At 61.6% G+C, this 230,686-nt stretch carries 175 protein-coding genes, 1 tRNA gene, 3 rRNA genes, 2 pseudogenes and 1 riboswitch (2 of these 182 cut by a window edge); of the genes and pseudogenes, 122 read left to right on the forward strand and 59 right to left on the reverse strand.

Annotation, left to right across the window (positions count from 1 at the left end; genetic code table 11):
• The 3 genes from JQS30_RS06635 to JQS30_RS06645 all read right to left on the reverse strand — a co-directional run.
• Positions 1 to 141, reverse strand: partial view of a peroxiredoxin gene (locus tag JQS30_RS06635; RefSeq protein WP_281398750.1) — the start only. The gene continues 414 nt to the left of window position 1, outside the view; the window shows 141 of its 555 coding nt (coding positions 1-141); its start codon is at positions 139 to 141; its stop codon lies beyond the left edge, outside the window.
• A gap of 411 nt (positions 142 to 552) precedes the next feature.
• On the reverse strand, positions 553 to 1,620 hold the full coding sequence (gene trpD / locus JQS30_RS06640; protein ID WP_213172584.1) for an anthranilate phosphoribosyltransferase: 1,068 nt from the start codon (positions 1,618 to 1,620) through the stop codon (positions 553 to 555).
• 210 nt (positions 1,621 to 1,830) lie between these two features.
• Positions 1,831 to 2,217, reverse strand: a complete 387-nt coding sequence (locus JQS30_RS06645; RefSeq protein ID WP_343076193.1) for a response regulator — start codon at positions 2,215 to 2,217, stop codon at positions 1,831 to 1,833.
• Between the two features lie 263 nt (positions 2,218 to 2,480).
• On the opposite strand from JQS30_RS06645, the gene ctaE reads away from it, so the two are divergent.
• From ctaE to qcrB, 4 genes are all read left to right on the forward strand, one after another.
• Positions 2,481 to 3,083 carry an aa3-type cytochrome oxidase subunit III gene (gene ctaE / locus JQS30_RS06650; protein ID WP_343076152.1) on the forward strand — a complete coding sequence of 201 codons (603 nt, stop codon included), beginning with the start codon at positions 2,481 to 2,483 and terminating at the stop codon, positions 3,081 to 3,083.
• 133 nt (positions 3,084 to 3,216) lie between these two features.
• On the forward strand, positions 3,217 to 4,026 hold the full coding sequence (gene qcrC, locus JQS30_RS06655; RefSeq protein WP_213172587.1) for a cytochrome bc1 complex diheme cytochrome c subunit: 810 nt from the start codon (positions 3,217 to 3,219) through the stop codon (positions 4,024 to 4,026).
• Positions 4,023 to 5,132: a cytochrome bc1 complex Rieske iron-sulfur subunit gene (qcrA, locus tag JQS30_RS06660; RefSeq protein WP_246498090.1), complete on the forward strand. Its 1,110-nt coding sequence runs from the start codon at positions 4,023 to 4,025 to the stop codon at positions 5,130 to 5,132. Before qcrC ends, qcrA begins: the two co-directional genes overlap by 4 nt.
• The gene (gene qcrB / locus JQS30_RS06665) at positions 5,129 to 6,703 is read left to right on the forward strand and encodes a cytochrome bc1 complex cytochrome b subunit (protein ID WP_213172588.1); all 1,575 of its coding nucleotides are present in this window, start codon (positions 5,129 to 5,131) and stop codon (positions 6,701 to 6,703) included. The genes qcrA and qcrB overlap by 4 nt, the downstream gene beginning before the upstream one ends.
• 105 nt (positions 6,704 to 6,808) lie before the next feature.
• Here the strand turns inward: qcrB and JQS30_RS06670 are convergent, their stop codons facing one another.
• From JQS30_RS06670 to JQS30_RS06695, 6 genes are all read right to left on the reverse strand, one after another.
• Positions 6,809 to 7,255, reverse strand: coding sequence for a hypothetical protein (locus tag JQS30_RS06670; RefSeq protein ID WP_213172589.1), 447 nt, complete (start codon positions 7,253 to 7,255; stop codon positions 6,809 to 6,811).
• Positions 7,256 to 7,637: 382 nt separating this feature from the next.
• Positions 7,638 to 9,770 (reverse strand): RelA/SpoT family protein, encoded by a 2,133-nt coding sequence (locus JQS30_RS06675; protein ID WP_213172590.1) that lies wholly within the window; start codon positions 9,768 to 9,770, stop codon positions 7,638 to 7,640.
• Positions 9,771 to 9,934: 164 nt separating this feature from the next.
• Positions 9,935 to 11,671, reverse strand: a complete 1,737-nt coding sequence (locus JQS30_RS06680; protein ID WP_213172591.1) for a DEDD exonuclease domain-containing protein — start codon at positions 11,669 to 11,671, stop codon at positions 9,935 to 9,937.
• A 161-nt stretch (positions 11,672 to 11,832) separates the two neighbouring features.
• Positions 11,833 to 14,169 (reverse strand): transglutaminase TgpA family protein, encoded by a 2,337-nt coding sequence (locus tag JQS30_RS06685; RefSeq protein ID WP_213172592.1) that lies wholly within the window; start codon positions 14,167 to 14,169, stop codon positions 11,833 to 11,835.
• 97 nt (positions 14,170 to 14,266) lie between these two features.
• Complete coding sequence (locus tag JQS30_RS06690; RefSeq protein ID WP_213172593.1) at positions 14,267 to 15,520, reverse strand: DUF58 domain-containing protein; 1,254 nt, start codon at positions 15,518 to 15,520, stop codon at positions 14,267 to 14,269.
• Between the two features lie 2 nt (positions 15,521 to 15,522).
• On the reverse strand, positions 15,523 to 16,476 hold the full coding sequence (locus JQS30_RS06695) for an AAA family ATPase (RefSeq protein WP_343076194.1): 954 nt from the start codon (positions 16,474 to 16,476) through the stop codon (positions 15,523 to 15,525).
• 565 nt (positions 16,477 to 17,041) lie between these two features.
• Here JQS30_RS06695 and leuS point away from each other — a divergent pair.
• Positions 17,042 to 19,867, forward strand: a complete 2,826-nt coding sequence (gene leuS, locus JQS30_RS06700) for a leucine--tRNA ligase (RefSeq protein WP_246498091.1) — start codon at positions 17,042 to 17,044, stop codon at positions 19,865 to 19,867.
• A 178-nt stretch (positions 19,868 to 20,045) separates the two neighbouring features.
• Here leuS and JQS30_RS06705 read toward each other — a convergent pair whose 3' ends face one another.
• Positions 20,046 to 20,516 carry a Dps family protein gene (locus JQS30_RS06705; protein WP_213172595.1) on the reverse strand — a complete coding sequence of 157 codons (471 nt, stop codon included), beginning with the start codon at positions 20,514 to 20,516 and terminating at the stop codon, positions 20,046 to 20,048.
• Between the two features lie 460 nt (positions 20,517 to 20,976).
• On the opposite strand from JQS30_RS06705, the gene JQS30_RS06710 reads away from it, so the two are divergent.
• Positions 20,977 to 22,194, forward strand: a complete 1,218-nt coding sequence (locus JQS30_RS06710) for an ROK family transcriptional regulator (RefSeq protein ID WP_213172596.1) — start codon at positions 20,977 to 20,979, stop codon at positions 22,192 to 22,194.
• Between the two features lie 372 nt (positions 22,195 to 22,566).
• On the opposite strand, the gene JQS30_RS06715 is transcribed toward JQS30_RS06710, so the two are convergent.
• Complete coding sequence (locus JQS30_RS06715; RefSeq protein WP_213172597.1) at positions 22,567 to 23,433, reverse strand: M23 family metallopeptidase; 867 nt, start codon at positions 23,431 to 23,433, stop codon at positions 22,567 to 22,569.
• Between the two features lie 515 nt (positions 23,434 to 23,948).
• Here JQS30_RS06715 and JQS30_RS06720 point away from each other — a divergent pair.
• The 10 genes from JQS30_RS06720 (at position 23,949) to JQS30_RS06765 (ending at position 37,012) form a co-directional block, all read left to right on the forward strand.
• Positions 23,949 to 25,571: an ABC-F family ATP-binding cassette domain-containing protein gene (locus tag JQS30_RS06720; RefSeq protein WP_213172598.1), complete on the forward strand. Its 1,623-nt coding sequence runs from the start codon at positions 23,949 to 23,951 to the stop codon at positions 25,569 to 25,571.
• 185 nt (positions 25,572 to 25,756) lie between these two features.
• On the forward strand, positions 25,757 to 25,972 hold the full coding sequence (locus JQS30_RS06725) for a helix-turn-helix domain-containing protein (RefSeq protein WP_213172599.1): 216 nt from the start codon (positions 25,757 to 25,759) through the stop codon (positions 25,970 to 25,972).
• Between the two features lie 313 nt (positions 25,973 to 26,285).
• On the forward strand, positions 26,286 to 26,987 hold the full coding sequence (locus JQS30_RS06730) for an enoyl-CoA hydratase/isomerase family protein (RefSeq protein ID WP_213172600.1): 702 nt from the start codon (positions 26,286 to 26,288) through the stop codon (positions 26,985 to 26,987).
• Between the two features lie 192 nt (positions 26,988 to 27,179).
• Positions 27,180 to 29,039, forward strand: coding sequence for an ABC transporter ATP-binding protein (locus tag JQS30_RS06735; protein WP_213172991.1), 1,860 nt, complete (start codon positions 27,180 to 27,182; stop codon positions 29,037 to 29,039).
• 115 nt (positions 29,040 to 29,154) lie between these two features.
• Positions 29,155 to 30,180 (forward strand): GNAT family N-acetyltransferase, encoded by a 1,026-nt coding sequence (locus tag JQS30_RS06740; protein WP_213172601.1) that lies wholly within the window; start codon positions 29,155 to 29,157, stop codon positions 30,178 to 30,180.
• Between the two features lie 126 nt (positions 30,181 to 30,306).
• Complete coding sequence (locus tag JQS30_RS06745) at positions 30,307 to 31,323, forward strand: GNAT family N-acetyltransferase (protein ID WP_213172602.1); 1,017 nt, start codon at positions 30,307 to 30,309, stop codon at positions 31,321 to 31,323.
• A gap of 131 nt (positions 31,324 to 31,454) precedes the next feature.
• A complete protein-coding gene (locus JQS30_RS06750) occupies positions 31,455 to 32,468 on the forward strand; it encodes a GNAT family N-acetyltransferase (RefSeq protein ID WP_213172603.1) in 1,014 nt (337 codons plus the stop codon).
• Positions 32,469 to 32,516: 48 nt separating this feature from the next.
• Complete coding sequence (locus JQS30_RS06755) at positions 32,517 to 33,533, forward strand: GNAT family N-acetyltransferase (RefSeq protein ID WP_213172604.1); 1,017 nt, start codon at positions 32,517 to 32,519, stop codon at positions 33,531 to 33,533.
• Positions 33,534 to 33,626: 93 nt separating this feature from the next.
• Complete coding sequence (locus tag JQS30_RS06760; RefSeq protein ID WP_213172605.1) at positions 33,627 to 35,057, forward strand: GNAT family N-acetyltransferase; 1,431 nt, start codon at positions 33,627 to 33,629, stop codon at positions 35,055 to 35,057.
• Positions 35,058 to 35,062: 5 nt separating this feature from the next.
• Entirely contained in the window at positions 35,063 to 37,012 is a 1,950-nt protein-coding gene (locus JQS30_RS06765) for a DEAD/DEAH box helicase (RefSeq protein ID WP_246498092.1), read from the forward strand.
• Between the two features lie 43 nt (positions 37,013 to 37,055).
• Here JQS30_RS06765 and JQS30_RS17670 read toward each other — a convergent pair.
• Positions 37,056 to 37,619: pseudogene (locus tag JQS30_RS17670) on the reverse strand (TetR/AcrR family transcriptional regulator); the annotation flags it as partial.
• A 284-nt stretch (positions 37,620 to 37,903) separates the two neighbouring features.
• Between JQS30_RS17670 and JQS30_RS06775 the strand changes: the two are divergent.
• The 4 genes from JQS30_RS06775 (at position 37,904) to serA (ending at position 42,905) form a co-directional block, all read left to right on the forward strand.
• Positions 37,904 to 38,107, forward strand: a complete 204-nt coding sequence (locus JQS30_RS06775) for a DUF3046 domain-containing protein (protein WP_213172606.1) — start codon at positions 37,904 to 37,906, stop codon at positions 38,105 to 38,107.
• Between the two features lie 149 nt (positions 38,108 to 38,256).
• Positions 38,257 to 39,312, forward strand: coding sequence for a recombinase RecA (gene recA / locus JQS30_RS06780; protein WP_246498093.1), 1,056 nt, complete (start codon positions 38,257 to 38,259; stop codon positions 39,310 to 39,312).
• A 154-nt stretch (positions 39,313 to 39,466) separates the two neighbouring features.
• The gene (locus JQS30_RS06785) at positions 39,467 to 40,468 is read left to right on the forward strand and encodes a regulatory protein RecX (protein WP_213172608.1); all 1,002 of its coding nucleotides are present in this window, start codon (positions 39,467 to 39,469) and stop codon (positions 40,466 to 40,468) included.
• An 838-nt stretch (positions 40,469 to 41,306) separates the two neighbouring features.
• Positions 41,307 to 42,905, forward strand: coding sequence for a phosphoglycerate dehydrogenase (gene serA, locus JQS30_RS06790; RefSeq protein ID WP_213172609.1), 1,599 nt, complete (start codon positions 41,307 to 41,309; stop codon positions 42,903 to 42,905).
• A 202-nt stretch (positions 42,906 to 43,107) separates the two neighbouring features.
• Here the strand turns inward: serA and JQS30_RS17300 are convergent, their stop codons facing one another.
• The 3 genes and pseudogenes from JQS30_RS17300 to typA form a co-directional block, all read right to left on the reverse strand.
• Positions 43,108 to 43,377: a hypothetical protein gene (locus JQS30_RS17300; RefSeq protein WP_246498094.1), complete on the reverse strand. Its 270-nt coding sequence runs from the start codon at positions 43,375 to 43,377 to the stop codon at positions 43,108 to 43,110.
• A gap of 19 nt (positions 43,378 to 43,396) precedes the next feature.
• Positions 43,397 to 43,720, reverse strand: a pseudogene (locus JQS30_RS17675) (ArsR/SmtB family transcription factor); the annotation flags it as partial.
• A 160-nt stretch (positions 43,721 to 43,880) separates the two neighbouring features.
• Complete coding sequence (gene typA, locus JQS30_RS06800) at positions 43,881 to 45,734, reverse strand: translational GTPase TypA (protein WP_213172611.1); 1,854 nt, start codon at positions 45,732 to 45,734, stop codon at positions 43,881 to 43,883.
• Between the two features lie 145 nt (positions 45,735 to 45,879).
• Between typA and gsmA the strand changes: the two genes are divergently transcribed.
• The 3 genes from gsmA to JQS30_RS06815 all read left to right on the forward strand — a co-directional run bounded on the left by gsmA (position 45,880) and on the right by JQS30_RS06815 (position 48,359).
• On the forward strand, positions 45,880 to 46,989 hold the full coding sequence (gsmA, locus tag JQS30_RS06805; RefSeq protein WP_213172612.1) for a sporangiospore maturation cell wall hydrolase GsmA: 1,110 nt from the start codon (positions 45,880 to 45,882) through the stop codon (positions 46,987 to 46,989).
• Between the two features lie 123 nt (positions 46,990 to 47,112).
• Complete coding sequence (locus tag JQS30_RS06810) at positions 47,113 to 47,847, forward strand: YqeB family protein (protein ID WP_213172613.1); 735 nt, start codon at positions 47,113 to 47,115, stop codon at positions 47,845 to 47,847.
• Positions 47,848 to 47,915: 68 nt separating this feature from the next.
• Positions 47,916 to 48,359 (forward strand): hypothetical protein, encoded by a 444-nt coding sequence (locus JQS30_RS06815; RefSeq protein ID WP_213172614.1) that lies wholly within the window; start codon positions 47,916 to 47,918, stop codon positions 48,357 to 48,359.
• A 248-nt stretch (positions 48,360 to 48,607) separates the two neighbouring features.
• Here the strand turns inward: JQS30_RS06815 and JQS30_RS06820 are convergent, their stop codons facing one another.
• Positions 48,608 to 49,276 carry an MBL fold metallo-hydrolase gene (locus JQS30_RS06820; protein ID WP_213172615.1) on the reverse strand — a complete coding sequence of 223 codons (669 nt, stop codon included), beginning with the start codon at positions 49,274 to 49,276 and terminating at the stop codon, positions 48,608 to 48,610.
• Positions 49,277 to 49,625: 349 nt separating this feature from the next.
• Between JQS30_RS06820 and uvrA the strand changes: the two genes are divergently transcribed.
• Positions 49,626 to 52,451, forward strand: a complete 2,826-nt coding sequence (uvrA, locus tag JQS30_RS06825) for an excinuclease ABC subunit UvrA (RefSeq protein ID WP_213172993.1) — start codon at positions 49,626 to 49,628, stop codon at positions 52,449 to 52,451.
• A gap of 155 nt (positions 52,452 to 52,606) precedes the next feature.
• Here the strand turns inward: uvrA and JQS30_RS06830 are convergent, their stop codons facing one another.
• Complete coding sequence (locus JQS30_RS06830) at positions 52,607 to 53,215, reverse strand: superoxide dismutase (RefSeq protein WP_213172616.1); 609 nt, start codon at positions 53,213 to 53,215, stop codon at positions 52,607 to 52,609.
• 225 nt (positions 53,216 to 53,440) lie between these two features.
• Here JQS30_RS06830 and JQS30_RS06835 point away from each other — a divergent pair, with 225 nt between their 5' ends.
• The 6 genes from JQS30_RS06835 to nusB all read left to right on the forward strand — a co-directional run bounded on the left by JQS30_RS06835 (position 53,441) and on the right by nusB (position 58,789).
• On the forward strand, positions 53,441 to 54,118 hold the full coding sequence (locus JQS30_RS06835) for a prepilin peptidase (RefSeq protein ID WP_213172617.1): 678 nt from the start codon (positions 53,441 to 53,443) through the stop codon (positions 54,116 to 54,118).
• Between the two features lie 62 nt (positions 54,119 to 54,180).
• Complete coding sequence (gene aroC, locus JQS30_RS06840; RefSeq protein ID WP_246498096.1) at positions 54,181 to 55,392, forward strand: chorismate synthase; 1,212 nt, start codon at positions 54,181 to 54,183, stop codon at positions 55,390 to 55,392.
• Complete coding sequence (aroB, locus tag JQS30_RS06845) at positions 55,359 to 56,933, forward strand: 3-dehydroquinate synthase (protein WP_213172618.1); 1,575 nt, start codon at positions 55,359 to 55,361, stop codon at positions 56,931 to 56,933. Before aroC ends, aroB begins: the two co-directional genes overlap by 34 nt.
• The gene (gene aroQ, locus JQS30_RS06850) at positions 56,930 to 57,376 is read left to right on the forward strand and encodes a type II 3-dehydroquinate dehydratase (RefSeq protein WP_213172619.1); all 447 of its coding nucleotides are present in this window, start codon (positions 56,930 to 56,932) and stop codon (positions 57,374 to 57,376) included. Before aroB ends, aroQ begins: the two co-directional genes overlap by 4 nt.
• A gap of 145 nt (positions 57,377 to 57,521) precedes the next feature.
• Entirely contained in the window at positions 57,522 to 58,079 is a 558-nt protein-coding gene (gene efp / locus JQS30_RS06855; RefSeq protein WP_213172620.1) for an elongation factor P, read from the forward strand.
• Positions 58,080 to 58,087: 8 nt separating this feature from the next.
• Positions 58,088 to 58,789 (forward strand): transcription antitermination factor NusB, encoded by a 702-nt coding sequence (gene nusB, locus JQS30_RS06860; RefSeq protein WP_213172621.1) that lies wholly within the window; start codon positions 58,088 to 58,090, stop codon positions 58,787 to 58,789.
• Between the two features lie 66 nt (positions 58,790 to 58,855).
• Here nusB and JQS30_RS06865 read toward each other — a convergent pair whose 3' ends face one another.
• On the reverse strand, positions 58,856 to 60,454 hold the full coding sequence (locus JQS30_RS06865; protein WP_246498097.1) for an MFS transporter: 1,599 nt from the start codon (positions 60,452 to 60,454) through the stop codon (positions 58,856 to 58,858).
• Between the two features lie 763 nt (positions 60,455 to 61,217).
• The gene (locus JQS30_RS06870; RefSeq protein WP_213172622.1) at positions 61,218 to 61,718 is read right to left on the reverse strand and encodes a transcriptional regulator; all 501 of its coding nucleotides are present in this window, start codon (positions 61,716 to 61,718) and stop codon (positions 61,218 to 61,220) included.
• Positions 61,719 to 62,010: 292 nt separating this feature from the next.
• On the opposite strand from JQS30_RS06870, the gene pyrR reads away from it, so the two are divergent.
• The 25 genes from pyrR to JQS30_RS06995 all read left to right on the forward strand — a co-directional run bounded on the left by pyrR (position 62,011) and on the right by JQS30_RS06995 (position 89,226).
• Complete coding sequence (gene pyrR, locus JQS30_RS06875; protein ID WP_281398758.1) at positions 62,011 to 62,610, forward strand: bifunctional pyr operon transcriptional regulator/uracil phosphoribosyltransferase PyrR; 600 nt, start codon at positions 62,011 to 62,013, stop codon at positions 62,608 to 62,610.
• Complete coding sequence (locus tag JQS30_RS06880) at positions 62,607 to 63,563, forward strand: aspartate carbamoyltransferase catalytic subunit (protein WP_213172623.1); 957 nt, start codon at positions 62,607 to 62,609, stop codon at positions 63,561 to 63,563. Before pyrR ends, JQS30_RS06880 begins: the two co-directional genes overlap by 4 nt.
• A complete protein-coding gene (locus JQS30_RS06885) occupies positions 63,560 to 64,873 on the forward strand; it encodes a dihydroorotase (RefSeq protein WP_213172624.1) in 1,314 nt (437 codons plus the stop codon). The genes JQS30_RS06880 and JQS30_RS06885 overlap by 4 nt, the downstream gene beginning before the upstream one ends.
• Positions 64,870 to 66,027, forward strand: a complete 1,158-nt coding sequence (gene carA, locus JQS30_RS06890) for a glutamine-hydrolyzing carbamoyl-phosphate synthase small subunit (RefSeq protein ID WP_213172625.1) — start codon at positions 64,870 to 64,872, stop codon at positions 66,025 to 66,027. Before JQS30_RS06885 ends, carA begins: the two co-directional genes overlap by 4 nt.
• A complete protein-coding gene (gene carB / locus JQS30_RS06895) occupies positions 66,020 to 69,349 on the forward strand; it encodes a carbamoyl-phosphate synthase large subunit (protein WP_213172626.1) in 3,330 nt (1,109 codons plus the stop codon). Before carA ends, carB begins: the two co-directional genes overlap by 8 nt.
• A 167-nt stretch (positions 69,350 to 69,516) precedes the next feature.
• Positions 69,517 to 70,590 carry a quinone-dependent dihydroorotate dehydrogenase gene (locus JQS30_RS06900; protein ID WP_213172627.1) on the forward strand — a complete coding sequence of 358 codons (1,074 nt, stop codon included), beginning with the start codon at positions 69,517 to 69,519 and terminating at the stop codon, positions 70,588 to 70,590.
• A 193-nt stretch (positions 70,591 to 70,783) separates the two neighbouring features.
• On the forward strand, positions 70,784 to 71,701 hold the full coding sequence (gene pyrF / locus JQS30_RS06905; RefSeq protein ID WP_213172628.1) for an orotidine-5'-phosphate decarboxylase: 918 nt from the start codon (positions 70,784 to 70,786) through the stop codon (positions 71,699 to 71,701).
• A 145-nt stretch (positions 71,702 to 71,846) separates the two neighbouring features.
• Entirely contained in the window at positions 71,847 to 72,170 is a 324-nt protein-coding gene (mihF, locus tag JQS30_RS06910) for an integration host factor, actinobacterial type (RefSeq protein ID WP_213172629.1), read from the forward strand.
• Positions 72,171 to 72,190: 20 nt separating this feature from the next.
• A complete protein-coding gene (gene gmk / locus JQS30_RS06915; protein ID WP_246498098.1) occupies positions 72,191 to 72,817 on the forward strand; it encodes a guanylate kinase in 627 nt (208 codons plus the stop codon).
• Positions 72,818 to 72,873: 56 nt separating this feature from the next.
• Entirely contained in the window at positions 72,874 to 73,155 is a 282-nt protein-coding gene (gene rpoZ / locus JQS30_RS06920) for a DNA-directed RNA polymerase subunit omega (RefSeq protein ID WP_213172630.1), read from the forward strand.
• Positions 73,156 to 73,167: 12 nt separating this feature from the next.
• Positions 73,168 to 74,358 carry a bifunctional phosphopantothenoylcysteine decarboxylase/phosphopantothenate--cysteine ligase CoaBC gene (gene coaBC / locus JQS30_RS06925; protein ID WP_213172631.1) on the forward strand — a complete coding sequence of 397 codons (1,191 nt, stop codon included), beginning with the start codon at positions 73,168 to 73,170 and terminating at the stop codon, positions 74,356 to 74,358.
• A 385-nt stretch (positions 74,359 to 74,743) separates the two neighbouring features.
• Positions 74,744 to 75,937: a methionine adenosyltransferase gene (metK, locus tag JQS30_RS06930; RefSeq protein WP_213172632.1), complete on the forward strand. Its 1,194-nt coding sequence runs from the start codon at positions 74,744 to 74,746 to the stop codon at positions 75,935 to 75,937.
• 135 nt (positions 75,938 to 76,072) lie between these two features.
• Positions 76,073 to 78,022, forward strand: coding sequence for a primosomal protein N' (locus JQS30_RS06935; protein WP_213172633.1), 1,950 nt, complete (start codon positions 76,073 to 76,075; stop codon positions 78,020 to 78,022).
• 498 nt (positions 78,023 to 78,520) lie between these two features.
• Positions 78,521 to 78,895, forward strand: coding sequence for a GntR family transcriptional regulator (locus tag JQS30_RS06940; RefSeq protein WP_246498099.1), 375 nt, complete (start codon positions 78,521 to 78,523; stop codon positions 78,893 to 78,895).
• Positions 78,892 to 79,767, forward strand: a complete 876-nt coding sequence (locus tag JQS30_RS06945; RefSeq protein ID WP_213172635.1) for an ATP-binding cassette domain-containing protein — start codon at positions 78,892 to 78,894, stop codon at positions 79,765 to 79,767. The genes JQS30_RS06940 and JQS30_RS06945 overlap by 4 nt, the downstream gene beginning before the upstream one ends.
• Positions 79,768 to 79,773: 6 nt before the next feature.
• Positions 79,774 to 80,529 carry a hypothetical protein gene (locus JQS30_RS06950; RefSeq protein WP_213172636.1) on the forward strand — a complete coding sequence of 252 codons (756 nt, stop codon included), beginning with the start codon at positions 79,774 to 79,776 and terminating at the stop codon, positions 80,527 to 80,529.
• A gap of 198 nt (positions 80,530 to 80,727) precedes the next feature.
• Positions 80,728 to 81,645, forward strand: coding sequence for a methionyl-tRNA formyltransferase (gene fmt, locus JQS30_RS06955; protein ID WP_213172637.1), 918 nt, complete (start codon positions 80,728 to 80,730; stop codon positions 81,643 to 81,645).
• Positions 81,642 to 83,069, forward strand: coding sequence for an RsmB/NOP family class I SAM-dependent RNA methyltransferase (locus JQS30_RS06960; protein WP_213172638.1), 1,428 nt, complete (start codon positions 81,642 to 81,644; stop codon positions 83,067 to 83,069). Before fmt ends, JQS30_RS06960 begins: the two co-directional genes overlap by 4 nt.
• A 221-nt stretch (positions 83,070 to 83,290) precedes the next feature.
• A complete protein-coding gene (gene rpe, locus JQS30_RS06965) occupies positions 83,291 to 83,995 on the forward strand; it encodes a ribulose-phosphate 3-epimerase (RefSeq protein WP_213172639.1) in 705 nt (234 codons plus the stop codon).
• Between the two features lie 191 nt (positions 83,996 to 84,186).
• A riboswitch (FMN riboswitch) is annotated at positions 84,187 to 84,332 on the forward strand.
• Between the two features lie 110 nt (positions 84,333 to 84,442).
• Positions 84,443 to 85,039, forward strand: a complete 597-nt coding sequence (locus tag JQS30_RS06970) for a riboflavin synthase (protein ID WP_213172640.1) — start codon at positions 84,443 to 84,445, stop codon at positions 85,037 to 85,039.
• Positions 85,036 to 86,316 carry a bifunctional 3,4-dihydroxy-2-butanone-4-phosphate synthase/GTP cyclohydrolase II gene (locus tag JQS30_RS06975; protein WP_246498100.1) on the forward strand — a complete coding sequence of 427 codons (1,281 nt, stop codon included), beginning with the start codon at positions 85,036 to 85,038 and terminating at the stop codon, positions 86,314 to 86,316. Before JQS30_RS06970 ends, JQS30_RS06975 begins: the two co-directional genes overlap by 4 nt.
• 164 nt (positions 86,317 to 86,480) lie before the next feature.
• Complete coding sequence (gene ribH, locus JQS30_RS06980) at positions 86,481 to 86,954, forward strand: 6,7-dimethyl-8-ribityllumazine synthase (RefSeq protein WP_213172641.1); 474 nt, start codon at positions 86,481 to 86,483, stop codon at positions 86,952 to 86,954.
• A 122-nt stretch (positions 86,955 to 87,076) separates the two neighbouring features.
• Complete coding sequence (locus tag JQS30_RS06985) at positions 87,077 to 87,340, forward strand: phosphoribosyl-ATP diphosphatase (protein WP_213172642.1); 264 nt, start codon at positions 87,077 to 87,079, stop codon at positions 87,338 to 87,340.
• 57 nt (positions 87,341 to 87,397) lie between these two features.
• On the forward strand, positions 87,398 to 88,261 hold the full coding sequence (gene hisG / locus JQS30_RS06990; protein ID WP_213172643.1) for an ATP phosphoribosyltransferase: 864 nt from the start codon (positions 87,398 to 87,400) through the stop codon (positions 88,259 to 88,261).
• Positions 88,237 to 89,226, forward strand: coding sequence for a DMT family transporter (locus JQS30_RS06995; protein WP_213172644.1), 990 nt, complete (start codon positions 88,237 to 88,239; stop codon positions 89,224 to 89,226). Before hisG ends, JQS30_RS06995 begins: the two co-directional genes overlap by 25 nt.
• On the opposite strand, the gene JQS30_RS07000 is transcribed toward JQS30_RS06995, so the two are convergent.
• The 3 genes from JQS30_RS07000 to JQS30_RS07010 are packed head-to-tail and all read right to left on the reverse strand — an operon-like array spanning position 89,144 to position 91,548.
• Positions 89,144 to 90,841: a PH domain-containing protein gene (locus tag JQS30_RS07000; RefSeq protein WP_213172645.1), complete on the reverse strand. Its 1,698-nt coding sequence runs from the start codon at positions 90,839 to 90,841 to the stop codon at positions 89,144 to 89,146. The two genes, JQS30_RS06995 and JQS30_RS07000, sit on opposite strands and share 83 nt — an antisense overlap.
• Positions 90,838 to 91,338 carry a PH domain-containing protein gene (locus tag JQS30_RS07005; protein ID WP_213172646.1) on the reverse strand — a complete coding sequence of 167 codons (501 nt, stop codon included), beginning with the start codon at positions 91,336 to 91,338 and terminating at the stop codon, positions 90,838 to 90,840. Before JQS30_RS07005 ends, JQS30_RS07000 begins: the two co-directional genes overlap by 4 nt.
• Before the next feature lie 9 nt (positions 91,339 to 91,347).
• Positions 91,348 to 91,548 (reverse strand): hypothetical protein, encoded by a 201-nt coding sequence (locus JQS30_RS07010; protein ID WP_213172647.1) that lies wholly within the window; start codon positions 91,546 to 91,548, stop codon positions 91,348 to 91,350.
• Between the two features lie 304 nt (positions 91,549 to 91,852).
• Between JQS30_RS07010 and JQS30_RS07015 the strand changes: the two genes are divergently transcribed.
• Entirely contained in the window at positions 91,853 to 93,382 is a 1,530-nt protein-coding gene (locus JQS30_RS07015; protein ID WP_213172648.1) for a helix-turn-helix transcriptional regulator, read from the forward strand.
• A 452-nt stretch (positions 93,383 to 93,834) separates the two neighbouring features.
• Positions 93,835 to 95,073 (forward strand): hypothetical protein, encoded by a 1,239-nt coding sequence (locus tag JQS30_RS07020; RefSeq protein ID WP_213172649.1) that lies wholly within the window; start codon positions 93,835 to 93,837, stop codon positions 95,071 to 95,073.
• 252 nt (positions 95,074 to 95,325) lie between these two features.
• Here JQS30_RS07020 and pulA read toward each other — a convergent pair whose 3' ends face one another.
• From pulA to JQS30_RS07035, 3 genes are all read right to left on the reverse strand, one after another.
• On the reverse strand, positions 95,326 to 98,079 hold the full coding sequence (gene pulA, locus JQS30_RS07025; RefSeq protein WP_213172650.1) for a pullulanase-type alpha-1,6-glucosidase: 2,754 nt from the start codon (positions 98,077 to 98,079) through the stop codon (positions 95,326 to 95,328).
• A 237-nt stretch (positions 98,080 to 98,316) separates the two neighbouring features.
• Positions 98,317 to 98,496 carry a DUF397 domain-containing protein gene (locus JQS30_RS07030; protein WP_213172651.1) on the reverse strand — a complete coding sequence of 60 codons (180 nt, stop codon included), beginning with the start codon at positions 98,494 to 98,496 and terminating at the stop codon, positions 98,317 to 98,319.
• A complete protein-coding gene (locus JQS30_RS07035) occupies positions 98,474 to 99,307 on the reverse strand; it encodes a helix-turn-helix domain-containing protein (RefSeq protein ID WP_213172652.1) in 834 nt (277 codons plus the stop codon). The genes JQS30_RS07030 and JQS30_RS07035 overlap by 23 nt, the downstream gene beginning before the upstream one ends.
• 500 nt (positions 99,308 to 99,807) lie before the next feature.
• Here JQS30_RS07035 and JQS30_RS07040 point away from each other — a divergent pair, with 500 nt between their 5' ends.
• The 5 genes from JQS30_RS07040 to JQS30_RS07060 are packed head-to-tail and all read left to right on the forward strand — an operon-like array spanning position 99,808 to position 101,128.
• Positions 99,808 to 99,954 (forward strand): hypothetical protein, encoded by a 147-nt coding sequence (locus JQS30_RS07040; RefSeq protein WP_213172653.1) that lies wholly within the window; start codon positions 99,808 to 99,810, stop codon positions 99,952 to 99,954.
• On the forward strand, positions 99,951 to 100,223 hold the full coding sequence (locus JQS30_RS07045) for a hypothetical protein (RefSeq protein ID WP_213172654.1): 273 nt from the start codon (positions 99,951 to 99,953) through the stop codon (positions 100,221 to 100,223). The genes JQS30_RS07040 and JQS30_RS07045 overlap by 4 nt, the downstream gene beginning before the upstream one ends.
• Positions 100,220 to 100,612 carry a hypothetical protein gene (locus tag JQS30_RS07050; protein WP_213172655.1) on the forward strand — a complete coding sequence of 131 codons (393 nt, stop codon included), beginning with the start codon at positions 100,220 to 100,222 and terminating at the stop codon, positions 100,610 to 100,612. The genes JQS30_RS07045 and JQS30_RS07050 overlap by 4 nt, the downstream gene beginning before the upstream one ends.
• Positions 100,609 to 100,986, forward strand: a complete 378-nt coding sequence (locus tag JQS30_RS07055) for a hypothetical protein (RefSeq protein WP_213172656.1) — start codon at positions 100,609 to 100,611, stop codon at positions 100,984 to 100,986. The genes JQS30_RS07050 and JQS30_RS07055 overlap by 4 nt, the downstream gene beginning before the upstream one ends.
• Complete coding sequence (locus JQS30_RS07060) at positions 100,973 to 101,128, forward strand: hypothetical protein (protein ID WP_213172657.1); 156 nt, start codon at positions 100,973 to 100,975, stop codon at positions 101,126 to 101,128. The genes JQS30_RS07055 and JQS30_RS07060 overlap by 14 nt, the downstream gene beginning before the upstream one ends.
• A gap of 320 nt (positions 101,129 to 101,448) precedes the next feature.
• Here the strand turns inward: JQS30_RS07060 and JQS30_RS07065 are convergent, their stop codons facing one another.
• Positions 101,449 to 101,937 carry an NUDIX domain-containing protein gene (locus JQS30_RS07065; protein ID WP_213172658.1) on the reverse strand — a complete coding sequence of 163 codons (489 nt, stop codon included), beginning with the start codon at positions 101,935 to 101,937 and terminating at the stop codon, positions 101,449 to 101,451.
• Between the two features lie 95 nt (positions 101,938 to 102,032).
• Entirely contained in the window at positions 102,033 to 102,599 is a 567-nt protein-coding gene (locus tag JQS30_RS07070) for an alpha/beta hydrolase (RefSeq protein ID WP_213172659.1), read from the reverse strand.
• Positions 102,600 to 102,901: 302 nt separating this feature from the next.
• Here JQS30_RS07070 and JQS30_RS07075 point away from each other — a divergent pair, with 302 nt between their 5' ends.
• Genes JQS30_RS07075 through JQS30_RS07085 form a run of 3 tightly spaced genes read left to right on the forward strand, consistent with a single transcriptional unit; the run spans position 102,902 to position 105,871 of the window.
• Positions 102,902 to 103,924, forward strand: coding sequence for an AAA family ATPase (locus tag JQS30_RS07075; protein ID WP_213172660.1), 1,023 nt, complete (start codon positions 102,902 to 102,904; stop codon positions 103,922 to 103,924).
• Positions 103,924 to 104,907 (forward strand): DUF58 domain-containing protein, encoded by a 984-nt coding sequence (locus JQS30_RS07080; RefSeq protein WP_213172661.1) that lies wholly within the window; start codon positions 103,924 to 103,926, stop codon positions 104,905 to 104,907. Before JQS30_RS07075 ends, JQS30_RS07080 begins: the two co-directional genes overlap by 1 nt.
• A gap of 13 nt (positions 104,908 to 104,920) precedes the next feature.
• On the forward strand, positions 104,921 to 105,871 hold the full coding sequence (locus JQS30_RS07085) for a VWA domain-containing protein (RefSeq protein WP_213172662.1): 951 nt from the start codon (positions 104,921 to 104,923) through the stop codon (positions 105,869 to 105,871).
• A gap of 40 nt (positions 105,872 to 105,911) precedes the next feature.
• On the opposite strand, the gene JQS30_RS07090 is transcribed toward JQS30_RS07085, so the two are convergent.
• Positions 105,912 to 106,430: an SPFH domain-containing protein gene (locus JQS30_RS07090; RefSeq protein ID WP_213172663.1), complete on the reverse strand. Its 519-nt coding sequence runs from the start codon at positions 106,428 to 106,430 to the stop codon at positions 105,912 to 105,914.
• Between the two features lie 720 nt (positions 106,431 to 107,150).
• Here JQS30_RS07090 and fabG point away from each other — a divergent pair.
• The 7 genes from fabG (at position 107,151) to JQS30_RS07125 (ending at position 113,142) form a co-directional block, all read left to right on the forward strand.
• Entirely contained in the window at positions 107,151 to 107,855 is a 705-nt protein-coding gene (fabG, locus tag JQS30_RS07095; protein WP_213172664.1) for a beta-ketoacyl-ACP reductase, read from the forward strand.
• A 169-nt stretch (positions 107,856 to 108,024) separates the two neighbouring features.
• Entirely contained in the window at positions 108,025 to 108,813 is a 789-nt protein-coding gene (fabI, locus tag JQS30_RS07100; RefSeq protein ID WP_213172665.1) for an enoyl-ACP reductase FabI, read from the forward strand.
• A gap of 46 nt (positions 108,814 to 108,859) precedes the next feature.
• Complete coding sequence (locus JQS30_RS07105) at positions 108,860 to 109,885, forward strand: ferrochelatase (protein ID WP_213172666.1); 1,026 nt, start codon at positions 108,860 to 108,862, stop codon at positions 109,883 to 109,885.
• Complete coding sequence (locus JQS30_RS07110; RefSeq protein ID WP_213172667.1) at positions 109,860 to 110,666, forward strand: hypothetical protein; 807 nt, start codon at positions 109,860 to 109,862, stop codon at positions 110,664 to 110,666. Before JQS30_RS07105 ends, JQS30_RS07110 begins: the two co-directional genes overlap by 26 nt.
• 102 nt (positions 110,667 to 110,768) lie before the next feature.
• The gene (locus JQS30_RS07115; RefSeq protein ID WP_213172668.1) at positions 110,769 to 111,200 is read left to right on the forward strand and encodes an NfeD family protein; all 432 of its coding nucleotides are present in this window, start codon (positions 110,769 to 110,771) and stop codon (positions 111,198 to 111,200) included.
• A 2-nt stretch (positions 111,201 to 111,202) separates the two neighbouring features.
• Positions 111,203 to 112,234 carry an SPFH domain-containing protein gene (locus JQS30_RS07120; RefSeq protein ID WP_246498101.1) on the forward strand — a complete coding sequence of 344 codons (1,032 nt, stop codon included), beginning with the start codon at positions 111,203 to 111,205 and terminating at the stop codon, positions 112,232 to 112,234.
• 89 nt (positions 112,235 to 112,323) lie between these two features.
• A complete protein-coding gene (locus JQS30_RS07125; RefSeq protein ID WP_213172670.1) occupies positions 112,324 to 113,142 on the forward strand; it encodes a TrmH family RNA methyltransferase in 819 nt (272 codons plus the stop codon).
• A 25-nt stretch (positions 113,143 to 113,167) separates the two neighbouring features.
• Here the strand turns inward: JQS30_RS07125 and JQS30_RS07130 are convergent, their stop codons facing one another.
• Together JQS30_RS07130 and JQS30_RS07135 are read right to left on the reverse strand one after the other, a co-directional pair.
• The gene (locus JQS30_RS07130) at positions 113,168 to 114,283 is read right to left on the reverse strand and encodes a C45 family autoproteolytic acyltransferase/hydrolase (RefSeq protein ID WP_213172671.1); all 1,116 of its coding nucleotides are present in this window, start codon (positions 114,281 to 114,283) and stop codon (positions 113,168 to 113,170) included.
• A gap of 104 nt (positions 114,284 to 114,387) precedes the next feature.
• Entirely contained in the window at positions 114,388 to 115,404 is a 1,017-nt protein-coding gene (locus tag JQS30_RS07135; protein WP_213172672.1) for a phosphotransferase enzyme family protein, read from the reverse strand.
• 181 nt (positions 115,405 to 115,585) lie between these two features.
• Between JQS30_RS07135 and JQS30_RS07140 the strand changes: the two genes are divergently transcribed.
• The 4 genes from JQS30_RS07140 to JQS30_RS07155 all read left to right on the forward strand — a co-directional run bounded on the left by JQS30_RS07140 (position 115,586) and on the right by JQS30_RS07155 (position 119,613).
• Positions 115,586 to 115,674: transfer RNA gene (locus JQS30_RS07140), tRNA-Leu, on the forward strand.
• Between the two features lie 502 nt (positions 115,675 to 116,176).
• On the forward strand, positions 116,177 to 116,584 hold the full coding sequence (locus tag JQS30_RS17820) for a creatininase family protein (RefSeq protein ID WP_213172673.1): 408 nt from the start codon (positions 116,177 to 116,179) through the stop codon (positions 116,582 to 116,584).
• A gap of 408 nt (positions 116,585 to 116,992) precedes the next feature.
• Positions 116,993 to 117,172, forward strand: coding sequence for a hypothetical protein (locus JQS30_RS07150; RefSeq protein ID WP_213172674.1), 180 nt, complete (start codon positions 116,993 to 116,995; stop codon positions 117,170 to 117,172).
• Positions 117,169 to 119,613: an AAA family ATPase gene (locus JQS30_RS07155; protein WP_213172675.1), complete on the forward strand. Its 2,445-nt coding sequence runs from the start codon at positions 117,169 to 117,171 to the stop codon at positions 119,611 to 119,613. Before JQS30_RS07150 ends, JQS30_RS07155 begins: the two co-directional genes overlap by 4 nt.
• Positions 119,614 to 119,976: 363 nt before the next feature.
• Here JQS30_RS07155 and JQS30_RS07160 read toward each other — a convergent pair whose 3' ends face one another.
• The gene (locus JQS30_RS07160) at positions 119,977 to 120,234 is read right to left on the reverse strand and encodes a hypothetical protein (protein ID WP_213172676.1); all 258 of its coding nucleotides are present in this window, start codon (positions 120,232 to 120,234) and stop codon (positions 119,977 to 119,979) included.
• A 177-nt stretch (positions 120,235 to 120,411) separates the two neighbouring features.
• Complete coding sequence (locus tag JQS30_RS07165; protein ID WP_213172677.1) at positions 120,412 to 123,012, reverse strand: DNA/RNA non-specific endonuclease; 2,601 nt, start codon at positions 123,010 to 123,012, stop codon at positions 120,412 to 120,414.
• Positions 123,013 to 123,822: 810 nt separating this feature from the next.
• Here JQS30_RS07165 and JQS30_RS07170 point away from each other — a divergent pair.
• From JQS30_RS07170 to JQS30_RS07185, 4 genes are all read left to right on the forward strand, one after another.
• Positions 123,823 to 125,115: an MFS transporter gene (locus JQS30_RS07170; protein ID WP_213172678.1), complete on the forward strand. Its 1,293-nt coding sequence runs from the start codon at positions 123,823 to 123,825 to the stop codon at positions 125,113 to 125,115.
• Positions 125,116 to 125,249: 134 nt separating this feature from the next.
• Positions 125,250 to 127,298, forward strand: coding sequence for an MMPL family transporter (locus JQS30_RS07175; protein WP_213172679.1), 2,049 nt, complete (start codon positions 125,250 to 125,252; stop codon positions 127,296 to 127,298).
• Positions 127,299 to 127,399: 101 nt separating this feature from the next.
• Complete coding sequence (locus JQS30_RS07180) at positions 127,400 to 128,647, forward strand: sensor histidine kinase (RefSeq protein ID WP_246498103.1); 1,248 nt, start codon at positions 127,400 to 127,402, stop codon at positions 128,645 to 128,647.
• Entirely contained in the window at positions 128,648 to 129,277 is a 630-nt protein-coding gene (locus JQS30_RS07185; RefSeq protein WP_246498104.1) for a response regulator, read from the forward strand. It abuts the gene before it with no gap.
• A gap of 204 nt (positions 129,278 to 129,481) precedes the next feature.
• Here the strand turns inward: JQS30_RS07185 and JQS30_RS07190 are convergent, their stop codons facing one another.
• Both JQS30_RS07190 and JQS30_RS07195 read right to left on the reverse strand, forming a co-directional pair.
• A complete protein-coding gene (locus JQS30_RS07190; protein WP_213172680.1) occupies positions 129,482 to 130,372 on the reverse strand; it encodes a M56 family metallopeptidase in 891 nt (296 codons plus the stop codon).
• Positions 130,369 to 130,737, reverse strand: coding sequence for a BlaI/MecI/CopY family transcriptional regulator (locus JQS30_RS07195; RefSeq protein WP_213172681.1), 369 nt, complete (start codon positions 130,735 to 130,737; stop codon positions 130,369 to 130,371). Before JQS30_RS07195 ends, JQS30_RS07190 begins: the two co-directional genes overlap by 4 nt.
• Positions 130,738 to 130,897: 160 nt before the next feature.
• On the opposite strand from JQS30_RS07195, the gene JQS30_RS07200 reads away from it, so the two are divergent.
• From JQS30_RS07200 to JQS30_RS07235, 8 genes are all read left to right on the forward strand, one after another.
• A complete protein-coding gene (locus JQS30_RS07200) occupies positions 130,898 to 132,430 on the forward strand; it encodes a cytochrome ubiquinol oxidase subunit I (protein ID WP_213172682.1) in 1,533 nt (510 codons plus the stop codon).
• 29 nt (positions 132,431 to 132,459) lie between these two features.
• Positions 132,460 to 133,527, forward strand: coding sequence for a cytochrome d ubiquinol oxidase subunit II (gene cydB, locus JQS30_RS07205; protein ID WP_213172683.1), 1,068 nt, complete (start codon positions 132,460 to 132,462; stop codon positions 133,525 to 133,527).
• Positions 133,527 to 136,967 carry a thiol reductant ABC exporter subunit CydC gene (gene cydC / locus JQS30_RS07210; protein WP_246498139.1) on the forward strand — a complete coding sequence of 1,147 codons (3,441 nt, stop codon included), beginning with the start codon at positions 133,527 to 133,529 and terminating at the stop codon, positions 136,965 to 136,967. The genes cydB and cydC overlap by 1 nt, the downstream gene beginning before the upstream one ends.
• Positions 136,968 to 137,104: 137 nt before the next feature.
• A complete protein-coding gene (locus tag JQS30_RS07215) occupies positions 137,105 to 138,250 on the forward strand; it encodes a class I SAM-dependent methyltransferase (protein WP_213172685.1) in 1,146 nt (381 codons plus the stop codon).
• Positions 138,251 to 138,254: 4 nt separating this feature from the next.
• A complete protein-coding gene (locus JQS30_RS07220) occupies positions 138,255 to 146,696 on the forward strand; it encodes a type I polyketide synthase (protein WP_213172686.1) in 8,442 nt (2,813 codons plus the stop codon).
• 43 nt (positions 146,697 to 146,739) lie between these two features.
• The gene (locus JQS30_RS07225) at positions 146,740 to 148,251 is read left to right on the forward strand and encodes an ABC transporter substrate-binding protein (RefSeq protein WP_213172687.1); all 1,512 of its coding nucleotides are present in this window, start codon (positions 146,740 to 146,742) and stop codon (positions 148,249 to 148,251) included.
• A gap of 87 nt (positions 148,252 to 148,338) precedes the next feature.
• Positions 148,339 to 149,220 carry an ABC transporter permease gene (locus JQS30_RS07230; protein WP_213172688.1) on the forward strand — a complete coding sequence of 294 codons (882 nt, stop codon included), beginning with the start codon at positions 148,339 to 148,341 and terminating at the stop codon, positions 149,218 to 149,220.
• Positions 149,220 to 151,451, forward strand: a complete 2,232-nt coding sequence (locus tag JQS30_RS07235) for an ATP-binding cassette domain-containing protein (RefSeq protein ID WP_246498140.1) — start codon at positions 149,220 to 149,222, stop codon at positions 151,449 to 151,451. The genes JQS30_RS07230 and JQS30_RS07235 overlap by 1 nt, the downstream gene beginning before the upstream one ends.
• Positions 151,452 to 151,474: 23 nt before the next feature.
• Here JQS30_RS07235 and JQS30_RS07240 read toward each other — a convergent pair whose 3' ends face one another.
• The 3 genes from JQS30_RS07240 to JQS30_RS07250 are packed head-to-tail and all read right to left on the reverse strand — an operon-like array spanning position 151,475 to position 155,889.
• Positions 151,475 to 152,404: an NAD(P)/FAD-dependent oxidoreductase gene (locus JQS30_RS07240; RefSeq protein WP_213172690.1), complete on the reverse strand. Its 930-nt coding sequence runs from the start codon at positions 152,402 to 152,404 to the stop codon at positions 151,475 to 151,477.
• 24 nt (positions 152,405 to 152,428) lie between these two features.
• On the reverse strand, positions 152,429 to 154,165 hold the full coding sequence (locus JQS30_RS07245; protein ID WP_213172691.1) for an ABC transporter ATP-binding protein: 1,737 nt from the start codon (positions 154,163 to 154,165) through the stop codon (positions 152,429 to 152,431).
• Positions 154,162 to 155,889: an ABC transporter ATP-binding protein gene (locus JQS30_RS07250; protein WP_213172692.1), complete on the reverse strand. Its 1,728-nt coding sequence runs from the start codon at positions 155,887 to 155,889 to the stop codon at positions 154,162 to 154,164. Before JQS30_RS07250 ends, JQS30_RS07245 begins: the two co-directional genes overlap by 4 nt.
• Before the next feature lie 52 nt (positions 155,890 to 155,941).
• Between JQS30_RS07250 and JQS30_RS07255 the strand changes: the two genes are divergently transcribed.
• The 3 genes from JQS30_RS07255 to JQS30_RS07265 all read left to right on the forward strand — a co-directional run bounded on the left by JQS30_RS07255 (position 155,942) and on the right by JQS30_RS07265 (position 165,315).
• Complete coding sequence (locus JQS30_RS07255) at positions 155,942 to 161,455, forward strand: non-ribosomal peptide synthetase (RefSeq protein ID WP_213172693.1); 5,514 nt, start codon at positions 155,942 to 155,944, stop codon at positions 161,453 to 161,455.
• Between the two features lie 360 nt (positions 161,456 to 161,815).
• Positions 161,816 to 163,561 (forward strand): ABC transporter transmembrane domain-containing protein, encoded by a 1,746-nt coding sequence (locus JQS30_RS07260; RefSeq protein ID WP_213172694.1) that lies wholly within the window; start codon positions 161,816 to 161,818, stop codon positions 163,559 to 163,561.
• Positions 163,558 to 165,315, forward strand: a complete 1,758-nt coding sequence (locus JQS30_RS07265; protein ID WP_213172695.1) for an ABC transporter ATP-binding protein — start codon at positions 163,558 to 163,560, stop codon at positions 165,313 to 165,315. Before JQS30_RS07260 ends, JQS30_RS07265 begins: the two co-directional genes overlap by 4 nt.
• Positions 165,316 to 165,412: 97 nt before the next feature.
• Here JQS30_RS07265 and JQS30_RS07270 read toward each other — a convergent pair whose 3' ends face one another.
• Positions 165,413 to 168,976: a hypothetical protein gene (locus tag JQS30_RS07270; RefSeq protein WP_213172696.1), complete on the reverse strand. Its 3,564-nt coding sequence runs from the start codon at positions 168,974 to 168,976 to the stop codon at positions 165,413 to 165,415.
• 211 nt (positions 168,977 to 169,187) lie between these two features.
• Here JQS30_RS07270 and JQS30_RS07275 point away from each other — a divergent pair, with 211 nt between their 5' ends.
• From JQS30_RS07275 to JQS30_RS07290, 4 genes are all read left to right on the forward strand, one after another.
• Positions 169,188 to 171,143 carry an elongation factor G gene (locus JQS30_RS07275; protein WP_213172697.1) on the forward strand — a complete coding sequence of 652 codons (1,956 nt, stop codon included), beginning with the start codon at positions 169,188 to 169,190 and terminating at the stop codon, positions 171,141 to 171,143.
• A gap of 107 nt (positions 171,144 to 171,250) precedes the next feature.
• The gene (locus JQS30_RS07280) at positions 171,251 to 172,492 is read left to right on the forward strand and encodes a PQQ-dependent sugar dehydrogenase (RefSeq protein ID WP_213172698.1); all 1,242 of its coding nucleotides are present in this window, start codon (positions 171,251 to 171,253) and stop codon (positions 172,490 to 172,492) included.
• Between the two features lie 93 nt (positions 172,493 to 172,585).
• Complete coding sequence (locus JQS30_RS07285; protein WP_213172699.1) at positions 172,586 to 173,218, forward strand: DUF1028 domain-containing protein; 633 nt, start codon at positions 172,586 to 172,588, stop codon at positions 173,216 to 173,218.
• Positions 173,219 to 173,364: 146 nt separating this feature from the next.
• Positions 173,365 to 173,961 (forward strand): TIGR03086 family metal-binding protein, encoded by a 597-nt coding sequence (locus JQS30_RS07290; protein ID WP_213172700.1) that lies wholly within the window; start codon positions 173,365 to 173,367, stop codon positions 173,959 to 173,961.
• Positions 173,962 to 174,099: 138 nt separating this feature from the next.
• Here JQS30_RS07290 and JQS30_RS07295 read toward each other — a convergent pair whose 3' ends face one another.
• Positions 174,100 to 175,287, reverse strand: coding sequence for an MFS transporter (locus JQS30_RS07295; RefSeq protein ID WP_213172701.1), 1,188 nt, complete (start codon positions 175,285 to 175,287; stop codon positions 174,100 to 174,102).
• Positions 175,288 to 175,423: 136 nt separating this feature from the next.
• Between JQS30_RS07295 and JQS30_RS07300 the strand changes: the two genes are divergently transcribed.
• On the forward strand, positions 175,424 to 175,867 hold the full coding sequence (locus JQS30_RS07300; protein ID WP_213172702.1) for a DUF2203 domain-containing protein: 444 nt from the start codon (positions 175,424 to 175,426) through the stop codon (positions 175,865 to 175,867).
• A 90-nt stretch (positions 175,868 to 175,957) separates the two neighbouring features.
• Here JQS30_RS07300 and proC read toward each other — a convergent pair whose 3' ends face one another.
• The 7 genes from proC to JQS30_RS07335 form a co-directional block, all read right to left on the reverse strand.
• Positions 175,958 to 176,764: a pyrroline-5-carboxylate reductase gene (proC, locus tag JQS30_RS07305; protein WP_213172703.1), complete on the reverse strand. Its 807-nt coding sequence runs from the start codon at positions 176,762 to 176,764 to the stop codon at positions 175,958 to 175,960.
• Positions 176,765 to 177,184: 420 nt separating this feature from the next.
• Positions 177,185 to 177,439, reverse strand: a complete 255-nt coding sequence (locus JQS30_RS07310) for a hypothetical protein (RefSeq protein ID WP_213172704.1) — start codon at positions 177,437 to 177,439, stop codon at positions 177,185 to 177,187.
• Between the two features lie 373 nt (positions 177,440 to 177,812).
• Positions 177,813 to 178,328: a MarR family winged helix-turn-helix transcriptional regulator gene (locus JQS30_RS07315; protein WP_213172705.1), complete on the reverse strand. Its 516-nt coding sequence runs from the start codon at positions 178,326 to 178,328 to the stop codon at positions 177,813 to 177,815.
• Positions 178,329 to 178,723: 395 nt separating this feature from the next.
• Positions 178,724 to 180,472 carry an ABC transporter ATP-binding protein gene (locus JQS30_RS07320; protein WP_213172706.1) on the reverse strand — a complete coding sequence of 583 codons (1,749 nt, stop codon included), beginning with the start codon at positions 180,470 to 180,472 and terminating at the stop codon, positions 178,724 to 178,726.
• Positions 180,469 to 182,142: an ABC transporter transmembrane domain-containing protein gene (locus tag JQS30_RS07325; RefSeq protein ID WP_213172707.1), complete on the reverse strand. Its 1,674-nt coding sequence runs from the start codon at positions 182,140 to 182,142 to the stop codon at positions 180,469 to 180,471. The genes JQS30_RS07320 and JQS30_RS07325 overlap by 4 nt, the downstream gene beginning before the upstream one ends.
• A 184-nt stretch (positions 182,143 to 182,326) precedes the next feature.
• Entirely contained in the window at positions 182,327 to 183,169 is an 843-nt protein-coding gene (locus tag JQS30_RS07330) for a beta-keto acid cleavage family enzyme (RefSeq protein WP_213172708.1), read from the reverse strand.
• Positions 183,170 to 183,176: 7 nt separating this feature from the next.
• A complete protein-coding gene (locus tag JQS30_RS07335; RefSeq protein ID WP_246498105.1) occupies positions 183,177 to 184,643 on the reverse strand; it encodes a KamA family radical SAM protein in 1,467 nt (488 codons plus the stop codon).
• Positions 184,644 to 184,789: 146 nt separating this feature from the next.
• Here JQS30_RS07335 and kdd point away from each other — a divergent pair, with 146 nt between their 5' ends.
• The 6 genes from kdd (at position 184,790) to JQS30_RS07365 (ending at position 191,057) form a co-directional block, all read left to right on the forward strand.
• Positions 184,790 to 185,857: an L-erythro-3,5-diaminohexanoate dehydrogenase gene (gene kdd, locus JQS30_RS07340; RefSeq protein ID WP_246498106.1), complete on the forward strand. Its 1,068-nt coding sequence runs from the start codon at positions 184,790 to 184,792 to the stop codon at positions 185,855 to 185,857.
• 140 nt (positions 185,858 to 185,997) lie between these two features.
• Entirely contained in the window at positions 185,998 to 187,575 is a 1,578-nt protein-coding gene (gene kamD / locus JQS30_RS07345) for a lysine 5,6-aminomutase subunit alpha (protein WP_213172709.1), read from the forward strand.
• On the forward strand, positions 187,575 to 188,363 hold the full coding sequence (gene kamE / locus JQS30_RS07350; protein WP_213172710.1) for a lysine 5,6-aminomutase subunit beta: 789 nt from the start codon (positions 187,575 to 187,577) through the stop codon (positions 188,361 to 188,363). Before kamD ends, kamE begins: the two co-directional genes overlap by 1 nt.
• Positions 188,360 to 188,743 (forward strand): 3-aminobutyryl-CoA ammonia lyase, encoded by a 384-nt coding sequence (gene kal / locus JQS30_RS07355; protein ID WP_213172711.1) that lies wholly within the window; start codon positions 188,360 to 188,362, stop codon positions 188,741 to 188,743. The genes kamE and kal overlap by 4 nt, the downstream gene beginning before the upstream one ends.
• Positions 188,740 to 190,152, forward strand: a complete 1,413-nt coding sequence (locus JQS30_RS07360; protein ID WP_246498107.1) for a glutamate mutase L — start codon at positions 188,740 to 188,742, stop codon at positions 190,150 to 190,152. The genes kal and JQS30_RS07360 overlap by 4 nt, the downstream gene beginning before the upstream one ends.
• A gap of 203 nt (positions 190,153 to 190,355) precedes the next feature.
• Positions 190,356 to 191,057 carry a hypothetical protein gene (locus tag JQS30_RS07365; protein WP_213172712.1) on the forward strand — a complete coding sequence of 234 codons (702 nt, stop codon included), beginning with the start codon at positions 190,356 to 190,358 and terminating at the stop codon, positions 191,055 to 191,057.
• A 105-nt stretch (positions 191,058 to 191,162) separates the two neighbouring features.
• On the opposite strand, the gene JQS30_RS07370 is transcribed toward JQS30_RS07365, so the two are convergent.
• From JQS30_RS07370 to JQS30_RS07380, 3 genes are read right to left on the reverse strand one after another with little or no spacing between them, the layout of a single operon-like run.
• Positions 191,163 to 191,900 (reverse strand): ABC transporter permease, encoded by a 738-nt coding sequence (locus JQS30_RS07370; protein WP_213172713.1) that lies wholly within the window; start codon positions 191,898 to 191,900, stop codon positions 191,163 to 191,165.
• Between the two features lie 43 nt (positions 191,901 to 191,943).
• The gene (locus JQS30_RS07375; RefSeq protein ID WP_213172714.1) at positions 191,944 to 192,879 is read right to left on the reverse strand and encodes an ABC transporter ATP-binding protein; all 936 of its coding nucleotides are present in this window, start codon (positions 192,877 to 192,879) and stop codon (positions 191,944 to 191,946) included.
• On the reverse strand, positions 192,876 to 193,634 hold the full coding sequence (locus JQS30_RS07380) for a winged helix-turn-helix domain-containing protein (RefSeq protein WP_213172715.1): 759 nt from the start codon (positions 193,632 to 193,634) through the stop codon (positions 192,876 to 192,878). Before JQS30_RS07380 ends, JQS30_RS07375 begins: the two co-directional genes overlap by 4 nt.
• Positions 193,635 to 193,768: 134 nt before the next feature.
• Here JQS30_RS07380 and JQS30_RS07385 point away from each other — a divergent pair, with 134 nt between their 5' ends.
• Both JQS30_RS07385 and JQS30_RS07390 read left to right on the forward strand, forming a co-directional pair.
• Positions 193,769 to 194,347 carry a TetR/AcrR family transcriptional regulator gene (locus JQS30_RS07385; RefSeq protein ID WP_213172716.1) on the forward strand — a complete coding sequence of 193 codons (579 nt, stop codon included), beginning with the start codon at positions 193,769 to 193,771 and terminating at the stop codon, positions 194,345 to 194,347.
• Between the two features lie 40 nt (positions 194,348 to 194,387).
• Positions 194,388 to 195,314 (forward strand): SDR family oxidoreductase, encoded by a 927-nt coding sequence (locus JQS30_RS07390; RefSeq protein WP_213172717.1) that lies wholly within the window; start codon positions 194,388 to 194,390, stop codon positions 195,312 to 195,314.
• 5 nt (positions 195,315 to 195,319) lie between these two features.
• On the opposite strand, the gene JQS30_RS07395 is transcribed toward JQS30_RS07390, so the two are convergent.
• The 3 genes from JQS30_RS07395 to JQS30_RS07405 are packed head-to-tail and all read right to left on the reverse strand — an operon-like array spanning position 195,320 to position 198,091.
• On the reverse strand, positions 195,320 to 196,291 hold the full coding sequence (locus JQS30_RS07395) for a hypothetical protein (RefSeq protein ID WP_213172718.1): 972 nt from the start codon (positions 196,289 to 196,291) through the stop codon (positions 195,320 to 195,322).
• A 25-nt stretch (positions 196,292 to 196,316) separates the two neighbouring features.
• Positions 196,317 to 196,934 carry a response regulator transcription factor gene (locus JQS30_RS07400; RefSeq protein WP_213172719.1) on the reverse strand — a complete coding sequence of 206 codons (618 nt, stop codon included), beginning with the start codon at positions 196,932 to 196,934 and terminating at the stop codon, positions 196,317 to 196,319.
• Complete coding sequence (locus tag JQS30_RS07405) at positions 196,931 to 198,091, reverse strand: sensor histidine kinase (protein ID WP_213172720.1); 1,161 nt, start codon at positions 198,089 to 198,091, stop codon at positions 196,931 to 196,933. Before JQS30_RS07405 ends, JQS30_RS07400 begins: the two co-directional genes overlap by 4 nt.
• 139 nt (positions 198,092 to 198,230) lie before the next feature.
• Between JQS30_RS07405 and JQS30_RS07410 the strand changes: the two genes are divergently transcribed.
• From JQS30_RS07410 to JQS30_RS07425, 4 genes are read left to right on the forward strand one after another with little or no spacing between them, the layout of a single operon-like run.
• The gene (locus tag JQS30_RS07410; protein ID WP_213172721.1) at positions 198,231 to 199,193 is read left to right on the forward strand and encodes an ABC transporter ATP-binding protein; all 963 of its coding nucleotides are present in this window, start codon (positions 198,231 to 198,233) and stop codon (positions 199,191 to 199,193) included.
• A gap of 45 nt (positions 199,194 to 199,238) precedes the next feature.
• Entirely contained in the window at positions 199,239 to 200,030 is a 792-nt protein-coding gene (locus JQS30_RS07415) for an ABC transporter permease (RefSeq protein WP_213172722.1), read from the forward strand.
• Between the two features lie 57 nt (positions 200,031 to 200,087).
• Positions 200,088 to 200,291, forward strand: a complete 204-nt coding sequence (locus tag JQS30_RS07420; protein ID WP_213172723.1) for a hypothetical protein — start codon at positions 200,088 to 200,090, stop codon at positions 200,289 to 200,291.
• Between the two features lie 57 nt (positions 200,292 to 200,348).
• Positions 200,349 to 201,674, forward strand: coding sequence for a M20/M25/M40 family metallo-hydrolase (locus tag JQS30_RS07425; protein ID WP_213172724.1), 1,326 nt, complete (start codon positions 200,349 to 200,351; stop codon positions 201,672 to 201,674).
• A gap of 65 nt (positions 201,675 to 201,739) precedes the next feature.
• Here the strand turns inward: JQS30_RS07425 and JQS30_RS07430 are convergent, their stop codons facing one another.
• Positions 201,740 to 202,714, reverse strand: a complete 975-nt coding sequence (locus tag JQS30_RS07430; RefSeq protein ID WP_246498108.1) for an aldo/keto reductase — start codon at positions 202,712 to 202,714, stop codon at positions 201,740 to 201,742.
• A 296-nt stretch (positions 202,715 to 203,010) separates the two neighbouring features.
• Here JQS30_RS07430 and JQS30_RS07435 point away from each other — a divergent pair, with 296 nt between their 5' ends.
• The 6 genes from JQS30_RS07435 (at position 203,011) to JQS30_RS07460 (ending at position 212,709) form a co-directional block, all read left to right on the forward strand.
• Positions 203,011 to 203,832 (forward strand): undecaprenyl-diphosphate phosphatase, encoded by an 822-nt coding sequence (locus tag JQS30_RS07435; protein WP_213172725.1) that lies wholly within the window; start codon positions 203,011 to 203,013, stop codon positions 203,830 to 203,832.
• 127 nt (positions 203,833 to 203,959) lie between these two features.
• A complete protein-coding gene (gene mshC / locus JQS30_RS07440; protein ID WP_213172726.1) occupies positions 203,960 to 205,201 on the forward strand; it encodes a cysteine--1-D-myo-inosityl 2-amino-2-deoxy-alpha-D-glucopyranoside ligase in 1,242 nt (413 codons plus the stop codon).
• A 459-nt stretch (positions 205,202 to 205,660) separates the two neighbouring features.
• Positions 205,661 to 207,343 carry an enoyl-CoA hydratase-related protein gene (locus JQS30_RS07445; RefSeq protein WP_213172727.1) on the forward strand — a complete coding sequence of 561 codons (1,683 nt, stop codon included), beginning with the start codon at positions 205,661 to 205,663 and terminating at the stop codon, positions 207,341 to 207,343.
• 203 nt (positions 207,344 to 207,546) lie between these two features.
• A complete protein-coding gene (gene metH / locus JQS30_RS07450) occupies positions 207,547 to 211,041 on the forward strand; it encodes a methionine synthase (protein WP_343076198.1) in 3,495 nt (1,164 codons plus the stop codon).
• A gap of 546 nt (positions 211,042 to 211,587) precedes the next feature.
• Positions 211,588 to 211,797: a hypothetical protein gene (locus JQS30_RS07455; RefSeq protein WP_213172729.1), complete on the forward strand. Its 210-nt coding sequence runs from the start codon at positions 211,588 to 211,590 to the stop codon at positions 211,795 to 211,797.
• Between the two features lie 249 nt (positions 211,798 to 212,046).
• Positions 212,047 to 212,709, forward strand: coding sequence for an HAD family hydrolase (locus tag JQS30_RS07460; RefSeq protein WP_213172730.1), 663 nt, complete (start codon positions 212,047 to 212,049; stop codon positions 212,707 to 212,709).
• A 179-nt stretch (positions 212,710 to 212,888) separates the two neighbouring features.
• Here JQS30_RS07460 and JQS30_RS07465 read toward each other — a convergent pair whose 3' ends face one another.
• From JQS30_RS07465 to JQS30_RS07475, 3 genes are all read right to left on the reverse strand, one after another.
• Positions 212,889 to 214,184 (reverse strand): KamA family radical SAM protein, encoded by a 1,296-nt coding sequence (locus tag JQS30_RS07465; protein WP_213172731.1) that lies wholly within the window; start codon positions 214,182 to 214,184, stop codon positions 212,889 to 212,891.
• A gap of 308 nt (positions 214,185 to 214,492) precedes the next feature.
• Positions 214,493 to 214,918, reverse strand: coding sequence for an OsmC family peroxiredoxin (locus tag JQS30_RS07470; RefSeq protein WP_213172732.1), 426 nt, complete (start codon positions 214,916 to 214,918; stop codon positions 214,493 to 214,495).
• Between the two features lie 147 nt (positions 214,919 to 215,065).
• Positions 215,066 to 215,677, reverse strand: a complete 612-nt coding sequence (locus JQS30_RS07475) for a TetR/AcrR family transcriptional regulator (protein ID WP_213172733.1) — start codon at positions 215,675 to 215,677, stop codon at positions 215,066 to 215,068.
• Between the two features lie 136 nt (positions 215,678 to 215,813).
• Between JQS30_RS07475 and JQS30_RS07480 the strand changes: the two genes are divergently transcribed.
• The 4 genes from JQS30_RS07480 to rrf all read left to right on the forward strand — a co-directional run bounded on the left by JQS30_RS07480 (position 215,814) and on the right by rrf (position 222,559).
• Positions 215,814 to 216,620: an SDR family NAD(P)-dependent oxidoreductase gene (locus JQS30_RS07480; protein ID WP_213172734.1), complete on the forward strand. Its 807-nt coding sequence runs from the start codon at positions 215,814 to 215,816 to the stop codon at positions 216,618 to 216,620.
• A 557-nt stretch (positions 216,621 to 217,177) separates the two neighbouring features.
• Positions 217,178 to 218,714, forward strand: a 16S ribosomal RNA gene (locus tag JQS30_RS07485).
• A 428-nt stretch (positions 218,715 to 219,142) separates the two neighbouring features.
• Positions 219,143 to 222,269, forward strand: a 23S ribosomal RNA gene (locus JQS30_RS07490).
• Positions 222,270 to 222,442: 173 nt separating this feature from the next.
• Positions 222,443 to 222,559, forward strand: a 5S ribosomal RNA gene (rrf, locus tag JQS30_RS07495).
• Together the 16S, 23S and 5S rRNA genes form the textbook arrangement of a ribosomal RNA operon.
• Before the next feature lie 913 nt (positions 222,560 to 223,472).
• Here rrf and JQS30_RS07500 read toward each other — a convergent pair.
• Positions 223,473 to 223,616: a hypothetical protein gene (locus tag JQS30_RS07500; protein ID WP_213172735.1), complete on the reverse strand. Its 144-nt coding sequence runs from the start codon at positions 223,614 to 223,616 to the stop codon at positions 223,473 to 223,475.
• A 196-nt stretch (positions 223,617 to 223,812) separates the two neighbouring features.
• On the opposite strand from JQS30_RS07500, the gene JQS30_RS07505 reads away from it, so the two are divergent.
• Entirely contained in the window at positions 223,813 to 224,283 is a 471-nt protein-coding gene (locus JQS30_RS07505; RefSeq protein WP_213172736.1) for a carboxymuconolactone decarboxylase family protein, read from the forward strand.
• Between the two features lie 110 nt (positions 224,284 to 224,393).
• Positions 224,394 to 225,155 carry a class I SAM-dependent methyltransferase gene (locus tag JQS30_RS07510; protein WP_213172737.1) on the forward strand — a complete coding sequence of 254 codons (762 nt, stop codon included), beginning with the start codon at positions 224,394 to 224,396 and terminating at the stop codon, positions 225,153 to 225,155.
• 3 nt (positions 225,156 to 225,158) lie between these two features.
• Here JQS30_RS07510 and JQS30_RS07515 read toward each other — a convergent pair whose 3' ends face one another.
• Entirely contained in the window at positions 225,159 to 225,470 is a 312-nt protein-coding gene (locus tag JQS30_RS07515) for a Smr/MutS family protein (protein WP_246498109.1), read from the reverse strand.
• A 294-nt stretch (positions 225,471 to 225,764) separates the two neighbouring features.
• Here JQS30_RS07515 and JQS30_RS07520 point away from each other — a divergent pair, with 294 nt between their 5' ends.
• Positions 225,765 to 226,910: a hypothetical protein gene (locus JQS30_RS07520; protein WP_213172738.1), complete on the forward strand. Its 1,146-nt coding sequence runs from the start codon at positions 225,765 to 225,767 to the stop codon at positions 226,908 to 226,910.
• 205 nt (positions 226,911 to 227,115) lie between these two features.
• The gene (locus JQS30_RS07525) at positions 227,116 to 228,603 is read left to right on the forward strand and encodes a sugar porter family MFS transporter (RefSeq protein WP_213173006.1); all 1,488 of its coding nucleotides are present in this window, start codon (positions 227,116 to 227,118) and stop codon (positions 228,601 to 228,603) included.
• A gap of 17 nt (positions 228,604 to 228,620) precedes the next feature.
• Here JQS30_RS07525 and JQS30_RS07530 read toward each other — a convergent pair whose 3' ends face one another.
• Positions 228,621 to 230,686, reverse strand: partial view of an ABC transporter permease gene (locus tag JQS30_RS07530; RefSeq protein WP_213172739.1) — the 3' portion only. It continues 475 nt past the right edge of the window; only the last 2,066 of its 2,541 coding nucleotides appear in the window; the start codon falls outside the window, past its right edge — the gene reads right to left on this strand; its stop codon occupies positions 228,621 to 228,623.

Below are 230,686 nucleotides of genomic sequence, written 5' to 3' on the forward strand. Positions count from 1 at the left end.
GAAGTCCTTCGGCCAGCTGAACACGACGCGCCACTTGCCCTCATAGGACTTGTGGTTGATCTGTTCGAATGCGCCGTCGGCCTCGATTGAGACGCAGGAGGTCAGGTCGTAGGAAGGGAACTTGTCACCAACAGTCAACATGCGTATTTTCTCCGCTGTAGTGGGTATCGGGACAGCCGCCACCGAGGTATAGAGACCCGTCGAAGGGCCTCACGGGCTACTTTGATGCCACGCGCCCGAGAACCTCCTCGCCCCTGGGACAGGTTCCGGCTTGCGATCCGAAACCCCCTGTATGACGCCCCAGGATGTGCGAATGAGCCGAAATCGGCGGGTGGCGACTGTTGAATCTGACCGAAGCATACCTAGACTCTGTCTATGTTTAGACGTCGACTAGCTCAATAGTGGTCTAAATCAAAGGAAAATTTAGGCCCGAGCCGTGTGTTACGAAGCGTAATTATCGCCTCGACGCCCGCGACCTAGCGCACGTCAGTTGGATGTGACGATGGCCCCGGTGCATGCACCGGGGCCATGAAACCGTCCAAGGTTGGCGATTCACCCTAGCCGTTGCGAAGTCTCGATCCAGCGCTGAAGGAGTTTTGTGGCTGCCCCGGAATCGATGGCCGCCCGTGCCCGCTCGACTCCCGCCCGGATTGAAGCGAACAACTGTTCATCGTCATGCAGGTCGACTTCGGGCTTCAATCCCTCGAGGGAGGCCAGCGCTGCCCCTGAGTTGATCAAGACAGCGTCGCGGACAGCCCCTTCCTTACCCGCGAACGTATCCCGGGCAACGGCTGCGTTATAGGCCGCCTCAGCGCCACGCAGCGCCCCCGCCTCACAACGAGCGAAGCCAAAATCGGCCGCGTCAATGACGGTGTCGGTGACGCGGCCATTGGCGGTAACCCACACTCGGGTCGCCATCGAGGTGGAGATTTCGTCAAGGCCGTCTTCGCCACGAACCACCAGCACACTCGCGCCACGTCGCGCGAACAGCTCGGCCAAGATGCCGCTCTTGCGTAGGTCCGCACAACCGATCAGTCCGGCGGGCGGCTGTGCCGGGTTCGTCAGAGGCCCCAGCAGATTAAAGACAGTGCGCACCCCGAGCTCAGTGCGAGCCCCCGCGGCGTGCCGCATACCGGGATGGAACGACTTGGCGAAACAAAACCCGATTCCGACATCGCGCACCACCTCCACCACACTGAGCGGATCCACCTCGAGTGAGACACCCAGCTCCTCCAAGAGGTCGGCAGATCCACACGTGGAAGAGGCTGCCCGGCTGCCGTGCTTAATCACAGGTACTCCGGTTGCGGCCACGACGACCGAAGACATGGTGGAGATGTTGACGCTGTTGGACCCGTCACCTCCGGTGCCAACGATGTCAACGGCCGGCTGAAGTTCGGGCGCGTCCAGCCGCGTAGTCTCCGCAAGCATTCGTTCGGTGATGCCCGCCAATTCCTCGACCGTCTCGCCCTTGGCGTGCAGGAGGACGGCGAAAGCCGCGACCTGAGCTTCCGAGGCCTTCCCCGCCATGATCTGGCTCATGGCCCAGTCGGTCACGTCCCGCCTCAGGTCTTTCTGAGCGATCAGCTGGGACAAAACCCCAGGCCAAGTCTGTTCGGACATCGGTTCTCCAGGAAGCTAGAACTGCGGTCTGGCCACGTCGCTCACCGACGTGAGTGAATTCGTCTTGTGGGCTGAGGCGAAACCGTCGGGCAGGCCACGAAACCGCATAAGAAAATAAGGTCAACCCTGAATGCTACCCGGTGCGCGAGGCAAAATCGTGCAACGTCTCCCCGCCTCGCCCGGCAACCCCTAGGGCCGTGACCTCGCAGTCTAGGCTGCGCCCCGGCCCGTTGCGCCGGTGCCGTGACTCGATTCCGCAGTCTGGACAGCACGGCGTTGACGTAGAAGATCCACCACCGTCTCCGCAGTGCGAATCGGGTCCAGCGGGTGCATCAAGGTCGCGTCAGCGCGCGACCAGGCCCCTAGCCAGCGATCGGCCGGACGAGCCAGTACCACGGCAATAGTGGGCACATCATCGATCTCGTCGCGAAGCTGACGCGCGATGCCCAAACCCCCGGCTGGCTGTGACTCCCCATCGAGCAACACCAAGTCGATCTCATAGGTGTCGATCAGATGGACGGCCTCGTCGTAGTCGCCCGTGGAGACATACTCGATGACGACGTCCTCGGTAGGGCTCTCACCGATGGCCGTCCGCATCTGGGCAATAACGGAATCATTGTGGCTGTACAGCAACACTGCGTAGTTATTCTTTACGGATCTCACAAACGTCATATTAAACGTGACACACTCACTTTGCGAACGCGGTCGCCGCGCGGAGCCGCCCTGGCCACCCCGGGATGAGTATTTGCTACCTGAACTGGGCGATTGAGAATCCAAGCCGGGGAGCATACGGGAGGCGACACGCGCGTAATACCTACCCCTTGCGCAACCGCCACAGGTCGAACCGTAATAATGGCCGCGTGACTGCCACTGAAACTTCCATCGATCCCAGCCGGATTCATTCCCTGACGCGGCCCAACGTCGTCAGTGTCGGCACCATTGTGTGGCTGGCAAGCGAATTGATGTTTTTTGCTGCGCTTTTTGCCATGTACTTCTCGATTCGGGCTTCCGCCCCCGAGATGTGGGCCGAAGGTGCCTCGCACCTCAATGTGCCCTACGCATTGGTGTTCACCACGATCCTGGTCTTGTCGTCCGTGACATGCCAGATGGGTGTGTTCGCAGCCGAGCGCGGCGACGTCCACAAGCTGCGCTTCTGGTTCGTCATCACGTTCTTCATGGGCCTGACGTTCATGCTCGGCCAAGTGGGCGAGTACACCATGCTGATCAACGAGGGATACACCATTTCGACCAATGGTTACTGGTCGATGTTCTTCCTCACCACCGGTTTCCACGGACTCCACGTCACCGGCGGTCTGATCGCATTCATTTACTTCCTGATTCGATCCACCATGGGCCGATTCAACCCGGCCCAAGCCACCGCCGCCATCGTGGTCTCGTACTACTGGCACTTTGTCGACGTGGTGTGGATCGCGCTGTTTGCGACGATCTTCTTCTTGCAGTAAGCCAGGCACAACGTCCAGTTGTGGTGAAATAAACATTCCGTAGTAATGGAGATTGCGCCCCGCGGCAATCCCACGCCGACCGGAGACGAGCCCCTTCGGCCGGTGAAGAACAGTAGAGGTGAGGCAACAAACCGTGGCTGCATCAAATAAACGCCGGCGCGGCTGGCGGAAGCGCCTCGGCGCGCTGGCCAGATTCGCCGGTGCCTTGGCAATAGTCGGCGGCCTTTACGCCGGCTTCGCACCCAGTATTTACGCCCAAGAGGCCCCGGAAGACACCCTGAGTTCCCAGGCTGTGCTCGGTAGCGACCTCTACGACACCAGCTGCATTACTTGCCACGGCGTCAACGCCGAAGGTGTCGAAGGACGCGGTCCCAGCCTTATCGGTGTCGGCAGCGCTTCGGTGGAGTTCCAGGTGAACACCGGTCGTATGCCGATGGCTGCGCAGGGCCCACAGGCCCCGGCTACTCCGCCCTCCTTCACACGGGACGAAGCCGAGCAGCTCGGCGCCTACATTCAGGAGCTGGGCGGCGGGCCCGAACTTCCCTCCGACGAGGTGTTCGAACAGCTGATGGAGAACGCTGACGTCGCCTATGGCGGCGAGCTGTACCGCATGAACTGCTCGTCCTGCCACGGCTATGCCACCGGTGGTGGTGCTCTGTCCTCGGGCAAGCACGCCCCCAAGTTGGCCGACTCCACGGCTGAGGAGCTTTACCAGGCGATGCTGACCGGTCCGCAGAACATGCCGGTCTTTGCCGACAACCAGTTGAGCCCCGAAGAAAAGGCCGACATCGCGGCCTTCGTCAACTACATCAACGACGATTACGACCAGGGCGGAATCTTCACGCTCGGCCGCTTCGGTCCTTCGACCGAAGCCATCGCGGTCTTCCTGGTCGGTATTTCCTCGCTGATGGTGGCGACGCTCTGGATTGCGGGTAAATCGTGAGCGAGAACAAAAAAGACTCCGAACGCGTCGACCTCAACGACCCGAAGCTGACTCGCTTCGATATTTACAAAGAGGCGCTACGCAAAGACGACATCGAAATCCTCCACTACGAGCCGCGGTTCCCCACTCCGGGTACCAAAGAAGAAAAGCGGATGGAACGCATCGTCGCGATGATGTTCGTCCTGGCTGGCCTCTTCGCTCTCGGTTTCGTCGCCGTCATGGCCTTTTGGCCCTGGGAGTACCCGGGCGAGGTCACCGGCTGGGACGCGTGGTTCAAGTGGCAAACGCCGATGCTCGGTATCACGTTGGGTCTGTCGCTGGCGTTCTTTGGTATTGGCATCCTGACCTGGGCCAAGAAGCTACTCCCGGTTGAGGAGTTCGTACAGGACCGCCACGATGGTGGTTCCTCTATGGAAGACCGGAAGCTGGCCGAGGCCACGATCTACAACATGACCGAGGACATTGGCCTCAAGCGTCGTCCGCTGCTGAAGAAGGCATTCCTCTTCGGCGCGGCCCCGCTGGGCTTGGCCGCGGTGGCTCCGCTGGGTGGTCTCATCAAGGACCCGGGTGACTCGCTGACCAAAACCGGCTTTCACCCCGACCACAACGATGGCCAGCCTGTTCGCCTCATGAACATGGACGGATCGCAGTTGCGTCCGGACATGGTTTCGGTCGGGGGTCAGGTAACCGCATTCCCTGCCATCCCGGGGGGCGCGACCAACAAGTACGCCAACTCCTCGACTCTGCTGATTCACCTGCGTGACGATGACGCGGCCGAACTGCGTGAGAACCTTTACCCGATGTACAGGGACGCTGATGCGGTGTGGGGCAACTTTGTGGCCTACTCCAAGATCTGCACCCACGTGGGCTGTCCGGCGAGCCTGTACGAGCAGCACACGCACCGGTTGCTGTGCCCTTGCCACCAGTCGCAGTTCAACGTGGTTGACAACGCCGCCCCGGTCTTTGGGCCAGCCGCGCGCCACCTACCGATGCTGCCGATCTCGGTGGATGAAGAAGGTTACTTCTACGCCACTCAGGACTACCTGATTCCGGTCGGCCCGGCGTATTGGAACCGCCCGTCGCTACCTGAGGAGGTCGAAGAATGAAGCGCCGTAAGTTCGACGCTGCCGCAGCCCCTCAGAAGGTAGGCGGTGCACTGGACGACCGTTTCAAGCTCGCTACGCCCACGCGTAACGTGATGAACAAGGTCTTCCCCGACCACTGGTCGTTCCTGCTCGGTGAGATCGCGCTGTTCTCGTTTATCATCTTGCTGTTGACCGGTACGTTCGTCGCGATCTTCTTCGAGCCGTCGATGGCTCACGTGGCATACGACGGTGTCTACACGCCACTGCGTGGTGTGGAGATGTCGAAGGCCTACGAGTCCACGTTGAATCTCTCCTTCGAGGTTCGCGGCGGTCTCATCATGCGGCAGATGCACCACTGGTCGGCACTGCTGTTCGTGGCCGCCATCATCGTGCACATGTGCCGTGTGTTCTTCACCGGCGCCTTCCGTAAGCCCCGTGAACTCAACTGGGTCATCGGTGTACTGCTCTTCTGGATCGCCTTCATCGAAGGCTTCATCGGCTACTCGCTGCCGGACGACGCCCTGTCAGGTACGGGTCTTCGTATCGCAGAAGGCATGATCCAGTCGGTGCCGCTTATCGGATCGTGGGCCTCGGCCGCCGTCTTCGGTGGACCGTTCCCGGGAGATCAAATCATCACCCGGTTCTATATCGCCCACGTGTTCATCTTGCCGCTGATCATGCTGGCGCTCATCGCCATACACGTTGGTCTGGTCTTCGCGCAGAAGCACACCCAGTGGCCTGGCCCGGGACGTACCGAGCACAACGTGGTCGGTTACCGCATGTTCCCCAACTACGCAGCCAAGCAGGGCGGGTTCTTCATGCTGGTCTTCGCCGTGACGGCGTTGATGTCCGGCATATTCCAGATCAACCCAGTGTGGCTGCTGGGGCCATATGAGGCCGCCGTTGTGTCCTCAGGTACCCAGCCAGACTTTTATGTCATGTTCATGGAGGGATTGATCCGAGTCTTCCCAGCCTGGGAGTTCAGAACGGACTTCTTCGTACTTCCAGGGATCTTCTGGCCAGGCGTGGCGGCGATGGGTGTGTTCATGCTCTTGCCCATGGCGTATCCATGGCTGGAAAGATGGATGAAGAAGGATCGGGCGCACCACAACCTGCTGGACCGTCCGCGCGACGTTCCGGTTCGCACCGGTCTGGGCGCCATGGCCGCCACCTTCTGGGTCATCGGTGTTGTCTCCGGCGCCAACGACGTGTTCGCCGAGCGCTTCGACATCAGCCTGAACGCAATGACTTGGGCCGGACGTATTGGCATCATTGTGCTGCCGGTCGCGGCGTACTTCATAGCGCACCGCATCTGTCTGGGTCTGCAACAGCACGACCGTGAGGTGTTGGCACATGGCATCGAGACAGGCATCATGATGCGTGACCCGGATGGCCGCTTCTACGAGTTGCACCAGCCGCTGGCCGAGCCCGACGAGCACGGTCACACGGACTTGGAGTACAACGGCTGGGTAGTGCCGAAACGCATGAACCGAGTCGGGGCTCTTGAGGCGCGGCCGAAGGGCTTCTTCAAATCTCTGGAAGAGGACGACGACTCCGATTCTTCGCGTCAGATTGGCTCCGGTAAGAAGTAGCAACATTCATGAGGCCGACAGTATGGCCACATGAGAGTGCCGGTGGCGCATGACCCTCAGGGTCATGCGCCACCGGCGTTATGTTGTCTTTCGGGGTAATCGCTACTAGCTGAAGTCTTTGGAGCCAAAGGTGACGCCAGGCGCGAACTGTTCGTGGCCCGTGCTGTCGCTCTCGGCGCCGGTTGCGCGTTCACCTTGGTTGGAACCGGGCCGGAACCAGTTGAAGCACATACACTTCTGTCCATTGCAATAGCCGCTGTCGTAACCACCCCGTTTGCATCCTCCATGACACATGATGGGGAAATGTGGGCAGGCCGCGACCTCGGGATAGCGGGCGTTGTCGAATGAGGGGCAGGTGAGCATCCTTTCGGTTTCGGCCGACAACGTTATCTCTGAGGTGCTTTGCGGGGTCTCGATGGCAAGGTTGGCCGTCTCCGGGAGCGGTTCGAGGTCAACTCCAGTGTCCGTGGACGTGGCTGCGGCGAAGGTAGCTGAGGCGGCGACGGCGAGCACGGCCGTCAGCAACGTGGTCACCCAAAGCGTCTTGAACATGGTTGCCCCCTTGTGGGAGATAGCGTGCGACTGGCGTGATCGCTCCGGTGCGTACGATCAGCGCGGAGGACATTCGCCTCGGCCCAGGTGCTGATGGTCCGTGGCGAGGCGAGGTTCTCAGTGGCGGCTGACGTGTTATCCAAGTGACAAGAAAATAGTGAAATCATCGCTTATTGTGCATTTAGTCTAAAGTTCAGCGCTCTAGGTTTCTGTTTAACCGCATAGGGTAATGGTATGTGTCGGATTTCCGACAATTTAAGGGGCGCAAGAATATTCGAACGCCTGACATGAGGTAGCGGATGACCTAGTGCCGCACGAGGCGGCTGTGTTGCCAGTGGCGCGAGGGGTGAGCGTGGTCGGACTCGCCATATCTGGCTCAGAACTAATACCGGTCCACAGTGGTGATCAGTTGAGTGGCGATCTTCTCGGGATCTTCCTGTAGCCGAGCCATTGCCAGGTACAGTGCGTCAACGTCGGGATACCCCAGGGAAGCGGCAACCCCCGCTAGAGGGCGCTCGGTTGCGAGCCCGCGCCCGCGTGCCATGATCTCGTGCCACAGCAATGCCTTGCCTTCGTGCTTTTCCTCTTCCAGACGAGGGGCGGGAATATCCACAAAGGCGGGACGCCGGGTTGCGGAAGAAGGAGAGACCCTCGACTTTCGCCTGTTTGTCTTGGAAGTCCAAACAGCACTGTCCGGGGCACTGCCCGGCTGTGTGGACAAGCCCTGTTTGGAGTCGTTTGCACTATGCGGCGCATGGGATTCAGGATTCTCACCGCTGGGGGCTGCGCCACGATCGTTATCGGACGGAGGCGCCGCAAGGGAGGGTGCAGCTGGGAGCTCAGAGGTGTCAGCACTTGTGCCCGCTTGTCGGTTCCCCTCGGAGGAGGGCTCAAGCGGCCCTTTTGCCTGTTCGGGCACCCGAGTGGGTATATCGTCCCAGCCTTCCAAAAGTGCCGGAGGCGTCTCCTCATCTACCGCGAACGGATCTAGGTCGGGGTCGTACTCCCCGAACAGCTCCGATTCCTCCAGTCGCAGGCGATGTTGCCGGTCAAACCATTCGTTAATGTGCAGATGCGCGGCCGGGGTCTTGGCGGACAGCAGCCACTCTTGTGAGGGCCCGTGCGCTCGTCCGTTACTGAGGACCAAGTCAACCAAGTCGCCATCGTGCAAAGTTTGGGTCAGACAAACGAGGCTGCCATTGACATACGCGGCGACCAAGCGGTGTCCTTGCTCTGGGCCCCCGGCATAGGCCATGTCGATCGGGGTCGATCCTTTTGGAATGAGCACCTGCTTGCCTTCACGGCTAAAGACAAGCATCTCTTGGTCGGCTAGGTCAGAGCGCAGCGAGTCGAGGAAGACATCGGAGTCCACCACTCCGCGCTGCCACTCCAATAGCCGCCGCAACCAAGGCAACTGCTGCTCCCACAGCCGTTCGGTGCCATTGTGGGACCTAATCTGGGCTACGATGCCCAGCTCCGCCAGGCGGTGCATCTCGTCGGTCCGGATCAAGAAGTCGATGGGGGCATCCCTGGGGCCCATCACTGTCGTGTGCAGCGACTGATACAGATTGAACTTCTTGGCCGCGACGAAATCGCGAAACTTCGAGTCCTTGGGCTGCCATAGCGAGTGGATCGCGCCCATCGCCGCGTAACAGTCGGTGGTCTTTCCGTTGACAACCACGACCACGCGAGGCGGATCATGTGGTTTGCGCGAACCAGACTTTTCCATTTCCCGATACACCGAATACGGGTGGCGAGGGCGATCCAATAGTTTTGCGTTCACCTTGAACCTGCGCAGGGTGCGACGCAGACGTGGTATCAGCTCCGATACCTGCCGATTGCGCTCCGAGGAATCGGCCAAGTACTCGGTGATCTCACCGTAGAGCTCCGGCTCCAGCGTCTGGAGGACCAAGTCTTCAAGTTCGCGCTTGATGATGTATAGACCCAGCCGGTCGGCCAGCGGAATCAGGACTTCCTTGGTCGCGTTCGCGATCCGAATTTGGCTGGGGCGCGATTTGAACTTCAACGTGCGCATATTGTGGAGGCGATCGGCCAGTTTGATGATCGGTACGCGAATGTCCTGCCCGGCGGCAACCAGCAACTTGCGCCACGTCTCGGCTTCCGCCGCGTCGCCCAGATGGATCTTGTCAAGTTTCGTGACGCCGTCGACCATCACCGAGATCTCCGAACCGAAGTCAGCCCGCAACCGCTCCAGCGTATAGCTCGTGTCCTCGACCGTGTCGTGCAGCAGCGCGGCCGCGACAGTGGGGGAGTCGAGACCCAGGCGCGCCAGAATGGTCGCGACCTCGATCGGGTGGGTGATGTATGGCTCGCCGGATTTACGCCCCTGGCCCCGGTGCATCTGCTCAGCGATGCGATACGCCCGGCGAACTAGCAAGATATCGGGCTGGGGGTAATTCGCGCGGTGGGCAGACTCCAATTCGGCAACTCGCCCAGCCAGGTCCCACCGGTCGTCGTTTTTGGCCGTTCGCGCTGTCCACCATGCTCGCAACATGTCGCCTCCGCAACCCAGGACGGATTTTTCCCAGACCGATCAAGGCCTGGCCTTGAGACTGACTCACGGGTCTACCCGAGCAAGCCTCTCCGTTAGCTAATTGCCCGATTCTATGTGACTAACGACTCGTAACGTCGATCGATACCGTCTGATATTAGAAATTATCAATGTCGGATTTGTGGCCGTGCAACCTGCATTTGGTCGGCCAGCGCCGCATGACGCCCGGCGCTGTCGACAGGAGTGTGCCAGGGTTTCTCGATGTACACCAGTCGTACCTGCGGCTCTTCGAGCCATTTCAGCAATAGGTGAGCCTCGCTCGCGTGTGCGCCGTCAACGATGCGGTCTGTGCGCTCCGTATCGGCCGCGTCTAGGCGCATCTGTTCGATCAAAGGCATGGGGTTGTGGCGCGGCGGAGTACGCACGGCTGCGGCTAGGCGGCCGCAACGGATCAGCGCGACGTCCCAGCCTCCTTTTGCTACGGGTGCGGCGGCGATCATTTCACCGGTGGCGACTAGTTGACGTAGCCGCTGCGTGGACCATACGGTTCGCAGGAGGGTTCCAAGGTGGTCGCGGTGGTTCGCGGCCTCCTCAAAACGTTCCTCCGCGGCCAATTCTTCGATGCGGTGGGTGATGGCCGCGATGGCGTCGGCGGGGTCGCCAGTGAGCGATTGCCCGACGTGCTCGACTAGCTGTGCGTACTGTGCGGGCGTGACGCGAAGCTGGCATGGCTCGGGGCATTTGCCGATCTGGCCCAGGACGCATGTCGGGCTGGTCTTGGTGGGGGAAAGTTTCGTGCGGCACTGGCGCAGCGTGAAGGCCGTGTGCAGCGCCGCGATGCTGGCATGGGCTGCCTGGCTGGCGATGGGGCCAATGGCGAGATCCTGGTGGCTCTCAGGCGGTTTCCGGGCCACCGTCAGCCGCGGGTAGGTCTCCTCGGTAAGGCGTATCCAACGTCGACGTTCGGGATTTTTTTGTGCCCGGTTGTAGGGGGGCCTCCCGGTGTGAATCATGCGCAGTTCTTTGATCGAGGCCTCGAGTCGGTGAGCGCAGGGGATCGCTTCGATCCGTTCGGTGGAGGCGATCATGTCCCGCATGCGTGAGCGGTTCTCCCCGGCGGAGAAATAGCTGCGGACACGGGTCGCGATGTTGCCCGCGAGGCCCACATAGAGGGCTCGGTCCTCCGCGTCGCGGAAGACATATACCCCGGGCCGATGTGGCAGCGCCTCAGCTAGGTGACGCTTGCTTTGCTGCACTTTGGACGGTATGGCCCGATTGAATTCCGCCAGCTCGGTGTCGGTGAGCACCCCGTGTCCAGCGGCCCGCTCTAGCAGCCCGTGCAACACGGTGACGGTGGCGCGGGCATCGTCGAGGGCCCGGTGGTTGGGTGTGGTGCGGGAGCCAAACAACCGCGCGAGGGTGCGCAGCCGCCGGTTGGGCACTTCTGATTTGTCCGTGAGTTTGCGGGCCAAAGCGACTGTGTCGATGACGGGTGGGCGTGGCCAGGGCAACTTGGTGTATTGGCAAGCGTGGCGCAGGAACCCAATATCGAATCCGGCGTTGTGGGCCACCCAGGTCGTGCCAGCGGCGAATTCCAAGAATGAGGGCAGGACATCACCGATGTCGGGCGCGTTCGCGACCATGTCGTCGGAAATGCCGGTGAGGCGGGTAATGCGGGGATGAATCGGCTCGTGTGGGTTGACCAGAGTGGAGAACTCGGCGATGACGGAACCGCCGCGTACCTTGACCGCGCCGATTTCGGTGATGCCGCAGGCGTCGGCGGCGAGACCGGTAGTTTCGAGGTCCACGACGGTGAACGTCACGTCCTCCAACGGTGTCCCTAGGTCGTACAAGGTCGGTGCGTGGTCGGCGGTCGGGTTTGCGTTGGCCCGCGTGTCCACCATCTAGTGCCGCCCTCCTAGCGCCCGACGTGGCCGTCGGCGCATCGATTGGGGTAATCCACGCGGCCAGCCTAAGTTCTCAGTCTGACACTTTTGGGCGGGGATGACTGTTCGAGACGTTTGTTCAGGTAGTCGGTAGGTGGTGGTTGGGAGAGATCGGTCGCCTACCGGGTTTGGGATCGGCGCCATGGCATCCGAGCGCCAGCGGCCTCGACACCGTTGCCAATCGTAAGCCGTACTCGCTGGAGCCAGGATCTGGTGTGAAGCCAGGTGCTGCGTGGCCACAACCACGCGCCCAACCGACTTCTGGGGCGAACGTGGTTCTTGACCTGGCCGCGCAGCGCGCTTACGGCCGCGGGCAGGTGCCCGGCCGGGACATCTTGGAGTCCGTAGCGGCTCGTTTCCACCGCCGAGCTCAGTTCGTGGATCGCCCAGGCCCCATCGGGAGCGAAGCCAGCCACCTCGGCGGCCGTCTGCCGCGGTGTACGCGAAGCAGCCACGGGCCGTCGGAAGTCAGTGAGCATGTCCAATGTCTCACTCCAGGCCGACTCTCCGCCGACGGTGGAGGGCCGCAAGCGCGATCGTCGAGTCAGTATTCGAGCGGTGGCCGGGACGAAGAAGAGAACCACGGCAACGGCCAAGACGATCCACCAAGTGGAGATTCCCGCGTCGCTTTGGGTGTGAGCCGACGACCCTCCACCTGCGTCGGGAAGGTGGGCGTCTGGCAGGTCAAAATCGGGGGAATCCTGGGGCGTCTCGGAGTCCTCGGTCTGCGTTTCGTTATCGGTCTCGGAGTCAGACTCTTCGCCATCGTCGTCGATTGACGGCGCGCTCCAAGGGAATGCCACGGAGTTTTGCACGCCAGAGGATGGTGTGGGGTCAAACGGGACCCAGCCAAACCCATCGAAGTAGACCTCGACCCAGGCATGCCAATTGTGGCTGTTGACCACCCAGCCATCACCATCTCGTGTACCACGGGTGAGACCGATGGCCACTCGCGAAGCGTATCCGGCCTCGCGCACCATCCACGCCATCGCCGCGGCGTACTGCTCGCAGTAGCCCTGGCGGTATTCGAGGAAGTCAAGAATGGCCGTCGAGGAACCGCCTTGGGCAGTCATGAGGTCATAGGAAAAGCCGTTGTCCGGCGAGAAGAATTCGTGGATCTCCGAGACGGCGTCGTACTGGTTATCGATGTCGCCGACGAGGTCGCTCACGATGGTGCTGAGCTCAGGCACATGGGGCGTGTCGAGGCTATTGGCGGCGGCGAAATCGGACGAGACGGAGTCGGGGGCTTCCCGCAGGCGGTCTGCCTCGTAGTCGTAGGACTGGTAGGTGAAACTGTATTCGTCGACCTCGGAGAGGGTCTCTGTTTGACTGCGCACCGTCGCGGAATCGGAGTAGTACGACCAGGAGGTGCTGATGTCCATTCCGGTGAGTTGGCCGTAGTAGGGCACCGCTGAGTCGGTGAGCCCCATGTTGGTCACAGTGGCTTTGTATTCGCCCTCCGGTTCGAGCTGGAGGGGGAATTGGCCCGCGTAGTTGGCACGCTGTACCGCTTGGCCGGAGACTTGAGGGCTGGAAGGGCGGAATCCGGTCTCGTCAAGCCGGTCAGCCACATGCAGACGCAGGTACGGCGGCTGGTCGTTGTCGGTTTCGATATAGGCCAAGTCGACCGGATCTGGCCGATCGAGCTCACCGCGCAGCTGTACCCATGGATCGACGCGACCCTGCGATTCGCTGGAGTCACCGCCAGTTCCCCCCGTACCGAATCGGTCGAGGAAGCCGTCGCTGGTCGTTGGAAGGAATCCAGCGGTCATGATGGTGACCGCCAACAACGAAGCGACGAGTATCGTGCCCGGTCCGGCTAGGGGGGACGGGCTGTTCTTGGCGACCATATGGCCCGAACCAGTGAAGCGCAGACCAAAACGCAGCACGTTGGCTTGGTGGTCGGCGGCCAATACCCATAGGTAGGCGGCGGCGCTGGTGGCGAACCACAGCCATGCGGTGCTTTCGGGGTTGATGGAAACCGGGACCATGTACATCGTCAGGAAACAGATTCCGCTGAAAGCGGGTGTGCGTAGGCCGACGATGAACAGGTCGTTGACGACGGCGAGTAGCCCGATGCTGAGCACGGTGACAAACAAGAGCTGGGTGTTGACGGTGACAGGCACGATCAAGGTGTTGACGTCGACCGAAGCACGGGTGACCAGGTCGGCGAAGTGTTGCAACGTGCCCAGGCTGGGGAAAATGCCCAGATATTCCTCCCCGCTGCGGAAGAACACGGTCATCAGCATGAGGAGGGCGGTGAGCATGGCAAGGGCCTGTATGAGGATGCCGCGGCTGAAACGGCGAGCTAGAGCCCCACACAGACTGACGCACGCGATCGCCAGCCCAGCGGGAATGATCCAGGCGATGAAATTGGAGTACACCGCCATGAGTGGCAGAGAGCCCAGCATCAGCGCGAAGCCGGAGACGACGGTGAGTTTTCCTTGTTCGCTCATTGATGGATCACCGCCTTTGCGAGGCTAGTCGTGGCCCCATCGCCCCTCGGATGAGAGGCCCGCCATGGGCTGGTGTGTCTCGTGTGGTGGCTATGTTTCATGTCGTGGCCTTGGCTTCGCTGGGGGAGACACCCGACCACAGGTGTAGGAGTTTCGTCTGGGGTTTGACTGAGCGCACCAACCAGCCAGCGGCGGCCAAGAGCGCTGTCGCGTCAAGGTGTTCGGCGGTGAGGACGCGGGCTTTTTCGCCCGTGGCCCCGCTCCAGGCGACCGGGTCGGTGACAATGGCGATGTTCTGTCCGGAACGTCCGCCCGATGCGAGAAGTTCCTCGGCGTTTCGCACGTTCAGGTGGCCCATGAGAGCGATGACGCAGGAGGAGTCACTGTGGATACGGGAGCGCGCAGCCAGAAGCGCGATGTCGGCTTTGGTGGTCGTCTGGACTGTGGCCAGGTAGTTCAGCACGTGACCGAAGTCCTCCGAGCGAGCTGAGATGTCGTCCCACACCGAGATCAGGTGAGAGGACATGCCATCGACGGCGAGTCGGCGGCAGATGCTGGCGGCAGCCTCGACCATCCATTCAAAACTGGAGGCTTCGCCCATGCCGTAGTGGGCATTGCCGCGCACGTCCAGAAGGAGGGAGGCGGTGGAGTCCCAGGGCTGTTCTTCGCGGCGGACCATGAGTTCACCACGGTGGGCAGTGGTGGGCCAGTGGACTCTGCGCAGGTCATCCCCGTAGCGGTATTCGCGGGCGGCAACGTCGTCCTCCCCGGAGATGGCAACCGACAGAGCCCTGCTGTCGCCCACGACCGATCCGGAACGCCCACCGACCCGTACTGATTGCAGCGGGTGAATCGGTGGGGTGACGACTAGCTCGGTGACGGTGGAGAACTCTTGCTGCACGGTGGCCAGTCCGAAGGGGTCGGTGGCGTAGACGCGCATGGGCCCGACGTTGTATTTACCGCGTCGTTGGGGGCTGATCGCGTAACTCACCACCGTTTGTGACCCGGGGGTGAGCTTCTGCAACAGCAGTCGGGGCCGGTCGCCGAGGGTATAGGGAATGCGGTCTTCCATCATGGCGGTGGCCGTGGTCTTGGGCGCGGTGTTGGACACCGATAGGCGTACGTGGCACTCTTGCCCAGCAGGAATCCTGGTGGGATCCATGAATCGGTCAACCTGCAATTGCGGCCGCTGCCAAAGTAGCCACAACCAGCTGAAGATGGGGGCTAGGAGCACCAGCAGTGCCGCTCGAAGCAGGTCCCCCTCGCCGATGATCACTGTGACGATGAAGATGAGGACGCTCAAAAACAACAGGATCTTGCCGCGTCCGGTGAGTCGGGGCCGCCGCGACATGGTTATCCCCGGTTGGGGTGGCGTACCGGCACGTGAGCGACGGCTTCGGAGACGACCCGCGCGGCGTCGCGTCCTCCGATGGTGGACTCGGTGGTCAGGATGAGGCGGTGGGCGAGCACCGGTACGGCAAGGTACTGGATGTCATCGGGGAGGACGAACTCGCGTCCATCGAGTGCGGCCACGGCGCGAGCGCACCGCAGTAGTTGCAAGCTCGCGCGGGGGCTTGCGCCCAGCCGCACGCTGGCCTGGTTGCGGGTGGCGCTGACGACGTCGAGCGTGTAGTGCTTGATCGCGTCGGAAACGTGCACCGTCCGCGTGTAGGCGATCATGGCGTTGACCGTGTTCGCGTCGCAGACCGGACGCAGGTCATTAAGCGGGTCGGAGGTGCCGTGGTTTTCCATCATGGTCAGCTCGGCCTCGGGGCTGGGGTAGCCCAGAGCCACACGGGCGGTGAAGCGGTCGCGTTGCGCCTCGGGGAGGGGGTAGGTTCCCTCCATCTCAATGGGGTTTTGCGTGGCGATGACCATAAACGGTGGCGGTAGCAGGTAGGTCGCTCCGTCCACGGTGACTTGGCGTTCCTCCATACATTCCAGAAGGGCCGCCTGGGTTTTGGGGCTGGCGCGGTTGATCTCGTCGCCTACCACCAGGTTGGAGAAGATCGCGCCACGCTTGAAACGAAACTCCCGGGTCTCTGGGTCAAAGATGGTGACGCCGGTGACGTCGGAGGGGAGCAGGTCTGGGGTGAACTGGATGCGGCGCATCGAACAGTCCAGGGACTGGGCCAGCGCCTTGGCGAGCTTTGTCTTACCGACTCCGGGTACATCTTCCAGCAGCAGGTGGCCCTCGGCCAACATCACGGCCAGCGCTAGGCGGATTGCCTCGCTTTTGCCCTCGATGACGCGCTCTATATTCGACAGGATCGCTGCGGCGCCCGCCTTGAAATCGTGCTGCGCCAAGCCGTTGGCGGCCCGGTCCGACCCCTGCTCGGGCTGAGCGGGAGCGGATGATGCGGTGGGGTGCAAGAGGGTTTCCTCCTCAATGGGCAGAACGGCGTTTCGTCTGGATGTGCAATGGTACGTGACCAAAGCTATGTGGCACAGGAGACCAAATTTGTCCCGAATGGGTCCATCTGAGGCACAGATGAGGGGAAATATGCCGCGTTTCTCCCAACTATAGTGAGATAACCGCGCTCACGCCCAGCCCATACGACTCTGGCACTGAAAGAAACCCTGTTCAGCGCCGCATTCGGGCGGATCGACGGGGCGAGTACTTGGCCGATGGGGAATCGTTTGCGAGCCGAGCCGCCCATGTGGCTGATTCAAATCGCTGGCCAGCTGCGGTACACTTGCCTCATGCCTAGGCGTATTGACTCGCTTCTTATCTAGCCGTGCTGACGAACCTTCCAGCACGGCCACCCCTCGCTGCGTGAGGGGTTTTTTCGTGTTCAGGGGTAGTTATCTCAGCTGTGACTAGGCGAGACATCCGCCAATGACGACCTTATCCATCTTGAGGTGAATCTGCGTGACCGACCAGGAACCAACCCCCCCGTCCCACCGCTATGACGCGGCGACCGCCAATGCGATCGAACGGCGGTGGCAGCAACATTGGTACGACAATAATTCTTTCCGTGCCCCGAACCCGGTGGGTGACCTGGCCGAGCCCGACCATCCGCGGGCGGGCGCGGAGAAGAAATTCGTTATGGACATGTTTCCTTTCCCCTCCGGGGAAGGACTGCACGTAGGTCATCCTTTGGGATATATCGCCACCGATGTCTACTCTCGCTACTTGCGCATGGCGGGCTTTAACGTGTTGCACCCAATGGGGTATGACTCCTTTGGTCTGCCCACTGAGCAGTACGCGATCGCCTCCGGGCGTCAGCCAGCCGAGATCACCCGCACCAACGTCGACCGTTATCGAGCTCAGCTACGCCGGGTGGGTATGGGCTATGACAACAGGCGCGAATTCTGCACGTCCGACCCCGATTACTACCGCTGGACCCAGTGGGTGTTCCTGCAGATTTTCAATTCCTACTTCGACGAGGACGTCCAGGCCGCGCGTCCGGTCTCCCACCTGATCGAACAGTACGAGACCGGCCGCCGGGCCACCCCGGACGGCCGATCCTGGGCGGACATGACTCGCATTGAGCAGCGAGCCCTGATTGACTCTCAACGACTGGCCTACGTCACTGAGGCCCCCGTCAACTGGTGCCCCGGGCTTGGCACAGTCTTGTCGAACGAAGAAGTCACCGCCGAGGGCCGCTCAGAGCGGGGGAACTTCCCCGTCTACACCCGCACCCTCAAACAGTGGATGCTGCGTATCACCGCCTATTCGCAGCGTCTGCTGGACGACCTGGACTCACTGCAGTGGACCGACTCGCTCAAAGCGATGCAGCGCAACTGGATTGGCCGATCCACCGGGGCCTACGTCGATTTCGCCTCCTCTGAAGGTGACATTCGTGTCTTCACCACCCGCCCCGACACGCTGTTTGGCTCGACCTATATGGTCCTGGCTCCCGAACACGAACTGGTCGACAAGTTGGCCGCGGATTCCTGGCCCGAGGGCACGAACGTGAAGTGGACCGGGGGATTCGCCACTCCGCGTGAGGCCATCGCCGTCTACCGGGCCACCGCCGCGGCCAAGACTGATGTGGAACGCCAAGCCGATGGCAAAACCAAAACGGGAGTCTTTGTTGGCGCGTACGCGACCAATCCCGTCAATGGCGAACAGATCCCCATTTTCATCGCCGATTACGTGCTGGCCGGATACGGCACCGGCGCGATTATGGCCGTACCGGCTCACGATGAGCGCGACCTCGCCTTCGCTCGCACCTTTGACATTCCCGTACGTCAGGTCATTGACTCTGGGGCCGAATGGGACGGCGAGACCGCTTTCGTGGGCCAAGGGCAGGCGATCAACTCCGACTTCCTCGATGGGCTGGCCGTAGACGAGGCCAAATCTCGCATGATCGCCTGGTTGGAAGAAAATCAACGAGGAAAAGGGGCGATCAACTACCGTCTGCGCGACTGGCTGTTTAGCCGCCAGCGTTACTGGGGCGAGCCGTTCCCGATCGTATGGGACGAAGACGGTATGCCAGTGGCCCTGCCTGAAGACATGCTGCCAGTCGAGCTGCCGCAAATGGAGGATTTCTCACCAAAGACCTTCGCGGCCGATGACGCCAGCTCCTCGCCCGAACCGCCACTGGGGCGAGCGAAGGAGTGGGTCGAAGTGGAACTGGACCTAGGCGAGGGACCCAAGACCTACCGTCGCGAAGTCAACACCATGCCCAACTGGGCCGGTTCCAGCTGGTATGAGCTGCGCTACGCGGACGCGACCAATAAAGACCAACTGATCTCTCCAGAGAACGACCGCTATTGGATGGGGCCACGTTCCGAAGACGACTGCGGCGGCGCCGACCTGTACATCGGCGGCGTCGAACATGCGGTCTTGCACCTGCTCTACGCCCGGTTCTGGCAAAAAGTTCTCTACGACCTGGGGCACGTCTCGGCCCGTGAACCGTTCCGTCGCCTGTTCAACCAGGGCTATATCCAGGCCTACGCCTTCACCGACGCGCGCGGCATGTACGTACCTGCGGTCGCCGTCACCGAGGAAAACGGAAAGTACTACTACGAGGGCGAAGAAGTCAAGCGTGAATACGGCAAGATCGGCAAGTCGCTGAAAAACGTCGTCTCACCCGATGACGTGTGCGAAGAGTACGGCGCGGACACATTCCGCGTCTACGAAATGTCGATGGGGCCGCTGGACCTGTCGAAACCGTGGGAGACGCGCGCCATCGTCGGCTCACAACGTTTCCTACAACGCGCCTGGCGCAACATCGTTGATGAGGAGACCGGCGAGGTCACTGTCACCGACGAGGACCCAAGCGAGGAAACATTGAAGGCCATGCACACCGCAATCGCGGGAGTGCGCGACGATTACGAACAGCTGCGCATGAACACTGCGGTAGCCAAACTGATCACTTTCAATAACCACCTGGTCGGGCTGGACGCCGTGCCACGCTCCGTGGCCGAAAATCTGGTGTTGATGCTGGCTCCGGTCGCCCCACACATAGGGGAGGAGCTGTGGCGGCGGTTGGGACACACCGAGTCGCTGACCTACGCCGACTTCCCCGTCGCCGACGAGGCCTACCTGGTCGAGGACACCGTGACCTACCCGGTACAGATCAACGGAAAGGTACGTTCTCGCATCGAGGTGGCCGCCGAGGCCGACAAGGACACGGTACAGAAAGCGGCACTGGCCGATCCAAAGATTGTCGAATCCTTGGGTGGAAAGGAACCGTTTAAGGTGATCGTCGTTCCCGGCAAGATGGTGTCGCTGGTACTCAAGTAGTCACCGCATCCACCCGCCTACGTAGAAGGGGCCGACCACTGAGGTGGTCGGCCCCTTTCGCACTATGTGAACGTGGTGTGGCTCCCCAGGCCTAGCGGCTCGCTCCCCTTCGCTTAGCCAGTTCGGCCTGCCTGAGCCCTTAGTTTCAGGCCAGTTCGGCCTGCCAGAGCCTCTAGTTTCAGGCCAGTTCGGCCTGAAACATCCACGATTGTTTCTCGAGTTCTTGCGTGATGGCGATCAGGATGTCCTGCGTCACCGGGTCAGCGGACTCGGTCGTGTCTATGCGCTCGCGCATCCGCGTCACAATACGGGTGTAGGCCTCAATGAAGATGGAGACCACCTCGCTGTCGGCCACAGGGCCTTCCACGAACTTCGGAAGCCCAGTTGTGTCCGCGATCGTCTGGGCGCGCCCGTCCGCCGACGTCCCGATCGCAATGGCGCGTTCGGCCACAGTATCGGCGGAGTTTCGGGCGGCGACGACAATCTCATCCAGCTGAAGGTGAAGCGAACGGAAATTGCGCCCATAGACGTTCCAATGGGCCTGTTTTCCCAAGAGAGACAGGTCAAGGAGGTCTACCAACGCCCCTTGCAGCGCTTCCCCCGCCACATCTCGATTCTCATCTGAAAGAGTTGACTTGATCGTCGACATACCGTCACCTCTCCTCGCATATGCGGTACCGGACCAGGCTACCTCGCAACCGCGATCTCGGTTGGCATCTCGCCGCAACTTAATAGCATCGGCAGCCCATCGGTCAACCTGCTACCCCCACGACATAAACGCGGACACCACGGATTTAGCGGGGAAAGCGCTAACCCATTTCGCATTTGACAGCGAACGTGGCGAATCGGTCACATCGAAAATGGGCCGAACCTCATACCCGACTCGCCAACCTTACAAAAAAGAGAAGTCTGACATTTGGGGTAATTGCCAATTGCCGGAATTTGGGATTGTTGCCCGGATTACAATCCGGAAACAATGACTCGCGGTGTGTGCCACGACACGCTCGCAAAGGATATAGCTATTACTAGCCCAAGAAAAATTAATAGCTGACCCGCTTAACCTAGCGCCCGCTCCAAGGTTAAGCAGGGCTTTGTGAAGGAGTCCCCCCGTGTCCACCACATCAATGAGAGTCTCGGCGAGACGTGCCAATTTTCACGATGTTCGGGCCAGCAACCTTGGCCTGATCATGCGCAATGTGCGCCTCAGAGGCCCCTCTTCTCGTGCCGATTTGGCATCAGTTACCGGCCTCAACAAAGCCACTGTGTCCAGCTTGGTCACAGAGCTCATCGAGAGGCGACTGTTGCGAGAATCAGGCTCGGCTTTTGGCAACGTTGGCCGTCCTGCTGTCCTACTCACCGTTGACACCAGCTACTACGCAGCCATCGGCATAGAGGTCAACGTCGACTACATCGCGTTGGTAGCCGTCGATTTGGACGGCAACCGGCTATTGTCCTGGCGACGTTCCTACACCGGCTTCGATGTCGACCCCAACCGCTCCATCGCCGCCATCGCCGCGTTGACGCAACGCGCCATGGCCACGATGGACGTAGAGGGTCGCGAAGTCCTGGCACTCAAGGTTGCCGTGCCCGGCCTCGTCGACGCAGAAGGACGAGTTCGCCATGTCCGCAACCTCGGATGGAAAGGCGTCGACATTGCCGCCGCCCTCCGAGAGGTCCTCGGCTACCCCCCGTACCCGATTGGAGTTGACAACGACGCCAACCTCGGCGCGCTGGCCGAACATCGCTTCGGCTCCCACGCTGGAACCGCAAACCTGATGTACCTCACCGGCGAATATGACCTGGGAGCCGGTCTCATTATCGGGAACTATCTGCATCGAGGAGCCGACGGATACGCCGGGGAGATCTGCCACGTCCCAGTCACCTACGAAGGTGAGGCCCGCCAAGTCGGGGACGTCGCCTCGATTAAGTCGATCCTGCAATCCCTCACCGGAACGAACCCTTCCTCGGTGGCCGAAGTGGAAGCCGATCTCGAAGAAGTCCTCACTCGGGCTACTCAAGGCGACCAGGAGACAGTGCACAAGCTCTCCGCCATCGGTTCCAGCCTGGGCGAGGCATTGGCCGCCGCCTGCGACTTCCTCAACCCCGAAGTGGTCATTCTCGGCGGACACTATGTGCCGTTGGCTCCGTGGATTCTCCCCACTGCCGAAAAAGCCCTCCAACAGAGGGCGCGAGCACTGGACGCCACCGGGGTCTCGGTGGTGGTCACATCACTTGATCGCGAAGTCGCGGCGCTTGGCGCTGCCACCGGCATCCTCAACGAGATCGATGCCGGGTCGGTTCCGACGCCACTGGGTCGAGCCGCCTGAGACCCCACCGGCTCGACAGCACCCGGTCAATGAGCCGCCCACAATTACACAATCGATGGCGACGTCAACTACGACCACGGCGCATCCCGATTCGACAACCCTGGACGAATCTGCGACCAACTCAACGGAGACGCCCAAACCCACCCTCAGTCAGACTCACCTGAGTTGCCCCGGCCTCCGATAACGGCGGTTGTCTGGCAAAGGCCCGGCTCCAACAGGAGACAGCACCCGGCGGCGCCGCTCCCAGGTTCCAAAAACGTTGGGCCCCACACCTAAGGTGTGGGGCCCAACGTGGTCGCCTAGGTAGTCCCACCGCGAGGTGGAGCCGTCGGAAGCATGAGGAACCAGCTACCTACGCGACTTCGGGAAGGTCTAGATGTCAACGCCTTGGCTGCGAAGGAATTGCAGCGGCTCGGTTGGGCTGCCATTGACGTGCACTTCAAAGTGCAGGTGCGGGCCGGTGGAGTTGCCGGTGCTGCCCGCCAGCATGATTTCGTCTCCGGGCTTGACCGACTGGCCGGGGCTGACCAGGATTTGCGAGGCGTGCGCATAGTAGGTTTCGGTGCCATTGGAGTGACGAATAATGACAAGTTGCCCAAACCCGCCGTTCCAATCGGCGAAGGTGACCTCGCCAGCAGCAGCGGCATAGATCGAACTGCCCTGAGCATTGCCGAAGTCGACGCCGTTGTGCATACGGCCCCAGCGCTGGCCATAATTCGAGGTGATGCGGGCGTTCGACGGAGCGACCCAAGCGCGCGCGGCCTCCTCGGCCTTCTTCTTTTCGGCTTCTTCGGCGGCCTTCTTCTCAGCCTCTTCAGCCTTGCGCTTTTTCTCGGCGGCCTTCTCTGCGGCCGCTTCGTCAGCGGCTACTTGGGCCGCTTCCAAGGCAGAAGTGCGCTCGAGTAGGCCGTCGGCGGCCTTCTGAGCTTGGATTCCCAACATCATCTCATCGAGCTGGTTCGACGTTTGGACGGCGCTGACAACGTTATCGGTCAGCGAAACCGGCTCCAAGTCGGTTTCAGAGGGTGCGAAGACGGAACTGGACAGAACGATCGCGAACGTGGCACCACCGGCGACGGTGGCGGCCAAACCAGCCGCCGAAGGACGCCACTGCGACAGCAGGTGACGAACCTCGGAGAGTCGGCGCTGAAGGCTGACCAGTGCCCCGCTAGCTCCGCCAACCGGGTCGGCTCCGGGGAGAGCGCCGGGAGTTCGGGATCGGGAGGATTTCGGTTTCATCAACATAACGCTGTTACCGTACAGGCACCGAATTGGACAAACAGCCTATGAGCTGGGCATACAACGCGCAGTGTTGTACCTGAGACGGAGAATGCGGCGTGCTGTATCGCGCTGGCTCATCCGAAAGGAGGAGCACCGGCTGCGCGGCGTCACCGGGTGCACTACACACCGTTGCAACTGTGGCGCAGGTAATTGCACGTGCGATTCGGGCGAATGGGTCCTAAACTGGAACGAGTGCCTCGGTCACCTAAACGAGTCTGACCCGCTCAGCGGCCGACTGGCGGGGCGCCCTAGCCACATTCCCCGGTGGCGCGAACAGCGCCGATCCCCGTTGCGGGACCATGGAGTGGATATCCGCTCGCCGCGATCGGGCTCGTGTCCATCACGGGCATCTGCGACGATCGTGAGACGGCAAACGACCTAGCCGCACCTCAACTTCGCATGGATGACCAATCCGGTGGCCCATTGCGGCGAAGTGCCCCAGTCGTACAACGTGAAACAAGGAGACCTTCACCATGATCACCGTCACCGGCCTGGAATTGAGAGCCGGCGCGCGAATCCTGCTGTCCGACATCGACGTGCTGCGGGTGCAACGTGGTGACAAAATCGGTCTCGTTGGTCGCAACGGCGCTGGAAAAACCACCACCATGAGTGCCATGGCCGGAATCAGTGAGCCCTACGCGGGGAAGATCGAACGTCGGGGAGACTTTGGATACCTTCCACAAGACCCGCGTACCGGTGATCTGTCTCAGACGGCCTCCAATCGAGTGCTTTCGGCGCGTGGCCTGGATGAACTGCTTTCTAGCATGCAAAAGACCGAAGCCGAACTCGCCGAAGTGGCCGACGATGATGAGCGTGACAAACTCGTGCGAAAGTACTCGCGCCTTGAAGAGCAGTTCTCGGCCCGTGGGGGATACGCGGCGGAATCCGAGTCCGCCCGTATCTGCGCCAACCTGGGGCTAGAGGACCGCATTCTCGCCCAGCCGTTGAGCACGCTATCCGGAGGGCAGCGGCGCCGGGTCGAACTGGCCCGGATTCTCTTCGCTGACACCGGTGAGGGGATTCTGCTCCTCGATGAACCCACCAACCACCTTGACGCTGACTCCATCGCCTGGTTGCGGGGGTTTCTCGCCAGCCACCGTGGTGGCCTGATCCTCATCACACACGATGTAGATCTACTCGACGAGGTGGTCAACAAGGTTTGGTATCTCGACCCGCAGCGTTCCACCATCGACCAATACTCATTGGGCTGGTCTGCTTACCTCAAACAGCGTGCCGAAGACGAACACCGCCGCCGCCGCGAACGTGCCAATGTTGAGAAGAAGGCCGCGGCTCTGTCGGCTCAAGGCGAGAAGATGCGCGCCAAGGCGACCAAAGCTGTCGCGGCGCAGCAGATGCTTCGTCGGGCGGAGTCGATGCTCAATAATTTGGAAGAAGTCGGGTCAGCCGAAAAAGTGGCCAAGGTTCGCCTTCCGCAGCCTGCCCCGTGTGGAAAGACCCCGCTTACCGCGGAGGGTCTTTCCAAAAGTTACGGATCGCTGGAAATTTTTACCGGTGTCGATGTCGCGATCGATCGTGGCAGCCGGGTCGTCATCATCGGCCTCAATGGTGCTGGGAAGACCACGTTGTTGCGCATGTTGGCGGGGGAGTTGAAACCCGACACCGGCAAGGTCGTTGCCGGGCATGGACTGCGTATCGGCTATTTCGCCCAGGAACACGAGACGCTTGACCAAGAGGCCACGGTCCTCGAACAGATGCGATCGGCCTCCAGCCAGGCCGGGAGTGACTTGCCCGATACGGAGCTTCGCAAAATTCTTGGCGCGTTCCTGTTTCCCGGGGAGGACGTCTACAAACCGACTAAAGTGCTCTCTGGGGGAGAAAAGACCCGCCTGGCCTTGGCGACGCTCGTGTCCTCGGGGGCGAATGTGTTGTTGCTCGACGAGCCGACAAACAACCTTGACCCGGCCTCCCGCCAACAGGTGCTGGACGCCATTGACGCCTTTCCCGGGGCGATTATTCTGGTATCGCACGACCCGGGGGCTGTCAATGCCTTGCGGCCCGAACGGGCGATTTTGCTTCCCGATGGTGATGAGGACCTGTGGTCCGATGATCTGTTGGAACTTGTCGAGCTGGCCTAAATCTTCGTTTGGGTCAGACCGTTGCGACCGAACAATGGTGGGGCCACAGCAACCTGTAGGGGTGCCGAATTAGTAAAGGTGAGACGGGCAACTATCGGGTATACGACACTTAGGGGCTCTGAGTGCTGATAATCCGGCAAACTTCACCAGACAGTCGGTAATCCCCCACATTCAGGGAAGGTTCCATGAGCCCCACCGATACCTCAGGCTCCTATCGGGGCCGACAAGTAATCGGACAACAAAGAAAAGAACTAACGGACCAGGTTGTCGCTGACTACCTGGACGGACGAAGCGTACGACAGATAGCCAACACCATTGGCCGGTCATACGGATTCGTCCACCGGCTCCTGCGCGAGGCAGGAGTCGAAATGAGGTCTCGCGGGGGACCACGTAGGCGCTGACCACAGCATCTTTGGTCTCGCGGGACCGAATATCACCAACCGGGTTCGCAGGCAACCCCACCAGCCGCCAAGCGAACCCTAAGCTAACCCGCAGGGGCTCATTCGCCACACGCTCCATCAAGCATGCGGCACTTGAGCGTTTCTCTGGCACTCCAAGGAGAATCGACTCACCAGGAGCCCCTGCGGGAATGCCCTCAGGACGCCGACCGCATAAGGTTCGCCTCCGCTGGAGCGTTCATTGGCCCATGACATCGCGCGGTGCAGAGATCGAAGACTCGTTTGCGGATGCGGCGCCGAGAGATACCTTTGTTGCGTGACCGACTCAGTACACGTGGAAACCACCGAATCGACCGCGCACATTTGGTTGCGGCCATCCAAAGGCGGCACACATGTGACAACCGATGCCCTCCGGCTGCTGCGCAATGTGGGGCGCAACCTCACCGGGAACATCCGGTCGGTGACTATCAGCGGGCGCGATGACGACTTCTGTAGCGGCTTCGACCCCGATGCCGTCACTGCGGCGGACCTAGTGTCGATCTGGCGTAGCGCCACCTCCTGGCTGCGCAGACCAGACCTGCTCAGTATCGCGCTCTTGCACGGACGGGTCGAGGGAGTGGGGTTCAACCTCGCGCTCGAATGCGACCTGCGGGTCGCTGACCCGGAAACGACATTCACAGCCGGCGACGAAACCTTGGTGGGACAGCCATGGTTGCCCGGCCTATCGCGCCTGGTCGAACTAGTCGGTCAAGGCCGGGTCATGGAAATCACCCAACCGGGTCGGCACCGTTTCGACGCCTACGCGGCACACGCCTGGGGCCTGGTCAATGTGCTCGAACCCTCACGTGATGGCCGCCTCGGAGTGGCAGCCCGATGGGCTCGCAGCCGCCAGACTTACCTGGGCACCGGCATCGAGGTGAAGTCGTTGCTACGAGGTAATGCCCACACCTTCGTCGAAGACCAAGAAGACGAGGCCCAGACTCGCATCCTGCGGGAACTATTCGGGGACACCAACTAGCCAATCGGGCCTGACCATCGCCTGTCATCCAATGGCGTCGGTGGACGTGACTACCATGAGTGGGTCTGTTCCCCCATTCTCAACCCGCGTGTCTCCGTCTTCCTCTCCCCTCCAGATGCGAAGTCACGCACCCGCTCGCGCCGTGCACAGCCATGCGGCATTTTTGCCCTATAAGGAGTATTCGTGACATCGATGGGAAGCGCCGGACGCCAAGCGATGCGGTCGATGCGCCAGGAGGACAGCGTCAAGGGCACCAAACTGTCCAAGGGAGTGCCCCGCCGCATCTTGAACTTCGCAACCGGCTACCGCCGACAAATCGCGTTGTTCTTGGCCGCAGTGGTCGGTTCCTCGGCGATCTCCGTGGCCACCCCGGTGATGGCGGGGATGGTCGTCGACGAAATCACCACCGCCAGCGGCACCCAGAATGCTGTGGTCGTCATCGCCTCCATCATCGCCGCCCTCGCTGTGATCGAAGCGATCTTGCAACTCATCCAACGCTGGTACTCGGCCCGCATCGGCGAAGGCATGATCTACGACATGCGCCGCCAAGTCTTCGCGCACGTGCAGTCGATGCCGCTGGCGTTCTTCACTCGCACCCAAACAGGGGCCCTCGTCTCCCGACTCAACAACGATGTCATGGGCGCGCAGCGGGCATTCACCACGACCTTGTCCGGCCTGGTCTCCAACGCCATCGCGGTACTGCTCACCCTGATCGTCATGGTCTTCCAATCCTGGGTGATCACACTGTTGTCGTTGATTTTGGTGCCCATCTTCATCATCCCCGCCCGCTATGTTGGTCGAAAGCTCGCGACCTTGACTAAGGAGAGTTTCGACCTTGACGCGAGCATGAACTCCCAGATGACCGAACGTTTCAACGTCTCCGGCGCGATGCTGGTCAAACTTTTCGGCCGACCCGACCATGAACTCGACGAGTTCGGTCAACGAGCAGACCGGGTTCGCGCCATTGGCGTCACCACCGCCATGTACGCCCGTACTTTCATTGTCGCCCTCACCCTCGTGGCTGGCCTGGCCCAAGCACTCGCCTACGGCCTGGGCGGTTCACTAGTCTTCGCCGACCAACTCACCGCCGGAACCGTCGTCACCCTCGCGTTGCTTCTCACTCGCCTATACGGGCCGCTGACCGCACTGTCCAACGTCCGCATCGACGTCATGAGCGCCCTGGTCAGCTTCCAACGTGTATTCGAGGTGCTTGACCTCAAACCGCTCATCCAGGACAAAGACGAAGCTCGGCAACTGCCCCCGGGCTCATCGGCCATCGAGTTCGACCACGTCAACTTCACGTACCCCTCCGCTGAAGAAGTCTCCCTAGCCAGCCTTGAGGACCTCGCTCGGCCCGACAATGGCAATGGATCCACACCGGTATTGCACGACATTAACTTCACTGTTGGCGAGGGTGAACTCGTCGCCTTGGTAGGTCCCTCTGGGGCTGGCAAGACCACGACGGCCACCCTCGTGCCGCGCCTCTACGACGTCACCGGCGGGGTCATTCGCGTCGGCGGCCATGACGTTCGTGACCTCACCCAATCCTCTTTGCACGCGGCGATCGGCATGGTCACCCAAGACGCACACCTCTTCCACGACACGATTCGCGCCAACCTCACCTACGGAAAACCCGACGCGCACGACGCCGAACTGTGGAACGCGCTCGACCAAGCCCATATCGGGCCCGTGATTCGATCCTTGCCAGAGGGACTCGACACCGTGGTCGGTGAACGTGGCTACCGCTTCTCCGGAGGAGAAAAGCAGCGACTAGCCATCGCCAGGGTCCTCCTCAAGGCCCCATCCATTGTGATTCTGGACGAAGCCACGGCACACCTTGACTCTGAGTCGGAAGCGGCGGTGCAAGAGGCACTGGACACAGCGCTGGCGGACCGAACCTCATTGGTCATCGCGCACCGGCTGTCGACGGTGCGGCGCGCTGACAAGATCGTGGTGTTGGCCCAGGGACGCGTTGTGCAGGTCGGAACCCATGCTGAACTGCTGGAACGCCAGGGACTGTACGCGGAGCTGTACCGGACGCAGTTCTCCTAGTCGCTGCGGGGTCATTTCGAGACCGCAGGGCATGGCAGCCGGTGGAAGCCCACGTGTGGTGCCGGTGTGGGAAAAGCGCTTGCCGGTGCAGGCGCGGTCAGCGAGACTGTCGCACATGGATTTCTCAGTTTCCGCTCCGGTGCCTTTTGATGTGAAGGACGCGAGCGCAGTCGATGACCTTATCGGGCTCTACGGTGAATGTCACGCCCATGATTTGCCTGGAATCCCTTCGCTTCCCGATCACATCCGCAGGGCGATCATTGTCGAGGGCAATCCGGGGCGTGCCTCTGATATTGAGGTGATCCGTGACGGCTCGCGCATTATTGGTGCCTTCAAGTTGGTCCGTTTTCTGTCCGATAACGAGAATCTGGCCACCGTCGATGTCCTGGTGCACCCGTCCCATCGAGGACAGGGCTTGGACACGATCTTGTTGGATCGCGCTCTGAACTTGGCTCAGGCCCACTCGCGCTCAGAAATCATTGCCGCGGTTGACTATTTGGTCGGCTGCGATGAGGATGCCGCAGCGGAGCGTCGACTGTTGGAAAGCCGCGGATTCACCCAGTCCCAATTGGAGGGGTACCACTACGCCGATGTCGACAATATTGATGATGAGGCCGAACGGGCCTATTACGAGCGGGCTCGGGCCAAGGCGGAGGGTTACGAACTGCTGCAGTGGACTGGCCAGGTGCCCAGAGAACACATGGAGCCGCTGCTGCGCCTGGAACACATGATTTTGACTGAGATCCCTACCGGAGATTTGGATCTTCAGGCTGAGACCTTTGGCGTGGAACGCTCGATTGAACGTCAACGCCTACGGACCGAGGCGGGCACCGATGTGGTGCAGACCGTGGTTCGCGACCCTGATTCTGGTTTGTATGTCGGCTACACGGTGTTGCTTGTCTATGCCGCGCCAGCGGAGCACGCGGCGCAGGGCATCACGCTCATAGACCCGGAACACCGGGGCAAAGGGCTTGGTATGTGGCTGAAACTTGCGAATCTGCGGCTCTTGCGTGAGCACTATCCGCGAGTAAGGCTGATTGAAACCGATACCGCCGATGTGAACGCGGGTATGAACGCCATCAACAAGAAGTTGGGTTTCGCCACGCGGTATTACTCGGAGGAATATCTCAAGCGCGCCTAAGAGCTCCCACAGATTTCTCTTCCTACTGTGATTGTTGCGGTGCCTAGTTATGTTGTCGGTGCTGGCCAGTCACTGCCAGCACACCATCCTCGCCATGGAAACAAACCTGATAGGAGCTCTTAGGCCATGAAACTACAGCCTGTAGACACGACCGATGGCTCCCAGGTCGACCAGCTGCTTGACTTGCTGCGGGTATCTCACGATGTTGATCAAGCTGGCATTCCCTCTCTTCCCGATCGGGTGTGGCGGAGCCGTTTCGAAAGGCCCCGCCCCGGAACGGCGGTGGATCGCGAAGCGGTGTGGGCAGATGAGCGGATTGTCGGCTGTCTGACTTTCGCCAGACCAATGGTCGATAACATGCACCTGGCGTTTTTCGATGTGGTGGTTCATCCCGATCACCGCCGACATCGGATAGGGAGTGCGCTTCTTACCCGGGCTTTGGAATTGGCTGATGAACATCGGCGCACCGAAATGGCGACAGTGATCAACAGCGCCAAGGACTGCCGATTCTCCGAGGCGAACCAAGCGGCGATTCATATGCTGACCAACGCCGGGTTCACCCACTCGTTGCGAGAGGGACACCGGTATGCCAGCGTCTCTCATATGGACGCACAGCGCGTCGAAGACCTACTTCACCGGTATCGCGCGAAAGCCCACGGTTATGAGCTGCTGTCGTGGACCGGTGCGATACCGCGCGAACACATGGAACCACTGCTGCGGCTAGACCGCATGCTGTTGACCGAGGTTCCCACTGGAGACATGCATGTCGAACCAGAGCGGTTTGACGTTGAACGCAGCATCCAACGTCAACGTCAGCGTGCCAGAGCTGGCATCGACATCGTCCACACCGTGGCCCGTCATCAGACCTCCGGCTTGTATGTTGGCCATTCGCTATTTCAGGTCTTTCCCGAACCTGCCATCCACGCATTTCAAGGCATCACGCTCGTTGAAGCCGAACATCGGGGCCGAGGCCTGGGGATGCTCCTCAAATTGGCCAACCTACAGCTGCTGCGAAAGACCTATCCGCGCATCGAACTGATCGAGACGGGCACGGCCGATGAGAACGCTGGCATGAATGCGATCAACGAACATTTTGGTTTTTCCACCTGGTCAACCGCTGACCATTACCTGCGGCGCAGCTAGGCTGCCTAGGTTCCCGCGGCCAGTGCGACCGTGATCGCCAGATGGGTCGTGGCGCACTGTGGGTTCGATGGCATGCGTCGCTATGAGAATCGGGTTGTGCATCGGAGTGTGCGCTATCTAGACTCACCGGTATGCAGATAACCCCTCTCAACGTTTCCGATGCATCAGCGCTGGACAACTTCATCGCGCTACGAAAGATCATCCGTCGATGCGACCAGCCAGAGGCGTTTTCTCCCAACTGGGAGAGCCTGCGCGCTTCACTGACGACGGTGAATCCGGATCTAAAGCAGGTTCGCGAAGTCGCCTGGGAAGGCGAGACGATGGTTGGTTTCTTCGTCGCCAACTTCATGGTTCATGAAAACCAGCACCATGCCAACGTGGGCATTATGGTGCATCCCGAATACCGGCGTCGAGGGTATGGCTCACGCCTCATGCGGCGGCTATTGGAGGTGTGCGCCGTAGAAGGCCGCACCCAGATCGCCGCCTGGACGACAGCTCAGGCCGAGGGCGGGCCGTACCGTTCGCAAGGGGGAGGGGCGTTCCTCTCCGCGCACGGCTTCACGCTGTCCGAAACCATGCACGCTCAGGTCGCTCCCGTTGACTACCTTGACGCGTCCACGTGGGAGCGGCTATACACCGAGGCGATGTCGTATGCGCAGCACTATGAGGTCCTCAGTTGGGTAGACCGCATTCCCGATAACCTCATTGAGGCCTTTGCCCGTCTAGAGAGCACGGCTCTCTCGCTGATGCCTCTGGGCCAAATTCACCTGGAGAACTACCGCATGGACGCGCCTCGGCTGCGGCGCTTGGAGGAGATACGCCGGGCCAAAGGTAGCGGCGTATGCCAAAGCGTGGCCCGCCACCGAGTCAGTGGTGAACTCGTGGCCAGCACCACCTTTGAGGTCCACGCTCCCCCAGCGGGGCGTGCTGACATCGGGATGACGTTTGTCGGCCCCCAACACCGTGGACATCGCCTTGGCTTGGCGGTGAAGTTGGCCAACACGCGGCATTTGCGGGAGCATTTCCCACACGTGAGTCACATCGGTACCAACAACGCCCACACGAATGAACACATGAACGCCATCAATCGTCAACTCGGCTTCACCCCGGTGGAAGAGACACATGAGTACGTGTTGAAGCGGTGACCACGTAATTGGGTTGCGAGGTCTGCTTGGGCAAATGAGACTGGGCCAATGACTGTGATTGAACTGCGCCCACCTGATGCGGAAACTCTCGCTGGCTTTATTGATCTGCGTCGTGCCGTCCACCACCACGACTGGCCCGATCGGGTTGAGCCCAACTGGGAGGTTGAACGCCGCCGTGTGCTCTACCCGTCCCCAGGCGAGGTCGAACTCGTCGAGGTGCTTTTTGAGGACGGGCGGGTCATCGCCGCCACCACTGTTGGATTGACGACTGAGGACAACCTGCACCACGCTAACTGCGACCTGTTGGTCCATCCGGATTTCCGGCGACGCGGCCACGGCACGCGCCTACTGTTGCGGCTGGTCGAAAAAGTTCGAGCTCAGGGGCGTACTCAGATGACGTTGTGGGCACCCGAGGCGATCGAAGGTGGCGCATGGCGTTCGCCCGCCGCCCGGGCCTTCTTGGAGAAGCATGGATTCACCCTCGCTTTGCCGGTGATGTTCCAGACGGCGTCCGTGGAGAGCATGGATCCCCAAACCGAGGAGGATCTCTACCTGAGTGCTGTGAACGCCAGCGGTGACTACGAACTCATCTCTTGGACTGGCTCGACCCCTGAGGAGTTCCTGGCGCCGTTGGCGGAACTCGACAGCATGAGTCTGACCCAGACGCCGCTAGGGGAGCTGGAACTTGAGGACGAAAAAGTCGACGCGAACCGCCGCCGTGCCAACGAAGCGGTCATGGCCAAACATGGGCTCGACGTTTGCCGCACCATTGCCGTGCACCGGCAGAGCCGGGAACTGGTCGCCAACACGGTCTTTGTGGTCTATCCGGAGCCCTCTGTCCACGCCTACCAAGGAATCACCATTGTGACGCCGCGTCATCGCGGACATAAGCTCGGCATGGCGGTCAAGATCGCCAATGTACGGCAACTACGTCAGAAATTCCCTCACGTATCCATTATGTGCACCGAAAATGCCCGAGCCAACGTTCACATGAACGCCATTAACCAACAATTCGGGTACAGCCCTACCGAATGCGTCAATGAATACCTACTCAAGGTCAATTAGTGCCCGCGACCCGGTACTCATGCCATTGTGAATTGGTCTCGGGTGCGAGTAAAATCGTTTGCTCGCACCTGGCCATTGGCAGATACTGAGATCATGCAAATTAAAAAGATCGACGTCCACGACAGTGCCGCGGTGGCGAAGCTATACGAGCTCACCGAGGCTGTCCATTCTTTTGATCACCCTGATATCTCTGTTCGCTCGCTGCGAGACATGACCAACAAGTGGCGTCATCCCTGGCCGGGCGAAGACGGCGAAATCTGGGTGGCCATCAGCGACGGACGTTTTGTCGGCAAGCTTGAGCTTGGGTGGCCGACACGCGAAAACCTGCACTTCTTCGAGTTCAGCATCGAGGTGCACCCGGACTATCGGCGGCAGGGAATTGGCACCGCCCTCTATGATCTGGTGGAAAAAAACGCCTCTGCCCGGGGACGGACCGAGCTGGTGACCAGTACTAAAGCTCAAATCGACGGCGGTGCCCCGCGTCCGGGCACGGCAGCGGAATTTCTCAAGCGGCTGGGTTACAAGCTGGCCCTCACCGAAGTGACCCGTGAATGCGCCGTTGACACGCTGAGCCGAGCCGAAGAACAAGAGCTGTACGACAAGGCACTCCCACACGCGAGCGACTACGACATCGTCAGCTGGATTGGCTCGGCACCTGAAAAACTGGTTCCTTCAATCAGCGATCTGGAGTCGAAAATCTTGCTGGAAGTACCGTTGGGCGACGTGGATCTTGAAGCCGAGACCATCGACGTCGCGCGGTTTCTAGAGCTTGAAGAGTCCTACCGTAAATGGGAATTCGCGCAAGTTCAGACAGTAGCGGTCCACCGGGATACGAACACCGTTGCGGCCAACACTCTCTTTGCGGTACCGGTCGAACCGGCAGACTTCGCCTTCCAAATGATCACCATTGTCGATCCGGCTCACCGTGGACACCGGCTGGGAATCCTGTGCAAGATCGCCAACCTATGGCAAATGAGAGAGCACATTCCGCGCGTGAAAAAAATCTACACTGGAAACGCGGACGTGAACTCGCAAATGATCAGCATAAACGAGCAGCTCGGTTATTTCACAGTCGATAACGACCTAGCCTTCAAAAAAGTGATCGCCCAGGCCTCCGACACTCAATTAAGTTTTCACCAACATCGATATTGCCGGGCTGGGCGGAAAACGCCTGCCCGGCACAGTCATTTTCTAACGGCCAATACCGTACGCACTACCGCGCCCGCTCAATTACAGTCGGTTCCGCCAACGGCGTCGCAGCATCGTGACCCGCCGCGATTCCCCAGCTACGAGAGCTCTTGCCGTGACCGTGATGGCCACGTCATTGGTGTTACTACCCACAGTTGCCCCCAGGGGTGCATTGGCGAGGCAACGCATCAGCTAACATTGGTGTTTGTCCGACTTTCACAGCGCGAAGGCGCACGAAGAAAGTCCCGAGGCGCGTTCCGCCCATTCTCACCGTCGGTTCATGGTGAGTGTCGAAATCCGCGGTGCGTGCAATCCATGTTCACGCGGAAGGCGTAATTTGCATGTCTGATACCCCGTCCATGTCTGCTGTCCAAGAAAACCTGGACATTACAGGCGACGAGGCCATTTTCCACTCCATCGACACCATTGCCGACATCCCGGCAGCCGAAATGGCCGTCGATTCCGAAACCACCACCGCGCCCGCTTCGGACCCGGCGCCGCAAGCCGAGGCTCGCACCGAGCCCGAGGCGACCGTGGCGAAGACCCCGGTGGTCACAAACATTCCCGCCGATGAGCCGCCGGTCAAAACCGGTCCCTCGTTCGCCGATCTCAATCTCCCGCTCAAGCTTCAGGCCGCGCTGGCCGAAGCCGGGCTTGAGACCCCGTTCCCGATCCAAGCCGCCACGATTCCCGACGCGCTGGCCGGAATCGACGTGATGGGTCGCGGACGCACCGGCTCCGGCAAGACGCTGGCCTTCGGCCTACCGACGCTGGCCCGCCTGTCCGATTCAGGCAAGCGTACCCGTGCCAAGCACCCGCGCGCCCTGATCCTCACCCCCACCCGTGAGCTGGCCATGCAGGTGGCCGACTCGCTGCAGCGCTACGGCGACGCGGTGGGAATGGACATGAAGGTCGTGTGCGGTGGCACCGCGTTCAACCGTCAGATCGACGCCCTCCGACGTGGCGTCGACATGCTGGTCGCCACTCCTGGGCGTCTGCGTGACCTCATCCGTCGCGGTGAGTGCTTCCTCGACGAGATCGAAGTGGCCGTCCTCGACGAGGCCGACCAAATGGCCGACATGGGCTTCCTGCCCGAGGTCCAAGAAATTTTCGATCTACTGCCGCAGGGCCAGCGCATGCTCTTCTCCGCCACCCTGGAGAAGGAAATCGGCGTCCTGGTCAAGAAGTACCTCAAGGACCCCGTCGAGCACTCGGTCGACCCTTCGGCCGGCAGCGTCTCGACCATGTCCCACCACGCGCTCCTGATCCGTCCCCACGCCAAGAGCGAAATGATCGCCGCGATCGCCTCCCGTCCGGGACGATCCATGATCTTCGTCCGCACCCAAATGGCGTGCGACCGTATCGGCGAAGAACTGCGTGACGCGGGAGTCGACGCCGACGCCCTCCACGGAGGCATGACCCAACAGGCTCGCACCGAGGTTCTCAAGCGCTTCAAGGAGGGCCGACTCAGCTCCCTGGTCGCGACCGACGTAGCCGCACGAGGCATCCACGTCGATGGCGTTGATTTCGTCCTGCACGCCGACCCGGCCAAGGACCACAAGGACTACTTGCACCGCGCCGGGCGTACCGCCCGCGCGGGCGAGTCCGGAACCGTGGCAACCCTGGTGCTGCCACACCAGAACCGCCAGGTATTCAGCATGTTTGAGCGCGCTGGCGTCAAAGCCGCCCGTCATTTCGTGGATGGGTTGTTTGACGAGGACCTGGCCTCAATGGTGTCAGCTCGCACGCTGACCGAGCTGGAGGCGCAAACCGCAGCCCGGCAGGCCAAGATGGCTGAGTCCGAGGTGGAGCGCATGCAGCGCCGCATTCAGAAGCTCACCGACCGCGCGGCCGAGCTGCATCAGGAGGCCGTGCGCCTCCAGGAGCGAGCCGAGCGCGAGATCAAGGAAGGCCCGAAGGAGCGACCGCGCCGGGATGACCGTCCGCGTCGCAACAAGGGCCGTTACGACGACCGTCGTGGCGGCGGCCAAGGCGGTGGCGGCCGAGGCCGTTACGGCCGGGGTGACCGCAATGACCGTCGTGGCGGTGGCCGTGACTTCCGTGGTGGCGACCGCCGGGAGTTCGGCGACCGTGATGACCGCCGTGGCGGTGGCCGTGGCGACCGCGACTTCCGTGGTGGCGACCGACGTGAGGTCCGCAGCGATGACCGTCGTGGCGGTGGCCGTGACTTCCGTGGTGGCGACCGCCGGGACTTCCGTGACCGTGATGACCGCCGTGGCGGTGGCCGTGGCGACCGCGATTCCCGCGGCCGTGGAGACCGTCGCTACTAGAACGTACGCATAATCTGTTGCGGGTCGGGCCTTCGGGCCCGGCCCGCATTGTTTCTTCGATCAAGCGCAGGATCGCTTGAATATCCCGGTCACGTTTCCCCATGGCCAGATGGGTGACTAGGCCGTCGTAGGCCAGCTGTAGGAACGAGGCGAGTACCTCGATGGGGACATCGTCGCGCAACACTCCGAGGTCCTTTTGCCGCCGCAATCGTTGCCGGGATGCCTCGGCAATGGCCTCTTGTCTCTCGCCCCAGGCGGTGGCGAACGCCGGGTCGGTGCGCAGTCTCCGCGCCACTTCCAGTTGGGTGCCAAGCCAGCCTGCGGTTTCGGGGGAATCGGCCGCGGTGATGAGGTCTTGCATAACACCGACGAGGCCATGGTCGGCCACTGTCGCCACCATGTGCGCGGCGTCCTCGGAGGCCACGGCGAGAAATAGTGCTTCCTTGTCCTTGAAGTGGTGGAAGATCGCACCACGGGAGAGTCCGATCTGCTCTTCGAGCCGCCGTACCGTCGCGCCTTCGTAGCCGTGGCGTGCAAAACAGGTTCGCGCGCCGGTGAGGATCTGGTGGCGGCGCGAATCGAGGTGTTCCTGACTGACTCGTGGCACCTTCGCATCATGCCATCTCGTGACTGGCCGCGACGGATGAGCCTACATCGTTGAGATATGGTGCGCCATTTGTCATATACGTGACACGTTGGGGCCCGGTCCAGTCAGCCATGTCGGACCAGCGGGGTAGCGTTTCGTTAGACGGTGACAGCAGAGTGCGGGTCCCGTTTTATGTCGACGCGGCCGTTGCTTTCGAAACCGGTGTGACGAGTGATAGCCCAAATGCCATCGCAGGCTAGAGTGCGACAGCGAAAAGTGAACCCAGCAGCGGGGGAGACGCGTGCATGAAGATCAGTGACTTTTGGGGCCGTATGAACGACACCTTTGGGGTCGATTACGCCAGTAGTGTGGCCGCCGACCAGTCGTTCGGTGCTCTCGAAGGCCGCACCGTCAATGAGGCTCTGAAGGCAGGCGTGGACGTGAAGTCGATTTGGATGGCGGTCTGCGCGGCTTACCCCGATCGAGTGCCCGCTCGCTTGATGCGGTGAGACGTGCGGCGTGCTCGCAGATGGCGTATACCCACACATCGACACTATGTGAATGAAACTTGTTTCGGGTGTTCGGCAGGAAAACTGTCACACCCGCCGACTACGGTAGGGACCTAATGGCTAAGCAATCTCGACCCCGAGGGGGAACAGTGGCTGGTACACCCGATAAAGGTAAGGCGCTTGACCTCGCGCTCGCCCAAATTGACAAGCAATTTGGGAAAGGTTCGGTCATGAAACTAGGGGAGCGTCCGAAACAGGACATCAAGGCAATCCCCACTGGTTCCATTTCCCTGGATGTGGCATTGGGAATTGGCGGGCTGCCTCGCGGCCGTGTCATTGAGATCTATGGCCCAGAATCATCGGGAAAGACTTCGCTTGCTCTACACGCCATTGCCTCAGTGCAGGCGGAGGGCGGCATAGCGGCCATCATCGACGCAGAGCACGCACTTGATCCGGACTACGCGAAGGCTCTTGGCGTCAACACCGACGACTTGCTGGTCAGCCAGCCCGACACCGGTGAGCAGGCGCTGGAAATCGCGGACATGCTGATCCGTTCGGCCGCCGTGGAACTGATCGTCATTGACTCTGTCGCCGCCTTGGTGCCGCGTGCCGAAATCGAAGGCGAGATGGGTGACAGCCATGTGGGTCTGCAAGCACGCCTCATGAGCCAGGCATTGCGCAAGATTACCGGTGGACTCAACAACACCGGTACCTCGGCGATCTTCATCAACCAGCTGCGCGAAAAAGTCGGTGTCATGTTTGGCTCGCCTGAGACCACCTCTGGTGGTCGAGCGCTGAAGTTCTACGCTTCGGTGCGTCTGGACATCCGTCGTATCGAGACTCTGAAGGACGGCGGCGAAGCCGTTGGTAACCGCACCCGCGTCAAGGTGGTGAAGAACAAGGTCGGCTCGCCGTTTAGGCAAGCCGAGTTCGACATTCTCTACGGTCACGGCATCAGCCGCGAAGGCTCGCTGATCGACCTTGGGGTGGAGAACGGCGTGATCCGCAAGTCCGGCGCTTGGTACACCTACGACGGTGACCAGTTGGGGCAGGGCAAGGAGAAGGTGCGCACGAACTTGAAGGAGAATCCCGATCTGGCCAATGAGATCGAGAAGAAACTAAAGGAGAAGCTCGGTATCGGCGAGAGGGTGGACGTGCCGGACGAAGAACCCGCTGTTTCCACCGAGCCTCCAGTCGACTTCTAGAAACACTGAGAGCGGTGCCTGTGTGGCGGCCGAGCATTCTCGTGCCGCGCCAGTGCCACCGTAGCCTCAGGCTGTGTCATGGCGGTCGTGGTGGTCGATGAAGCTTCGACCACCACAGCCCTCAACCAGACTTCGACGCGAAAGCCAACCTGCCATGAGCCACGACAGTGACAAGACCGGCGACAACCAACGAGGCCGCTGGCAACAAGGCTCCAGAAAACATCGCTATGGGCGTCAGATTTCTGGCGGCAATGGCTTGGGAGACGCAGAAGCCGAAAGCCAAGAAGAGCGTGGTCCCAGCCGGTCGCGTCGTTCGAAATCGACCAAGGGCGACCTTGGGTTTAGTAAGCCAGAACCGGGCAGTCCGGAAGCAGCCCGTCAATACTGCCTCCGTTTGCTATCCGCCCGTCCTCGTACCTATGCCGAATTGACCAAGGCGCTAGAGAAACGCGAATTCGAAGCCGAGGTGATCGCAGAGGTTCTGGATCGTTATGCCGAGGTTGGCATGATCGACGACGAGGTTTTCGCTCGCGCATGGGTCACGAGTCGCCACCGCTCGCGCGGCCTGGCCCGACGCGCGCTCGCTGGTGAACTACGCCGCAAAGGCGTAGAGAGCGACCACATCGATCAGGCGTTGCAAGAAGTCAGTGACGACGATGAACGTTCTGCCGCGCTGGACCTGGCCCGCCGCCGCGTGCGTTCGTTGCATGGCAAGCCGCACGAAGTGATTGTGCGGCGGCTGGTGGGGCAATTGGCCCGCCGTGGTTACCCCGCCGGATTGGCTTTTTCGGTGGTAAAAGAGGTTCTCGAAGAGCAAGAGGAAACGGCTGCTGCCTCGGAGTTGATTGACACCGACGTGGAGGTGGGCGTCGATGACGGCGTGGCGGGGCCGTTAGGGTCGGCTGCCGACAGGACAACCGTTGAGGGCGATCCCGCCCTCAACCAGGAAGCTTCCGACGGAGACGACAGCCAGGACTCCGATGCCGTACTCCTTCGTAGATCAGCTCCACCACAGCTTCGGATCGCCACCTTGCGTTGGGGGAGATCCTCATCGCGCGCAGACCTTTGGCCCTCCGAAGACAGGAGGCCGATTCTCACCAGGTGCGCCAGCGCCTCTGCAAAGAGCGACGTGCCCTCGGCGGTTCGGAGTCGATAGACAGTCCGCCCAAGGCTGCGGCGAAGGCCCTAGATGGCGATGTGTTTGGCATGGCGCTTATCAGCCTCGCCTAGGCAGCAACTGCGGATGCGTCACTCATAGGCGCGGGCAATTTTTCCCACCGTGTTTGCGGACCGACCGCGCCTCGGCCTCGGCTCACAAATTGTGTATAACCGCATGCGTATACCTGCGAAGCATTGGTCACGAATGCCTCTGGCCCCCCAATGAAAGATCGCGCCTGAATTCATGGGATGACCTGGTCAAATGTAGTGCGAGGCCAGTGAGGAACGTCTCCCAAAGAATTGGGCAATGTGCGGCCTTCCACACTGCGAATCCGGCACACCCCGGACAGTATTGAGACAGTGGCGCAACATACGATGTCCAGCAACTGGCGCGTCATGCCAGTGCCACTGGCGCAGCGCCGCGTCTGGTTGACTCCCGCACTCTACGATCCGACCTCGCCCGTGCGTTGGAAGACCTGAGGAACCACCCCATTTCCCCACAAGTGGGGAAGGGGACGCACCCTGTGTGGCTCCTCGCGCAACAGCGAACGGCGACACCGATTCGTCCGCGTCCGTCGAGGCCCGACCCGGAACTACCGGGGTTGGATCTTTGAGGCCGCGTCCGAGATCGCACCCGAGCCCGCAGCATCGCACACTGCGGGGCAACGTGAATGGCGCACAGCCCGGGAACACCCGGCCTGTGCACGTTCCATGTTGAATCCGGTGTCGAACGAGGTCGATCAGGGTCCAGCGGAGTGACCGAGCTACCGAAACACGGATGTGTTCGACCTTGTGAGTCGCCGCATTGCCGTCACCAATCCAATTGAGGAAGTCCCATGCCTGAAGCCAAGCCAATCGTGGTTGTCGCCGATCCGCTAGCCCCGGCCGCTCTCGATGTGCTCAGTTCCGACTTTGACGTACGGGAAATCGACGGGACCGACATTCCCTCCTTGCACAGTGCTATCGCCGAGGCGGATGCCGTAATCGTCCGTTCGGCCACCCGGATCGACGCCGAGGCCTTGGCCGCGGCCAATAAGCTACAGGTTGTGGCTCGTGCTGGTGTGGGCCTGGACAATGTCGACATCCCTTCGGCCACCGAACGTGGCGTCATGGTTGTCAATGCTCCAACCTCGAATATCGTCTCGGCTGCCGAACAGGCCGTGGCCCTCTTGCTGGCCACAGCTCGCAACACCGCCCGTGCCGACCAGGCTTTGCGTGGTGGCGAATGGAAGCGCTCGGCCTTCACTGGTGTGGAGCTGGCGGGCAAGACCGTTGGCGTGATGGGTTTGGGGAAGATCGGGCAGCTTTTCGCCGCCCGTATGGCCGCGTTTGACACGAAGATCATTGCCTACGACCCGTATGTGCAACCTGGTCGGGCTGCCCAGCTGGGGGTTCAGTTGGTGAGCCTAGACGAGCTGCTCATGCAGTCTGACTTTATCTCGGTGCACCTGCCAAAGACCCCTGAGACCGCTGGTCTCATCGGTGAGAGTGAGCTTGACAAGGTCAAGCCTGGGGTGCGGATCGTCAATGCCGCGCGCGGCGGCCTTATCAATGAGAAAGCGCTGGCCGCAGCGCTTAAGGATGGGCGGGTCGCCGGGGCCGGAATCGACGTTTTCGACCGCGAACCGTGCACTGACTCGCCGCTGTTCGCCCTCGACAATGTCGTTGTCACCCCTCACCTGGGAGCCTCGACCCGAGAAGCACAGGATAACGCCGGTTTGGCTGTGGCGCGCAGCGTGAAGCTCGCTCTGACCGGTGAGTTCGTGCCGGACGCGGTCAATATTCAGGCTGGCGGGGTCGTCAACGAAGAAGTCCGCCCGTTCTTGCCATTGGCCGAACGCCTCGGGCAGTTGTTCACCTCGGTTGCTGGCAGCGCTCCTCAGTCGGTGACAGTGGAGGTGCGTGGCGACATTGTCGAGTACGACGTCAGTGTGCTTCAGCTTGCCGCCACCAAGGGACTGTTCGTGGATGTGGCCGATCAGGTCACCTACGTCAACGCTCCGCTGATCGCCGAGGAGCGCGGCGTCGATGTGGGCCTCTTCACCGCGGCGGACAGCGCCGAATACCACAGCCTCGTCACTGTGCGGGGCGCGTTGGTGGATGGCCGCGCCGTAACGGTCTCGGGTACTGTGACCGCTGGTCCGCGTGAGGAACTGAAGGTCACTGAGATCGATGGCTATGACCTCGACATCACCGCCGATGGCCCGCTGCTATTCCTGCGCTACACCGACCGTCCCGGGGTCGTTGGTCTCATTGGTGGGTCGTTGGGCGACTTGAACATCAATATCGCCTCGATGCAGGTGTCGCGGAAGTCTGCCGGGGGTGAGGCTTTCCTCGCGATGTCGACCGACGCTCCGGTTCCCACCGAAGTGCTGGAACGTGTCCGTGAGACTGTTGGCGCCACGGCGGCCAGTGCGGTCACTTTGCACGACTGAGGTCAGTGGCTTCCAGCTGTTCTTGGCGTGGGGTTGGTCGTGACCGGGCCGGGGCTGCGGTGATGGTGTCGCCGATGCTGGGACGTGAGTTGTCGCCTGCGTCAAGCTGAAGGGCAGCTTCGAGTCTGGTTCATCTCGTTTTACTTGGGAGGGGACGCGCTTGGCGCGTCCCCTCCTGGTTTTTGTGGTGAATGGGTGTGTTTTAGCTGTCGACTTCGCGCAACATCTTTTCGATGGCGACGACTCGACCGCGCATTTCGGAGATGTCGCCACGGACTTCGGCCAACTCCGAACGCAGTTCGCGCATGTTCGTGGTGGCGTCGCGGGCCAGTTCTTCGTATGCGTGATTGGTTTTGGTTTCGTGCTTGGCGCGCACCAATTTGAATGATTGCCAAATGATTACGAGGATGACCAGCGTGATCAGAAAGAGAAATCCAAAGGCGAAGAGCATTCCGGCTTCTTCGTAACTCATGAGTGGGCTCCTGTCGGTCCTTGGGCTTGTTTTCGGTGGTGAGGGTTTCGGATGCCTGCGCGATGAGGCGTGGTGTCAGGTGCCAGTCGAAGTCGACTGGCTGAAAGAACTTCTGCGCTCTTCCTGATTCCGATACCTCCATCTCGCTGTCGATGAGGCCTACGGCCTGCAATTTTTTTAGGTGCATGTGGACGAGTGGGCGGCTCATCTGTAGTTCGCGGGCGAGCGCGGACACGTGGATTCGGTCCCGGGACAGCAGGGCCATGATGCGTATTCGATGTGGGTTGGCCAGTGCGGAGAGCACTCCGAGTAGTTGGTCTCCGGTCGGTTCGTTCACATCCATAACACCTCCTTCTGTCATATGTAAATAAATTCTGACATGTGTAGGTTCAAAATGTCAAGTGTTAACATTGTGAGTGGGCGCGGTGCTAGTCGGGCCCAGACATGCGAAAAGGGGCACCTCCACCTGGAGGTGCCCCTGATAAGGCCGCGAAAGCGGGCTGTTAGTCGCCGCGTTTCTTATTGCGGTCACGTGCGGGGAGCACCGTCTTGCGCATGCGCACCGCATCGGGGGTGATTTCCACGCACTCATCGGAGCGACAGAATTCCAGTGCCTGCTCCAAGGACAGGCGGCGAGGCGGAACCAGTCGTTCCAGCTCGTCGGCGGTCGCCGAACGCATATTGGTGAGCTTCTTTTCCTTGCAAATGTTGACGTCCATGTCGTCGGGACGAGAGTTCTCACCGATGATCATGCCCTCATACACCTCGGTGCCGGGCTCAACGAACATAGATCCACGTTCTTGCAGGTTGAACATGGCGTAGGCGGTTGCCACACCGGTGCGGTCGGCGATAAGCGAGCCTGACTGTCGCAAACGCAGCTGCCCGGCCCACGGTTCGTAATCCTCGAAGACATGGTGGGCGATGCCAGTGCCGCGCGTGACGGTGAGGAATTCAGTCCGGAAGCCGATGAGGCCACGGGCCGGGATAAGCCATTCCATACGCACCCAGCCGGTGCCGTGGTTGACCAGCTGTTCGTTGCGGCCCTTTCGGCTACCTAGCAGCTGTGTCACGGCCCCCATGTGTTCTTCGGGGACATCGACGGTGAGTCGCTCGACTGGCTCGTGCAACGTGCCGTCAATCTCGCGGGTGACGACCTGCGGCTTGCCGACGGTCAGCTCAAAACCTTCGCGACGCATCTGCTCGACCAGAATCGCCAGGGCCAGCTCGCCTCGACCCTGCACCTCCCAAGCGTCGGGACGCTCGGTGGGAAGGATGCGAATCGAGACGTTACCGATGATCTCCTTGTCGAGTCGGTCCTTGACTAGACGCGCGGTGACCTTTGACTTCTTCGACCGACCGACCAGCGGCGAGGTGTTGGTTCCGATGGTCATGGACACCGCAGGCTGATCCACAGTGATCAGTGGTAGTGCTTGCGGGTTTTCGGGGTCGGCGAGGGTTTCGCCGATCATGATCTCGGGAATTCCGGCGACAGCGATGATATCGCCTTGCGAGGCCGCCTCCGCGCTCTTGCGCTCCAGACCGTCGGTCATGAGCAACTCAGAGATTTTCACCGTCTGGGTGGTGCCGTCGCGTTGAATCCACGCGACGTTTTGGCCCTTGCGGATGCGTCCTTCGCGAATGCGGCACAGCGCGAGCCGTCCTAGGAAGGGGGAAGCATCCAAGTTCGTGACATGGGCTTGCAGCGGCGCGCCTTCGGTGTACTCAGGTGCGGGAATCGTCTCAATAAGCGTGTCGAACAGAGGCTTGAGGTTGTCCGAATCAGTCGGGACCTGGCCATTTTCGGGCTCAGTGAGGGAGGCGATGCCGTCGAGGGCGCACGCGTAGATGATCGGGAAGTCGATCTGTTCCTCGTTGGCGTCCAAATCGAGGAAAAGCTCATAGGTTTCGTCCACCACTTCCTTCAACCGCGAGTCGGGCCGGTCGACCTTGTTGATGACCAGCACGATCGGCAGCTTGGCCGCCAAGGCCTTACGCAGCACGAACCGAGTCTGGGGCAAGGGCCCCTCGGAAGCGTCGACGAGGAGGACGACACCGTCGACCATCGTCAGGCCGCGTTCGACCTCGCCGCCGAAGTCGGCGTGACCGGGCGTGTCGATGATGTTGATGGTCATTTCACTGCCGTCGTCGGGATCGGCATAGTGAACCGCGGTGTTCTTGGCCAAGATGGTGATGCCCTTTTCGCGTTCAAGGTCCATGGAGTCCATGACGCGGTTGTTGACCGTTGAGCCCTCCCGAAAAGCTCCGGCCTGTTTCAACATGGCATCGACGAGTGTGGTTTTGCCGTGGTCGACGTGGGCGACGATGGCGATATTGCGCAGGTCGGAGCGTTGAGACATAGCCTTCATTCTCCTTGACGCACAATGCCCTGCGCAGGCAGGATCGGTGATGGGCGACACCTTTGGGTGTCAGCTCGCACACCCGACCCGGATACCGTTGAGTCCTTCCCCGTTATTGCACAGATTTGGGAGATAATCGACTGCTATGTCTATGCAGGTTCTCGGTTTGCGCGTTTTGTCCACCGTGGCCCTTTTGGCTGCCCTGGGGCTTTTCTCCCTCATAGTTCCCAGCCAGGCTCAGTTCAGCGGTCCGCATGTGGCCATCTCCGAGGGCGTGCTGAATGTTCGTTCAGGGCCAGCGACGGATGCGCAGGTCGTGGACCAGTATTCTCCCGAGCGCGGCATTTCAGTCGAATGTAAGACCAGAGGCGAGGCCATGAGCGGCAGCCAAGGCAGCGATGACATCTGGTTGCGGCTTGAGGATGGCAACTGGGTGACCGAGACGTTTATCGCCTGGGTCGGCGGTCGGCCAGATGTGCCCTGGTGCGCCGTCGCGGGAGGGGGAGCGACCCGCGCCCACGTTTGGGCCCAGGGCGAACCGCTCTCAGTACGAGACGAGCCATCCTCCAATGCCACCGAAGTGCGCCAGATCAGCGACCAGACGGAGTTGATCGTCGATTGTCAGGCGTGGGGAAGCCGGGTTTCCGGTCCAGCCGGAGCATCCCATGTCTGGTTGCGTCTGGCCGCGGGGGAGTACGTGACCAGCAGTTACGTTTCTTGGGACAATGAACCGGCCTGGCTGTCATGGTGTGGTCAGGACTCCACGAACGTCCCCGCGTTGACACATACGGGGTTTATCGAGGACAACGCCCCAGCGGCGCAAGAGAGCATGGAGGCCACTGGGGTGCCCGCGTCGGTGACTCTGGCACAGGCGATCTTGGAAACGGGTTGGGGCTCAGGGGCATTGGGCCGCGAAGATCACAACATCTTTGGCATGAAGTGCTTTGACGACAATCCGGGAAACTTCGCGATCGGCTGCCGCGACTATGCCACGTTCGAATGCACGCCCTCGGGCGAATGCGTTGATGCCGATGAGCCATTTCGCGCCTACGAGTCTGCCAAGGATTCCTTCCGCGATCACGGGGCGCTCCTGTCCGGATGGAGCCATTATGCCGACGCTATGGCGGTGGCCGATGACGCCGACGCTTTCGCTCGCGCCATTCATGAAGCGGGCTACGCGACCGACCCTGAGTATTCGAACAAGCTCATCGCCCTGATGGAGAACTATGACCTCTATCAATACGACGAGACCTAAGGCGCTGTCCGCTCTTGGCAACGGAGGAGGGCTCGTAAACCGGAAGGCGTCGTCGTTCTCTGTACAATGTGAACTGGAACCTACGTCAACAACGCCACCATCGCGATAAAGTGAGGCCCACCCGTGTCCAATTTCAGTGCGAGTCGCCAAGAATTTGGCAGCACCACGATCGAACACCCCACCTGGACTCGATGGCTAGTGGCACTGGGCTTCCCGGTTATCGGCGCTGGCCTTGGCGTTGCCCTAGTCTCCATTGTGGGATGGATTCTGACTCTGCCTTGGTTTCCCCTGCAAGGGATGCTGGGCACGTTCCATGAACTGGCATTGCCATTGCGGTACTCCATCGGTGCCGCGCTCGGGCTCATCATGGGGATCGTGTTTGTCCTCTATGCGCTAAACGACTTTCTACGGGTGAGTGTGGGCAACCATGAAGTGTCCATAGCCAGTGGATTCGATGATCCGATAACACTGCCCAAAGCCGACATCGAAGCGGTTTTTTACGACCAGAAGCACCTAGTTTTCCTTGGCGAAGGTGGCCGAGAACTAGCCCGACCATTCTGCGACCTGAATCGCGAAGAAGTCGCCGACGCGTTTCTGAAATATCGATTTCCCTGGCAGGACGGCGACCCCTATGCCGAGGAATACCGGCGCTGGGTACCCGGACTCGAAGAACTCCCCTCCGGTGCCGACGCCCTCTTCACCGCCAGAGAGGCGGCCCTGAAGGAAAGCGATGACGATGAGATCGCCCAGCTGCGAACCGAACTGTTGAAAGTGGGCCTAGTGGTGCGCGACGATGGCCAGAAACAATTCTGGCGCATTATCGCCCCGTCCAAAGAGTTACCCGCCAATGTGCCTTGAGTGCTCCGTGAGGTCAGATCGCGACGCTGCGAAGTGCGAGTGTGCTTAATCCTGGGTAGTATGTCGACATGAGGTTGACCGATCTTGAGCTCGCCACATGGCTGGCGGAGGCGCGCGATATCTACGCCCGCGAATGCTCGCAGATTGGCACCTTGCTCGCGGTCAAAACAGACACCGGAGGGTCCGATCTGGTCGACCAAATCGCCCAGCATCGCGCTGCGGCCGAGACGCTGATTTGCAACCTTGTGGTCGAGAGCAGTTTGCGCGAGGCGGAATGGACGATGGTCGAGGACGCCATTCGTCGATACGGCGAGGCTGTGCAAGACGAGCACTATTGGAACGAGCGAGCCAAGATCGCAGCCGCAAAACCCAACCCCGACCAGCGCGAAATCGAAGAATACGTGGCGCGTTCCATGCGGTCGCCAGGCACCATCCGCAGCGAATCCCCCAAACTCTCTCAGATGTATCGGCTCAACGCGCTGATCCAAGTACTGGAGCAAACAGGCCGCTAGGAGCCGACCATATTCGTGGCAATGTCCGCTAATCGAATGGCGAGTGGCGATCGCTCCGCGTGCCGCGAGCACCTCAGCGAGATCAGCTCGGCCCGGTCAACGGCCCGACTAGGATTGGTCATTGTCAGGTTCACCCCAGAGGTGACCGCGAGCCAGGTCGATGTTGAGTCAGGAACCACCCGCCCAGACTCGCTCGGGCATAACCCCATTGCTCCCAAGCGGACAAGCTGCTCCCGCGAAAGAACCGATCACCAGCCGCGTTTTTTCCAAAGAGGCAATTGCGGCCGCTCCGCTCCCAGCGTGGTGTCATTTCCGTGGCCCGGATAGACCCACGTGTCGTCGTCAGCGGCGTCAAACAACTTCGTCGTCACATCGCGAAACAACGTCTGAAAATCACGCGGATTCGTAGTTTTTCCCAAGCCCCCGGGAAACAAACTATCGCCAGTGAATAGATGGGAATGGCCCGCTGGGTCGTCGTATCGCAGCGCGATCGACCCTGGCGTGTGCCCCACTAGATGGATCACGCTCAGGCGGCAATGACCGACGGTGACGATGTCACCCTCGTCCAGCCGTTTCGTGACCACCGGAATGTGGCCAGCGTCCTCCCGGTGCGCCATTGACGCCGCCCCGGTGGCATCGACGACCGTTTGCAACGCTCGCACATGGTCCCAGTGCCGATGCGTCGTGACCACGGTTTTCAGTGGACCCCCTCCGTGATTGGGGTTGGTCACCTCGGTGAGAATCCGATCCGATTCATCGGCTGCGTCGATCAATAGCTGCTCTTTGGTTTTGCGGCATCGCAGCAGGTAACAGTTGTTTTTCATCGCCGAGACGGCGAACTTGGCGATGGTGAGATCTTGCAGTTGGCGCACGTCCGCGCGCTGGCCGGGTTCGACGACCCCCGTGTATGCGTTCATGTCTCTAGCGTGACAAACGACGCGACAGCGCTCACACTCGACCGGGAAGTGTCACCGAGACGCGGTAAAGTGGGAGGTCGGTCAATGGTCTGCGCGGCCGCCTGGCCACGGCCACACACTTGTGCCCAAGCGGTACCTCGGCAGCGGCGCTCGCTGGAGGCGCGTTGAGGCAAGGCCATGACCGGGCGCACAATTCTATTGCTCTTACCTGGGGCGATGTCTCGAATGGGGCCTGTCGCCGGCGCGAATGTCATCCGATGTCACACCCAAAAGTTAAGGTCCAATGGTGGCAACTAAGCAACGCAAGAACAACTCCCGATCTTCCTCACCGGTGCGCGGATCCGACCAGATGACGGTGCGGGGAGCCCGCGAGCACAACCTCAAAGGCGTGGACCTGGACCTTCCCCGCGATTCCCTGATCGTTTTCACCGGATTGTCCGGTTCGGGTAAGTCATCGTTGGCGTTCGACACGATCTTTGCCGAGGGCCAACGTCGCTACGTGGAATCGCTGTCGGCCTATGCTCGTCAGTTTCTCGGTCAGATGGATAAACCCGATGTCGATTTCATCGAGGGGCTTTCCCCCGCGGTGTCGATTGATCAGAAGTCGACCTCCCGCAATCCGCGTTCGACAGTTGGCACCATAACCGAGATCTATGACTACCTGCGCCTTCTCTACGCGCGAATTGGAGTGCCCCACTGCCCTACGTGTGGGGAGTTGATCGGCCGCCAGTCACCGCAGCAGATCACCGACCAGATCATGGCTCTAGAGGCAGGCACACGCTTCCAGGTGCTCGCCCCGGTGGTGCGTGGGCGCAAAGGGGAGTTCGCCGACCTGTTCGCCGAGCTTCAGGCGCAAGGGTATGCCCGTGCTCGCGTCGACGGAGCAGTTCATAACCTCACCGACCCGCCAAAGCTGAAAAAGCAGGATAAACACGACATCGAAGTCGTGGTCGACCGTTTGGTCGTCAAGCCGACCATGCAGCAGCGGCTGACGGACTCCGTCGAGGCGGCGCTGAAACTAACCGACGGCGTGGTCGTGCTTGACTTCGTTGATATCGACGAACACAGTTCCCAGCGGCAGCGTCACTTCTCCGAGAAGCTCGCCTGCCCCAATGACCACCCGCTCATGCTCGATGAGCTGGAACCGCGCACGTTCTCGTTCAACAACCCGTTTGGCGCCTGCCCCTCCTGTTACGGCCTGGGAGTTCGCAAAGAAGTCGACCCGGAACTGATTATTCGCGATTCGGAGCGCACCGTCGCCGAGGGCGCTCTTGCCCCGTGGTCGAGCAAAGGCATGGGCCAATACTTCACCTTCCAGATCGAGGCTGTGGGCCGGGAACTGGGCTTCGACGTGAACACGCCGTGGGAGCAGCTACCTCAGCGGGCGCAAGAAGCGATCTTGTACGGCTACGACCAGACCGTTGAAGTGCAGTACCGCAACCGCCGGGGGCGCCTGCGCACCTATGACACGACCTTCGAAGGCGCGATCCCGTGGGTGCAGCGCTTGCACCAAGAGACGGACTCCGAATGGCGACGGGCCGGGTATGAGCAATTCATGCGAGAGACCCCATGCAGCTCATGTCATGGAGCCCGTTTGAAACCCGAGACTCTCGCGGTCACGGTCAACGGCCTATCGATCGCTGAGATCTGCTCGATGTCGATCGCTGAATGCGCCAAGGTGATCACCGATCTGTCGCTGTCGGACCGCGACGCCCATATCGCCGATCAGGTCGTCAAGGAGATCACCGCGCGTTTGCAATTCCTGCTAGACGTCGGCCTCGACTACCTGACTCTGGCACGCGCTGCGGGCAGCCTCTCCGGTGGTGAAGCGCAACGTATTCGCCTGGCGACCCAGATCGGCGCCGGTCTGGTCGGTGTTCTCTATGTTCTCGACGAGCCGTCCATCGGTTTGCATCAGCGGGACAACAACCGCCTCATCGCCACGCTGGAGCGGCTACGCGATCTTGGAAACACGCTCATCGTGGTTGAACACGATGAGGACACGATCAATGTGGCCGACTGGGTAGTGGACATTGGGCCGGGAGCGGGCGAACACGGTGGCAACATCGTGCATTCGGGTTCAGTTGAGGGACTGAAGAAGAACCGGGCTTCCCTGACCGGTGACTACCTGGCTGGGCGTCAGGCAATTGAGGTGCCCGAACAACGGCGTAAACCCACCAAGGGCCACCAGCTGGTCGTCAAGGGAGCTAAGGAAAACAACCTGCAAAACCTAGATGTGGCGTTCCCCCTCGGATGCATGGTGACGGTGACGGGGGTGTCTGGTTCCGGTAAATCAACGCTGGTCAACGACATCCTCTATAACTCATTGGCGCACCAGATCAATGGGGCCAAGGTTGTCGCCGGAAAACACCGCTCGATCAAGGGAATGGACCTGGTTGACAAGGTCGTGGGAGTTGACCAGTCGCCCATCGGGCGTACCCCGCGATCCAACCCCGCCACCTATACCGGCGTGTTCGACAAGGTGCGAAAGCTGTTCTCGGAGACCCCGGAGTCGAAGGTGCGCGGCTGGGGGCCAGGTCGGTTCTCGTTCAACGTCAAAGGTGGCCGGTGTGAGGCGTGCAGCGGTGATGGCACCCTGAAGATCGAAATGAACTTCCTCCCCGATGTGTACGTGCCCTGTGAGGAGTGCGGTGGGGCGCGCTATAACCGCGACACCCTTCAGGTTCGCTACCGTGGCAAGACGATCGCGGACGTGTTGGACATGTCGATTGCCGAGGCTGCCGAGTTCTTTGAGGCGATCCAGTCGATTCACCGACACTTGAAAACCTTGGTGGACGTAGGTCTAGGTTACGTGCGCTTGGGGCAATCGGCGGTGACCCTGTCTGGAGGCGAAGCACAGCGGGTGAAGTTGGCCTCCGAACTACAGAAGCGTTCCACGGGTAAGACCGTCTACGTTCTCGACGAGCCGACAACGGGCCTGCACTTTGACGATGTGCGCAAGTTGCTGGCTGTCATACAGAGCTTGGCCGACAAGGGCAACACGGTCATCATCATCGAGCACAACCTAGACGTCATCAAGTCTTCCGACTGGATTTTGGATCTAGGGCCCGAAGGCGGTAATCGAGGCGGAACTCTGGTCGCTGCCGGAACCCCGGAAGACGTGGCGAAGGTCGAAGCAAGCCACACGGGCATGTATTTGAAGTCGCTGCTATAGCCGCACCGCTGGCATGCCCTCTGCGAGGCCACGGACGTGCCTGATACTTGGAAACACACGATGGGGGTGGGCCGAGACTTCCGTCTCGGCCCACCCCCATCGTTGCCAGCGTGCGTGCGTCTCACCTAAGTCTTTCCGCACCCACGATCGCATTGCTAGGACGCGGCTCCGCGAGCCTCGTCAAAGCGGCGAGAAACATCGCGCCAGTCGACAACATCCCACAGACGCTCCACGTAGTCCGGACGGACGTTGCGGTACTGGAGGTAGTAGGCGTGCTCCCAGGCGTCGAAAACCAAAAGCGGAGTGGCGTTCTGACCAACATTGCCGTGGTGGTCGTAAACCTGCTCCACCACCAGTCGCTGCGAGAGCGGCTCATAGGAGAGCACACCCCAGCCAGAGCCCTGCACACCAACGGTCGCAGCGGAAAGCTGCTTGGAGAACGCCTCGAAACTACCGAGGTGTTCATCGATGGCGGCGGCGAGCTCACCTTCGGGACGTCCCCCTCCATCGGGGGACAGGTTCTTCCAGAAGATCGAGTGCAGCACGTGGCCCGACAGGTTGAAAGCATAGGTCTTTTGCAGGCCTACCAGGCCCGAAAAATCGCCGTTCTCTCGCGCTTCGTCGATCTTCTCGAGAGTCGCGTTGGCGCCCTTGACGTACGTGGCGTGATGTTTGGAGTGGTGAAGTTCGAGGATCTCGCCAGTCATGGCAGTCCTCAGCGCATCGTAGTCGTATTCCAGGTCAGGCAGCGTGTATACCGACATGGTTCCTCCTCATTCCCAAGCGGGTTCGGTCTTGCCCTTCAGAAGGCTATCGCCACCATCTTCTCTCGACAAACATTGCCCGTCGCGTGGCGTCCGCCAAAGTCTCATGGTGGGCGCGCCTTACTGCGGTTTTGAGCTGGCAGTGTGAGAATCATTGGCGTGATTGCAGGATTGGCCCTCACCGCCGCACTATTGGCCAGCCCAGGTCTAAGGTGGACTGTGTTGATGGCGACGAATCGCGCCCCAAATGCGTATGCGCTCACTGCTCTCACGTGTACGGCGGTACTGATCACCGTTGCTCAGGCTATCAACCTCTGGCATGCGATGGCCCTGTTTCTCGTTATCGCGGTCGGCGTCGCCGCTGGTTGGATCGACGCCTATGAACACAGGCTCCCCGATGTGCTTATCGTGCCGACGTATCCGCTCGTGGGCGCGCTACTTCTCGCCGGAGCCAGCCCGCCGGTAATCGTGCGCGCCGCAGTGTGTGCCGCTGCGGCCTGGGCGATTTTCTCGCTGGCCGTTCTAGCTGGTCATATGGGGTTCGGCGATGTCAAACTGGCAGGGCTCTTGGCGATGGTGCTGGGCTGGGGCAGCTGGGAATCCGCGGTAGTCGCCTTCGTGGCCGCGTCCGTGGCCGGTGGCCTCTATGCGGTGACGTTGTTTCTTCGAGGTCGAGGCGCCCAGAGATTCGCCTTCGGCCCGGCTCTGCTGCTAGGCGGCTTGACGGCGCTAGTGGTGGTTTTAGTCCCTGCGGGTGAGAACATCGGTGGCCTCGCAGGGAGGAAAACCGAACCTTCTTCCTCTAACATCCGCCCGCTCCACGATGCTGCGACGACCCGGGTAAACCGACGCGGCCACAGCATTGCCGACATCGTGGAGCGCGGGACCGGCAATGATTTGTAATTATGTGAGACAACGGCCTCACCTCGCACAGTCACCATTGGTTGTCGTGACAGAATTAGGGCGTGTTGCGATGGATGACAGCTGGAGAATCACATGGCCCGGCCCTGGTAGCCGTCATTGACGGCCTGCCCGCCGGAGTAGAACTCACCACCGACGCGGTCACCGCCGAACTGGCGCGCCGACGACTCGGATACGGGCGAGGTGCCCGTATGAAGTTCGAACAGGACGAGGTCACCTTCATAGGCGGTGTCCGCCACGGCCGGACGCTCGGCTCACCCGTAGCGATCGAAGTCGGCAACACCGAATGGCCAAAGTGGGAAAAGGTCATGGCCGCCGACCCCGTCGACCCCGCCGAGCTGGAGGGGCTGGCTCGCAATGCGCCTTTGACCCGTCCCCGACCTGGCCACGCGGACCTGGCCGGGATGCAGAAATATCATCACCACGACGCCCGGCCCATCCTCGAGCGTGCCTCGGCCCGTGAGACCGCCGCTCGCGTCGCCACTGGAACCGCCGCCAAAGCCTTCCTAGCGCAAGCGCTAGACGTGGCGATCGTCTCGCATGTCATCCGCCTCGGTTCCATATCCGCCAAACCCGGACTCGTTCCAACGCCAGCTGACGCCGAAACAGTGGACGCCGACCCGTTGCGCTGTATGGACCCGGAGGCCTCGGCACGCATGGTCGCGGAAGTCGACGCCGCCAAAAAGGACTCCGACACCCTCGGCGGAGTCGTGGAAGTCCTCGCCTACGGTCTACCTCCAGGGTTGGGCAGTCACGTCCAATGGGACCGCAAGCTCGACGCACGGCTGGCCGCCGCCCTCATGTCGATTCAGTCAGTCAAAGGGGTCGAAATCGGCGATGGCTTTACCCAGGCTGTTTCGCGCGGCTCGGTTGCCCATGACGAAATCGTCCCCGGGCCCGAGCACGTCGAACGGCTCACCGACCGCGCCGGCGGCCTGGAGGGTGGCATTACCACCGGGCAGCCGCTGCGAATCCGTGCCGCGCTCAAACCCATCTCATCGCTGACGCGCCCCCTGCGCACCATTGACATCACCGACGGGGGCGCCGCTGAGGCGATCAACCAGCGGTCCGATGTCTGTGCCGTTCCCGCTGGAGCCGTCGTCGCCGAAACCATGGTGGCACTGGTGCTCGCCGAAGCCGCGCTGGAAAAATTCGGCGGTGATTCCCTGGGCGAATCGCGCCGCAACCGCGACGCCTACCTCGACAACTTGATGGTGAAGTTATGCCAACCGACATCGAGCTTCCTGGCCCCATAGTCGTCGTTGGGCCGCCCGGAGCAGGAAAAACCACGGTCGGACAGGCATTGGCCGCCCATCTGGGCATGGAGTTTCGCGACACCGACGCCGATATTGTCGCCACAGCGGGCAAGCCAATCTCCGATATTTTCGTCGATGACGGTGAGGAGCATTTCCGGGCCCTGGAACGTGAGGCTGTCGCCGTAGCGGTGGCCGAGCACCAGGGAGTGGTCGCGCTCGGAGGTGGGGCCGTCCTCTCCGAAGCCACGCGCGCCCTTCTTGCCAACGTCACTGTCGTCTACTTGGATGTCGACTTGTCCGAGGCGGTCAAGCGGGTGGAGTTGGATCGAGGACGTCCGCTCTTGGCGGTCAACCCACGCGCGACCCTGCGAGGGCTGCTCGAACAGCGTCGCCCGCTTTACCGAGAGGTCGCGACCTTGGAGGTCGACACCACAGGCCGGGAAGTGGCCGACCTCGTCGCCCAGATTTCGGCGGCGGTGGCTCGCCGCCGGGTCGATGTCGGTGGTGAACAGCCCTACCCTGTCATTATTGGTCCGGGGGGCTCCTCGGACATCATCGAGTACCTGGGCCAGGCCACGCGCGTTGCGATCGTCTACACGGCCTCGGTTTCCGAGCGTGCCGAGTTGGTCGCCCGTGCGGTCAACTCGCGGGTGGCCCCGGTAATGCTGGAAGTGCCCGACGCTGAGGACGGTAAGACCATCGCCATTGCCCAGCAGTGCTGGGAGGCGCTGGGGACGGAGGGTTTCACCCGCTCTGACCTCATCATTGGCGTTGGTGGGGGAGCGGTCACCGACCTGGCTGGTTTTGTCGCCGCCAGTTGGTTGCGCGGGGTAGCCGTTGTTCACGTTCCTACTTCCCTGTTGGGCATGGTCGACGCTGCCGTCGGCGGCAAGACTGGTGTGAATACTTCCGCGGGTAAGAATCTCGTCGGCGCCTTCCATCCGCCCCGGGCGGTCCTTTGCGACACCGATAGCCTCCTCACCCTGCCCACGCCTGATCTCGCGGCCGGGTTGGCCGAGGTGGTCAAGGCCGGTTTCATATCTGACCCGCGCATTCTTGACCTCATCGAGGCCGATCCGAAGGCTGCGCTGGACCCGGGCAACGCGGTGATGGCGGAGCTCATCGAACGAGCGATTGCCGTGAAAGCCCGAGTGGTCGAGGCCGATCTGCGTGAGGGTGGCCTGCGCGCGATCCTCAACTATGGGCACACCTTCGCCCATGCGATCGAAAAGGTGGAGAACTATCGGTGGCGGCACGGAGACGCGGTCGCGGTGGGCATGGTTTACGCGGCGCACCTGGGTGCGCTGACCGGCCGCGCCGACTTGGTCGAACGTACGACATCGGTACTGTCGGCCTTGGGCCTTCCGGTCTCCTACCAGGGCGGACGCTGGGATGACCTGTCCGAGGCGATGCGGATTGACAAAAAGGCACTCGGTTCCACGCTCAGGTTCGTGTTGCTTGAGGATCTTGCCGCGCCGGTGATCGTCGCTGATGTGAGTGCCGAGCACAGAGCCGCCGCGTATGAGAGGGTGAGCGAATGAAAGTGCTTGTTCTCGGTGGACCTAACCTGAATCGTCTCGGTACTCGCCAACCAGCGGTATACGGATCGCAAACTCATTCCGACCTTGAGAAGCTCTGCGTTGAGACGGGCAAGCGGCTCGACTTGGAAGTCGATGTCCGCCAAACGAACCATGAAGGCGAACTGCTGGAATGGTTGCACGAGGCCGCCGATGAACATACGCCTGTGGTCCTCAACGCCGCTGCCTGGACCCACACCTCCGTCGCGGTTGGCGACGCCTGCGCCCAATTGCGCGCGCCCCTGATCGAAGTACACATTTCCAATGTTTATCAGCGTGAATCATTCCGGCACCACTCCTACGTGTCGGCCCACGCAGTCGGGGTCATCGCAGGTCTTGGTTTCGCCGGATACACCGCGGCCTTGGAATTCCTCGGTGCGCAACTGGCCACAGGCGACGCCTCCTGAGGACAGCCGAGACCAGGCCGGTAGGTACCATCAGTGGTTGGTACTGCGGTACTCCATCCCGAAAAGCGCGCAATTGTCGCGCCCAGCGGGCGCATGGGTACCCCACCGACTAACAGTCTCATCGATCGAAAGTGAATCACGGCGCATGGCCACCACGAACGACTTGAAAAACGGCATGGTCTTGAACCTGGACAAAGTCCTGTGGCAGGTTCTGGAGTTCCAGCACGTCAAGCCCGGTAAAGGCCCGGCCTTCGTGCGCACGAAGCTGAAGAACGTCCTGTCGGGAAAGATCGTCGACAAGACTTTTAACGCGGGCACCAAGGTTGAGACCGCCACGGTCGACCGCCGCACAATGCAGTACCTCTACCGCGACGGCGAAGACTACATCTTCATGGACATGGAGACCTACGACCAGATTCCGCTCACCCCGGCGTTGGTCGCAGATGCCGCCAACTACTTGCTGGAGAACTCCGAGGCGACCGTCTCCGTTCACGAGGGCAACCCGCTTTTCGTGGAACTGGGCGCGTCGGTGGAGTTGGAAGTAACCGAGACTGAGCCGGGCCTCCAAGGTGACCGCTCCTCGGCTGGGACGAAGCCCGCCACCGTGGAAACTGGTGCGTCGGTGCAGGTGCCTCTATTCGTCAACGTGGGCGACCGGATCAAGGTCGACACCCGCGAGGGCAAATACTTGTCGCGGGCGTAGGGGCCTCAGTGGAAAAGAAAGCGCAGCATCCGACCTTGTCGGCACGTACTCGTTGGCGTATGCGGGCCGTGGAGATTTTGTACGAAGCCGAGTCTCGCTCGGCCGAAGTGGCAAAGGTACTCACGGAGCGGGCCGACCGTATGGCAGCCGATCCGGACGGAGTCCAGCAGCTGCCGCCTTATGCGGTGACTCTCGCCCGTGGCGTCGATGAGCACCGTCTTGAGCTTGACCAGATTTTGAACTCTGCCTCGCAAGGCTGGTCCGTGGCGCGAATGGCTCCGGTGGACCGTAATGTCCTGCGAGTGGGTCTGTTCGAGATCCGACATGTTGACGAGGTGGATACTCCCGTGGCGATCAAAGAGGCCATGAAGGTGGCTTCGACGATCGGTTCGACGGACGACCCTTCCTTTGTCAATGGCGTCTTGCATAGGGCCCAGTTCATTGACTATGTCGAAGATCCCGAGCCCGCTGGTGACGTGCCGAAGGTCGAACCGGTCTTGGATGAGGAAACTCCCGGTGCGGACGAGCCAACGGTGTCGGCGATCCTCGATGAGGAAGTATCACCGGAGTTGAAGGCTGAAGGGGATCATGTGTCGGCCGCCGGCAGTTCCTCTGCGGACGGTTTCGAGGACGATTTCGAGTTCGACACTGATATTGACCTGGGAGACTTCCACGGCGAGTCTCGCGATAGTGATCGCGACGACCGCTAGTTGTGTAAAGCGGGGCCGGGCCGCAGATTGCTCTGCGGCCCGGCCCCACTTTGCACTGGGAACAGCTTAGTGCTCCACACCCGCGATGGATTGGTGACGGGGGATCATGCGCCACACCAAAGCGGCCGCCATGAACATGAGCAACCCGCCGACCAAGCCAGCGGTCGACACCGACGCGGTGAAGGCTTCCTGGGCCTGATTCAGCATCGCGGCCCCGCCCTCGTCCATCGATTCGGCGACGCTCGCCGCTCCGCCTAGCGAGTCTTGCGCGGCCGTGGCTTCGCTGCCGTTGATTCCCATCGCCATCAGGTCTCCACGTGGAAGGTTCCAGCGGTACAGGGTCGCCGCCAGACTGCCTAGTACGGTCACGCCGAGCACGCCGCCGAGTTTGAACGCGATTTCTTCCATCGCCGCGGCGTTCCCGACCCGGTCTAGGGGAGCGCTGCCCATGATGATCGCCGACCCCACGGCCAGCGAGGACATGCTCAGACCCACCAGCATCAGTGAGACGAACAGCGTCAGCGAGGAGAATGGGCTGGGAGCCAGCCACAGCAGCGTGAACCCGAGGCCACCGCTGGACAATCCACCCACGATGACGGTACGAACGCCGATCATTTCGGCCATCTTCGGAGCCAGCGGTGAGAAGATGCACGCGGTGATCGCCATCGGCAATAGTTGTACCCCGGCTTGGACGGGGGTGTAGCCCTTGACCAGTTGCAGCCACTGAGCGATCAGCAACATCATCGAGGCGACCCCGACACTGGAGACGATAGCCGTGACCAGACCCGCGCTCAGGCCTTTGTATCGCAGGAGCCGCAGGTCCAGTACTGGGCGCAGCATACGCAGTGACCGCAGCACGAACCACGTCAGTGCCACGGCGGCGACAATGGCGACGATCCAGGTCAATGGTTGGCCGAAGCCGTTGCGAGCCATGTCCTTGATCGCGTAGACCATTGCGGCGATTCCGATAACCGACAGTGCTACGCCAAGGGCGTCCCACCGGCCTTTGCCTGGAACTTTCGACTCGGGCAGGAACTTGCACGCCGCGATCAAGGCGACGATCATGATCGGAGTGTTGAACAGGAACGCCCAGTGCCAACTTAGGTGTTGCACCAGCAAGCCGCCCACCAACGGACCCATTCCCGCGCCGACTGCTGCCATGGAGCCCCAGATCCCCAGCGCGAAAGCCCGTTCGCGTGGGTCGTGGAAGAGGGTGCGAATCAGCGACAGGGTGGAGGGCATGATGAGGGCACCACCGATACCCAGTAGGGCTCGGATGGTGATCAAGTCGGCCGCGGAGTTGGCGAAGATAACGAGGATCGGCGCGGTCGCGAACACGGCGTAACCGGCAATGAGCATCCTGCGGCGGCCGATACGGTCGGCAATTTCTGAGGCAACGACTAGGAAACCGGCCACGACCAGGGCATAGACGTCAACCATCCAGAGGATTTGTACCGAAGATGGCTGCAACTGAGCTGTAATCGCAGGCAGTGCCACGTTGAGGACGGTCGTGTCCATGACGACGATGAGCAGGCTCGCGCACAAAACCGCCAGGCCGAGCCAACGGCGAGGAGAGTCGTGAATGTTGGTGGCTTGCGTCCCTGGCCCGTCAACCCGCCCTTGAATAGGGGGTAGCTGAGGCGTGGTCTGGATCTGAGTTTTCACCGTGGAATACCCCCTAAAAATTGCACAGCGCAACCCAAGGTGCGGCACCTGACTTGGCTTGAGCGCACTGACTCACGGCACCCCTATTAAGGGTTCACCTAAAAAGTGCAGAGCGCAGCCTGGAGCCGCACCTGAAGCAGGCCGTTGATTAAAAGAATGAGATAAAGACGAGTTGTCTTCTTTAAGTGTGCGATCAGTATGGCCTATACACAACCGAATTGCTAGCAGATCACACCACGTGATCTGGATTACTTGGCGGGGTCGCTGACATGGGGGTTTAGGGGCCCATCATCTGGAATCTGGGTTTAAAGCCCCTGTTGGTCAGTGACCTGGCTCGCCTCAACTGAACGGATGAGCCGCTGAGATGGGCGGGGGATCGAGTACGCATTCACCGTAAAGCGAATGCTAAACAATGGCTTTCAAAAAATAGAAACAATGGCGAATCTTGGCGAGTTAATGCGGGCGGTCCTTGACAATGCTTGCTTGTATTAATGACCTTTTATGTCTGGGAAACGCAATGCGATGGACTTTTTAGAAGACTTGGGAGCAAAAGTGCAGCGCATGGGCTCGGACTGAGCCGGTGCGGTGTGGTGGGGCCACGTCTGGAGGGGCCCAGCCCCGTAGCGGCTCGCCACTCTGGCGCGGCCACGGTCGCACAGTCCGTTCTCCCCGTAAGACAAAACGGTGGTGGCCCCGGCTATGCCGGGGCCACCACCGTGGTTCCACGTATCGAGTTGCCTACGTTCGCGTCAGTCGTTCTTGGCTACTCGCCGGAGTCGGCGAAGAAGGCCTGTAGATCGTGCACGAGGACGCCGTAGTCTTCCAGCTTCTCCACCAAGCCAGAAGGCGTCGTGGAGTAAATGACGGCCAAGGTGTAGAGGTCGTCGGCGCGGATGGACAAGATGCGGCCGTTGTAGTCACCCCGGCGCTGCTGGATGGAACGGGCCAATTTGGCAACGTGCTCCAGTTCAGAGTCCGGGTGGTCGTAGAGGGCCTCCAGGTTGAGGACAATCTTGTCAGCCTCTTCGACAGGTAGCGGCACACCTTCGGGCAGCAGCTCGGAGACAGGCACACGGTAGAAGTCAGCCAGCTCGGCCAGGCGGCTCACCGTGATCGAACGGTCGCCCCGCTCGTAGGAGCCGATGACGACAGCTTTCCATTTCCCACCTGATTTGTCTTCCACGCCCTGCAACGACAGGCCCTGCTGCATACGAATATCGCGCAGACGGTTTCCGAGCGCCTTTGCGTATTCCGAGTTTGCCATTGATAACTCCAAAACCTAGCGAGGGTTGGTTTTCTCCCCGGGAATGCGGGAAGTGGTACTCCAATTGTTAACTACTGTCCGTGACAATAAACAGGTGGGGCCTAAAAAGCAAGTGTTCTTCATCGCCCTCAGCCCGCATCCACCCGCCAAAAATAGTGCTAAAAGCGACATTAAGGCATGGAATCTTCGGATTGCTGGCCTGGCGGATTTCACTCTCGGTGATCGAGGGCGTAGTATGAGCGGTGGCCATTCTTTAACGGACCGTCCAGCGAGGCGGAGAAGGAGGACCACCGTGGCAGAGCCTGCCCAAAAACCGCCCAAAAGTTCCACACCACCAGGTGCGGATCGTTCCGGCGCTGGTAAACACATCCTCACCGATGCCGACATCAACCGAGTCGTCAACCGCATCGCTCATCAAATTCTCGAAAAGACCAAGGGCGCCGAAAATACTGTGCTGCTTGGAATCCCCACCCGTGGGGTCGCCTTGGCTGGCCGACTTGCCGCGCGGCTGAAGGACTTCGCCGATATCTCCGTCCCCGCAGGGGCACTAGATATCACCCTGTACCGCGATGACCTGCACATGAAGGCGTTGCGTGCTCTTGGCCCGACCGATGTGCCACCAGAGGGCATCGACGGTCAGCGCGTCATCTTGGTCGACGACGTCCTTTACTCGGGGCGCACTATCCGCGCCGCGCTCAACGCCCTGTACGACATTGGGCGACCCTCGCAAGTGCAGCTGGCCGTCCTCGTCGACCGAGGCCACCGCGAGCTGCCGATTCGCCCCGATTATGTCGGGAAGAACATCCCCACCGCCCGAGAAGAGAGCGTGCGAGTGCTGCTGCGCGAATACGACGATCTCGACGCGGTGACACTGTCCGGAGGCGACGCATGAAGCATCTCTTGACCTGCCAGGCGCTCAGCCGTGACGACGCCGAGCTCATCCTTGATTCGGCCCAACAAATGGCCGAGGCGGTTCGGGGGCGCGAAGTTCCCAAGCTGCCAACACTACGTGGACGCACTGTTGTCAACCTGTTCTTCGAAGACTCCACCCGCACCCGTACCTCATTTGAGACCGCCGCGAAACGCCTCTCGGCCGACGTGGTCAACTTCGCCGCGAAGTCTTCCAGTCTCTCCAAAGGAGAAAGTCTGCGTGATACGGCGCTGACTCTCCAAGCCATGGGAGCCGACGCGGTCGTGGTGCGCCATGGTGCCTCGGGCGCGCCGCAGCAACTGACGCGGTGGCTCGACGGCGCGGTTCTCAATGCCGGAGACGGCACTCACGCCCACCCCACGCAGGCCCTACTCGACGCGTTTACCATCCGCCAGCGACTAGGTGAGGTAGAAGGTAAGACGGTCACCATTGTCGGAGATATCCTCCACAGCCGGGTCGCCCGCTCGAACGTGTGGCTACTGTCCACCCTGGGGGCGCGGGTTCGCCTCGTGGCGCCGCCGACGCTGCTACCAGTGGCCGCCCAAAAGTGGCCGGTCGACATTTCCTACGACCTTGATTCGGCCTTGAGCGACACCGACGCGATCATGATGCTGCGGGTACAGCACGAGCGCATGCGTGATTCCTTCTTTCCATCCGTGCGCGAGTACGCCCGGATGTACGGGCTTACCGCCGCACGGGAAGCGCGACTTCCCGGCCACGCCATCGTGATGCATCCGGGTCCGATGAATCGAGGTATGGAGATTGCCTCCAGCGTCGCCGACTCACCCCGATCCACCATCACCGAACAGGTCACCAACGGAGTCTGGGTGCGCATGGCCGTGCTCTACCTCCTCTTGACGTCGGACTCGACGTCCAACACATTGCACGGAACTGGCACGGAGGCGCGTTCATGACGGACAATCACTGGCTCATTCGCGGAGCAAAACTCCTGGGGCGCCATGCCGCCGATGTGCGCGTTAGCGATGGGCGCTACGCCCAGATAGGAAACGGCCTAGCCGCTGAGGGCGCGACCGTGGTCGACGCCCAAGGACTCGTGTTGCTGCCGGGACTGGTCGACTTGCACACTCACCTGCGTGAACCCGGCCGCGAGGACGCCGAGACGGTGTTGTCCGGCACGCAGGCGGCAGCGCGCGGCGGATACACCGCCGTGTGCGCGATGGCTAATTCCCAGCCTGTCGCCGACACCGCTGGGGTGGTCGAGCAGGTTTGGCGACTGGGCCAAGAAGCCGGGTACGCCGATGTTCAGCCTATCGGCGCTGTGTCCATCGGCCTCCAAGGCGAGACGATGGCCGAGTTGGGCACTATGAACGCTTCGAAGGCGCACGTGCGCATGTTCTCCGACGATGGCCACTGCGTGTCCGATCCACAGCTGATGCGTCGGGCGCTGGAGTACGTCAAGACCTTCGACGGGCTGATCGCTCAACACGCCGAAGAACCGCGCCTGACTCAGGGCGCGCAGATGCACGAAGGGGAACTGTCCTCACGCCTGGGCTTGGCCGGTTGGCCCGCCGTGGCAGAGGAAGCCATCATCGCTCGCGATGTGCTGCTGGCCGACTACGTCGGCTCCCGCGTCCACTTCTGCCACGTCTCCACCGCTGGCAGCGTCGACATCATCGCCGCGGCCAAGCGCAAAGGCATCAACGTCACCGCCGAAGTGTGTCCGCACCACCTGCTGTTGACCGATGAGCGCGTCGCCTCATACGACCCGGTTTTCAAAGTCAACCCGCCTCTGCGCGAATCCAGCGACGTGGCCGCACTGCGCACCGCGCTGGCCGAGGGCATCATCGACGCGGTGGCCACCGATCACGCCCCTCACGCTGAGCAGGACAAGACCTGCGAATGGGCACACGCTCGTCCGGGCATGCTTGGCCTGGAGACGGCGCTGTCGATCACCGTGGAGGCTCTCGGAGGTCCCGACAATGTCGACTGGGACATCGTCGCCGAACGCTGCTCTCGCACCCCGGCCCGCATCGCTGGCCTAGATGACCATGGACATGACCCCGAAGTGGGGCAGCAGGCCAACTTCACTCTCATTGACCCGACCACCACCTGGACGGTGGTGCCCGACGAGCTGAGCTCGATCGCCCGCAACACGCCCTTCGCCGGTCTCAACCTGCCCTGCACCGTGCAGGCGACGTTCCTGCGCGGGGAAGCGACCGTGCTTGATGGCAAACTCACCGACCGCAGCCAGGAGACAGCATGAGCAGCACCCACTCTGCGCGCGCCAGCGCGATCCTCGTCCTCGAAGACGGCCGCACGTTCCACGGGGAGGCCTACGGCTCCGTGGGAGAAACCTTCGGGGAGGCGGTGTTCAACACCGGAATGACTGGATATCAGGAGACCCTGACCGATCCGTCCTATCACCGACAAGTCGTCGTGGCCACCGCGCCGCAAATTGGCAACACCGGTGTCAACGACGAAGACGACGAGTCCAGCCGCATCTGGGTGGCCGGATACGTGGTGCGCGAACCGGCGCGCATCAGCTCCAACTGGCGAGCCAAACGCGGACTCGAAGACGAGTTGGCCGCGCAAGGCATCGTCGGCATCAGCGGAGTCGACACGCGGGCCCTAACTCGCCACCTGCGCGAACGCGGGGCGATGCGGGTGGGAATATCCAGCCGCGATCTCAACCCGAAGACCTTGCTGGAAAAGGTCCGTAAGGCTCCGGCGATGAACGGGGCAAGTCTGGTCGACGAAGTTTCCTGTACCGAGCCCTACACCGTCACCGCCGAGGGAACCGAACGTTTCCGGGTGGCCGCGCTGGACTTGGGAATTAAACGCAACACGCCGCGCCGGATGGCGCAGCGTGGGATCACCTGTCAGGTCTTTCCCGCCTCCACTGGTATCGAGCAGCTGTTGGCCACGAAGCCCGACGCGGTGTTTCTCTCCAACGGCCCGGGTGACCCGGCCACCGCCGAAGCCCAAGTCGCGCTGACCAAGGAACTGTTGCGGCGCAAAGTGCCGGTGTTCGGCATTTGCTTCGGAAACCAAATTCTCGGTCGCGCTTTGGGCCTGAGTACCTTCAAACTAAAGTACGGCCACCGCGGCATCAACCAGCCGGTGTTGGACCGCTACACCAAGAAGGTCGAAGTCACCGCGCACAATCATGGTTTCGCGCTCGCCGCTGCTGAACACACCGAGGACCGGGACGGAATCGCCACCTTCACCTCTGAGTTCGGGGCCGTCCAAGTCAGCCATGTCTGCCTCAACGACGACGTCGTCGAAGGCCTCACCTGCCTGGACGTGCCCGCCTTCTCCGTGCAATACCACCCGGAGGCCGCCGCCGGGCCACACGATGCCGACTATCTGTTCGACCGTTTGACCGATTTGATCCAGGGGGTCTACGCCCATGCCTAAACGCGACGACATCAATCACGTACTCGTCATCGGCTCCGGCCCCATTGTTATCGGCCAGGCCTGCGAATTCGACTACTCCGGCACGCAAGCGTGCCGGGTCCTCAAAGAAGAGGGTCTGCGGGTCAGCCTGGTGAACTCCAACCCGGCCACCATCATGACCGACCCCCAGTTTGCCGACGCGACCTATATCGAGCCCATCACCTCGGAGTGCATCGAACAGGTCATCGCCGCCGAACGCCCCGACGCGATCTTGGCGACCCTCGGTGGGCAGACAGCCCTCAACGCGGCAGTCGCCCTGCACGATGCCGGAATTCTCGAAAAATACGGTGTGGAACTCATCGGGGCCGACATCGACGCCATCCAACGTGGAGAAGACCGGCAGATGTTCAAGGACGTCGTCGCCCGGGCTGGGGGAGAGGTTCCGGCCTCGGCGGTGTGCCACACGATGGACGAGGTGCGCCAAACGGTCGAGAAGCTGGGCCTACCCGCCGTCATCCGCCCTTCCTTCACCATGGGCGGGCTCGGCTCCGGCATGGCCTATACCTGGGAAGACGTCGAACGTATCGCCGGTGGCGGTTTGGATGAATCCCCAACCTCGGAAGTCCTGATCGAAGAGTCGGTGCTCGGCTGGAAGGAATACGAGCTTGAACTCATGCGCGACCACCACGACAACGTGGTCGTCGTCTGCTCGATCGAGAACATCGACGCCATGGGCGTGCACACGGGAGACTCCGTCACCGTCGCCCCGTCCATGACACTGACCGACCGTGAATACCAGGACCTGCGCGACCTTGGGATCGCGGTGTTGCGCGAGGTCGGCGTTGACACCGGGGGCTGCAACATCCAGTTCGCCATCAACCCGGCAAATGGACGCATCGTCGTCATCGAGATGAACCCGCGAGTGTCACGCTCCTCGGCGCTGGCTTCCAAGGCCACAGGCTTTCCGATCGCCAAGATCGCCGCGAAATTGGCCATCGGATACACGCTCGACGAGATCCCCAACGACATTACGCGAGCCACTCCAGCGGCCTTCGAACCGAGTCTTGACTACGTGGTGGTCAAGGTGCCGCGCTTCGCCTTCGAGAAATTCCCCGGCGCCGACGCCGGCCTCACCACCACCATGAAGTCCGTTGGCGAGGCCATGAGTTTGGGCCGTACCTTCGCCGAGGCCCTTCAAAAGGCATTGCGATCCGCCGAGACCAAGGCGGGTGGCTTTTGGACTCTGCCTGACCCGGCTGGCGCCACCAAGGAAAACTCCCTAGAGGCGTTGAAGATCGCTCACGACGGCCGGCTCTACACCGCCGAACGGGCGCTGCGCCTGGGAGCCAGCGTCAACGAGGTTGTGGAAGCCAGCGGAATCGACCCGTGGTTTATCGACCAGATCGCCGCGTTGATCGAGCTACGTCATGAGGTCGCCGCCGCCCCCGTGCTTGACCAAGCGCTACTGCGCCGAGCTAAGAGGGCTGGATACTCCGACGCGCAGTTGGCGGCCCTACGGCCCGAACTGGCCGGAGAGGACGGGGTACGTTCCCTGCGCCATCGTTTGGGTCTGCGGCCTGTCTACAAGACCGTCGACACCTGCGCGGCCGAGTTCGCCGCCCACACGCCCTATCACTACTCCAGCTACGAGGATGAAACCGAAGTCGTGCCGTCCAACCGGCCCAAAGTGATCATCCTCGGCTCCGGGCCCAACCGCATCGGGCAAGGCATCGAATTCGACTACTCCTGTGTTCACGCGGTGCAGGCCCTGCGGGAGGCCGGTTACGAAACCGTCATGGTCAATTGCAACCCCGAGACAGTCTCCACCGACTATGACACCGCCGATCGCCTCTACTTCGAGCCGCTGACGTTCGAAGACGTCCTGGAGATCTACCACGCTGAGCACAGCTCTGGTCTGGAAGGGGGCGGTGTCGGCGTCATCGGCGTCATCGTCCAACTCGGTGGCCAGACCCCGCTGGGCTTGGCCGACAAACTCGCCAGTGCCGGGGTACCCATCGTCGGTACCTCGCCGGAGGCGATCAACCACGCCGAGCACCGAGGCGAATTCGGGAAACTCTTGGCCGCCCAAGGTCTCACCGCCCCCGATCACGGCACGGCGACCTCCTTCGAGGAAGCCCGCGCCGTAGCGGCCGAAATTGGCTATCCGGTGCTCGTACGACCCTCCTATGTCCTGGGGGGTCGAGGCATGGAAATCGTCTACGACGACGACAACCTCGCCGCGTACATCCAGCGAGCCACTGAGGTCAGCCCAGAACATCCAGTTCTGGTGGACCGTTTTCTCGACGACGCCATCGAAATTGACGTCGACTGCCTGTGCGACGGCGAGGAAATCTACCTTGGCGGCGTCATGGAACACATCGAGGAAGCCGGAGTCCACTCCGGAGACTCCGCGTGCGCGCTTCCGCCCATCACCTTGGGCGCGGCCACCATCGACCGTATCCGCGAAGACACCGCCAAGCTCGCCTTCGGTATAGGCGTGCGCGGCCTGATGAACGTGCAATACGCGCTCAAAGACGAGCAGCTGTACGTGCTTGAGGCCAACCCACGTGCCTCCCGCACCGTCCCCTTCGTCTCGAAAGCCACTGGCGTTTCCCTAGCCAAGGCCGCCGCCCGCATCATGCTCGGCGCGACCATTGGCCAGCTACGCGAAGAGGGCATGCTCAAAGCACAGGGAGACGGAGCTGACGCCGCCGATGACTGCCCTATCGCGGTCAAGGAAGTCGTCCTCCCGTTCAAGCGGTTCCGCACCGCCGAGGGCGAGGGCATCGACGCCCTCCTAGGGCCGGAAATGAAGTCCACCGGCGAGGTCATGGGCATCGACACGACCTTCCCGCTGGCGCTGGCGAAAGCCCAACTGGCCACCTACGGTCGACTCTTCGGGCAAGGTAACTCCGGCAGTGTGTTCGTCTCGGTGGCCGACCGCGACAAGCGTTCGATCGTCTTCCCGGTCAAGCGACTCGTCGGGCTCGGATTCACCGTCTACGCCACGTCCGGAACCGGGCAGGTGCTGCGACGCCACGGCATTGACTTCACCCCGGTGGCGCGGCACACCTCAGACACCGGAACCCCCGGAGCCACCACCGACGCGGTTAGCTTGATTCGCTCCGGCGAGATCGACCTGGTGTGCACGACCCCCTCGGGCTCTTCGGGCCCCCGCACCGACGGCTGGGAAATCCGCTCAGCCGCCGTCGTCTCCGACACTCCCTGCATCACCACAGTGCAAGGAATTTCGGCAGCGGTCATGGGTCTCGAAGCAGCCACGCGTGGGGAACTCACCGTGACCCCCATCCAGGAGCTGCACCGGCAGCTGCGAGATACCTAGTAATTGCGGCCGGTAGCGTGAAAGTTCGGTAGAACCGATCGCTACCGGCCGCAATCGGCAACTATGGGAGGTGCGACCGCAGGGGTCGTACTGTGATCGCTCACCCGAAGCCCCCACGGCAACAGTCGCGGAGCACGTGAGCGTGGTTAAGAGACAAAGAGTTCACAATGCTGTACGAGAAACTCGCCCGCCCGGTCTTGTTTCGTATCGGACGCGGCGACGCCGAAAAGGCACATCACTCCACCCTCACCATGCTGGAGCACGTGTCCGACAACCGGATCATTCGCCAAAGCATGATCAAAGCCAACCAGGTGTACGCACCCGTGACCGTGGCTGGCGTCAAGTTCCCCAACCCCATCGGCCTTGCCGCTGGAATGGACAAGAACGGCGTCGCCATCGGGGCCTGGCCAGCTCTGGGCTTTGGCTTTGCCGAAGTCGGCACCGTAACGTGGCATCCTCAGCCCGGTAACCCACAGCCCCGCCTCTTTCGGTTGCCTGGCTCGCAAGCGCTGATCAATCGGATGGGATTCAACAACGACGGAGCGCAGGCGCTGGCCGCCCGATTGGCCATCTCGCCTCCGGTCAACTGTCCCATCGGCGTGAGTATCGGCAAGTCCAAGATCACGCCGTTGGAGGAAGCCACGTCCGACTACTTGGAGTCGATGCGCGTCCTCTACCGGTTTGCCGACTACTTCGCGGTCAATGTTTCCTCGCCCAACACCCCTGGTTTGCGCAGCTTGCAGGGGGCCGAACAGATGCGAGAGCTGTTGGGAGCGTTGCGCGCTGAGAGCGAGTCTTTGGCGGCAGGGCGTCCTGAGCGCCCCATCTTTGTCAAGATCGCACCGGACTTGACGGAGCCTGCGATCGCTGAGCTGCTCGAAGTGTGCCAGGACACCGGGGTTACCGGAGTCATCGCCACGAACACCACGTTGGGCAGAGACGGAGTTCTCCAGCAGGAGGAATCGATCGCCGCCGAACCAGGGGGCCTCTCGGGCGCGCCGTTGCGTTCGATTTCCCGGGCTGTCGTGGAGTTCGTGCACCGTGAAACGGATGGGAAAATGCCGATCATCGGTTCTGGTGGTGTCATGTCGCCAGACCATGCTCAGTCACTTTTCGACGCGGGAGCGAGTCTCGTACAGCTGTACTCCGGTTTGGTGTACTCCGGTCCCTCGCTGGTACGCCGTAGTGCCCGTAGGGCCAAGCGGGCTCGGCGGCATCGTCGGGCTCAGCCCCGGCGATAGTAAGCGCCCATGAATCTACCCCTGGCATCCAGTGCCGCGAGGGTCAGGAGCGACCGTTTTCCTGGTTGTGGCCACATCCGAGGGGAGCTGGTGCAGGCCCGGCGGGGAATCGCGGCCCAACGGAGGGCTTGGTTGGGGCGCGCCTTAGACGTGATTAGACGATGAGACACCGAGCGAAGAAGGAAGCGGCACTATGAACGATCAGCACAATTTCGGTTTGCGGGTCCAGTCGGCCATTGAACAACGGGGTCGTCTGTGCGTGGGCGTTGATCCACACGCTTCCCTCTTGGCCGCGTGGGGTCTCAACGACGACCTTGCCTCAGCGACTCGTTTCAGTTACCGACTTGTCGACGCGGTGGCCCAGCACGTTGGGTTCATCAAACCGCAGTCGGCGTTTTTTGAGCGCTTTGGGTGGCGGGGCCTAGCCCTGCTGGAAAAGGTCGTCGAGCGTTCTCGCTCGGCGGGTGCCTTGGTGATTCTTGACGTCAAACGCGGTGACATTGGCTCCACGATGCGTGCATACGCCGAGGCCTACCTGCCAAAGGGGGCTCCGTGCGAGGTCGACGCGATCACCGTGAGCCCGTTTCTCGGGGTCGGTTCGCTACAACCGGCCGTCGACATCGCCACCGAGCATGGGAAGGGCCTTTTCACGCTCGCGTTGACGTCCAATCCGGAGGGGCGAAGCGTGCAAAGCGCTGTGGGAGCTGACGGTCGCACGGTCAGTCAGTCCGTGATTGACGCGGCCGGGTTGATCAACGCAGCGTACGACCCGATCGGGCCACTTGGCGTAGTTGTCGGCGCTACCGTCGGTGCGGAGAAGTCCGAGGTTGCAGCAAAAGAGCGTGAATCAAAAGACGAAATTGCCCACACGCAACAACAAACGAGTGAGTCTGGTCACGATCTGAGTAAATTGCGAGGTCCGGTGCTTGTTCCTGGCATGGGTGCCCAAGGTGGACAGCCGGAAGACTTGAAAAGGGTCCTTGGCCCCGCATTGAAATGGTCGATTCCCACATATTCACGGCAAATCGCCCAGGCTGGACCCAGTCTCGCGGGTATACAAAGCGCGGTCAAAGACCTACAGGCTGCGTATCGAGTCACAACCAGGCTGTAGTCTGTCGTGGTGACGGCCAGGAAATGCCACCCCCGGTGGTTAGGCTGTCAGGAAAGGGAGTTACCTTTTCCGGCGCTAGGTATTTTTGTATCCCAGCGCATCAAGGTCTATTTAAAGACAAAACCATCGACTGCAAGGAGACCCCGTGCCGCTTCCTAAGCTGACACCGGAGCAGCGCACCGCGGCCCTCGAAAAGGCTGCCGCCGCCCGGAAAGCTCGTGCTGAACTCAAGGACAAGCTGAAGTCCGGCGAATTGAGCCTCGAAGATGTGCTCAAGCAAGCTGAGAATGACGACATTGCTGGCAAGATGAAGGTTTCGGCTGTTCTGAAGGCCCTTCCGGGCATTGGGGACAAGCGCGCCATGCAAATCATGGAAAAGCTGAAGATTGCCGACAGCCGCCGTCTGCGTGGGCTGGGCGAGCACCAGCGCGCCGCCCTTTTGGCTGAATTTTCCATCGGCCAGGGCTAACTTCCGGTAGTAGTAGACGCGTGAGCTTCCCAAAAATCCACGCAACTGCTCAAGACGCCGGGGCTGCCAGTCGCCTGACGGTCCTCTCAGGCCCGTCAGGCGTTGGCAAGGGCAGCGTGAAAGCCCTCATCCAGGAGCGTTACCCTTGGGTGTGGCTGTCGGTGAGTGCGACCACGCGCTCACCTCGTCCTGGCGAAATTGACGGTATCGATTATCACTACAAATCCGTGCCTGAGTTCGAATCTCAGATCCAGCGCGGTGAGTTCTTGGAATGGGCCGCCTTTGCCGGCAATATGTACGGCACTCCAAGGGGCCCCGTAGAGCAGAAATTGGCCTCGGGCCTGCCCGCTCTGCTAGAAATCGAATTGCAGGGTGCCAGGCAGGTTCGTGAGACCATGCCAGGCGCACAGCTGGTCTTCTTGGCTCCACCGTCTTGGGATGAACTGGTACGCCGCCTCACGGGTCGTGGGACTGAAGATTCGGCCGCCATTGAGCGCCGTTTGGAACGCGCCCGCGAGGAGCTGGCTTCCGAGGCTGAGTTCGACCACACAATCGTGAATGTGTCTGTAGAGCAAGCTGCGGCCGAACTGGTAGAATTGCTCGGTTCGCCCGCTACTAGCAAACAGGTAGTGGAGGCGCGTCTGTAAAGACGCTTCACCATCTTTCACCAAAGAAGTCACTCATCTAACGCGAGGGATCGCACGTGTCTGGGACCGTAGCCGACCCAATCGGCATCACCAACCCGCCCATCGACGACCTGCTGGACAAGGCACAGTCCAAGTATCAGCTGGTCATTTACTCCGCCAAGCGTGCTCGTCAGATCAACGCCTACTATTCGCAGCTGGGCGAAGGCCTGCTGGAATACGTGGGTCCGCTGGTCGAAACCACTCCCGAGGAAAAGCCGCTGTCGATTGCGATGCGCGAGCTCGACCGAGGTTTGCTGGAGACCAAGCGCACCGGCTCGACGTCCTCAGACGACGAGTAACCCTGGACAATAATGCGAATAGTCCTCGGAGTTGCCGGCGGAATCGCCGCCTTTAAGGCCTGTTCGTTGCTCAGGCTGTACACGGAGTCGGGTCACGATGTCACTGTCGTGCCCACCGAAGCGGCACTGAATTTCGTAGGGAAAGCCACCTGGGAGGCCCTGTCGGGCCGCCCGGTGGCTTCCGACGTCTTTACCGACGTTTCTTCAGTTCAGCACGTACAGCTGGGTCGCGAAGCCGACCTGGTCGTGATCGCCCCGGCCACCGCCGACCTCCTGGCGCGGGCCGCTACGGGACGAGCCGACGACCTGCTCACCTCCACCCTCCTCACAGCGACCTGTCCGGTCGTCTTCGCTCCGGCCATGCACACCGAGATGTGGGAACACCCTGCGACCAGAGCGAACGTGGACCTGCTGCGCGAGCGTGGCAACCTCATCATCGAACCGGCCACCGGTCGCCTCACCGGCGCCGACACCGGAAAAGGGCGCTTGCCCGAACCTGAGCAAATTTATGCCTTCACGCACAGCCTTTTGAACAAGACCTGGTCGGGCACCGACCTGGCGGGCTTGAAAGTCCTGGTCACCGCAGGAGGCACTCGCGAGGGCATTGACCCGGTGAGATTTATCGGCAACCGGTCCTCGGGCAAACAGGGATTCGCCTTGGCCGCCGCCGCTGCCACGCGAGGGGCCGACGTTTCGCTTATCGCGGCCAATGTTGAGACTCTTCCACCGGCCGGAGTCATCACGCATGCTGTGGAGACCACCGAGGAACTGCGGGCCGCCACCGTGCGCGAGTCCGACCGGGCCGACGTGGTCGTCTTGGCCGCCGCGCCAGTGGACTTTCGGCCAGCGCGGGTCTCGGCGACGAAAATCAAACGCGGAGACGACACGACCTCGACATTGTCGCTGGTCGCCAACCCTGATATCGCCGCTGAGATCGGGCGCAAGAAGGGTGAGGACACACTGTTGGTGATCTTCGCCGCTGAGACTGACGATGGTCTGCGCCACGCCGCGAAGAAGCTGGAGTCCAAGAAAGCGGACCTGATCGTTCTCAATGACGTCTCAGGTGGAGCCGTATTCGGGTCCAGCTCCAACGCGGTGACTATCCTGGACAGTAGCGGTCCTGTCGCATCGGTGTCAGAATCGACTAAGGAAGTCGTCGCTGACATCATTTGGGATACCGTTGCGGCGCGTTTGGCCCGTTGAATTCGGCGGACTACAGTCGCAACGGGCGCCCATCGCGCACAGGTTCGCAGGTGGGCGACAGCGCGGCGACCAAACTGGCGCTCGCTACCGGGGTGGGACGTAGGTCCTTCGACGAACACCTGCGGCATGGGGCGCACGACGACTTCGGCTCTCGCGATGTTGCTGGAACCGGCCGGAGCACACCGTTGGGCAGCTGGCGACACCCGCCTTAACCGGCAGCGAGGACGAGCTGGTCGTCCGAGCCGCAATGCGCGCCTACGCTGGCGCGCCACCGTTGGTCTCGTGCCCAGAGACCAATAAACTGACCTGATCGAATTAACCAACCGTGGCTTCATCCTCGGCGGCCTCGACCACCGCCGCCCGAAGAAGTCGTTTGAGGAGCGTTGTGGCACGTCGTCTTTTCACCTCTGAGTCGGTGACCGAGGGACACCCGGACAAGATCGCCGATCAGATTTCTGACGGGATCTTGGACGCTTTGCTGGCCGATGATCCCGGCTCTCGCGTCGCCGTTGAAACGTTGATCACGACCGGCCTTGTTCACGTGGCCGGAGAAGTGACCACATCCGCTTATGCCGACATTCCCCGCATCGTGCGCGACACGATTTTGGGAATCGGCTATGACTCCTCCAAGAAGGGCTTCGACGGGGCCTCCTGCGGAGTTAGCATCTCCATCGGTTCGCAGTCTCCCGACATCGCCCAGGGCGTCGATCGGGCCCTGGAATCGCGGCTTGACGCGGGCGACAACGACGCCCTCGACGCTCAGGGCGCGGGGGACCAAGGGCTCATGTTTGGGTTCGCCTGCCAAGAGACCCCTGAGTTGATGCCGTTGCCAATCGCTTTGGCACACCGTTTGTCGCAGCGCTTGACCCAGGTGCGTAAGGATGGCACCGTTCCCTACTTGCGCCCTGACGGTAAGACCCAGGTGACGATCGAGTACGACGGTAACCGACCTGCCCGCCTCGACACGGTTGTGGTTTCCAGTCAGCACGCTCCGGACATTTCGCTGGAGTCGATGATGTCGCCCGATGTGGCCGAACATGTCATCGCACCGGTGGTCGCCGAACTGGAGCTGGACGCACAGGACTACCGATTGTTGGTCAACCCGACCGGTCGTTTTGAAATCGGTGGCCCCATGGGGGACGCGGGTCTGACCGGCCGCAAGATCATCGTTGACACCTATGGTGGCTACGCTCGTCACGGTGGAGGAGCCTTTAGCGGCAAGGACCCGTCGAAGGTTGACCGTTCGGCCACCTACGCCACGCGTTGGGTCGCTAAGAACGTCGTTGCCGCCGGTCTGGCTGAACGCTGCGAGGTGCAGGTCGCCTACGCCATTGGCAAGGCGCAGCCGGTGAGTGTGCGGGTGGAGACCTTTGGCACCGAAGCCGTTGACCCGGTTCGTATCGAGAAGGCGATCAGGGAGGTCTTCGACTTGCGTCCGGCAGCGATCATCCGGGACCTGGACTTGGTGCGTCCCATCTACCAGCAGACCGCCGCGTATGGCCACTTTGGCCGGGAACTACCGGACTTCACCTGGGAGACGACCGACCGCGCGGGAGCGTTGAAAGCGGCCGCCTCCTAAACCGTAGGCGCGCGAACGTGCGGCCTCACGTCATGGTCGCATGTTCGCGCTCTTTGCCCATCCATGCCTAGCACTGGCCTGAGGTGTCCATGCTGGCGTGCCTGCGCTGTCTGAGTCGACTGGTAGAACTTCTATATGACACATGATCCGGGCGTGGCGGCTGTCTGCCTAGAGCAACCCTTGCCACACCTGGATCGTGTTTTCGATTACCGAATCCCCGATAAGCTGCGCGGCACAGTCCACCCTGGTTCTCGAGTGCGCGTCACCTTCGCCGGTCGGCTCGTGAGTGGTTACGTCCTTGAGCTCAAGGATTCCAGCGACTACACGGGGAAACTCACTGACCTGAAGCGTGTTATCACGTCTGAGCCCGTGCTCTCCGCGGAGATTCTCCAGTTGGCCGAAGTCGTTGCCCAACGATATGCGGGTACTCGCTCGGATGTGCTGCGGCTGGCGGTTCCGCAGCGCCGTGCCTCGGTGGAAAAGGAACCGCCGCCTGATCCGGCTCCCGTTGTGCAGCCGCCCGACTCCAGCGCCTGGGCACGCTATCAGTCCGGGGAGGCCTTCCTGCGGGCGCTGTGCGCGGCAAAGGCTCCGCGCGCGGTGTGGGATGCCCTGCCAGGAGAGGACTGGCCCGCCCGGTTTGCCGAGGCCGCTGCCGCGACGGCAAGCTCGGGCCGGGGCGCGGTTCTGGTCGTGCCCGATCAAACTGACCTTGACCGGCTCGACGAGGCGTTGCGGGCGCAGCTAGGGCCGGGGTGCCATGTCACTTTGTCCGCGACGTTGGGCCCGACGAAACGTTACCGGGCGTTTCTCACTGCGCTTCGGGGAGGCGTGAACATCGTCGCAGGTACACGAGCTGCTGGTTTCGCGCCCGTGACGCAGGTGGGGCTGGTGGCGATATGGGATGACGGCGACGAGGTGCACGGTGACCCCCATGCGCCCTACCCTCACGCCCGCGAAGTGCTCTTGACTCGGGCCGCGAGCGCCGGAGCTGGTTGTCTGCTGGGTGGATTTGCGCGTACGGCGAATGCGCAATTGCTGGTGGAGTCGCAGTTCGCCGTGTCGTTGACGCCTGCGAAACCAGCTCGGGCCGCTGCGTTGCCGCGGGTCGTTCCAGTGGGTGACGATGAGGACCTCGAGCGTGATCCGGACGCGGTGGCCGCCCGGATGCCGACGGTCGCCTGGCAGGCCGCCCGGGCGGCCTTGCGAGCGGGCTCGCCGGTGTTGGTGCAGGTCCCGCGCCGTGGGTATGTTCCCGCTGTTGCCTGTCAGCGGTGTCGCAGCCGGTGTCAGTGCCCTCGGTGTGACGGGCCCTTGCGCTTGGTGGGAGCCTCGCGAGCGCCAGTGTGCTCATGGTGCGGTGTGGCGGCGACTAACTTTCGTTGCCCCCATTGTGCTTCGTCTCGGTTGCGCGCCCAAGTGATCGGTCAGGAACGCACTGGAGAGGAGTTGTCTCAGGCCTTTCCGGAGGTGCCGGTACATTTCTCCTCGGGCGTGAACCGGATTGACTCGGTTGACCAGGAGCCAGCCGTCGTCGTTGCCACCCCGGGGGTCGAACCTGTGGCCTCGGGTGGGTACGGGGCGGTTTTGCTTCTGGACACCTGGGCCCTGCTGGCACGTGCGTCGCTGACGGCGGGGGAGGAGGCGTTGCGCAGGTGGATGGCGGCTGCCTCGCTGGCTCGTCCCGCCTCTGCCGGTGGCACGGTGGTGGTGGTGGCCGATGGCGGGCTTCCGGTGGTGCAGGCGTTGTTGCGATGGGATGCGGCTTGGTTCGCAGGCCGGGAGCTGGCCGAACGCTCCGAGCTACGCTTCCCGCCCATTAGCCGCATGGCGGTTGCTTCCGGGTCACCAGCGCAGTTGGAGGCGTTTGCTCATCAGGTGCGCCAGGTGGCTCATAGCCTTGGAGTGGATGTTGAGGAACTGGGTCCTGTGCCGGTCGACCAGGAGACTGAGCGCTTGTTGTGGCGGGTGCCGCGACGATGTGGCCCCGCTCTTTCTCAGGTATTGGCTCAGGTGACGCGCAGCCGTAGCGAGGCCAAGGCTCCCCCGATACGGGTCCAGGTTGACCCGCGTGAGCTTTTCTGATGCCCGCGGATTGGGGGCGTCCGCCCAGGTGCGATGGGCTCTGAGGGCGGCCCCGGCCGCGCCCTCCTTGCTGTTCGAGGCCATGTCTTCGCAGCTCTAGTCGGGAATCTCATGCGCGGCGCGGACTTAGTCCGCGCTAGCCTCTGAGCGGTTTCGCCGTGCTCGTGGCCGACATTGAGTCGTGTGCGAGAGGCTTCTTCGGCGTTCTGGTCGGCTCGTTTACCAGCCTAAACCTCGCCTCCTGCGGCCTTGGGCCCGCACTTTTGCATAGACCTCTTTGATGAGGTCATCCGTATCCATGGTTGCGGCGACCTGGCTTCGAGGTGGCCCTCGGCCAATGGCCAGCTTTACCAGAAAACCGCCCCAGTGGTTCACTAGCTGGCCGGTTGCCCGCTGGTGTCGTTAGCTAGAGCATTGCATAACTGGTTGACCAGGTATATGGTTAGCTACTCAAGTAATGAACCAGTGTATTGCCGTGAAGTGGATTGCGAGGGCTACGTGAACTGGGTTTTCGACGAAAATAGCCCGATCTACCGCCAGATCGCCCAGATGATCAAGAACGAGATCCTCAATGGCACTCTGGCCCCGGGCAGCAAGATCATGTCAACTAACGAATATGCCACGTTCTACAACGTCAACCCGGCCACGGTGCAAAAAGCCTTTCGCGAACTGGTGGAGACCGGCATTCTATACAAGCAGCGAGGCATTGGAATGTTCGTGGCCGAGGACGCGCATGAACGCATGTCGTTCGAGTTTCGGACGCGCTTCTTCACCGAGGTCCTTGACCCCATTGTGGACCAGGCCAGGCAAGCGGGAATTCCCCTGGAAGCCGTGATCCGCTATTTGCGAAGTAAGGAAGACGAATCACCATGAGTATGTCTGTGAGCGTGCGTGATCTGACGCTCAAATATGGCGACACCGAAGCATTGTCGAAAGTGTCATTCGATTTGGAACCAGGCAAGATTTATGGCCTGCTGGGAAGAAATGGCGCGGGCAAGACAACGTTGATGAGCGTCATTGCCGCGTTCCGACGCGCCACTGAGGGGCAGGTTCTCCTTGATGGGAAGGTCGGATGGGAGAACGCCGATCTTCTCTCCCGCGTGTGCCTCATCCGTGAAGGCGGCGACTTCATTGACAGCGACAAGCTGCGGGATGTTTTCGATGTGGCTCAACTGCGGCCATCGTGGGATTCCGAATACGCTGAGAAGCTTGTCGACAAGTTCGCGGTTGACTCCTCTAAACGCATTGACGCGCTCTCTCGTGGTCAGCGATCGATCGTGGCGGGCATTGTAGGCCTGGCGAGCCGAGCTGATCTGACCATGTTCGATGAGGTGCACCTAGGCATGGACGCCCCAACACGATACGACTTCTACCAGGAACTGTTGGCCGATTACCTAGAGAACCCGCGCACCATCGTCCTGTCGACCCACCTCATTGACGAGGTCGCGAAATACCTTGAAGAAGTTCTCATCATTCACCGGGGAGAACTACTGCGCCACGACACCGCCGAAAAACTGCAAACCATGGGGGCCAGCCTGACCGGACCAGCCAGGGCCGTTGACGAGGTGACCGATGGTTTGGAAGTCCTTGCCTCTCAGCAACTGGGTTCGACCAAGCAGGTCACCGTGTCCGAACGCCTCGATCCGCAAAGACGGAAGCAAGCTGCCGCCTCGGGCATCGAGATGGGTCCGGTTGGCCTTCAGGACCTGTTTATCCACCTGACCAGAAACACCTCTAGGGAGTAGTAGTTCATGGCCATGACTGAAGCCGAAAGGGCCGCATACCTGCGATGGCGGGCCCCTAAGAGCGGCGTTGCCCTCGGTTTTTCACTGCTGAACTACTTCAAGTGGTGGTTTATCGGCCTGACGGCCCTGCTCATCATCGTGGTGAGCATCGTGGGACAGTTCGTCGCCATCGAAACGACCATGTGGGGCCACCTGGCCGCCGCCGGCAAGTACTTCCTGGCCATCTTGGCCGGAATGGTTCTCTATGAGATCATTCCCGGACTTATCTCCGCGGGAGTAACTCGCCGAGAAATCTCCATCATGACTGTGATCGCAGGAATGGTCGTCTCCCTCAGCCTCGCGATTATCGTCACTATCGGAATGTTTGCCGAACACTTTATTTACCGGCTGGTCGGCTGGACACAGGCCTCTCCCACATTCGAACGCAGCGACGCGATGACCTCAATGAGCGACGTGCTGATCGTCAGCAGCGCCTACTTCATCGTCTTCCCCATGCTCACCTGCGTCGGACATCTCATCGGCGCGGCCTTCTTCCGCTCATCGTGGCTCGGCGGTGTCGTCACCATTCCGGCCGCCATTTCCGCTTTCACCATTGACGGGGCCATCTTCGGAGGTGAAGGGTTCCGGATGTTCGGTTTCCTCTCCTTCATTGACACCTCAGTGGTTTGGGCAATCATCGCGGCCTTTGTGGTGGCCATCATCAGCGTGTGGGTGGCGCACCGTTGCCTGATTAACTCCGATGTCAACTCCGTGTCCGCTTGAGGCGGCACGCCGATACCACGTCTTCCCGCCAAAGCCGCCCGAGAACCGAGACGACGACGCAGCGGGCTGGGGCCGCACCAGGGGCGGCCTCAGCCCGCTGCGTAAAATGCAACCCGGCCCACTGTCACCTCTGGTGACCCAGTTGGCCACGCCCGCCGATTGCGGCCATTGGCATGTAGAAGAGGAACATCGCGCTCCATGAGACTTATTTTCGCCGGTACTCCCGAGGTGGCCATACCGTCGCTCGATGCCATCGCCGCCTCGCACCACGAATTGGCCGCAGTGCTCACACAACCGGATGCTCGTAGTGGCCGGGGCCGTAAGACGCGCCCATCCCCAGTGGCGCAGTGGGCCGAGGACCACCGCATCGAGGTACTCAAGCCCGAGCGAGTCAGCGACTGCCTCGCCCGGATACGCGAGCTTGATGTGGACTGTGCGCCTGTGGTCGCCTACGGAAACCTAGTTGGCCAAAGCGCGTTGGCGCTTCCCCGGCTAGGCTGGATCAACCTGCACTTTTCCCTACTTCCCGCCTGGCGCGGAGCCGCTCCGGTACAGCACGCTGTCCTAGCGGGGGATGATATGACCGGCGCGTGTGTCTTCCAGCTTGAACGAGGCCTCGACACCGGACCGGTGTTCGGTCAGCTCACCGAGCCCATCGCGGAGGCCGACACCTCAGGATCACTCCTGGAGAGACTCGCCACAGCCGGGGCGCGGCTGCTGGTCGACGTGCTCGACGGCATGGAAGCAGGAGTACTGCAAGCCAAACCGCAGTCGGACCAGGGCGTCTCCCATGCCCCCAAGCTGACCACTGAAGACGCGCGTATCCGCTGGGACCAGCCCGCCTTCGCCGTCGATCGCCGGATCAGAGCCGTCACCCCGGCTCCTGGAGCGTGGACGACTCTCGGCGACGACCGCTTCGGGCTTGGCCCCATCATCGTCGACCCCGATGGCCCCAAGCTCGCTCCCGGCGAGGCGTCGCTGGGCAAGAAGATCATCCATGTGGGCACCGCTACCGATCCGGTCCGGCTCGGTGAAGTAAAGCCAGCCGGTAAGAAGCTCATGCCAGCCGCGGCCTGGGCCAACGGCATACGGGGAAGCGAAGTGCGATTTATATGAGCCGTCCAGAAAAACGACCGCGTCGTTCCGGCAAGCCAGGACGCCCCTCGGAGGCCACTTCGGGACCTCAACCGCGCCGCAGTGCCAAAAGGGCCAACCGGGGGCCTCGTACTCAGGCAACTCGTGGAGCCCAGGGCCAACCGCGCGTCGTCGCCCTCGAAACCATCCGGGCAGTGTCCGAACGCGACGCCTACGCCAACCTCGTCCTCGGAAAACTTCTCACCGACAACCACGTCAGTGGACGCGACGCCGCGTTGGCCACCGAACTGGCCTATGGATCATTGCGCTCCAGTGGCACGCTCGATGCGATTCTGGCCGCAGCGTCGGGCCGTGACGTGACCACGCTCGATGCGGCGTTGCTCGATGTGCTTCGGCTGGGGGCATACCAGCTGCTATACACCCGTATCCAAGACCACGCGGCCGTGGCCACGACAGTGGCTCTGGCCAAAGGGCACGTCAGCCCGAAGATCTCCGGTCTGGTCAACGCGGTGCTACGCAAGGTGGCTCGCCATGACCTTGACGGCTGGGTGAATCAACTGGCGAAAGACGACGAGCAGTATGCCCTGTCGCTGCGCCATGCCCACCCGCAATGGATCATCGACGCATTTGCATCGTCTCTGGCCGCGAACGGCCACCACGGCGAGCTAGCCGCGTGCCTGGAGGCGGATAACCGGGCGCCGTCGGTGCATTTGTGCGCGCGACCCAGTCGGATGGAGCGAGACGACCTCGCCGCGCAAACTGGCGGCGCGATGGGAACCTTGTCGCCATACGCGGTGCACCTACCTAGCGGGGACCCGGCCACCGTGGCGGCTGTGGCGGCTGGCGCGGCCCATGTGCAAGACGAAGGCAGCCAGTATGCGGCCCTCGCGTTGGCCGAGGCCCCCTTGGAGGGGCCCGACCAAGCCTGGGTTGACCTGTGCGCGGGGCCCGGAGGCAAGGCCGCGTTGCTGGGGTCTTTGGCTCAGCAACGCGGCGCCCGCGTGGATGCGGTGGAGGTAGCTGAACATCGCGCCACGTTGGTAAGCCAGAGCGTCAAGGGCCTGCCGGTGACGGTGCATCATGCGGACGGTCGCGCCTTCGGTACCGAGGCAAGCGCCGACAGGGTGCTCGTCGATGCCCCGTGTTCGGGATTGGGCGCGCTGCGTCGCCGGCCGGAAGCGCGGTGGCGTAAGCGGGCCTCTGACCTGGATGACCTGGAGATTCTGCAAAAGGAACTGCTCACCTCGGCGCTGCGTATGGCCCGAGTGGGAGGCGTGGTCGCATACGTCACCTGTTCGCCGGTCCTCTCCGAAACCCAAGCCATCACCGACTGGGCTCTGCAATCGCATGCGTGTGAGTTGATCGGGCAACCCCGACAGCTGTGGCCGCATCGTGAGGGCACCGACGCGATGTTCGTGGCGCTGTTTCGCAAATTGGCACAGTAAGTGGCACGCTGAAGTCTCGCGATGACATCGAACCGGTCCCCAGGCGGCCACCACGTGTGGCCCTCCTGGTGGCCCACCAGACACGACTACCTCATCAATACCCTGATCCACCAGCCGTTTGACCGACCTGGGACGGTCCGTATCCGCATCCCGATGAGGTTGGTCGCGGGTTTATCCCTCGTGGTCGAGTCAGCCCCGAGGCTGTCACTTACACTTGCCTCGTGACACACGACGCAGCTTCGAAGACCGCCGATTTTCCCGAGACCGTAGTCGCCCCGAGTCTGCTGGCCGCCGACTTTGCCAATCTGGCCGAGGCCAGCCGCAGCGTCGCGGATGACATCGACTGGCTGCACGTAGACGTCATGGACAACCATTTCGTCCCCAACCTCACTTTGGGCCCCCCGGTCGTCTCCTCGTTGAAAGCCGCGGTGGACATACCGCTGGATTGTCACCTCATGATCGAGAACCCCGATAAATGGGCTCCTGGATACGCCGAACTGGGCGCTTACAACGTCTCCTTCCACGCTGAGGCGGCAGACAAACCCGTCGACCTTGCCCGCAACCTTCGAGCCGCCGGCACCAAAGCCGGTCTCGCCATCGACCGTGACACCGATATCGAGCCCTACCTGGACATCCTGCCGGAGTTCGACACGCTACTCATCATGACCATCAAGGCCGGGTTCGGCGGTCAGAGCTTCATGCCCGAACTGTTGGCGAAGGTGCGCACCGCGCGCAATTCGATTCGTTCGGGCCATCTCAATGTGCGTATCGAAGTCGATGGCGGGATCTCCGCATCCACCATTGAAGCCGCTGCCGAAGCGGGGGCCGACGCCTTCGTGGCCGGAACGGCTGTCTTCGGAGCCGAGGATCCGGCGCAGGCGTGCCGCAAGCTTCGTTCCCTGGCCGATGGGGCCCGGCGACGCTAAGAGTTCGTGTCGGCCTCGGCCAGCGGCGCGACCCCCATTTGCGGCGAGCACTTCACAGAGAATCCCGTGAGTCCAACGCGGCATAAAGAGGGCAAACCCGCGAGCCACGGCCACAATGGCCGCTCAGTGAGATAGTTCACGGAATAGGGCGCGGGCGAAACGCCTGTGGCAGAATCTGAACTAGTCAGCATGCGCGCTGGCGGGGTCGGTGAAATTCCGAGCCGGCGGTAATCAGACCACGCAGTCTGTCAGTCCGCGACCCGGTCACAGCCAGTGACCGGTGGATCTGGTGAGAATCCAGAACCGACGGTGAGAGTCCGGAAGGGAGTTAGCGCGCCGCAGAGCTGAGCCACGCACTGTTGTGTTGTGGGCTCCTCAGTCGCTGTGCGCAATCCTCGATCCCCGCCTATGGCATGTCTTCGCGACAGCAGGTTAGGGGATTTTTCAATGTTCACCGGAATTGTGGAAGAGCTCGGCGAAGTCGCCGAGATTCGCCCCGGTCGTATCGCCGTGCGTGGCCCCAAAGTCACCTCTGACGCTGCCTTTGGCGACTCCATCGCTGTCAATGGCGTGTGTTTGACCGTAGCCGCGCTGACGGGCGATCAGTTCGAAGCCGACGTCATGGACGAGACATATAAGCGCACCGCGGTCGGTCAGCTCCAAGTGGGCGACCCTGTCAACCTGGAACGCGCGGCTACCCTCCAGACCCGCTTGGGCGGACACCTCGTCCAGGGCCACGTTGACGGCATTGGGGAAATCCTCAAACGTGAACCGGCCGCCGAGTGGGAGACCGTCTACTTCCGGCTTCCCAGCGGGCTTGCCAAGTACGTCGTTGAAAAGGGTTCCATCGCCATCGATGGCACCTCACTGACCGTGGCCTGGATCGACGGCGACGAGTTCGCCGTCGGACTCATCCCCACCACTTTGGAATCCACCACCCTGGGACGCAAGCAGCCCGGCGCACCTGTCCACATTGAAACGGACGTCACCGCCAAACACCTAGAGAAACTGCTGGCCGCCCGCAGCGAAGGGACACCGCAATGACCATTTTGGACAAAGTCGAGGACGCCATCGACGACATTGCCGCCGGACGGCCTGTGGTCGTGGTCGACGATGAGGACCGCGAAAACGAAGGTGACCTGATCTTCGCCGCCGAGTTCGCCACCGCCGAACTTCTGGCCTTCACCGTTCGCCACACGTCCGGATACATTTGTGTGCCCATGGAAGCCCAGGACTGCAAGCGTCTCGATCTCCCCCCCGCGTTCCACACCAATTCGGACCCTCGCGGCACCGCCTACACCGTTTCCGTTGACGCACGCACCGGCGTCAGCACCGGAATATCCGCTGCGGACCGGGCCCGTACCATCCGCCTGCTCAGCAGCCCCGAGACCAAGCCGACCGACTTGACTCGGCCAGGTCACGTCGTCGGCCTGCGCGCCCGCGACGGCGGTGTACTGACCCGTCCGGGTCACACCGAGGCCGCAGTCGACCTGGCACGCATGGCGGGGGCACGCCCCACCGGTGTGCTGTGTGAACTGGTCAACGACGACGGCACCATGCAGCGCCTACCGCAGCTGCGTGCCTTTGCCGACGAGCACGGCCTCAAGTTGATCAGCATCGCCGACCTCATCGAGTACCGCCGTCGCACCGAGAAGCAGGTGGAGCGCTTGGCCGAAGCCCAGCTGCCCACAGCGCACGGTCATTTCCGCGCGATCGGTTACCGATCCAGCATCGACGACGCCGAGCATGTCGCCCTGGTGAAGGGCGACATCGGTGACGGTGAGAACGTACTGGTGAGAGTGCACTCGGAGTGCCTCACAGGTGATGCCTTCGGATCGCTGCGCTGTGACTGCGGCCCGCAGCTGCAATCGGCCCTAGCCGAGATTGAACGAGCCGGGCGCGGCATTGTGCTCTACATGGGTGGCCACGAGGGCCGCGGCATCGGACTGGTCCACAAACTTCAGGCCTACCAGCTGCAAGATCGCGGACGCGACACCGTCGAGGCAAATCTCGAACTGGGCCTTCCCGCCGATGGACGCGACTACCGCATCAGCGCGCAAATCCTCGCTGAGCTGGGCGTGAGAAGCATGCGTTTGCTCACCAACAACCCACTCAAACAAGCGGGGATGGAAGCTCACGGCCTAGCGGTTCTCGACCGCGTGGCCCTCCCACTGACAACCACCGACGAAAACCTCGAATACCTGCGGACCAAGCGTGACCGCATGGGCCACCTCATTGACAACCTGCCCGAGGCTCACCCGACCCTCTCCGGCGGCAAACAGACAGTGATCACCAATCCGATTCGAGAGGTCGTCGCCTAAGAGCTCCCAGCAGGCTTCCCTTTCCACTGCGGTGGCGGGTAGTCGCGCCTGACCGCGTTGGCGGCCCTGGCCCATACCCAGCGGGTATGAACAAGCACCACCGCCGCCCCATGCACCGACCGCACACCATCCGCGCCGCGGGTCAAACCAGTTAGGAGCTCCACATGGCCGGAGAAGGAACACCGCAGCTACTGGCTCAGGACGCCCAAGATCTGACACTTGGCATCGTCGCCACTCGCTGGCACGCTCACCTGGTCGATCAGATGATCTCCCGCGCCCAGATCGCGGCACACCACGCCGGCATCGCCCAACCGCAGCTGGTCCGCGTGGCCGGGGCCGTTGAACTGCCTGTGGTCGCCCAAGCGCTGGCCCGCAAACATGATGCCGTGTTGGCCCTAGGGGTGGTCATACGCGGCGGCACCGCGCACTTCGAATACGTGTGTAACTCCGTGACCGACGGGCTCACCCGGATCGCGCTAGACGAATCCACCCCGGTCGCCCACGGAGTGCTCACCGTCGACACCGTCGAGCAGGCCCGTGACCGGGCCGGTTTCGACGGCTCGGCCGAGGACAAAGGCTACGAAGGTGTCATGGCCGCCCTAGACGCGGCCGTCGCCATCCGCACAGTCAACGCATAGGTAACCCCGTTACCCGATCAAGGGAGGCCACAGACGTGGCCTCCCTTTGTTCAGCGTGACCATATCGATCGCGGGCACGGTAGAAACCTGTGCCACATCCTGGGCTAGTACCATGGCAAACTGTGAAAACCTTCGAGCAGCTGTGGGCAGAACTGGCCGAAAAGGCCACGACCCGACCGGACGGTTCCAAGACCGTCGCCGAGCTGGACGCTGGAATCCATACCATCGGCAAGAAAATCGTCGAAGAAGCCGCTGAAGTGTGGATGGCCGCCGAGCACGAAAGCGACGAACGTACCGCCGAGGAAATTTCCCAGCTCCTCTACCACCTCCAGGTGATGATGTTGGCCCGAGGACTCACCCTCGATGACGTCAACCGACATCTATAGTCAGCCGCCATTCTTCCTGACTCCTAGACCATCGACTCTCAACCTGGAGACCCGACTATGCTCCGCATCGCCGTACCCAACAAAGGGTCGCTCTCCCGCGCCGCCAGCGACATGCTCAAAGAAGCCGGATACCGGCAACGCCCCGGAGACCGCGAACTAACCTGTATCGACACAGCCAACGACGTCACCTTCTTCTACCTTCGCCCCTCCGACATCGCCACTTACGTGGCCTCCGGCGAACTAGATCTGGGCATCACCGGACGCGACCTAGCGATCAACGCCGACACCGTCGTCGAAGAGACCCTCGCTCTGGGCTTCGGCCGCTCGACCTTCCGCTACGCGGCCCGACCCGGCACAGCCGCCTCGGTCAAGGACCTCGACGGCAAACGCATCGCCACCTCCTATGACGGTGTCGTGCGCCGAGACCTGGAAGCCAACGGCGTCAAGGCCGAGATCGTTCACCTAGCCGGAGCCGTTGAAAACGCCATCGTGCTCGGCGTCGCCGACGCCGTCGCCGACGTGGTGGAAACCGGGGCCACCCTGCGCCAAGCTGGTCTGGAAGTCTTCGGCGAACCGATCATGAAGTCCGAAGCCATCCTCATCCGGCAAAGCGACAACGGTGAGGAGGAAGAAGAGGCCGTGCAACAACTCTTGCGCCGCCTGCGGGGAGTGCTCGTGGCTCGCCAATACGTCATGCTCGCCTACGATGTGCGCGCCGAGTTGCTCGAAGAAGCCGCCGCGGTCACACCCGGCGTTGAATCCCCGACGGTCTCTCCACTGCACCGCGAAGGATGGGTCGCCGTTCAAGCCATGACCAGCCGCGACAACCTGCACCAGGCGATGGACAAGCTATACGCCTTGGGAGCCCGTGGCATCCTGGCCACCAACATCGACGCGTGTCGGCTGTTAATGCGTCCGTGACCTCGTCCGCACCCGGGCACGGGCGGCGGTCATTCGCGCTACCCGCCTCAGCTGCCGTGCTCGTCGCCATCACCGGTGGCGCGGTCATGTCCGGTCAATCCGCCGTCAACGGGCTCTTTGGCACCGCGCTTGGATCGGCACTAGCCGCCGCCGTGATCTCCAACCTCGTCGGTGGCAGCCTCTTCACCGGGACCTTGCTGGCCTCACCGGCAGTCCGGATGGGAATGCGGCGACTATGGCACCGCCCGATGCCACTGTGGATGTATTGCGGCGGCGTCTTCGGTGCCCTGATCGTGCTCTCCGCCGCGGTGGCCACTCCGGTGATCGGCGTCGCGTTGTTCATGATCGCCATCATTTGCGGCAACATCATCGGTGGACTGTGCACCGATGCGATAGGGCTAAGCCCGGCCGGAAAAATGCGGCCCACCCGTGCCCGCTTGCTCGGATCAGCCCTGGCGATAGCCGCGATCGCCATCGCCCAAAGCCACGCTGGGGACGCTGGTATCGCCTGGGCGCTCATCGCGCTGGCCTTTGCCGCCGGCGCCGGGGGAGCGGTGCAGGCATCCTTCAACGGGCACGTCAACCTCATCAGCGGCAATGTCTTGGCAACTGGCTTCATCAACTTCCTCTTCGGCACCGGAGTACTACTCATCGTCGCCGCGCCTATCGCCGTTCACGCCAACTGGGGCGACCTCACCTACCCCTCAGCCTGGTGGATGTACCTGGGAGGAGTCTGTGGGGCGGCGATCGTCATCTGCGCGACCGTGGCCGTGCGTCACATAGGCGCACTCGGGCTCGCCCTTGGCGCGTTGACCGGCCAGTTGGCCGGGGCCATTCTGCTGGATGTGGCCATCTCTGGCCAGGCCCCCAGCTGGCAGGTGCTCACTGGGGCGGCGCTGGCGGCGCTGGCGGCATGGCTGGCGACACGTCCCAACGCGCCTCGTCGCGTTCGGCCCACTCCTTAGCCTCCGCTTCGCGTTGAGCTCGCTCGTCGGCCGCGGCCGCATCTGCGCGCTGGCGAATCTCGGCTGCCAACTGCATGGCCTCGGCGACGTCGCGACTGATGGCAGCCGTGTGCAGGCCCAGTCCCCCGGGGATTTTCACCTTAACCGTGGCTAGGTTCAAAGCCCTTTGCCATGGGCCTTGCACGACGCCGACGGACTGGATGCGGGCGTAGGGCACCGCCAAGACTCGCCGCGTCAGCAGCCCGTACTGGCAGGCGAACACATGCGGATTCAGCCCTGCGGCATGGACCCACCAGGTGGCGGGGAGACGGAATCGGGCCCGGCGTGGCACCGGATGCAAGACCAGCTGCGCGAAGTTCGTCTTACGAAGCGACTCTGAGGCCATATATGTCGCCTGCTCGTCGGGGCCCACTGGCAGTACCGTGCCGGAGGTCTGCAAGTTCGAAGCGCCTTGCAGGCCGACGCTGGCTGTGGCCGCGCGTACTCGCGACCAACCCAGCATCCTCCACCACAGTGGCGACTCCTTCACCACCAACGTGACTCGCTCCAGTGGCACCACCTGCGAGCGTCGCTCCGTGATGCCCCGGCGCACCCACAGCCGGTCTCCTGCCTCCGCACAGGTGAAACGCCAGTCCTTCAAGACTGAGCTGACGACGCTAATGACCCCGATGGCAAGGATGAACAACGCGCCGGTGAAGCCCAAGAGGGTGTAGGCCACTGGCGCGAGCGAGCCGATCACGATCAGCCCGATGGCCAGGAGGATGAACCCGGTAGCCATATCGAGTACGTGCGCGCCGATGAGACGTCCATCGGGCACTGCGGCCAGCAGACGTTCGGATGGTTGTCGCGCGGGATGGTGGAACGACTGCACGATCGGGGTCGAGAGTCCTTGCGCGTCACTTGTCGCGGCAGGGGTTTCCTGGGCAGGGGGACGGCCTTGCAGCGCGTGGGAGAGTCGCAGCAGTTCCGAACGCAAATGGTTGGCCTCGTGGAGCTTCATATACGCCAGCGGGGCTTCTGTCTCGGCTGCCCCGGCGACGTCTAGCCGCAGTGCGGCCAGCTTGAACGGGCGGGCGAAGAGCGGTTGTGCGACTTCGACTGATTGCAAGCGTTCCAGCGGGATGGAGCGGTGTCTGCGTACGAGGACACCCTCGGTGATGTGAAGTTCCCGGCCCACAAACTGGTAGCCGGTGAACATCCACGACAACCAGCCGCTGATGCCACCGATGACACCGGTGGCCAGCGCGATATATAGGCCGACGTCGATGTTGTTTTGAATGATCATTTGCCAGGAGGCGGCGGCGAAGATGGCCACGAGCATGCGCACGCTGGTCAAGAGGGGAGTGAGCGGATGTAGTCGCTTTTTCTCGTCGGTGGGGACTGTGGCTTGGGCGACCACGGCTTCGATGTGTTCGGGTTGCGGCGGAGGCGGTTCTGCGTCGGGCGCGGCCGGATAGGGTTCGTGGGCCTCGCGCCCGTGGTGGGAGCCCGCGTGCGGGGCTGGGGGAGTTGGCCAGGAGTTTTGCGGTTGGGCCTGTGCGGCCTCGTGTGAGGTCCCCAGTGGTTCGGGTGAACGTCCCTCCTGGGAGGAGTTGGGAGATGGTGAGGTGCTCATAGGCCCTCCCTGGCCTCTGAGGCCAGCCGCGCTAGGCGGTCACGCAATGCCCGCGCCACTTCGGGTTCGAGACCGGGGATGACGGTGGGGGCGTCCAGTGCTGCTGTCTTGACTTGGACGCTGGTCAGGTCGAAGATGCGTTCGATGGGTCCGGCTTTGATGTCGACGAGCTGGATGCGTCCATAGGGAACGATGCTGAGTCGGCGTGTGAGTAGGCCGTGTTTGACAAGGATGTCGCGGTCTCGTTCGGCGAAGCCCCAGGCTTTGACGGCGCGGACGATGATGATGGAGCGCACTATCGTCAAAGTGGCGACGATCCCGAGGGCGAGCCACAATCCGGTCAGGTTGAGCCACAGGATGCCACCGATGACCAGTACGCACAGGAGTATGAGCATGCGCACGGCCATTCCCAGTAGCCACACGGTCGTCAGCTGTGGTGGCATTGGCTGCCACGACAGTTCGTTCGGCCAAAAGTCCCAAACGGGGTGTTGTCTCATATGGCCAGACTACAGATTGGCAACCTCGACCGGGAATCCTCGCGAAACCAAAAAGGATCGCAGCTGCTCGCGATGCTTGTCGCAGGCCGTCCATGTTTTGAGGCGGTCGACGCTGTGGATGCGTGGGTTGCGCCATTGCAGCGCCCACAGCGCCTCGTTGCGGCAGCCGCGAGCTGAACACACGAGGTCAAATACGGTCTCGGTTGACATAGTCCCATTATGAGAGAACTGGGGCTGGCCCAGTCAATGGGAACCGGCGAAAGTGAGAAATTTGCCAATTTCGCCTACCCTGACTGACCTTTGCGCACTGTTATAAATTCCTAACTCACAGGCACGAAAGCGATTTCTTTAGGTATTAAAAGGCAATGGCAAAGGGTTGCCAAGGCGTGTAATCCAAGGTCATCCCGTCTTGCATACTTCGATTGCGATTCTTTTGTAGTCGGAACCTATACTTTGAGTTCGAATGTCTATACCCCAACTTCGATTCGCGGCTTTACACTACAAAGCGAGCAACATGGCTAACTCAAAGTATTCGTATGAAGAAGGTGCAATTGATCAAGTAATCGGTTTGCTTCACGATCTCAATGGTGCCCCCGAGGACGCCCTCCGTCCGATCGTGGAGATCGAAAACCCCCAACAAGCAACCGACCTTGCCCAAGTACTAGTGGCCCTGTGCCCGGACTCAGCCAACGCGCGTTGGCTGCGCAGTCTCATGCTGGAACTGTTCTTCAGTACCGGGAGACTGACAGCCTGCCTTGACCTGGCGCGCGAAATGCAAATGAGCAACCTGCCCACCGACATCAAGGAATCAGCCTGGGTAGCTGAACTCATGTGCACCGCGCAACTGGACTCCGACACCGCCGTCGAAATAGCCCGCAGCGAACTGAGACGCCGAAAGGGAAGACTAAAGGGAAGCCAAGCGGCAATCATCTGCGCCGTCGTCATCGCCGACCGCTGCTGGAGCCGGGGAGCCCTAGAAGAGGGGCTCGCCTGGGTAAAACGGGTCGACGAACAGCTCGACGGGATCACCTCGGCCTACTGGCACATGCACGTGGGAATCGACGTCGCCCTCAAACTGGTTGACGTCGGGCAACTCCAACGCGCCCGCGATCTATGGTCGCTGATCTCCAACCGAAGCCGCCACATCGCCAACCCCTGCGTCGAGGTCGGACTGCAACTCATCGACACCACCCTCAACATCCATCAAGGACGCTGGCACTACAGTTCGGTCGGAACCAAACAGGTGGACGCGGACGGAAAGACTCCTTGCTTGGAGTTCACACGGCCCTATCAGGCGACGCTATACGCTATGCAGAGCGTCGCGGCCTCCTATGCGGGCCAAGGAGAAGCCGCGAGTGAACTACTGCGCCTGAGCCGACGTTGCTCGAAGTCGGCCGCTGGGACCCCCCTGGACCCGGTAGACCTATGGGCCGAAATTCTCATCGAAGATGCCACGAGCGGTTCCGAAGGCGTACGCACGCTATGCCACAAGGTGTTTCCCCAAAACACCCACCTGCAACGGGCGCTATTCGCCCTCATCCCAGGAGCCGCCGCGTTCCTCACCCAGGCCATGCTCGAACTCAAAGATGCTGAGGCCGCCTACAACATAGGGGCCCAGGTTGACCGACTGCGTCGCGACAATCCAGGAATCGCAACGATGACCTGGGTGGCCGATCACGTCACGGGCCTGCTGGAGGGGTCCGTGACGTTGCTAGGTTCGATCGCGCAAAACCACCCCCATGCCTGGGTGCGCTATATCGCCGCCACACACCTCATCGCGGCAGTCACCTCCGACCGGCCAGCCCCAGCGGTGGACATCGAATCGGTAACCGACGAGAAGGGATCGAGCCGCTGGCAGAGCCTGTCCTCCCGGGAAAAAGAAATAGCGCTGCTTGCCGCCGAAGGCCTCACCAATCAGCAAATCTCCTCCCGAATCTTTCGCTCCCCCCACACGGTGAGCTTCCACCTGCGCAACATCTACCGCAAAATGCAGATATCCTCGCGCGCCGAAATCGGCAAGCACCTACCTAAGACAGAGGTCTAACCCGCCCCAGCGAACCTTGGAACTTAATCAGGCCTGGCGGCACCGACCACCTACATGTTCGCGCAGGGGAGAGCTGGGCATGCGGGAGCAGGGGGAATTTTCCACAGCCAACTACAAGGGCGGGTAGTTGTGAGATGGGAATCGTTTCGAGAGGCTGGATATGCGCGTGGGCACCCCAGCTTCCTCCTCCCGCGCCGAGTTCACGCACATCAACCGAAGCTAGGTGTATCGCCGCATGGGCAGGCTGGTCATCCACCCACGACATTCACGATGGGTTGCCGAAGAAAAACCGCCGATGGGACTCACCCTCACCCGCGTCGCTTGGCTAGCGGACAACCGCGCCCAGGGGCGGACGGTTCACAGCGAGACCCCGAGGCGGCCTTGGGCAGTGGTGGCCACCCCAGTGGCGAACCATAACCGAGTCGGCGACGACTTCATCGTTTAGGAGAAACATGAAAATTGCAATCGTCGATGGGTTCTCCAGCGGTCGTCACCTCAACGAGCGCCTCCGGTCCAACGGTGCCACCACCGTCCACTTGCGCAGTCAACCCAGCGCCCACCGCGACTGCGAGGCCTTGTTCAACGCGGCCGACTACGCCCACGATCTGGGATACCTCGATGAACCTGAGCTGATCACCGCAAAACTACGGGACCTGGGCGTGAGTCGAGTAGTCCCCGGCTACGAAGGCGGGGTGAGCCTGGCCGATCAGCTCTCCGAGAACCTGGGAACCCCAGGTAACGACCCCGCCTGTCTGGCCGCCCGCAGCGACAAACACGCGCTGGCCAGTCTCCTCAAGGACCACGGTCTCAACTATGTGCGGGGAGAAGCCGTCTCCTCAGGCCAAGAGGCCGCACGGCATTTCACCGATAACGCACTATCAACGGCGATGGTCAAGCCATTGCGTAGCACTGCGTCGGATCAGGTCTATTTTTGCGACAGTGCCCAAGCAGCCGCCACCGCAGCCGAAGAAATTCTCAGCTCCCGTAATATTTTCGACCAGCCCAATGAACGTGCCCTGGTGCAAGAGGAGCAACTAGGCGAGGAATATCTCGTCAACACAGTGTCGGTGGAGGGCCGACACACCATTGTCGAGATATGGAAGAACGTCAAGTCCCGATCCGCCTACGACACCTCCGTGTGCGACTACGCGGAGCTTGCCCACGAAGATTCCCCGGCCGCCCGAGCTGTTGGCGAATATCTGCTGCGGGCCCTTGACGTGTTGGGGGTGCGCAATGCGGCAGCCCATAGCGATATCGTGCTGACCCGCCGCGGGCCCGTACTGCTCGATTTCGGGGCGCGGCTGGGTGGATGCGTCCTCCCATGGGTCTCTGAAAAGCTGCTGGGAAATTCGCACGCGGCCGTTTTCGCAAGTGCGATTCTCAACCCGGACCGGATGTCGTCGCTTTCGCATCTGCCGCTGCAATCGAAACAACCCTTGCGCCATATGACCCTGGTCAACCACTTTCCGGGCACGATGCTGTCAACGCGGTGGATGGAGCGGATCAACCGCCTGCCCACCGTCGTCACCGTCAATCCGACTCGTGCCCCGGGCGACGACCTTGTTCGGACCAAAAACGGGGAGACCATCCCCGGGTTTCTCTACCTGGCCTCTGATTCCAGGGAAGCCATCGAAAAGGACTACGCGCAGATTCGGCAATGGGAGCAAACTGGCCTTTACACCAACGACTAGGGTCCCCGAAGCTACTGTCGACTCCAGGTCAGGCAGACAGATTGGCTCCCAAGTTAGTGGGTGTGCCGCCTCAGCGGGCAGGCGAAGCCACTGGCCACACGAACTGTCCTCGGGGCCGTCAGATTGCCGTGTACCCCAGCGCTGGCGCTGCGAAGTGACGTCTGGCCACCGCATAACGCGGCGGCCAGACGTCAGTGGTGTATATGAGATGTCAGGGCAAATCAGAAGGTGGATGTGGCCCGGCGTCGGCTATTACTGGAAGACCGCCACTGTGCGCGGTGGCACGGTGAAGGTGCCAGACTCCGCCTCGTAGCTGGACTCTCGCACTCGTTCGTCCACCGAGTTGACCAGGACCGGATGCAGGGCCAATGAGGTGCCCGAAAGATCTGACACCGTCTCGGTTGCCTGATCGGGAGTGGCGTTGAAGACAACCACCACCGCGTCGCCGGGGGAATCGAGCCCGACGGTGTCGATGACCATGGTGATCACGCCGGGAGTTTCCTCTAGGCCCGATAGCGGGAAGGACACCCGGTCTTGCACGGCGTCCCCGGTTCCTAGGCTGAAAGCCTCCGCAGAGGTTGCGATTTCCAGCAGCTCCAGGTAGCGACCCTTGGTCAGCGCGATGTCCTCGCAGGTGGGGATCAGGGTCTCTAGGGCCAAAATCTCGGCCGCGTACGGCCAGTGGTGTTCGCTTGTCCACGCGGGTGGGAGACCGTTTCCAAAGCCGTTGCCGTCCGCGCAGTCCCAGCGGATCTGGTTAAACCAGTCGCCGGAGTCATAGGAGTCGCGATCGAGCGACTTGGACCGTAGCAGCTCACTTCCGGCGGTCACGAAGCCAGCGCCTTGGCTGAGCACCGCGGTTGAGAGGCTCAACACCTGCATTCGCGCTCTATCGGTGCCGTCGATGTCTCGATTGAGCTTGTGCGCTAGCGCGTCGAACAGGATTTCGTTGTCGTGTGCGTCAACGTAATTGACCGCTTCGCCAGGGTCAGCGGTGTAACCGGCGCTGGATCCGCCATAGTCGATGTCGCGGCCGGAGGTGAGGTGCCCGTTGGAGGTCACGAACGTGTAGTCGGCCAGGTTGCCTACCAGCCCTAGCTTCGTCAGGTCGCCGTTGTGGCGCAGGGCGGCCAGTTGTGAGTCGGCGTCTCCATTGATCGGGTCGCCGTTGAAGTCCGTCCACTGCCCCGAACCGAAGCCTTGGACGCGGGGGTTCGCATCGAAGGGGCCTCCGCCTCGTACGCCGTCACGCATGCGGTCGTTGAACGTCGCGATTCCGGTACCCGCCATATTGTGTTGGGTGGCTTGCTCGAATCGGGCGTTGTTCGCCACTTCGCCGAAGTTCCATCCCTCCCCATAGAGCATCACGTCGTGGGCACCGATGGCGTCGAGCCGTTCGCGTATGTCCAGCATGTTTTGTTTGGGGTGATGACCCATAAGGTCGAATCGAAATCCGTCGATCTGATACTGATCGGCCCACAGCTCCACGGAGTCCACGACGAACTTCCCAAACATCGCGTGTTCCGGTGCGGTGTTAGGGCAGCATGTGGAGTCGGTGACGTTTCCGGTCTCGTCTAGGCGGTGATAGTAGCCGGGAACGATGCGGTCGAACACCGACTTGTCGTGTATTCCCGCGCGGTGGGTGTGGTTGTAAACCACGTCGACGACCACGCGCAAACCCATGTCGTTGAGGGCTTGCACCATCTGCCGGTACTCCAGTATTCGTTGCGGTCCATGCGGGTCGGTCGCATAGGAGCCCTCTGGAGTATCGAAGTGATGCGGGTCGTAACCCCAGTTGTAGGAGTCGGATTCGCGGACTTCGTCGATGCAAGCTTGTTGATCGGGACTGTCGGGCGCGAATGACGCTAGGTCGCAATCGGGTTGGGCCCAATCGGAACGCCGTTCGGGGATGGTGCCAATGTCGAATGTCGGTAGTAGGTGAACATGGGTCAGGCCCGCGTCCGATAGTTCTTGCAAGTGCCGCACGGCCTGCGAGCCGGACTCACTGAAGGCCGCATACGTTCCGCGCAGATCCTCGGCTATCGAGGCATCACCCGCTGAGAAGTCGCGGACGTGGACCTCCCAAATGTGGGACTCGGCCAGTTCGACCGCTGCGGGCTTATTCGGGTTGTCCCAGCCGGACGGTTTGAGGTCCGGGGAGGCAAGGTCGATGATTTGGCTGTGGGTGGAGTCCGCCGCCAGCGACACCGAATGCGGGTCGGTCACCGAGAACGTTTCGATCGCCTGGGTTTCGGGGTGCCATACCTCGACGCCGAAGCGATAGAAGTGACCCTTCCAGCCCGGTTTGCCTTGGATCGACCAGATGCCGGTGGAGGGGTCATAGTCCATGCCACGGCGGGCTGCGGCGGCGTTGGTCTGGGCGTGTCGCTCCAACGTGACGTTTTTCGCCGTTGGGGCCCAAACGGAGAGTGTCGGAGTGTTGCCAGACCAAGTAAGACCAAGGCCGGCCTCAGCGGCGGACTCGGCGTACAGATCGTCGAGGACCCCGGGCAATTGCAGCCCGGTGGCCACCGTGATCTCGTGGCGGTCGCGATATTCCACGGCCACCAGTTGCCCGGTCAGGTCGCGTTTGATGGCGTCGGTGTCGCGGGAATCATCGACGGTGAAGGTCAGGTAGTCGGCCAAGTGCGGGAAGCGTGCTTGCAAGTGCGGAGCCATTTCCCCGGCATAGTGAAGGTCGATGGCTTCGTAATTGCCCGAGATGTCGTTGCCGTCGATGGAGATCGAACCATCCGGGCTCACTAGTAGTTGCCAGGTGTATTCCCAGCCTGCTCCCAGATCCCAGGCGATGGTGCGTTCGTCGAGCCAGTGGGCGCGTTGTTCGTCGATGGCGACTTTGGGGTTGGCGGAGGCTTGGGCGGTCGCCAAGGTGATGCTGGAGGTGATGGTGATGGCCAGCAGTGCTGTCAGGGCCGCCGCGAGGTAGGCGCGCGGGCGGCGGGTTAGTCGAGTGAGTCGAGGAGGGCTGGAAGTGGGGGGATGCATACGGAACTCCCTGCGCGGAGGTGGATTGCTGTGCGCGGAGACGGTTTGCGCCAACCGCCCCGGCATTCGTCCAGTGGGTTCTCTTCACTGCTTGTATCGACATGCAGCGATATAGCAAGAATCTACTGTTTCCGTAATGTTTCCACAAGATTACGCAAGAACTTTCTCATCCAGGCACAGTTAAGCCCCACGCATAGGTGGGGCTGGCTGCTTCAGTCTGAAGTCTAGTTCGGCGGCCTAGCTGTAGTCAGCGGCACGCAGCAGGCTAGTGAAGTCGGCGGTGACCAGGTTGAAAATGGGGGAGTTGTCTCCGAGTTTGGAGTCACGGACCTGCATCTGGTCGCAGTGGACCCGAGCCTCGAGACACGAACTCTGGGAGGCATTGTGGCTGGACTTACGCCTCGTGTTGGTTGGCATTTAGATATTCCTCTAGCTCAACACTCATAGCCAAGGTGGCATTGAATGTTTTACGGTATTGCTCAAGACGTGATGGCGATTCGTAGTACTGTGATCCCGCCAAGCTTTCTGTATACACAACTTGAAAGTTGCTCGTTTGGTCTAGGGTCATGATCGAGTAGGAGCCATCCATTGATGGATGTATTCCTTGTCTTATGGCAAGGATGTAAATCCCTATGTTGTCTTCTTTATTAAGTTCAACAAGATGCGCAACCTGGAATTTCTTTATCGAAGTCCCATCCAATCTTGTTAGGCAAGTGTCGTTGAGAATCATCCGGATCGATGGTGGTTGACCGCAGGTCTTGTTGAATGTTGCATCCTGGCGCTTTAGCTTCGACAGCCTTGACTTTTCCGCAATTTCAGATGTGGCCGTTTGGTCCTGTTCGCTTATCGCATCCATATAGGATGGTATTTGGAACAATCCGTGAATGAGCTCGGATTGATACATATCAATGGCCGACATTTCATGCTCCATGGTAATTAGCCACGATGGAACTCCACTGTGCTCACGAGCCAATCCAGATGCTCGCGAGCTACTGATATCAGCAAGATGCTTCATCTCGTAGGCCAGTTGTTCACCTCCATCAAGAAGCATGACCCAACCGAGAATACGTGCAGGGTCGTATCTGTCATTGGCGCCACTGAGATGTCGGCTAAGTGTGTCCTTGTTTGTCCCTAGGATCTCTGCGGCCTCACGAATACTCCAGCCATTTTTCTCGATGAGACGTTGGAGAGTGCGGCCAATGCGCCATCGGACAAATCGCGAATTCATCCTTACATGGTGTCACATGTATCACTCTGTTTGTCAACCGCAAAATGCATCTCATTTCTGTGTCTCGACAAAGTGTCTCGCTGACGCCCACAAAAGTGAGACGTCCCGTGAGACACCGTTGTACGCCATGATTTGCAGTCTCACAACTCACCCTATCCAGCTGCCTTGACCTGCGTTTATGTTGTGTTTAGCTGGCCTGACCGCGGTGCTTGAGTCCCATATTGGGCACCGTGCCGGGGCGCAGGAATGGCACAGAAATGTACGAAGGTCCCGCATTCGGTTTTCCCTGCGCCCCGCTTTTCATTTCTATTGAACAGGGGAATCCATTGGCTACATCCGGACCGACGAAAACTCGTCATCGCGACATTGTTCTCGGAAAGTTGTCACTGAGATTGCTCTCCAAATACGGAGTACAGCTCGTGGAAGTTCGTCTTCTCGACAAGGCCCGTACATTCCCGCTCGCGGCACTCATTGAAAGGGCAGGGACTACTCAACCACGCATGAGCGCCGACCGATTGCCGCAATGGTGGACCGGCACCCCAGACAACATCGCCGCCCTTCTCAGCGCGGCGGCCGCGTTCTGGCAAGACACCAACAAATCACGGTCCCCCGCAGTGGGCCACCAGCGAGAAGGGGGCTCGCAGTGACTGGACAATGCCAAGAGATCACCGTGGGGATGTTCGAGTTCGACGGCCGAAAAATTGCCGTATCGGTGCGATCCGGGGACCTGGCAGGCACGGCACGTCTGACCTATCGAGACAACAGCGACGGGTGCGAGCTGGGCACCGTTGGAGGACTGGACCGGAACCAACCGCAACTGTGGACGCGATGGCTCATGCCTCGATCTAGCCGAGAGGCCATCGTCAAGCACACCATCGATATCTGGACGACCGCATTTACCGGGGAGACATCATGAGCACCACCATCACCACCCGGACCAAGCCGCTCCACTGCGAGAGTGACTCGGTCCGGCAGCTGGAGACACTGCGCGACCACATCACGGTCAGCCGCGCGAGCCATTCTCTGCTCGCACAATGTGCGGGCCGAACCGTGCGGTTTCGTACCCGGCCGGGAGCCTTCGTCACTTCGGTCGACATTCTCACTGAAACAGGGGAGTTTAACCAGTTGGGTAACATCACCAACCTTCACAAGCGCCCATACTTGACGTTCTCCAAACGGTCAAGCGTGGTCGTGCTCAGCTCGCAGGATCGACTCGCCCTGCGCGCCACCGCAATCGCGTTTTGGTGCGCGGTGCAGGAGTTCAGCGCTGAGATTCGGTCCGAGTCGCAGGTGGCCGGTTCATGAGTATCCGCCACTGGCTGCGGCGAAAACAGCGACTCCGTGGCCCCGTGGGACTGGGAGAGTGGGACCTCATCGGTCGACGCATGAGCGCCACAGCCGAGGGGGCCCACCGGCTGCGCGTCTATATCCACCCACCCGCTAGCGAGCGGCTGCTGCTAGTGGTCCTCAGTAGAGGAATTGACCGGCAATGGCGGCCCCACTGGCACCCAGGTCGATTCTTGGGGCTAGACGCTTTGTCCCAAAAGGAGATCACGGATCGCGCTTTGGCACTTCGCGATGCCTACCTCACCGGAACGCCAGTGCGTTCAGGTCTTGACCTTCGGCCCTCACCCATCGTCCAAGAACGGCTGGAAGAGCAGTCCCGTGACCACTATTGAGCCGCTACCGTTTCTCCTCGCGGGCTTCGTAATCCTGTCCGCCGCTCTACTGGCCTCACCTCTGTACAGGTGGAAAGCCAAACAAGCCATCATCGCGCTAATCGCCGTGACCGTGCTCGCAGTGATCTACTTCGAGTCCTAACCAGCGCTGTTAGCACGCCAGATACGCCCGGAACCGGTGCCCTGATGGCACTCTGGTGATGACATTGACCCGACAAACAGCGCAGGCCCTCCGATAGCGGCCAATGCCGGAGGGCCTTTCGTATGTCTAGACCTCTGAGATATGGCGCAGGAGCCGTGAGGAGCCTCCGGCTCGGGTTGCGAGCAGCTCGCTGGTGAGTTTCCTCGCCCAGGGGCGGTATTGGAATCGCTCGGGCGGAGCCGAGCTGTTGCAACAGGCCACGGCTGTCTCGGTATCGAGTAGGGGTCAGCAGCGTGCGGCCTGAGTAGGCGGCTGCCCGGTCATCGAATTGGGTAGCCGTTTTCCAGCTCCACGAGAGCATTGGTTGCCTGGGCTGACAGGGTGGCTTCGATGCGCCGGGCGACGAGCGGTCGCATCCGTTCGCGCGCCTGCTCAATGGTGCACCACTGCCAGCTGCGCAGCTCCTGAGTCGCTAGCGCAATGCCGGAGGCTTGTTCCTTGGTGAGGTGTCCGCCGTTATAAACGAAAATGAGGCCCTCGGTGCTCCCCTCGACTGGTGGACAGTCGACGGCCAGCAGCCTACCGGTCTGTATCACCAAACCCAGCTCTTCTTTGACCTCGCGCGCGGCCGCATCACGGGGTGATTCGTTGAGTTCCACCGCGCCGCCAGGTACCTCCCACACGTCCTTGTAAGTCGGCTCGACTAGCAAGACACGGCCCACGCCATCAGTGAACATGGCTAAGGAGGCCGAGCGCTTGCGAGGAATACCCTTCAGGTAGTCAGTGGTCGAAAGCGAAGCGTGAGACATCCTTCGAACCTAGCAACGCTCAGTGGGTTATCGACGGTTGTGAGTCGGCCATCCAGTGCCTTTGTTGACTCTCGGCCCCACCCAGCCGAGGCGCTTTAGCCGTGACGAGGCCACACCTCGGTGTCCAGGAAGGATTCGACGGCCTTCACTACTTGTGACAGGGCCATGGCCGAGTCGGCCAAGGGCCGCCCGCGCAAGAACATGCCATGGTCTGCTCCTTTGACCTCGCAGATGAAAGAGGTGAGGCTCTTGGCCAGCTCCGGCTTCCAGTACGGGTCGTCACTCCCGCCCACCAACAGGAACGGGGCGGCCGAGCGGCGCATCGCCTGCACAACCGGGTAGTGGTGCAGCAGCGGAGTGAACCAAATGGCGGGCAGGCCCGCCGACGCCGCGACCCCGGCCGCGGCCGTACCGACGGCTTTGCCGATCAAGAGCGGCGGGTCATCGGTTTCGATCTTGTTGAGGATCTTCGTGACCTCATCGCTCACCCAGTCAACCATGCGCTGCGGATCTTCGGTCAGATTCGAGGGCGGACTCCAGGTGACCGGGAACGTGCGCACTCCGCGCGACTGCACTGCCACGTGCGAAAACATCAGCAAGGGACCTTGAACGCCATAGTTGCGCCCGGGGAGCAAAATGGCGGCGCGTCGACGGGGAGACATGGCTCCTACCTTAAGCGGCAAACAAAGAGCCGGTAAAACAGTGCGCTCTCCTTTTCAGAAGCACACACCGGGACCGGCCAGGGTTCGGTATGGGAGCGCCGGGCAGCTACGGGGGGAACTGCCCGGCGTGTGCATTATCATACCGGTCGCACTTTATGCGCAGTCAACCCGCACGTGCATGATGTTTGATCGGTTTTTGCCCTCGTGGGTGTGCCTCGGGTCGAGCCTGGGAGCCCGGCGAGCCTAGAAAACGGCAGCTACTATCGAGTGAGCCGTTCACACCAGGTACGTATGGAGCCGTCATGGATTCCGCTAAGGACTCAAACCCCACCTCGACCCCCGCCGAGAATGCCGCGAAACTCGAAAAGGCATTGTTCGAGATCAAGCGGGTGATCGTCGGCCAAGATGAACTGGTTGAACACATGTTCGCGGCCTTCCTCGCCCGCGGGCACTGTCTAATCGAGGGAGTCCCTGGCGTCGCCAAGACCCTGGCGGTGGAGACGATGGCCAAAGTCGTCGGCTGCTCCTTTCAACGCATCCAGTTCACTCCCGACCTGGTTCCCTCCGACATCATCGGCACCCGCATTTACCGGGCATCCTCGGAGACGTTCGACATCGAGCTAGGCCCGGTGCAAGCGAACTTCGTCCTCGCCGATGAGATCAACCGCGCCCCGGCCAAAGTCCAGTCCGCGATGTTGGAGGTCATGGCCGAGCAGAAAGTCTCCATCGGTGGTGAAACTTTCCGGGTGCCGCAGCCGTTTCTCGTCATGGCCACCCAAAACCCCATTGAGCAAGAGGGCGTGTATCCGTTGCCCGAGGCGCAGCGCGACCGGTTCTTGTTCAAGGTGCTCGTCGACTATCCAACGGATGCCGAAGAGCGTGAGATCGTCTACCGGATGGGAATCTCCACCCCCGAGCCCGAACAAATCCTCTCCACCGAGGAGATGCTCAGTCTGCAGCGCGCCGCAGATGACGTCTTTATCCATAACGCCTTGGTCGACTACGCGGTGCGCATCGTCATGGCCACCCGCAAGCCCGCCGAAGCTGGGCTACCTGGCCTGGCGCAGCACATCCAGTACGGGGCGAGCCCGCGCGCGTCACTGGGCCTGATCCGCGCCACCCGCGCTATCGCCTTGCTGCGCGGCCGCGACTATGCCCTTCCGCAAGACTTGGAGGCCATCGCCGCCGATGTGTTGCGACACCGCCTCGTGCTCTCCTATGACGCCATTGCCGATGGGGTCTCACCTGAGCAAATCTTGCGCCAGTTGTTGAGCGCCATTCCGGCCCCGACCGTGACGCCGCGCCAGGGGGCGCAGCCACAGTAATGTCACCTTTGGACGATCTTGCCGCGCTTAACCGGTTGCAGTTGCTCATTACCCGTCGACTGGACGGCATGTTGCACGGTGACTACCTCGGGCTACTGCCCGGGCTTGGCTCAGAACCGGGCGAGGCCCGGGAATACCGGGCCGGTGACGATGTGCGACGCATGGATTGGCCGGTCACCGCGCGTACCACCGTCCCGCACGTACGCACCACCATCGCCGATCGGGAGCTGGAAGCATGGCTCGCCATCGACCTGTCTGCCAGCTTGTCCTTTGGCACCGCCAACTGTTTCAAACGCGACCTGGCCATCAACGCGACGGCCGCTCTAGCTCACCTGGTCGGGCGTGGTGGGAACAGAGTCGGGGCTGTGGTCAGCAGCGGCGAGGACACCAAGTTGATCCAGGCCCGACCCGGCCGCGCCGGAGCCCGTTCGCTGCTGCACGCCGTGGCCTCGCTTCCGCAACCGACTCCGGCCGACCAGCAAGAACGACCGCGTTGGAAGTTTTTTGCCAAGCCCTCCGCGCCTCCAGCGCCGGCAAGCGCCGACTTGGCGACCATGATCGACCGCACCGGACGCTGTGCTCGCAAGCGTGGTTTCGCCGCGGTCATTTCTGACTTTCTCGGCCCTGACCACTGGCATCGGCCATTGCGTAAGCTCGCCGCTCGCCAACAGGTGCTGTGCGTGGAGATTGTCGACCCGCGCGATGCGGAACTGCCCGATGTGGGAGTTCTGGATGTGATCGACCCTGAGTCCGGACAGCAGGTGGAGGTGCAGACCTCCGACCCCGGGTTGCGGGCGGCGTATGCGGCGGCGGCGCAGGCTCAGCGGGATGCGGTTGCCGCCGCGGTGCGCAGGGCTGGAGCCTCCCACTTGCGCTTGTCGACTGACTCCGATTGGCTACGCGATATCGTGCTCTTCGTCGGCAACCAGCGTCATGCGCGAAGCCAAGGTAGCTTGCGCGGCAACACCCCACCCACGACCTGAGCTAGGGAGTTACATGATCCGGCTACTGGAACCGGTCTGGCTACTGACATTGCTGCCTGTGCTGGCGCTGGTAGGTATGTACATTGTGGCGCAGCAGCGCAGGCGGGGAGCTGCGGTTCGCTTCGCCAACACCGCTTTGCTCAGCCAGCTGGTGCCAAAGACGGCCCCGTGGCGGCGGCATGTTCCCCCGGCCTTGTTGGCGGTGGCGCTCATGGTGGTGTCGATCGGATTGGCCAAGCCTGCTCTCGACACCGAGGAGCCAAATGAGCGGGCGACGATCATCATCGCCCTGGATGTGTCCTTGTCGATGATGGCCGACGATGTCGAGCCCACTCGACTGGAGGCAGCCCAGGTCGCGGCGGCGGACTTTGTGGCCGACCTACCTGAGGAATACAACGTTGGCCTGGTCTCCTACGCGGGGCATGCCTCGGTCACCGTCTCGCCCACCAGAGATCACTCCCAAGTGATTACCGCGATCAACGGCCTTCAGTTGGCCGAGGCGACCGCGATCGGCGAGGCGATCTACGCGTCATTGAACGCGATCCAGCAGGCCCCTCCGGACGAATCCGGCGAGCTGCCTCCCTCGCACATATTGCTGATGTCGGATGGGGCGCAGACGGTGGGCCGGGATTGGGCAGAAGCCGCATTGGTTGCCGCTGAGGCACGGGTTCCAGTGTCGACAGTGTCCTTCGGTACTGAAATGGGGGCCATCGACCTGGATGGGCAGATGGTGCCGGTTCCGCCGGACTTGGAGACTCTGGGAGAGATCGCCAACATGACTGGGGGCTCCGCCTATGCGGCAGCCTCGATGGAGGAGTTGCGTTCGGTCTATGAGGACATGGGTTCCTCGGTCGGATACCAGACCGTTGTGCAGGAAATTTGGCGGTGGTTTATGGCGATCGCTGGGCTGTTGGTCATGGGGGCGGTCAGTTTGGGCCTGCTGTGGGGGTCACGTATTACCTAGACCTGACGGCGGTGGTGGCCAGTCCGCTACCGATGGTGCCTTAGGGAACCCGAATGTGACCTAGCTGGACTGATGTGACCCGCACTCCCCAGCGCGGAGCGGACTCGTTGAGCAACTCGGTGAGGCGCGCGGGGAGCTGGTGGGAAACGGTGTAAAACTGTGCCTCGCTCATGGAGCTGGCAAGCTGGTCCAGCGCAGTGGTCACCGCGGCCTCTAGCTCCTCCACGACCGTGGGATCTGCGGTGTCGGTGTCGTGGGGGTCGACAATGGCGTAGCTGACGTTGGACGGTTCGATGGTCACCTGTCCGCCGTCGGAGGTGGCCAATGTCTGGGTCTGAATCGTCACGACTTGCTCGCGTTGGTTGGCATGGGCTTGGACGCGGTCGATGAACGGGGCGATCATGTGAAGACCTGAGGTCAGAGTGCGATGGTATTTGCCGCGTCTTTCGACGACCATTGTTCGGTCGCCGCGCACCATGACGATCGATTTCCGCAGGATGTACACGATCGCCACTGCGATGGCAACCAGAACGACCAACCCTATGACTGAGCCGTCCACTGGCTTCTCCTTTCGTCGAACCCATCCGCTGCCTGGCCCCTCCCGGCGAGCCCTATGCGACAGGGTTCGGATTGACATTCGCTGTAGTGGGGGAGCAGCTACTGCAGTTGAGTCACGGCATGGATATCTTTGCTCGGTTGCGATTCGACATATGTCACACATGCCTTAGGCGGGCTGAGGCCAGCGTTTGTCTGCGAGTTTAAGGGCGCGCCGGGAACGCTGGGGGAGCTTTGCGAAGTCTGGGGCGAAAATCGACCCCTCGATATGGCGCTCTTCCGTGGCATTTTCATGGCAAGCTCGCGCAGGGCATGGGGACGATGTCTCCGGTGGCCGTCATCGCCAGCAGTTGAGCGGACCGGCCAGTAAGGAGCCCTTACCGTAGTGTTGCCCGACGCCATATCCCCTATCCTTGCTGCGGGTTAAACCTGAAGCACCCTCATGGGCAAGGCGCTGCAAGGCTGGGCACGTCATCTGCCGCATACGCACCCAGAGTGGGTGCCACCACCGGGCATCAACAGTGTCGGGGGCTGCCATATTCATTGAACCGACAGCAAACATTGCCCATATCAGGCAGTGGGCGATTGTGGAATCAGCGCGACGTTCCGGAAATAGCGGCACGGTGCGATCTACTGGCCGGTAGGCGTGGGTGGGTGTGAAGAAGTGGCCCTAGACAGATACGATTCAGCCGCATTCAACAATGAACGTAAGGGAGTTCCAACAATGGCGCGAACGGTATTGGTCACCGGAGGTAACCGGGGGATCGGCCTGGCCATCGCCCAAGCCTTCGCGAAGAATGGCGACCGCGTCGCCGTCACCCACCGGGGCTCAGGGGCGCCCGAAGGGCTCTTCGGTGTCGAATGCGACGTCACCGACTCCGATGCCATCGACGCGGCCTTCACTAAGGTCGAAGAAGAACTTGGCCCGGTCGAGGTGCTTGTCGCCAATGCCGGAATCACCGACGACACCCTCATCATGCGCATGAAGGAAGAGCAGTTCGAGCGTGTCATCGACGCTAACCTTGGCGGTGCCTGGCGTTGCGCCAAGCGCGCCACCCCGAAAATGGTTCGCGCCAAGTTCGGCCGGATGATCTTCATTTCCTCGGTAACCGGCCTGTACGGCAACCCCGGCCAGACAAACTATGCCGCTTCAAAGGCGGGCTTGGTCGGCTTGGCTCGCTCGCTCACCCGCGAAATCGGCAAACGCAACATCACCGCCAACGTGGTTGCCCCCGGTTTCGTCGAAACCGACATGACCGCCGAACTTCCCGAAAAGACCCGCGGCGAGTATGAAAAGGCCGTGCCGCTGGCCCGGTTCGCCCAGCCTGAGGAAGTCGCCGATGCCGTCACCTGGTTGGCCTCCGATGCTTCCGGTTACATCTCTGGAGCGGTCATTCCCGTCGATGGAGGCCTAGGGATGGGCCACTAGCCCCAAACACACGCGGTATATCCACCGAGTTGGTGGCGACGTCGGGACCGAACGAAAGCCTCACTGGAGTCGTCGCCGCCACTGTTAAACCCCCGTCGATGCGAGCCGGTCGACATCGACCCCAATACTTGATTCGTTACCGGATACTTCGGTTACTTGAGAGGACATCATGTCTGGACTTCTTGCGGGAAAGCGTTTGCTCATCACCGGTCTGCTGACCGATAAATCCCTCGCCTTCGGAGTGGCCAAGATGGCCCAGGAACAGGGAGCGCAAATCGTGCTCACCGGTTTCGGCCGCATGTCGCTCGTGGAGCGCATCGCCAAACGCCTGCCCGAGCCCGCGCCCGTCATCGAGCTCGACGTCACCGACCCCGAACAGCTGGCCGGGCTAGCCGAGAAAGTCCGCGAACACGTCGACGGCATCGACGGCGTACTGCACTCCATCGCCTACGCCCCGCCCGCAGCTTTGGGCGGTGAATTCCTCAACACCACCTGGGAAGACGTCGCCACCGCCGTCCACATCTCAGCGTTCTCCTACAAGTCCCTCGCCGTGGCCTGCCTGCCGCTGATGGAAGAGGGCGGCTCCATCGTCGGCCTCGACTTCGACGCCACCCAAGCCTGGCCCGTATACGACTGGATGGGCGTAGCCAAAGCAGGGCTCGAAGCCACCAACCGTTACCTCGCCCGCGACCTGGGACCCAAGGGCATCCGCACCAACCTGGTCGCCGCAGGCCCCGTGCGCACCATGGCCGCCAAGTCCATTCCCGGATTCAACCAATTCGAGGAAGCCTGGGCCGGGCGCGCGCCGTTGGGCTGGGACGTGCAGGACTCTGAACCCGTCGCCAAAGCCTGCGTCATGCTCCTGAGCGACTGGTTCCCCGCCACCACTGGCGAAATGCTGCATGTGGACGGCGGATTCCACGCGGTCGGTGTCCAAGCCGCCACCGACGTAGAGTAGTTACGGCCCCTCGGTTCCCAGTTACAGAAAGATGGAGGCGCGACAGGTGACCTACGACGCGATCCTGCTGGTGTCATTCGGCGGCCCCGAGGGGCCCGATGATGTCCTGCCGTTCCTGCGCAATGTCACGCGCGGACGGGGCATTCCAGACGAACGACTCAGCGCCGTAGCCGAGCACTACCAACACTTCGGCGGGGTCTCCCCGATGAACGACTGGTGCCGCCGGCTGCTGGCCGCCATGCGGGAAGACTTCTCCGCTCACGGCATTGGCCTCCCGATCTACTGGGGTAACCGCAACTGGCCACCGATGCTCGTCGACGCCGTCTCCGACATGCACGCCGACGGGGTCCGCAACGCCATCGCCATCGCCACCAGCGCGTTCGGATCCTATTCCTCCTGTGCGCAGTACATCGAAGACATCGGGGCCGCCCGCGCGGCCATCGGCGAGGACGCCCCCAATATCGAAAAGGTTCGACACTTCTTCGATCACCCACGGTTCATCGATTCCTTCGCCGACAAACTACGCACAAGTTTGGCCGAAGTCGCCGCAGGCCAGAAGACACGGCTTGTCTTCACGTCGCATTCGATCCCCAACCGGATGGAAGACACATCCGGACCCATCGGCGGCCGCTACTCAGAACAACACCGCCTCGCCTCCCAGCTCGTCGCCGAAAGCGCGGGCTGGGAGGACGGCTGGGACCTGGTGTGGCAATCCCGCTCGGGACCCCCAACCGTCCCCTGGCTAGAACCCGACATCAACGACCACATCGCCGACCTCGCCGCCCAAGGCTACGAGCACGTCGTCGTCTGTCCCATCGGGTTCCTCTCCGACCACATCGAAGTGCTGTGGGACCTCGACAACGAGGCGAAGGAAACCGCCGAAAAGCACGGCGTAGGTCTCACCAGAGTCCCCACCCCAGATGTCGACCAGCACCTAGTCGCCCTCCTGCGCGAACTAGTCCTCGAACGCACCCAAGGCAAACCTCCGCGCCGACTCAGCGGACTACCCACCTGTGACCCACTCGTCGAAGGCTCCTGCCCGGCCCGTGGCTACTCCTCGATCCGCCGGTAGCCCCCGCCGAGACGGCGCCTACCTCGCCGTATGGCTCCGTTCCTGGCACAGCGGCCTAGTCTCGCTCGACCAAGCCCTCGACGCTGTCGTCGGCACCAGCCAGACACCTGGCCTCACCCCGCAACGCGACATCCTCCTCAACGCGGCAGGACAACAACAGCCCTGGACCGACCTAGCCAATCTCCTACACGAGGCACCGGCAACCCAGACGCAACCGGCCCACATCCGGCTCCTGCTGCCCGTCCCCGGCGACATTCGCGGCCTCGGAGTAGCCCCAGACCTGCGCGGGCCAGCCCTAGCCGCCGGCTTCGCCGTCCTCGCCGGGCGACTCGCCCTCACCCGATGCGACCAGACCCACCGATCCGGGTCCGGAGACCAGTGGACGATGCGCACCTGGCAATACTTCCCGCTTCCCCTGGACACCCCCGCCGAGCCCCGGCCGTTGAGCCTCGGCGAAGCCGACGTTGTGCTAACCGAAGCCACCAACACCAGCCTCGCCATGCTCGAAGCGCTCCCCGCACCCGCCGCCGAGGTAGTCCCCAACATTGAAGACGAGGCACTTCCACCCGGGTTTGGCCCGCGCAGCCGTCGCCTCTTCGCTCGGGCGCTGGCAATCCTGACCCTGCTTGACCACACCGTCCTCGACCAGCGACAAGGGCCACTGGCGGCCTCTGCGACAGCGGATGTTTCGCATACTCGGCACGAGGCGCTCACCGCGCTGCACGGCGCGGCGCGGCAGGCTCTCATCGCCGCGTGCGCAGCCGCGATGGAAAGCCCCTAGGCTCACTGCGCGCAGTGGCGTGAACCTAACGAATCGGCATCGCCCCAGCTTGAATCAACCCGCAGGTAGCCAGTGTCAGCTTATTCTGACAAGCTTAGAGACGTGGACGTACTATTTTGGATTCTGCTCGCTGTGGCTCTGGGAGTCGCCGAACTGTTCATGCTCACGTTTGTTTTGAGCATGGTGGCAGGTGGCGCGCTTCTGGCCGGCCTCGCCGCGCTAGTGGGGTTGCCGCCGCTAGCCCAAGGCGTGGTCTTTGTGGCGGGAACCGGCCTATCGTTGGTTTTCGTCCGGCCGTTCTTGCGCAAGCTGCTCTTGGACCGAACCAAAGACTCCAGTTACGGCATCAAGGCACTCGAAGGCAAGAACGCGCTCGTGCTGGAACAAGTTGATGTTGGCGGTGGTGTTGTAGAACTAGAGGGTGATCAATGGACTGCCCATTTGCTCGACGACTCGCAAACGTTGGAGCCGGGAGAACAGGTCACCGTGGTAGAAATCAGAGGAGCAACCGTGATTGTCTGGAGGCAAGATTAACTGTGGAAGGTAGCGAAATCGGGGGCGTATTGCTCATAGCGCTGGTGGTCTTTATGATCATCCTGCTATTTCGTGCGATACGCATTGTCCCGCAACAGTGGAACTACGTCATTGAACGACTTGGTAAGTACCGTCGCACCCTGGAACCGGGACCACGTCTGCTAATTCCCATGGTTGACTCTGTGCGTGCCCGGGTTGACCTGCGTGAACGCGTCGTGAGTTTCCCTCCTCAGCCGGTGATCACCTCAGACAACCTGGTGGTGTCGATCGACTCGGTTCTGTATTACGTCATCACCAACCCCACGTCCGCCGTATACAACATTGACGATTACCTGGTGGGTGTCGAACAGCTGACGACGACGACCCTGCGTAACGTCGTCGGTTCGATGGACTTGGAAAAGACCCTGACCAGCCGCGAAGAGATCAACAGCAAGTTGGCCGTTGAACTCGACAAGGCCACAGGCAAGTGGGGACTCAAAGTGACGCGCGTGGAGTTGCGTTCGATTGACCCACCGCCCAGCATTCGCGATGCGATGGAAAAGCAGATGCGCGCTGAGCGGGACCGCCGCGCCGCGATTTTGACCGCCGAGGGTGCCAAGAGCTCCGAAGTTCTCAACGCCGAGGGTGCTCAGCAGTCAGCCGTCTTGCGAGCCAAAGGTGACCGCGACGCCGAAATGCTGCGGGCCGAAGGTCAAGCTCAAGCCATCCAGACGGTGTTCACCGCTATTCACAAGGCGAAGCCAACCAACCGGTTGCTCGCCTACCAGTACTTGCAGACGCTGCCTCAGATCGCCAGCGGCGACTCGAACAAGTTGTGGGTCATCCCGGCTGAACTCACCAAGTCCCTTGGTGCGCTGGGCGACGCCTTTGGCAATGTGAAGCCGGAGAACGAGGAGGAAGAGATCGACATCGACATCGACGAGATTCCTTCCGTGACGACCAACCCTTCGGTGCAGGAGGCTTTGGAGGCGGCGAAGAAGACCGTCGGCGAAGTATCCGAGGTCCTCGAAGAGGTTAACGACGAAAGGGCTTAGCTACAGAAGCCGTATCACAGCGCTCGCGGCGGCCACCTGTAAATGGTGGCCGCCGCGAGCGCTTTTTGGAAGTACACCACAATTGATCCGTGGACGAAGCGACGAACCCTATCCCCATCACTGACGCACACGATGCGCGCCTGAGGGACTACCGGGCATTGACTGACCTGGAACTACGTACCAAGTTCGAGCCTCCGGCCGGGCTGTTCATCGCCGAGGGAGAGCTGGCGATTCGACGGGCCCTCCGCTCCGGGTACGCGATGCGTTCACTACTCTTGGCCACCAAGCGCGTGGAGGCCTTCGCCTCATTGGCCGAAAACGCGCCATGCTACACAGCCACTCCCGACGTCCTCGAAGAGACGACCGGCTACCACGTTCACCGAGGCGTGCTGGCCTCATTCCACCGCCGAAACCTCCCCGAGGCCAACGAACTGCTGGCCTCCTCACAGCGCATCGTGTTGTTGGAGGGCATCAACAACCACACCAACATTGGCGCGATTTTTCGAGTCGCGGCCGGATTGGGTTTCGACGCGCTGATGCTGTCACCGGACTGTGCCGACCCGTTGTACCGGCGCAGTGTGCGGGTGAGCATGGGGGAAGTCTTCGCCTTGCCCTACGCCTACCTCGACCCGTGGATCGAGGGTCTGGCACAGGTTCGAGCGCATGGCTACACGTTGCTGGGCTTGAGCCCTACCAAGAACGCACTATCGCTGGCCGAGGTGGGCTCTGCCCACCGGCAACGGCCAGCGCTCCTGTTTGGAGCCGAGGGGCCCGGCCTCAGCGAATCCGCGCTGGAGGCATGCGAGGCCACAGTGGCCATTCCGATGTTCGCGAATGTGGACTCCCTCAACGTGGCGGCCGCGACCGCCGTGGCCTGCTGGGAGCTGACTCAACCGGCCCGGTCCTAACGTTGTGGTGGTTCGCCGTCGGCGCTTAGACCTCGAGGATCTGGTATTGGCTCTCACAAGGCGGTCCGTACGTGTAGTGGAACCGGCCCGCGCTGAGGTCCAAAATCGCGGAGAAAGCCGTGTGGGTGCGGAATTCCTCGGGCAAGGCCTGCTCGGGGTGGCGGCACACCGACAGTGCCTCTCCGTCGTGGTCGCGTAGGGAGGCCTGCAATTTCTCCAATGTCACCGGTGAGGTCTCCTCCAACAGGGCTTGGAGCCGCTTTTGTCGGTGGAATGTCGATCCGGCGGTGTCCTTAAGCCAGGATTGGTCCACCCCGAGCCCTTCGGGGTGGAGGAAGTGGTTGGCGTGCACTAGGGGAGTGGTGCCGTCTTGATAGATGACACGGCAACCGCGCGGCGAAGCTTCGACGGTGGCGACGGTTCCGTCGGTGGAGCCAATGAAGAAGTTGGACGAGACGGTCGGGCGTGGGGTGGTCGCGTGCCCGATGGCCTCGCCTGGCTTCGTAGAGCGCAGTATGCGCCAGGTGCGCAGGTGTACCGGCACTGACTCCTCCTGCCAGGAGTCGGCCGAACAACCGAGCCCATTGAGGCCCAGCCCGATTCCGGCGCTGTTCATACCAAGCTTGGGGCCGACGATGCCAGCTTCGGTGAATCCCAGGACGGTGAGGTTGTCTTTGCGCCAGCGTAGGAGCGCGCAGTGGGCGCCGAGGAACCAATCCCAGTTTTGTCCAATGCGGACATCCACGTCAGAGAATGTTGTGGCGGCACCGCCAAAGGAAGTGCATTCGCCCAGGTCGGGTTGGTGCGACTTCATGTATTGGACGGCCGGGTGGCCGAATTCGCTCCAGGCGCTGTAAAGCAGCTCGTAGCGGGCGTTGACGAGGGTGATGTCGAGGATTGACTGCTTGCTTCCGGCGGCGATGCCATCCATGGATGCTCGGTAGCTGGCGTCGTAGTGGGTGAACCGGCGCAGGAACACTTGGGCGCGCTCGGTCAACTGAGCTTCAGTCAAACCAGCGGTGATCATGCGGTTGCGGTACAGTGCGATATTGGCCGCGATCTCTTCGGCTAGGCGTTCGCCGTGTTGTAGACCTTGCCGGTATGGGCTGCCGTCGAGGTTGAGGAGGGGTAGCGAAGTCATGGGAACGATTGTGACACAAGGGACCGTCGGTGTCATCCGAGATAGAGTCTCTCAGCGGGTGCGCCAATGGGCTGAGCTGGGATAATTCTTCGCGCGAGGTGTGATCAACCGATGTTTCGCAAGGCGTGGTCGACTTGGGCAAAGTGTAGGGTCCACCATTTGATAAGGGCGGTTTGTCCGGGCAGTAGATGATCGCATGAGGCGTTGTGGCGCAAGTAGTGCCATTCGATGACCCAGTTGTCTGTCATGCGGTCCCACCACAGTTGGTGGGAGGCAAGGGCAATTTCGGCGTCGCCGATGTCGAACACCGACCGGTATCCGGCCGCGTAGGCGGCGATGCGACCGACATCGAGGCCTCGTTCGTCACCGTAGGTGAAATAGAAGATCGCCGAACGCACCATTTCTTTGGCATAGGAACCGACTGTTAGCCGGTCCCAGTCCAAAAGAGCCACCACGGAGTCGTCGGGGCCGTGCATCACGTTGTGCGGGTGGAGGTCACCGTGGATGTATCCGGTGACCGCGCTGGGGGTGTCGGGCGGGCGGCGATCTGCTAGCCGCACCAGCCAGCCGCGCTTGAGGCGAAGGGTCTGCTCGGCCATGCGTTCGAAGCCGGTTTCGTCACCACGGCCAGCCGAGACCAGCTCCAAGAGCTCATCGACGCGACGTAGCGCCTGCTCATTGGTTTGCTGGGGTTTCTCCTGCAAAGGTGTCGACGGGGGGACCGACATGTGTAGGGCGCGGTGCATCTGGCCGATGACCGCACCCAGGTGGCGGCACGCCGAGTGCGACATCGCCAGGCCCGACCGGTGTCGGCCGGCGACCCAGGGGAAGACGCCGAGCTCGTGGCCGTCCAAAATAATGGTCGGGGTGCGGCCGATACTGGGGATCGGGAGGACGACGGGCACACCCGCGCTGCCGAGTGTGTGGAGCACTCGAAACTGAAACTGCAGCGTGGGCCCAGTCACGTCTTTGAATAGTTTCAGGAGATAGGTGCCTGAGGCGGCCTCAACTCGCCAGCTCTTGTTCAACAGCCCGGTCGGTACCCTTTTGACCTGCGAGACAGGCCCAAGTTGCCAATGCTCCAGGGCGGATTGGGGCAACTGAGGCGCAATCACGTCCATGTCTAGAGGGTACCGAGCAGCTGGCGGCGAGTGAAACTGCCAGCCCGCATTCGGTGGTTTGCCTCAGCTAGTGTAAAGTTTCTGATCGTTGCCCTACCAGGCAACACAAGTCGAAATACTCGGTTTGGGGCCGGTGTCAACGCCGATTTTCAACGCTCTAAACTACATTTCGACAGTCTGCGCGCGAGTGGCGGAATGGCAGACGCGCTAGCTTGAGGTGCTAGTGTCCTATTAACGGACGTGGGGGTTCAAGTCCCCCCTCGCGCACCAAACGTATGGTGTTTGAAATCGACCGGACGTAATAAACGTCCGGTCGATTCATTTTTGCCCGTTCTTCACAGACGAACATTCGCGGCGGTGGTAGTACGGTTGCTGTCGCCTCATTGGAGCGGCCTGTGTCCTCGGTTGCGGGGGTGTCCGTTGCATTGGTTTGGGTGTGCTGTGCCTCGGCCGCTAGTTCATCGAGCAGTTCCGGGTCAAGCCGTGTGGCGAACGGCTCGGTCATCTCGAAACTGTCCACGCTGCCGTCTTTGCCAATGTAGAGCTGGGTGAATTAGGCCTTGATTCAGCACGCGCCGGATGGGTGGGGGGCAGCCTCACAGTAGGCTCTGCCGCAGTCCTTGGCGATCTCCAGCGCACGGTAGAGCGTGTTTTCAAGATGTGCCACACTGCGTTCTGAGTCGATGATCGCCTGGTTGGCATCGGAAATCTCGCGGGTAAAGCCTACGTCAGTCGCTCGCCCGCTCGGGCATCGATCGCCTGATTCTGGTCAATGCCCACGGCGGCAACTACGTTTTCCATAACGACGTGTAGGAAGTCAACGCGGACGGCTCACGCTCGATGGGGCTATACCGCGCGTCGCGGCGACTGGGAAGCGGCCCGCGACGCCGCCAAGATTAAGTCTGACCACAGCGCTGACATGCATGGGAGAGAGCTAGAGGCCTCCATCTTGCTGTCTGAGCACCCCGAGATGGTCAAGCCCAGCTACCGCGACGCAGGCTTCAGCGCACCGGAACGGCTGAACCTCCAGGTGCTCGGCATGACGGGGTACACCAGCAGTGGAATCATGGGGTTCCCGTCAGAGGCGACCGCTCAGAAGGGGCGGTTGGGTTTTGACAGCCTGATTTCGTCGTTCAGCGGGTATCTTGAGCTCTTCCAGGAGGATTCACCCAAAGTGTGAAGTTCCGTCCGAGCGTGGCATAGACGACACGTGGCCGACCCTGGGAGTGCCTTGGCGTCTGGGGAGTCTGCGCGGCAAAATTCGGTGCAAATGGCGATATTGTGTTATTTTGTAGGTGGGATAGTTGCTACTTGTGACTTATGACAGTCGCCACCGAAATCTGAGGCTCGGGAGTAGTTAATAGGCCCTCTGAGGAAATTGTATTCACTCGTTCGTGGTTACTTTTGAGTAGCGATCGCTTGCCAATCGGCGATGTGATGCACGCCTACCTGTTATGCGTTAGAGTAGCTTCCCATCGCATGCTGCGTGATCTGCAGCGCCAATTCATCTACGGCTCAACAGGCCGTTCATGCTGGCCCGCTCCCTGCGAGTAGCCGTTAAATACACATCGCGTGTAGAGGTCAATTCATGTCAAACGATATCGAAAATGAAGTCATTGGAAAATTCATCAAAAAGCTGATCGAGACCGAAAATATCGATCACAAAATCGCGACAATGCTTCAAGAATCACTAGGATTCTCGCAATTGCCCAAACCTGATTCGCTAGCTGACTCTATCACTGCTGCAATTGACTTGGGGACGAAATGATTCAAGTTGAAGAAGTATCAATTCGAGAGTTCCGCGGGATTCGCGATCTAGAACTTAAACTCAAAAGCAAATCGTTCGTAGTTTGGGGACCTAACGGTTCAGGTAAGAGCGGGATCGTTGACGCGATTGACTTTGCACTCACGGGTGAAGTCTCGAGACTGAAGGGTGAGGGATACGGGGCAATTAATCTCAAAGAATATGGCCCCCATGTCTTGCATCGTAACGACCCAGCCGCCGCACAGGTCAGACTCAAAGTTCTTGAACCCGTGAGCCGGAAGACTGCCACTATCAGCCGCAACCTGAAGACACCTAGTCAGTTCTCACTCGATCCAGATATCCCTGAAGTAAGGAATGCCATCGCCTCGGCGCAACTTAATCGCCAGATCACACTTTCTCGTCGCGAGATCATCAAGTACATTGTTGCTCGCCCTACGGAACGTGCTGATTCTATTCAGGATCTATTGAAGCTTGAGAAAGTGCGCAAGGTCCGTAGCCTACTCAAGGCTACCGAGGGCAAGCTTGCAGACGCCGCCAAACGAGCCCACCAAGGAGTTGCAACGGCCGAGCAAGAACTAAAGACTCGTCTAGGCCTCAGCAGCGTGGAGCCAGTGGAAATATGCGCCGCTGTCAACGTACACAGACAGACCCTTGCCTTGCCGAAGATCGATACGCTTGCCGCAGAAATTGATATCAGCGACGGCACCGATAGAGGCCCGACCGCTCCGCTTTTTGACAAAGACGCTGCGCTGCGTGAGGTAAGTGAACTCCAAAGCTACATCACTGATAGGTCCAGTCGCGTCGAATGCTTGAGTAATCTCTCAGAACACCTCAAGTTGCTATCGACTGATCCATCGCTGTCTCAACTGTGGAAGCAGCGAGCTCTCGTCACAAGTGGCCTTAGCATGATAACGGATGCGTTCTGTCCGCTGTGTGATTCCGAATGGCAAGATACTGAAACTTTGCTGGATCATCTGAACCAGAAGCATGCCCGTTCTGAAGAAGCAGAGAAAACTCGTATCAAGATAGAAGGGCTGGCCCAGGAACTAAGTAGGCATGTACGAGGGCTCAGAGATAGGCTTTCGCGTGTCATGTCTCATGCGAACTCGTTTGGACCTGATGGGTTTATGGATTTGCTTCGATCATGGAACGACGAGTTGCAGGAGCTTGACACATGGCTTAAGTTGTCAATTGAGCATCACATGAAGCTTCTTGATCTGCCAGATGACCCTGTCAAGCCTCCGGATAGTCTCACTGAGAAGGTCAGGCAACTCGTTCAGAAACTTCAAAGTCTTCCTAACCTGGATGCACCTCAGAAAGCGACCAGGGCTCTCGCCATCGCGCAAGAGCGTTGGTCGGTTCTTCAAGACGCTAAATCTAACCTAGAAATTGCAACACAGGCAGAATCAATTGGAGCGCTTATATACTCCAACTATTGTGCTGTGGCAGATCAGCTTCTTGACGAACTGTTCGAATCTGTCAGCCAAGATTTTGGCCGATACTACAGCATCGTCAATCAGGAGGATGAATCTGGGTTCCAGGCGAAGCTAGTATCAGACGGGGGGAAACTCGATTTGTCCGTCGACTTCTATAGTCAAGGCGAGTATCCTCCTGCCGCTTATCATAGTGAGGGCCATCAAGACGGGATGGGGGTTTGCCTATATCTCGCACTTATGAAAAAACTGTATGGGTCGAACTTCCGTATGGCTGTCCTAGATGACGTAGTGATGTCGGTCGACGCACATCATCGAAAGCAGTTCTGCCACCTTTTGCAAAAAGAGTTCTCGGACGTTCAGTTCGTCATCACGACTCATGATGAAGTCTGGGCTCGTCAAATCAAGGGCAGTGGTCTTGTTCCTCCGAGAAACGAGGCTCGGTTCTACGGATGGAAGGTTGAGGACGGACCAATCTACGAGTCTGGGGTCGATTTCTGGGATAAGATTGACACCGACTTGAGCATTGATGACGTCTCTGCCGCTGCCGCGCGCCTCCGGCGAAACCTTGAGGCCATCCTGTCAGAACTCACCGGCCTGCTCGGCGGATCAGTGAAGTACAGGAGCGACGGACGATATGAGCTTGGTGACTTTAAGAACTCGGTCCTCAGCCAGCACAAGAAGCTCCTGAAGGATGCTAATAAAATCTTCACCGGTCGCCAAGACTCGGTGCAGCTGACGCTCATCAGTCGACTCGAGTCGGACCGAATGACGTTTGCCCCAAAGTTGGAAGACGAGAACTGGCCCCTCAACGTTGCGGTTCACTTCAATGACTGGGCCAACTTCTCCAAGGAGGACTTTCAGCCAGTAGTCAACATCTGGAAGGAGTACCTGAGCCTGTTCAGGTGTGAAAATGATGATTGCGGTGCCTGGATCTCGTTGCGGCGTAACGGGCTTCAGAACGAGTCACTACGGTGTGCATGTGGTCTCTACAACCTAGATCTGGTCTAGGAGGAGACGCTGCGCCGACGGGTCCGGCCTCGAAAGACCCCCGATTAGGTGCACAACAAAGGCCCTGTCACCAGGGCCTTTTTCTTTGCCTTTATTGCTCCGGGAATGGGCGAATTTTCGGATATTGGGAACCAGGGGAGCCAAAAAGGGGGCCGATGTCGGCTCAAACGTCGTTTAGGAAGTTCCTGCTCAACGTTTGGTCCAGGAGCTCGGCGCCGCTGGTGATCACGGGACGTAGTTGATGCCGATAGGCCGTCCGGGTGGTGCTTGTGCCAGCGTGGCCGACCAAGTCAGCTATGAGTTCCTCGGTCGCTGTGGAATCGGACATGAGCGACACGAATGAGTGGCGTAGCTAGCGTGGTGTCAGCTATCCAGGATCTTGGCCTTCGGTACGACGGATCTGAATGTCTTTCGGACGACTTGAGCTTGCTGGACCGTGTCGTAGCGGGTGCCAAAGACGTAGGTGATGTGCTCGGAGTTACTTCCGTGCTCGTGCCGCCACTTTCGTTGGTTTTCTTTGTGTCCCCAGAACGTCTCGATGACAAAGTCAGGTAGGATTGTGCGACGGCTCTTGCGAGTCTGCGTGTCGTTGCCTTTGCGAACTGAACGCCAGACTTCCAAGTGTGGGGTCGTTACTCGCTTCCACCGCTGTGCTTGGCCCGGCCCTGCCCTTTCCCCATTGGGGACGGCCCCACATTTAATCAGTCTTGCCTTTCGGCCGGGAAAAACTCCAGCTCATCGAGTTTTGGGGAAAGTCTGCGGAGCTCTTTGCTATTGAGGGGATGCTGGCCTCAATGGTCAGCATGATGCGTCAGGTACCGACGTGGGATCGTAGAATTCGTTTGTATAGCATTCGTCGCGAAAAAATCCTTGGTTGCCGATCGCGATGACTCTGATACCGCTGAGTTCGCCATTGATGCCGTTGTACTGGGGCATCGAGAAATAGAAGATGTGCTCTCCTTGGGTAACCCGCCTCTTCGTTGGCGACTCGATTTCCTTCATGATCAGATTGGTTCGCCAGAAGCAGGTGACCAGATTGCCGGGGTCAGTTCCAGCCCCTCCGAGTTGGCGGGCAACGAGGTGGCACCGTTGGAACACTGAAAAGCCTCCTTCAGAGGCTAGGGGATTCTTTGGTTTGGGCCAGTTCCATAGTGGGTTGTAATCGGCTTTGCCGCCATCCCGCAACGGCTTACACAGATAGCCCGCGGAGAAGACGGCCTTGTACCCATCTAGGTAATAGTCGCGGTTGCCGCTGGTGGGCTCATGGCTCGCGCCGCCATTGGTGTAGGCGGGCCTGCAGGCGCGTGCAGGGTTGCGCCAGTTGATCGCGGTGATCTCATTGTTGGTGCCGACGGTAATGTGCTGATCGGCGACGAGCTCTTTTATGACTGAATCGGGGAGATTTAGACTGTTGAGCCGTTCAACCTTCTGCTGTTCGGTGAGCGATGTGGTGCTGGTGCATAGTGATGTGAGAGTCCAGGTGTAGTTTCCGGCACCGGTGATGACTGTGAGGTTCTCGAATGCGGGCTCGCCGCTTTCGCAGAGGATACTGACCGCAGGTTGCAGGCGCGTTTGCATTTCGGGCCGTCCCGCTGCCCACAGATCACGGTTCGTGTCAGGGATGACCAGGCGGGCGTGCACGGTGCAGTTCTCGGCTTGTTGGTTCGCGTTGGTGACCGCTTGATTGATGCTGGTGGCCAGGTCCGTACCCGGTACGACGATCACGCCGGTGCAGTGCATCGCCTCGGTGTCCGGGTAGTCGCTGATAATCACCGCGTCCAGCGAAGCGATCTCGTCGCTGGGAAGATAGGTGAGGCCGACGGTAGGGGCGGCCGCGTTGCCCAGCTCGGTGGCAGCGGATTGAAGGCCGGGCACGTATGCGGCGTACCGGGTCGGGTCGGGGCTGCTCAGGTGTTCGGCGAGGACCGCCCATGAGGTGAAGCGGTCACCAGCGTCAGTAAGGCGGCGCAAGAGTGGGGTGTCGGCGTATTTAGCTTGGGCCGGGTTGGCTTGCGTGGCTTGGACTATGGCGTCGAGGACGTCGTCAACGGACACGTCATCGTCGAGCATACTGTGCATCGCTTCGACAGCGATGTCTTTTGCCGGCATGGCCAAAGGCCGCAGGACGCGGTCGAGGGCGGGTTGGGCTTGGTAGCCGCCGAGTCGGTCTACCAGATCGCGGTAGCGGGGTGCGTTGGAACCGCCGATTTGCGGCGCGTAGGTGACCACGGTGTAATTGATGGTGATGCTGGTGGTCTGGCCGGGGGCCGGTTTCGGAGCCGGGTTGGTGAAGCTCATAATCGACGTCGAAGCTTCCCCGCCAGGTTGGATGATGCCCAACGACTCGGTGACCGCACTCATGCCGGGGGTGGCGCTTGCGGTGACGGAAGCCTCGCCGGGACCGTTTCCGATGTTTCGAATGGTGGCCGTCCAGGTACAGGTGTCCGTGAAACAGTCTTTGGCGTTGATCGTGGCGATGAGTTCGGGCGCGACGAGTGGGAAGTCGCTCAACGGCGGTGGCGGTTGAGTCTCGACGGGTGTGTTCGTGGCGTCAGGATCGGTGTTGTGCCCGTTGAGAGTATCGGTCGAGGCATCCTTTGTGGCCTTCGCAGTTTCGGGGGACGCGGGATGTGGCGCGATCGCTATCGTGCCCAAGGCCGTACCACCAGCGGCTTGCGTCAGTTCGATTTCGATCTCGGCTTGATGTCCGTCCCAGGGCACCTGAACGGCTGGTACGTCTGTGGTGTGCGCGGAGGCTGTCTGGAATTGGAACAGGTCAGTGTCGATCGGACCGAACAGCGCCATCACCTCGATCGGGGCGCTGCTGGAACGTATGAGTGTCCAGTCCTGCAAGTTCAAGGCGACCGCTGGGATTCCTTGGTATGAGGTGAGGTCAGGGTCCAAGACTCCATCGTCGTTGATAGTACGGATAACTTCGGGCAACGAGGACGGGTTGAACTCAGCGGCCAGATCGATGGGTAGTGCCGTTCCGGGGTCGAGCTGAATCCATTGATTCTTGACCTGGCTAGCATAGGAGGGCGCGCGGCGGGACCACCAGTCCTCATCAGCCCACACCGCTGACCCTTCAGGCGTGGTGTGTACGGTCGCGACTCCGGCGAACTGGTCAATGACTGAACCAGTCGCATACCCCTCCTCCGTGATCGTCAACTGGCCGGCTGACTCGGTACCGTCAGGAGCGATGTAGGTGTAGCTCAGGTCAATAGCCGGAACGTTGTCAAAGTGAGTGGCCGGGTCGGTGTGGAGCGTGCCGGTGGGTGCGTTGTCGAACTTGAAGACCACCACCAAAAGGGCGAACGCTACCGCGACTACGGCTACCAGGCAGATCGGCAGGGCTATCTTGGTGTTCGTGTACCAGGGCGGTCGGGGTGGGGCGTACATGGTGTCGGGCACCTCGAAATCTGTGATCAGCGCCAAGCGCCGAGGCGGTATGAACACGGCCCATATCACTTCGCGGGACAGCCAGCTTCCCGCAGGCTATTCCGCGCTCATCTTGGCTCCGCCCTGACGGCGTCCTGTGGTGGATAAGCGCGACTCACATTCACGACCGATGCTGTTGTCCCCAAACCGTAAAGGCTCGGGTCTGCACGCGGCTGTCAGAAAGCCGACATCACCACGACAGCGTGTTCGTATAGCGTTTCAACGGATACCAAGCCACAGGATGGCTTGGACGCCAGCGACCAGCCTGAGCAGTGTTTCATTTGGGGTGTCCGGTAGGTTTTTAGCGACCTGAGGCTATCGAATGCCCAAAGCCTTTGTCCGGCTTGTACGCAGCTATGTCTGCTGCTCTACCGACCGCTAAGACCGCTCCTCTCAACGCGAAGCTCTCCTTGGGCTCGGAGTTCTGGCTCAGCGGACCGTCCTCGACGAGGGTCCGACCGGCACGAACGGGCGTGGCTCGGACTGTGATCCACGGACGTGGAGGTCTTCGATTCTCATCTATCGGCCAGCGGTCGGTGTTGTCCACGTGGTCGCCGACGGTTTCGAGGTAGGCAAGTGTCGCTCGACTACCAGACCGCCGTGAGTGCCCAGAGACCTCGAGGGAGAATTGAAAGTCGCCAAATCGATCTTGCGTGATGGGATGGGTAACAGTCTGGTCCATACCTTTCCAGCGTTTGCGCACCTTCCTACCGACGTTGTTGAGTGTCCAAGGAGCCATGGAGACTCCGCCCTCCGAAAGAAGACAATCACGTGGCTACAGTAGCCAACCCCGGCCCTGCCGCTTCTATAGCGACGATTAATCGAGCCAGGCGGTGGATGGTCGCCGGTCTTTGTATTTCCATCATCGGTACCCGCATTGTTCAAGGTGGCTCCCACGGCTCTGTGGCCAATGGAACTCTCCCCGTTATCTGGATCGCGATCCTTGCCACCTTCGGCTACGCTATCGCCTTCGCCGCCCCGATTACCGCGAAGATACTGAGTCGCTATAACCCTGCCCGAGTCCTCGTCTGGTCGGAAGTCACCGAATGCGCCATTTCCGGTATCGCCCTAGCCGCGCTGTTCCTCCTTCCTCAACACACGATCCCCATCCTCGTCACCTACTTGCTTATGGCCGTTTTCTTCCCTGTCGTTGGCGATGTCGTCGAAGAATTTTATGGACAACAGCTAGCTCAACTCAATCCCCAGCAAGCTTTGGCCTTCAACTCCACCATTTACGCCGTCCTTGCCGCCATTGGGTTGGTCCTAGCGATGCCTATGGGCAGCGTCGTGGCTGGATACTCACTCACCTGGCTGATAGCCGCCAATGCCCTCTTGTCCGCCACTGGTTGTCTATTCCGGCTCGTTGCCTCTCGCACGGTAGTCACCGCACCAGTGGCTGACCAAGACATCGACGACTTCGGCCCCTTGGGCAAGAAATCCACCCTCGGCGACTTCCTGCGCGACCTCACCCTGACCGGACCCGCCTCTCCGGCCATAGCCTTCATCACCCAAATCGGAGGGTCCATAGGTGGAATGTTCGTCTACTTGTGGATAGCGCATAACACCGGCTGGCCCACCGCCACCGCTCTTGGCTTGGTCATCGGCCTCTTTGGAATTGGCGCGACCATCGGCCCCTTCCTGGCACCCCTACTACGCCGACTCATGTCCACCGAAGACGCCCTCATTCTCGTCTTCGGAACATGCTTGGTCATCCTCGCCGCCGCAGTGCTTGGTGTTACCTTCCTGGCGGCACCGGCCAATTGGATCTGCGGCCTGAGCTACGTCTTCCTCATTGGGCTAGCCACCCGATGCAGCACAGTCCTCATCACCACCCTGCGCCAGCAATCATTCAGAGGAAGCCGATTTACCGCCATTATGAGCTGGTCATTCTCAATGAACGCGCTTGCCGCCATCATTGGTAACTGGCTGGGGTACGCGCTGAGCGTGAATCAGTATCCGCAGATTGGACTGTTGGTCTACCTAGGAGCAATCGCTGTCGTCTTCGTTGTCGTATGGCGATTCCGTCACAGCACGAAGCCCGACAGCCAACTTGTGACGCCGTGAGGCATCACTGTGAACAGACGCCCCGGCAATGCAAGAGACCACAGTCTGCACCACGCGATCTCCCACTTTTGATGGACAATGGCTTCAATCTTGCTGGCGATGCCCGAACGTGAAAGCCCTGGTGAGGTTGAGGCATGGCCTACTCACGTGTGCGAACGGTATTCGCTCATCACCTCACATCGCCTCGCGGAGCTTGGATCGCCCTGGGCATGGCAACGCTGGCATTTCTAGTGCTGTTCGGGGTATTCGCCCCCGCCCAAGGCCCAACCGGCCACGCGACGGCCCCCAGCGATTCAGAGTCCGCCCGTGTCGATGAACTGCTGGGCCAATTCCCCGACAGCGATGAACAGCCGGTCCTCATAGTCGCCACCAAACCCGGCCCTGAAGCATTGACGCCATCCGATATCGAAGCTCTACAAGGGCTGGTGCCGGTGCTGGAACAACACACAGGCACACCGTCCACCGGCCCCAGAATCAGCGACGACGCGGCTGTGGCGGTGATCGTCACCCCGATAGTGGTGGGGGAGGACAACGCGGAAACCGCCAACACGATCGAGGAGCTTCGCGGCACGATAGCCGCTCATGACCCCGAGGGACTGGACCTCCAAGTGACCGGCGGCCCCGCATTTGGGGCCGACGTCACATCGGCATTCGACAACGCCGATGCCACCCTATTGGCAGTCACCATCCTTATCGTGGCGTTGCTGCTGATAGCGACGTATCGATCCCCGATCCTGTGGGTTATTCCGTTGGTCGTCATAGGGATCGCCGAACAGCTGGCCGGCGCGGTGACCGGTGCGCTTGGAGCCGCGTTCGATCTGCAATTTGATGCCGGGATCATTAGCGTGCTCGTATTCGGGGCGGGCACGAACTACGCCTTGCTTCTCATATCTCGATATCGCGAGGAACTATCCGTCTACGACGACCACCGTCAGGCGTTGCGTGTTGCCTGGCACGCCACCGCCCCGACGATAATCGCGGCGAATCTCACTGTTGTCCTAGCGTTGTTGACCCTCGCGCTGGCGGTCATCCCCGGTACTCGAGGTCTGGGCCTGTCGGCCTCCGTGGGTCTTCTGATTGCCTTGGCCGCCGTTCTCTTCGTGTTGCCTCCGCTGTTGTCCCTCTGCGGTCGAGGAGCGTTTTGGCCGTTCATCCCGAAGTCTGGCGATGAGGCCCAATACGGGAAGATGTGGCGCGCCATGGCCACAGCGGTCATGCGCCGACCTGCGGCAAGCTTGGGGTCCGGTCTGGCCGTGCTGGCAATCATGGCCTCGGGCCTTTTCGGCACCTCGATCGGACTCGATCAAATGGAAAAGTTCCGGGTGCAATCAGAGTCGGCCGCTGGTCTAGAGGCGCTATCGGCCCACTTCCCAGCCGGCGAATCACAGCCGATGTTCATCGTGACCAATAGCGCGGCTACCGGCGACGTCTTGGAGGTTGTCGCAGACGTCGACGGGGTCGTGCGCGCGATGGAGGTGGGCCAGACCGACGATGGCACGCTGTCCAAAATCATGGTGACCGGTGAATATTCGCCGGGCACTGCCCAGAGCCTGGACCTGGTCTCACATCTGCGCTCCGTTACTCATGCGGTGCCCGATGCCGAGGCGCTCCTGGGCGGGGCGGAGCCCACAGAACTTGACGCTCGGGCAGGAAACCAGCGGGACTTGCTGCTGATCGCGCCTCTGATCTTGGGAATGATCTGTGTATTTCTGCTAGTACTGTTCCGGTCAGTGGTGGCCGCGGCGCTGTTGACTCTGATCAACCTGGCTAGCGCGGTGGCCGCGATGGGGGCGGGAGCATGGTTGAGCCGCATTGTTTTCGACCAGCAGGCGCTGGACCCGCAAGTGCCGTTGTTGGCGTTCCTGTTCTTGGTGGCCCTGGGAATCGACTACACGATTTTTCTCGTGCAGCGTGCCCGCGCCGAGACGCGACCACATGGCACGCCCGAGGCGATGGTGCGGGCGGTCTCTCGCACCGGTGCTGTGATCACCAGCGCCGGGGTGGTTCTTGCCGCGGTGTTCGCCGCGCTGGGAGTTTTGCCCCTGGTGGCGCTTGGCCAATTGGGTGTGATCGTCGGAGTGGGCATTGTGGTGGATGCGCTGCTCGTTCGTACCGTGATCGTGCCGTCTCTCTTCGGGGTTCTCGAAAGCCGGATCTGGTGGCCAAGGAATGCCAGAAGCTGAGGCACGTAGCTGTCTGTCCTCCACAGGTGGGGCCTGGGCAGAAGTCGGTGGAATCTGCACGTTCCCAGCAGCCTTCCCGCTCAAAGACGGAGAATCAACGCATGCGTTTGAATCAGTCGCAAGGTTCCACCGATGAGGAGACGTCTCCCGACCGGGCACGGCCCGAACTGGCGGTGCGGGCGATGCTGATCGGGCAGCACCTCATTGCGGTGGTGTTGACTCTGATAGGTATCGGGCGCGCGATCTTCGAGGGCACTCCGGTTGCCGCGGCGTTGACGGCGGGCCTGGTCGTCTTCGTGTGGTACGCCTCGGGGATGGTTGGGTCGCAACTGGCGCGGCCCGCCTGGTGGATCACGGGGCTGGCGCTGGTGTGGGTGGCAGCGGTAGCGGTGTCGCCGGAGTTTGTGTGGCTGGCGTTCCTCATATGGCTGCTTGCTGGCCAAATGCTGCCGCGTTGGTGGTCGGTAGGTTTGTCTTTCGCCGTCTTCCTGGTCGTCGCGGTGGCCCCGGTCGCGCATGAGGGAACCACCACCTATGCGAACATCATTGGGCCGTTGATCGGCGGCGTCTTCGCCCTGGGGATTTCGCGCGGATACCTTGAACTGGTTCGGGACGCTCGGGAGCGGGAACGGCTGGTGTCCTCGTTGATTGCGGCACAACGGGAGATGGCCGATCTTCACGATGAACTCGCCCGTGCGCAGCGCCATTCGGGCGCGATCGCCGAACGTACCCGACTGGCGCGCGATATCCACGACACGGTCGCGCAAGGACTGTCCTCGATTCGGCTGCTGGCTCATGCTAGGGCCGACGCTAGCCACGATCAGGTCGCTGTTCACGCTTTTCGGCAGGTCGAGGCACTGGCTCAGGATAGTTTGGCCGATATCAGACGCATTGTGGACGCTTTGGCTCCCGCTGAGCTAGAAGATAACGCACTGGCCACAGCATTGGAGCGCATGCTCACCCGTTTTCAAGACCAGACCGGTGTTGCCACGAAGCTCCACGTCGATGAGTCTCTTCCTGTGTTGCCGACGGTGACGGAAGCGGCCCTATTGCGTACCGCTCAATCGGCTCTAGCTAATGTTCGTCAACATGCCGGGGCGAACCGGGTCGTGGTGAGCCTCATCGATGCCGAGGACGTGGTGCGGCTTGACATCATTGACGATGGGCGAGGTTTCGATGTGCGAAGGTGGGATTCGTCGGCCTCGGTTTCCGAATCTAGCTATGGGCTGCATTTCATGCGGTCGCGTTTGCGTGAGCTCGCTGGTGGGCTTGAGGTTGAAAGCACGCCTGGAGAGGGAACCGCGCTCTCGGCCTTTCTTCCTCTTTACACGGTGACGGAGGAGATGTAAATGATCGCGAGGGTGCTGCTCGTCGATGACCACCCAGTCGTCCGAACTGGGCTGCGCGCTGTCATCGATGCCCATGAGGGGATCACGGTGGTTGGCGAGGCCGCTACGGGAGAAGAGGCCATAGCTCTAGCCAGCCATTTGCAACCAGACGTCGTGTTGTGTGACTTGCGCCTGGGGGAGGGACTCGATGGGGTGGCGACGACGGCGGCTTTGCGTGCCGCTGCGTTCGCGCCAGCGGTCCTCATCTTGACCACATTCGACCGGGACGCCGAGATCCTGAGCGCGATGGAGGCGGGTGCGGCCGGGTATTTGCTCAAGGAAGTACCGCCGGAGACGATCATCGAAGCCATCCGTACGGCGGCCAACGGAGGAATGTACCTTCCTGGGGAGCTTGCCACCCGAGTGGTTCGGGGCATTCGCAAGCCTGTGCCACGTCTGACCGAACGTGAGCTCGATGTCCTGAAGCTACTTGCCACCGGCGCTTCGAACCAGGAGATAGCGCGTTCGCTCTTCGTTACCGAAGCCACTATCAAAAGTCATCTCACGCATATTTTCCGCAAACTTGAGGTCGACAGCCGTTCCCGCGCCGTCCATATTGCTCAAGAGACCGGCTTGATCTCGTCTCATTAGCCGCAAACGGCACCTTCGGGATTCCCCTCATCTCGCTTACCTGCCCAACCTGCGGGTGGCTGGCGAGCGCTCGGTGAGGTGCCCTCAGCAGGTCCCTCGGTACTGAATGAGGCAATCGGTTCGGGTCGCCCGGCGGGTTTCCGCGCTGCGACCGAGGTGCTCGATGGGGCCGCTGCCCACACCTGAGTCGTTGCGATGTGCCCGTTAGACGATTGCCAGGGCCACAGTGGGGACGGCCACGAGGGCGATGGCCGCCATCAAGGCGAGGGCGCGCCCTGGCATGGACAGCGGTGGCAACGGGTCGGTGAGTCGGGCGACTCGCGTTGCTTCGTTGTGCTCGGGGCCGCTGTGGGAACCGGCGGCGAGAGAAATCGCGTGCGCGAGGGTATCGGCATCGCAGGTGCGACTGGCGCGGTCGTCAGCCATCATCTCGATGAGTTGGGACACTGAGGACCGGGCTACTGCCGTGCTGGGAATCCACGGTAGTGCCTGGTTCCAGGCCATGAACGGCAACGCCAGTATGTCGTGCCGATAGTTCAGGTGGGCGTACTCATGGGCGATGACCGCATCCAATTCGCCCTTGGCGAACGTGTCACGCATACCGCTGGTGACCACGAGGAGCGGCGGTGATCCAGGGACGCAGTAGGCGGCGGGCCGGTCGTGGTCGATGACGATGGTTTCGGGTCGATCGGGGTCGTCGCGCGCCAAGAGCGCCACCGAGTCGCGGTGCTGTTGGCGTTGCCGCCTGGTGCGGAGCGCGCTGATGGCCAGAGCGATAGTCAGCTGCGCGCTGAGGGCGGCCGCGATTGCCAGCGCCGCGATATGCGGCGCGGTCAGGTGCGCGAAGGGTTCCCCAGCTAGGGTCTGCCGGGCAAAGGCGGCTAGGGACGAGGGCAAATGATGGTCCAGCGGGGAGAGCGCGTAGATCAAGGGTGCGCCGATGAGTGATAGTCCGCCCGCCAAGCCGATGGCCTGCCACACAATGATGGCGGCGATCGGGTCGCGCTGGGGCCAGCGGGCTCGGGCGAGGACTCGTGGCACGGGCCAGGCCAGTGCGATGGCGAGTGCCGTCAGCCCGAGCCCAGTGATAATCATGTGCGGTCATCCGGGCGTTTGCCGAGCACGCGCTGGAGGAGGGTGCGCAGGCCCGCGTCGTCGCGGGAACCTCCGACGAAGCGGGCCAAGACGGCTTCCCGGTCGGGTGCTTGGTCGAGCACTTCGTGCATGAGCGCGGCGACGTGTTCTTCTCGGGTGGAGGCGGCTATGTACCGTTTGCCGCGCCCCTCGCCTTCCCGGCGCACGAAGCCTTTGGTTTCGAGGCGGCTGAGGACGGTGTGGACTGTGGTGGCGGCCAGCTCTCGGTCGCCTAGGGCTGAGCGCAATTGTGAGGCGGTGCGGGGGGTGGGGTCGTTCCACAGCACGTCCATGACGGCGCGTTCGAGTTCGCCCAGGGTTGCCACGTGTCACCTCATTCGTGTCGGGTCGGTTCCGTCACCATATTCTACCGCTTGTGGAAGAGTGGGGCTAGGGTTGCTATTCTACGTCGCGTAGAAACAAATTCTACGATGCGTAGAAAAGTTCGGGATGTAGTTTCCGACCCGTCAACGTGAGGACTGGCCGATGGAATTCGACCTCACCGCGCTCGACCCGGTCACGCTGGCCCGGTGGCAGTTCGGCATCACCACCGTCTACCACTTCCTCATGGTCCCGCTGACGATCGGCCTCGGTCTCACCGTGGCCATCATGCAGACCCTGTGGCACCGCACCGGCAACGAGGTCTACCTGCGCATGACCAAGTTCTGGGGCAAGTTGTTCCTCATCAACGTGATCCTCGGTATAGCCACCGGCCTGGTGCAAGAGTTCCAATTCGGGCTCTCATGGAGCGAATACAGCCGCTTCGTCGGTGACGTCTTCGGGTCCCTCCTAGCACTAGAGGCCCTGCTGGCGTTCTTCCTGGAATCGACCTTCCTGGGGCTATGGATCTTCGGCTGGGGTCGCCTGCCCAAACGCGTCCACCTGGCCACCATCTGGGCGGCCGCCATCGGCGCCATCGTCTCGGCCTACTTCATCATCGCGGCCAATTCCTGGATGCAGCACCCGGTGGGTATCGAATTCGTCGATGGCCGCCCGGTGCTCAACGACGTGGGCGCGGTGCTGACCAACAGCACGACCCTGGCGGCCTTTCCCCATGCCATCTTCGGCTCCTTCGCCGTAGCCGGGGCCTTCCTCGTCGGTATCTCCTGGTACCACCTGCACCGCCACCACCGGATGCGCCTCGACGATGACGTCGACCGAGCCGTATGGCGTAAATCGCTCAAAGCCGGCGCCTGGGTCTCCCTGGCCGCCTTCATCGGACTGGTTTTCACCGGAGACGTGCAGGCCAAACTCATGTTCGAACAACAGCCAATGAAAATGGCCGCCGCCGAGGCTCTATGTGAGACCGAACAACCCGCCAGCTTCTCCATCTTCGCCATCGGAGAAATCCAAGTCGAAGACTGCGAAGACATCACCTCCATCACCGTGCCCGGCCTGCTGTCCTTCCTGGCCGAAGGCGACTTCGAATCCGAAGTCCGCGGCATCCGTGACTTGGAGGAGTACTACCAGGAGGAATACGGCGCGACCTACCCCGACGACGAATGGCTGGGCGACCGGGCCGGACAACCCATCGACTACGTGCCCAACCTGCCAGTGACCTACTGGGGTTTCCGCGTCATGATCGGCTTCGGCGCCATGTCGGCCGCGTTGTCGCTGGCCGCATTGTGGCTGACCCGAGGCGACCGTCTGCCGTCGTCGCGCTGGCTCATGCGGGCGGCCGTCGGTGGAATCGCACTGCCATTCATCGCCAATGCCGCAGGGTGGATCTTCACCGAGATGGGCCGTCAACCCTTTGTCGTGGTGCCCAACCCCGATCCCGATGGTGTGGAAGGCGTGTTCTTCTACACGGTTCAGGCTGTCTCACCACACATGAGCGGCGGGGAAGTCTTGACATCCCTCATCAGCCTGACGCTCATCTATGGCGCGCTCGCCGTCGTCGAGATCGCCCTCATCACCAAGTATGTCCGGGCCGGGACTCCCGGCGTCATGCCAGATCAGGACGACTCCGACGACGAGCCCTCAGAGGAGAAAAAAGATGTCTTGTCCTTTGCTTACTGACCGGCGCTACCCGAACCGGAGGTACTGACATGGACCTGGCAACGCTCTGGTTCATCCTCATCGTCGTGCTGTGGCTTGGCTATCTCTTTCTAGAGGGATTCGATCTGGGCGTGGGAATGCTGCTGGGTCGTCTCCCTCGCAACGAGACCGAACGCCGCGTCATGATCAACACCGTCGGCCCGGTATGGGACGGCAACGAAGTGTGGCTGGTGACGGCCATCGGCGCGATGTTCGCCGCCTTCCCCCACTGGTATGCCAGCCTGTTGTCTGCCCTGTACCTGCCGATCCTCCTCGTCGTCCTCGCCCTCATCCTGCGGGCCTGCGCCTTCGAATGGCGCGGAAAACACGACTCTGATCGCTGGCGGACCTGGTGGACCGCATGCCTCACGTGGGGCTCGGCCATTATCGCCTTCGGTGTCGGCCAGGCGCTCGCAGCGACCACATTGGGTATTCCCTTGGACGACAACGGCAACCGCCTCGGAGGGGTCCTGGCGGGATTCCACCCGCTTACCTGGATCGGGGGAGTGGCAGCCGTTGGCTTCGCGCTGGTTCACGGAGCCTTGTACGTGGCCCTAAAAACCGAAGGGGACTTGCGTTACCGGGCCCGGAAATTGTCATATCTACTGATCCCCGCCGGGCTGGCTCCACTGGCCACGTGGGCCTACTTGGTCGTCGCCCGGGCCCAAGCGTGGCCTTTGCTGATCGGAGTCGCCGCTACCGTGGTCGCCGGAGCTGTCGCCTGGTGGCGCTCATCGGTCGGCCGCGAGGGCCAAGCCTTCGCAGCCTGGGGCCTCGCCTTGGTCACTGCCATCGCCACTATCTTCACCGCCGCCTATCCGGTCGTCCTACCCAGCTCGATCAGCTCCGATGCCGACCTCACCGTGACTAGTGCCGCCGTCAGCGACTACACCCTCACCGTCATGACCTGGGCCGCAGCGTTCGGGCTGCCGGTCGTCCTCACTTATCAGGGGTGGACGTACTGGGTGTTTCGCCGCCGCCTCTCCACCGGACACATGCCCCAGGTTCACCCGGTCAGGCCGCTACCTGCCCAACCGCCGGACGCGCCCGAGTCCGAGGAATCGCAGGTGCGATCGTGATGATGCGCAAAGGCCCACTGGCTGGCCTCGAACTAAACACCACCGCCCCGGTACTCGCGACCACCGGCATATGCGCCGTGGCAAAGGCGATGGGGATGATCCTGACCGCGTGGGGACTTGCCACCGCCGTCGCCGCCATTGCCGGAGGGTGGGGCGCGAACGCGACATGGTCGTGGATTGAGACGCCCGGGTTGGTCCTCGCCGCGACCGGGATCGGACTGCGCGCCGGGGCCACCTGGGTAGGTGAAGCGGCCGCAGCCCGCACGGCCGTGGGCTTTGAACGGGACCTACGCCGACGGCTGCTAGCGAAGTCTCTCGCCGATCCCTCCGGCTCCACCGGAGCCCGCAGCCTGTTGGCCACCAGTGGCCTCGACGCGGTGCGCCCGTACCTGTCGCGCTTCCTGCCCGCCCTGACCTCATCGGCGATAGTGCCGCTGATCATCGTGGCATGGCTGCTGTACACCGACCTACTCACCGGCATCATCGTCGCCCTCACCGTACCGTTGGTGCCGGTGTTCCTGGCCCTGATAGGGATGCACACCGCCGAGCGCACCGCCGAGTCCACCCGCGCCATCGCACACCTGGCCGATCATGTGGCTCAGCTGGTACGTGGCCTACCAATGCTCGTGGGCCTAGGCCGGGCCGGAGACCAGGCTCAAGCGTTGGCCGACCTGAGCCGCCGCGTGCGGACTCGCACCGTCGCTACTTTGCGCACCGTTTTTCTCTCCTCGATGGCCCTAGAATTGCTGGCGACCATGTCGGTCGCCCTCGTCGCCGTCACCGTGGGGTTGCGCCTCGTGCACGGAACCCTGGACCTACAGACGGGCCTACTGCTGCTGGTGCTCGCCCCCGAGGCGTATGCGCCGTTTCGAACCCTCGGCGCGGCCCACCACTCTAGTGAGGATGGGCGCGAAGCTGTCACACAAGTTAGAGCGATTCTTGAACAAACCTCCGGGACACCACTAGCGGCGCTACCGGGAACACCCGGACAAACGTCGGCGCCGCGCATCAGCGCCACCGGGCTCTCGGTCAGCTACCACGACCGTGAAGGCCAACAGCTACCCAGCCTCGACCTCACACTCGAACCTGGCCGCATCACCACACTCGCCGGCCCCAGCGGAACCGGTAAGTCCACTGTGTTGGCAGTGCTAGCCGGGCACGTCACCGACCGGCACGCGCACATCACCGGCTCGCTCACCGGGCTCGACCGAGACCGCCTCGCGCTGGTCAATCAACACCCCACCGTCACCATGCGACGGGCCATCGATGAGATCGCCCTGCATGTGGACTCCAGCGACCGCGCCCCCATCACCTCGATACTGGCCGAAGTGGGGCTCAGCCACATGGGCGAAGAAGACCCGCACACCTTCAGCCCTGGGCAGAGACAGCGCTTGGCCTTGGCCCGGGCGCTGGCCCGCGTCGACGCGGGCCTAGCCGACACCCTCTTGCTTGACGAACCCACCGCCCACCTCGACTTTGAGGCGGCCGCCCTCGTCGCCATGGCGTTGCGAGCTCGCCGAGGGCGAGCCACGACACTACTGGTCACTCATGATGCCCAGCTGCATGGTCTAGCCGATGCCACCGTGACTTTGCCGGCTTCGCCGGTGCCAAACCTACCGGCTGAGGCCATTCCCACCCGACCGGAACCGGCAAGCACAACCGCTGCGGGACCAGCTGGTACCGAACCGCCGACGGAGGCCGACCCGCATGAGCGCGGCGAGGGTGGAGCCCTTCTGGACCATTCGACCCGCAAACGACTGGCGTTCTCGGCCCTGGTGGGAATCGCGGCAGCGGCAGCTGGAATCGCCTTGAGCGCCACCTCGGCGTGGTTGATCGTCCGAGCCTCCGAACAGCCGCCGCTATTGACGCTGATGGTCGCCATCGTCGGCGTCCGAGCCTTTGGCCTAGCCCGAGCGATTGGACGTTGGGCCGAGCGCGTCAGCTCTCACAGTGCGGTTCTCTCGTGCATGGAAGGGCTCCGACTGCGACTGTGGGAAGCCATGACCCGCCGCGGACCAGCAGTGATGCGCGGAGTGGGGGAGCGCGCGGTCTCGCACGTGATCGGAGACCTTGACCGGTTCCAAGAACAGGTACTGCGCGCTGTCCTTCCACCGATGATCGCTGTGGGTAGCGCCATCGTGGGTGTGGCGATCCTGGCCTTCCTGTCTCCGGCCGCCGCCGGAGCCTTGGCACTGGCAGTTGTGGCCGCCATGATCGGCTCGATTCTGGTCGCGCGGTGGTCTGCGGACCGTGAGTCGGTGCGGATGCGTGCTGAGGCCGAACAACACGTGTCTGTCGCGCTCGAGGCCGCCGTGGATGTGCGAGCGCATCGGGCCGAGGGGGGAATTCTCGCCCACCTAGACTCGGTGGCCGATCGGCAATCGGCCCATGACCGGCGACGAGCGACTGTGGCCGGCGCGGTGGAGGCGATCGTCTTGGCCTCGCTGGGAGCCGCGGCGCTGCTAGCGGTCGTGATCGGGGCCGGGCAGGTCGCCGCTGGGACGTTGGCGGCAACGGGCTTGGCGGTATTGGCGTTGACCCCGTTGGCACTGGTAGAACCGATCGCCGCCGTAGGCCCGGCCGCCCAAGCCGCGCAGGGACTGGGCGAAACCTCGCGCCGCTTGCGCACCGTCATCGACCTTCCCGCGCCGCGCGAACCGGACCATCCGCAAACACCCTCGCAGAACACCAATAGCCTGCGGCTGCGGGACGTCGCGGTCGGTTGGCCCGCTGGGCCCACCATTGCCTCGGGGGTGGACCTGCGGGCCAACCCAGGACAGTGGACGATCCTCACCGGCGACTCCGGGGCGGGAAAATCCACCGTGCTCGCCCTCATCTTGGGATTCCTCCGACCGCGACAGGGCCGCTACCTTCACGGTGCGGACCTAGATGCCATCTGGTCGCCGGAGGTCGACACAGCGGACCTGCTCACCGGTGATGTCAGGGCCCCTATCGCCTGGTGTCCACAAGACGCGGTCTTCTTTGAGGGCACTCTGGGCGCGAATCTGGCGTTGGCTCAACCGAAGGGAGTCTTGACTGGTCCTTCCGGGCAGCGCCGCATGGTCAGCGCGTTGGAGAGGGTCGGCTTGGGTGATCTGCTCGCTTCGCTGCCCGATGGACTTGATACCCGGCTGGGGCCGGAGGGGATGGGGCTGTCCGGGGGTGAACGACGGCGGCTGGCGGTGGCTCGCGCCTTGTTGACCGAGCGTCCGGTGCTGGTGTTGGACGAACCCACGGCGCACCTTGACTCCGCGACCGCCGCAGCGCTGATGGCGGATCTGCGCCAGTGCACGCGAGACAAGGCGGTCATTGTGGTCACTCATGATGCTCTGGCGCGATCCGGCGATCGTCTGGTCTCGCTAGGTGCTGCTCCTCGGGCCTGCGGGAACGTGGCTTCTGCGCACCAAGTCGGGGCTTTGGTCCCGGAGTCCGCTGGCTGATGGCCCCTCGGCTGTGGTCGACACCCATATTTTCCTGGCCTGACTAAAGCAGGATGACCTCGCGCAAAGGTGGTGCGGCGTGCATGCGGTAGAGTCACGTTGATAATGAATATCATTTGCATTCACTGAGGTGTGACGTGATCGACCGCGAAGCCGTGTCTGCCGCCGCTGACGCCGCCTGGCGCGGTGGGCCCGTGGCCGGGCCGCAATTGGCCTCCGCCCGCGACCGGGCCGCACTCTTGTCAATGCATGCGGCCCTTCATTGCTTGGCCCCGACTCAGCGCTTCGACGCGGCGTCCCTAGCCAGAAAAGGTGGTGTCGCCGCCCGTCACGCTCCGATTGTGGACAGATGGCTCGAAGAGCTGGCCGCACATGACATTGTGCGTAGGCACGAACAACAGTGGGAATGGAATGCCGAACCGCCCGCCCGGCAAGCGGTCGACGCCGCCTGGCAAACAGCCCGCGAGCTGGCACCCCGCCGAGGCGAAGGTCGGGCTTTGACCGACTTCTTCGCCCGCTGCGCGGAGCACTGGCGTGAACTCCTCACCGACACCATTGGTGCCCAAACTCTGCTGTTCGAAGACGAGGCGATTACCACCGAGATCTACCAAACCAATGCGGCCAGCCGTTACACCAACGCCGCCGCAGCCGAGGCACTAGCCCAATGCCTGGAACAACACCACGGGCCCACCGCTCCCTCGGCACTGGAAATAGGCGGCGGCATGGGCGGAACCACCGACGTCGTCCTCGACCGTATTCGTCACCTGGCTGCCGACTACCACTTCACCGATGTGAGCCGTTGGTTTCTCGAACGAGGACGCGACCGCTGGGCCGGACGCTGTGGCCTGACCACCGGTTTCTTCGACATCAACGATCCGGCCGCCTGGGAGTCACCCCCGAGGAGGTTCGACGTCGTCCTAGCCGCGAACGTGTTCCACAATGCCCATGACCCCGCCATGCTCAGTCGCCGATTGCGAAGCGTCGCCAACGACTCCGGCCACCTGGTCATGATTGAAACTCACATCGAGCACCTGCCGTTGCTGATGTCCATGCGTTTTCTCATGTCACCACCGACCGCAAAGGTCCCCTTTACCGATGAGCGCGCCAACAACGGCCGCATTTTCCTGCCCATGTCGCAGTGGCGACAGCACCTGCAAGATAACGGCTGGACGGTCCTAGATCTCGTGCCGACCGACCCCGCCGAAACCGAGTCAGACCAGTTGGCCCACCCCGTAGCCCGTTTCGGTCAGCACGTCCTCATAGCCGCTGCGGCGAAGGAGTAAAGAAGTGAGTTCCCCCCACGTCGATTCCCACGACTATGTGCCCGACCACCGGGTAGCCGTGGTCGCCATGAGCTGCCGCTTCCCCGGTGCCACCACGCTTGCCGAATATGAGGACCTCATCCGCTCCGGACGCGAGGGACTGACCCGCCTGGACGCGCAGGCACTGCGCCGCGCCCAGGTTCCGACCGCTGTGAGCCGCCGACCCGGCTACGTGCCCGTCAGCGGAATTCTGCCCGACCCGACCGCCATCGACGCTGCGGCGCTAGGGCTGTCGGAAACCGAAGCCGAGCTGATGGACCCCCAACAGCGGGTCTTCCTCGAATGCGCCGCAGAAGCACTCGAATCCGCCTGCCTGGCCACACCCGACCGGCGAGGAACCGTTGGCGTTTTCGCCGGACAATCCCTCTCCTCCTACCTCATCGACAACCTCCGGGATCGATTCCACCCGCGTGGCGGGGACGACCCCGTCGACAGCCTCTTCCTACATGGGCTCAATGTCGCCGATTACCTGCCGCAACGCACCGCCCGCGTGCTGGGATTGACCGGGCCCACCCTCGCCGTCGGCGCCACCTGCGCCACGTCGCTGGTGGCCATCCACTTGGCGGTGAACTCGCTGCTATCGCACGAATGTGACACCGCACTAGCCGGGGGAGTGACCCTCCGTCTGCCGCAAGATCAGGGCTACCTCAGCGTTCCCGATGGGCCGTTCTCCTCCGACGGACACACCCGGGCCTACGGAGCCGAAGCCACCGGTACTGTGTTCACCCAAGGCGCGGGCGTGGTCGTGCTGCGACGACTCAGCGACGCGCTGGCCGATGGTGACGACATTTACGCGGTCGTGCTCGGCAGCGCCATCGGTAACGACGGTCCCGACTCCGTGGCCTTCTCCGCCCCATCGGTGCGCGGTCAAGCGCGCGTCATCGCCGAGGCGCAAGCCGTAGCCGACGTGGCCCCCGACCAGATCGGTCTCATCGAAGGCCATGGAACGGGTACGGCACTGGGCGACCCCATCGAAGTGCGGGCCCTCAACGAAGTCTTCGGCCACGCCGAACAACCCTGGTGCGCACTGGGGTCGGTCAAATCACTGATCGGACACACCGACGCCGCCGCTGGTGTGGCCGGGTTTATCAAAGCCGCGCTCGCGGTGAGCGGCGGATATCTGCCACCGACCGCGCACGCGCAAACGCCGAACCCAAACCTGCCACTGGAACACTCCGCGTTGCGCCTGTCAACCGAGCTGCGCCCCTGGGAAGCTCCCAGACGCATCGCCGGAGTCAGTTCCTTTGGCATCGGCGGAGTCAACTCTCACCTGATCCTCGAAGCGCCACCGCAGCCAAAGCCAACCGCCCACCGGCCGACCGTAGCGGATTCTCACGTCACGTTGCTCTCCGCCGCAGACCGTGAAGCCTTGCGCCAGCGCACCGAAGACGTGCAACATCTGCTCGCCAGCGAGGACGAACCCGCGAGGCTGGCCTCCGCCTTCGCACATGGAGCGCGGCGGCACCCATGGCGCGGCGCCCTAGTGAGTAACGGACGAGGCGAGGTGACCATCGCCGCACCGCCCGTGTCCGCCCCATCGACGCCACCACAGCTCATCTTCGCCTTCCCTGGCGGGGGAGCCCAGTTTCCAGGTATGGCCGCCGACCTCTACCGCAGCGAACCGGACTTCACCCGCTCGCTTGACCGGTTGGCAAACCTCTTCAGCGCCGAGACCGGATGCGACCCCCGCGACATCGCTGTGGCAAACGCGGTGGCGAACCAACCCGGCACCGGTCTGCCAGCGCTGTTCGCCGTGGAAGTGGCGATGGCTCAGCTGTTGGAAAGCTACGGATTGCGCCCCGATGTCCTCCTTGGGCACAGCGTCGGTGAGTACGCCGCCGCTGTTATCGCCGGGGCGCTGTCGGAGGCCGACGCTTGCCGGCTCGTGGCTGAACGCAGCCGACTCATGCAGACCCTGCCACCTGGTTCCATGGTCACCGTGGCGCTTCCGACCACTGAGGTCGCGGAATTGCTCGCTGCTCATCCCGGAATCGACCTCGCGGCGGTCAACGCCCCACAGTTGTGCGTCCTCGCCGGTGCACAGGCCGATATCGCCGCGCTGGAGTCGGATCTACAGCGTCGCGGCGTCGAACATCACCGGGTCGACGTCGCCGTTGCCGCCCATTCGCGCCACGTTGAACCGGTCATGGCGCAACTGCGGCAACTGGTTGACACGTTCCCACCGCAGCGGCCACACCGCACCATGATCAGCACCCTCGACGGCGACCTGGTCACCGGGCCGCTCGAGCCCGAACATTGGGTGCGTCACCTCCGGGGAACCGTACGCATGGATCGAGCCCTCGATACCGCCACCGCCTTGGGCGACAGCCTTCTCATTCAGCCCGGGCCAGGGGCAAGCCTCGCCTCCATCGCCACAGGTGAAGGCATCCGCGACCGGCTCACCACCTTCGCCACCGCCTCCGAAGCCACCACCGCAGGGGCCGGACGGCGGGCGCTACTGGAGTGCCTTGGCCAGGCCTGGTCCCATGGCATCGAACTCGACCTTGACCGGCTCGTGCCACGCCAACCAGGCCGAAGAGTCCCGACCTACCCATGGCAGCGGCGACGCTACGCCTTGCCGCACCTGCTTGGTGCGACCAGAGCCCAACGCGAAGCCTCCGGCCCGCAGCCAAGCCCCGATAATCCCCTACAACTACCCAGCTGGAGACGCGACCGGCCCGCCCGACGTCAACCTTTGCGAACAAAGCGCCTCGCCCTCCTAGCCGACTGGGCCGAGCACACCTCATTGGCCACGGCGGCTCGGCAACGATTCGCTCATATCACCAGCGAGGTTGAGGAGGAGACCGACATCGTCATGATGGTCTCCAACCCGGCCGATCCGACCGATGTCGCAGGTGAACTCAAACGTTGGCAGCGCCTCGCCCAATCCTTCGCCGCCACGGGTGCGCGGCCGCTCCTACATGTCACCTGCGCCGCTGAGGCCGTCACCGGCGGCGAGGAGATCAACCCCGCCGCCACGGCCGCCAGCGGACTGCCGCGAGTATTGGCCCAAGAATTCGCTGGAACCCGCTGGCGCACCCTCGATCTAGAGACCGCCCCCATCACCGAGGCCGCCTGCGATGCGGTGCTCGACGAGCTTGCCGACCTCCACAGCGACCTGGACGAGGCGGCCAAGGCCAGCCATGTGGCGATACGAGGAACCCACCGGTGGACGCGCCGCTGGGAATCATGGACACCTGAGGACACCAGCGAACAAACCTCGGTCGAAGCCCCGTGGATCATCACCGGCGGGTTTGGAAACGTCGGCCTGGCCCTGGCCCGTCGCCTCCGCGAAAAGTCGCCCCATACGCCGGTGATCCTGCTGGGACGTACCCTGCCGGCCCCCGACGATCCACGCTGGGAACGATGGTGCGACCTGAAGGGCCCCAACGTCGAAGCCCACCAGGTGGACGTAGCGCAACCGGGCGCGCTGGGCGAAGTTCTCCACGACATCTCTGGCCGGCACGGCAGCCTGGGCGTCATCGTGCACGCGCCCGTCTCGATCGACCTAGCGCCCCTGGCTGACCTCGACGAGGCCGCCATCACCGCCGCCCTAGCCCCGAAAGTGCGCGGGGCGGTGGAACTGGCCCAGGCCATCGACGCGGCGCACACAAAACCCGACCGTGTCATCCTCATGTCCTCGGCCGCTGGAACCATTGGTGGCTTCGGGTTGGGAGCCTACGTCGCCGCTGGACGTTTCCTCGATGGCCTCGCCTGTTCACGCGGCTGGCTGTCGGTCAACTGGGACCGCATCCGGTTGGGAACCGCGCAAGAGGAGAACACGGCCTCCGAAGTGAGCCTGCGGCACGCCATCGACATCGACGACGTGGTTGACCTTCTCTTGCGTCTGCCGACCCTGCCTTGGAACGGGTACCTTGCCGCCTCACCAACCGAGCTCAACACCCGATCTCGTGCACTCGATATCACCCGCCGCGCCGGGGTCAACGGCACCGGTGGCGAACCATCGCCGCTCGATGACCCCGCCCAACAACTAATTGCCGCGATCTGGAGCGAAGTCCTGGGGCGCGAGGTGCGATCGGCTGAGGACGACTTTTTCGCCCTGGGCGGCCATTCGCTCCTGGCGACCCGCGTGCTCGCATTGCTACGAGAACGACACGGCATCGAACTGCGGTTGCGCGATCTGCTGTCCTCCTCGACGGTCAGCGCTTGCGCCGGGCTGATCGACGTATCCGAGATCGCCGCCGTCGAGGTGCAAAGTACTGCCAGTCCCAGCACCGCCACCCCGCTTGACCGCTTCGGACTGACCCGAGTCCAGCACGCCTACTGGATCGGCCGGACTAGGGGAGTAGACCCCTCGCGCAGCGGCGAACAGGGCGTCGGATGCCACTTCTACCTCGAGTACGACTGCCCACAACTGGATGTGGAGCGTTATGAGAACGCCTGGCGGCGCGTCATCGAACGCCACCCCATGATGCGCACTGTCATAACCGCCTCGGGTGAACACCGACTGTTGGACCCACCCCCACACTTCGAACTGTCCGTCGACGACCTCCGAGAACACTGCGCAACCGAAGCCGAAACCCGCCTGGAAAGCATCCGGGCCCGCCTCTCGACTCGAGTGGCCGACCCCGCCCGCTGGCCACTAATTCATCCGCAGGTGGTTTTGCTCCCCGGTGGCAGGGCCCGGCTACTGCTGTCGGTGGACGTACTCGTTTGCGACTCGGCCAGCTGGATGCTCATTGACCGGGAACTGTGTACGCTCTACCGCGACCCAGACACGTCGCTGCCGCCAGTGCCGACCACCTTCGCCGCCTGCGTCGCCGCCGATGCCGCTCGAAGTGAAAGCCCGCGATATCGGGCCGCCAAGGAATATTGGACGAAGCGAGTGCCCACCCTGCCAGAGGGCCCGCCCATCGCCAGCACAGAAGCGACCGGTCGGCCGCACTTTACGCGCCTGGCCGCCCAGATTCCGGCCCAACGATGGCAATACCTGCGACAACAGGCTGCCGCCCAGCGCGTCACCCCGACGGCGCTCGTGCTCAACCGCTACTGCGAAGCGTTGGCCAACTGGTCGGGGCGTCGGCACTTTTCGGTCACGCTCACCGTGTTCGACCGGCCTCCGGTGCCGGGCGTGGAACGCGTCGTAGGTGAGTTCTCCTCGATGATCGTTCATGAGGCCAACCTTGGTGAGGACACCGCTCGGCAATGGGAGGCTGTCCGGGCGACTCAAGATCGCCTCGCCGATGACCTAGACCATCGCCTCTACAGCGGATTGGAAGTTCTCACCGACTGGAGCCGATCCCGAGGCAAGTCCTCCAATGTCCCGGTCGTCTTCACCTCCATGCTGGGCCTGGACCGGCTCGGAGGGGACCAACCACACGACCACGAGTGGCTGGGGTCGCAAGTGGATGGCATCAGCCAGACTCCACAGGTGTGGCTCGACCATCAAGCGTTCGAGCACCGGGGTGCGCTGGTTTTGCAATGGGACGTGTGCGACAGCGTCCTCGACCTCGACGCGGCACGAGCGCATTTCGAACGCTACGTTGCCGCACTCGCCGAAGATGAGCCCACGGAGACTAACTCAGACCAACCACAGCCTGGCACCGTTGGCGCGGCAGTAGACTCTGCGCGGCAACCGGCCTCCACCGAGGCCATATCTGAGGGCGAAACCTCGATTCCGACGGAGGAGACTCTCAAAAGCCTGTGGGCGGAGGTCCTCAACCTTGACGAAGCCGATATCGGCGACCACTCCTTCCTCGCCCTTGGTGGCGACTCGCTCATGGCAGTCCGCATGGCTGCCGAGCTGCGCCGCCGCACCGGATTCGTCCTGCCCTTGACTCAAGTCAGAGCCGATGTGACGATCAACGAACTCGCCGCGCTCATGCGAGGAAACACCGATTCCTCCACCGAGGTGCCGTTGGTACGGCGTGAAGATCCGTTCGCGCCCTTTGGGTTGCTGCCCCTGCAACAGGCGTACTTCGTCGGCCAAAGTGGAGCCTGGGACATCTCCTACGAGACCGCCCACGTCAGCACCGACATTGAGGCGGTCACCGAGGGATCGTTCGACGCGGACACCATCGCTTCGGCACTGCGCTTGGCCACCGAACGCCTGTGGCGACACCACCCGATGCTGCGCGCCCAGATTCTGCCAGACGGTACCCAGCGCATTCGGCCCGAAAGCGACACCTCCTGGCGTACACCGGTCGAAGTACATGACCTTACCGCCCTAGCCGACCCCGCAGAGAGGTTGGAACAGATTCGTTCCCACTGGGCCAGCTGCGGACCAGACCCACGACACGAATGTGGCGTCCGCGTCGGATTCAGTATCCTTTCCGCCCAGCGGGGACGCCTGCACATCGCCAGCAGCCTGTTGATCATGGATGGTTGGTCCAATGGACTGTACTTCCGTGAGCTATTGGCTCAACTCAACGAGCCGACCTCACTGGGCGCACCATTCGACATCGACTTTGGCGACTATGTCGCCTCAGTGACCGCACCCGACCAACAACGGGCCCAAGAGGCCGACCGGCAATGGTGGAACGAACGGCTCGAGGATTTGCCCGCCGCCCCGGCCCTGCCCCGGCAACGTCACATCTCAGAAGTCAAAAACGAGCAGATGACGATGCGGGAGTTCCGTCTCACCCCCGATAAATGGCAGCGCCTGCGTCAGATGTGCCAACGCTTTGAAGTCACCCCCGCCTCGGCGTTGCTGACCGTATTCACGCTAGCCCTGAACGATGTCACCGGCCAACAGCGCATGTTGCTCAATACGTTGCAGCACAATCGGTTGCCCCTACACGAGGACGTCGATTCCATGATCGGCCCCTTCTCTCGCACCGCGTTGCTGCCCGTGGAATTGTCCGAGGCCGACTTCGTGAGCCTGTGCGAACGGATCGGCGAGCAACAGCGAGTCTGCGACGAACACCGTCGCGTCAGCGCCGTGGACATCGGACGCCAGATGGCGCGCCGAGGCGGCCGCACCTCCTCAGTCGCCCCGGTGGTGTTCCAATCGACCATCGGTATGGACGCCGCGCTCGGTGGTAGCCCGACCAATCAGGCCGGAGTGCTCGGCCGAGTCGACGACGCCACCTATGACCAGCGTCTGCGCACCCCGCAAGTGGAATTGGAGCTGCGCACCTACGACATCCAAGGGCATCTGGTGATCTCCTTGGCATCGGTCGATGAACTGTTTGGCGACGGCGTCGCCCAGACCATCTCTCACACTATCCACGAACGACTCCAGGCCCTACTGAATGAGGAAGAGTGGACGGTCACCCAGACCTTGGCCACCGAACCCAACCCACGATGGGACAGTCCCAAGGACCTCGAACCGACCCCTTCGCAACCCCGACAGGGCAACGAACCGATCGCGGCCGAAACCCTCGCCCAAGTGTCCGCGGTGTGGACCCGCCTGCTCGACCTTGAGGAGCAACCGGGCCCTAAAGCCGACTTCTTCGCCTTGGGAGGCGACTCACTGTTGGCCGTCCGCATGGTCGGTGCGCTACGGCGCGACCTGGGCATAGACGTCGATATGCGTCGCTTCCTGCGCGAGCCAACCTTGCAAGAACTGTGTCGAGACGCCCAGGCCGTGGAAGGTTTCGCCGCCGCCGCTGCCTCGACCGTGGAGATGACCCACCTGCGCAAGGGACTATTCGAACTGCGCTCGGGAACGGGCCGACCGGTGTTCCTACTGCACCCCTCCGGGGGAGACATCCTGTGCTATGTGGAGCTGTCGCGCCTGCTCGAGACGTCCCGCCCCATCCTGGCCATTGGCGACCCCGGCCTCGAAGGTCACGCCATGCCCACGGCGATTCCGGCGCTGGCCGAGTGCTATCGCAGACTCATCGCCGACGTGCAACCACAGGGTCCGTGGACTATTGGCGGCTGGTCGATGGGCGGCACGGTCGCCCACGAGGTGGCTCGTCTGATTCACGCTGGCCACGGCGCGGTCGACCGGTTGCTTATGATCGACTCCAATTCCCCGGAACGCATCGTTGCCCTGGCCGGCCTTGACGCCCAGGCCACTGAAGAACAACAGCGGCTGCGCCAATTGCGCTCAACCGAGGCTTTCCTGGGACTAGACATGGGCCCGCACCAAGACTGGCGCAGCCTCGCCCAGGCCCTCGTGAAGGCCAACGCCGCCGCCAGCGTTGAAGCCCTCGAAGAACGCTTCGCGGTGTTCTCCCGCCATCTGCGTGGCCTAGCCGACCACCACGCCGGGGTGCTGCCCGCATCGATCGAGTCGGTATTGCTGCGCGCGAGTGTGACCTCTCCGCGCAACAGCGGCCAAGGGATGGGCGTCGACGACGCTGACGATCCCCAACTGGGTTGGAGCGCCTGGATTCCGGGACCCCTCACCGTGGTCGATATCGACGCCCACCACTACTCGATCTTGCGCGACCCCGCCGTCGCTCACGTCGCGAAGATCCTGTCGCGAGCCCTATGAGCCTCACCTTTGTCCTACCCCGAAATTTCAGAGAGACGACATCATGACTAACCTCAACCGCCGCCGACTCTTCGGACTCAGCACCGCCGCCGCCCTCGGAGCTCTGGTGAGCGCCTGTGGAACCGGTTCGGCAGATAGCGGTCGACCACAAGGCATCTTGCGCTTCGGGTCGGTCGCGGGCGCGGGATCAGCCGCCGCCCTTGACCCACACGGGTCCCTGTTCAACGAATCGGATTGGCTCCGCCACACCTGCGTATACGACATGCTGGCCACCACCGACGAACAAGGCAACATAGTCCCCGCCTTGGCTCGTGCCTGGACGCCCGACGAGGACGCCACGAGATGGACCCTCGACCTGCGCGACGACGCGGTCTTTAGTGACGGAAAGCCGGTCACCGCCGATGACGTCCTGTTCAGTCTGGGACGTATGAGCGAGCTGGCCGCCGAAAACGGCAACCGGCTGGGCCTGGTCGACGTGGAGGCAAGCGAGATTGTCGACGAACACACGTTGACCATCGTCACCTCAGCCCCGGACGCTGAACTGCCCTTGACTCTCGCGTTTGGGACCTTCGTCGTACCGGAGGCAACGACAGACTTCGCCCAGCCGGTTGGCTCCGGTCCCTTCACTCTGGCTGAGATGGACGATCAAGGTGCGAACCTGGACCGGAGCGAAACCTGGTGGGGTGAGAAACCAGCGGTCGCTCGGGTGGAGATTCGGGCCTTCAGCAGCCCGCAGGCGTTGGCCTCGGCCGTCTCCAGCGCAGAGGTGGACGTCGCCGCCTCGGTCATGCCCGCCGCCGCCGAATCCGCTGAGGAGGGAACAGCCGTACACGTGCGTCCGGCCTCCGAGTGTGTGCCCCTGCTACTGCGGGTCGACACTGCCCCATTCGACTCCCCACAGGTGCGCCAGGCCGTCAAACTCGCTCTAGACCGCCAAGCCCTAGTCGACCAGGTGTACCTGGGTTACGGGGTCGTGGGAAACGACATGATCAAGTACGACGAGCCCTCTGTGCCCGAGGACGTCCCCGCTGTCGAACGCGACCTGGAAAAGGCCCGGTCCTTGCTGGAGGAGGCCGGCTATCCGGATGGCTTCGACGTCGTCTTGCACACCACCACCGCCTACCCGGCGATGCTCCCCACCGCGACTGTGGCCGCCGAACAGTTGGCCGAAGTCGGGATCAGGGTCGACGTCGAACAGCACGCCCCCGAACAATATTGGTCGCAGGCATACACGGTGGAGCCCTTCACGGTTGGCTACTACGCCGATACCTCCTTTGCCACCACCGTGCGCCAGACCGTACTGAGCTCCGCCGCCTTCTCCGAGACAGGTTGGAAAGACGAGGAGTTTGACGCCGATTTCGCCGCGGCCATGTCCGAAACCGATGAGGAGGCTCGCCTCGAAATATTGCATCAACTGCACTACCGCATGGCCGAGGAAGGCGGCTGGGTCGTGTGGGGGTTCGGCGACGGAGTGGACTTGCACGCCGGACATGTCAGTGGGCTGCCAGCCCACGGCAACCGCTATGACCTCTCACGGGTAACACTTGAACAGTAGCGGCACATGCTGTCACCTGCGGTGGAGGGCGCACGGGCCTCGAGACGAATCCGGTCCCTGGCCAGGCTAGGCGCATGGCTCCTTGGTATGGGGGCGGTCCTGACTGGGTTGTTTCTCCTGACCGAGATGCTGCCCTCCGACCTCGCCGATGTGCAGGCTGGCGCTGACGTTGAGCGGGCCGAACAGTTGCGCCACATCTATGGGCTCGACCAACCGATAGGTGTGAGGCTGTGGGATTGGTGGAGCGCGGTGTTCAGCGGCGACCTGGGCCATTCTCTGATCGACGGCAGCCCAGTGTGGCCGCGAGTGGCCGACCGGCTGATCAACACCGCAGCCATCGCCATGCCCGCCATCCTCATTGCCGCTGTGGCTACGGTCGCGCTGGCCCTGGTGTTGAGCTGGAACCGAGGACGTCCGGTAGCCACGCGCACGTCGGTGGGGCTCGCCGCTTGCGCGGGGCTACCCGAGGCGGTCTTGACCGTTGCGCTAGTCGCGTTGCTGTCGGTGCGACTGGGCTGGGTGCCGTCGGTGTCGTTGCTGGCACCGGGGCAACAGCCGTGGGATCGCGTCGAGATTCTTCTTTTGCCAGTGTTGTCGTTGGCCATCCCGGCCATCGCCTGGTCGACCCGAATGCTTAAGGGCAGCAGCGACGACATTGTCAGCTTGGATGTGGTTGTCTCGGCCAGGCTGCGAGGAATGCCCGCCCACCGGGTCATCCTGCGACATGTGCTGCCTCGCATGCGCGGCCCGCTGGCACAGGTGTTCGCGGTCATGGCCGCCGGAATTCTCGGCGGCAGTGTCATCGTGGAATCCCTGCTGGCCTATCCGGGAATCGGCCAATTGCTCAGTGGGGCCGTCGCCGCGCGTGACACTCCAATGGTCCAGGGCGCGGGGCTGGTGTTGGTGGTGGTATCGATGAGCCTGTACACCGCCGCTGACCTCATAGTCGATAAAGGACGGATGACGTGATGCCGGTGCGTGCGATCGTGCGGCGACGACGGATCAACGCCACTGGGGTGTTGTTGCTGCTTTTGGTGGGGGTGTTGGTCGCGGTCGTGACGGGGCCATGGCTGGCTCCGCACCCTGCACATTCGGCCGTGGGGCAGCCATGGTCGCTCCAGGCGGGTTCGTGGCTGGGCACCGACAGCTTGGGTCGCGACGTGTGGTCGCGGATACTGCACGGTGGGCGCTCGCTGTTGGCGGTAATCGTCCCCATTGGCGTGGCAACGACAGCATTGGGGGCGCTCATAGGGCTGTGCGCCAGCCGAATACGGTGGCTCGAAGCCAGCCTGGGGCCGATCTCGGCGGCTTTGATGGCTGTGCCCGCCACCGTCGTGGTCCTCTCCGCCGCTGTCGTCACCACCGCCCCGGTGGCTACAGCCGTCGTGATGCTCATGATCGGAGTGCCGCTCTCGGCTCGGGTCATCCATGCCTCTGCGGCCGTCCTGACCGATCGTGAATTCGTCCGGGTCGCCACCAGGCGTGGCGAAGGCCCCCTAGGCATTGTGGTGCGGGAACTAGTTCCCGCCCTATCTGGAACGATCATCGCCGATGCGGCTGTGCGCATACTGGCGGCGTTGCAATTGCTGGTCGCATTGCATGTACTTGGGTTCGGCCCCGGACCGACGACAGCCGATTGGGCGGTCATGATCTGGGAAAACCTGCCGGGCATTCAACTGTCGTGGCTGAGTGTGGCCGCCCCGGCCAGCGCCATCGCCATCGTTGCCGTGCTGATCGTGGTGAGTCTTGACCGGCTGGCGCAACTGCTCGTTCCCGGACCCGGCGGGGCGGCCCTGCCGAAGTGGCCCACTATCCCCGCGCGCCCGGTGGAGTCGCCGGGCCATGATGTCGAGGTGCGGGCCCTCAGCGTCCACTCGGGCCCACAGGAGCTGGTCCACATTGACCATTTCACCGTCGCCAGCGGGCAGATCGTCGGAATTTATGGTGACAGTGGTTCAGGTAAATCCACCCTGCTGCATGTCCTTGCCGCCGCCGCCCGTCCTGGCCTCCGCATCGATGCGGCCCAGTTGAGGATTGGCGGGTCCCCACTGCCTGAAACCAGCCGTGGTCGCCGGGCTTTTCGCTGGTCACACATAGGTGTGTGCGAACAAGACGCCATGCGCACATTGGATGAACACCGCACCGTGGCCGACACCATCCGCGATGGGAGAGCACACCACGGTGATATCGCCCAGGCGCTGACCTCCATGGGTTTGGCACCCGAACTTGCGAATCGACCAGCTGGCACGCTCTCCACTGGGCAAGCAGCCCGCGTTGCCCTCTTGCGAGCCCAATATCACCGACCACGGCTACTGCTGTTGGACGAACCAACCGCGCCGCTGGACGCCACGTCAGCGGCCCTGGTGGCCAACGCTCTTCGTCGCCGCAGTGAAGAGGGGCTAAGCACCATCATCGTTAGCCACGACACCCAGTGGCTGTCCACAGTGTCAAACACCATCCTCCACATGAGCGAAGGCCAGCTCAAACCTGCCACGACCGTGGTCGACGACGTCATGCCGCCGCCCACCGTCGAGGCCGCGTCCCACGAGGCCACCGCCGTGGGATGGCACCCGGTCACCGTCACCGCCGGATGCCAAACGCTAATCAGCGACCTCGACATGCGCCTTCTGCCAGGAGAAATGGTCGTGCTGCGTGCACCGTCGGGCACGGGTAAGAGCACCGTCTTGCGCGCCGCCGCCGGCGAAGACCTCCCCAACGGCCTGACCGTGACCGGAATTGACCGCCACCAACGAAGGGACCGAACGCACTGGGCCCGCCTCCAACTCATGAGCCAAGACAGCGCTCTGGCGCTCAACCCCGGTCGCGGTCTCCTGAGCCAGGTCAGCGGTCATATTTCTCAACTCACCGGCCTCAGTCGAGCCGAAGCCACCGCCCAGGCCCGCCGCGCTCTCGCCCAAGTGGGCCTGACCGGGGCGGTCCTACGGCGAAAACCCGGAGCGTGCTCCGGCGGGGAACGCCAACGCGCGGCCCTGGCGAGGGCCTTGGCCGTCGACGCTGAAATCCTGTTGCTCGATGAGCCGACGGCCGCCCTCGACGCGGGCAATACCTCCCTGGTCATGCGACTACTGCGCCGCAGAGCTCAAGCTGGCACCGCGATCCTTATCGCTAGTCACGAAACCGAGGTCGTCCGATGGGCTGACCGAGTCATCGAACCCGTGGCGCACACGGCGGCGACATAAATGAGCGAACACGGCACATGCGGTCACTTCATCGAGGAGATGAAAAGGTCCCGCTCCATCCACACCGTGGCTCGCTGGCCATCGGCCACGGCGCTGGCCACGAACGCCGTGTGGCCAACCGCGCCGGAGACGATAGCGGCATCCCCAGCGGCAAACACTCCCGGAACCGAGGTCGCCATGGACTGGTCAACGACAATGAGGCCTTCGGCATCTTGATCGCATCCCAGCGACGCGGCCAGATCGTTCGACTGCCTGAACGCGGGACGGTGAAAGATCACGTCGGCGACAACGTCGGCCCCATCGGAAAAGACGACCGTGGGCTGGCCGGGCTCCCCGTCGATGCGTGCCACCGGACGCCGGTCAATTTTCACGCCACCGGCCTGAGCCGCCTCCGTCATTTCCTCGCCCACCTCAATGGTGTTGGTGCATAGGGTGACGCTGGTGGCGAAACGGTCGGCCACGTAGCGGGCCAACATCGCATCTTCGCCCCGGTGCGAGATCACCGCTACGGTGCGGCCCTTGGTCTCGTAACCATGGCAGTAGGCGCAATGGACCACGTCCGAACCCCAGCGTTGCCACAGACCGGCGATGGTTTCAAGCTCATCGCGTACGCCAGAGGCCAACAAGACTTTGCTGGTAGTCACCACTGTGGACTCATCGAGGGTCACCGTAAAGGCGCCGTCCTCACCGGTGATGGATTGAACGTGGGAATCCATCAGGCGCACTCCAGGATGTTCTTGGATTTCCTTGCGAGCCAAAGCGCGAAACTCAACCGGAGACTGTCCGTCGCGGGTGGGATACATGTGCATGTGCTCGGCCTTTGCATTGCGAGGCTCTCCGTGGTCGGCCAAGAGAACTGATCGTTGCTGACGGCCGAAAATGAGCGCGGCCGACAGGCCCGCAGGCCCAGCCCCCACTATCACCACGTCGTAGTGCGCGCGAATGTCTGTCATATTAGGACTTCCTCTCTTCGGTACTTACGGTGCCTCAGCGGAGTCTGAAAGTGGGGCCTGAGCACCCCACATCCGCGCATAGTGACCCTCGCGGGCCAGCAGCTGCGCGTGGTTTCCGCGCTCGAGAACCCGGCCTTGGTCCATTACGAGGATGTGGTCAGCCTCGACCACGGTGTGCAGCAGATGAGCGACCATGATGACCGTCCGGTCGGCACTAAGCTGGCGAATGGCCTGGCCGACACTTCTTTGTCGGTGAGCATCCAGACTTGCCGTAGCCTCATCGAGCAGCAGGATGGGCGCGTCTTTCAAGACAGCCCGGGCGATTGCGACGCGTTGGCGTTCGCCTCCGGAGAGACCGACTCCGCCTTCCCCGACGACCGTGTCGAGACCCTCGGGGAGCCCTTGGGCAATCTGGTCAACTCCCGACAGGCGTACCGCCTGCTCCAACTGCGCCTCGCTGGGGGCGGGATTGCCCAGCCGGATATTGTCGGCCAACGTCCCGGTGAACAGCTGTACGTCTTGGAACACCATCGATGTCGACGCGAAGACCTTGGCGCTACCTAGTTCACGCAGGTCCACTCCGTCTAGGAGCACCGCACCTTGGTCAGGGTCCATAAATCGCGCCAGGAGGCGCAAGAGCGTGGTCTTGCCCGAACCGGAAGCGCCCACGACGGCGGTAACGGTGCCAGGCTCCGCCACAAAGTCCACCTCATGGAGGACCGGTGTGCCATCGGCGTGGCTGGCACTGACCTGGCGAACTTCAATGCGTCCTGCGCCACGGCTGGGGTCACGCTGCGTGGGAACGATCGGCTCGGGCAGCGGTGGGGTGTCCAACAGGCTGGTGATGCGCTCCAAAGACCCGCGGCTGAGACGAATGACGGCGTCCAATTCGGCCGCGCCTTTGCTACTGGCAGCCAGGCCACAGACCAGCAGCAACATGACACATGTGGCGGCGATGGCCTCAGCGGAGGCTCCCTCGTGTCGCACGATGACCACCGAGATCAGGCTAACTAGCGTCAGCTGCACCGCGATGGCGAATGCGCTCATAGCGGGAAGCACCGCCACAGTCATGGCGTCGACCCGGTCGCGCAGGTCCGTCAGTGACCGATCGACAAGCGCGTCAGCCGCCGCTTGATCGGGAAGGAGCCGCAGCTCGCGTTGCATCTGGGCGAACTCAATGACCCGGTTGGCCGCCTCGACGCGGGCCTCAGCCAATCGCGCGTCCGTCTGAGTGACCCGCCGCGAGCTGTGCCGTTGGCACCACAGTAGAACCGGGAGCCAGGCCAGAGCCACAGCCGCGACGATGGGATCAAACCAGGCCAGTGCCACCACGAACAATGCGGGTGTGGCTAGAGCACGCAGGTGAGAAAGCACTAGTTGCGACGGGTAACTCATGACGTCCATGACTCCAGAGCCCATCAGCCGGGTGACTTCTCCACGCCGTCGAGCGGTGAACCACGCCAGGGGCAAAGCCAGCAAATGTGTCGCCAGGCGCTGGTGCAGCGCGGCGGACATGCCGTACCCACAGCGCCGCCCCGCGACGGTGGCGATGGTGACAAATAGGGCCCAAACCAGGCACGTCCCCACAGTGAAGGCGAGGTGCTGCGCGAGGGGCTCGCCTGCGATGAGGGCGTCCAAGAGAGGGAACAGGGAGACGATGACGGCCACTTCCAGAACCGAGGCGGTGATAAGCGCCCCAATGGCCAGAGCGAAACGTTGGCGGTGTGGCCGATCAAGGATGCGGTAACAGGCGATGATCATGCTGTGGTCACCGCCGTTTGGGAGTCGATAAGGGAGGCGAGTGTTCCGTTGCCGGCGGCAAGCTGGTCCGGTTTGCCCGCTTCGGCGACGCGGCCCTCGTCAATGACAATGACGTGGTCGGCGCTCATGACGACATCAAGCCGATGGTCAACTCGGATCACGGTGCACCGGTTGGCCAGGTTGCGCAGGGCCTTGTCGATTGCCCAGGCCGATTCGCGGTCAATGGAGGCGGTTGGCTCGTCGAGCACGATGAGCGTGGGCTCAGCCAGCAGCGCCCGGGCCAGGCATAGCCGTTGGAGTTCGCCTCCGGATAGGTCGATGCCCTCGCCAAGCATGGTGTCGTAGCCCTGCGGTAGGGCCTGTAGCCGGTCATGGATGTCGGCTTCTCGGGCGACTCTTTGGCACGCTTCGATGTCTGTGCCCGGTCGCCCCAGCGCGATGTTTTCGGCGACGGTGCCCCGAAGGATACGGGGACGTTGCCACAGGGCGCTGACGTGGTCATTGAGTTGGGGTTGCAAGGAGGTAAGGGGCGTCTCGTTGATGCTAACTATCCCGGTGTGGGTGGGACGCAGGCCAGTGAGCACTTCGAGGAGGAGGGTCTTTCCCGCTCCGCTGGGTCCAGTGATGACCGTCGTCGCCGTGGCGGGACATGTGAGGTTGATGTCGCGCAGGATGTCTCGTTCGCCTAGTCGTACCGAGACCGCGCTGGCGTGGAGGCTGACTGGTCCACTGGGCCACGACAATGTCGATGCGGCGGCGTTGCCCTCGGTGGGGGAGGGGCACTCTCGAAGCGTTTCCTCGATGGTGCGGGCGGCGTCGGCTCCGGTTGTGATGTCCCACAGGGCGAAGGCCAGCGACCATAGTGGCGACATCATTGCCGGTATGAGAACCATGGCCGCCAGCAGCGTGGTCGCGGCCTGGTTTTGTGGTAGTAGCAGGGTGATCGAGGCAAAAGCGGCCACGGCGATGGGGGACAGGAGCACTTGTTGTGCCGTCATGCTGGGAGTGACGCGGCGGGCCCAGGATTCGACGAACGTGGCCCATCGCTGAGCGGCGGAGCGGAATCGAGAGAGCCCGGTTTCGCTGTAGTGAAAGACTTTCAGTGCGGTGATTCCTTGGACGAACTCGACTGAGGCCCGGTCCAGATCGTGCGACGCTGCTTGATATTCGCGCATGTGTGGTCCCATGCCGCGCCGTTGCCGACGGCTCAGCACCACTGCCGCGATCAGCGGGGCCAGCGCCACTGTGGCCAGTGGCGCGACCCAGATCAGAAGCGCAAGCCCTGCCAGGACCAGCACGAGGGCGGACAGGGCGTTGCCAATGGCGTGGGCGATGACGTGGTGTAGCGCGTCGACGTGGTCAGTGACGATCTGTTTGATCCGGCTGCCGCCTGCTCGATCCACCGTCTCCAAGGGGCTGTGGCGCACGTTGGTGAGCAGGTCGCGCCGGATGTGTAGCTGGAGCCGGTTGTCGGCTCGATGCAGTACGAGGGTGGAGGCCGACCGGGCGATACCGCCGATGATCACGGCGGCCGCGGCCAGCCCCAGGGGCCAAACGGGGTCGGTAAGCGGTTTTCCACCGGCCAGGTGGCTCACCGTGAAGACGGCGACGACCAGCGGCGTTAGCAGGCACAATGAGGCGATGACTTCGAGGCTTAGACCAATGATGAGGGGGGTACGGATTCTTCGCAGCAGGTGGGAGAGCGCGCGCCAATCGGTGGACATGGTTACTATAGTAATGGAAATCATTTTCATTAAATAGTTGAGTCAGGACGCGATGAACGACATGCCCCATCAGAACGCCTCCCGCATCAGCGCACTACTGGCAAACAGAGTCGGCCAACCTGTCACCGAAACCGACTGGGACACTCCACTGGCCTCCCTGGGAGTCGACTCCTTCAGTGCGCTCCGGTGGCGCTCCGACATCACCGAAGCCACCGGAACCGCCCTCCCCCTGGTCACCTTTACCGGGGAACAAACCGTTCGCGACGTTCTCACCGCCCTGACCAAGGCCACCACCACGCCCCAGCCCGAGGCCGCCCCCTCAGCCCCCGCCGAATCCTCCACGCTGACACCCGTCCAAGCCGCCTACTGGGCCGGACGCGGCAGCGAATACCCCCTCGGCGAGGTCGCCACCTTCTGGTACCACGAATACGAACGCGGGCCACAACACCGCAACGGCCGCACCCTGGAATCCGACCTCGACCGCATCGAGATCGCCTGGCGCACCGTCGTCGCCCACCACCCCATGCTGCGCACCGTCATCGGACGCGACACCTGCACCCACATCGCCCGCCATGACGTCCGCGACTGGAACCTCAACCGGATCGACCTGCGCCACGAGGAGGCCCCCGAACGCCGCTGTGATCAACTGCGCCACCAGCTTTCCCACCAAGTGCGCGACGTCGCCCAATGGCCACTATTCGACCTCACCGCGATCGTGCTCCCCGGCGACATCGTGCGCCTCTGCGTCGGATTCGACGTCCTGGTCATCGACTTCGCCAGCTGGGGGCTCGTCATGCGGCAATGGGGTCGACTAGTCGCCAAACCCGACACCACGTTGGAACAATGCCCCATCACCTTCGCCGACCTCGTGCGTCAACGCGCCCACGACCCCGACCGACAGCGCCTGCGTGCCCGTGACCGCCACTGGTGGCAGCGACAAGACATCCCCAAGGCACCCGCCCTGCCCCAACAACCTGACGCGCCGCGCCGCGCGGCCCGATTTGAGCGCGTGCAACGCCGCCTCGACGCACAGACCTGGGAGAAAATCAAAGCACTGGCCACTAGCCACGGCCTCTCACCCACCAGCGTGGTGCTGACCGCATTCGCCCTAGCGTGCCATCAACGCTCCCAGCGCACCACCGAAGAGGGCCTCACCATCAACCTGACCCTCTTTGACCGGCCCGACATCGACGGCATCGACACTGTCGTGGGCGACTTTTCCAGCACCGCCCTGCTTCCCCTGGATCGGGCAGCTGGATTCGACCCCGATGATGCGACCTCCTTCACCGACCTGAGCCGAGCGGTCAACCATCGGCTATGGGACGTACTCGACCACCGTGCCTACTCTGGAGTCGAGGTCGCCCGCGACCGTGACAATGCCGAAGGCTGGCCGGTCGTCTTCACCTCCGGAATTGGCCAAGACTCCGCCCAACAAGACCACTGGCTGGGTAAACGCGACTATGGTGTCTCCCAGACCCCACAGGTGTTGTGGGACCACCTGGTCTGGGAAGAAAACGGGGAACTCGTCCTTGTCCACGACGTAGTCATCGACGCCTACTCCCAAGACCTACGTGACGGCCTCATCAACGCCGAAGAAACCCTGCTGCGCAGCCTCGCGGTCACCGAACGATGGAACCACCCCGCCGTGGCCTGGGACCCCTCCGGCCAACCCATCGAGCCAGCCCAAGCCCACCCGGACGCGGGACCGCAACTGGTCGACCTGTGGCTGGACTCCCTGCGGGACAACGGCACTGCCGAAGGGCCTGCCCTGGCCAGCGGATCGACCACGCTCACCCACGCCCAATTGTCGACCCAGGCTCACAGACTCGCAGCCACCCTGGTCGCGCACGGAGTACGCCCCGGCGACCTCGTCATGGTGGCCCTACCCCGTTCGACGGCCCAAATCGTGGCCGTGCTCGCGGTCGAACTAGCCCAGGCAGGCTATGTTCCCGTCGATCCGGCCTGGCCGGCCCGTCGGCTGTCCACGATCACACACAAGACGAAACTCACCTACGCGCTCCTGGCCGCGGATTCGACAGTCGAACTACCGGAGGGCGTCGTCGGCGTCGAAGTCGACTTGCCGCACACCGAAACGCCCACGCCCACACCACCGCCCCTGCCCGAGGCCACGGCCCGACCGGATGACCTGGCCTACGCCATCTTCACCTCCGGGTCGACCGGTGAGCCCAAAGGCGTCGCCATCGAACATCGCCAAGCCCGCACCACCATCGACGACATCAACCGCCGCTTCTCGATCACCGCACAAGACACAGTGCTGGGCGTATCGGCACTGTCGTTCGACCTGTCCGTCCACGACATCTTCGGCACCCTAGCAGCGGGCGGAACCCTTGTCCTACCAGACGGGCAACGCTTTCGCGATCCGCAACACTGGCTGGAACTCATGGCCGAACACCACGTCACCATATGGAATTCCGCCCCACCGCTGTTGGAAATGCTCGTCGAATACGCCGAGGCCGACCCGATGCTGGCCCGATCCGCGCTGGCGAGTCTGCGACTGTGCATGCTCTCGGGTGACTGGATTCCCGTCACCCTTCCCGACCGGTTGCGCGCCCTGGCCCCGAACGTTCGCATCCACAGTCTCGGTGGTGCCACCGAGGCGTCCATTTGGTCTATTACCTATCCCATCGGTCAGGTTGACCCTCAATGGCGCAGCATTCCCTACGGTCGAGCCTTGAGCGGGCAATCGTTCTGGATTCTCGATGAAGACCAGCGCCCCTGCCGGGTTGCCCAGACCGGAGAGTTGTGGATCGCCGGCGAGGGGGTCGCGCGCGAATACATTGGCGACCCGCAACTAACCGCCGAACGATTCATTCACCGGCCCGAACTGGACCAGCGGCTTTATCGCACCGGTGATCTTGGACGCTGGAGGGACGATGGCACCATCGAGTTCCTGGGGCGCACCGACCGGCAAGTCAAAATCCGGGGCCATCGGATCGAACTGGGCGAAGTCGAAGCCGCTTTGGAACGCACCGGGGAAGTGCGCCAATGCGTCGTCTCCGCCATGCCCGGGCCCGATGGCGCTTTGCGCTTGGTCGCCCATGTGGCCCGCAAAGGCGAAGAGTACGGCAGCGCGGCACCCACGTTTGACGAACGGGATGTCGTCGAACGTCTCCGAAAACTCCTGGTCGAACAGGTACCCGAATACATGGTCCCCAGCCGCTTTGTCGTCTTGGCGGCCCTACCGGTGAACGCGAACGGCAAAGTCGACCACAAGAGCTTGGAGAATCCCTTTGCACGCCGCCGTCCGGCCGACGCCCAAAAACCCGCACCAGCGGCGAGCCCACCAGCCCCGGAGGAGACCGGAGAAGATAACAGGGAATCTTCGCCTCTCCTCACTGTCCTCTCCCAGATCCTCGGCGAAGACCTCGACCCCGAACAGTCCTTGACCGCGATGGGGACGACCAGCGTGCAAGCGATCAGGATCGCCAACGCCATCGAAGACCACGGTTACCCCAGACCAGCCCTGGCTGACCTGCTGACCGGAGACCCCATCCGTACGCTCATTCCGCGTCTGGAACTGCCCGCGGCCGGGGCGAACGATGAGGCGGAAACCAGCCTGCCCCAAACGAAAGCGCCCGCAGTTTGGCAACATCGCCCCATTGGTGATCTGGCCGCGACTGCCTCAACCCTGGTCAGCTCCCCCGTTGCCGATGTCCCCGGCCCGGAGGTTCTCTCGCCGGAGCGGCCACGGCCTCCCCTGCCGCCGGCTCCGGAACCCCTCTCAAACTCAGTGATCCCGGCAACGGATGATCTCGCCACGCAGCTGCGGGCGCTGGCCGATTTGCTTGACACAGTCCGCACGCGTGCGGCTGATCTCGCTCCCAAGTTGACCGCTTTGACTTCGCAGGGAGTAGAGCTACCGGAACTTGCCAACGTTTCGGTCCCCGTTATTCCCACTCAGCGGTCAGCGCCCGCGGTGGAGATGGTCCCGCCGCGTGAGGAGGCCTTCCCGTTGACCGAAATGCAGCTGGCCTACCTGGTGGGCCGGGCCCGGGATGAACATGGTCGCAGCGCCGCGCCGCACTTCTACACCGAGGCGCTGGTTCGCGACCTCGACCTTGAACGATTCGAGCGCGCGTGGGCCACAGTGGCGGGTCGGCATCCGATGTTGCGCGCGGTGATCACCGAAGACACCAGGCAGCGGGTGTTGCCGATAGTCGAGGTTGACACGCGGATTGAGGTGCGCGACCTACGCGGTCTCACCGGCGCTCAACAGCAACGGCAACGCGAAAGGATCCGCAATGAGCGGTCTCACCGGGTCCTGTCACCGACCAGGGCGCCGATGGTGCGGTGGCTGGCGGTTCGACTCAGCGACGGTGACTGGCGAATACACCTCGATCTCGATTTGCTGTTTTGCGACGCCGATAGCGCGGTGATCTGGATAGAGGAGCTACGCGAGGAATACCGCGACCCCGGCGCGCTTTCTGCCGCTCCATCGGCGCATTTTTCCAGTTGGGTCGCACATGAGGCATCGAAGGAGAACTCACAACGCTATTGGGACGAGCTCATGGGCCACCTACCACCGGGGCCGCAGGTGACCCGCCGCGACCAGCTTCTGCCCGGCCCGCAGGTAGTGCGACGGCGCTTCGGCCTGGTCAGCCAGGAGTGGGAGTCGTTTCAGGATCGGGCCCGCTCCGCTGGCGTCACCTCGGCGTGTTTGGCTCTCGACACGTTGGGCCAAGCCCTAGCTGAGGCAGCCTCGGGCGGAAGCGTCGTCCTGACATTGAGTGACCGGCCGGACGAGCATGTGGGAGTGGTCGGCGATTACACGGCCACCATGTTGCTTCCTATTGGCGTGGGTGGCGGCCCCACCGACCAGCGTCTACCGGCGTTGCAACGTCAACTTGCCGAAGGATTGGATCACGCTTTGGGGCCCGGCGGCGTCCATGGCAACGCGGTGATGCGCTCGCTGCGTTCCCGGGGCGAGGCCGTGTTTCCGGTAGCGGTTTCGATGTCGTTGCAACCATCATCCACTGACGCCTCGCAGCTACTCGATGGATTTGGGCGCACCGAGTATGCGATCAGCCAGACGCCGCAAATCCTCGTGGACGTGCAGTTGTTTGCTCTGGATGGAGAGCTGGTGGTCAATATTGACGCCGACGAGTCGGTGGTGGACCCCGTTTGGGTTGAGACGTTGTTGCGCACCTGGCGCAGTCTGCTGACGCCTTCGGCCAAGCCTGAGACGCAAGAGGCGCCGGTTCGTGCGCAGTCGGTGCGCCGCGACGTCGCCGAAGTTTTCGCGCAGCTGTTGGGCCATGAACGGTTGGACGAGCGGTCCAGCTGGTTTGACCTCGGCGCTACCTCGTTGACATTGGTGAGCGCTCAACGGCATCTGCGTCAACGTGGCTACGAGTTGGACGTGATCGATCTGTTCGCCCATCCGACATTTCCCGCCACAGTGGCTCATCTGACCGGTCGAGTGGGCAAGGAGCCCTTGCCGTCCGAACCAGAGCCCACGGTGGTCGACCTCTCTGCGGTTCCACCATCTGATGTGGCGGTGGAGCGGGCCCGCGCCCGGGGCCGACGCAGGCGCGTGGCCCGCTAGGAGGGGCGCGGGCGTGACCTCGTTGTGCACGGTGGCGCGGCCACGCCCGATCTCGAGGCGCAATAGCACGGTCTCGTTCAGTGGCGGAGCATAGAGCAGGGGCGAAGCTCAACCATAAATAGAAAATAAAGTTGCCTGATTGTTTTGGGTCCACTATCGTGCTGTGAGAAACCAGAAGCGCACACGGCTGTGTCCAAAACACCTGATGCGCCAACCCACCGATCCCACCCGAAAACACCGTGCCCACAACGTCCGTGAACCCTCATGCCCTCGTGCCGCACACCCTTAAACCGGTCGCCGGCCCGACGCGCGTGCCCGCCACAGACGAAGGGTCTAGCCCCCTGAGAGGTCATGCCCGTCATGCAACTCCTCGCCCCCCTGCCGACCAGCGAACCAGGTAACCCGCCCCGCAGCAGCGCACTATCCCTGATGGGGTGGATCTACCTCAAACAATGGCGGACACTATCGCTCAGCGCCCTCAGCGGATTGCTATGGATGGGGCTGTTCGCCTCAATGCCCTTCGTCATCGGCCGCGCCATCGACCAGGGCATATCCGAAGGCATCGGCCCCAGCCTGTGGATATGGGGTGCGGTATTCCTCGGACTCGCCTACTGCGCCTGGCAATTTACCTACTGGATGACCTACCTCGACTTCTACAACAGCACCGCGATGGGAATGCGGGTCGTGCAGTTGATCAATCGGCACGCAGGCCACACCGGAGCCGCCCTACCCACCAAAATCTCCACCGGAGAGGTCGTCGCCGCCGGAAACATCGACGCGCGTTCCATCGGCGAGTCCTGCTTCTTCCTCGCCCGCGCCGTAGGCGGAATCGTGTTCTTCCTAGTCGTGGCCGCCATCATGTACCGCATAACGCCCCTATTGGGGCTCGTCGTACTCTCCGGCCTCCTGCTACAAGCCATCGTGCTCGGGCCACTGTTGTCACCCCTACAAAAGAGAGTCCTGCGCTACCGAGAACAAGAAGGACACCTCACCGCGCTGGCCCAAGACATCGTTGCCGGGCTGCGAGTGCTGCGCGGAATAGGGGGCGAAGCCCACATGTCCCAGCGCTACCGAGACCAGTCCGCGCAGCTGCGGCACTACGGCAACCGATCGGCCACCGCATTCGCCACCATCAGCGGCCTCGAAGCATTCGTGCCCGGACTACTCCTAGTGGCCGTCATCTGGGTTGCCTCCGCCGAGGCCATCAACGGGGCACTCTCGCCGGGCCAACTCGTCGCCACCTTCGGCTACGCGGCATTCCTGTGGCTTCCGATGGTCATCTTCAGCATCATTGCCACTCGCGGCACGGTCGCCTACGCTGCCGCCAAGCGAGTCGTCCGCACCCTCCAAGTCCAGCCAGCTATCGACGACAGCCATGATGGCCCACCAGTGGAACCGGGTGCCCTAGTCGATCCCGACTCCGGCTTCGAAGCACGCAACGGCGCATTCACCGCCCTCACCGGCACCAACGCCGCCGATCTAGCCGACATATGCGACCGCCTAGCCCGCTACACCGACACCAATGCCAGTCTGGGCCACCGTCGCTTGGACGAATATCGGCTAGATGAGGTGCGAGCTCACGTGCTCTTGGCGACCAACGAACTCGCCCTGTTCCCCGGCACCTTGCGCCAAGCTATCGACCCCAGCGGCACCAGTTCCGACGCAGAGATCCTGGCCGCTTTGCACGTGGCCGCCGCCCAAGACGCCATCGACAGCGTCGGCGGCCTTAACGGAGACATCGCCCCAGGCGGACGCAACCTCTCCGGCGGCCAACAACAACGACTCAAACTAGCGCGCGCACTCGTGGCCAACCCACCGGTGCTGATCCTGCTGGGACCAACCACAGCCATGGACTCCAGCACCGAAGCCCTAGTCGCACAACGTCTACGGGCCTTCCGTCAAGACCAGACCACCATCGTCGTCACATCCTCGCCGGTACTGCTCGACGCCGCCGACACCGTTGCCTTCATGGTCGAGGCCCACCTCAAAGACACCGGAACTCACCGCACCCTGTGGGCCACCAACCCTAGCTATCGACACCTCATCGACCGAACACACCACACCACGCCCCCGGCCGTCGAGGACAGTGAGGACCAGAACCGATGATCGACTCTCAGCTACCCGTTGCCACAACTGGCGACACCTGGCGATCGGCACTGAGATTGCTGCGCCGCTACCGACTGGCGCTGGCAGGCACCATCAGCGTTTACGCACTTGCCGTGGCCGCCTCACTCGCGCCACCGTGGCTGCTAGGGCATCTCATCGACGGAATCGGCACGGCCACCCAATCCACCGTGAACACGATCGCGGCATTGGCGCTGGGATTCTTGATTCTGCAAGCCCTCCTGACCGGGCTATCACGAGCCTGGGCCTTCCGGCTGGGCGAGAGGATCGTCCGCCGCCTGCGTGATGGCTTCATCGTCGACTCGTTGCGCTTGCCCACCTCCACTGTTGAGCGCTCTAGTGGAGACCTCATGACTCGCTCCACCGACGACATTGGGCTACTCAACGACGTGGTGCGCCGAGCGGCTCCCGAAGTGGTCATGGCGGTGGTGTCGGTGACGATCATCGCCGGGGCGCTATTTGTGATCAACCCATATATGGCCGCCGCCTGCATCGTCGCCATTCCGCTAATCGGGCTGCCAGTGCGGCACGTGCTACCAAAGGTGCGGCCTCGGGTCTTGGCCGAACGGGCCGCGCTGAGCACAGTGGCGCAAAACCTCGCCTCCACGGTCGACAATGCCCGCACAGTGGAGGCATTCCGCCTTGCCCAGGCCCGCCAGGACACCATCCACGATTGCCTAGGCGAGGCCTACCGCAACAGCTACCGGGCAATGTCACTGCGGCGCATACTGTTCCCCGCCATCGACGGAGGAATGGCGATGGTGCTGGTCGCCGGGATCATCATCGGCGGCGTCCTCTACGATGCGGGCCTGGCCAGCCTGGGAGAAATCGCCACCGTGCTGCTGCTGATGAAACAAATGTCGGAACCGGTGGCCACCGTGGTGATCTGGTTGCAGGTGTTTATGCAAGGCGGAGCGTCCTTTTCCCGCATCATCGGGGTCGGCTCCGCGGCCCAGACAGCGCACCCACCAGCCGAGCCCACCCCAGCAGACTCGAAGAAATCCGCTGAAGTGCGGCTGGAAGACATCTCCTTTGCCTATACCGACGGCAACGAGGTACTGACCGACATCAACCTGCGCATACGCCCCGGGGAACGTCTGGCGATCGTCGGACCCTCCGGGGCCGGGAAGACGACCCTAGGGCTGCTCATAGCCGGAATCGAACGACCCCAGTCCGGCCGGGTCACCATTGGCGGCCTGGACATCACGCACAGGACACCCGAACAACGCCGCAGTCAGGTCCTGCTCGTCAGCCAGGAACAGCACCTCTTTAGCGGAACCGTCACCGACAACCTCATCCTTGCCAAACCCGACGCCACCGAGGAGCAACTACGGGAAGTGCTACGCACCGTAGGAGCCGATGAGTGGCTGGCTAACTTGCCCGATGGGTTGGACACCGACATCGGTGCCACCGGTACCAAAGTCGATCCCGGCATTGTGCAGCTGTTGGCGCTGGCCCGGTTGATCCTGGCCGACCCCGACGTCTTGATTCTGGACGAGGCGACCTCCCGGATGGAACCAAGTGCGGCGCGCGAGTTGGAACAACGGCTGGTGGAGACCATGAGTGGTAAGACCATCATCAGTATCGCCCACCAGCTGCATACGGCGGCCTCTGCCGACCGGGTGGCCGTCATCGACGGGGGCCGCATTATCGAACTGGGCCGACACGACGACCTCATCCACGCGGGCGGAACCTATGAGAACCTCTGGAGAAGCTGGAGAGCTGTGACAAAGTAAACCCGTGCAGAGTAGGTGTGGGCCATGCGGCTAGCGGCCGCATAGCCCACACCTACTTAACCTTTCGGCCTCGAAGAGGTAAGAGCGGAGTCTTGTCTCAGCGGCGCAGGTCTGGGTACCACGGAAATCCCAGCGCTGCGGCAGAGTCGGCCGAACCACCGCATACCCGTGATATTGACGTTGGGTTGGTCTCCTCAAACCGAGAACAGATCTGGTCGACCACCTTGGTGACCGCGTCATCGTCCACCACGGCCGCGTCATCAATGGTGGCGTCGTACACGAATTGGAGTAGATGATCTTCGAAGGTGCTCGCAGTCGCGGGGAACGTGAACAGCACCCTTAGCTGCGTGGGTTCACGGTGGTAACTGTCGGCCCATCCTGAAGTGCAATTCCATTGGCCTAGTAGGTGAGGATCGTCTTCAAGTCGGGTTGCGACCTGCCGGGCTACTCGCGCGGCCGGCCATTCCCAGTCCCATTCTCCATGCGCCCGTGCGACCTCGGCTTGGTACGCAGCGGCGTCGAACCGATATACGGTGACTTCTCCCTGTGCCGCCAGGCTGTCGCGTACCTCCCACACGACCGTTTCGGCATCGTCCAACCACATCTTGGCCCACAGTTGCCCGCAGCAGCCCGCGGTACACCATGCTTCGGCAAGGCTCACCTCCCGCGGTTGCGCGGTTACGAGCAAAGGTGAGTGACCGGACAGCAAAGTGCTCGGACCGGCACCAGAACCGCGCTGAAAGAGGTTGGCCACCAGGGGCATACCGTCGATGAGGAACTCGACTGTCGCTCCATGGGGGCCTGAGGGTGGCCCCACCGATACATGCATGGCAAATGATGGGAGCCGTGACGTGGATTTGGTCAGTGCCGGACGGTATCGGGTCAATTCCCGTCGGATCCAGCACAGGTAGCTGTCGGACGACCCCGTTCGCGCCGCATCGGTCACCATGTCTCGCACCCGTGCCGAGGAAAAGATCTCTTCGAAGGCAGTCAGCACAGCTTTACGTTGCCCGCCTTTCCACGGCAAGGTCGCCAGATGGCCGCAATAAACCGACTCCCGCAATCGTAGGGCCAGACCCAGTGCGGCGATGTCGGAAGTGAATCGCACCAGGTTCTGTGCCACGTGCACCAGAAGCTCGACTGGCCCATGCAAGGACCTGACTGGATCACAGGTAGACCAACTATCCCAAGCCTCCCAACCGTCGGGGAGCGCAAGGAGAATTTCCGCCACGGTTGCGGCAATCTCCTCTTCCGACAGCACCAAGCTGGTGCGCACCCCCGCATCAGGGACGCTGTTGAGCAACTCTTGATAAGTCCACCTCGCCGAACACAGACTCTTGGCAATAGACGCCTTGACCGAGCCATCCGCGTGCGCGGCGATCCAAATCAGGTGGGTTGCCACTTGCGGAACATTATCCAACGCTTCGATGCCCAAGGAGCTCAGTTCGTCTCCCATCAGGGCGATCGTTCGCACCAAGGGCGCTTCCTCGCCGGTGCATCGCCCCCGCAGAAGCCGCAGGCCGACCACCAGTTCGGTCTTGGTGAGGCCTTCTCGCAGCAGATACGTTGCCATACGACGACATTCTCGGTCGGAAATCGGTATGACCATGTCGCGAAGATCCGAGGTCAGGGAGTAGGTGGGAGTAACGCTTTGCAGCTGTTGGGCTAGTTGGCCCAAACTTGCCTGAGAATCCACCTCGACCGCGATGAGTTGCTCGCATATTCGCTCCGCAGTACTTTCCGCACATCCGGCAGGCGGAGTCGCATCAGATACCTGTTCCCACAGGGTGTCCCGCTCGGCTTCGGTGATCGGGCGAAACGGCTCTTGGCTACAGAGTCGAATCAGGCGAGCATAGAGAGAGGGTGTCTTTCCTTGCACCGAACGCCGGTTATGACGGGGCCTCTCTGGCCACCCCACATCAGCGCGGCAAGAGAGACGGTCATTCCCACCTAGGAACGCGGTGCTATCCGGGGCGTTGGTGGCTATCTCAGAGATGACCTCACCCACGGCTTGGCCGATCGCGGCATCGTCAACCACTGCGGCGTCAGCCAGCGAGAACTCGAGAGTGAATCGAGACGGTCGATTCGTGAGGACCGGATCGGAGAATGTTACCCAGAACTGTTCAGATACCCCAGATTGTGCCCCGGTCCGCGAGGAGTCAAATCCCCACTTTTTCAGCAGGCTGGGGTGCTGGCGCAAAGTCGTCTCCAGCTTTCGGGCCGCCCGGTGGGCGGGCCACTCCCAAGAACCATCGGTGGCCGCTCGGTCGATCTCAGCCAGATAGCTATCGGATGGGAACCGATACTGTGCCAAGGAGACCTCAGGCTGGCGGCTATTGCGCACATCCCAAACGACCCAGTGGCCCTCATGCCGAATGTCGACGGTCAACGCGCCACAGCACGGGGTGGTGCAACTAGCTTCGGCCAGCACTACCTGAGACAATGGTGCCGCAGGCAACCAGGCCGAGCGATCGGTGAGCAGCGACTGTGGGTCCATTGCCGGGCCGAACGGGAAGTGAGCCGACACCAGCGGCCGCCCCGCGGCCAGAATCCGCGTTTCCACCCGGCCCGGGTGACCAGGTGGAGGAACAACAATGCGCACAGAGAATTCCTGAGGCTCGCCCACGTCACTATGCAGTCGAGCGACATAGCGATATAGCCAGCAGGCGCGGGCGTCACTAGCGTCTTGTCTCAACGCGGCAGAGACAACCGAATGAGTCTGTGCCGAGGTCAAACACGCCCGCGACTGGGCGATATAACGCTCCCGGTCACCGGGCTGCCACGGTAGCAACGCGAAGTTACCGCTGACCACCGATTCATGGACTCGAGCCACGAACTCAAGACCCACAACAGTTCCGGACAGAGCTCCCGAGATCGACGCGAGCTCCGTCAACGCCGCCACGCCAAGATTGAGGCTCCTAAACACCTGCGCACTGGCTGTTCCGAAAGGCAGGTCTAGCAACAGTGCCAGGACTTGGCACGCCTGGGCGGGACTCTTGAGCTGGCCAGGCGGCACAGACGCATCTGCAGCCAACATGGAGGCGCCCAGATTCAGCACGCGAGGTGGCCCTGGCGAGCCGCTAATGTGGGTATACGTCGGTTGAGGCAACCGATGGACTCCCGTACGCTCGGCAATCCACTCCACATGGGATTCGAGGTGTGGGGACCGTGCCAGCAATCCTATCGCCGGTTCAAGGTATGGCGATCCCAGCAACGCGATCGTTCGCGCTGTCCGCGCATCATCCTCGGCCACCTCATAGGACAGCAGATGCAAGCCAACGGCAACCTCGGCGAAGCTCAATCCCTCATAGAGCAGGACGTGACCGATTGACCGAGCCTTGTCTACAGAGCACAGCCGCGCTTCGTGGTTCAGACGATGGATGAGGGCTTCGACATCGCCATATAGCCGCAGCCACAGCTGCAAAGCGCGAACACTGGAATCGCAGGCGGGATCGGTGGTGTGGAAGATGTGTAGGAAATCGTCGGCCGCCGCTGGAGACTCCGGACGAGACCGGGGACAAACCCAATGATTCTTGGCTAGTGCCCGGATCTGTGCTTCGGGGACCGGCTGACGTGGATAGCGTTCGATGAGCTGGTGAACGCGAGCGAGAAGGGGAAGGGAGTTCTGGGCGAGCGCCTTGCGCTCGACGGCAGAACTCATTTACCTGAGGTACTCGATTCGACAATCATGAAAAACATCTTAGACAGTTCGCTCTACGCCTCCACACCGGAGCCCCACCAAAAACTCGGTTGCGGCCCGATCGATCCCTTGCTTCAATGAATGCGTCATATCCACGCCCAGGAGGTACCAATGCGCCGAAAGATCACGTCAACCCACCGTGACCTGTTCTTTCGCCGTAAGGATATGACCTTTGACATCTATTTTGAATCTCGGAATCCTAGCCCATGTTGACGCGGGAAAAACCAGCCTGACCGAGCGCCTGTTGCTCCACGCCGGGGCGATCAAGCGCGCTGGCAGCGTCGATGCGGGCGATACCCACACCGACTCGCTGGCGTTGGAACGCCAACGCGGTATCACCATTAAGTCCGCCGTCGTCTCGTTCACCCTCGGTGAGGTCACCGTCAACCTGATCGACACCCCTGGCCACCCGGATTTCATCGCCGAAGTGGAGCGGGTTCTCAGCGTGCTCGATGGCGCCGTTTTGGTGGTATCGGCGGTCGAAGGAGTGCAGCCCCAGACACGCATTCTGTTGCGAACCTTGCGCAGGTTGGCTATTCCCACGCTGATCTTTGTGAACAAGATCGACCGCCTCGGTGCTCGATATTCCTCACTCTTGAGCGATATCGCCACCAAGCTGAGCCCAGGGATCGTGCCCATGGGCGTGGTGGAAAATCTTGGGCAGCGAGATGCCGACTTTGTGCCGTTCGCGATGGCCTCTGTTGAATTCGCCAGCGAGCTGAGCGAAAAACTCGCCGACCATAGCGACGAAATCCTGGCTGCTGTGGTTGAGCAGACCGCCATGTCCTCCTCGCAGCTGCATGATGAGCTCGCCGCCCAGACTGCCCGCTGCCACATCATTCCGGTGTACTTTGGCTCTGCCTATACCGGTGCGGGAGTCGAGGAGTTGTCCGAAGCGATAACGACATGGCTGCCCACCTCGTCGGGGCAGTCCCACGAGCCGGTGTCGGGAACGGTGTTCAAAGTAGAACGGGCTCCGTCTGGCCAGAAGATCGCCTATGCGCGGTTGTTCTCTGGAACGATTCGGGTGCGCGAGCGGCTACGTTTCGCCTCGGGGAGGGAAGCCCGAATCACGGGCCTACGGCATTTTGAAGATGGAACCCTCACAGCAAAGCCACATCTCAGCGCCGGACAGATCGGTCAGCTTCTGGGATGCGACTCAGTTCGCATCGGCGACTGGTTTGGTCAAGAGCCTCCCCGGGCGGCCCAACAGTATTTCCCGCCGCCGACCTTGGAAGCCGTGGTAGTACCGAAACCCTCGACGGACGTGGTCGCTGTGCGCCAGGCATTGAGCCAAATCGCCGAACAGGATCCCCTCATCAATCTTCGCCAGCGAGAAGATAGCGGTGAGGTCAGCGTTTCCCTCTACGGCGAGGTGCAAAAGGAGGTCATTCAGTCAACCTTGTTGACCGACTTTGGGCTTGAGGTTGGCTTTCGCGAGGCAACCACGATCTGCATTGAACGTCCCACCGGCAGTGGAGCGGCCGCCCAGATCGTGGGGGAGGAGTCCAATCCGTTCCCGGCGACGGTGGGTCTGCGCATCGACCCGGCGCCGGTTGGCACTGGAATCCAGTTCCGGCTGGAGGTGGAACTAGGGTCGATGCCTTCCTCGTTTTTTCGGGCGGTGGAGGATGGAGTCATGCAGACATTGCGGCAGGGCCTCTATGGCTGGCAGGTCACCGATTGCGTCGTCACCGTGACTCACTCCTCCAGCGCCGCCCCGGCCAACTACGCCAGTGACTTTCGGCTCCTTGCGCCGCTTGTGGTCATGTCAGCGTTGAAGAGGGCTGGCACGGCGGTCTTTGAACCGATGGATCGATTCCTCGTGGAGGCCCCTAGCGAGGCCCTGGAAACTCTCATACCAGGCCTTGGCGCGGTGCAGGCTGTGCCGGATTCAGTCGCTACGCGTGGTGTGACGACGCAGGTCAAGGGCATCATCCCCAGCCGACAGGTGGGGGAACTGACACGGCAATTGCCGGACCTCGCTGGCGGAGAAGGAATGTTGGAGACGGAATTCGATCATCACCGCGAAGTGCGCAGGAAGCCACCTTCGAGACCGAGGACCGACTACAACCCGCTCAACCGCACGGAATATTTGATGCGGTTGGCCGGCACGATAGCTGAGTAACGCACGCAGCTACTGAGATTGCAACGCGAGCGTCCCCTGGCGAAACTGGAGCCAAACGGTAGCCTAGATGTTTTCGGTTCGCGGATTGAAGAATCGTGGGTGGTCTCATGGGTAGGAATGGATTGATCGGCCTCGTGGCCGCACTTGTACTCGTCATTGCCGGTGTCGGCGCATTTATCGTGCTCAGGGACGATAACGACGAGCCCCCGTCGGACGAGGCGACCAATAATGACTCTAATGATAGTGCTGACGACAGCGAGCCGAGTGACCATGACCCGGTCATCGAAACTGTCGCCGAAGGTTTCGATCAGCCGTGGGGGCTGGAGTTCCTGCCAGAGGGTGACCAGCTGCTGGTAACGGAGCTGGTGGGTACCTTGGCGATCGTCGACATTGACAGCGGGGACGTGCGCCGTATCGACGGTGTTCCCGACGTCAGCGCCGAAGGCCAAGGCGGTTTGTTGGACGTGGCGATCGATCCGGACTTCCCTGACTCGTCGTGGGTGTACCTTACCTATTCGGCCGCCACCGATGATGGAAACACCAGCACCCACCTGGCTCGCGGTCAACTCGACCTCGACCAAGCGACGCTGCGCGACGTCGAGGAGCTGTATGTGGCCGAACCGGCAACGCAAGCGCCGGTCCACTACGGATCAAAGATCGTGTTCGGCGTGGACGGGAACCTGTACATGACCATCGGCGACCGTGGGGACAAGAACTTCGCCGACCATGTCTCACAAGATCCCTCCAATACCCTTGGCACCACTGTCCGCTTGCGGCCCGACGGGTCTATTCCGGAGGACAATCCCTTTATCGACGATGGTGACATAGCCGACGAGATATACACCTATGGTCACCGCAACGTGCAAGGAATGACGGTCCATCCCCTCACTGGCGTCATGTGGCAAAGCGAGCACGGTGAAGAGGACGGCGATGAAATCAATATTGTTGAAGGCGGTCACAATTACGGCTGGCCGATAGCCCACAGTGGCTGTGAATACGGCACTGACACTCCGATCGGCGACCACCCCTTGGACCGGGATGAGTTCCCCAATCCGGCCTTCTTCTGGGAGTGCGGTTCCGGAGGATTCCCACCCGGAGGCCTGACCTTCTACGAGGGAGACCAGTTCCCAGCCTGGGAGGGAAACCTGCTGGTGGGCGGCCTAGCTTCTGAGCAGGTGGCGCGCTTTATCGAAGAAGACGGCGAGCTGATCGAAACCGAGCCCTTGCTAGCCGATGAAGGATGGCGTATCCGCGACATTGTGGTCAGCCCACACGACGGCGCGATATACGTCGCCATCGACGATGACGATGTTCCGCTGATTCGGCTCGTCGACGGAACCGAGGACTAAACCAACCAGTCAGACGACTCATTACACACCCGCTGGCACCGGCTGCCAATGATTTCATTCGCCGTAGCTAAGAATCCCTGCCTAGACTGAAGCATGACTTTCTCATTTGTCGCCCGCTCCGAGGACGGCCAGTTGTATGGCGTAGCTGTGGCCAGCAAATTCCTAGCCGCCGGAGCGATCGCCCCCGCCGCCGAAGCCAATATCGGGGCGCTGTCCTCCCAAGCGTTCCCCAACCTGAACTACCGGTGGCAGGTGCTCGAATTCCTTCGGTCGGGGGTGAGCCCCGCCGATGCCGTCAAAGGTGTCACCGCCGCCGACGAATTGCGCGACCAAAGGCAACTTGGCGTGGTTGGCCCCACCGGCCCAGGCGTGGCCTACACCGGTTCGGAAACGCAACCGTGGTCCGGACACCGCGTCGGGGACGGCTACGCGGCACAAGGCAACATCCTGGTAGGCCCGGCAGTGGTGGACGACATGGTGACAGCGTGGAAAGAACACCGCCAGCTGCCGTTCGCCGAACGTATGGTCGCCGCCCTAACCGCCGGCGACGACGCCGGAGGCGATCGCCGGGGCAAACAATGCGCCTCTCTACTGGTCGTAGGGCCGAACGCCAGCTACTTTCAGCATGACGATGTGGCAATTGACCTGCGGGTCGATGACCACACGGACCCAGTGGGGGAGTTGTCCCGCCTGCTGAAACTGCACCGGGAGACGTTTGTCTCCTAATGTGAAGTGGCTCGGCACCAGGCGTTGACTCAGTGCGGCAGCGCAGATTGTCGCCACTCTCCCATGGCCAGGTCGTGGCCGATGAATATTCGGATTTCGACTCGTCTAAGAGCTGTACGTGCTTAACGTCAGACCTAGGAGGAACGATGACTGGAATTGATCTAGAACCCGCGACCCGCAAGCTCAACGAGCTCATCGAGGGCGTATGGGAGAAACAGCTATCGGTGGAAACCCCCTGCCAGGAGATGGCGGTGGGCGACTTGCTGGAGCACATAGGCGCGTTGGCGAAGGCGTTCACCGCCGCCGCCAATAAGGAGAACGACGCGCAGTCAGGTCCGCCTCCCAAAGCCGACGCGGCCCGATTGCCAATGGACTGGCGAGCCAAAATCACCGGAGACTTGGAGACCTTGGCCGAAGCGTGGCGCAAACCCGAAGCGTGGGAAGGGCACACCTACGCGGGAGGGCTGAAGTTCTCCGGCGCCGAAGCCGGGGTAGTGGCTTTGGACGAGCTGGTGCTACACAGTTGGGATCTGGCCGTCGCCACCAACCAGGAATATGAACCAGACCCGCAGCTTGTGGCGATCGTAGACGGATTCGTCAGCCAGTTCAGCGGCCCGGGCACCGAAGAGGCCCGCGAAGGACTGTTCGGGCCCGAAAGAGAAATACCCGACGACGCGCCACTGTTCCACCGCGTACTCGGCAAAGCAGGCCGTGACCCACATTGGACACCCCCAGTGACATAAGGGGGTATCCCCGACTCTAAATCGGAACTGTAGAAGTGACGGTGAGGGGCGGCGATTGTTCCCCCTCACCGATTACTGAACGAGTCGCGAACACCCGCCACCGACTCGTCGGCCATGCCGCTGGAGGGACCAGACCCCCTAATCGTGGCGCGGAATCCATCGACCCAATGCCGCCGCCCCCAAAAGGCCCAGGCCCGCCACCGCCCAAATCCCCACCCCGAGCGTTGCCACAAAGGTGAACGAACTGACAAGAACCGGGCCGGAGGCATTGCCCGCATCGGCACACAACCGCCAACCACCAAGAAACTGGGCTCGGCCATTCTCCGGCGACGCATCAGCCCCCAACGTCAGCACAATGCCGCTGCCCATGCCGTTGCCGAAGCCCAACAAAATCGCGACTGCCAACAGGGTGCCCGCACTGGTCGTCAACGGAATGAGCACGTACGCCGCAGCCATGATCGACATACACGGCACCGCGACCCACACCCGGCCGAAACGGTCCATCGCCTTTCCCGCCGGATAGAACAACAGCATGTCAACAGCCCCGGAAATACCAAAAATCAAACTCGTCGTGGTCGCGTCGAGACCGATATGGTCAGCCCACAATGGAATCGCCACCTGGCGACACGCCCGGACCGCGCCGACCATAAGCACCCCAACCCCGAGCGTGCCGAACACATGCAGATGTTGACGCAACACCGCAAACGTCTTGAGACCATTGCTTTTCCCATTGGGGCCACCAGCTTGCTGGTGATGGGGCACCCGAATCGAGGCCACCAGCAGGCCCGCGGCCACCGCCGCGACCAAATGCACCCAGTACGCGCCGTCCGTACCGAGCAACGCCATCGCCCCCGCGCCCAGAAACGGCCCAATGAACATGCCAATGCGATGTGTTCCACCTAGGGACGACATCGCCCGGGCCCGCATCCGATAGGGCACAACCTCAGACAGAAACGTATGCCGCGCGATACCCCACATCGCGCTGGCGAATCCCAGCGTGGCAATGGCCGCGCCTAGCATCCACACTTCGGTCGCGAGGATACAGATCGTCAAGGCGACACAGACGAGAACGACTGCGCAGAGCATGGCCCGCCTCTCGCCCATCCGTGCCGCAAACGCGCCCGCTGGCAAGTCACCGATTAGCTGCCCAATTCCACTGAGCGCGACAATAAGCCCCGCTAGGCCAACCGAGGCACCCAAGTCCCGAGCCGACAGAGCAATGATGGGGGCAATGGCACCTTGACCTACGCCGAACAGGACAGCGGGGATATAGATGCTTGGAATCAGCGTGCGGAGCCGAAATTCTGGTGGGGCAAGTGTGGTCATCAATGGCCATCCTTACGCGTGATGCACCCTCAGTTCGACCCATTGTGACCTGTATTACCACACGGAATGACGAGCTGTAGGCGTTGGCAAGTCCGACCTGGGGTGAGAGGGTGGAGATATGGATTCAGACGGTGGGATGTCAGAAAAGCCAGGCAACGATGACGGTGCTCATGAGCTCAACGGCGCTGGCATCGACGGGATCGAGAACGAGAATCTGGAACCGAAGTTCACGCTTGAAGAGGCCCGCAGGTTGATGCCGCTGGTCCGGGAAAAGGCTGCGCAGATTGTCAAACTACGCGGGGACCTAGCGGAGTTGGCACACGCGATTCACACCGGTGCTGACGAGGCCGAAGGCGGGCTGGCCGAGGTCAAGGCTCTCGAAGCTCATTTGAATGAGGCCGTGGCTTGGTTCCCCGAACATGGCATCGATGTGAAGGGAGTCGCGCCGTTGCTCATCGACTTCCCGTCGACCTTGGAGGGGCGCAGTGTGCAATTGTGTTGGCTGGAAGGTGAGAGGGAGCTGCGCTGGTATCACCGCAGTGAACTCGGTTTCGTAGGTCGTCGGCCACTGGGTGAGTAGGCAAACTCGTGTGTTCGTGATGGTGTGCCACACCGATGCGACCGCACGTACGGCCCGTGCGGCCTGACATCGGTGTGTAGACAGACGTGCCTAGGAGTATTCTCCGGCTATTTCGCGGGCGCGATCCCGGGCGGCTTCGGCCGCGTCAAGGATCGCAGCGCGGACACGGTGGCGTTCCAGTTCTCGTACCGCGTTAATCGTGGTGCCAGCCGGGGAGGTCACAGCTTCGCGAAGTTGGACTGGGTGCTCGCCGGTATCGCGGAGCATCGCGGCTGCCCCAGTGGCTGTCTGTACGATCAGTTCTTGAGCCACCGACCGTGGCAGGCCCATGAGGATCGCGGCATCGATCATGCCTTCGACCAGGTAATAGAAGTAGGCTGGGCCGGAGCCGGACAGTGCGGTCACCGCATCGATATGGGACTCGTCTAGGTGCAGTGTGTGGCCGAGGGGCTGGAATAGCTGTTCTGCTTGCCGCAGGTGGGCCTCGGTGGCCTGTTTCCCCGCAGAGATGACCGTGACAGCTTCCTCCACGAGCGCGGGCGTATTCGTCATGGCTCGAACAACGGGTGTTCCGTCAGGCAGACGTTTCTCGAAGAAGGTCGTGGGAAGCCCGGCGCACAGCGACACGACGGGGTTGTCGCCTGACAAGCTAGGCGCTAGTTCTTCTAGCAGCGCTTCCGCGTCTTGAGGCTTCACGGCTATGACGGTGATATCAGCTCGTTTGACCGCTTCGCTATTGCTGACCACTTGGATGCCAAACTCAGATTCCAAAGCGGCGGCGCGTTCTGGTCGACGGGCGGTCGCGAGGAGGTCCTCTGCTGGCCAGCCGCTGCGCTTAAGGCCAGCGAGCACGGCTTTTCCGATCCGTCCGGCACCAAGTACCGCCACTGTGGTCATGGGTTGCTCCTGTCATTGGCGACGGCCCGTAGAGGGGACGCCTGAGGTAGGTCAGAGTGTTGTCTCGAAGGGCAGTCACGACTATGTCGAGACAGCCCTCTCGATAGAACCTCAAAACTACGGACAGTTGCAAGCCTATTCCCAGCGCGTCGACGCCTCAGTAGTGGCCAGGACTGCGCAAAGGGCTCCTATTGCACGTTAGTTGGCTAATTTGCCTGCAAGAATTTCCCTTGCGGTCTAAATTTTGTACGTTTGCATGATCTGCCAATACCCATATGAGCACAAAGTTAGGCGCCGCTATCCCAGGCCGCGCTGGTGCGAGTCACATGGGAGAGAAGACGCCCTAGACATGAAAGTGCCCGGGTCCACCCTGAAGGGCCGACCCGGGCCGAAGCGTGCGTGAACTAGCGTCTCTGCTGATTAGCAGAGGCTGTCAAGAGCGTCATGGGCTTCTTCAGAGTCCCAGTCCGTGCCGCCCTCGTCTTCGTAGGCCTGACGGATGATGCCCTCGATGTCTTCCCACTCCGCCATTTCCCAGCCCTGGCAGAATTCGGCCTTCTCGTCCTCGGGCAGACCGTTGAAGTGGTCCTGGACCTCGCTCTTGAGGTCGCTGGAGCCGCAAGCGGCAAGGGCGAACAGGGCTGCCGAGGCGATGGCAACTACGCGCAGTTTCATTAATTTCCTTACTTCAGGGTGTTCTCGTGCGTTTAATATGGCGGGCACTGTGATCGAAGTGAAAGTATTCGGTTCACCGGACGACAGTCAATGCGAAACTCGATCGAACGCAAGTGCTTCCCACCAGATTGGCCTTCGCTGGCCACTTGGTGACAGCTTGCGAGGGAAATCCTGGGTGGATGTTCGGCGGGGGTAGAGAAGGTTCCACTTCGATGCCCAACCATCGAGTTCACCACATGTGCGGGCCGCGTGCCAGCCGGATGGCTTGCGCAAGTTGGGCATCCCAGCTATTGACCGACAGCGGTTGTACATGAATGAGCCTCGATGACTTTTGCATCTTACGTTCCGCGTGCAACGCAGATGCGAGGGCATCTCAGTCAGTGGCTGTCAGGGGTGATGAGGGAACGTCTCCCCAGTCGATGAGGAGGCGGCGCAACAAGTCGGCCAGCTGCTGACGTTGGTTGTGGTCGAGTGAGGCCAGGAGGCGTTCCTCGTTACGCAGGTGAGCGTTGAGAGATTCCTCCACAATGTCTTTTCCTTCATCGGTGAGAGTGATGAGGACGAAGCGACGATTGGAGGGGTCATCTTCCCTGGTGACGAGACCCTTGGCAAGGAGCCTGTCGACCCGATGCGTGATGGCGCCTGAGGTGACCATCGTGGATTCCATCAATTTGGCACCGGTGAGACGGTAGGGAGGACCAGACCGGCGAAGTGTGGCGAGGATGTCGAACTCGCTGAACTGGAGCCCATATGCGGCGAATGGTTTTTTCAGTTCCCGGTCGAGGATGCGGGCAACGCGGGTGAGCCGCCCGATCTGCGCCATGGGGGAGGGGTCGATGTGCTGGTGGTGGGTTTCCCATTGATTGAGTATCTGGTCAACACGGTCCATATCGCTCCTTAAGGCCAGATTGGGCAGAAAGGCTAGGCGGAGGCGCTCTGCTGCCTGCTTCTATGCCCATTTACCGGCGCAAACTTTGCCTCCGGTGACTGTCGGCCGGTTCTTGCCGGTGAGCTTCCAACCCAAAGGCATGAATGATAAAACTATGAGAGATAAACAGTTTAGCATTAAGCTCATGGGTGGAATTCTGTCGCGACTTTGACCATCGCCTTCCCAGGTTGTCTCGCAGGGGCTCTCAGCATGGAAAAGACAGCAGTGCGCGAAACGAGCCAGGTAGCCGGCGAGCGCCTGCTGTCTCCAGAGGCAAGAATTGATCTACCCGGTAGACCAATGACGACCGTCGGCCGTCTGGCGAGGAAAGCATCAATGCCGGAGGCGGACGTCCTTCAATCCCGACGGTCGCCCTTCCAAGCCCGCCACAACCGGGCATACGTGCCGTTTGCCTCCACCAGCTCAGCGTGAGTTCCCAGCTCGGCAATCCTTCCGTGGTCCACTACCGCTATCCGATCAGCCGACTCTGCGGCATGCAGTTGGTGCGCGATCGCGATGACGGTGCGCCCTTCCAGCGCCGAGGCGAGCGTCGCCTCCACTCGGCCCGCACTGCCCGGGTCGATCCCACCAGTCGCCTCATCAAGCACGACGATCTTCGGATCGGCCACAATGACGCGCGCCAAGGCCAACTGCTGCGCCTCGGCCAACGACAGCACATGTTGCTCGGAGCCCACTTGGGTGTCTAGTCCGTCGGGAAGTTCGGCCAACCAGCGCGCGCCCACCTTCTCCAGGGCCTCCAGGAGCTCCTCGTCTGTCGCCTCAGGGTTGGCCATCGTCAGGTTCTCCCGCACGCTCATGGAGAACACATAGGACTCCTGCGTCACGAGAATGACGTGCCGGCGCAAATGTTCCAGTGGCACGTCTGCCACCGATGCCCCACCAATGGTCACCGTGCCACTGCGTGGACGGTCAATGCCTGCCACGAGGCGAGCGATCGTGGATTTCCCGGCCCCCGATGGCCCGACCACGACCAACCGTTCTGCCGGTCGCGGATGCAAGGTCACATCGTGCAACACATCCGGTCCGTCGTCGTAGCCAAACGTGACATGGTCTAGCCGCAGGTCAGTGCCACGCGGCTGCGCGGTGCGCGGCTCCTCTTCGATCGCGTGCACGCCTTGGAGCCGCGCCATCGCGGCCGTTGCCCGTTGGAAATGCTTGATGTGCATGAAGATGCGCGTCACTGGCCCGTTCATCCGGATGGATAGCATGGCGATGGCCACGACCGCACCGATGCTCAGGGCCCCGCCGAGATACCACCATCCGGCCAGGAACACTAGGACGAACGTTTGCACCCGGAAGGTGACGTGAAAGGCCGGGAAGGCGATCGACTCTAGGCGGATGACGCGTCGCAGGCGCAGGTATAGATCCTCTGCGGCTGCGTAGCCTTTTTGCTGCCGAATGGTCTGCAGCTGATAGCTCACCACTGTGCGGGACCCGGCGGCCGATGCCGACAGTGTTTGGGCTCCTTCGCTGAGCGATCGCAGCTCGGCCAGGAAGAGGGGCCGGGCCGATCGCATGAACCACCACATGATCAGGGCGGAGGGGATGAGGCCCAGGGAGAAGACGGCTCCGAGTCGTATGTCGACGATGAACGCCGCAGCCAGGATGACCGTGACCTCGATCAGCGCCAGCACAACCTCTGGCCCGCCGCGCCGCAGTAGGTCCGCCACCTGAGTGATGTTGTCCGAGGTGCGCGTGCCCAAATCCCCGGCCCCGGCCCGCTCCACCGTGCCCAACGGCAGTGACAAAACCCGGGCGATGAACCCGGACCGCAAGGTCGCCGCCGCTCGTTCACCGAACTGGTATCCCTTGAGCCTTCCGTAGCGGCTCAGCAGCAACTGGGCGGCCACGGTGCCGACGATCGCGGCGCAAAAGATATTGACATGGGTGACAGACCAGCCCGCGTTGATGCCGTCGATGACTTCACCCAGCAAAACCGGGAGCGCTACGGCTCCCGCCGCCGATAGTGCGTACAGCAACAGGATGTAAATGGCCTGGTAACGGTCGGCCTTGATGATCTCCCACAGTGCGGCGCGCGCTTGTTGGCCAGTGGCGACGGGGAGGCGGGTCGGTGACATGGTCATGATTGGTCCTCATGCGAGGTTAGGGCCCGATATTCGGCGTGAGTGAGTAGCTCGGTGTGGGTGCCGGTGGCATAGACCTTGCCCTCGCGCATCCAGGCGACGTGATCGGCTTGGGCCAACCACAATGGCGAAGCGGTGACGATGAGCGTTCCTGTGCCCGCCCGCTTCGCGGCGACGCGTTCGGCGATGAGCGATTCGGTGTGCGCGTCGACCGCGGAGGTGGGTTCGATGGCTACGAGGAATGTCGGTTCTGAGGCGATGGCGCGAGCCAGGCACAGCCTTTGGCGTTGTCCGCCGGAGAGATTGCGCCCTCCCTCGAACACTTCTCCCTCGAGCGTTGAGCCCATCGAGGTGTAGATGTCCTCGGCGCAAACGACGTGCAACGCCGAGTGTGCGCGTTCATCATCGGTGCGATCCTCAGTCAGAAGGGTGGTGCGCAAGGTGCCAGCGAAAAGATAGTCCTCGTGGGTGAGTAGTCGAATGTGGCGGCGCACGTGTTTTAGCTTCACGTCGGCGAGCTTTGATGCGCCCCAGCGGGCGTCTGATTCGCTGAACCGGGTGAGCCGTTTGGTCACCTCGGCTGCGGGCACTGATTCGGCGCTGACCAGGACGGTGAGTTGCGCAGTCGGTACGGTCAGGCCGCTTTCGGGGTCGTGCAGGTCGCCGTGGGGAATGTTGTCCTCGCCGGTGTCGGGAATGTCGCGGCCGGTGGCGAAATATGCGGCCAGTCTGCCGGCCCCCACTCGCGCGGTGACGATGCGCTCGGACACATGCAACATGTTGGTTGTGCTGATGACCAGAATTGAGGCGTAGCCGAACACGGCGGCTAGTTGTCCCACGGTGATGGTGCCGTTGAGCGCCATGATGGCGCCCAGCCAGGTGATGGCGGCGACGAAGCCGAACGGAATCGATTGGCGCAGCCCTTGGACCCACGAGACCGAACCGGCCACCCGAAAGCCAAGGGCTCGAAGATCCATCGCCTGGAGGCGGTAGCGCATCGTGAACTGCAGGTCGCCACCGATGCCGCGCAGGATGCGCAGGCCGCCGACGACATCGGTGGCCTGTCCGGCGAGTTGGCCGACGGCGTCGCGGTAGGAGGCTTGCTTGTGTTGGAGTTTGCCCAGCAGCGGCCCTGTGACGACAGCGGTGAGGAGTACCCCTGCGGCGAGGACAATGCCCAGCAGCGGGTGGATGTTCCACACCAGGACTGTTCCGGCGGCGAACATGGCAATAGCCATCACGCCGATGGCTAGGTCGGTGATTGCCTCGGCGACCAGGCGACTGTCATCGGTGGCTAGGTTGACCATCTCCCCGGAGGACACATTGCCCTTGGAACCGGTGCCGATGGCGTTGAGATGATCGGCGATGGCCTGCGTCCCGCGGCGACGCAGGGCCGCTTCGGGAATGAGCGACATCCGTAGGGAGATGACGAACAGCGGGGGATAGCACAGTGAGACCGCTAGCAAGATGAGCATCCAGTACCGGAAGTCCTCCCACGACCCGGCCAGGAGACCTTGGTCGATGACTTGGGAGAGGATGTACGGCTCAGCGACCATGATGGCGCTGGTGCCGACAAAGCCCAGGGTGCTGATACTAAGCGGGAGGATTGAGGGTTTGACGAACCAGGCGAAGAATCGCCATGGAGTGGTCGGAACGCGAGAATGGGACACAGTTGAACGATTTTACGCGGCCTCACCTCGAAAGCAAACCCTTTTCGGGCTGGTTGTGGTGATAGTTCGGCCCGGCCGCACATCCACAAGAGACATATGAGTCTTCTGTGGACGTCCGGCCGGGCCGATACTTGTGGGTCCGCTCGTTCTTCGAGGGCGTCCAAGGCCCACGGCACTATGGTCGCTATGCGGTGGGTCGGATGCCGAGCATGACTCGGGCGTCTGGAACCGACATGGCGGGCCGCTGGGCCAAGGCCGCGGCCTCGGCGGCTCGGGCCACCAATTGTTCATTGCCAGTCACTGGCTGCCGGCGAGCAAAAGACACCGTGTCCTCCATGCCCACGCGCAGATGGCCGCCAGCGGCGAGCGTACTGAGCATGACGGGAAGGGTGGTACGCCCGATTCCTGTGGCGGCGAACGTGGCATCGGGCGGAAGGTGTCGGCGCACCGCGTCCACGAAGTGGATCACCGTGGCCGCATTGCCGGGAGCCCCGCCTGGTACGCCGAGCACGAAGTCGACGTGCACATGACCACCGTAGGGCAGCCCGTGCTGGTCAAGCAGACGTTCCAAGGACGCCAGGTGTGCCAGGTCGAAGATCTCGTACTCGGGCACGATGCGTCTATCTCTCATGCGGCGGTGCAGTTCGACGATGAAGTCCCACCGATTGGAAAAGACCGCGTCACCGAAGTTGACGGTGCCCATAGTGCAAGAGGCCATGTCCGGTTGGGCCTCCAACACGCGCATCCGGTCCTCTTCGCTATCGGTGACCGCGCCACCTGAGGACAGTTGCACAATGAGGTTGGTCGCCTCTGACACGCCTGCCACGGCTTCCTTGGCGCGGCCAAGGTCCAGCGTTGGCCGCGCCTTGTCGTCGCGTAGATGGATGTGGATGACTGCCGCTCCCGATTTTTCGCAAGCGACGGCAGTCGAAACCAGCTCTTCAACGGTGACGGGCAGTTGCGGGAAGTCGCTTTTATCCAGTTCGGCTCCGGTAGGAGCGACGGTGATGAGAGTTGTGGCGCCCATACCTTCCTTACTCCCGTGCCTGGCGGGCGGCCGCGGTACGCGACTTTTCGGCCGCCGCGTGGCCGGCCTCGGCGACCTGCTCGGGTGGGTGCTTGGCACGCCACCATTCCTGCCCGGCTTCGGGCAGGGTGTCTATTGGGTCGTAGTAGGGGTAGTAACGCGTCAGCGCGTCCGGGTCCTCCGCCTCGATGGACGTGCGGTAGTTCTTCGTCCAATACGAGATGCCCTGCTCCCGGTCGTAGTCCGATAGCTGGTGTACCCAGCGCTTGCCGACAAACGGCACATCGCAGATGATGCGTGGCGTCGCGTATCCGGGCAGGTAGCCCATAATCGCCGTTTGTAGGGCTTGCGCCTGCGCCACCGAGGTGCGCCAGTGCTCGGCGTTGGGGATCATGTCGCACATATAGAAGTAGTAGGGCAGGATGTGTGCCTCGCCTTGCAGCGCGAAACAGAGATCCAGCAAATCAGCTGGGGTGTCGTTGACGCCGCGCATGAGCACACCCTGGTTGCGCACATCGCGTACGCCTGCCTCCAACATGGCCTCGGCCGCGGCGGCCACTGCTGGAGTCACCGAGTTGACGTGGTTGACGTGAGTGTGGATGGCCAGACTGACGCCACGTTCCCGGGCGAGTGAAGCAACGCGGCCCATACCGTCGACGACGTCGCTTTGCAACCAGTGCTGTGGCAGGCCCATGAGCGCTTTGGTCGCCAGCCGAATGTCACGGATCGAATCGATGTCCAGCAGCTGGGTCAGGAAGTTTTCCAGGTTCTTCCACGGGACGTTGGCCACGTCCCCACCCGAGACGACGACGTCGCGCACTTCGGGGTGTTTTCTCAGGTAGGCAAGCATGTCGTCGTAGCGGTTGGTGGGCTTGCCCTTGAGCTTGAGCTTGTCGATGAGCGGGGTGGAGTTTCCGACGAGGTCCATGCGGGTGCAGTGCCCGCAGTATTGCGGGCAGGTTGAGAGCATTTCCGCGAGCACCTTGGTGGGGTAGCGGTGCGTAAGGCCTTCGGCCACCCACATGTCGTGTTCGTGGAGCGAATCGCGCGCCGAGAACGGGTGGGATGGCCAGTCTGAGCGGCGGTCGGAAAACACCGGCAGCATGTAGCGGCGTACTGGGTCGGCCCGGAAAGCCTCGGTCCAGGAGCCCGGTGTGGTGTCTTCGATGGTGGGAACCATCGTGTTGAGCATTTGCGGGGGCAGGAGCATGGACATTGTCGCCCGCTGTTCCATGTCCTGGGCGAGGTCGTCGTAGAAGTCCTCGCTAAGTAGGTCGCCGACGATGTTGCGAAGCTGGCGGATGTTCTTCACACAGTTGACCCGCTGCCACTGGGCTGAAGCCCACTGGTCGGCGGTGATGTCACGCCAGCCTGGAAACCGCTGCCAGTCGGGCTCGACCAGTTCGCGTCGACGGTACTGGTAGGGCTGTTCGATCGCAGCGGGGCCTTGGCTGTCAACCGGTAGGTCCGTCACTGAGCTACCTCCATCACGTGCAACCTCCATGTTCGGGGTGGGTTCACAGAAAGTTTATTATGTGACTAAAGTCCTTCTGTTACTTAGCTTACCCAAAGGGGCTGCCCTAGCGTAGCTCCCGCATACTGAGATCGACCACCCGAACGATGAAAAATGATGACGAGGCGAAGGGCGCAAATATGGCGAAAACCTCACCAGTGGGCCTACATCGGGTGATCTCACCCACCGGGCATTTGCCGCAAGCGGCCACCCAGTTGGACAATGCACGCGACATTGGCGAGGATGAAGTCCGCATCCGCGTCGAGCGCCTGAACCTCGACGCGGCCTCCTACCGCCAGATGCACACCGAGCATTCCGGCGACGGTGAAGCCATTCGCGACCAGGTTCGGCGCATCATCGACGAGCGCGGCAAGATGCATAACCCGGTCACCGGTTCCGGCGGCATGCTTATTGGCACCGTCGATGAAGTCGGAGCGGCCAGTCCCCTTGGCCTTAAAGTGGGGCAGAAGGTGGCCACGCTGGTCTCGCTGACGCTCACTCCCTTGCGCATTGACGACGCTTTGGAGAACTGGGACGGTCTGTCCGAACAGATCCCCACCTCCGGTCACGCGATCCTGTTCGCCCGCTCCATTGCCGCGGTCTTGCCCGAAAGCCTCAATGAAGATCTGGCACTGGCCGTGTTTGACGTGTGTGGGGCGCCGGCTTTGACCCGCCGAGTCGTGGAACGCAAAAACGCCGCCACAGTGGCTGTTCTTGGTGCGGCTGGCAAATCCGGCTCGCTATCCTTGGCCGCCGCGCGCGATGCCGGAGCCGCCACCTTGCTCGGGGTGGTCCGTAACGAAGATGAAGCCCGTCAACTGGCGCACACGGGCCTCGCCGACCACATCGTCATCAGCGACGCCACCGACCCCGTCGCGCTCTCCCAGTCCGTCACCGAGGTCACCGGCCCAGTCGAGGTGACAGTCGTGTGCGTCGACGTGCCCGGTTGTGAACACGGGGCCATCCTCGCCACCGCCGAAGGCGGCACGGTCATTTTCTTTTCCATGGCCACGTCGTTTCCCGCCGCCGCGCTGGGCGCGGAGGGCTTGGCCGCCGACGTGGAGATGCTCATCGGCAATGGCTACGTTCCAGGCCACGCCGACTACGCATTGCACCTGGTGGCCACGAACGACGCCATCAAGCACCACTTTGAGGCGCGACTGCACGCTCATTGAGTCGCCCGGCGTCGCGCCTGCTCGACAACAGACTCGCAACGGCAAGCGTTTGCCGCATGTAGCCGCATACGAAGCTAAGCCCGACCACACCCCGGAACCGGCAAGCGAGCACCGACAACGAACCGCGAGGAGAAAAACACGTGACGTTCAAGCCGCTGATCCCACTGGACCCGGCACAAGTCGACCGGGCCCGCCGCTTGGCCGCCCAAGCGGGCCAACCCGTCGTCGACATGGCCCGCAGCCACACAACCGTCTCAGTCGAACGCGCCACATTGCGTTTGGCGGGCCTGACCGGAGCCGACCCCGACGGCATCCCCTGGGTTAACCGCCTCGTCGACTCCATTAGCGAACAAGTGGGCATCGAACACGGCGTGGCGCTGCCGGTCTACCACGCCCTCAACAGCGGTGCCTATAAAGACCTCACCGACCTCTCCCACGCCGCCGCCGCTGGAGCCGTCACCTTCGCGATCCCCACCGGGGAGGAAGCTACGTCCGCTCGGGCCGCCGCCCGCGCCTCAGTCGGCATCGGCATCGACCGCATCGACCAGCAACGCCGCGACCGCGACCGCATGATCGCCGACATCGGAGACCCCGAACAGCGGCCCTGGATCTACCTCATCGTCGCCACCGGCGACATCTACGAAGACATCAAACAAGCCCAAGCCGCAGCCCGAGCGGGGGCAGACATCATCGCCGTCATCCGCTCCACCGGCCAATCCCTCCTCGACTACGTGCCCGAAGGCGCCACCCGCGAAGGATTCGCCGGAACCTACGCCACCGGCGAAAACTTCCGCCTCATGCGAAATGCCCTTGACGAGACCTCCCGCGAAGTCGGACGCTACGTGCGGCTATGCAACTACGCATCAGGCCTGTGCATGCCCGAAATGGCCGCCCTCGCCGGCATCAATCGGCTGGACATGATGCTCAACGACTGCATGTACGGCATCTTGTTTCGCGACATCAACCCCATCCGAACCTTTGTCGACCAGCGGTTCTCCCGCCAAGTACACGCCCGAGCAGGCATCATCATCAACACCGGCGAAGACAACTACCTCACCACCGCCGACGCGGTCGAAGCCGCGCACACCGTCACCGTGTCCCAACTACTCAACGAGTTCTTCGCCCACGAAGCCGGATTGCCCGACGAACTACTCGGGCTAGGACACGCCTTCGAAATCAACCCCGACCTACCCGAATCGTTTCGCATGGAGCTGGCCCACGCCCTCTTGGCTCGCCAACTGTTCCCCGACGCGCCGCTTAAATGGATGCCGCCGACCAAACACATGACCGGAGACGTCTTCCGAGGAAACCTTCTCGACGGGTTCTTCAACCTCGCCGGGGTCATGACCGGCCAATCAATTCTCCTAGTCGGCATGATGACCGAAGCCGTCGTCACCCCGTGGCTATCAGACCGCGACATCGCCTTGCAAAACGTGCGCTACGTACTAAACTCCTGCGGCAATCTCACCGAAGACTTCCACCCACCAGCCGACGGTTTTATCGCCAAACGCGCCCGCGAGGTTCTCAACGAAGCTAACGACCTACTCTCCGACATCGTCGACGATGGACTACTCAACGCCATCGCCGACGGAACATTCGGCATCATGAAACGCCCCGCAGATGGAGGCCGCGGCCTCGCCGGAGTGTCCAAACGCAGCGAAGACTACTACAACCCCGCCAGCGAAATGCTGGACGAAGGCATGAACGGAGGCCAGTAATGTCGAACATCATTCGCCCCTATGGGGACACCACGGGTGACGGCATGGTGCAGCTGTCGTTCACCCTGCCGGTACCCCACGACAAACGCGCCGAAGGCGCGGCGCTACAACTGGCCAACAAAATGGGACTTGACGGCGTCATGGTTGTCCACTCTCATCAAATGGGCGACACCCACACCTTCTTCGTGGTTTACGGATCCGCCAACCACCTGGTCAACATGGACGAGGTCAAAGTAGTCGAACGCGACTATCCCCTGCTCAACCCCAAAGAAGTCAACGAAATCGTCAAGCAGCGCCTCGGCCGCAAACTATGCGTCGTCGGCGCGTGTATCGGCACCGACGCCCACACCGTCGGCATCGACGCAATCCTCAATATCAAAGGCATAGCCGGAGAAAAAGGCCTGGAGTACTACCGAGAACTGCGCGTCATCAACATGGGCGCCCAAGTGCCCGTACCAGACCTGGTCAACCGTGCCGTCGAAGAGGAAGCCGACGCCGTGCTCGTCAGCCAAGTCGTCACCCAACGCGACGCTCACCTTCACAACGCCAAGGAAATGTCGGCCGCCTTCCGTGAAGCCCTCCCACCACAGAAGCGGCCACTGCTGGTCGTCGGTGGCCCCCGCTTCGATGAGAACGATGCCGACAAACTCGGCGTCGACCGTATCTTCGCCCGCCGCACCACCCCCGGAGACGTCGCCTCATACCTGGTACACCGCATCGTCCCCTCCGAGACCGCACCAGCCGAACAGCAGAAGTCTGAGTCGCAACGAGAAGGATCAGTCGTATGACCAACCACGATGGAACCTGCGTGACCCACCGCCGCTACATCTCCTACGACCACGCCCACTACGGCGGAAACCTGGTCGACGGAGCCTACGCGCTGGCAATGTTTGGCGACGTGGCCACCGATATCTGTATCCAAACCGATGGGGACGAAGGACTCTTCGCCTCCTACTCGGACGTGCAGTTCAAAGCCCCGATCCGAGCTGGGGACTTCGTGGAGGCCACTGGCGTCATCACGCGCACGGGCAACCGTAGCCGCACCATCGACTTCACTTTGTCCATTGTGTGCCGCGCCAATCCTGAACGCGGAGACTCGGCCGCCGACGTCCTGGAGGAGCCGATCGTGGCCACCACGGCTACCGGAACGGTCGTGGTCCCGGCTTGAGCACCCCAAAGGACATCTTCGTGTGCGTTGACGTCGGCTCGACGTACACGAAAGCCGCCGCCGTCGACGTGGACACGGGGGAACTGCTGGCGACCGCGTCCACCCAAACCACGTTGGCCACCGATGTCATGGATGGTTTGCGCCACGTCGCCGGCGAGGTCTCGGCCGAGGCGAGGGTGGCGGACACACTCGTGTGTTCCTCGGCTGGTGGCGGTCTCAAACTCGGCGTCATCGGCAACGAACCACTCGTGACCGCCCGGGCGGCCTATCGTGCCGGCCTCTCGGCCGGAGCGCGCGTGGCTCACGTATGTGCCGGGCAGCTCGACGCGGACGACTTCGCCACGTTGGCCACCGCCGAGCCCGACGTCATCTTGCTCGCCGGAGGCACCAATGGTGGCGATGCCTCAGTCCTGCTAGAACACACAGATGCCTTGGCCGCGGCAACTAAGAACCATGCGCAACTGCGCGTTCCCGTCGTCGTGGCCGGAAACGCCGACGTGGCCGACGAAGTCCGGACCAAACTTCAGACCGCTGGACTTCCGGTGCGCTGTGTGGACAACGTCCTTCCCAAGATCGGACACCTCACTCCGGGCCCAGCCCGCCTGGCGCTGCGCGAGACGTTCTTGCAGCACGTGATCGCGGGCAAAGAACTCTCAGCGGGAGATGACTTCGTCTCGCTGGTTCGAGCGGCCACTCCCGACGCGGTCCTGGCTGGAGTGGAGTTGCTGGCCGACACCGCCAATACAGACCTACTGGTTGTCGACGTGGGCGGTGCTACCACCGACGTCTACTCAGTACTGACCCCCGACGCGGAACTGGAAGGTCCCCGCGCCGAAGTAGCCGGAACCGCATGGCGTTCCCGCACTGTCGAAGGCGACCTGGGAGTACGCCACACCGCCACCGGCATCGTGGAAGCCGCCCAGGACGAGGACCTGCTGCAGCCGGACGAAGCCGATACTCTCACCACCGCGGCGCGGTACCGATACGACAACCCCGAATACCGGGCCGACACCGATGCCGAACGCGCGGTTGACGCCCGACTAACCTCGTTGGCCGCCGGGATCGCCGTTCGCCGACATGCGCGAGGCGAACGCATTGGTGGCCCCAGCGAACCACTGCGCGGAAGTAAGGACCTAGCCGCCGTAGACCTGGTAATCGGGTCCGGGGGAGTACTGCGCGGCAACCCGGTCGCGGCACTGGGATGGCTGCGCTCCTCAGTCTGTAACGACACCGCCGGAGGTTTCCGGCCCGCCAGAGACGCAAAGGTGGCCGTCGACGCCAATTACGTGCTCGCCCCAGCTGGCCTCATCGCCACCGCAGGCCATACCGAAACGGCCCAACGCCTGCTACACCATGAACGTGGAAGCTGGAACGACTACGGCAGCTTCCAGGAAAAGCCAGTCACCTAAGAGATGACCCCTCCCGGCCGTCCCAAGAACCCTTTCGCCGCCGCGCTAATGGGATCAACAGCTCAAATGACTACCCCAACGGACATATTCGGCTGACTGTTCGGCTTGTGTACAGGGGGAACGCTCGCGCGACACTGGTAGACCTGCCGTAGGGTGTGCTTAGCGTTCTACAACTTGACTTGCCCAAAATGGAGGTGAGGGAAATGACGAATTTCCCCCCGCAACCCGACCCCAACCACAACCCCGGCGCTGCCGGGCAGGCCCCACACAATCCGCCCCCAAGCGGTGGCTTCTTGACCGAGTGGGGTATCAAACCGCACCCCGTCCGCCCACAAAAAGTCACCCTGCTGCTGCAATCCCTGTGGGTCTACGCGGCGGCATCGGCTCTGATCGCCCTATTCGCCCTCATCGCGGCGGCTTCGTTGCCCTACTACTTTGGAACCGGCTACTTCACCAGCGCCGCCATCATCAGCTTGATCTTTGGAGCAGGCGCGCTGACCGTGGCCTGGTTTATCGTCAAAGAGAAGCTTGGCCTGTTGGGCTCCAACGACCCACGCATCACGCTGTCGATCGGCCTGGGCATCATCGGCTTCTTCGCGCTATATGGGTTCTTCGGCGGATGGAATGTCGGCTGGTACAGCACCTTCGGCGTTTTGCTGGGCATGGCGCGCCTAGGAGCGGTGGGTCTGGCTTTTGCCATGGTCTTCCAGCCCGAGACGCTCCACTGGTTGCGTTCCCGGCCCGGAAACCTACCCAATCCCGGTCCCCAGCAGCCCTACGGGACTCAGCCGCACCAGGCGCCGGGCCCCAACCAGCCGCCGCTGCCACCGCATGGCGCTGGTCAACAACCGGGTGCCGCGCCCGGCCAACAGCCCCCGGCTCCCGGCCAACCGCCGCAGCAATAAGGAGCGTCTAAAACCCAAGAGAGTGGCTCCCAGCCCGCCCGGCTGGGAGCCACTCTTTCCTGATTTCCTTCAGGTTTCTTCAGAGCGACACACACTCTCAAGAAGTTAGACGCGACGGGTGGTCACCCACGTCGCCACGGCGATGCCCAGTGCTCCCCACACCGCCAAGATTAGGTACGGCAGCAGCGAGATTCCCGAAGCCGGAACATCCACGGCTTCCCGCACGGCCTGCGCCATGTACTGCAAGGGTAGGAACTGGTGCACCGTGGCCAACCAGTCCGGCAGGCGCTCAGCCGGGTAGTTCAGTGGGGCGAACATCAACGCGCCGATCAGAATGAAGTTCGTGACCATGTTGACCATCGTTGGCCTCACCAGGTATGCCACCGCGTAACCCATCGACACGGTTCCGGCGATGACCAACAGCAATGCGGGTATGACCAGTGGACTCATCGTGAATTCCAGACTGAAGCGGAGACTGGCCGCCAACAGGGTCAAGAAGAATCCGGGAATGGCGATCACGACCCAGATCGTGGCGCTGGCGGCCAGAAGTGCCATGCGGGGCACCGGAAGCGAACGCTGATAGTCCAAGATTCCCTGCTGTTTTTGATAGGCCAGTGAGCCGGGAGCGACTGCGAGGCCGACCGTGATGAGGGAAATCGTCATCGCTCCGGTCGTCAGATACAGAGCCGATCGCTGGTCGAGGTCGGGAATGAGGAACGAAAATCCGACGACAACACCGATGGAAAGCAAAGCTTGAATGACGAAGATATAGGGAAGCTCCGACTTCTGCCGAAGAACGTTCCATTTGACGAGGTAGAAGTAACTGCGAAACCACGGTTGCATGTTTGTTTCCTTAGGTGTCTGAAGCTATGGGTGGGCGAGGAACTTACGCGGCTGTCGCGGACGATTCCGACAGGTCGATGTAGATGTCTTCGAGCCCCACGGGTGTGATTGAGAATTCTTCGATGGCGCCTTCGAGCTGCTGCTTGTGCGCCCAGGAGAGGATCTCGGAGCTCTGGTCGATGTCGACTGGCGCGACGACCCGCTGGCCGGTCACGACGCCGTCGTAGCGCTTGGCGATGGAGTGTGCGTCTTCGGGGCTGGCCGCCACGATCTCCACGCGCAACTGGTGACCGAGACGTTCGCGCAGCATGGCGGGCGTCCCCTCGGCGATGACCTTGCCTTCGTCCAGAATGATGAGGGAGTCGACCGCGCGTTCGGCCTCGACCACGTTGTGCGTCACGAGGAGCACGGCGTGCCCGTTGTCGGACAGAGCGCGGATTTGTCGCCATAGCAGGCGACGCCTGACCGGGTCGACGTCGTTGGTCGGTTCGTCGAGCATGACTAGCTGCCCGGGCTGAGCCACGGTCATGCAAAAGAGCGTCAGTCGCTTGACGCCGCCGGAGAGGTCTTGTCCGCGTCGGTCGGCCCACGCCTCGATGTCGAGTTCCCGCAACAGGTGTGAGGCGCGCGCTTTGGCCTCGCGGGTGCGCGCTCCGCGCAGTTGGGCGACAACTTCGATGGCTTGGCGTGGAGTGAAGTTGTCCAGTGGCGCTTGGGTCTGGGGCTGGAAGCTACACACTTCCCGCGCCATACGCGGATCGGCCAGCGCGTCCGCGCCGTTGACGTGAATCGAGCCCGAGGTGGGCCTGGCGAGGCCGATGACCTGGTTGAGCAGCGTAGTCTTTCCTGCTCCATTGTGGCCGAGGAGCCCGACGATGGAGCCGTTGGTGACGTTGAACGAGATGTCGTCGTTGGCTTTGACTCCACCGCGAAAGACTTTGGTGAGGTTGTCGATCTGCAAGAGCGGGTGCGTAGTCATGGGGCTTCCTTTTCGGTTTCCGGTGGATCTGTTTCGGTCTGGTCTGGTTGCTGGTCGGGGGTATTGGGTGCTGCTCCGGGCACGGCCCAGGCGGTGAGTCGGATGGCGCGGGCTCCAGGAGGGCGCTTAGACGGGTCGGACCGTTCGGCGCGGGAGGCGATGTGTTTGTCAATGAGGGCGCTGATGTCGTCGTTGAGGGCCTGGAGTTCGTCTACGGTCAGGAAGTTGAACGACACGGAAGTGCGGGAAGCCTTGACCCATTCGGGCTCTACTTGGCGGCGCCGCGCTACCCAGCGATGCATGCCGTCGATTTGCTGGTTAAGCATTGCGTCGCCGAGTTCCTCCATGGCCATGTCCATAGCGGAGGGAACCTTGCCTTCTTCGGTCTCGGGTCGGCCCAAGTCGATGTTGAAAGCTTTATCCACGACCTTCCATGGGCGAGCCCGGCCCTTGCGCGGCTCAGCCTCCTCCACGAACCCGTGCTTGTGAAGTTGCCGCAGGTGCCAGGAGCAGTTCGCTTGGCTGTCGCCGACAAATCCGGCCAGTTCGGTCGCGGTCGAGGGGCCTCGCTGGAACAGTTCTTCGTAGAGCCGGGCACGCAGCGGATGAATGATGGCCTTCAGCGCCGCGAAGTCGGTGATCTGGGGGATGTCATTGACCGTCGGGCGGTCGACTTCGTTTGCTGCCGTGTCACCTGGTGTTGACTCGAGCCCCGGGTGGGGTTCTGCGCTGTTCGATTCTCTGTCCGCTGTCATGTATCAAAAGATATCTTTTGATACCTCGAAGCACAAGAGGTTTCAAAAGAAAACTTTTGATATGCGCCTAGTTTTTGCGAAACGGCAGGTCAAAAATCATTCGAGCTATTAGTAAATGGTTGTACACTAACTTCATGGCGCGACCGAGGACGTACTCCGACGAAGATCTGCTGCGTGCCGCGCACGAGACCATCCTCGAACTGGGGGACCGGGCAACCCTGGCCGACGTGGGAAAACGGGCGGGAGTCTCCCCAGCGGCGCTGAACAAGCGCTTCGGTACCAAACGAGAGCTACTTGTGCAGCTCTCACGTCGCTGGGTCGACAGCGTCGACGCGCAGTTGGAGCAGGCCGAGACCTCCACCTCGGACGTCATCGAACGCATAGTGGCCGTCGCAACCTGCGGACTAGGGGAGTTGGACCGACCAGAACAGGTCGGTGCCCAGCTCAGCGCCCTTGCCGACGATCTTCGTGACGCGCAGCTACGGGAACTTCTCGCTCAGGGCTGGGTAAAGACGCGCCTGCGTCTGGAAGGGCTCCTCGCCGCAGCCCAGAAGGACCTTCCCCGGGCGCCGCATCCGGCCCAGGCCGCACGCATCCTGTTCTCCCTCGTACAGGGCGAAAGCCTGTACTGGTCTCTGGACCCGCAGGGTTCACTCACCGAGGAGGTGCGGGGAGACGTACGGTCCGTGCTCGCCGGATGGGCTGGCCACTAGGCCGAGAAAATTCACTGCCTTCAGATCCAAAGGAGAGACTATGAATGAGTCAGCGCTGCCGCTGTCGGGAAAGGTCGCGCTGGTAGCGGGCGGAACGCGCGGGGCCAGTAAGGCGACAGCGCTCGAACTGGCCCGCAGCGGTGCTTTCGTCTACGCCACCGGGCGCAGCAGCCGCACCGCGGGCCGCTCGGAGATGAAGCGACCGGAGACTATTGAGGACACGCATGAGGCGCTCAACGAGATCGGCCAAGGGGAGGGCCTGCGAGTGGATCACCTGGAGCCCAGCGAAGTCAAGGACCTCATCGCGCGTATTGACGATCAGCACGGCCGCATCGATATCCTGGTCAACGGCATTTTCGGTGGGGACGCCTACGTCCAATTCGGAAAGAAGCTATGGGAGCACGACCTGCACGGTGGTCTGAGAATGCTGCGCATGGGCATCGAAACCCATGCCATCACTAGCCATGCCGCGCTGCCACTCCTGATCCGCCACAGCGGGGGAATGGTCATCGAACTCACCGACGGCACCGAGGAGTTCAACCGCGACTATCGAGCTGACGTGGGCCTCTTTTATGACCTGGTCAAGACCGCCGTTGGGCGCATGACGAAAGCCCAGGCGCACGAGCTCAAGGCGTACGACTGTGCCGCGATTGCCGTCACGCCCGGGTGGCTGCGTTCTGAGGCCATGTTGGATGCCTTCGGCGTTTCGGAAGAGACGTGGACCGAAGCCTGCGAGAGAATGCCCCACTTCGCGATCTCGGAGACTCCCCGCTATGTGGCGCGGGGAATCGCGGCTTTGGCGGCGGATGAGGACCGCCTAGCCGACTCCGGCTCTGTGCTCTCCAGTGCGGATCTGGCTCGGCGCTACGGAGTCACCGATGTCGATGGATCAAAGCCGGACTGCTGGCGCTACCTCAGTGACGGCCGCATGGAATCGGACACGGCCGACACATCTGGATACCGATAGGGCGGTCATTCCAAGCGCAGAAACATCTGCTTGAGTAGGTCACCTTCGGTTGGCTGGGGATTGTCGAGACTGGCCGGCCGGACCAACACCCCGGCGGCTTCCAGCTCGTTCATGAGGTCCCAGATCCACTCGTGGCCCACGATCACAGTGGCCTCGGCCGTGGTGGTGCCCTCCAATAGCTCAAGGATTGCCAGAGCCGTATCCGAGCGAATGGCCGTGGTGAGTGTGCGCGATATCCGCTCGCTGTGTTGCTCAATGGCCGTGTCTTGCTTGGGATCAATGACGAGCAGGCCCCGCTTTCGCAGCTGCGTGATGTCGGCCTTACGAGTGAAATCGACCAGCGTGCGCGCCGTCGCGTGAGTCCACATCGCTACGAGCGTGCCTCCGGCGACGCGCTCATCGTTGATTCCCGCCGTGCCGGGTCGCGCCGGGTGGATGGCCCAGAATAGCCCGTTCCACAGCGGCTTTTCCACGCTGAGTTCACTGGTGGGAACCAGCTGCGCTGCTTTGAGGTCTTCCCAAAACAGGCCGTCGATGACATGTCCGAAGATCACCGTGTATTCCAACCCGGTGTGGCCATCGTTGCGCAGCTGGGTGCAGATGGCCCCGACATCGTCCATGATCGCGGGGGCGACTTCGGCTGCGAGCGCCTTGGAACCGGCTCGTACCGCGGCGAGTTTCACGGGCTCCACGATGGGAAACGTCGAGCGCAGGTGCTCCCCTTCAACATCGAGCACGCTATAGAGTTGCAACAATTTCAGCTGACTCTCTGTTGGGGAAATGCCGAGTGCGGCCAGCTCATCGAAGGTGATTCCGTTGCGGGCGTGGTAGAGAATCTCGCCGTTGTCGTCGAGCCCGACGACCGCATGGGGCGTGCTGCGAGCTCCCAGGCAGAAACCATGCAGGCCCCATTGCGCAAGATCGGTGGGAGCCTCGGCGCTGTGGTGCGAAGTCGTCTCGTGTGGGGTGTCAAGCATTCGTGAGTTCTCCATATCGGGCCTCTCAGATCCAGCCTTGTTCCCAGGCGTGCTGCGCGGCGGCATAGCGGGAGCGGGCATTGAGTTTCATCATGGCAGAGGACAGGTAGTTGCGGACCGTCCCCTGTGCCAGGTGCACTTCAGATGCGATGTCCTTGACCGAGCCACCCGCGCGTGCGGCGCGTAGCACGTCGAGTTCCCGGTCGGTCAGCGGGCAGGAGCCCTCTGTCAGCGCAGAGGCCGCGATATCAGGGTCCACATAGCGTTGGCCGCCGTACACGTCGCGAATGATTTGAGCCAGTTTCAAAGATGGGGTTGTCTTCGGCACGAAGGCGGATACTCCGCAGGAGAGGGCCCGCCGCAGTACTCCGGGCCGGGCGTGGCGGGTCACCAAGATGATTTTGGTATTCGCTCCCTGCGCTTGTGCCTGGGCTCTGATTTCTTCGGCGGCGACCAAACCATCGGCGGGAGGCATTTCCAGATCCAAGACCGCCACATCGGGCCGCAACTGTGCCGCTTGTGTCACCGCGTCAACAGAGTTGTCTACCTGCGCGATGACCGACAGATCTTCCTCCAAATCGAGCAGCGCCACCAGCGCACCTCGAATCAATGCCTCGTCATCGGCTACCAGCAGCGTGATCACCTCGTTGTCTCCTCAGCATTGATACGGACTGAACCGGTGATGCTAAAACGACCTTCGGTGAGGTCCCACTCCAGTGTGCCCCCAGCCGTGGCGAAACGTTCAGCCAGCATCGTCAAGCCGTTGCCAGCCACCACCGGTCCCGCCCCTCCTTGGTCGTTGGTCACCGTCACCGTCACCGTTGCCTCGTGCTGCTCGACCTTCAACTCAGCCCAGGAGGCGCGAGCATGCCGCAAAATATTCGTCGCCGCTTCGCGCACCAAATATCCCAGGAGGGAAACACTGGCGGTGCGAGATCCCGCCGCTATCACCACCGTGGCTTCGATCCCCGCCGCTTTCAACACCTGCGCCGCGTTGTCGATCTCCATTTCCAGTGACACCGTGCGGTAGCCAGTGACCACATCACGAGTGTCCTGCAACGCTTGCCGCGCCAGTCGTTCGATCTCCCGAAGCGCCTCGGTTGAGCTGTGGCCGGTCGTCTCGGAAAGGCGAGCCGCCAGTTCGGCTTTCAAGGTGATGGCCTGCAAGTGGTGGCCTTGAATATCATGCAGTTCGGCGGCGAAACGGAGTCGTTCGTCGGCCACCGCAAGTTGCGCCGCGACCCGGCGAGCATCTTCGGATTGCACTGCCACATCGTAGTTCCACCATTGGCTCCAAATACCCCAGCCGAGAAATGGCGTGAGCACCGTGGAAACCAGGATCGACGAGTGGGCCTCGACGAGACCTAGCTGATAGGAGCCATAGGAGACCGCGGCGGCCACGCCGGTGATGGCCGCGATCGTGCCCGGGCGACTGCTGAGCTTCACCCAAAACAGCGGGCCCGCCGCCAGGAATCCCATGAGGAGCACCCAGTTGGCGTCGACGCGACCGTCGAATCCACAAGCGGCGTATCCGATGGCGAACATAACCAGCGCCGCCACCCATAGCCTCAATTGCCCTCGACGAGGGCCATTGTGCAGAAAAATCACGTAGGAGGCCAACGCGCATCCGGCAGATATCGTCGCCGCTGTTCCCGCGATCACAGCCGTGACGAGGCTGACATCGCTCAGTGCCACCCACACCACCGTCATTGCCGCGATACTGACACCCATGGTCAGGAGGGTCAACAACGTGTAGACGTAGAGGCGGTGAAGGTCCCGAGTTGGCGATGAATCAGACACCGTCCTATTGCAGCACGGATGGGGTGGCTGCGGGGCCTACCAACCCATGACAGATGTCATCGATCGAGGTGACATCCTCATCGACTGCTGTGTACACCTATCACTGTTGAGATGCGGCTACGCAGATCAGACTTAACTCATGACTGATCAACGTGCTCACCCTCCGGCGGTTTCTTCGGCTCCCGCCTTCGCCGTGCAGAACGTGACCTGCCAGTACGGAAGCTATACCGCCGTAGAGGAAGTTTCGTTCTCGGTATCTAGCGGAGAGATCTTCGCGCTTTTGGGTACGAACGGGGCCGGAAAAACCACGACAGTCGAATCCCTGCAAGGCAACCACACTCCCACGTCGGGACAGGTGCGAGTCTTGGGAAAGGACCCGGGCCGTCTTTGGCGCACCCTGGCCGGACGGGTAGCTGTCATCAGCCAAGAAAGCGGTTTCGCCCCTGATCTCACGGTCGCCGAAACGCTGCGAATGTGGCAGGCACTCAACCCTCGTCGGGAAGCGACGGCCTTCGCCGGCCAAGACCCGATCGACGTGGTCGGCCTTTCGCATCGCCGTGACGCCAAGGTGGGTGTGCTCTCCGGCGGCGAAAAGCGGCGTCTTGACCTGGCTCTGGCGGTGAGCACGGGTCCCGAGGTGCTCTTCGCCGATGAACCGACGACGGGCCTCGATCCGGCTTCGCGGCGTAGCACGTGGGAGGTGCTGCGGACCCTGGCCGCCCATGGTTGTGCGATTTTGTTGACCACTCACTACTTGGACGAAGCGGCCGAACTGGCCGATCAGGTAGCCATCATGAACTCGGGCAAAGTGGTGCAATCGGGCACTGTGGCCCAGGTCGTGTCCGCCCAGGACGCCACGATTTCGTTTGCCTTGCCTGAGGGCGTGACGGCATCGCATCTGCCGGAGCTAGTACACGGTCGGACTGACTGCTTCGAGACCGGCGGCCGCAGATCAGTTGTTGTCTACACCGGCCAGTTGCAGGCTGACATGTTGCGCATTTTGACCTGGGCCGATGAAGAGGGCTTGGTTTTGGAGGAATTGGCCGCGCATCCAGCTTCGCTCGATGAGGTCTTCGCTGCCTTGTCCGACCAAGACGCGTAGTTCGCCCTGCCGGTCCCTAGCTACTTCGACCCAAAGAGAGATGAGATGAAAGTGATGTCGGTACTGACCAACAATGCCCCTCGGGCTGGTTCTCGTCGTGTTCTGCCCGCAGCGTGGGTGCTGGGCGGAGCCGAGATGCGGTTGATCGTCCGTAACCGCACGGTCCTTCTTACTTCAATGGCGATGCCAATTGGTTTCGCGTTCTTGTGGCTCATGACTGGACGGGACATGGCCGTTGGTGGCGGTGGCGACATTGCCGCCATGCAGATGGGATTTCTGCTGCTCTTCGGGGTTTTCCTGGGACTGACTATGACCCTGGCGGCTCGCCGACAGAGCCTGTATCTGAAGCGTCTACGCACCTCGCCTGCGTCGGCGGCGGCCATTGTCAGCGGACTGACGATACCGTTCGTGGCGCTCGTGACTGCCCAGACTGTCCTGGCTTTGGTCTTGACAGCGGTGACGACCGAATCGAGCCCCCAGCGGATCGACATTGTGCTTTTCGCGTTCGTGGTTGGGGTCGTATCGTGTGCGGCTTTGGGCTTCCTGACCGCCACTTTCACCTCGACCCCGGAGGCCGCGCAGATCACGACATTGCCGGGGTTTTTGGTGCTCATGGGCGGAATCATCTTTTCCCTGATGACGCAACCGCAGGACATAGCGGTGTGGCATCTGGCTATTCCAGGGGTGGCGATTGGGCACCTGTCACGTATGGGGTGGAACGGCTTGGAGGGCGAGTCGTTGTCGGTCCTGTGGTTGGGCTTGCTGGTGTCCGTGGTGCTCACGGCGGCCATATGCGCGGTAGCGGCCCGATACTTTCGCTGGCAGCCCCGATTATAGATATATCGACAAAGAGGTAATCGCATTATGAACCCGTACGCCCACAGCTTGTATTCCATGAAACTGCCCGAAAAACTGCGCGTCGAAGTCATCATCGCCGTGACCGGCATGCCCTTGGTGATCGCAGCGTGCGTGTGGCGTCTCGACGGCACAATGCAGGTGCTGGTACCTCTGGGCGCGGCACTGTACTGGGCGGTGCGAATCGTCATGATCCTCCTACGAGATCGTCGCACGATGGCAAAACCCCGCCCGCCACATTGACCCCACCTGAATCTTCTGCGTCTGTGATTATTAAGGAAATCTTGATATGAATGAGAAATGACTGATAACGCTGCAACGTACCCGAAGGCGGTCGATGAGGTCGTCGACCTGTGCCGCGACCTCATCCGCATCGACACCACCAACACCGGAGACCCTGCCACGGTGGTGGGCGAGCGGGCGGCCGCAGAGTACGTGGCCGAAAAACTGTCCGAAGTCGGCCTCGAACCGACGATCTTCGAGTCTTCCCCGGGTCGGGCCTCGGTCGTGGCCCGTTTCCCCGGCGCCGACAGCACCCGAGGGGCGTTGCTGCTGCACGGTCACTTGGACGTAGTACCCGCCGAGCCCGGCGAATGGTCGGTCCATCCCTTCTCCGGCGAGATCCAAAACGGCTACGTGTGGGGACGTGGAGCGGTCGATATGAAGGACTTCGACGCGATGCTCTTGGCCGTGGTTCGGGAGTGGAAACGAGCGGGGAAGGTGCCGCCACGCGACTTGGTTCTCCTGTTCACCGCCGACGAGGAAGCCGGGTCGATATGGGGTGCTGGTTGGCTGGTGAAAAACCACCCCGAGATTTTCGAAGGGGTCACCGAGGCCGTTGGCGAAGTGGGCGGTTTCTCCATTTCTATGTCTAACGACCTGCGTCTCTACTTGATCATGACGGCCGAAAAGGGCATCGACTGGATGCGGTTGAAGGCAACGGGCCGACCGGGACACGGCTCGATGCTGCACGATGACAATGCCGTGGCTCGGCTCGCCCAAGCGGTCGCCAATGTTGGCAATCACACCTTCGACGTAGAGATGACCCCGACGGTACAGGCGTTTCTCAACGAGGTCTCGGAGCTGACCGGTATTGATGTCAACACCGATGACCCGGAAGCGGCTGTGGCCAAACTGGGGCCACTGGCCCGCATCATTGGGGCGACGCTGCGTAACACGGCCAATCCGACCATGCTCAGCTCAGGTTACAAAGCGAACGTGATCCCCTCCAGCGCCGAAGCCACGATCGACTGCCGCAGTTTGCCGGGCCGTTCCGACCAACTGCAGGCCAAAATCCGCGAACTGATCGGCGACGGCGTCGATATGGAATATATCCACCGAGAGCCGGGCATCGAGACCCCTTTTGAAGGCGAACTGGTAGACGCGATGGCAGCGTCGCTGCGGGAGATGGACCCGGGCGCACGGGCGGTGCCCTATATGCTCTCCGGCGGCACCGACGGCAAAGAATTCGCCAAACTGGGAATCCAGTGTTTCGGGTTCGCCCCGCTGAAGCTTCCCTCTGAGCTGGACTTCGCCTCGTTGTTCCACGGTATAGACGAGCGAGTTCCGGTCGACGCCCTCAAGTTCGGCGTCAGCGTCATGGATCGTTTCCTGTCACAGAGCTGATCGCTCAAGGTGAGAACGGCGGAGGCGGCCACACTGGATGTGGCCGCCTCCGCCGTGCATAGAACTTAGTAGCTTTCGGGATAGCCGACATCGGGGGCGGAGACGTCATCCAGCGCCAGGCGGATCTCCGGCGGAAGGAACAAACGGTCGGTCGCCAAAGAGGCCCGAAGTTGACTGGCATTGCGTGCTCCCACGATGGCCGAGGCGACACCGGGCTGGTCCCTCACCCACGCCAGCGCCACCTCAAGCGGGCTCACACCAAGACCGTCGGCGGCAGTGGCGACGGCCTCGACGATTCCAGCCGAACGTTCGTCCAAGTAGGTGGTCACGAATCGCGACCATTGCGCGGAGGCGGCACGGGAATCGGAGGGGCGGCCATAGCGATATTTGCCGGAGAGCACGCCGCGTCCCAGTGGCGACCAAGCGAGGACCCCTAGCTCCATCGCTAGGCACGCGGGGAGTACTTCGCGTTCGACGCCCCGTTGCAGCAGCGAATACTCCACCTGGGTACACGACAACGCGGTACGGGTGGGCCAGGCGTTTTGCCAGGCGGCGGCGCGAGCGGTCTGCCAACCGGTGAAGTTCGAAACCCCGATGTAGCGCACCCGCCCGGTCTCCACTGCCCAGTCAAGCGTGGAGAGCGTTTCTTCCAACGGAGTGTCGGGGTCGTAGACGTGAAGGTTCCAAATGTCGATGTAGTCGGTGTTCAGACGCTTCAAAGTCGCATCGAGGGACCGCATGAGCCAAATGCGGGAGGTGTCGCGGCGACGATCCGAACCATCGGTTCGGACCCCAGCCTTGGATGCGATGTGTAGGTCACGACGAGGAACGACCCGGTCGATGAGTTGGCCCAGGGCCGCTTCGGCCGCACCTTGTCCAAACACATCAGCGGTGTCGACGAGCGTTCCTCCGGCGTCGGCGAACAGCTGCAGTTGGGCAGCAGCGTCCTCAATGCTGGCCTCGTCGGTGGACCAGGTCATCGTGCCGAGCCCTAGTCGCGATACCTCGATGCCGCTGCGTCCCAGTGGTCTGCGTTCCATGACCTCACAACCTACATTGAGCCCGGTTCACATGTGGGCCACGGCTCGGGGTGGGTGGAATTAACCTTATTGCTCTAACCTAGGCGGCGGCCCTCGTTCACTGCCTGAGGTCGCGTTGGTGACGGGTACTCGTTTCACATCCACCTTTGCTGCGTCCAGGGGTTCGCGAGGTTTCCGTAAACTGTTCGTGCTGCGGCAGTCGATCCCATCTAGGGCGAACGCCGTACCGGCTCGAACTCGTCTCGCCATCGCCCATTGTGGTGGCGCTCATTCACAATACGTCCAAGGGGATCAGTGTGGAAATTTGGCAAGCGGTCGTGCTTGGCATTGTGGAGGGGCTAACGGAGTTTCTGCCGATTTCCTCCACCGGTCACCTGGTGGTGTTCTCCAGCTTTTTGGGGCTAGAGGTCAATGATCGCGCCGTTATCGCTTTCAACGCGATCATCCAGGGCGGGGCGATCATGGCGATTCTCGTCTACTTCTTCAACGACATCAAACGCATCTCATTTGCCTGGGTCAAAGGCGTATTCAACAAGGATGAGCGAGGTTTCGACTACCGATTCGGCTGGTACGTCATTGTCGGGTCGATGCCGATCGGCGTCGCGGGCCTGGTCTTGAGCGGGTTTGTCGAGAGAATCTTCAACCTGTGGGTGGTCGTCATCGGCATGATCGGCTGGTCGTTTGTGATGTGGTTTGCCGAAAGGGTCGCCACTCAGCAGCGTGGCGAGCGCCATATCAATATGAAGGACGCGATTTTCGTCGGCGCGGTTCAAGTTCTGTCGCTGTTCCCGGGTGTATCGCGTTCTGGTGCGACCATGACCGCCGGCATTCTGCGTGACCTGGACCGGGTGACGGCGACGCGCCTGGCGTTTTTCCTGGGAATCCCCGCGCTCGTCGGCGCGGGGGGCCTGGAGATGCGCGAGGCATTCGGTGGCTCAGTGCCGTTCGCCTCTCTCCTGGTCGGTATCGTGGTCTCGGCTGTGGTGGCCTACGCCTCAGTAGCGTGGTTGATGAAATTCGTCGCCAACCACAGCTTCATGATCTTCGTCTGGTACCGGCTGGCCTTCGGCGCAATCGTGGCGCTCCTGCTCCTCCTTGGCGTGCTCTCACCAACGTAAACCCAGGTTGCCGCCCCGAGCTTCTGTGCTACCCACTGTTGAGGTGAGGCCCTTCTCACCACCGTTCAACGCGATTGTGGAGCAACTCATTCGGCGTTCCGACGCGAAACGGACTACCATTCCCACCATGGAATCCTGGCAGAAACCCGAGCTGGCCACCCTTCCTGGCCACGGAAAACCACTGCGCCTTTTCGACACCTCGTCGCAAGAGACTCGCAACCCGCTGGAACCCGGACAGCACACAGCCACGCTGTATGTCTGCGGCATTACGCCCTACGACGCCACCCACCTGGGTCACGCCGCCACCATGCTCACGTTTGACCTGGTGAACCGCTACTGGCGGGATGCTGGGATCGAAGTGAGATACGTGCAGAACGTCACTGACGTCGACGAGCCGTTGTTCGAGCGCGCCAAGCGTGACCAGGACGACTGGAGAATCCTGGGCATGCGCGAGACCGCCCTATACCGCGAGGACATGGAAGCGCTGGCCATTGTGCCGCCGGAGAGTTTCGTCGGTGCTATCGAGACCATCCCGGAGGTAGCCCAGGCGGTCGCACAACTACTGGAGTCTGGCCACGCCTACCGCCACCCTGATGAGGACGGTGACATCTATTTCGATGTGACCTCGCACAAGGAGTTCGGCTATCAGTCTGGATACGACCGTTCCACGATGCTGAAGTATGCGGCTGAACGTGGGGGCGACCCCGACCGGCCCGGCAAACGTGATCCGCTGGATCCGAAGCTGTGGAACGGGCCGCGGGGCGACGAACCCTCGTGGGATACGCCTGTGGGCCCGGGCCGCCCTGGCTGGCACATTGAGTGCACGGTGATAGCCCGTAAATACCTGAAAGACTGTATCGATGTACAGGGTGGAGGCAATGACCTGATCTTTCCGCACCATGAGTGTTCCATCGCCCACGCCGAGGCGCTCTCGGGCACTCATCCGTTCGCCAGTGTCTACAGCCACACCGGCATGATCGGGTTGGAGGGCGAAAAGATGTCCAAGAGCTTGGGTAACTTGGTGTTCGTATCCCGTCTTCGTGCCGATGGGATCAACCCTGACGCCATCCGAATCGCTTTGTTCGACGGACATTACCGCTCCGACCGGCAATGGACCCAGCAGAGTTTGGCGCGGGCGGAGGAGCGACTGCGGAAATGGTCGGCCGCGTGCGAGGCACCGGCCGGGGCTGAGGGGTTGGTACTGGTGAACGAAGTGCGCGACCATATCGCCAACGACCTCGACACTCCAGCGGCGCTTGCGGCGATCGACGCATGGGCTGCCCGCACCCTCGGCGGTGAGACCGTGGATGCCGACGCACCCGGGCTGGCTCGAACGATGCTTTCCTCCTTGTTCGGCGTCACCTGCTAAATTGCCCAAGTCAGCACGTGGATCGGCCAATCGGTCTGCCGCTGAGCGAAACGGCCCCTGCTTGTCGAACGTCCAGCCGTTGCGTCTTCGCTCTAGGCTCGATACCCTCATTGTCGAGCGCCGCCGGAGGGGGACGCGATTTTAGAGGCCACAGTGGCAGTAATCGTGTATTAGCAGTCGGTTTCGCATGACACGGCTTGCCAAAGAGGGCTGCTGTGACGTTATGTTTTCGCACAAGCACGACCGCTGGCACACGATACCCCTTGAATTGCCGACCCCTTGGGAGATTTGTTATGTCCACAGAACTCTCCCGCAGGGTCGAGGGATCGTCAATGTGCCCTAGTCGACCCGCCCACCAACTGAAAACCCAAGGCGTCTCGATCCGAACCTCCGCCGCCGCGCAACCTCCCGCGCGACGGCGACGTCCTGCGAGAGTCTTGCTTCCCCAAGGAGACGGCGTTGAAAATCCTATTGCTGGTATCGGCCTTCAACGGGCTAACCCAGCGGGTCTGGTGCGACCTGCGTGATTCCGGCCATGAAGTCGGAGTCGAATTGGCCGCGACCCATGAATCAGAGGAGGCGCTCACCAAAGTCGTTGCGGATCTTGATCCGGATCTGATCTTGTGCCCGTTCCTCAAACACCGCGTTCCAGAAGCGGTGTGGAGGCGGTGGACCACTGTCATCGTCCATCCGGGTCCCGCTGGTGATCGCGGGCCGTCCTCACTGGATCACGCCATTATGGATGGTCGGAGTCATTGGGGAGTCACGGCCCTCCAAGCGGTCGAAGAAATGGACGCTGGACCTATTTGGTCCACCATCAATTTCGCCATGCCCAACCCACCGGTATCCAAGAGCGCCCTCTATAACAGCGCGGTGGCTGATGCCGCCATGCTCGCCATCGAGGAGACCATCGCCAAGGTCACCGCCGGGCACGGACCCACCCCAGTTGAACAGACTCCACATGAGATCCCCGGTACCGGCGAGCTACCACTACTGCGCCGAGCCGCTTTTGCTCTTGACTTCAATCGACCTGCTCCCGAGTTGGCGCGCATTATCGCTGCCGCCGACGGCTCACCTGGGGCCACTGGTCTTGTCAACGGCGAGCCAATGTGTCTCTACGACGGGGTCGCGACTGCTGTGAACAGTCATGGACGACCTGGTGAAACAGTCGCCGTCGACAACGACGCCGTTGCGATCGCCTGTGCCGAAGGCACCTTGTGGGTCGGCTATGCGGCCCGTCTTGACGGTAAGCGACGCGGCCCCAAACTGCCCGCCGCTCATCTACTGCAAACTCCTGGATACGGATCGGGCCACCTGCCCTATCAACCTGGCCCGGTGGAGTTGGCTGAGACCACCTACCATCGCGAAGGTGATGTCGGGTTCGTCACCATCCGGTCCTATTCCGGAGCTATGCACACCGGTCAATGCCACCGGCTCTACGAAGTGGTCCGTAAAGCCCTTAACGAAGACACCAAGGTTCTGGTCTTGCAGGGCACCGAACACACCTTCTCCAACGGAGTCCACCTTGGCGTCATCGACGCCGCTCCCGATCCAGCCGTCGAAGCCTGGGCAAACATCACCGCCATCAACGATGTGTGTCGGGCTTTGGCCGATTCACCCAGCCACGTGACCGTCGCAGCCTTCACCGCTAACGCGGGAGCTGGTGGGGCGATGATGGGCTTGGCCGCTGACGTGGCTGTCGCTCGCGACGGTGTCGTGCTCAACCCTTACTACGATATGGGCTTGTACGGTTCGGAGCTACACACGTATTCGGTCGCGAACCGTCTCGGTGACGATCTAGCTCAGGAGCTTCTTGCGGGCAAACAGCCAATCTCAGCCGCCCACGCCGCCGAGATCGGACTCATCGAGGCTGTCGGGCCGCGCTCATGGTACGACTTCCACAGTTGGCTGGTAGACATCTCGACCTTCTGCACCACCGCTGAGGCGTGGGCCGCCGAGATGGAGGCCAAGCGTGCTCGTGCCTCTCGTTCCAAGCCTCTGGACTACTACGAGACCCTTGAACTAGCCGAGATGGCTCGAGACTTCTTCGATGACCGCAATGGTTTTGCGCGCAAGCGCCACGAGTTCCTGCGCAAAGTCGCGCCCACGGCCACGCCCGACCACCTTCGACCCCGTTGGTAACAGGTCGCGAGATACAACAATGCGGTATCTAGCGCCCTGAACTGGGTAAACGCCGGTCAACGCCTGTGAAGGCCGCCAAGGGGACAAGCAGTGGCCATCGGCGGCCCGCGTCCACACTATGGACGCGGGCCGTACGTTAACGAAGAAAGCGCCATCGGCGGCCTATCCTTGGAAGCGTGTCTGAGAATGAGCTGCTGAAAACCATGTCCCGTCGCGTTGTCATCGCCGACGGAGCGATGGGGACGATGCTGCAAGATTCCGACGCCACCGATGATGATTTTCTCGGCCTCGAAGGCTGTAACGACATCCTGTGTGTCACCAGACCCGATATCGTACGAGACATTCATGGGGCCTACCTTGATGCCGGTAGCGAATGCGTCGGCACCAACAGCTTTAACGCCAACTTGGGCGGATTCTCCGAATACGACATAGCCCATCGCATCCGGGAAGTAGCGGCAGCTTCGGCCCGGCTGGCTCGCGAAGCCTGCGACCAGGCCTCCACGCCCGACAATCCACGCTTCGTACTTGGTTCGATGGGGCCTGGAACTAAACTTCCTACCCTCGGACACGCTCCGTTCGCGCAACTACGCGACGCCTACCAGGAGTGCGCCACAGGGCTGCTCGACGGCGGGGCGGACGCGATCCTCATCGAGACCAGCCAAGATCTGCTGCAAACTAAGTCGGCGGTCATCGGCGCGCAGCGCGCCATCACCGATACCGGCATCCATGCGGCAATCATCGCCCAAGTCACCGTCGAAACCACTGGCACCATGCTTGTCGGTTCTGAAATTGGGGCGGCCCTCACCGCATTGACCTCCCTGGGTATTGACGTCATCGGAATGAACTGCGCGACAGGGCCCGCCGAAATGACTGAGCACCTGCGCCATCTGTCGCGCCACTCCAAGGTGCCTATCTCCGTTATGCCCAACGCGGGACTACCCGAATTGACACCCAACGGTGCCTACTACCCGCTCACTGCCGATGAACTTGCCGACGCCCATGAGACGTTCATCCGTGACTACGGCATCAACCTCATTGGCGGATGCTGCGGCACCACACCGGAACACTTCCGCGTTCTCAGCCGACGCCTAGCCGGGGCCGTGCCTCCGCCACGCTCAGTACAGATCGAACCGGGCGTGTCCTCTAGCTACCACCATGTGCCCTTCGCTCAAGACGCCACGATCCTCAACGTCGGTGAACGCACCAACGCCAACGGCTCGAAAGCGTTCCGCAACGCCATGCTGGAGGCCGATTTCGACACCTGCACCGAGATCGCTCGCGAGCAAGCCCGAGGAGGCTCGCACCTTCTGGACCTATGTGTGGACTACGTCGGACGTGACGGGGCCGAGGACATGCGCCAGCTGGCCGGCCGCTTCGCGACCGCCTCCACACTGCCCATCATGCTCGACTCGACCGAACCGGCAGTCATTGAAGCGGGGTTGGAAAGTCTGGGCGGTCGCTCCATTGTCAACTCGGTCAACTTCGAAGACGGCGATGGCCCCGAATCCCGCTACGCCCGCATGATGCCACTGGTGGCCGAGCACGGCGCGTCCGTCGTTGCCCTCTGCATCGACGAAGAGGGGCAAGCCCGCACCAAAGAGTGGAAACTTGCCGTCGCCTCCCGGCTCATCGACGACCTCACCGGCCGCTGGGGCCTCAACCGCGCCGACATTTTTGTCGACTGCCTGACATTCCCCATCTCCACCGGACAAGAAGAAACCCGCCGCGACGGAATCGAAACCATCGAGGCGATCCGCGCGATCAGCGAACAATACCCAGGTGTGAACTTCACCCTGGGCGTCTCCAACATCTCCTTTGGCCTCAACCCCGCTGCCCGCCAAGTCCTCAACTCGGTGTTCCTCCATGAGTGCGTCCAAGCCGGACTCACCTCCGCCATCGTCCACGCCTCCAAGATCCTGCCCATCGCCTCAATACCCCAACAGCAGTACCAAGTCGCCCTCGACCTGGTCTATGACCGGCGCAGAGAAGACTACGACCCACTCCAGCGCCTCATCGAACTATTCGAAGGCGTCGACGCGGCCTCCTCGAAAGCCTCCCGTGCCGAAGCGCTCGCCGCGCTCCCCCTGGGGGACCGGCTGCGGCAACGCATCGTAGACGGAGAAAAAAACGGCCTCCACGACGACCTTGAAGAAGCCCTGCAAGACAGCTCCGCCCTCGAGATCATCAACAACCACCTGCTCGAAGGAATGAAAGTCGTCGGAGACCTCTTCGGCTCTGGAAAAATGCAACTACCGTTCGTCTTGCAATCCGCCGAGGTCATGAAAACCGCCGTGGCCCACCTCGAACCTCACATGGAAAAGACGGACTCCTCGGGCAAAGGCACCATCGTCCTCGCCACCGTGCGCGGCGACGTGCACGACATTGGCAAAAACCTCGTTGACATCATCCTGTCCAACAACGGCTACACCGTCGTCAACCTCGGCATCAAACAACCCATCAACGCGATCCTCGACGCGGCCGAAGAACACGACGCCGACGTCATCGGCATGAGCGGACTACTCGTCAAGTCCACCGTCATCATGAAAGACAACCTTGCCGAAATGATGGCGCGCGGAATGGCCGGGCGCTGGCCCGTCCTACTTGGTGGAGCCGCCCTGACTCGCTCCTATGTCGAAGACGATCTCCGTGACATGTTCACTGGAGGGGATGTCCTCTACGCGCGGGATGCTTTTGAGGGCCTCAACCTCATGGACAAAGTGATGACCTCCCGGGCCACCGGGGCCCCCATCCTCGATGAGGCTCGCCAGCGAAAGATCCAGCAGCGTCGCGAACGACGGGAACGCCACGCGGCGGTGGTGACCGAAACTCTGCCCGATCTCGACGACACCAGCGTGCGTTCCGACGTCGACCCCCACACCGAGATCCCCGTGCCTCCGTTCTTCGGCACTCGCGTCGTTAAGGGAATCGCCCTAGCCGAGTACGCATCAATGCTCGACGAACGCGCCACGTTCCTAGGTCAGTGGGGTCTACGCCCAACTCGAGGAGACGACGGGCCCTCATACGAAGAACTGGTCGAAACCGAGGGGCGGCCACGCCTACGTTATTGGCTGGACCGCCTTGCCGCAGACGGTGTCCTCGAAGCCGCGGCCGTCTACGGCTACTTCCCGGCCTATTCTGAGGGCAACACGATCGTCATCCTGGACGAAAATGGTCACTCCGAACGCACGCGCTTCACATTCCCCCGCCAGCGTCGTGAACGCCGTCTGTGCCTAGCGGACTTCATTCGAGCTAAAGGGGAAGGGCCCCTGGACGTCATCGGGATGCAGCTGGTCACCATTGGCAGGCCAGCTAGCGATTACACTGCCAAGCTCTTCGCCGAGAACGCCTACCGCGATTACTTGGAAGTGCATGGGCTCACCGTGCAGCTGACAGAGGCGTTGGCCGAATACTGGCACCGCCGCATTCGCTCTGAATGGACCTTGCCCTCAGGCGGCGCTGTCGTTGACTCCGACCCCGCTGAGCTACGCGGCATCTTGGATGTCGGCTTCCGTGGCTGTCGCTATTCCTTTGGCTACCCCGCCTGCCCCGATATTTCCGACCGACGCGCCTTGGTTGACCTGCTTGAGGCCGAGCGCATCGGCGTCGAACTATCGGAAGGCGATCAGCTGCATCCCGAACAGTCGACTGACGCAATCGTGCTGCATCATCCGGAGGCGAGCTACTTCAATGCGCGTTGAACTGCGCAAACAAGTTCCGTAACCAAGCAAATACTGTCCTGCGTCACGTGATGGTCACCACGATTACGATTCGATATCCCAGTGAATCTAAGGCTGGGGAACATTTCGGCAGTATTAACAACTGTTAACCAGGGCATCGCTGCCATGTTAAAAAGGGTCAACCACTGCCAGTGTGATCACGAATACGTGTGACGCAGGCAAAAACGCCTTACATTCTCAAGGCGTCCATGCGTAGCATTAAGGCGTAAGCCAAACAAGAACAACACAGCTCAACGATCACCAGCTGGTTGAACTTGAACGGCCGCACGTGGAATCAGTGATCGGACTCCACAGCAGATGTCGACAAAGGCGTCTTCGACACCTGCAACCACCGCTCTCAAACGCAACCCCGCCACATCCGGCAATCGGTGCGACTTCTTCGAAACCCAAGGGCGAAGAACCTTGCCCACAAGGCAAACCCACGCACCGCCGCCAAGAGAGCACATCCCACCCGAGACATCACATACCACTTAACCGGCAGCAATCCTGCCCAGAAAAGGAATCACCATGGAGTTCTACTCAAGCTACCTCGCCGTCGACGCCGCCCGCCGCTTCGCTCACTCCGCGCTGCCGACCGCGCCGATTGTTGACGACGGACGCGCCAACGAGCGCTTCCAGCAACGGATGGCTAACCGTGGACGCCTGCGTCGCACCACCGCATCGGCCCTGCACCGCATGGCGACGCGCCTGGAGCGAAACGTCCAGGTATCCCGCTAAGGAACTCACAGTTCACGTTTCCCCCAGGGAAACCCACTTAGAAAAGCCATCACAATGGAGCTACCGAAACGCATCGAACCCGATGCACACTTTAAGACCGCGCGCTGAGGCACCATCGCCTCAGCGCGTTCGTCGTTTTACAGCCGACCTTCTCCCGCGACCACCGACCACCAAGCGCCACCACGGCTCATTGACACCCTCCACCCCCGCAGACCCGACCGCCCCAACCAGACAACCTAAGGTGACAGAGTGACTGACTTTCTGCACGCCGTCCTCTTCGACATGGACGGAACCCTAGTGGACTCCGAATCCCTCTGGGACGTCGCTCTCGAAGACATGGCCCGCGAACTCGGCGGCACCCTCAGGGACTCAGTGCGCATCGACATGGTCGGTAAATCCGAGGAGTACAGCATCCCGCTGCTCCTCAACGACCTCGGGCGAGCCGAGGAAGACACCAACCAGTGGCGCGAATGGGTCGTCGCCCGCATGACCGAGCTACTCAAAGACGGCGTCGAATGGCAACCCGGAGCCCAAGAACTCCTCGGATCCGTAGTCGAAGCCGGATACCTCACCGCCCTGGTCACCGCAACCCGCCGCAGCCTGACCGAAGTCCTACTCGACCAACTCGGACGCCATAACTTCACCATCACCATCACCGGCGACGACGTCACCGAAAAGAAACCCGCACCCGAGCCCTATACCAAAGCCCTCGCCCAACTCGGAGTCACAAGCGACAACGCCATCGTTATCGAAGACTCTTGGTCCGGCATGACCAGCGGCATCGGTGCTGGCTGCACTGTGGTCGGAGTGCCTAGCCTCACCAGCGTTCCCCAAGCTGCGCCGGGACAGCTCCATATTGTGGATTCACTCGAGGCCATCAATGTGGAGTTTTTGCGCAGACTCCACAGCTGAACGCATAGCGTGAGGGGCACGACCAGCTGGTCGTGCCCCTCACGCTATGCGTCAACTCAGTAGATGCAGCGGCGATGTTTGCCGCGCACGCCTCCATATTCATGAAGCTCCCTGCCTTCAGCACTGAGGCCTATGCAAGAACGTACTCCTGGTTGAGATGGCTGCTTGTTCAGCAGCGCTTACTGCTGAAAGGGAAACCGATCCGCAAAAGCGGGCTTCAAGTGGTCGAGCCAAATCGCGTTTTCGTCAAACTTCGCGAAGAATGGGCGCCCGACCAGGTCAGGGTCTCTTGCCTGCAACATTCGCAGCGCGAAGATTTTCTCGCCGTTGACCTCGGTTACGCCATCGACGACGACTTTGCCAGGCGTGGCCGACATCGACGGTCCGCGGACGGTCCGGCACAGTCCGGAGACCTGAGCCAGCGCATCCCGGTAGATTTCCCACGCCTTGTACAGCGGTACTGAGAAATAGTCCTGCGGTCCTGTGTCACGCTCGACGAACATGTAGTACGGAATCATGCCCATCTTGTGCTGGGTCCGCCACATGCCAGCCCACTGCTCGGCAGTGTCGTTGATCGTGCGGATCAAAGGAGCCTGGGTGCGGATTGTCGCCCCGGTGTTCAGGATTCGGCGTACCGCCTCCTGAACCAGGTCGGACTCCATTTCCCGATGATGGGAGAAGTGCGCCATGAACGCAAGGTTGCGCCCGGACTTGACGACTCTTTCAAACAGCCGCAGCGTGTCATCGGCATCGGGATCGGTCACGAATCGCTGAGGCCAGTAAGCCAGAGCCTTCGAACCGATTCGGATGGACTCAATGTGGTCCATCTCCAGCAATGGATCGATGTACTTGCTCAGAACAGTCTCACCCATGATCATGGGGTCGCCGCCAGTGAGCAGAACGCTTGTCACCTCGGGGTGATTGCGGACGTAGCCGGTGAGCCGCTCGACATCGTTCGAGGCGATCTTCAGCTCGCTAATACCCACGAACTGGGCCCAACGGAAACAGTAGGTGCAGTACGCGTGGCAGGTCTGTCCCTGCTGGGGGAAGAACAGCACAGTCTCTTTGTATTTGTGCTGCAAACCTTCGACGGTTTCGTCTTCGAACTTGGGTAGGTTCAACTCTTGCTGCCCTGCCGGGTGCGGGTTGAGTTTGAACCGGATCTCGTTGGCCGTGCCAGTGATCTCGGCTTTGGGCGCGTCAGTCTTGATGAGGTGGGCGATACGGTCGACATCCTCAGCCGGGAGCATGTCCTCCTGGGGGAAGACGAGCCGGAACATGGGGTCTTCGAGGGCGTTGTCCCAGTCGATGAGCTCATCGAGGACATACTCGTTTGTGCGAAAAGGCAACACCGAAGCTACCGCACGTGTGCGGAGCCTTTGCTCCTCCGTCAGTTTCGCCCGCTGCAAGAGTTCATCCAGGTGACGGATGGTGTATGCGCGGAACCGCCTACCAGTGTTTTCTGGGGTACTCATGGCGGATTCGACCTCCTTTACGGTGCATCGTTGTTGTCGGGCAATTTGTTGGCAAGGCGTGGGTGGCACGCCTCATCAGGATGTTCACCGCCAAAGACGATCGTTGTTCCCGATGCCGACGGCTCTGTCGGAATCATGCCAAAGGCGGTACCAGAGACAGGGGCTACGCCCGTCTCCCACCCACCTAGACCACGTTTTGTGAGGTCGCATCGGTGTGAAGGACGACTGCGTGTACCCCTGTCTCGAAGGTCCCGCCCATATGCCAGTAAAACTGCTGGGTATGTAGTTTTCTCAGGTATCTATCAACCCTAGCGCAGCGCGGCGTCCAAACTAATGGGCACCGACTGCAGGGCCTGGCTGACTGGGCAGCCGGTTTTGGTCGCCTCCGCGATCTGCGCGAACTCATCCGCGCCAATGCCGGGAACCGACGCTCGTACATTCAGTGAGATACCGGTGATACCGGTTCCGGCCTTGAAGTCCACGTATGCCTGAGTCTCGATGTCCTCGGCGGTGTACCCGGCCTTGCCCAGTCCCGCTGAGAGCGCCATCGAATAACATGCCGAATGCGCGGCCGCGATGAGCTCCTCGGGGCTGGTCTTTCCGTTGGGCTTCTCCGAACGCGCCGGCCATGACACGGGAGTTTTTTCGATACCCGAGGAAACGAACGTCACGACTCCTTCGCCGGACGGGAGGTCACCTTGCCAATTGGTGCTGGCGGTGCGAGTTACGGTCATGAGATATGCCTCCTTGACATTGACGCTCAATATTCCCTGCCCGGCTGAATCGTATCTCTCCGAGCTGGGTTCGCGGCCCGATCGACCGAGGCGATTCTGCAAAAGCAACGTCGCACAGGGCGCTGTGCGGGTCCCTGGCTCGCGTCGTTACGTGGGGCCGATGCCTGTGAAGAGAGTGTCGATGATCAGTGCGGCCGTTTGGTCTGCTGTGGCGGCATCGAAGGTTCCCTCCTGCCCGGTGGCATCAGAGTCATGAGTGTCCAGGTGGGTGACAACAGCCGCCTTGAGGAGGGCGAAATAGACAAGGCGCGCCCAGGTGAGGTCGACATTTGCCCGAATGTGTCCGGTTTCCTGGGCTCTTCGAAATACGGTTTCGCAGGGCCGGTAGACGTGTTCGTGTACCTGTTCGCGCAGGTCTGGGCTTAGGTCCAGCCCCAGGGAATAGGGCCATTTCGCCTTTACGATGAGGATATTGGCTGTCGCTTGGTGGAGTGCGACTAGTGGGGGAGCGGATTGCGGTCGGGCCGAGGCTATGGCTTCGGTGAGGAGCTGGTGCGCGTTCTGAGCCAGGCTTGCCAACAGGGCGTCGCGGTTGCTGTAGCGGCGGTGGATCGTCGTCCTGGAAACGCCAGCGGCTTCGGCGATTCGCTCCAAGGTCGCCGCCGAATCGATGCTGAGCACCCGTTCAGCAGCCTCCAAAATGGCGATGGCGCTGCGCTGGGCGTCTGCGCGCAGGCTTTTTGAGTTTTCTCGTGCCATGAATCGGTCCTCCTGGTCCTCGCCTGCATAGTACGCCGAGAGCTAGATCCCTCCATAACTGAACCAATAAGTTGCAGTTAATGGTATTACATAGTACTCTACGTATCAATTAGATGCTCGATGAAGGAGAATTGGCATGACAAATGTGACCTGGGCGCTCGTGACCGGTGCCTCGTCCGGTATCGGAGCTGAGTTCTCCCGCCAGCTGGCTCAGCGCGGCCATAACCTGATTTTGGTCGCCCGAACCAAAACCGCCATGATGGAACTGGCCGACGAAATTCGCTCGACACATGGACGAGAGGTAGAGGTCATCTGCCAGGACCTCACTGAGTCGCAGGCGGCTTTGGCGGTAGTCGACCAGGTGCGGCGGCTGGGCCACGATGTGGATGTCCTTGTGAACAACGCCGGTTTTGGCACCGTCGGGCATTTTGAATCCATCCCGGCGGATCGGGAGCATGACGAAGTCATGCTCAACGTCGTGGCATTGACCGACCTGACCAAACAGTTCATCCCCGACATGGCTGCGCGAGGTCGCGGCTCGGTCATCAATGTCGCTTCAACAGCTGGGTTCAATCCCGCCGCCTACTTCGCTGTCTATTCCTCGACCAAGGCCTACGTCTTGAACTTCAGCCTCTCGTTGTGGAGCGAGTACCAGGGGCGTGGGGTGAAAGTTCTGGCGGTCGCGCCGGGGCCAGTCGCGACGCCGTTCTTCGCCAACAGCGGCATTGTCAGAGAGTCTCTTGGTCCCCGGGCTACAAGCCCGGAATTTGTGGTCAGCAAGAGTCTCAAGGCTCTCGATCGCAACCGCGGCTATGTAGTGCCTGGGGGAGGCAACTTCGTCATGGCGCACCTGATGCCTCGCCGACCCCGTCGCTTTATCGCCAAGCTCAGCCGCAAGTTCACCCGTCCAGCCCTGCGGGCCTCTGGTTCACGTCCTCTCTAAGCATCGATAGCCCAAACGGCGATCGGTGTACGTTCGGGTCCCGCTGCGCCCGAAAACGACATAATGGCAGCTCAAGGGGGAGCCGCAGCTAAGGTCGACCCCCCTTGACAGCCACCCCCATGGGTCGCGTATAGTTACTTCTTGTCCGAGGGGAACGAAGAAAACAGGAACCGCTGACAGGCCAAACGGCACTGGCGCGGCTGTTAGATTTCCCGAGGGGTCTCTCATTATTACCTAGAATGAGTTTCGGTGCCCGGTTTTGGGCGCTGGTTCTTGTTCTGGTAGTGTTGTGGGGTTGCTCTTCTCAGGTTGTGGTCTGGTTTTGGCTGGGTTGTGTCTGGGTGGGGGTTGTTGTTTGAGAACTCAACAGGGTGTTTGGATAGTCGATGTGTGGGCCTGCAGGGTGCGCGTTGATGGTGGCTGGTTTTGGCTGGTTGCTGTTGTGTGTGTTTTGTTTGGTCTTTGTTTGACTGTCTTTTCCTTGACATTATTATTGGCATTTTTTGTGCTGGTGTTTTGTTGTTAAATTCGGTCAGGTGTCTTTTTAACATAGTTTTTTGTTGGAGAGTTTGATCCTGGCTCAGGACGAACGCTGGCGGCGTGCTTCACACATGCAAGTCGAACGGAAAGGCTCCTTCGGGAGTACTCGAGTGGCGAACGGGTGAGTAACACGTGAGTAACCTGCCTCAGACTTTGGGATAACTCGTGGAAACGCGGGCTAATACCGGATATTCACATTCCCACGCATGTGGGGGTGTGGAAAGGGTTTCTGGTTTGAGAGGGGCTTGCGGCCTATCAGTTTGTTGGTGGGGTGATGGCCTACCAAGACGTTGACGGGTAACCGGCCTGAGAGGGCGGTCGGTCACATTGGGACTGAGATACGGCCCAGACTCCTACGGGAGGCAGCAGTGGGGAATATTGCACAATGGGCGAAAGCCTGATGCAGCGACGCCGCGTGAGGGATGACGGCTTTCGGGTTGTAAACCTCTTTTATTTCTGACGAAGGCACAGGTTTTCTTGTGTTGACGGTAGGTTATGAATAAGCTCCGGCTAACTACGTGCCAGCAGCCGCGGTAAGACGTAGGGGGCAAGCGTTGTCCGGAATTATTGGGCGTAAAGGGCTCGTAGGCGGCCTGTCGCGTCTGGCGTGAAAGGCCTCGGCTTAACCGGGGTTTTGCGTCGGATACGGGCGGGCTTGAGGCAAGTAGGGGAGACTGGAATTCCGCGTGTAGCGGTGGAATGCGCAGATATGCGGAGGAATACCGGTGGCGAAGGCGGGTCTCTGGGCTTGTACTGACGCTGAGGAGCGAAAGCATGGGGAGCGAACAGGATTAGATACCCTGGTAGTCCATGCTGTAAACGGTGGGCGCTAGGTGTGGGGCAGCATTTGTTTGTTCTGTGCCGTAGCTAACGCATTAAGCGCCCCGCCTGGGGAGTACGGCCGCAAGGCTAAAACTCAAAGGAATTGACGGGGGCCCGCACAAGCGGCGGAGCATGCGGATTAATTCGATGCAACGCGAAGAACCTTACCTGGGTTTGACATCACCCGGACTGCCCTAGAGATAGGGTTTTCTTCGGACTGGGTGACAGGTGGTGCATGGCTGTCGTCAGCTCGTGTCGTGAGATGTTGGGTTAAGTCCCGCAACGAGCGCAACCCTTATCCTGTATTGCCAGCACGTTATGGTGGGGACTTGCAGGAGACTGCCGGGGTTAACTCGGAGGAAGGTGGGGATGAGGTCAAGTCATCATGCCCCTTATGTCCAGGGCTTCACGCATGCTACAATGGACGGTACAGCGGGTTGCGAAGCCGTGAGGTGGAGCGAATCTCTGTAAAGCCGTTCTCAGTTCGGATCGAAGTCTGCAACTCGACTTCGTGAAGTTGGAGTCGCTAGTAATCGCAGATCAGCAACGCTGCGGTGAATACGTTCTCGGGCCTTGTACACACCGCCCGTCACGTCACGAAAGTTGGCAACACCCGAAGCCCACGGCCCAACCAGATTTATCTGGGGGGAGTGGTCGAAGGTGGGGCTGGCAATTGGGACGAAGTCGTAACAAGGTAGCCGTACCGGAAGGTGCGGCTGGATCACCTCCTTTCTAAGGAGCTCATACGCATCCATCAGGGATGCGTCATCGACGACCACCAAACGCATCGAGTGCATAAGTGACTGACTGTTGGTTAGTTGTTTGGTTCTGGTGTGGTGTTGGTGGTTTCCTCGTGTGAGCGCGATTCTTTATATTAAGCACATTTTCTATCCTTAACACTGCTGAGCATTTTGGTGCTGGTGGTGGCATCCTGTTGGGTCCTGAGGTAACAACCTCTGGACTGGTACCACGAAGATTCCCGTTTTCCTTTATGGGTTTTCTTTGAGATTTGGCTCTCTGTCTGTTCCCTGTTGTGGGGGTGGGTGGGGGGTTGAGTTTTGGAGGGGGTTGGGGGTTTTTGTGGTGGTGGTGTGTTGTTTGAGATTTGTATAGTGTGCGTGAGTGTCTTTGTTTTGTTTGCTTGATTGCATGTGTTGTGTGGTTAAGTTGTGTAGGGCGCATGGTGGATGCCTTGGTGCCGGAAGCCGATGAAGGACGTGTGAGGCCGCGATAGGCCTGGGGGAGTCGCCAGCAGGGCTGTGATCCCAGGGTGTCCGAATGGGGAAACCTGGCCGGGTTTGTGCTCGGTCGCTCCCGCTTGAATGTATAGGGCGGGTTGTGGTGACGCGGGGAAGTGAAACATCTCAGTACCCGCTGGAAGAGAAAACAAGTAGTGATTGTGTGAGTAGTGGTGAGCGAAAGCGCAGGAGGCTAAACTAGGTTCGTGTCAAGGCGGCAGCCGTTGCGGATCTGGGGTTGTGAGATGATGCCGTGATTTCCTGCCGGGGATCGGGTGTGTGCTTGGGGTTAGCTGAAGGCGTTGGGAAGCGCTGCCGTAGTGGGTGAGAGTCCCGTAGGTGAAGGCCCTTTAGTGTGCATCTGGTGTTGTTCTCGAGTAGTACAGGATTCGTGGAGTCTTGTGTGAATCTGCCAGGACCGTCTGGTAAGCCTAAATACTTCCGGTGACCGATAGTGGATAGTACCGTGAGGGAATGGTGAAAAGTACCCCGGGAGGGGAGTGAAATAGTTCCTGAAACCATGTGCTGATAATCCGTCAGAGCCTGGCCGTATGCTTTTGTGTGCGGGGTGGGTGATGGCGTGCCTTTTGAAGAATGAGCCTGCGAGTTAAGGTGTGCAGCGAGGTTAACCAGTGTTGGGGAGCCGTAGCGAAAGCGAGTCTGAATAGGGCGGTTGAGTTGTGCGTTTTAGACCCGAAGCGGAGTGATCTACCCATGTCCAGGGTGAAGCGGCTGTAAGAGGTCGTGGAGGCCCGAACCCACTTAGGTTGAAAACTGAGGGGATGAGGTGTGGGTAGGGGTGAAAGGCCAATCAAACTCCGTGATAGCTGGTTCTCCCCGAAATGCATTTAGGTGCAGCGTCATACCTAGCTTGGTTGTGGTAGAGCTCTGGTTGGTTAATGGGCCTTATTGGTTACTGAGATCAGCTAAACTGCGAATGCGACTAAGTGGTGGGTGGCAGTGAGACTGTGGGGGATAAGCTTCATAGTCGAGAGGGAAACAGCCCAGATCACCGGCTAAGGCCCCTAAGGGTGTGCTAAGTGGGAAAGGATGTGTGGTCGCGTAGACAGCCAGGAGGTTGGCTTAGAAGCAGCCATCCTTGAAAGAGTGCGTAATAGCTCACTGGTCGAGTGGTTTCGCGCCGATAATGTAGCGGGGCTAAGCACACCGCCGAAGCCGTGGCAAATACAGTCATCCATGTGGTGGCTGGTTTGGGTAGGGGAGCGTCCTGCGTGTGGTGAAGCAGTTCTGTGAGGAGCTGTGGAATGCGTGGGAGTGAGAATGCAGGCATGAGTAGCGATTTGGAGGGTGAGAATCCCTCCCGCCGATTGACTAAGGGTTCCAGAGGACGGCTGTTCCGCTCTGGGTTAGTCGGGGCCTAAGGCGAGGCCGAAAGGCGTAGTCGATGGATAACCGGTTGATATTCCGGTACCCGCGTTGTGCGTATAGTGCGAACGGGATTGTGCTAACTGGCATGTGCGCGGCTTCTGCTGCCCTTTGGGTGGTGGGGGTTGTTGTGTGTGTTAGGGTCCCTTTCCTTAGTAGTGTAGTGATGGGGTGACGCAGTGGGGTAGCTATACCGTCTGGTGGAATAGGCGGGGCAAGGTGGTAGCCCGTGTTCCTAGGTAAATCCGGGAATGCAGCGGTGGTGACATCGCAGGGTGAGCGCTGATGCATAGCCATATGTGGTGAATGTAGTGATCCCGTGCTGTCGAGAAAAGCCTCTAGCGAGTGCGATGCGGCCCGTACCCTAAACCGACACAGGTAGTCAGGTAGAGCATACTGAGGCGTTCGGGTGAACTGTGGTTAAGGAACTCGGCAAATTGCCCCCGTAACTTCGGGAGAAGGGGGGCCATCACTGGTTGGGCATGCGCCTAGATGCTGGTGGTGGTCGCAGTGAAGCGGAGGAAGCGACTGTTTACTAAAAACACAGGTCCATGCGAAGAAGTAATTTGATGTATATGGACTGACGCCTGCCCGGTGCTGGAACGTTAAGAGGATCCATTAAGACTTTCGGGTCTGTCGTGGTGAATTGAAGCGCCAGTAAACGGCGGTGGTAACTATAACCATCCTAAGGTAGCGAAATTCCTTGTCGGGTAAGTTCCGACCTGCACGAATGGCGTAACGACTTCCTCGCTGTCTCAACCACAGGCCCGGCGAAATTGCAATACGAGTAAAGATGCTCGTTTCGCGCGGCAGGACGAAAAGACCCCGGGACCTTTACTATAGCTTGGTATTGGTGTTTGAGGCTTCTTGTGTAGGATAGGTGGGAAACTGTGAAGCAGCCACGCTAGTGGTTGTGGAGTTATTGGTGAAATACCACTCTGGTTGTCTTAGGCGTCTAACCTACGACCCTTATCGGGTTGAGGGACAGTGCCTGGTGGGTAGTTTAACTGGGGCGGTTGCCTCCTAAATGGTAACGGAGGCGCCCAAAGGTACCCTCGGGCTGGTTGGAAACCAGTCGGTGAGTGTAAGCGTATAAGGGTGCTTGACTGTGAGACGGACGTGTCGAGCAGGTACGAAAGTAGGGGCTAGTGATCCGGCACCAACGTACGGATGTGGTGTCGCTTAACGGATAAAAGGTACCCCGGGGATAACAGGCTGATCTTCCCCAAGAGTCCATATCGACGGGATGGTTTGGCACCTCGATGTCGGCTCGTCGCATCCTGGGGCTGGAGCAGGTCCCAAGGGTTGGGCTGTTCGCCCATTAAAGCGGCACGCGAGCTGGGTTTAGAACGTCGTGAGACAGTTCGGTCTCTATCCGCCGCGCGCGTAGGAAACTTGATGAAGGGCTGTCCCTAGTACGAGAGGACCGGGATGGACAAACCGCTGGTGTGCCAGTTGTTCCGCCAGGGGCATGGCTGGTTGGCTACGTTTGGGAAGGATAACCGCTGAAAGCATCTAAGCGGGAAGCCTGCTTCGAGATGAGGTTTCCGTCCCACCATAGGTGGGGAGAGGCCCCCAGAAGATGACTGGGTTGATAGGCCAGAAGTGGAAGCACAGCAATGTGTGGAGCTGACTGGTACTAATAGGCCGAGAACTTAACACACCCACACACACTCTTGTGTGTGGCGCATGTGATCACCGCAGCAAACACAACACACACGCACGCACACTATACGATTCTGAAACAACACAGAACACACCAGTCTGCCGCACCACGTCCTCCACCAACAGGAGAACGTGAGTGCGAGACATAAAAATAGTTGTTTCACCGTTTTGCTTGGTGGCGATAGCGGGAAGGCTACACCCGGACCCATACCGAACCCGGTCGTTACGTTTCCCAGCGCCGATGGTACTGCACCCGAGAGGGTGTGGGAGACTAGGACACCGCCAAGCATCCAACACACAAATAGAGGGCTCTCCTTGACCACAACGGTCAAAGAGAGCCCTCTATTCACACACCAACCCCCACACACCAAAACCCAGATGCAAAAGCAACACTCCTGACTCTGTAGCACTGGGCGTTGTGAGCTCTTATAGGTAGTGACAAACCACGACAAGGCCCTGATTTTCGGGGCCTTTTTGTATGCAGACGCTTGGTGGCTTGCTTGCTAGCATTTTCTATCCTCGTTCGAAGTCTCGAAGTCTCGAAGTCTCGAAGTCTCGAAGTCTCGAAGTCTCGAAGTCTCGAAGTCTCGAAGTCTCGAAGTCTCGAAGTCTCGAAGTCTCGAAGTCTCGAAGTGTAGAAGCTAGAGCCGCTCTTGACTGATGCTGAGTTACCCGTCAGCGGCGGAAGCCTTCAAAGACATGTTTTCGCGAACTGAGAATCCTCATATCGGTATCAATCCGTCGCGCGGCGGAAACGTGATGCAGGACTGTCCCCGGTGCGAAATGACAGGGACGGACAAGCCGCTGGTATGCAAAGCCTCGTGAATGCTGGAGGAGATCGACAGCGCGATCATCGCCTGCGAGTGCCCACTCGATCATGCTCTTCAGGAACGTTGAACCGGCCGCACAGCTGGAGAAAGAGGTAGTCGACGGCAGAATTTTCGGCCAGGGATCAGTCGCATGATCGTTGATGACTGTGATCGGTAGGCTCGCAGCTGGGGCCGAATTGCTGGGCTTGACGGCAGCCATCACCGGCATAGAGGCGCACCCGTTCGTATGAACAGGCGGGGGTTTAAACAGATGGGGCTGCGGTTTATGAAAACAGAGTCACCCGTCGAAGTAGATCAGATGTAGCGCGAAGCTTGGCCTCCCAGGGCCGCTTGCGCGGACGGTGATGAAAGCTGTCTGAGCCCTAGAGGCACTATCCGGCAATGGCGTCGCGGATGCGCATTGATAGGAACATACTGCCGAACACTACGGCGACAGCGAGGAACGCCAGGAACGATAGGCTGATGATGAGGGCGGCTACGCCGAGCGCGCCGACAAGACTAAAGAACGAACCCATCTAGGGCCTCCTCCGTTGCAGGCTCTAAGGCGGGCCGTAGTCAGCCCGCTGAACGATTGTTTCACAACTAGCCGTTGTGCGTAACTTCTATCACAAGTGAGTTGAGTCATAAGGTATGTCTATAGTGCGTTCATCAGGGAAAACAGATGACTCAGGGCAGATCAGTCGGCTTCCAAATACGGAAATGACGTCAGCGGTGAGACAGCGTCTGGAATCGATCGGTCGGCCACCGATCAACTTGCATCGGGCCCTGGCCCACACTCCTGAGCTATTGGCACCCCTGCTTGACCTCATTCATGCGGCCCGGTTCGACGCGAAGACGTCACGATCGGCCCGTGAGCTGATGATCGTCCGGATTGGGCAGCTGGAAGCCAGCGAGTACGAGTTGGCCCATCATCTTCCGATGGCTGTGGAGGCGGGCCTGAGCGAGGAACAGTTGGGGGCGGTGTCGAACTGGTGGCCCAGTTCGCTGTTCGACGACTACCAGCGCGCGGTCCTCCATCTTGCTGACCATCTTGGAGGCGGGGCCGCACTGGACCCGCGCGTCGTCGATCAGCAGTTGACTCCGGCCGAGCAGGCCGAGCTGGTGCTGGTTGGCTCGACATACATCGCGATCGCCCGCACGATACGCGCACTGGACATCCAAGTTGACGATCACTTGCGATGACGCCGGCTGCCAGTGTCTCCGTTGTCCACGAGGGCGCAATGGCTGAAACGGACGACTCCATTCGGTAATTACTTTGCCTGACCTAGCCGCGCGGTGACAGGATGAGCCGCATGAACCGTAGTTTTGTGGATTTGGTGGATGAGGCCAACGCTGTCTCCGTCGATGGTTGGGACTTCTCGTGGTTGGAAGGACGCGCCTGGGAAGAACGTCCCAGTTGGGGCTATGCGTGGCGCATGGCGCGACGTTTGGCGACCGCGAAGGCCGCCCTGGATATTCAGACCGGTGGGGGAGAGGTCCTCAATGAGGCCGAGACGCTTCCAAAATTGATGGTGGCAACCGAAGGGTGGCCCCCGAACGTTGAGAAGGCCACGCGCTTGTTGAGCCCGCGCGGCGTAGCTGTGGTTGCCGATGAGGACCAACCGCCCCTGCCGTTCGCCGACAACACGTTCGATCTCGTGCTGAGCCGACACCCGGTGACGGCTTACTGGGACGACATAGCGCGGGTCTTGGCTCCGGGTGGGACCTACTTCTCCCAACAAGTCGGTCCGGCAAGTGTCTTCGAATTGACCGAGTTTTTCCTTGGCCCGCAGGACGACCAAACGCGGAACAGTCGACATCCCGATTTCGCCGTGGAGGGGGCGAAGAAGGCCGGGCTCGACGTGGTCGACTTGCGGTCGCAGCGATTGCGGATGGAGTTTCACGATATTGGGGCGGTGATTTACTTCCTGCGCAAGGTCATCTGGATCGTTCCTGGGTTCACAGTGGAAGACAACCTGGAGAAGCTGCGGAAACTACATGATCGTATTGAGGCAGATGGTGTATTCGTCGCCCACTCTGCTCGTTTCCTGATCGAAGCGCGAAAGCCAGCCTAGGCGCTAGCGCTTCCTACGGCCTTTGCCTTGCCCGCGATCGTGCTTGAAATAGACGAAGAGCCGCCCGAAGTTCTTACTGTCCTTGTCGACTCGGTGATATTTGGCCTTGATCTCTTTCTGGTCGAGAAAGCGCAACACCTTCTTCTTCAACTGGCCAGAGCCCTTACCTGGGATGATCTCGACGGTGTCGATTTTGCGGTCGACGGCCTCGTCTATGACCTCGCGCAAGGCAGCGTCGATCTTCTGGCCCTTGTTGAAAATGTCGTGTAGATCCAAAACCAGCTTTGCCACGACCCCATCTTTCCATATGCTCATCGCCGGCGCCATGACCTGGTTTCCTTTGAGATTAGCCGCGCATCAGCAGCCGTCCCGTGCTATCGATTCGCGCCTGAGGGCTCCGGCTGCACAACCGCACCGAGGCAACATAGTCCACCGGTCATAAGCCCTCACACCCGCACACTTTGCGATGCCTGGGGTCGTCCGGAGTGAATTGGATAGCGCCTATGCAATTGCGGCTGCGCTACCGCTGTCACTAGCAGGAAGAGGTTCCTTTAGCGACCGTCAGGTGCTCTTTAGCTGCGAGCGAAGAGCGCGAATATGATGAGAATTATGGAAACTGAAAGTAAACTTCACCATTGGTCCGTTGTGGATCTGTCGATCTCGATCATGACCCACCCCAAGCGCCGCGATGCCGCTGAAGCCATCGCCGATCGCGTTCGTCCGCACCCAGTCCGCCTTGCGATTGACCCTCAACCGGATGGTCCACCCACAGCTCTTCGCAGCGCCACTGTGGCATTCCAACAAGCGCGCGAAGCCGACAGCACACATCATCTTTTGCTGCAAGATGACATTGAGGTCCCCGAAGACTTCGTCGAAGCTGCCCGGCGAAGCGTGGAATTGCACCCGTCGTCAGCGGTTAGCCTGTATGTCGAATGGGGCTCGCGTACCGCGACCCTTGCCCGTATGGCCGCCCTGAGCGGGGACCACGCCGTTCCCGTCGTCAACCCCTACGTACCAACGTCGGCAGTGGCCATACCCCACCACCACGCTATCGACTTCGCCACGTTCCTGGAGTGCCAAGCGCGTGCAGACGAAGCCGACGACGAAGCTTTGCTGCGATTCGTGCACAGTCGTGCCATCGAGACGGTGGTGATGGTACCCAACCTGGTCGAACACCGGAGTGTCCCCAGCATTGTGGGCAACGATGAGCATGGTCTCCGCCGATCGGTGTGCCTGCGGCACTCGCCTGCGTTCGAATACAACGATTCGATCCTGACTCCGCCCCGGCTCATACCGCACCTGGCCTGGACTACCGGGCACGCCGTTATCGTCGACCTTGCCAACGATGTTCCCGCAAACCACGTTCCGACCGCCACGGCTTTGGCTCAGTGGGGCATTAGCGAACGGACGGTCCGCACGTCGCTGTCCGAGGCCGTCTCCGCCTTCGATAAGGGCGAACACTTGGCAGCTTGCATGTCGGGCCAGCATTTGCAGGATTTGTGGGTAACCGCGATCGCCTTCGGGGCCATTCTCCACGAACATCGGCCCGAAGCCATGCACAAACTTGACTCTCGTCATGAAGACCCCCTCGTCGCACACGCCCTTGGAACATTCGCCCCGGGCGTTCTCAGGAACTTCGTTGACGCTGCCACCTTGTGGGAATGGCGCAGCGACATCGCCTCATTCCTGGCGGCAGGCATGGAGATTGGGGCTGCGGAGGGGCAACCCAATATGGAGTCTCTACCCGCAGCGTGACCTGAAGGGTTCGCCTGATTCGCCTCCGTACAGATGCCTACGTGGATACGATCGCCCGATGACCACCACTAAGAATTAGGGGTCGACTTTGGGTAATCATTCGCAAGGTAACGCGGGCAACCTCAGTGAGGGCGGGGTCCCTGACCACGGTAGGCACACGGGTGACGGCGCACAGCTCGACGCCGCCGAACACGATTCCGACCACTTGCCAGCGGCCGCGATCTTCGTGGCAGGGGCCGCCGCCCTGGGAGGATTCCTTTTCGGATTCGACACGGCCATCATCAATGGCACTGTGGGAGCCCTAGAAACGACCTTTGGCATCTCATCGTTCTCGCTGGGGTTCGTCGTATCCTCGGCGCTGATCGGCTGCGCGGTCGGCGCGTGGTTTGCTGGGCCACTGGCAAACTGGTGTGGGCGCACTCGCGTCATGATGACCGCTGCGGCATTGTTCTTCGTCTCTTCCATCGGGTGTTCATTGGCGATGACACCGTGGGATCTGACGATGTGGCGCATGATTGGGGGCCTGGCAGTGGGCGCGGCAAGTGTCATCGCGCCTGCCTATATCGCCGAGATCTCCCCCGCGAAATGGCGGGGTCGGCTAGGTTCCCTCCAACAGCTAGCTATCGTGACTGGCATTTTCACAGCGCTGATGGTCGGCTATCTCATCGCTGAAATCGCAGGTGGCTCCGCTGCTGAGACCCCATGGGGCGGGGCGGCGTGGCGATGGATGTTCGCCACCGAAACCATTCCGGCGTTTCTATACTTCATCGTTGCCCTCCACATCCCCGAGTCTCCTCGCTACCTGGTCTCGAAGCAAAAATTTAGATCCGCACGCAACGTGCTGAGCCGTACCGTCGGCGGTGACGTTGACAAGAAGGTCGGCGAGATTCGCCGCTCCTTGAAAAGTGAACACGAACCGCGTTTGTCCGATATCAGAGGACCACGCTTTGGGCTGCTGCCGATCGTATGGATCGGGATCCTGTTGTCGATGTTTCAACAGTTCGTCGGCATCAATGTCATTTTTTACTATTCCTCGGTACTGTGGCAGGCCGTCGGGTTCACTGAATCGGACTCTTTGCTCATCACCGTGATCACCTCGATCACGAACATAGTCACGACCGTCGTTGCGATTATGTTGGTCGACAAAGTCGGACGAAAACCCTTGCTCCTAGTCGGATCCACTGCCATGACAGTGAGTTTGGCGGTGATGGCCTACCTCTTCGCTACCGCGCCCAAGGTCTATAGTTCCGACGAAGGTGAAATGGTGCCGCAGCTGGGAGAGGTGGCGGGCCCTGTCGCCCTTGTGGCGGCGAACGTGTTCGTATTCGGCTTCGGCTGTTCGTGGGGCCCAGTCATTTGGGTGCTGCTGGGAGAGATGTTCGGCAACCGCATCCGGGCCAGCGCGCTCGCGCTCGCGGCCGCGGCTCAATGGACGGCCAACTGGACAATCACGATGACCTTCCCTTGGCTATCCGATGTCAGTCTGGGGCTGGCATATGGGCTGTACGCGACGTTTGCGCTTTTGTCGCTGTGGTTCGTGTGGCGATTTGTCATAGAGACAAAGGGTCAAGAGCTTGAGGACATGGATGAGCTGCAAAAACGTGCGGTGAAGGTGCCGCGCTTAACTTGTATACACAAGGTGAGGGGGCTGGTACCAAACGCGGTTTCGTTTGGTACCAGCCCCCTCACCTAAAGGCGATGTTCTTTTAGCTATTCATATGAGATGGCCTTCAGGACGTCGAGCTTCGCCGCTCGCACCGCTGGAGCGATGGCTGCGAGGAAACCGACGACGATGGCCGCGATCAGGTAACCGATGATCAATCCGGTCGGGACGGCGAAGGTGTCGATTCCCGCTCCATCGATCCCTTCAACGAAGATCCAGCCTAGAGCCACACCCAAGCCGATACCTAGCAATGCTCCGAACACGGCGATCGTGACACTCTCGATCGTGATCATCCGGGTCGTCTGACCTCGTGTCATACCAACGGCTCGCAACAGGCCCAGTTCACGGGTCCGTTCCAGCACCGACAGGACCAAGGTGTTGATGACGCCGATGACAGCGATGATCAATGCCAGAGCTAGAAGTACCTGAATGGCGATGAGGAAGAAATCGAACGGGGCCGTAGCCTGCTCGACGAATTCCTGGTGGTTTGACACGCTCACTTCGGGCTCGTTGTCGATGATCGTCTGAACCTGCCCTTGGACCGCGTCGGTGTCGGCCCCGTCCACGAGCTTCACGAAAGCCTGAGCTGGTTTCGGGATCGAGAAGTCGGCAATGTGATCGGGTGCGACCCAAAGGCCGTTCAGCAGGTCATTATCTGTGAAAACACTGGCGACGCGGAAGTCTTGCTCTTCTCCACGCGACAGCTGCAACGTCAACGTGTCTCCTTCGGAGACGTCGTATCGTTCGGCGTTGTTTTCGTTGAGGATCACCTCGTTGACCGCGAGGTTATTCAACGTGTTCGCGTCGACGTCCCCTTCAAGCTGTGAGAAGGTGTCCGCCATATTCTGCGAGGAATACACGATCGCCATGTTCTCGTCGACTTGGGTGAAATCGAAGTACATGTCGGCCACGGAGTCAACATCCGACAGAGCTCCGATCTCGGAGACGCGCTCGGCTTCGAACGTCGGCGGGATTGGTCCGGTCTGGACTCCACCCACGATGAGTTCGGCGTCGATGTTGTCTTCGAAGAAGTCGGCGGTGGACGCCTTGACACTCGAGAGCATAGTGGCGATGGCCGTTACCAGAGCCACACCGATCATGATCGCTGAGGCGGTGATGGCCGTGCGCCTTGGGTTGCGGGAAGCGTTCTGGCGACCAAGTTTTCCTGGCATACCCCACGCCATGAGGCGACCCAAGAGTCCAACAATGGGCCGTGACAGAAGTGGCGTCAGCAGGGTCGCACCGATAAAGAGCGCGAACATACCGATAAAGGTGCCTTGAACGCTGAAACCACCCATTTGGCCTTGCAAGCCGAAGATGATCAGCCCGATACCGCCGGCGGTGATGATGGAGCCGAGGATCGTCGGCACCAAGATCGACTTGTCAGGTGTGGCGGCATCGCGCATCGCGGCCACCGGCGGCACCTTGGAGGCACGCCGCGCCGGAATGAGAGCCGAGATCAGTGTTACACCGACGCCAACTCCGAAGGCCCACAACACCGCTGAGAGCGGAATGTTGAAGGGGACATCGATGCCACCCAAAGCGAAGTTAGCTGCGGCGTTCGACAGCCCGTAACCGGCCAGCACTCCCAGCCCAAGGCCGATGATGGAGGCGATGAGTCCCACGACCAGCGCTTCGAGCAGCACGGAGCGTTTCACCTGTTTCCGGCTGGCACCCAGGGCACGCATGAGCGCGAGTTCCTTCAGACGCTGGGCGACGACGATATTGAAGGTGTTGTAGATCAGGAAGATCGACACGAAGACGGCGATGAGGCCGAAACCGAGGAAGATCCACCCAGCCACGTCGGTGATGGTCGACAGCTCTTCGGACATCGCTTCACTGGCTTCTTCACCGGTGACAACTTCGACGTCGTCATATGCTGATAGCTCGCCGCGAATGATGTCGCGCAGCTGTTCGGCTGAGGTTCCGTCGGCGGCCTGTACCAGCACGTCGGTGTAAGCGTCCTCGCCGCCGAACATGAGCTCTTGGGCGGAGGGAACAGTGAACATCAGCGATGTTTCGCCCGCGAAGGAGTCCCGGCCACCGGGCCACCCGTAGGTGCCAACGATGTCGTACTCAGCGCGTTCGGCGGTGCCCGAGTAAACGGTCACGG

Source organism: Natronoglycomyces albus (assembly GCF_016925535.1).
Classification (GTDB): domain Bacteria; phylum Actinomycetota; class Actinomycetes; order Mycobacteriales; family Micromonosporaceae; genus Natronoglycomyces; species Natronoglycomyces albus.

What these genes read in the sequence shown, in the direction of transcription:
- JQS30_RS17820 (WP_213172673.1), top strand. Translation starts at nt 116,177, where the DNA reads ATGCCCACGGCGGCAACTACGTTTTCCATAACGACGTGTAGGAAGTCA.
- JQS30_RS07130 (WP_213172671.1), bottom strand. Translation starts at nt 114,283, where the DNA reads ATGACTTCGCTACCCCTCCTCAACCTCGACGGCAGCCCATACCGGCAA.
- JQS30_RS07040 (WP_213172653.1), top strand. Translation starts at nt 99,808, where the DNA reads ATGAGCGCCGACCGATTGCCGCAATGGTGGACCGGCACCCCAGACAAC.
- JQS30_RS07000 (WP_213172645.1), bottom strand. Translation starts at nt 90,841, where the DNA reads ATGAGCACCTCACCATCTCCCAACTCCTCCCAGGAGGGACGTTCACCC.
- JQS30_RS07080 (WP_213172661.1), top strand. Translation starts at nt 103,924, where the DNA reads ATGTCACCTTTGGACGATCTTGCCGCGCTTAACCGGTTGCAGTTGCTC.
- JQS30_RS07390 (WP_213172717.1), top strand. Translation starts at nt 194,388, where the DNA reads ATGAATGAGTCAGCGCTGCCGCTGTCGGGAAAGGTCGCGCTGGTAGCG.
- JQS30_RS07050 (WP_213172655.1), top strand. Translation starts at nt 100,220, where the DNA reads ATGAGCACCACCATCACCACCCGGACCAAGCCGCTCCACTGCGAGAGT.
- JQS30_RS07065 (WP_213172658.1), bottom strand. Translation starts at nt 101,937, where the DNA reads ATGTCTCACGCTTCGCTTTCGACCACTGACTACCTGAAGGGTATTCCT.
- coaBC (WP_213172631.1), top strand. Translation starts at nt 73,168, where the DNA reads ATGCGAATAGTCCTCGGAGTTGCCGGCGGAATCGCCGCCTTTAAGGCC.
- JQS30_RS07245 (WP_213172691.1), bottom strand. Translation starts at nt 154,165, where the DNA reads ATGATCATCGCCTGTTACCGCATCCTTGATCGGCCACACCGCCAACGT.
- JQS30_RS07020 (WP_213172649.1), top strand. Translation starts at nt 93,835, where the DNA reads ATGAAAATTGCAATCGTCGATGGGTTCTCCAGCGGTCGTCACCTCAAC.
- JQS30_RS07515 (WP_246498109.1), bottom strand. Translation starts at nt 225,470, where the DNA reads ATGAGCATATGGAAAGATGGGGTCGTGGCAAAGCTGGTTTTGGATCTA.
- kdd (WP_246498106.1), top strand. Translation starts at nt 184,790, where the DNA reads ATGAAAAATGATGACGAGGCGAAGGGCGCAAATATGGCGAAAACCTCA.
- JQS30_RS07510 (WP_213172737.1), top strand. Translation starts at nt 224,394, where the DNA reads ATGAACCGTAGTTTTGTGGATTTGGTGGATGAGGCCAACGCTGTCTCC.
- JQS30_RS06820 (WP_213172615.1), bottom strand. Translation starts at nt 49,276, where the DNA reads ATGAACGCATACACGGGGGTCGTCGAACCCGGCCAGCGCGCGGACGTG.
- ribH (WP_213172641.1), top strand. Translation starts at nt 86,481, where the DNA reads ATGGCCGGAGAAGGAACACCGCAGCTACTGGCTCAGGACGCCCAAGAT.
- JQS30_RS07225 (WP_213172687.1), top strand. Translation starts at nt 146,740, where the DNA reads ATGACTAACCTCAACCGCCGCCGACTCTTCGGACTCAGCACCGCCGCC.
- JQS30_RS07300 (WP_213172702.1), top strand. Translation starts at nt 175,424, where the DNA reads ATGTCAGAAAAGCCAGGCAACGATGACGGTGCTCATGAGCTCAACGGC.
- JQS30_RS07175 (WP_213172679.1), top strand. Translation starts at nt 125,250, where the DNA reads ATGGCCTACTCACGTGTGCGAACGGTATTCGCTCATCACCTCACATCG.
- cydC (WP_246498139.1), top strand. Translation starts at nt 133,527, where the DNA reads ATGATGCGCAAAGGCCCACTGGCTGGCCTCGAACTAAACACCACCGCC.
- JQS30_RS07475 (WP_213172733.1), bottom strand. Translation starts at nt 215,677, where the DNA reads ATGGCACGAGAAAACTCAAAAAGCCTGCGCGCAGACGCCCAGCGCAGC.
- JQS30_RS06725 (WP_213172599.1), top strand. Translation starts at nt 25,757, where the DNA reads ATGAGCCCCACCGATACCTCAGGCTCCTATCGGGGCCGACAAGTAATC.
- JQS30_RS06755 (WP_213172604.1), top strand. Translation starts at nt 32,517, where the DNA reads ATGACTGTGATTGAACTGCGCCCACCTGATGCGGAAACTCTCGCTGGC.
- fabI (WP_213172665.1), top strand. Translation starts at nt 108,025, where the DNA reads ATGTCTGGACTTCTTGCGGGAAAGCGTTTGCTCATCACCGGTCTGCTG.
- pyrF (WP_213172628.1), top strand. Translation starts at nt 70,784, where the DNA reads ATGAACGATCAGCACAATTTCGGTTTGCGGGTCCAGTCGGCCATTGAA.
- carA (WP_213172625.1), top strand. Translation starts at nt 64,870, where the DNA reads ATGAGCAGCACCCACTCTGCGCGCGCCAGCGCGATCCTCGTCCTCGAA.
- pulA (WP_213172650.1), bottom strand. Translation starts at nt 98,079, where the DNA reads ATGCATCCCCCCACTTCCAGCCCTCCTCGACTCACTCGACTAACCCGC.
- JQS30_RS06945 (WP_213172635.1), top strand. Translation starts at nt 78,892, where the DNA reads ATGAGTATGTCTGTGAGCGTGCGTGATCTGACGCTCAAATATGGCGAC.
- JQS30_RS07185 (WP_246498104.1), top strand. Translation starts at nt 128,648, where the DNA reads ATGATCGCGAGGGTGCTGCTCGTCGATGACCACCCAGTCGTCCGAACT.
- JQS30_RS07290 (WP_213172700.1), top strand. Translation starts at nt 173,365, where the DNA reads ATGACTGGAATTGATCTAGAACCCGCGACCCGCAAGCTCAACGAGCTC.
- efp (WP_213172620.1), top strand. Translation starts at nt 57,522, where the DNA reads ATGGCCACCACGAACGACTTGAAAAACGGCATGGTCTTGAACCTGGAC.
- JQS30_RS07135 (WP_213172672.1), bottom strand. Translation starts at nt 115,404, where the DNA reads ATGGACGTGATTGCGCCTCAGTTGCCCCAATCCGCCCTGGAGCATTGG.
- JQS30_RS07430 (WP_246498108.1), bottom strand. Translation starts at nt 202,714, where the DNA reads ATGGAACGCAGACCACTGGGACGCAGCGGCATCGAGGTATCGCGACTA.
- aroB (WP_213172618.1), top strand. Translation starts at nt 55,359, where the DNA reads ATGCCAACCGACATCGAGCTTCCTGGCCCCATAGTCGTCGTTGGGCCG.
- JQS30_RS07415 (WP_213172722.1), top strand. Translation starts at nt 199,239, where the DNA reads ATGAAAGTGATGTCGGTACTGACCAACAATGCCCCTCGGGCTGGTTCT.
- hisG (WP_213172643.1), top strand. Translation starts at nt 87,398, where the DNA reads ATGCTCCGCATCGCCGTACCCAACAAAGGGTCGCTCTCCCGCGCCGCC.
- JQS30_RS07250 (WP_213172692.1), bottom strand. Translation starts at nt 155,889, where the DNA reads ATGTCCACCGATTGGCGCGCGCTCTCCCACCTGCTGCGAAGAATCCGT.
- JQS30_RS06975 (WP_246498100.1), top strand. Translation starts at nt 85,036, where the DNA reads ATGACCATTTTGGACAAAGTCGAGGACGCCATCGACGACATTGCCGCC.
- proC (WP_213172703.1), bottom strand. Translation starts at nt 176,764, where the DNA reads ATGACCACAGTGGCGGTACTTGGTGCCGGACGGATCGGAAAAGCCGTG.
- JQS30_RS06740 (WP_213172601.1), top strand. Translation starts at nt 29,155, where the DNA reads ATGGATTTCTCAGTTTCCGCTCCGGTGCCTTTTGATGTGAAGGACGCG.
- JQS30_RS07280 (WP_213172698.1), top strand. Translation starts at nt 171,251, where the DNA reads ATGGGTAGGAATGGATTGATCGGCCTCGTGGCCGCACTTGTACTCGTC.
- JQS30_RS06815 (WP_213172614.1), top strand. Translation starts at nt 47,916, where the DNA reads ATGAGGTTGACCGATCTTGAGCTCGCCACATGGCTGGCGGAGGCGCGC.
- JQS30_RS07420 (WP_213172723.1), top strand. Translation starts at nt 200,088, where the DNA reads ATGAAACTGCCCGAAAAACTGCGCGTCGAAGTCATCATCGCCGTGACC.
- JQS30_RS07380 (WP_213172715.1), bottom strand. Translation starts at nt 193,634, where the DNA reads ATGACAGCGGACAGAGAATCGAACAGCGCAGAACCCCACCCGGGGCTC.
- metH (WP_343076198.1), top strand. Translation starts at nt 207,547, where the DNA reads ATGTCCCGTCGCGTTGTCATCGCCGACGGAGCGATGGGGACGATGCTG.
- JQS30_RS06970 (WP_213172640.1), top strand. Translation starts at nt 84,443, where the DNA reads ATGTTCACCGGAATTGTGGAAGAGCTCGGCGAAGTCGCCGAGATTCGC.
- JQS30_RS06745 (WP_213172602.1), top strand. Translation starts at nt 30,307, where the DNA reads ATGAAACTACAGCCTGTAGACACGACCGATGGCTCCCAGGTCGACCAG.
- JQS30_RS06690 (WP_213172593.1), bottom strand. Translation starts at nt 15,520, where the DNA reads ATGTCGCGGCGGCCCCGACTCACCGGACGCGGCAAGATCCTGTTGTTT.
- JQS30_RS07465 (WP_213172731.1), bottom strand. Translation starts at nt 214,184, where the DNA reads ATGAGTACCCCAGAAAACACTGGTAGGCGGTTCCGCGCATACACCATC.
- JQS30_RS07165 (WP_213172677.1), bottom strand. Translation starts at nt 123,012, where the DNA reads ATGTACGCCCCACCCCGACCGCCCTGGTACACGAACACCAAGATAGCC.
- JQS30_RS07425 (WP_213172724.1), top strand. Translation starts at nt 200,349, where the DNA reads ATGACTGATAACGCTGCAACGTACCCGAAGGCGGTCGATGAGGTCGTC.
- JQS30_RS06835 (WP_213172617.1), top strand. Translation starts at nt 53,441, where the DNA reads ATGGCGACGAATCGCGCCCCAAATGCGTATGCGCTCACTGCTCTCACG.
- JQS30_RS07055 (WP_213172656.1), top strand. Translation starts at nt 100,609, where the DNA reads ATGAGTATCCGCCACTGGCTGCGGCGAAAACAGCGACTCCGTGGCCCC.
- JQS30_RS06885 (WP_213172624.1), top strand. Translation starts at nt 63,560, where the DNA reads ATGACGGACAATCACTGGCTCATTCGCGGAGCAAAACTCCTGGGGCGC.
- JQS30_RS07235 (WP_246498140.1), top strand. Translation starts at nt 149,220, where the DNA reads ATGCCGGTGCGTGCGATCGTGCGGCGACGACGGATCAACGCCACTGGG.
- JQS30_RS06870 (WP_213172622.1), bottom strand. Translation starts at nt 61,718, where the DNA reads ATGGCAAACTCGGAATACGCAAAGGCGCTCGGAAACCGTCTGCGCGAT.
- JQS30_RS06880 (WP_213172623.1), top strand. Translation starts at nt 62,607, where the DNA reads ATGAAGCATCTCTTGACCTGCCAGGCGCTCAGCCGTGACGACGCCGAG.
- JQS30_RS07330 (WP_213172708.1), bottom strand. Translation starts at nt 183,169, where the DNA reads ATGGGCGCCACAACTCTCATCACCGTCGCTCCTACCGGAGCCGAACTG.
- JQS30_RS17300 (WP_246498094.1), bottom strand. Translation starts at nt 43,377, where the DNA reads ATGAGTTACGAAGAAGCCGGAATGCTCTTCGCCTTTGGATTTCTCTTT.
- JQS30_RS06680 (WP_213172591.1), bottom strand. Translation starts at nt 11,671, where the DNA reads ATGGTGGACACGCGGGCCAACGCAAACCCGACCGCCGACCACGCACCG.
- JQS30_RS07470 (WP_213172732.1), bottom strand. Translation starts at nt 214,918, where the DNA reads ATGACCGTAACTCGCACCGCCAGCACCAATTGGCAAGGTGACCTCCCG.
- JQS30_RS07395 (WP_213172718.1), bottom strand. Translation starts at nt 196,291, where the DNA reads ATGCTTGACACCCCACACGAGACGACTTCGCACCACAGCGCCGAGGCT.
- JQS30_RS07155 (WP_213172675.1), top strand. Translation starts at nt 117,169, where the DNA reads ATGATTCAAGTTGAAGAAGTATCAATTCGAGAGTTCCGCGGGATTCGC.
- JQS30_RS06785 (WP_213172608.1), top strand. Translation starts at nt 39,467, where the DNA reads ATGAGCCACGACAGTGACAAGACCGGCGACAACCAACGAGGCCGCTGG.
- JQS30_RS07085 (WP_213172662.1), top strand. Translation starts at nt 104,921, where the DNA reads ATGATCCGGCTACTGGAACCGGTCTGGCTACTGACATTGCTGCCTGTG.
- mshC (WP_213172726.1), top strand. Translation starts at nt 203,960, where the DNA reads ATGGAATCCTGGCAGAAACCCGAGCTGGCCACCCTTCCTGGCCACGGA.
- JQS30_RS06670 (WP_213172589.1), bottom strand. Translation starts at nt 7,255, where the DNA reads ATGTTCAAGACGCTTTGGGTGACCACGTTGCTGACGGCCGTGCTCGCC.
- JQS30_RS06645 (WP_343076193.1), bottom strand. Translation starts at nt 2,217, where the DNA reads ATGCGGACGGCCATCGGTGAGAGCCCTACCGAGGACGTCGTCATCGAG.
- gsmA (WP_213172612.1), top strand. Translation starts at nt 45,880, where the DNA reads ATGTCTATGCAGGTTCTCGGTTTGCGCGTTTTGTCCACCGTGGCCCTT.
- JQS30_RS06775 (WP_213172606.1), top strand. Translation starts at nt 37,904, where the DNA reads ATGAAGATCAGTGACTTTTGGGGCCGTATGAACGACACCTTTGGGGTC.
- carB (WP_213172626.1), top strand. Translation starts at nt 66,020, where the DNA reads ATGCCTAAACGCGACGACATCAATCACGTACTCGTCATCGGCTCCGGC.
- JQS30_RS07410 (WP_213172721.1), top strand. Translation starts at nt 198,231, where the DNA reads ATGACTGATCAACGTGCTCACCCTCCGGCGGTTTCTTCGGCTCCCGCC.
- JQS30_RS07230 (WP_213172688.1), top strand. Translation starts at nt 148,339, where the DNA reads ATGGGGGCGGTCCTGACTGGGTTGTTTCTCCTGACCGAGATGCTGCCC.
- fmt (WP_213172637.1), top strand. Translation starts at nt 80,728, where the DNA reads ATGAGACTTATTTTCGCCGGTACTCCCGAGGTGGCCATACCGTCGCTC.
- JQS30_RS07370 (WP_213172713.1), bottom strand. Translation starts at nt 191,900, where the DNA reads ATGCAACCGTGGTTTCGCAGTTACTTCTACCTCGTCAAATGGAACGTT.
- JQS30_RS06950 (WP_213172636.1), top strand. Translation starts at nt 79,774, where the DNA reads ATGGCCATGACTGAAGCCGAAAGGGCCGCATACCTGCGATGGCGGGCC.
- JQS30_RS07260 (WP_213172694.1), top strand. Translation starts at nt 161,816, where the DNA reads ATGCAACTCCTCGCCCCCCTGCCGACCAGCGAACCAGGTAACCCGCCC.
- JQS30_RS07255 (WP_213172693.1), top strand. Translation starts at nt 155,942, where the DNA reads ATGAACGACATGCCCCATCAGAACGCCTCCCGCATCAGCGCACTACTG.
- serA (WP_213172609.1), top strand. Translation starts at nt 41,307, where the DNA reads ATGCCTGAAGCCAAGCCAATCGTGGTTGTCGCCGATCCGCTAGCCCCG.
- JQS30_RS07150 (WP_213172674.1), top strand. Translation starts at nt 116,993, where the DNA reads ATGTCAAACGATATCGAAAATGAAGTCATTGGAAAATTCATCAAAAAG.
- JQS30_RS06715 (WP_213172597.1), bottom strand. Translation starts at nt 23,433, where the DNA reads ATGAAACCGAAATCCTCCCGATCCCGAACTCCCGGCGCTCTCCCCGGA.
- JQS30_RS06765 (WP_246498092.1), top strand. Translation starts at nt 35,063, where the DNA reads ATGTCTGATACCCCGTCCATGTCTGCTGTCCAAGAAAACCTGGACATT.
- JQS30_RS07315 (WP_213172705.1), bottom strand. Translation starts at nt 178,328, where the DNA reads ATGGACCGTGTTGACCAGATACTCAATCAATGGGAAACCCACCACCAG.
- JQS30_RS06720 (WP_213172598.1), top strand. Translation starts at nt 23,949, where the DNA reads ATGATCACCGTCACCGGCCTGGAATTGAGAGCCGGCGCGCGAATCCTG.
- JQS30_RS07180 (WP_246498103.1), top strand. Translation starts at nt 127,400, where the DNA reads ATGCGTTTGAATCAGTCGCAAGGTTCCACCGATGAGGAGACGTCTCCC.
- JQS30_RS06830 (WP_213172616.1), bottom strand. Translation starts at nt 53,215, where the DNA reads ATGTCGGTATACACGCTGCCTGACCTGGAATACGACTACGATGCGCTG.
- qcrB (WP_213172588.1), top strand. Translation starts at nt 5,129, where the DNA reads ATGAAGCGCCGTAAGTTCGACGCTGCCGCAGCCCCTCAGAAGGTAGGC.
- JQS30_RS07295 (WP_213172701.1), bottom strand. Translation starts at nt 175,287, where the DNA reads ATGACCACACTTGCCCCACCAGAATTTCGGCTCCGCACGCTGATTCCA.
- JQS30_RS07200 (WP_213172682.1), top strand. Translation starts at nt 130,898, where the DNA reads ATGGAATTCGACCTCACCGCGCTCGACCCGGTCACGCTGGCCCGGTGG.
- JQS30_RS06935 (WP_213172633.1), top strand. Translation starts at nt 76,073, where the DNA reads ATGACACATGATCCGGGCGTGGCGGCTGTCTGCCTAGAGCAACCCTTG.
- JQS30_RS07265 (WP_213172695.1), top strand. Translation starts at nt 163,558, where the DNA reads ATGATCGACTCTCAGCTACCCGTTGCCACAACTGGCGACACCTGGCGA.
- JQS30_RS07240 (WP_213172690.1), bottom strand. Translation starts at nt 152,404, where the DNA reads ATGACAGACATTCGCGCGCACTACGACGTGGTGATAGTGGGGGCTGGG.
- JQS30_RS07005 (WP_213172646.1), bottom strand. Translation starts at nt 91,338, where the DNA reads ATGAGACAACACCCCGTTTGGGACTTTTGGCCGAACGAACTGTCGTGG.
- cydB (WP_213172683.1), top strand. Translation starts at nt 132,460, where the DNA reads ATGGACCTGGCAACGCTCTGGTTCATCCTCATCGTCGTGCTGTGGCTT.
- JQS30_RS07455 (WP_213172729.1), top strand. Translation starts at nt 211,588, where the DNA reads ATGGAGTTCTACTCAAGCTACCTCGCCGTCGACGCCGCCCGCCGCTTC.
- typA (WP_213172611.1), bottom strand. Translation starts at nt 45,734, where the DNA reads ATGTCTCAACGCTCCGACCTGCGCAATATCGCCATCGTCGCCCACGTC.
- JQS30_RS07520 (WP_213172738.1), top strand. Translation starts at nt 225,765, where the DNA reads ATGGAAACTGAAAGTAAACTTCACCATTGGTCCGTTGTGGATCTGTCG.
- JQS30_RS06760 (WP_213172605.1), top strand. Translation starts at nt 33,627, where the DNA reads ATGCAAATTAAAAAGATCGACGTCCACGACAGTGCCGCGGTGGCGAAG.
- JQS30_RS06960 (WP_213172638.1), top strand. Translation starts at nt 81,642, where the DNA reads ATGAGCCGTCCAGAAAAACGACCGCGTCGTTCCGGCAAGCCAGGACGC.
- JQS30_RS06675 (WP_213172590.1), bottom strand. Translation starts at nt 9,770, where the DNA reads ATGTTGCGAGCATGGTGGACAGCGCGAACGGCCAAAAACGACGACCGG.
- JQS30_RS07500 (WP_213172735.1), bottom strand. Translation starts at nt 223,616, where the DNA reads ATGGGTTCGTTCTTTAGTCTTGTCGGCGCGCTCGGCGTAGCCGCCCTC.
- JQS30_RS07190 (WP_213172680.1), bottom strand. Translation starts at nt 130,372, where the DNA reads ATGATTATCACTGGGCTCGGGCTGACGGCACTCGCCATCGCACTGGCC.
- JQS30_RS06685 (WP_213172592.1), bottom strand. Translation starts at nt 14,169, where the DNA reads ATGAGCGAACAAGGAAAACTCACCGTCGTCTCCGGCTTCGCGCTGATG.
- JQS30_RS06750 (WP_213172603.1), top strand. Translation starts at nt 31,455, where the DNA reads ATGCAGATAACCCCTCTCAACGTTTCCGATGCATCAGCGCTGGACAAC.
- uvrA (WP_213172993.1), top strand. Translation starts at nt 49,626, where the DNA reads ATGACGGTGCGGGGAGCCCGCGAGCACAACCTCAAAGGCGTGGACCTG.
- JQS30_RS06705 (WP_213172595.1), bottom strand. Translation starts at nt 20,516, where the DNA reads ATGTCGACGATCAAGTCAACTCTTTCAGATGAGAATCGAGATGTGGCG.
- fabG (WP_213172664.1), top strand. Translation starts at nt 107,151, where the DNA reads ATGGCGCGAACGGTATTGGTCACCGGAGGTAACCGGGGGATCGGCCTG.
- JQS30_RS07270 (WP_213172696.1), bottom strand. Translation starts at nt 168,976, where the DNA reads ATGAGTTCTGCCGTCGAGCGCAAGGCGCTCGCCCAGAACTCCCTTCCC.
- JQS30_RS07030 (WP_213172651.1), bottom strand. Translation starts at nt 98,496, where the DNA reads ATGCCAACCAACACGAGGCGTAAGTCCAGCCACAATGCCTCCCAGAGT.
- kamE (WP_213172710.1), top strand. Translation starts at nt 187,575, where the DNA reads ATGTCGAACATCATTCGCCCCTATGGGGACACCACGGGTGACGGCATG.
- aroQ (WP_213172619.1), top strand. Translation starts at nt 56,930, where the DNA reads ATGAAAGTGCTTGTTCTCGGTGGACCTAACCTGAATCGTCTCGGTACT.
- JQS30_RS06735 (WP_213172991.1), top strand. Translation starts at nt 27,180, where the DNA reads ATGGGAAGCGCCGGACGCCAAGCGATGCGGTCGATGCGCCAGGAGGAC.
- JQS30_RS07385 (WP_213172716.1), top strand. Translation starts at nt 193,769, where the DNA reads ATGGCGCGACCGAGGACGTACTCCGACGAAGATCTGCTGCGTGCCGCG.
- JQS30_RS07285 (WP_213172699.1), top strand. Translation starts at nt 172,586, where the DNA reads ATGACTTTCTCATTTGTCGCCCGCTCCGAGGACGGCCAGTTGTATGGC.
- JQS30_RS06900 (WP_213172627.1), top strand. Translation starts at nt 69,517, where the DNA reads ATGCTGTACGAGAAACTCGCCCGCCCGGTCTTGTTTCGTATCGGACGC.
- trpD (WP_213172584.1), bottom strand. Translation starts at nt 1,620, where the DNA reads ATGTCCGAACAGACTTGGCCTGGGGTTTTGTCCCAGCTGATCGCTCAG.
- kal (WP_213172711.1), top strand. Translation starts at nt 188,360, where the DNA reads ATGACCAACCACGATGGAACCTGCGTGACCCACCGCCGCTACATCTCC.
- JQS30_RS07320 (WP_213172706.1), bottom strand. Translation starts at nt 180,472, where the DNA reads ATGACCATGTCACCGACCCGCCTCCCCGTCGCCACTGGCCAACAAGCG.
- JQS30_RS07075 (WP_213172660.1), top strand. Translation starts at nt 102,902, where the DNA reads ATGGATTCCGCTAAGGACTCAAACCCCACCTCGACCCCCGCCGAGAAT.
- JQS30_RS07310 (WP_213172704.1), bottom strand. Translation starts at nt 177,439, where the DNA reads ATGAAACTGCGCGTAGTTGCCATCGCCTCGGCAGCCCTGTTCGCCCTT.
- JQS30_RS07010 (WP_213172647.1), bottom strand. Translation starts at nt 91,548, where the DNA reads ATGTCAACCGAGACCGTATTTGACCTCGTGTGTTCAGCTCGCGGCTGC.
- JQS30_RS07035 (WP_213172652.1), bottom strand. Translation starts at nt 99,307, where the DNA reads ATGAATTCGCGATTTGTCCGATGGCGCATTGGCCGCACTCTCCAACGT.
- JQS30_RS07365 (WP_213172712.1), top strand. Translation starts at nt 190,356, where the DNA reads ATGACGAATTTCCCCCCGCAACCCGACCCCAACCACAACCCCGGCGCT.
- JQS30_RS07375 (WP_213172714.1), bottom strand. Translation starts at nt 192,879, where the DNA reads ATGACTACGCACCCGCTCTTGCAGATCGACAACCTCACCAAAGTCTTT.
- JQS30_RS07070 (WP_213172659.1), bottom strand. Translation starts at nt 102,599, where the DNA reads ATGTCTCCCCGTCGACGCGCCGCCATTTTGCTCCCCGGGCGCAACTAT.
- JQS30_RS07015 (WP_213172648.1), top strand. Translation starts at nt 91,853, where the DNA reads ATGGCTAACTCAAAGTATTCGTATGAAGAAGGTGCAATTGATCAAGTA.
- JQS30_RS07480 (WP_213172734.1), top strand. Translation starts at nt 215,814, where the DNA reads ATGACAAATGTGACCTGGGCGCTCGTGACCGGTGCCTCGTCCGGTATC.